The 213,632-nt window shown below is 37.3% G+C and carries 161 protein-coding genes and 1 tRNA gene; 90 read left to right on the top strand and 72 right to left on the bottom strand.

Features of this window, described 5'->3' with window-relative positions; genetic code table 11:
- Positions 1 to 43 precede the first annotated feature (43 nt).
- The 6 genes from lepA to ACFIK3_RS00445 all read right to left on the bottom strand — a co-directional run bounded on the left by lepA (position 44) and on the right by ACFIK3_RS00445 (position 10,545).
- A complete protein-coding gene (lepA, locus tag ACFIK3_RS00420; RefSeq protein ID WP_375643000.1) occupies positions 44 to 1,849 on the bottom strand; it encodes a translation elongation factor 4 in 1,806 nt (601 codons plus the stop codon).
- A gap of 1,445 nt (positions 1,850 to 3,294) precedes the next feature.
- Positions 3,295 to 4,209 carry a DMT family transporter gene (locus tag ACFIK3_RS00425; protein WP_273790236.1) on the bottom strand — a complete coding sequence of 305 codons (915 nt, stop codon included), beginning with the start codon at positions 4,207 to 4,209 and terminating at the stop codon, positions 3,295 to 3,297.
- Positions 4,210 to 4,241: 32 nt separating this feature from the next.
- Positions 4,242 to 5,147: an acetylglutamate kinase gene (argB, locus tag ACFIK3_RS00430; protein WP_273790235.1), complete on the bottom strand. Its 906-nt coding sequence runs from the start codon at positions 5,145 to 5,147 to the stop codon at positions 4,242 to 4,244.
- A 1,708-nt stretch (positions 5,148 to 6,855) separates the two neighbouring features.
- Positions 6,856 to 7,998, bottom strand: coding sequence for a molecular chaperone DnaJ (gene dnaJ / locus ACFIK3_RS00435; protein WP_273790234.1), 1,143 nt, complete (start codon positions 7,996 to 7,998; stop codon positions 6,856 to 6,858).
- Positions 7,999 to 8,156: 158 nt separating this feature from the next.
- On the bottom strand, positions 8,157 to 10,049 hold the full coding sequence (dnaK, locus tag ACFIK3_RS00440) for a molecular chaperone DnaK (protein WP_273790233.1): 1,893 nt from the start codon (positions 10,047 to 10,049) through the stop codon (positions 8,157 to 8,159).
- 319 nt (positions 10,050 to 10,368) lie between these two features.
- Positions 10,369 to 10,545, bottom strand: coding sequence for a hypothetical protein (locus ACFIK3_RS00445; protein ID WP_273790232.1), 177 nt, complete (start codon positions 10,543 to 10,545; stop codon positions 10,369 to 10,371).
- Between the two features lie 470 nt (positions 10,546 to 11,015).
- On the opposite strand from ACFIK3_RS00445, the gene ACFIK3_RS00450 reads away from it, so the two are divergent.
- A complete protein-coding gene (locus ACFIK3_RS00450; protein ID WP_273790231.1) occupies positions 11,016 to 11,570 on the top strand; it encodes a copper chaperone PCu(A)C in 555 nt (184 codons plus the stop codon).
- Positions 11,571 to 11,690: 120 nt separating this feature from the next.
- Here ACFIK3_RS00450 and lysM read toward each other — a convergent pair whose 3' ends face one another.
- On the bottom strand, positions 11,691 to 12,146 hold the full coding sequence (gene lysM / locus ACFIK3_RS00455; protein WP_273790230.1) for a peptidoglycan-binding protein LysM: 456 nt from the start codon (positions 12,144 to 12,146) through the stop codon (positions 11,691 to 11,693).
- A gap of 386 nt (positions 12,147 to 12,532) precedes the next feature.
- Here lysM and ACFIK3_RS00460 point away from each other — a divergent pair, with 386 nt between their 5' ends.
- The 6 genes from ACFIK3_RS00460 to thpR all read left to right on the top strand — a co-directional run bounded on the left by ACFIK3_RS00460 (position 12,533) and on the right by thpR (position 17,573).
- Positions 12,533 to 13,255 carry a response regulator transcription factor gene (locus ACFIK3_RS00460; protein WP_005774392.1) on the top strand — a complete coding sequence of 241 codons (723 nt, stop codon included), beginning with the start codon at positions 12,533 to 12,535 and terminating at the stop codon, positions 13,253 to 13,255.
- 39 nt (positions 13,256 to 13,294) lie between these two features.
- A complete protein-coding gene (locus ACFIK3_RS00465) occupies positions 13,295 to 15,079 on the top strand; it encodes a sensor histidine kinase (protein WP_273790229.1) in 1,785 nt (594 codons plus the stop codon).
- A gap of 23 nt (positions 15,080 to 15,102) precedes the next feature.
- On the top strand, positions 15,103 to 15,567 hold the full coding sequence (locus ACFIK3_RS00470) for an HPr kinase/phosphatase C-terminal domain-containing protein (RefSeq protein WP_273790228.1): 465 nt from the start codon (positions 15,103 to 15,105) through the stop codon (positions 15,565 to 15,567).
- Between the two features lie 135 nt (positions 15,568 to 15,702).
- Positions 15,703 to 16,104: a PTS sugar transporter subunit IIA gene (locus ACFIK3_RS00475; RefSeq protein WP_273790227.1), complete on the top strand. Its 402-nt coding sequence runs from the start codon at positions 15,703 to 15,705 to the stop codon at positions 16,102 to 16,104.
- A gap of 10 nt (positions 16,105 to 16,114) precedes the next feature.
- Positions 16,115 to 16,408 (top strand): HPr family phosphocarrier protein, encoded by a 294-nt coding sequence (locus ACFIK3_RS00480; protein ID WP_012754483.1) that lies wholly within the window; start codon positions 16,115 to 16,117, stop codon positions 16,406 to 16,408.
- A 625-nt stretch (positions 16,409 to 17,033) separates the two neighbouring features.
- The gene (gene thpR, locus ACFIK3_RS00485) at positions 17,034 to 17,573 is read left to right on the top strand and encodes an RNA 2',3'-cyclic phosphodiesterase (RefSeq protein ID WP_273790226.1); all 540 of its coding nucleotides are present in this window, start codon (positions 17,034 to 17,036) and stop codon (positions 17,571 to 17,573) included.
- A gap of 106 nt (positions 17,574 to 17,679) precedes the next feature.
- Here the strand turns inward: thpR and grpE are convergent, their stop codons facing one another.
- Together grpE and hrcA are read right to left on the bottom strand one after the other, a co-directional pair.
- Complete coding sequence (grpE, locus tag ACFIK3_RS00490) at positions 17,680 to 18,342, bottom strand: nucleotide exchange factor GrpE (protein WP_273790225.1); 663 nt, start codon at positions 18,340 to 18,342, stop codon at positions 17,680 to 17,682.
- A gap of 124 nt (positions 18,343 to 18,466) precedes the next feature.
- Positions 18,467 to 19,537 carry a heat-inducible transcriptional repressor HrcA gene (gene hrcA / locus ACFIK3_RS00495; protein WP_273790224.1) on the bottom strand — a complete coding sequence of 357 codons (1,071 nt, stop codon included), beginning with the start codon at positions 19,535 to 19,537 and terminating at the stop codon, positions 18,467 to 18,469.
- A 503-nt stretch (positions 19,538 to 20,040) separates the two neighbouring features.
- On the opposite strand from hrcA, the gene rdgB reads away from it, so the two are divergent.
- Together rdgB and hemW are read left to right on the top strand one after the other, a co-directional pair.
- Positions 20,041 to 20,688, top strand: coding sequence for an RdgB/HAM1 family non-canonical purine NTP pyrophosphatase (gene rdgB, locus ACFIK3_RS00500; RefSeq protein WP_375676086.1), 648 nt, complete (start codon positions 20,041 to 20,043; stop codon positions 20,686 to 20,688).
- Positions 20,685 to 21,884, top strand: coding sequence for a radical SAM family heme chaperone HemW (gene hemW, locus ACFIK3_RS00505; protein ID WP_375643001.1), 1,200 nt, complete (start codon positions 20,685 to 20,687; stop codon positions 21,882 to 21,884). Before rdgB ends, hemW begins: the two co-directional genes overlap by 4 nt.
- A 1,598-nt stretch (positions 21,885 to 23,482) precedes the next feature.
- Here hemW and dapE read toward each other — a convergent pair.
- The 3 genes from dapE to ACFIK3_RS00520 form a co-directional block, all read right to left on the bottom strand.
- On the bottom strand, positions 23,483 to 24,655 hold the full coding sequence (gene dapE, locus ACFIK3_RS00510; protein ID WP_375630577.1) for a succinyl-diaminopimelate desuccinylase: 1,173 nt from the start codon (positions 24,653 to 24,655) through the stop codon (positions 23,483 to 23,485).
- 222 nt (positions 24,656 to 24,877) lie between these two features.
- Positions 24,878 to 25,624 (bottom strand): M48 family metallopeptidase, encoded by a 747-nt coding sequence (locus ACFIK3_RS00515; RefSeq protein WP_273790220.1) that lies wholly within the window; start codon positions 25,622 to 25,624, stop codon positions 24,878 to 24,880.
- Between the two features lie 31 nt (positions 25,625 to 25,655).
- A complete protein-coding gene (locus ACFIK3_RS00520) occupies positions 25,656 to 26,435 on the bottom strand; it encodes an alpha/beta hydrolase (protein ID WP_375654279.1) in 780 nt (259 codons plus the stop codon).
- 195 nt (positions 26,436 to 26,630) lie between these two features.
- Between ACFIK3_RS00520 and infC the strand changes: the two genes are divergently transcribed.
- Together infC and ACFIK3_RS00530 are read left to right on the top strand one after the other, a co-directional pair.
- Complete coding sequence (gene infC, locus ACFIK3_RS00525) at positions 26,631 to 27,149, top strand: translation initiation factor IF-3 (protein WP_273790218.1); 519 nt, start codon at positions 26,631 to 26,633, stop codon at positions 27,147 to 27,149.
- Positions 27,150 to 27,744: 595 nt separating this feature from the next.
- Complete coding sequence (locus tag ACFIK3_RS00530; RefSeq protein WP_273790216.1) at positions 27,745 to 29,511, top strand: ABC transporter ATP-binding protein; 1,767 nt, start codon at positions 27,745 to 27,747, stop codon at positions 29,509 to 29,511.
- Between the two features lie 1,439 nt (positions 29,512 to 30,950).
- Here ACFIK3_RS00530 and ACFIK3_RS00535 read toward each other — a convergent pair.
- Together ACFIK3_RS00535 and ACFIK3_RS00540 are read right to left on the bottom strand one after the other, a co-directional pair.
- On the bottom strand, positions 30,951 to 35,609 hold the full coding sequence (locus tag ACFIK3_RS00535; protein WP_375663326.1) for a translocation/assembly module TamB domain-containing protein: 4,659 nt from the start codon (positions 35,607 to 35,609) through the stop codon (positions 30,951 to 30,953).
- On the bottom strand, positions 35,609 to 37,573 hold the full coding sequence (locus ACFIK3_RS00540; protein ID WP_273790214.1) for an autotransporter assembly complex family protein: 1,965 nt from the start codon (positions 37,571 to 37,573) through the stop codon (positions 35,609 to 35,611). Before ACFIK3_RS00540 ends, ACFIK3_RS00535 begins: the two co-directional genes overlap by 1 nt.
- A 407-nt stretch (positions 37,574 to 37,980) precedes the next feature.
- On the opposite strand from ACFIK3_RS00540, the gene ACFIK3_RS00545 reads away from it, so the two are divergent.
- Positions 37,981 to 39,513, top strand: a complete 1,533-nt coding sequence (locus ACFIK3_RS00545; protein ID WP_375630585.1) for a YifB family Mg chelatase-like AAA ATPase — start codon at positions 37,981 to 37,983, stop codon at positions 39,511 to 39,513.
- Positions 39,514 to 39,524: 11 nt separating this feature from the next.
- Here the strand turns inward: ACFIK3_RS00545 and ACFIK3_RS00550 are convergent, their stop codons facing one another.
- A complete protein-coding gene (locus ACFIK3_RS00550; RefSeq protein WP_273790212.1) occupies positions 39,525 to 40,430 on the bottom strand; it encodes a transporter substrate-binding domain-containing protein in 906 nt (301 codons plus the stop codon).
- Positions 40,431 to 41,734: 1,304 nt separating this feature from the next.
- On the opposite strand from ACFIK3_RS00550, the gene gyrB reads away from it, so the two are divergent.
- The 4 genes from gyrB to coaBC all read left to right on the top strand — a co-directional run bounded on the left by gyrB (position 41,735) and on the right by coaBC (position 48,147).
- Complete coding sequence (gene gyrB, locus ACFIK3_RS00555; protein ID WP_273790211.1) at positions 41,735 to 44,167, top strand: DNA topoisomerase (ATP-hydrolyzing) subunit B; 2,433 nt, start codon at positions 41,735 to 41,737, stop codon at positions 44,165 to 44,167.
- Between the two features lie 118 nt (positions 44,168 to 44,285).
- Positions 44,286 to 45,068 carry a bifunctional demethylmenaquinone methyltransferase/2-methoxy-6-polyprenyl-1,4-benzoquinol methylase UbiE gene (gene ubiE / locus ACFIK3_RS00560; protein ID WP_273790210.1) on the top strand — a complete coding sequence of 261 codons (783 nt, stop codon included), beginning with the start codon at positions 44,286 to 44,288 and terminating at the stop codon, positions 45,066 to 45,068.
- Positions 45,069 to 45,070: 2 nt separating this feature from the next.
- A complete protein-coding gene (ubiB, locus tag ACFIK3_RS00565; protein ID WP_273790209.1) occupies positions 45,071 to 46,657 on the top strand; it encodes a 2-polyprenylphenol 6-hydroxylase in 1,587 nt (528 codons plus the stop codon).
- Between the two features lie 68 nt (positions 46,658 to 46,725).
- On the top strand, positions 46,726 to 48,147 hold the full coding sequence (gene coaBC / locus ACFIK3_RS00570) for a bifunctional phosphopantothenoylcysteine decarboxylase/phosphopantothenate--cysteine ligase CoaBC (protein WP_375630590.1): 1,422 nt from the start codon (positions 46,726 to 46,728) through the stop codon (positions 48,145 to 48,147).
- Between the two features lie 1,857 nt (positions 48,148 to 50,004).
- On the opposite strand, the gene ACFIK3_RS00575 is transcribed toward coaBC, so the two are convergent.
- Entirely contained in the window at positions 50,005 to 50,724 is a 720-nt protein-coding gene (locus tag ACFIK3_RS00575; protein ID WP_375630592.1) for a sulfate transporter family protein, read from the bottom strand.
- 973 nt (positions 50,725 to 51,697) lie between these two features.
- Here ACFIK3_RS00575 and accD point away from each other — a divergent pair.
- From accD to tsaE, 6 genes are all read left to right on the top strand, one after another.
- Positions 51,698 to 52,618, top strand: coding sequence for an acetyl-CoA carboxylase, carboxyltransferase subunit beta (accD, locus tag ACFIK3_RS00580; protein ID WP_375667756.1), 921 nt, complete (start codon positions 51,698 to 51,700; stop codon positions 52,616 to 52,618).
- A 4-nt stretch (positions 52,619 to 52,622) separates the two neighbouring features.
- The gene (locus ACFIK3_RS00585; protein WP_273790205.1) at positions 52,623 to 53,942 is read left to right on the top strand and encodes a folylpolyglutamate synthase/dihydrofolate synthase family protein; all 1,320 of its coding nucleotides are present in this window, start codon (positions 52,623 to 52,625) and stop codon (positions 53,940 to 53,942) included.
- A gap of 43 nt (positions 53,943 to 53,985) precedes the next feature.
- Complete coding sequence (locus ACFIK3_RS00590) at positions 53,986 to 54,984, top strand: complex I NDUFA9 subunit family protein (RefSeq protein WP_273790204.1); 999 nt, start codon at positions 53,986 to 53,988, stop codon at positions 54,982 to 54,984.
- A 713-nt stretch (positions 54,985 to 55,697) separates the two neighbouring features.
- Positions 55,698 to 57,095 carry an adenosylhomocysteinase gene (gene ahcY, locus ACFIK3_RS00595; RefSeq protein WP_375630596.1) on the top strand — a complete coding sequence of 466 codons (1,398 nt, stop codon included), beginning with the start codon at positions 55,698 to 55,700 and terminating at the stop codon, positions 57,093 to 57,095.
- Positions 57,096 to 57,129: 34 nt separating this feature from the next.
- Positions 57,130 to 59,595 (top strand): PAS-domain containing protein, encoded by a 2,466-nt coding sequence (locus tag ACFIK3_RS00600; RefSeq protein WP_375676093.1) that lies wholly within the window; start codon positions 57,130 to 57,132, stop codon positions 59,593 to 59,595.
- A 51-nt stretch (positions 59,596 to 59,646) separates the two neighbouring features.
- A complete protein-coding gene (tsaE, locus tag ACFIK3_RS00605; RefSeq protein ID WP_375676095.1) occupies positions 59,647 to 60,114 on the top strand; it encodes a tRNA (adenosine(37)-N6)-threonylcarbamoyltransferase complex ATPase subunit type 1 TsaE in 468 nt (155 codons plus the stop codon).
- A gap of 685 nt (positions 60,115 to 60,799) precedes the next feature.
- Here tsaE and trxA read toward each other — a convergent pair.
- From trxA to addB, 3 genes are all read right to left on the bottom strand, one after another.
- Positions 60,800 to 61,123 carry a thioredoxin gene (gene trxA, locus ACFIK3_RS00610; protein WP_273790200.1) on the bottom strand — a complete coding sequence of 108 codons (324 nt, stop codon included), beginning with the start codon at positions 61,121 to 61,123 and terminating at the stop codon, positions 60,800 to 60,802.
- A gap of 177 nt (positions 61,124 to 61,300) precedes the next feature.
- Positions 61,301 to 64,777, bottom strand: a complete 3,477-nt coding sequence (gene addA / locus ACFIK3_RS00615) for a double-strand break repair helicase AddA (protein WP_375676097.1) — start codon at positions 64,775 to 64,777, stop codon at positions 61,301 to 61,303.
- 2 nt (positions 64,778 to 64,779) lie between these two features.
- Entirely contained in the window at positions 64,780 to 67,899 is a 3,120-nt protein-coding gene (gene addB / locus ACFIK3_RS00620; protein ID WP_375676099.1) for a double-strand break repair protein AddB, read from the bottom strand.
- A 318-nt stretch (positions 67,900 to 68,217) separates the two neighbouring features.
- Here addB and ACFIK3_RS00625 point away from each other — a divergent pair, with 318 nt between their 5' ends.
- Positions 68,218 to 68,334, top strand: a complete 117-nt coding sequence (locus tag ACFIK3_RS00625) for a type II toxin-antitoxin system RelE/ParE family toxin (RefSeq protein ID WP_375645451.1) — start codon at positions 68,218 to 68,220, stop codon at positions 68,332 to 68,334.
- Between the two features lie 547 nt (positions 68,335 to 68,881).
- Here ACFIK3_RS00625 and ACFIK3_RS00630 read toward each other — a convergent pair.
- The 3 genes from ACFIK3_RS00630 to ACFIK3_RS00640 all read right to left on the bottom strand — a co-directional run bounded on the left by ACFIK3_RS00630 (position 68,882) and on the right by ACFIK3_RS00640 (position 73,727).
- Complete coding sequence (locus ACFIK3_RS00630; protein WP_375630604.1) at positions 68,882 to 70,456, bottom strand: peptide chain release factor 3; 1,575 nt, start codon at positions 70,454 to 70,456, stop codon at positions 68,882 to 68,884.
- The gene (locus ACFIK3_RS00635; protein ID WP_375676101.1) at positions 70,456 to 72,117 is read right to left on the bottom strand and encodes a lysine--tRNA ligase; all 1,662 of its coding nucleotides are present in this window, start codon (positions 72,115 to 72,117) and stop codon (positions 70,456 to 70,458) included. Before ACFIK3_RS00635 ends, ACFIK3_RS00630 begins: the two co-directional genes overlap by 1 nt.
- A gap of 374 nt (positions 72,118 to 72,491) precedes the next feature.
- Positions 72,492 to 73,727 carry an argininosuccinate synthase gene (locus tag ACFIK3_RS00640; protein ID WP_375630607.1) on the bottom strand — a complete coding sequence of 412 codons (1,236 nt, stop codon included), beginning with the start codon at positions 73,725 to 73,727 and terminating at the stop codon, positions 72,492 to 72,494.
- A gap of 171 nt (positions 73,728 to 73,898) precedes the next feature.
- Here ACFIK3_RS00640 and ACFIK3_RS00645 point away from each other — a divergent pair, with 171 nt between their 5' ends.
- Complete coding sequence (locus ACFIK3_RS00645) at positions 73,899 to 74,540, top strand: LysE family translocator (protein WP_375630609.1); 642 nt, start codon at positions 73,899 to 73,901, stop codon at positions 74,538 to 74,540.
- A 779-nt stretch (positions 74,541 to 75,319) separates the two neighbouring features.
- Here the strand turns inward: ACFIK3_RS00645 and rlmN are convergent.
- The 6 genes from rlmN to lptC all read right to left on the bottom strand — a co-directional run bounded on the left by rlmN (position 75,320) and on the right by lptC (position 82,412).
- The gene (rlmN, locus tag ACFIK3_RS00650; protein WP_375654291.1) at positions 75,320 to 76,546 is read right to left on the bottom strand and encodes a 23S rRNA (adenine(2503)-C(2))-methyltransferase RlmN; all 1,227 of its coding nucleotides are present in this window, start codon (positions 76,544 to 76,546) and stop codon (positions 75,320 to 75,322) included.
- Between the two features lie 42 nt (positions 76,547 to 76,588).
- Positions 76,589 to 77,092 (bottom strand): invasion associated locus B family protein, encoded by a 504-nt coding sequence (locus tag ACFIK3_RS00655; RefSeq protein ID WP_273790192.1) that lies wholly within the window; start codon positions 77,090 to 77,092, stop codon positions 76,589 to 76,591.
- A gap of 1,842 nt (positions 77,093 to 78,934) precedes the next feature.
- Positions 78,935 to 79,399: a PTS IIA-like nitrogen regulatory protein PtsN gene (ptsN, locus tag ACFIK3_RS00660; RefSeq protein WP_273790191.1), complete on the bottom strand. Its 465-nt coding sequence runs from the start codon at positions 79,397 to 79,399 to the stop codon at positions 78,935 to 78,937.
- A gap of 891 nt (positions 79,400 to 80,290) precedes the next feature.
- Entirely contained in the window at positions 80,291 to 81,085 is a 795-nt protein-coding gene (gene lptB / locus ACFIK3_RS00665; protein WP_273790190.1) for an LPS export ABC transporter ATP-binding protein, read from the bottom strand.
- Positions 81,086 to 81,091: 6 nt separating this feature from the next.
- A complete protein-coding gene (locus ACFIK3_RS00670; RefSeq protein WP_375643020.1) occupies positions 81,092 to 81,691 on the bottom strand; it encodes an LptA/OstA family protein in 600 nt (199 codons plus the stop codon).
- A gap of 76 nt (positions 81,692 to 81,767) precedes the next feature.
- The gene (gene lptC, locus ACFIK3_RS00675; RefSeq protein ID WP_273790187.1) at positions 81,768 to 82,412 is read right to left on the bottom strand and encodes an LPS export ABC transporter periplasmic protein LptC; all 645 of its coding nucleotides are present in this window, start codon (positions 82,410 to 82,412) and stop codon (positions 81,768 to 81,770) included.
- A gap of 183 nt (positions 82,413 to 82,595) precedes the next feature.
- On the opposite strand from lptC, the gene ihfB reads away from it, so the two are divergent.
- The 7 genes from ihfB (at position 82,596) to ACFIK3_RS00710 (ending at position 88,502) form a co-directional block, all read left to right on the top strand.
- Complete coding sequence (gene ihfB / locus ACFIK3_RS00680; RefSeq protein WP_273790186.1) at positions 82,596 to 82,874, top strand: integration host factor subunit beta; 279 nt, start codon at positions 82,596 to 82,598, stop codon at positions 82,872 to 82,874.
- 7 nt (positions 82,875 to 82,881) lie between these two features.
- Positions 82,882 to 83,178, top strand: coding sequence for a lipopolysaccharide assembly protein LapA domain-containing protein (locus tag ACFIK3_RS00685; RefSeq protein WP_375676106.1), 297 nt, complete (start codon positions 82,882 to 82,884; stop codon positions 83,176 to 83,178).
- Positions 83,179 to 83,351: 173 nt separating this feature from the next.
- Positions 83,352 to 84,284 (top strand): class I SAM-dependent methyltransferase, encoded by a 933-nt coding sequence (locus ACFIK3_RS00690; RefSeq protein WP_375637260.1) that lies wholly within the window; start codon positions 83,352 to 83,354, stop codon positions 84,282 to 84,284.
- Between the two features lie 2 nt (positions 84,285 to 84,286).
- Positions 84,287 to 85,141 carry a TrmH family RNA methyltransferase gene (locus tag ACFIK3_RS00695; RefSeq protein WP_375630618.1) on the top strand — a complete coding sequence of 285 codons (855 nt, stop codon included), beginning with the start codon at positions 84,287 to 84,289 and terminating at the stop codon, positions 85,139 to 85,141.
- Positions 85,131 to 85,634: a signal peptidase II gene (gene lspA, locus ACFIK3_RS00700; RefSeq protein WP_375676109.1), complete on the top strand. Its 504-nt coding sequence runs from the start codon at positions 85,131 to 85,133 to the stop codon at positions 85,632 to 85,634. Before ACFIK3_RS00695 ends, lspA begins: the two co-directional genes overlap by 11 nt.
- Before the next feature lie 1,118 nt (positions 85,635 to 86,752).
- A complete protein-coding gene (locus ACFIK3_RS00705) occupies positions 86,753 to 87,526 on the top strand; it encodes a Bax inhibitor-1/YccA family protein (protein WP_273790181.1) in 774 nt (257 codons plus the stop codon).
- 112 nt (positions 87,527 to 87,638) lie between these two features.
- Positions 87,639 to 88,502, top strand: coding sequence for an endonuclease/exonuclease/phosphatase family protein (locus tag ACFIK3_RS00710; protein ID WP_273790180.1), 864 nt, complete (start codon positions 87,639 to 87,641; stop codon positions 88,500 to 88,502).
- Positions 88,503 to 88,507: 5 nt separating this feature from the next.
- Here the strand turns inward: ACFIK3_RS00710 and polA are convergent, their stop codons facing one another.
- The 6 genes from polA to ACFIK3_RS00740 form a co-directional block, all read right to left on the bottom strand.
- The gene (gene polA / locus ACFIK3_RS00715) at positions 88,508 to 91,417 is read right to left on the bottom strand and encodes a DNA polymerase I (protein ID WP_375676111.1); all 2,910 of its coding nucleotides are present in this window, start codon (positions 91,415 to 91,417) and stop codon (positions 88,508 to 88,510) included.
- A 300-nt stretch (positions 91,418 to 91,717) separates the two neighbouring features.
- Positions 91,718 to 92,425 (bottom strand): DNA polymerase III subunit epsilon, encoded by a 708-nt coding sequence (gene dnaQ, locus ACFIK3_RS00720; protein WP_273790178.1) that lies wholly within the window; start codon positions 92,423 to 92,425, stop codon positions 91,718 to 91,720.
- Positions 92,426 to 92,429: 4 nt separating this feature from the next.
- Positions 92,430 to 93,014, bottom strand: coding sequence for a dephospho-CoA kinase (coaE, locus tag ACFIK3_RS00725; protein WP_273790177.1), 585 nt, complete (start codon positions 93,012 to 93,014; stop codon positions 92,430 to 92,432).
- Complete coding sequence (locus tag ACFIK3_RS00730; protein ID WP_375620891.1) at positions 93,011 to 93,883, bottom strand: shikimate dehydrogenase; 873 nt, start codon at positions 93,881 to 93,883, stop codon at positions 93,011 to 93,013. Before ACFIK3_RS00730 ends, coaE begins: the two co-directional genes overlap by 4 nt.
- Positions 93,876 to 94,472, bottom strand: coding sequence for a Maf family nucleotide pyrophosphatase (locus tag ACFIK3_RS00735; RefSeq protein ID WP_375611343.1), 597 nt, complete (start codon positions 94,470 to 94,472; stop codon positions 93,876 to 93,878). The genes ACFIK3_RS00730 and ACFIK3_RS00735 overlap by 8 nt, the downstream gene beginning before the upstream one ends.
- Positions 94,469 to 95,308 (bottom strand): pyruvate, water dikinase regulatory protein, encoded by an 840-nt coding sequence (locus ACFIK3_RS00740; protein ID WP_273790174.1) that lies wholly within the window; start codon positions 95,306 to 95,308, stop codon positions 94,469 to 94,471. Before ACFIK3_RS00740 ends, ACFIK3_RS00735 begins: the two co-directional genes overlap by 4 nt.
- A gap of 549 nt (positions 95,309 to 95,857) precedes the next feature.
- On the opposite strand from ACFIK3_RS00740, the gene rho reads away from it, so the two are divergent.
- The 6 genes from rho (at position 95,858) to ACFIK3_RS00770 (ending at position 102,824) form a co-directional block, all read left to right on the top strand.
- On the top strand, positions 95,858 to 97,123 hold the full coding sequence (gene rho, locus ACFIK3_RS00745; RefSeq protein ID WP_015857121.1) for a transcription termination factor Rho: 1,266 nt from the start codon (positions 95,858 to 95,860) through the stop codon (positions 97,121 to 97,123).
- 31 nt (positions 97,124 to 97,154) lie between these two features.
- Complete coding sequence (gene mnmE / locus ACFIK3_RS00750) at positions 97,155 to 98,462, top strand: tRNA uridine-5-carboxymethylaminomethyl(34) synthesis GTPase MnmE (RefSeq protein WP_375643028.1); 1,308 nt, start codon at positions 97,155 to 97,157, stop codon at positions 98,460 to 98,462.
- Between the two features lie 106 nt (positions 98,463 to 98,568).
- Positions 98,569 to 100,437, top strand: a complete 1,869-nt coding sequence (mnmG, locus tag ACFIK3_RS00755) for a tRNA uridine-5-carboxymethylaminomethyl(34) synthesis enzyme MnmG (protein WP_375663335.1) — start codon at positions 98,569 to 98,571, stop codon at positions 100,435 to 100,437.
- Positions 100,437 to 101,084, top strand: coding sequence for a 16S rRNA (guanine(527)-N(7))-methyltransferase RsmG (rsmG, locus tag ACFIK3_RS00760; RefSeq protein WP_375630633.1), 648 nt, complete (start codon positions 100,437 to 100,439; stop codon positions 101,082 to 101,084). The genes mnmG and rsmG overlap by 1 nt, the downstream gene beginning before the upstream one ends.
- A 6-nt stretch (positions 101,085 to 101,090) precedes the next feature.
- Positions 101,091 to 101,888 carry a ParA family protein gene (locus tag ACFIK3_RS00765; RefSeq protein WP_273790170.1) on the top strand — a complete coding sequence of 266 codons (798 nt, stop codon included), beginning with the start codon at positions 101,091 to 101,093 and terminating at the stop codon, positions 101,886 to 101,888.
- Positions 101,889 to 101,927: 39 nt separating this feature from the next.
- Positions 101,928 to 102,824 (top strand): ParB/RepB/Spo0J family partition protein, encoded by an 897-nt coding sequence (locus ACFIK3_RS00770; protein WP_273790169.1) that lies wholly within the window; start codon positions 101,928 to 101,930, stop codon positions 102,822 to 102,824.
- A gap of 21 nt (positions 102,825 to 102,845) precedes the next feature.
- Here ACFIK3_RS00770 and ACFIK3_RS00775 read toward each other — a convergent pair whose 3' ends face one another.
- From ACFIK3_RS00775 to dapF, 7 genes are all read right to left on the bottom strand, one after another.
- Positions 102,846 to 103,313, bottom strand: a complete 468-nt coding sequence (locus ACFIK3_RS00775; protein ID WP_273790168.1) for a hypothetical protein — start codon at positions 103,311 to 103,313, stop codon at positions 102,846 to 102,848.
- A gap of 196 nt (positions 103,314 to 103,509) precedes the next feature.
- Positions 103,510 to 104,007 carry a hypothetical protein gene (locus ACFIK3_RS00780; RefSeq protein ID WP_273790167.1) on the bottom strand — a complete coding sequence of 166 codons (498 nt, stop codon included), beginning with the start codon at positions 104,005 to 104,007 and terminating at the stop codon, positions 103,510 to 103,512.
- 2 nt (positions 104,008 to 104,009) lie between these two features.
- Positions 104,010 to 104,771: a hydroxyacylglutathione hydrolase gene (gloB, locus tag ACFIK3_RS00785; protein WP_375676117.1), complete on the bottom strand. Its 762-nt coding sequence runs from the start codon at positions 104,769 to 104,771 to the stop codon at positions 104,010 to 104,012.
- A 62-nt stretch (positions 104,772 to 104,833) separates the two neighbouring features.
- The gene (locus ACFIK3_RS00790; protein ID WP_273790165.1) at positions 104,834 to 105,520 is read right to left on the bottom strand and encodes a septation protein A; all 687 of its coding nucleotides are present in this window, start codon (positions 105,518 to 105,520) and stop codon (positions 104,834 to 104,836) included.
- Entirely contained in the window at positions 105,517 to 106,770 is a 1,254-nt protein-coding gene (ftsY, locus tag ACFIK3_RS00795) for a signal recognition particle-docking protein FtsY (protein ID WP_273790164.1), read from the bottom strand. Before ftsY ends, ACFIK3_RS00790 begins: the two co-directional genes overlap by 4 nt.
- Positions 106,771 to 106,784: 14 nt before the next feature.
- Positions 106,785 to 108,068, bottom strand: coding sequence for a tRNA (N(6)-L-threonylcarbamoyladenosine(37)-C(2))-methylthiotransferase MtaB (mtaB, locus tag ACFIK3_RS00800; protein ID WP_375657985.1), 1,284 nt, complete (start codon positions 108,066 to 108,068; stop codon positions 106,785 to 106,787).
- Positions 108,068 to 108,919, bottom strand: a complete 852-nt coding sequence (gene dapF / locus ACFIK3_RS00805; RefSeq protein ID WP_273790162.1) for a diaminopimelate epimerase — start codon at positions 108,917 to 108,919, stop codon at positions 108,068 to 108,070. Before dapF ends, mtaB begins: the two co-directional genes overlap by 1 nt.
- Before the next feature lie 226 nt (positions 108,920 to 109,145).
- Here dapF and ACFIK3_RS00810 point away from each other — a divergent pair, with 226 nt between their 5' ends.
- The 8 genes from ACFIK3_RS00810 (at position 109,146) to lpdA (ending at position 120,283) form a co-directional block, all read left to right on the top strand.
- A complete protein-coding gene (locus ACFIK3_RS00810) occupies positions 109,146 to 109,691 on the top strand; it encodes an AprI/Inh family metalloprotease inhibitor (protein WP_375657987.1) in 546 nt (181 codons plus the stop codon).
- A gap of 98 nt (positions 109,692 to 109,789) precedes the next feature.
- On the top strand, positions 109,790 to 110,989 hold the full coding sequence (zapE, locus tag ACFIK3_RS00815; RefSeq protein ID WP_273790309.1) for a cell division protein ZapE: 1,200 nt from the start codon (positions 109,790 to 109,792) through the stop codon (positions 110,987 to 110,989).
- A gap of 288 nt (positions 110,990 to 111,277) precedes the next feature.
- On the top strand, positions 111,278 to 112,240 hold the full coding sequence (gene mdh / locus ACFIK3_RS00820) for a malate dehydrogenase (RefSeq protein WP_273790160.1): 963 nt from the start codon (positions 111,278 to 111,280) through the stop codon (positions 112,238 to 112,240).
- A 95-nt stretch (positions 112,241 to 112,335) separates the two neighbouring features.
- Positions 112,336 to 113,532 carry an ADP-forming succinate--CoA ligase subunit beta gene (gene sucC / locus ACFIK3_RS00825; protein ID WP_273790159.1) on the top strand — a complete coding sequence of 399 codons (1,197 nt, stop codon included), beginning with the start codon at positions 112,336 to 112,338 and terminating at the stop codon, positions 113,530 to 113,532.
- Between the two features lie 3 nt (positions 113,533 to 113,535).
- Positions 113,536 to 114,438 carry a succinate--CoA ligase subunit alpha gene (gene sucD, locus ACFIK3_RS00830; RefSeq protein WP_375630649.1) on the top strand — a complete coding sequence of 301 codons (903 nt, stop codon included), beginning with the start codon at positions 113,536 to 113,538 and terminating at the stop codon, positions 114,436 to 114,438.
- Positions 114,439 to 114,601: 163 nt separating this feature from the next.
- A complete protein-coding gene (locus tag ACFIK3_RS00835) occupies positions 114,602 to 117,601 on the top strand; it encodes a 2-oxoglutarate dehydrogenase E1 component (protein WP_375654298.1) in 3,000 nt (999 codons plus the stop codon).
- Between the two features lie 32 nt (positions 117,602 to 117,633).
- On the top strand, positions 117,634 to 118,845 hold the full coding sequence (odhB, locus tag ACFIK3_RS00840) for a 2-oxoglutarate dehydrogenase complex dihydrolipoyllysine-residue succinyltransferase (protein WP_375645625.1): 1,212 nt from the start codon (positions 117,634 to 117,636) through the stop codon (positions 118,843 to 118,845).
- A 31-nt stretch (positions 118,846 to 118,876) separates the two neighbouring features.
- A complete protein-coding gene (gene lpdA / locus ACFIK3_RS00845) occupies positions 118,877 to 120,283 on the top strand; it encodes a dihydrolipoyl dehydrogenase (RefSeq protein ID WP_375630654.1) in 1,407 nt (468 codons plus the stop codon).
- 1,155 nt (positions 120,284 to 121,438) lie between these two features.
- Here lpdA and ACFIK3_RS00850 read toward each other — a convergent pair.
- On the bottom strand, positions 121,439 to 122,677 hold the full coding sequence (locus tag ACFIK3_RS00850) for a saccharopine dehydrogenase family protein (protein WP_273790154.1): 1,239 nt from the start codon (positions 122,675 to 122,677) through the stop codon (positions 121,439 to 121,441).
- A 54-nt stretch (positions 122,678 to 122,731) separates the two neighbouring features.
- A complete protein-coding gene (locus tag ACFIK3_RS00855) occupies positions 122,732 to 123,829 on the bottom strand; it encodes a carboxynorspermidine decarboxylase (protein WP_273790153.1) in 1,098 nt (365 codons plus the stop codon).
- 167 nt (positions 123,830 to 123,996) lie between these two features.
- Between ACFIK3_RS00855 and ACFIK3_RS00860 the strand changes: the two genes are divergently transcribed.
- The 7 genes from ACFIK3_RS00860 to mnhG all read left to right on the top strand — a co-directional run bounded on the left by ACFIK3_RS00860 (position 123,997) and on the right by mnhG (position 130,767).
- Complete coding sequence (locus tag ACFIK3_RS00860) at positions 123,997 to 124,494, top strand: BA14K family protein (protein ID WP_273790152.1); 498 nt, start codon at positions 123,997 to 123,999, stop codon at positions 124,492 to 124,494.
- A gap of 227 nt (positions 124,495 to 124,721) precedes the next feature.
- Positions 124,722 to 127,643 carry a monovalent cation/H+ antiporter subunit A gene (locus ACFIK3_RS00865; protein WP_273790151.1) on the top strand — a complete coding sequence of 974 codons (2,922 nt, stop codon included), beginning with the start codon at positions 124,722 to 124,724 and terminating at the stop codon, positions 127,641 to 127,643.
- Complete coding sequence (locus ACFIK3_RS00870) at positions 127,643 to 127,984, top strand: Na+/H+ antiporter subunit C (protein ID WP_273790150.1); 342 nt, start codon at positions 127,643 to 127,645, stop codon at positions 127,982 to 127,984. The genes ACFIK3_RS00865 and ACFIK3_RS00870 overlap by 1 nt, the downstream gene beginning before the upstream one ends.
- A complete protein-coding gene (locus ACFIK3_RS00875; protein WP_375676124.1) occupies positions 127,984 to 129,600 on the top strand; it encodes a monovalent cation/H+ antiporter subunit D in 1,617 nt (538 codons plus the stop codon). Before ACFIK3_RS00870 ends, ACFIK3_RS00875 begins: the two co-directional genes overlap by 1 nt.
- Positions 129,597 to 130,082 (top strand): Na+/H+ antiporter subunit E, encoded by a 486-nt coding sequence (locus ACFIK3_RS00880; protein ID WP_273790148.1) that lies wholly within the window; start codon positions 129,597 to 129,599, stop codon positions 130,080 to 130,082. Before ACFIK3_RS00875 ends, ACFIK3_RS00880 begins: the two co-directional genes overlap by 4 nt.
- On the top strand, positions 130,079 to 130,360 hold the full coding sequence (locus ACFIK3_RS00885; protein WP_273790147.1) for a K+/H+ antiporter subunit F: 282 nt from the start codon (positions 130,079 to 130,081) through the stop codon (positions 130,358 to 130,360). Before ACFIK3_RS00880 ends, ACFIK3_RS00885 begins: the two co-directional genes overlap by 4 nt.
- On the top strand, positions 130,357 to 130,767 hold the full coding sequence (gene mnhG / locus ACFIK3_RS00890; RefSeq protein WP_273790146.1) for a monovalent cation/H(+) antiporter subunit G: 411 nt from the start codon (positions 130,357 to 130,359) through the stop codon (positions 130,765 to 130,767). The genes ACFIK3_RS00885 and mnhG overlap by 4 nt, the downstream gene beginning before the upstream one ends.
- A 16-nt stretch (positions 130,768 to 130,783) precedes the next feature.
- On the opposite strand, the gene ACFIK3_RS00895 is transcribed toward mnhG, so the two are convergent.
- From ACFIK3_RS00895 to ACFIK3_RS00910, 4 genes are all read right to left on the bottom strand, one after another.
- Positions 130,784 to 131,176, bottom strand: coding sequence for an MliC family protein (locus ACFIK3_RS00895; RefSeq protein ID WP_273790145.1), 393 nt, complete (start codon positions 131,174 to 131,176; stop codon positions 130,784 to 130,786).
- A 17-nt stretch (positions 131,177 to 131,193) separates the two neighbouring features.
- Positions 131,194 to 131,589, bottom strand: coding sequence for an MliC family protein (locus ACFIK3_RS00900; RefSeq protein WP_273790144.1), 396 nt, complete (start codon positions 131,587 to 131,589; stop codon positions 131,194 to 131,196).
- Between the two features lie 416 nt (positions 131,590 to 132,005).
- A complete protein-coding gene (aroB, locus tag ACFIK3_RS00905) occupies positions 132,006 to 133,139 on the bottom strand; it encodes a 3-dehydroquinate synthase (RefSeq protein WP_375676128.1) in 1,134 nt (377 codons plus the stop codon).
- Positions 133,114 to 133,746: a shikimate kinase gene (locus ACFIK3_RS00910; protein WP_375676144.1), complete on the bottom strand. Its 633-nt coding sequence runs from the start codon at positions 133,744 to 133,746 to the stop codon at positions 133,114 to 133,116. Before ACFIK3_RS00910 ends, aroB begins: the two co-directional genes overlap by 26 nt.
- 260 nt (positions 133,747 to 134,006) lie before the next feature.
- Between ACFIK3_RS00910 and ACFIK3_RS00915 the strand changes: the two genes are divergently transcribed.
- The 3 genes from ACFIK3_RS00915 to ACFIK3_RS00925 all read left to right on the top strand — a co-directional run bounded on the left by ACFIK3_RS00915 (position 134,007) and on the right by ACFIK3_RS00925 (position 136,770).
- Positions 134,007 to 134,945 (top strand): site-specific tyrosine recombinase XerD, encoded by a 939-nt coding sequence (locus ACFIK3_RS00915; RefSeq protein WP_273790142.1) that lies wholly within the window; start codon positions 134,007 to 134,009, stop codon positions 134,943 to 134,945.
- Positions 134,946 to 135,023: 78 nt separating this feature from the next.
- Positions 135,024 to 135,980 (top strand): acetyl-CoA carboxylase carboxyltransferase subunit alpha, encoded by a 957-nt coding sequence (locus ACFIK3_RS00920; RefSeq protein ID WP_273790141.1) that lies wholly within the window; start codon positions 135,024 to 135,026, stop codon positions 135,978 to 135,980.
- 40 nt (positions 135,981 to 136,020) lie between these two features.
- Positions 136,021 to 136,770, top strand: a complete 750-nt coding sequence (locus ACFIK3_RS00925) for a murein L,D-transpeptidase family protein (protein WP_273790140.1) — start codon at positions 136,021 to 136,023, stop codon at positions 136,768 to 136,770.
- A 1,582-nt stretch (positions 136,771 to 138,352) separates the two neighbouring features.
- Here ACFIK3_RS00925 and ACFIK3_RS00930 read toward each other — a convergent pair.
- From ACFIK3_RS00930 to ACFIK3_RS00940, 3 genes are all read right to left on the bottom strand, one after another.
- Positions 138,353 to 139,414 carry a CobW family GTP-binding protein gene (locus ACFIK3_RS00930; RefSeq protein ID WP_375676130.1) on the bottom strand — a complete coding sequence of 354 codons (1,062 nt, stop codon included), beginning with the start codon at positions 139,412 to 139,414 and terminating at the stop codon, positions 138,353 to 138,355.
- A gap of 406 nt (positions 139,415 to 139,820) precedes the next feature.
- Positions 139,821 to 140,918, bottom strand: a complete 1,098-nt coding sequence (locus tag ACFIK3_RS00935) for a D-alanyl-D-alanine carboxypeptidase family protein (RefSeq protein WP_375676132.1) — start codon at positions 140,916 to 140,918, stop codon at positions 139,821 to 139,823.
- A 693-nt stretch (positions 140,919 to 141,611) separates the two neighbouring features.
- Positions 141,612 to 142,418, bottom strand: coding sequence for a 1-acyl-sn-glycerol-3-phosphate acyltransferase (locus ACFIK3_RS00940; protein ID WP_273790137.1), 807 nt, complete (start codon positions 142,416 to 142,418; stop codon positions 141,612 to 141,614).
- 128 nt (positions 142,419 to 142,546) lie between these two features.
- On the opposite strand from ACFIK3_RS00940, the gene thiD reads away from it, so the two are divergent.
- Positions 142,547 to 143,401 carry a bifunctional hydroxymethylpyrimidine kinase/phosphomethylpyrimidine kinase gene (thiD, locus tag ACFIK3_RS00945; protein ID WP_375663343.1) on the top strand — a complete coding sequence of 285 codons (855 nt, stop codon included), beginning with the start codon at positions 142,547 to 142,549 and terminating at the stop codon, positions 143,399 to 143,401.
- Positions 143,402 to 145,338: 1,937 nt separating this feature from the next.
- Here thiD and ACFIK3_RS00950 read toward each other — a convergent pair.
- From ACFIK3_RS00950 to ACFIK3_RS00960, 3 genes are all read right to left on the bottom strand, one after another.
- The gene (locus tag ACFIK3_RS00950) at positions 145,339 to 145,620 is read right to left on the bottom strand and encodes a GNAT family N-acetyltransferase (protein ID WP_375630669.1); all 282 of its coding nucleotides are present in this window, start codon (positions 145,618 to 145,620) and stop codon (positions 145,339 to 145,341) included.
- Positions 145,621 to 145,636: 16 nt separating this feature from the next.
- Positions 145,637 to 146,152: a hypothetical protein gene (locus ACFIK3_RS00955; RefSeq protein WP_375660493.1), complete on the bottom strand. Its 516-nt coding sequence runs from the start codon at positions 146,150 to 146,152 to the stop codon at positions 145,637 to 145,639.
- Positions 146,153 to 146,426: 274 nt separating this feature from the next.
- Positions 146,427 to 146,501 (bottom strand) — tRNA-Gly (locus ACFIK3_RS00960).
- Positions 146,502 to 146,687: 186 nt separating this feature from the next.
- On the opposite strand from ACFIK3_RS00960, the gene ACFIK3_RS00965 reads away from it, so the two are divergent.
- The 7 genes from ACFIK3_RS00965 to ACFIK3_RS00995 all read left to right on the top strand — a co-directional run bounded on the left by ACFIK3_RS00965 (position 146,688) and on the right by ACFIK3_RS00995 (position 155,115).
- Positions 146,688 to 147,665, top strand: coding sequence for an ABC transporter substrate-binding protein (locus tag ACFIK3_RS00965; RefSeq protein ID WP_273790096.1), 978 nt, complete (start codon positions 146,688 to 146,690; stop codon positions 147,663 to 147,665).
- 64 nt (positions 147,666 to 147,729) lie between these two features.
- Complete coding sequence (locus ACFIK3_RS00970; protein WP_273790095.1) at positions 147,730 to 148,626, top strand: ABC transporter permease; 897 nt, start codon at positions 147,730 to 147,732, stop codon at positions 148,624 to 148,626.
- On the top strand, positions 148,619 to 149,413 hold the full coding sequence (locus tag ACFIK3_RS00975; protein WP_375637313.1) for an ABC transporter ATP-binding protein: 795 nt from the start codon (positions 148,619 to 148,621) through the stop codon (positions 149,411 to 149,413). Before ACFIK3_RS00970 ends, ACFIK3_RS00975 begins: the two co-directional genes overlap by 8 nt.
- Positions 149,414 to 149,417: 4 nt before the next feature.
- Positions 149,418 to 150,458, top strand: coding sequence for a DNA polymerase III subunit delta (gene holA / locus ACFIK3_RS00980; protein ID WP_375676134.1), 1,041 nt, complete (start codon positions 149,418 to 149,420; stop codon positions 150,456 to 150,458).
- Positions 150,459 to 152,413: 1,955 nt separating this feature from the next.
- Positions 152,414 to 153,343 carry a prephenate/arogenate dehydrogenase family protein gene (locus ACFIK3_RS00985; RefSeq protein WP_273790092.1) on the top strand — a complete coding sequence of 310 codons (930 nt, stop codon included), beginning with the start codon at positions 152,414 to 152,416 and terminating at the stop codon, positions 153,341 to 153,343.
- Positions 153,344 to 153,753: 410 nt separating this feature from the next.
- A complete protein-coding gene (locus ACFIK3_RS00990) occupies positions 153,754 to 154,608 on the top strand; it encodes a YihY/virulence factor BrkB family protein (protein WP_273790091.1) in 855 nt (284 codons plus the stop codon).
- Between the two features lie 30 nt (positions 154,609 to 154,638).
- Positions 154,639 to 155,115 (top strand): YaiI/YqxD family protein, encoded by a 477-nt coding sequence (locus ACFIK3_RS00995; RefSeq protein ID WP_273790302.1) that lies wholly within the window; start codon positions 154,639 to 154,641, stop codon positions 155,113 to 155,115.
- A gap of 2 nt (positions 155,116 to 155,117) precedes the next feature.
- Here ACFIK3_RS00995 and ACFIK3_RS01000 read toward each other — a convergent pair whose 3' ends face one another.
- On the bottom strand, positions 155,118 to 155,813 hold the full coding sequence (locus ACFIK3_RS01000) for a TlpA disulfide reductase family protein (protein ID WP_273790090.1): 696 nt from the start codon (positions 155,811 to 155,813) through the stop codon (positions 155,118 to 155,120).
- 32 nt (positions 155,814 to 155,845) lie between these two features.
- Between ACFIK3_RS01000 and argH the strand changes: the two genes are divergently transcribed.
- The 5 genes from argH to ACFIK3_RS01025 all read left to right on the top strand — a co-directional run bounded on the left by argH (position 155,846) and on the right by ACFIK3_RS01025 (position 162,315).
- A complete protein-coding gene (gene argH / locus ACFIK3_RS01005) occupies positions 155,846 to 157,246 on the top strand; it encodes an argininosuccinate lyase (RefSeq protein WP_273790089.1) in 1,401 nt (466 codons plus the stop codon).
- 51 nt (positions 157,247 to 157,297) lie between these two features.
- Positions 157,298 to 157,477 (top strand): LPS translocon maturation chaperone LptM, encoded by a 180-nt coding sequence (locus ACFIK3_RS01010; protein WP_273790088.1) that lies wholly within the window; start codon positions 157,298 to 157,300, stop codon positions 157,475 to 157,477.
- 8 nt (positions 157,478 to 157,485) lie between these two features.
- Positions 157,486 to 158,766 carry a diaminopimelate decarboxylase gene (gene lysA, locus ACFIK3_RS01015; protein WP_375659812.1) on the top strand — a complete coding sequence of 427 codons (1,281 nt, stop codon included), beginning with the start codon at positions 157,486 to 157,488 and terminating at the stop codon, positions 158,764 to 158,766.
- A 126-nt stretch (positions 158,767 to 158,892) separates the two neighbouring features.
- Entirely contained in the window at positions 158,893 to 161,322 is a 2,430-nt protein-coding gene (locus ACFIK3_RS01020; protein WP_375663349.1) for a TIGR02302 family protein, read from the top strand.
- 222 nt (positions 161,323 to 161,544) lie between these two features.
- Entirely contained in the window at positions 161,545 to 162,315 is a 771-nt protein-coding gene (locus ACFIK3_RS01025; RefSeq protein WP_273790085.1) for a class I SAM-dependent methyltransferase, read from the top strand.
- Between the two features lie 913 nt (positions 162,316 to 163,228).
- Here the strand turns inward: ACFIK3_RS01025 and ACFIK3_RS01030 are convergent.
- From ACFIK3_RS01030 to tsaD, 3 genes are all read right to left on the bottom strand, one after another.
- Positions 163,229 to 163,909 carry a response regulator transcription factor gene (locus tag ACFIK3_RS01030; protein WP_375630684.1) on the bottom strand — a complete coding sequence of 227 codons (681 nt, stop codon included), beginning with the start codon at positions 163,907 to 163,909 and terminating at the stop codon, positions 163,229 to 163,231.
- 894 nt (positions 163,910 to 164,803) lie between these two features.
- Positions 164,804 to 165,238 carry an EVE domain-containing protein gene (locus ACFIK3_RS01035; RefSeq protein ID WP_273790082.1) on the bottom strand — a complete coding sequence of 145 codons (435 nt, stop codon included), beginning with the start codon at positions 165,236 to 165,238 and terminating at the stop codon, positions 164,804 to 164,806.
- Between the two features lie 589 nt (positions 165,239 to 165,827).
- Positions 165,828 to 166,922, bottom strand: coding sequence for a tRNA (adenosine(37)-N6)-threonylcarbamoyltransferase complex transferase subunit TsaD (gene tsaD, locus ACFIK3_RS01040; protein WP_375637323.1), 1,095 nt, complete (start codon positions 166,920 to 166,922; stop codon positions 165,828 to 165,830).
- A gap of 309 nt (positions 166,923 to 167,231) precedes the next feature.
- Here tsaD and ACFIK3_RS01045 point away from each other — a divergent pair, with 309 nt between their 5' ends.
- The 4 genes from ACFIK3_RS01045 (at position 167,232) to ACFIK3_RS01060 (ending at position 172,660) form a co-directional block, all read left to right on the top strand.
- Complete coding sequence (locus ACFIK3_RS01045; protein WP_375676135.1) at positions 167,232 to 168,416, top strand: COG4223 family protein; 1,185 nt, start codon at positions 167,232 to 167,234, stop codon at positions 168,414 to 168,416.
- A gap of 11 nt (positions 168,417 to 168,427) precedes the next feature.
- Entirely contained in the window at positions 168,428 to 169,987 is a 1,560-nt protein-coding gene (locus ACFIK3_RS01050) for a heme biosynthesis protein HemY (RefSeq protein WP_375676136.1), read from the top strand.
- Between the two features lie 144 nt (positions 169,988 to 170,131).
- Entirely contained in the window at positions 170,132 to 170,878 is a 747-nt protein-coding gene (locus ACFIK3_RS01055) for a glutamine amidotransferase (protein ID WP_273790078.1), read from the top strand.
- 795 nt (positions 170,879 to 171,673) lie between these two features.
- A complete protein-coding gene (locus tag ACFIK3_RS01060) occupies positions 171,674 to 172,660 on the top strand; it encodes a DUF2125 domain-containing protein (protein ID WP_375664880.1) in 987 nt (328 codons plus the stop codon).
- 1,310 nt (positions 172,661 to 173,970) lie between these two features.
- Here the strand turns inward: ACFIK3_RS01060 and ACFIK3_RS01065 are convergent.
- Entirely contained in the window at positions 173,971 to 178,680 is a 4,710-nt protein-coding gene (locus tag ACFIK3_RS01065; protein WP_375676137.1) for an NAD-glutamate dehydrogenase, read from the bottom strand.
- Positions 178,681 to 178,955: 275 nt separating this feature from the next.
- On the opposite strand from ACFIK3_RS01065, the gene ACFIK3_RS01070 reads away from it, so the two are divergent.
- The 4 genes from ACFIK3_RS01070 to rpsP all read left to right on the top strand — a co-directional run bounded on the left by ACFIK3_RS01070 (position 178,956) and on the right by rpsP (position 182,156).
- Positions 178,956 to 179,612 carry a carbonic anhydrase gene (locus ACFIK3_RS01070; protein WP_273790076.1) on the top strand — a complete coding sequence of 219 codons (657 nt, stop codon included), beginning with the start codon at positions 178,956 to 178,958 and terminating at the stop codon, positions 179,610 to 179,612.
- Positions 179,613 to 179,842: 230 nt separating this feature from the next.
- A complete protein-coding gene (gene ffh, locus ACFIK3_RS01075) occupies positions 179,843 to 181,411 on the top strand; it encodes a signal recognition particle protein (RefSeq protein WP_273790300.1) in 1,569 nt (522 codons plus the stop codon).
- A 24-nt stretch (positions 181,412 to 181,435) separates the two neighbouring features.
- Positions 181,436 to 181,765, top strand: coding sequence for a chorismate mutase (locus tag ACFIK3_RS01080; protein WP_273790075.1), 330 nt, complete (start codon positions 181,436 to 181,438; stop codon positions 181,763 to 181,765).
- A gap of 16 nt (positions 181,766 to 181,781) precedes the next feature.
- Positions 181,782 to 182,156, top strand: coding sequence for a 30S ribosomal protein S16 (gene rpsP / locus ACFIK3_RS01085; RefSeq protein ID WP_273787601.1), 375 nt, complete (start codon positions 181,782 to 181,784; stop codon positions 182,154 to 182,156).
- Between the two features lie 136 nt (positions 182,157 to 182,292).
- Here the strand turns inward: rpsP and ACFIK3_RS01090 are convergent, their stop codons facing one another.
- Positions 182,293 to 182,508 (bottom strand): DUF1674 domain-containing protein, encoded by a 216-nt coding sequence (locus ACFIK3_RS01090; protein WP_273790074.1) that lies wholly within the window; start codon positions 182,506 to 182,508, stop codon positions 182,293 to 182,295.
- Positions 182,509 to 182,591: 83 nt separating this feature from the next.
- Here ACFIK3_RS01090 and htpX point away from each other — a divergent pair, with 83 nt between their 5' ends.
- The 3 genes from htpX (at position 182,592) to ACFIK3_RS01105 (ending at position 186,860) form a co-directional block, all read left to right on the top strand.
- Positions 182,592 to 183,638 (top strand): zinc metalloprotease HtpX, encoded by a 1,047-nt coding sequence (htpX, locus tag ACFIK3_RS01095; RefSeq protein ID WP_375659680.1) that lies wholly within the window; start codon positions 182,592 to 182,594, stop codon positions 183,636 to 183,638.
- A 47-nt stretch (positions 183,639 to 183,685) separates the two neighbouring features.
- Entirely contained in the window at positions 183,686 to 185,050 is a 1,365-nt protein-coding gene (locus ACFIK3_RS01100; protein ID WP_273790072.1) for an RsmB/NOP family class I SAM-dependent RNA methyltransferase, read from the top strand.
- Between the two features lie 64 nt (positions 185,051 to 185,114).
- Complete coding sequence (locus ACFIK3_RS01105) at positions 185,115 to 186,860, top strand: heparinase II/III family protein (RefSeq protein ID WP_375676138.1); 1,746 nt, start codon at positions 185,115 to 185,117, stop codon at positions 186,858 to 186,860.
- A gap of 914 nt (positions 186,861 to 187,774) precedes the next feature.
- On the opposite strand, the gene ACFIK3_RS01110 is transcribed toward ACFIK3_RS01105, so the two are convergent.
- The 3 genes from ACFIK3_RS01110 to ACFIK3_RS01120 form a co-directional block, all read right to left on the bottom strand.
- Complete coding sequence (locus ACFIK3_RS01110; RefSeq protein ID WP_273790070.1) at positions 187,775 to 187,927, bottom strand: DUF1127 domain-containing protein; 153 nt, start codon at positions 187,925 to 187,927, stop codon at positions 187,775 to 187,777.
- A 349-nt stretch (positions 187,928 to 188,276) separates the two neighbouring features.
- Positions 188,277 to 189,896 carry a bifunctional phosphoribosylaminoimidazolecarboxamide formyltransferase/IMP cyclohydrolase gene (gene purH / locus ACFIK3_RS01115; protein ID WP_375676139.1) on the bottom strand — a complete coding sequence of 540 codons (1,620 nt, stop codon included), beginning with the start codon at positions 189,894 to 189,896 and terminating at the stop codon, positions 188,277 to 188,279.
- A gap of 719 nt (positions 189,897 to 190,615) precedes the next feature.
- A complete protein-coding gene (locus ACFIK3_RS01120) occupies positions 190,616 to 191,398 on the bottom strand; it encodes an SURF1 family protein (RefSeq protein WP_375654306.1) in 783 nt (260 codons plus the stop codon).
- A gap of 297 nt (positions 191,399 to 191,695) precedes the next feature.
- On the opposite strand from ACFIK3_RS01120, the gene rpmB reads away from it, so the two are divergent.
- The 3 genes from rpmB to ACFIK3_RS01135 all read left to right on the top strand — a co-directional run bounded on the left by rpmB (position 191,696) and on the right by ACFIK3_RS01135 (position 194,155).
- On the top strand, positions 191,696 to 192,013 hold the full coding sequence (gene rpmB, locus ACFIK3_RS01125) for a 50S ribosomal protein L28 (RefSeq protein WP_273787609.1): 318 nt from the start codon (positions 191,696 to 191,698) through the stop codon (positions 192,011 to 192,013).
- Between the two features lie 119 nt (positions 192,014 to 192,132).
- Complete coding sequence (locus ACFIK3_RS01130; protein WP_375637337.1) at positions 192,133 to 192,816, top strand: VUT family protein; 684 nt, start codon at positions 192,133 to 192,135, stop codon at positions 192,814 to 192,816.
- A 1,144-nt stretch (positions 192,817 to 193,960) separates the two neighbouring features.
- Positions 193,961 to 194,155 carry a HaeIII family restriction endonuclease gene (locus tag ACFIK3_RS01135; RefSeq protein ID WP_375658048.1) on the top strand — a complete coding sequence of 65 codons (195 nt, stop codon included), beginning with the start codon at positions 193,961 to 193,963 and terminating at the stop codon, positions 194,153 to 194,155.
- Positions 194,156 to 194,203: 48 nt separating this feature from the next.
- On the opposite strand, the gene cobT is transcribed toward ACFIK3_RS01135, so the two are convergent.
- The 3 genes from cobT to ACFIK3_RS01150 form a co-directional block, all read right to left on the bottom strand.
- Positions 194,204 to 196,099: a cobaltochelatase subunit CobT gene (gene cobT, locus ACFIK3_RS01140; protein WP_375637339.1), complete on the bottom strand. Its 1,896-nt coding sequence runs from the start codon at positions 196,097 to 196,099 to the stop codon at positions 194,204 to 194,206.
- Between the two features lie 14 nt (positions 196,100 to 196,113).
- Complete coding sequence (gene cobS, locus ACFIK3_RS01145) at positions 196,114 to 197,094, bottom strand: cobaltochelatase subunit CobS (RefSeq protein ID WP_273790065.1); 981 nt, start codon at positions 197,092 to 197,094, stop codon at positions 196,114 to 196,116.
- Positions 197,095 to 197,295: 201 nt separating this feature from the next.
- On the bottom strand, positions 197,296 to 197,916 hold the full coding sequence (locus tag ACFIK3_RS01150; RefSeq protein WP_273790064.1) for a J domain-containing protein: 621 nt from the start codon (positions 197,914 to 197,916) through the stop codon (positions 197,296 to 197,298).
- 124 nt (positions 197,917 to 198,040) lie between these two features.
- On the opposite strand from ACFIK3_RS01150, the gene ACFIK3_RS01155 reads away from it, so the two are divergent.
- Complete coding sequence (locus ACFIK3_RS01155) at positions 198,041 to 198,313, top strand: BolA family protein (protein ID WP_375622119.1); 273 nt, start codon at positions 198,041 to 198,043, stop codon at positions 198,311 to 198,313.
- Positions 198,314 to 198,331: 18 nt separating this feature from the next.
- Here ACFIK3_RS01155 and ACFIK3_RS01160 read toward each other — a convergent pair whose 3' ends face one another.
- On the bottom strand, positions 198,332 to 199,300 hold the full coding sequence (locus ACFIK3_RS01160) for a tyrosine recombinase XerC (protein WP_273790062.1): 969 nt from the start codon (positions 199,298 to 199,300) through the stop codon (positions 198,332 to 198,334).
- A 3-nt stretch (positions 199,301 to 199,303) separates the two neighbouring features.
- Positions 199,304 to 200,125 carry a SapC family protein gene (locus tag ACFIK3_RS01165; protein WP_375630713.1) on the bottom strand — a complete coding sequence of 274 codons (822 nt, stop codon included), beginning with the start codon at positions 200,123 to 200,125 and terminating at the stop codon, positions 199,304 to 199,306.
- A gap of 131 nt (positions 200,126 to 200,256) precedes the next feature.
- On the opposite strand from ACFIK3_RS01165, the gene rimM reads away from it, so the two are divergent.
- From rimM to ACFIK3_RS01200, 7 genes are all read left to right on the top strand, one after another.
- Positions 200,257 to 200,814, top strand: coding sequence for a ribosome maturation factor RimM (rimM, locus tag ACFIK3_RS01170; RefSeq protein WP_375658007.1), 558 nt, complete (start codon positions 200,257 to 200,259; stop codon positions 200,812 to 200,814).
- Between the two features lie 283 nt (positions 200,815 to 201,097).
- Positions 201,098 to 201,796 carry a tRNA (guanosine(37)-N1)-methyltransferase TrmD gene (trmD, locus tag ACFIK3_RS01175; RefSeq protein WP_273790059.1) on the top strand — a complete coding sequence of 233 codons (699 nt, stop codon included), beginning with the start codon at positions 201,098 to 201,100 and terminating at the stop codon, positions 201,794 to 201,796.
- Positions 201,797 to 202,005: 209 nt separating this feature from the next.
- Positions 202,006 to 202,446 (top strand): 50S ribosomal protein L19, encoded by a 441-nt coding sequence (gene rplS / locus ACFIK3_RS01180; protein WP_273790058.1) that lies wholly within the window; start codon positions 202,006 to 202,008, stop codon positions 202,444 to 202,446.
- Positions 202,447 to 202,921: 475 nt separating this feature from the next.
- Positions 202,922 to 203,323 carry a succinate dehydrogenase, cytochrome b556 subunit gene (gene sdhC, locus ACFIK3_RS01185; RefSeq protein WP_254492571.1) on the top strand — a complete coding sequence of 134 codons (402 nt, stop codon included), beginning with the start codon at positions 202,922 to 202,924 and terminating at the stop codon, positions 203,321 to 203,323.
- 18 nt (positions 203,324 to 203,341) lie between these two features.
- The gene (gene sdhD, locus ACFIK3_RS01190) at positions 203,342 to 203,728 is read left to right on the top strand and encodes a succinate dehydrogenase, hydrophobic membrane anchor protein (RefSeq protein ID WP_273790057.1); all 387 of its coding nucleotides are present in this window, start codon (positions 203,342 to 203,344) and stop codon (positions 203,726 to 203,728) included.
- A 6-nt stretch (positions 203,729 to 203,734) separates the two neighbouring features.
- On the top strand, positions 203,735 to 205,579 hold the full coding sequence (gene sdhA, locus ACFIK3_RS01195) for a succinate dehydrogenase flavoprotein subunit (RefSeq protein ID WP_375676140.1): 1,845 nt from the start codon (positions 203,735 to 203,737) through the stop codon (positions 205,577 to 205,579).
- Between the two features lie 14 nt (positions 205,580 to 205,593).
- On the top strand, positions 205,594 to 206,373 hold the full coding sequence (locus tag ACFIK3_RS01200) for a succinate dehydrogenase iron-sulfur subunit (RefSeq protein ID WP_375676141.1): 780 nt from the start codon (positions 205,594 to 205,596) through the stop codon (positions 206,371 to 206,373).
- Between the two features lie 3,310 nt (positions 206,374 to 209,683).
- Here the strand turns inward: ACFIK3_RS01200 and virB11 are convergent.
- From virB11 to ACFIK3_RS01225, 5 genes are read right to left on the bottom strand one after another with little or no spacing between them, the layout of a single operon-like run.
- Positions 209,684 to 210,745 carry a P-type DNA transfer ATPase VirB11 gene (gene virB11 / locus ACFIK3_RS01205; RefSeq protein ID WP_273790054.1) on the bottom strand — a complete coding sequence of 354 codons (1,062 nt, stop codon included), beginning with the start codon at positions 210,743 to 210,745 and terminating at the stop codon, positions 209,684 to 209,686.
- Positions 210,720 to 211,877: a type IV secretion system protein VirB10 gene (gene virB10 / locus ACFIK3_RS01210; RefSeq protein ID WP_375659826.1), complete on the bottom strand. Its 1,158-nt coding sequence runs from the start codon at positions 211,875 to 211,877 to the stop codon at positions 210,720 to 210,722. Before virB10 ends, virB11 begins: the two co-directional genes overlap by 26 nt.
- A complete protein-coding gene (virB9, locus tag ACFIK3_RS01215; protein ID WP_273790052.1) occupies positions 211,877 to 212,686 on the bottom strand; it encodes a P-type conjugative transfer protein VirB9 in 810 nt (269 codons plus the stop codon). Before virB9 ends, virB10 begins: the two co-directional genes overlap by 1 nt.
- A 13-nt stretch (positions 212,687 to 212,699) precedes the next feature.
- The gene (locus ACFIK3_RS01220) at positions 212,700 to 213,401 is read right to left on the bottom strand and encodes a virB8 family protein (protein WP_273790051.1); all 702 of its coding nucleotides are present in this window, start codon (positions 213,399 to 213,401) and stop codon (positions 212,700 to 212,702) included.
- The gene (locus tag ACFIK3_RS01225; RefSeq protein WP_273790050.1) at positions 213,398 to 213,541 is read right to left on the bottom strand and encodes a TrwH protein; all 144 of its coding nucleotides are present in this window, start codon (positions 213,539 to 213,541) and stop codon (positions 213,398 to 213,400) included. The genes ACFIK3_RS01220 and ACFIK3_RS01225 overlap by 4 nt, the downstream gene beginning before the upstream one ends.
- Positions 213,542 to 213,632 lie beyond the last annotated feature (91 nt).

Consider the following 213,632-nt stretch of genomic DNA (forward strand, 5'->3'; position numbering starts at 1 on the left):
AAAGCAAAAGCGCAATCAATGAGAGAAAATACTCCTTTTTTCATTATTTGTTCATTTTGAGCGCTTGAATAAATGCTGATTGTGGAATTTCTACTTTTCCAAATTGGCGCATCCGCTTTTTGCCTTCTTTTTGCTTTTCCAAAAGTTTGCGCTTACGCGTAACATCACCCCCGTAACATTTCGCTGTTACATCTTTACGCAAAGCACGAATCGTTTCGCGCGCTATAACTTTACCACCAATAGCCGCTTGAACTGGAATCTGAAACATATGCTGGGGAATAAGATCTTTCAGTTTTTCACACATGGAACGCCCGCGCTTTTCTGCAATCGTGCGGTGAACAAGCATCGATAATGCATCAATAGGCTCTCCATTCACCAAAATAGACATTTTAACTAAATCACCTTCTGCATAATCTGTCATTTGATAATCAAAAGAAGCATAACCCTTTGAGATTGATTTTAGCCGGTCATAAAAATCAAAAACAACTTCATTCAGTGGTAAATCATACGTTACCATAGCACGGGTTCCAACATAGGACAAACCAACCTGTACCCCGCGCCGCTCTTGGCATAGTTCTAAAATTGACCCAAGATAATTATCAGGAGTCATGATTGTCGCCCGAATCCACGGTTCTTCTATGGAAGAAATTTTAACCACATCAGGCATATCCGCTGGATTGTGCAACTCTTTAACAGAACCATCATTCATATTCATGCGATAAACAACCGAAGGTGCTGTCGCGATTAAATCCAAATTAAACTCACGCTCTAATCGCTCTTGAATAATTTCAAGATGCAGAAGTCCCAAAAATCCACAGCGAAAACCAAACCCCAAAGCCGCAGATGTTTCCATTTCAAAAGAAAAACTCGCATCATTTAAGCGTAATTTGCCCATGGCTGCACGCAAATCATCAAAATCGGCAGCATCAATTGGAAAAAGTCCACAAAAGACAACCGGTTGCGCAGGCTTAAAACCAGGTAAAGCATTTTCACAAGGACGGCGCTCTTCAGTAATCGTATCCCCAACCCGTGTATCTGCTACCTCTTTGATAGAAGCAGTGATAAAACCAATCTCGCCCGGTCCTAATTCATCAACCTGTACCATTTTAGGTGTAAAAACCCCAACGCGCTCAACTGGATATTTTGCTCCTGTACCCATCATACGAATGGTTTGGCCTTTTTTTAAAATACCATCTATCACCCGTACCAAAACAATAACACCAAGATATGCATCATACCAGCTATCAACCAACATTGCTTTCAAGGGATTTGCAACATCGCCTATATGTGGAGGTGGTAATTGTGCAACAATTGCCTCCAAAACATCAGGAACACCCAAACCTGTTTTTGCTGATATTTCTACTGCTTGAGATGTATCAATGCCTATTACATCTTCAATTTGTTCTTTAACACGCTCAGGTTCTGCTGCTGGAAGATCAACTTTATTGAGAACAACAACCAACTCATGGGAATTATCAATGGCTTGATAAACATTTGCTAACGTCTGCGCCTCTACGCCTTGGCTTGCATCCACCACCAACAGAGAACCTTCACAAGCTGCCAATGAACGCGAAACCTCATAAGCAAAATCCACATGACCAGGTGTATCCATAAGATTTAAAATATAGGTTTCACCATTCTTTGCCTTATAGTGTAAACGTACCGTTTGTGCTTTAATAGTAATTCCACGTTCACGCTCAATATCCATGGAATCGAGTACTTGTTCTTTCATCTCACGTGTATCAAGCCCACCTGTTATTTGAATCAAACGATCAGCTAAAGTTGATTTGCCGTGATCAATATGCGCCACGATGGAAAAATTACGAATATAATTACGATCTATTGTCATATAAGGCGATTTAGCAAAGAATAATACAAAACGCAAAGACCAATTATGTTCCGGCTTCTATCAAAATAATATAAACCTAAAAAGCTTCTCAAAACACAACTTTTTATAGCCTAAAAAATGAGGCTTTTGTTTGCTAAATTAAATCCAAGGGTGCTAAAATGATCCTTTCACATCTTATTTGATAACTCATATGCTGTAGTAAGCCGGCACCATCACACACTTTGCCAGCCTCCAATATTACGACGATCCTTTACACTTGAAAAAGTTTATAAGAGATATGCCTTTCTTGTACAGTCTTTACCCACATGCCCCCCACCCACTTGTGATGTGTAAGCAAGTGATTTGGATTGATTTAACATGAAAATGATTTGAAGTGAGAAAATTTTACGGTATTCAGGGGTCTAATTCAATGTGAATAGTGCTATATTATAATTATAAATCAATGTATTATCATATTTATATGATGGGCGTGTATATCACTTAGGCTTGCAATAAAATTCGCAAGAAATGCTTTTTTATTTGTACGCAATAATCTTCTTTTTTAGTAATCTTATATAAAATAATATGAATATCGAGGGAGTTTCTTCTCAATTTTTAAAACTTTAGAAATATGCTCTATTGAGTCATGTTTTTATATAACTCCTTCCTTCCTCCATTAAGCATAAAGCACACCAATCCTCTTCGATTCATTGGATAACACATTGATTTATAATGATCGTTTATTGTTTTGCGATTTAAATTAAAACTCTGAATATCGCGAGCCTCTCTCATTTTAAATCTTCTCATAATGAATCAATAAATTTTTTGCTTCCCCATTATAAAACAGAGCTAGTGTATGGATAAAAACGTTTAAGAAATGAGTAAAAATGCCTCTCTCTTTCAAATGCCAAAGGCTATCATAATATTGAGAACTGATAAAGAAAATGCTAGTGCCCTTTATTTTAAGTAAAATGATGATGCTCTGTGGTTTTTCTATACTTCATGCGGACTGTCAATGAATATGATGTATATTGAGAAAATTATCTTTTAAAAAACGCTTTAATGTACAACGTTATGGGGATACTTTGGGCGTTCTATTTTGCATGAGAAGCGTAACTCTATTAAAGGACAAAAGAAATAACGTGCGACAGTGCGTAATTCTCATTATTCAAAAACATTACCGTAGATGTTTTTGAAAGTTGTTAAAGCCAAATTTAAACATGATCGTAAAGATGAGCGTTAATTTTTACCTTTATATCACCTCATGCTTTGGCTCAATAAAGGTTGTCTTCCCGTTTCAGAAGTTAGGCAAACAGATAGAAGCATACTATTTCTCCAATTTGGCATGCAAAAGCTGGAATAACTTATAGAACTTCTTAATCATCTTAATATTAAAAAAGCTTCAAAAATGAAAACTCTACAAGCAAAAATCTCATGCAATAAAATCATAATAAAAAAATGTATAGCTAATCAATTTTTTTAATTGCTTTATTTTTTTTACGCCATTGTGAAGGTTGTAATTCAGCCACAATTATCCCAATCAGAATAAGCAAACCGCCCAATAAAGCTAAGGGAGATAAATGTTCGCCAGCCAAACGCCCAACAATACCAGCCCATACCGGTTCACCTGCGTAAATGAGTGTCGCACGCGTAGGGGAAATAGACTTTTGTGCCCAATTCATAGCTAATTGAATGATGGCACTCATTAATGCCAATCCTATACCAATATTAAACCACACCCACGAAAATTCAGGGATGCTTTCACCCATCAAAGGCATACAAGCAAATGAAAAAAAACCACTAAAAAATAACTGAATAATGGTTACACGCCGACTATCAACCTTGTTCGCAAAAATTCCGATGAGTATGACTTCTCCAGCAATCGCTAAAGCGCCTAACAAAGTTAAAATTTCGCCTTTTGAAAAATCAAAATTTCCCGGCTTTTGTCCTGAAATAAATACAAGCCCAATAAAAGCGAAAATAATACCAATCCAACAAGCTAAACGGGGAGGTTTTTTAAAAACAATCCATTGCAAAATTGGAACCATCGGTACATAAAGCGCTGTGATAAAAGCTGACTGACTACTAATAATTGTTTGAAGTCCAGCTGCTTGAAAAGCATAACCAAAAAACATGGCTAAACCTATCGCCATCCCAGCGAAAACTTCATAAACAGTTATACCTTTTATAGAGCGCCAAAAAATTACCCCACATATAAGAGATGCAACAATAAAACGAAATCCAACAAAAAACAGAGGACCACTATAGCGTACCGCAATGTGAATGACTAAAAATGTAACGCCCCACAATATTGTCGCAGTAAATATTGCCAATTCTGGCTTACTTAATAAAGGATATTTAAACTGTTTTAGATTCACCATGAAAAACTTTCTCTTCCAATTTTCCCCACAATTTATGAAACAATAAGCGTTCCAACTCCCTGTTCGGTAAACAGCTCTAGTAAAACAGAATGAGGAGTTTTACCATTTAAAATGACAACACCTTCCACGCCATTTTGAAGGGCTTTTATACAAGTCTCTACTTTTGGAATCATGCCTCCTGAAATTGTCCCATTTTTAATAAATTTCTCAGCTTCAGAAACTGTCAATTCTTTTAAAAGTTTACCCTGGTTATCCAAAACACCAGGAACATCAGTGAGAAATAAAAGGCGTTTAGCCTCTAATGCACCAGCAATAGCTCCAGCAAAAATATCAGCATTAATATTATAAGTTTTACCATCGCGTCCTGGAGCCACAGGAGCAAGAACCGGTATCATTTCAGAACATGCTAAAAGATCTAGCAATGTGCGGTCAACTTCAACAGGCTCACCAACAAACCCCAAATCTAAAACACGCTCAATATGCGAATCAGGATCAATGACAGTTTTATAAGCCTTTTCGGCAAAAACCATATTGCCATCCTTGCCGCATAATCCTATTGCCCATTCTCCCTCAGCATTGATGAGAGCAACAATTTCTTTATTTATGGAACCCGCTAAAACCATTTCAACCACTTCAACGATCCGCTCATCGGTTACCCGTAATCCGTTTTCAAATCGCGATTCAATCCCCATTTTCATTAAAATTTCAGCAATTTGAGGCCCACCACCATGAACAACAACAGGATTAATCCCCGATTGCTTTAATAGAGCAATATCACGCGCAAATGCTCGCCCCAAAGCAGGATCACCCATAGCATGGCCGCCATATTTTACCACGACCGTTTCATTTTCATATTTTTGCATATAGGGTAAAGCAGACGATAAAAATGCTGCTTGTTTTTCCAAAACATCTACATCACCGTTTTTAGCATCATCCATCAATAGAGCCTCCTCATCACTTTTTACCATCTCTTAATGAAATTTAGGAAAAGTGAAAACAATAAAACCAAACTTTACTCTATCCACCCCCCTGAAAATCGTCAATTTTCCTCTAAATTACGAAAAAGGAATAGCGAAATGAAATACAAAAACTTCCTTTAAAAATTGACAGCGAAAAATTAAACAAAATAGGCGTAAAAAACGTCATTATTTTATGATCTTATATATAAAATTGAAAAGCAAAATTTTGAAGCTACGCTGCACATTCAACTCATTAGTTTATCCCTACGGATACTTAACAATGAATAGGAATATATACAACCATTGATTTTATAAGATAAAAATAAAGTTTCTTATAATAATAAAATTAACATATTCCCAAGATTAAGAAATCACTCAACTGCTTTATAGCTTATCCCAATAAACTATAACTTTGGTTTTAAAAATTTGACTTTTTCTCAATCATAAAACATGAGGAAATGTCAACTGAACGCTCCTTATGGAGAATCATAATAAGTTAATTTATAATAATAATTTATCTTTTTATATCGTAAAATCGAAAAAAGGCTTTGCAACATTATCCATATATTGTGATAGCTCTTCAAAAGCATCTTCGTAAAAGCATTTAATTGTTTAGATTACTCTCTTCGTAAGGTTTTATAAAACTTCTCATTTTTCATGATCGGTCATTAAGTTTTTCTTTCTGCATAGCGATACATGCTTGAATTATTCAATGTTTTTTAGAATTGTTAATTCTTTTAATGTATTATTTTAATTATGTTATTTTATGAAAAAAGATTCATTTCGTATACTTCTCTTTCCATATCACTAACAATTTCAATAATATATCGTGCTGTTTTCTAAGCATATTGTGCTATTTTTTTATTGTATTTATTTTTTCTTTTTAAAGGTAACTTCCTCTATCTTCCCACCAACTTTTTATTATGCCAATAAATTCAATTAAGTGAATTCCATCGAATCTGTTTCCCTACAAGAGAGATACATCAAATACCTCAAAACGTGTTTTGTTATGTCTTCTTTAGCATTAAACACACATTATCTCATTCCACAATTTCTTTGGAACAAAATAAACTTGATTATAGCGTTTTTTATTATCTGGAAGAAGTATTTATGACATCAGAAATACAAAACTAAATCCGCATCTAAAAAGACATGATTACGGCTAAAAGCTAAGATGAGGCATGTAAAAGCTATTCCAAATAAAATAACCCTTATTTTAAAGGAAGCAGTGATTAAAACTATGAAAAATGCCAAAAATAAAATCGGTTATAAGAAGTTGATACTTTATTTGAAAAAGATGGATTGCCTAACAGCTTATTTAGCGTTTCTTGGCAAGCTGCTACCTATTTTACAGTTTTATTATAGAGCCTTTAAAAAGAAATACAAAAAATACTGAATGCATAAAGGCAGTTATCATGACACTGGCAATATTTATTATCAATCACTCAATTGCGTTCTTATATGGATAAGCCCTTTTTAAAATGTCATAGACACTCAAAAATAAGACTTATCCATAAAACTCATGAAATATAAAAACTATCAGCAGCAGGAGTTTATCCTAAATTAGCTGTCTCTCTCTTTTCTTTTCAAGAAAAAATGCTTTTCAAAGACAATGAGATAATAGAAAGCTTAATGAAAATAACTTTCCTACAGCTCTCTCTAATTATTCTGAGAACATTCACATATTTTAACCAGAAATATTTTCAAAAAATTCTTTCATACGTGAAAAAAAACCATGTGATTGCGGTGAATTTTCATGATTTGAGAGCTTTTCAAATTTTTGCAACAATTCACGTTGTTCTTGCGTTAATTTCTGCGGTGTCTCAATCGTGATATGGATGTAAAGATCACCCCTTGCTTGCTGACGGCGCAACATGGGCATACCTTTGCCTCTAAGGCGGAATTGACGTCCATTTTGTGTCCCTTCTGGAATCTTAACGCGTGCTTTAACACCATCAAGGTCGGAAACTTCAAACTCTCCTCCTAAAGCAGCTGTTACCATTGAAATAGGAACGCGACAGTGAAGATCTGCTCCTTCTCGCTGAAAAAACTCATGCGGTTTAATGGAAAGGAAAATATAAAGATCACCATTAGGGCCACCACGAATACCAGCATCACCCTCACCAGAAAGGCGAATACGCGTTCCATCTTCAATACCAGCTGGAACATTTACGCTCAATGAACGTTTTTTCTCTATGCGTCGTGTCCCCTGACATTTGGGGCATGGATCCGTAATAGTTTCACCACGTCCATGACATGAAGGACATGTTCGCTCAATAGAAAAGAAACCTTGTGCTGCACGCACACGACCAGATCCATGACATATTCCACAAACTTGCGGCTTAGAGCCCTTTCTCGCTCCTGATCCCTCACAAACATCACACGTGACGGAACTGGGAATATTAATTTCTGCAGTTTTTCCTGAAAATGCCTCTTCTAAAGTCACTTCCATATTATAACTCAAATCTGCACCACGTTCGCGACTATCACCACGCTTACGGTGTGTCCCTCCCATAATCTCACCAAAAAAGTCTTCGAAAATATCCGCAAATCCACCACCAGCAGCAAAACCGCCAAAGGGATTTGCTCCCCCTTGACCACCGCTATTTTCAAAGGCCGCATGGCCAAATCGATCATAAGCAGCACGCTTCTGAGGATCTTTAAGAACTTCATAGGCTTCGCCAATTTCTTTGAATTTTCGCTCTGCCTCTTTATCCCCCGCGTTGCGATCAGGATGATATTGCATTGCCAACTTACGAAAAGCAGATTTCAACTTTTTATCATCACATTCGCGAGTCACGCCAAGAATTTCATAATAGTCAACCTTCATCATGTATTCCTGATAATTTTTCTGTCATCCATCTTTATGGATAATATTGCTTTTAATTTATATTTTTAGCAACAAAGTTGCAACTTATCTCAAATAATAAAGCCCAGCCTTATATTTCAAAGGCCGGGTTTATCAATTAATCAACACATATGCTGACACTATTTCTTCTTATCATTAACTTCTTCAAAATCAGCATCAACAACATCATCATTCTTTGCCTCTGTTTCAGTGTCAGCGCTCGCTGCTTGTGAGGCTTCGTACATAGCCTGTCCAAGCTTCATACTGACTTCTGCTAATTTTTGCATCTTTGTTGTTACTTCTTCCGTATCACTGCCTTCAAGCGCAGATTTCAAATCAGATATTGCTGTTTCAATCTGTCCCTTTTCTTCAGCTGATACTTTATCGCCATATTCATTGAGCGACTTTTCAGTTGAATGAATAAGAGCCTCCGCTTGATTTCTAGCTTCAACACCTTCACGGCGTTTTTTATCCTCAGCCGCGTGCTCTTCTGCATCCTTTACCATTTTTTCAATATCAGCATCACTTAAACCACCTGATGCCTGAATACGAATTTGATGCTCTTTACCTGTTCCCTTATCTTTGGCCGAAACATTAACAATACCATTCGCATCGATATCAAAAGTAACTTCAATTTGAGGTATACCACGTGGTGCTGGAGGAATACCAACAAGATCAAATTGAGCCAATAACTTATTATCACTTGCCATTTCCCGTTCACCTTGGAAAACACGAATCGTCACAGCACTCTGATTATCATCAGCTGTCGAAAAAACTTGCGATTTTTTTGTTGGGATAGTGGTATTGCGCTCAATAAGGCGTGTGAAAACCCCACCCAAGGTTTCAATACCCAAAGATAAAGGCGTTACATCTAGCAACAACACGTCTTTGACATCGCCTTGCAATACACCTCCTTGGATGGCAGCACCCATTGCGACCACTTCATCAGGATTAACACCTTTGTGTGGATCCTTACCAAAGAAGCTCTGCACGACTTGCTGAATCTTGGGCATACGTGTCATACCACCTACTAAAACAACTTCGTCAATTTCACCAGCCTTTAATCCAGCATCTTTCAACGCAGCTTTACAAGGCTCGATGGTACGCTGCACTAAATCGTCAACGAGAGATTCAAATTTTGCCCGAGTCAATTTCATTGTTAAGTGCTTGGGACCTGATTGATCTGCCGTGATAAATGGTAAATTGATTTCTGTTTGCTGTGACGAAGAAAGCTCAATTTTTGCTTTTTCTGCCGCTTCTTTTAAGCGCTGTAAAGCTAATTTATCATTTTTCAGATCAATTCCTTGCTCTTTTTTGAATTCATCTGCAAAATAACCAACTAGGCGCATATCAAAGTCTTCACCACCTAAAAACGTATCTCCATTGGTTGATTTAACTTCAAAAACGCCATCTCCAATTTCAAGAACTGAAATATCAAATGTACCACCACCAAGATCGTAAACTGCTATTGTTTTTCCGTCTTTTTTGTCCAAACCATAAGCTAAAGCAGCAGCTGTTGGCTCATTAATAATCCGTAAAACTTCAAGTCCAGCAATTTTACCCGCGTCTTTCGTAGCTTGACGTTGCGCATCATTAAAATAAGCAGGAACCGTAATAACGGCTTGTTCAACTTTTTCACCAAGATAAGATTCTGCTGTTTCCTTCATCTTTTGCAAAATCATAGCTGAAATTTGCGACGGAGAATATTTCTTTCCCGCTTCTTCAACCCATGCATCACCATTGTCACCTTTAACAATTTTATAAGGCACAAGTGCTTTATCTTTTTCAACCATAGGGTCATCAAAACGGCGCCCTATCAAACGTTTAACTGCAAAAACTGTCCCTTCAGGATTTGTCACCGCCTGCCGTTTAGCAGGCTGCCCAACAAGACGCTCCCCCCCATCAGTAAAGGCAACAACGGAAGGTGTTGTTCGCGCTCCTTCTGAGTTTTCAATAACTTTTGCGTTTTTGCCATCCATAACAGCCACACAAGAGTTCGTTGTCCCCAAATCAATACCAATTACTTTTGCCATATTATAATCTCCATTCAGCAAGCTACCTCAACCTTCATAAAGCATCTTTTTAAGATAGCTCCTCATAACACCTAAAGCCCGTATATTGCTTCAAGCAACATAAATAATAATAAACTGCAAGTCGCAACAAGCCTTGCTGCCTCGTATATAAGAACAGGCTTTTATTGCTACAAGAGAATAATGAGAGAAACATCTCTAAAATAAAAAATTTATTTTAAAATAGGCACTCTAATGACCCATAAATACCATATTTATGAGAGACTTGAGATCATAATATATTTTTCTTGCAATTCTCAACAAATATATCTTTCTATAAAAATTAAAAAAATAAAAGAGCGATTGCACTCTCGCTCTTGATCTTCTCATCATTGATAAAATCATACTCCCGTAAAAGCTTTTTAAAAGGCGAATAATTTATATCACGAATATTATAAATTTTTCTTGGACTAAAATAATCATCATATCTAATACTCACATCTGTAAAGGTATTATCCATCGATCTCCTTTCAAAAATTCTCCTTCTAACGGTCTCATTGTTTGCGGTTATTTGAAATCTATGCTTTAAACTCACCTAAAGCGTTTTTTCTTAACTATATAATTTTGAACTTTGAAAATATATAAAAATGCCTCTGTATAAACGCTTTAAAATGCCAAGAGCTGTCATAATATTAAAATTGGTAAAGTGGTTGATGATTGTTCTATATTATATTTATTAAGCAAAATAGCAGTGCATCATAGATTTTATACCATTTACAAATATTATTTATGAGATGAACACGGAAGCGTTGAGAGGTGTGTTGTCGTTGTAAACCTTACTGCCTTCCTTTAAAATCAAATAATTCTATGATTTTTATTCTCATATTCAAATCAATTTCATTTTAGTATTTCTTTCTTTTATTTTAAATAAAAGCTCTGCTAAAATAAAAAAATATTCAAAGTGTGAATCTTATAAAGGAGGGTAAATCAATGATGACATCTATTATTAAGAAAATAACAAATCTCATCTTTAAGAATATAATCCATACACAATATCCATACAAAAAGGTTATCATAAATATCGTGTGTGCTCTTCTCTTTGCTGGTATAACCCTGCCAGCAGGTGCTCAGCAATATAAACTTGGCGACATAGAAATTCTCAATCCTTGGACACGAGAAACACCTAAAGGTATAAGAGTTGGTAGCGGTTATCTCTACATTATTAATCACAGTAATACCCCAGACCGTTTGGTTTCTATTTCCACAAACGGAGTAAAAACAACAGAGATACACTCTATGGCTGTCGTTAATGATATTATGAAAATGGAAAAAATGCACAATGGCATTGAAATTCCGGGAAATGGAGAAATCACGCTTAAGCCTGGCGGTGATCATATTATGTTTATGGGGCTTTCAAAACCATTCAAGTTAGGTGATAAAATTAGCGCAAAATTGACATTTGAGAAAGCAGGAACCATTGATGTTGATTTCTCTGTAAACGCTATGAAAGTACCATCACCTTCTAAATCCTCTCTTGTTCACTAAGCTCCTTTTATATAAATACACAATAAATACACACTTTATAAAATGAAGGAGCGTGAATTTTTTTACGCTCCTTTATTTTTTGTTTAATGCCATCAGTAAAAAATTATCCTCTTTGATGAATTAACTATGGTCAATTTCAGGAATACGTAAAACTTGTCCAGGATAAATTTTATCGGGAGATTTTAGCATTGGCTTATTGGCTTCAAAAATAAATGTGTTTTTATTACCTTGCCCTTTTCCATAAACCTCTTCAGCAATTTTCCAAAGATTATCACCAGATTTAACCTCATAAAAGCGAGAAGTTTTTCTAGGCGTTGTATCTATAACCTTTAATTGATCAACATCTACAGAAGAGATACCTTGTGAATTGCCAACAACCAGCAGTGCTTTTTCAAGTGTTTCCCTGTCTGGAACTTCACCGCTTAAAATAGCTTTACCGTCTTCAACTTGAATATTGACTTTTTCTGTACCGAGTTGAAAATCATCAAATGCTCTTTTAAAATCCTTTTCTTTTGGTTCATGGTCCCCAATACCTAACTTTTCCCCTACAGTTTTAATAAAATTAAAAAATCCCATTACGACCTCCTTTCGTGTAGCAGAAACAAATTTTTGTGCATATATTGCCACATTCTTTTCTTTGCTCTTAAAACACATAGGCAGATTTTCTAAACTTCAACAATCAAAACTACATCTGTTCAATTATGAGACAAATACAATAATAAACTTTGTAATAAACCTTGATAAAAAAAGCCTTTATGAAAATTTTCTCTCAAATGAAGGGATCTTAATAGACATAGAAACATTATAAATTATGAAAGCAAAACAAGATTTTACAGTAATGACAAAAGGTTTTTTACTTTGCTACAATTTGTATCATATTTGTTTTGCAAAAAAAATATGAACTCCCATATAAATAAGTGTGGGTAATTTGCTACCACAGCAATAGAAAGGTCTAAGAAACCATGAAAGATACACCAACAATCACACAAACGATTGTACTTGTTGATGATGATCGCAATATTTTGACATCTTTATCTTTTGCGCTTGAGACAGAAGGATATCGGGTTGAAAGCTATACAGATGGAGCATCTGCACTCAAGGGTCTCACACTTCACCCTCCACACTTAGCTATTTTTGATATTAAAATGCCCCGAATGGATGGGATGGAACTTTTGCGTCGTTTGCGTCAAAAATCTGATCTTCCAGTTATTTTTCTCACCTCTAAAGATGATGAAATTGATGAATTATTTGGTCTCAAAATGGGAGCTGATGATTTTATTACTAAACCTTTCTCCCAACGTCTTCTTATTGAACGCGTGAAAGCTATTTTGCGCCGTTCTAATGCACGTAACCAACCGCTTTCTACAGGAACTTCTTCCACCTCTTCTCTCAAACGTGGAGATCTTGTGATGGATCAAGAACGCCATACCTGTACATGGAAAGATAAACCTGTTATTTTAACCGTTACGGAATTTTTGATTCTGCAAACCTTAGCACAAAGACCAGGAGTTGTAAAAAGTCGTGATGCTTTAATGGATGCTGCCTATAGTGATCAAGTCTACGTAGATGATCGCACCATTGATAGTCACATTAAACGTCTGCGTAAAAAGTTTAAACAAGTGGATGATGATTTTGCAATGATTGAAACACTTTATGGTGTAGGTTATCGTTTCCACGAGGTATAAAACTACTTTGTCGCAAAAATTTGAACGGCAATCAAATCGATGACAGACAATTCTCAACTGGAAACTTTACAAAAAACAACCGTTAATGGTACATCCTCAACGCCATTTCTTATGTTTTCTCGTTTGCATCTTCGAATACAACGTCTCTTTAGACAATTGCTTTTTTCCAGCCTTACACGTCGCATTGTTATATTAAACATTGCTGCCCTTGCCGTTTTAGTTACAGGCATTTTATACCTTAACCAATTTCGCGATGGTTTAATTGAAGCAAAAATTAAAAGTTTATGTACCCAAGGAAAAATTATTGCTGGGGCTATTGCTGCTTCTGCAACAGTAGATACAAATTCTATCCTCATTGATCCCCAAAAACTCTTAGAGTTACAGACTGGTGAAAGCGTTACACCAGCCCCTCAATCAACCGATTCTTGGGATTTTCCTATTAACCCTGAGCAAGTTGCCCCTCTTTTACGGCGTCTCATCACACCTAAAACGACAAGAGCACGTATCTATGATCGTGATGCTACTCTCCTTCTTGATTCGCGCGTTCTTTATTCTAGTGGAGAAGTTTTTAGTTATGATTTACCCCCACTTAAAACAGAACAAAACATGTGGGATCGCCTTACTTCATGGTATTCAAGCGCATTTTATGGTAAAGGTATTGCTCTTGACAGAGAACAAACAAAAACCAGTGGTATTGCTTATCCAGAAGTGTACCGCGCATTAAACGGATCTCTTGCTACGGCAAAAAGACGCAACAGACAAGGGCAATTAATTGTTTCTGTTGCCGTTCCTGTTCAACGCTATCGCGCAGTGGTTGGAGCTCTTCTTCTTTCAACCACTGGTTCCGATATTGATAACATTGTAAAAGGCGAAAGACTGGTTATCTTTAAAGTTTTTGCCGTTGTAGGTAGCGTACTTTTGGTTCTTTCTCTCTTTTTGGCCCATACGATTGCCCATCCATTAAGTAAATTATCTGCCTCGGCTAATCGAGTGCGTAATGGCAATAATCAGCGTGTAGAAATTCCTGATTTTTCAATGCGTGAAGATGAAATTGGTCACCTTTCAACTTCTATTCGTGATATGACCAATGCCCTTTATATGCGTATTGAAGCCATTGAACGCTTTGCTGCTGATGTAAGCCACGAATTAAAAAATCCTCTCACCTCTCTACGCAGTGCTGTTGAAACGCTCCCTCTGGCTAAAAATGAAGAAGCACAAGAGAAATTGCTTGAAATTATTCAACATGATGTGCGCCGCCTTGATCGGTTGATTACAGATATTTCTGATGCATCACGGCTCGATGCAGAGCTTGCACGAGAAACCGCAGAGATTGTTGATATGACACCGCTTTTGGAAAGTCTTGTTCATGCTGTTCAGGAAGTGTATCGTAATACGCAAACCATTGATATAAGCCTTAATATTGTCCCACGTCCTCATGGAAAAGCCTATCTTGTATTGGGACACGAACTCCGTTTAGGACAAGTGATTTCAAATCTTCTTGAAAATGCGCGTTCTTTTATTCCTCGGAATCGTGGCAAAATTTGCATTACTATGAAAAGTCATGCTTCAACCCTTATTTTAACCATTGAAGATAATGGCCCAGGTATTCGTTCAGAAAATATTGAACGCATTTTTGAACGTTTTTATACAGATCGACCAAATGAAGATGCTTTTGGGCAAAACTCTGGACTTGGCCTTTCTATTAGTCGGCAAATCATCGAAGCTCATAATGGGACAATTACAGCCGAAAATATTATTGATCCTACACTTGGGAAGTGTAAAACTGGTGCACGTTTTACTATTATGCTTCCGCTTGCTAAATAAATCTTTTATCCAAAGTAAAAGACATGAAAACAAAATGTGAAATACTCCACGCAAATTGCCTTCAACTAGGCGGCAAGGGGCTGTTAATTATAGGTCCATCGGGATCAGGAAAATCAACCCTCACCCTTTCTTTGCTTGACCGCGCTGAGTGGTCAAAACGTGAAGCGAAGCTTATCAGTGATGATTATACAATGTTGCGTGCGGAAAATGGAAAGCTTCACGGATACACTCCCGATAATTTAGAGGGCGGCATCGAGATTCGTGGCGTTGGTCTTTATATGATAGAATTTGAAAAGCACACAATTATCGATTGTGTTATTTTTCTCGGTCCGGAATATGAACGTTTTTCCACAAATAAAACTTTTCAATTTGAAAATTTGCACATTCCTCTTTTAAAACTTCCCTCTCTTCGTGAAGCCGATTGTACCGCCATTTGTCAAGCTATTGAAGCATTTTTGTTTAAAAAAATATGGCAAAAATCTGTCTAATTTTTTTCTAAAGATAAAAAAATCACAATTTTTGCCTTTTTTTTGCAAATTTTTCTTGGCAGCAAGATAAAGCCTTGTACAATGTCTTTCCCACCAATATGGTTGGGTCTTATTAGTTAACAGGAGTTTGCGTAAATGATTGGACTCGTGCTTGTAACGCACGGTGAGCTGGCTGTCGAATTTTTACATGCCGTGGAACATGTTGTTGGAGTACAAGAAAAGTTCGCAACAATATGCGTTTATCCCGATGACGATATAGATCAGCGCCGAGGTGATATTATAGCCGCAGTAACCGATACAGATACGGATCATGGCGTCATCATATTAACAGATGTGTTCGGTGGAACACCATCAAATATAGCTATTCCTGCTATTGAAAAAGGACGCGTTGAAATGATTGCGGGTGTTAATTTGCCCATGCTTATTAAACTGATTTCTATTCGCAAATGTCCGGATATTTCATTATCAGACGCGTTAAGAATAGCACAAGAAGCAGGGCGTAAATATATTAATGTACCAAGTATGATTAGCGGATAATAAAATACCAATGTTTTCCAAAGATACCCTCCCGTGTATAAGTCGTCATTTCAATATCTGTAATAAACGTGGGTTACATGCACGTGCTTCTGCAAAATTTGTACAAACTGTTGACAATTTTAATGTTACTGTTGAAGTTGAAAAAGATGGAAAAATTGTTGGCGGATCATCAATTATGGGACTTATGATGCTAGCGGCTTCATCCGGTTGCAACCTCACCATTCGTGTTTCAGGACCAGAAGCAACAGATGCTCTTAATGCTCTTGAAAAGCTCATCAATAACAACTTTGGAGAGGAAAACTAGTGCTTTTTCATCATAAACAAGGATGATAATTCTTAGAAAATAGGAACTTTCCATCATTATTTTGAAATTTAATTTCTCTTCCCGCTTTTATACCAATATTCATATCCATTATGGATTGGTATAATTATCATAAATGTAAAAGCTTATAGTAATTTTGTTATGCTGGTTTTTTTCTTCCTTTCCTAACATTATTTGACCAATTTGAATAGTTTTGCGTATTATGGCTATTCCCCGACTTAATCATATAATTAAATCTTTACAGAAAAGAGAACTCTTCACCTTGTATTAGAATATGCTTTATTTTAGGCTAAAGATAAATGTCAAAATAATTTCGCACATCAACAATCTATCAACTTTTCTTATTTTCTGCTAACTTTGTAGCCTTTATAATACACAAGTAATCTTCCATTGCACATCATTGTGATACAGATCATGAAAATGCAATTCTTATCAATGTCATAACCATTTTCTTAAAACGAATAAGCTTTGTACGCTCATAATTATAGTAAGCATTTTTTAGACATTCTTTTTCTATACTATTGCCTTGTTTTATGTGGTACGTGCCCCGCCCTTATTATCTATATTGCGCTTGGGATAGCATCTTTCATTATAAGGAGATAATATCATGGGTCGTCTATTTAGTGCTCTCCAGATTCCTCAACAAACAACAAAAGCCCTCGTATCATTGCAAAATGGCTTACCAAAAGCGCAATGGATCAACCCGCAAAATTTTCATGTCACCTTATCTTTTTTTGGCGAAGTTGAAAGTTCTACAGCAGATGAAATTATGCATACCTTTAACACTATAGAACTTCCTTCTTTTACGCTACAGATAAAGGGTTTTGAAGTTTTTGGTTCAGAAAATGCTCCCCATTCTCTTGTGGTTCGCATTGAACCTTGTGCAAAGCTTACTCTTTTACATGAAAAGATGCAATATATTCGGAATAAATTAGAGTTAAAGCCTGATGAAAGACTGTTTATTCCGCATATCACTCTTGCACGAATATTTGATATTAATCTTAAAGATCTTTCTTCTTATCTATCTTTTCAAAATGATTTTTTTGTCCCTCCTTTTGAAGTTGATCATTTTGTTTTATTGTTATCGGCCTCTCCCTTAAATAAGGCTCCCTATATTGTAAAAGGAAATTGGCCACTTCAAAAATAAAAGGGTGTTTGTCACACCCTTTAAAAACTCTTTGAGAAAAGACCCTATATATATGAAACTGCAGGGAATACTGCATTTTACGATAGAGGTTTGTTATTGATGTATTTTAAGTCGAATCAGCTTCAACAGAAGCTTCTTTTGCTCCTCCTTTAGCTACACCCACTATAGCTGGACGTAACACCCTTTCCCCGATAATATAACCTGCCTGAACCACTTGTTGAACAGTATTATCTGGAACATCAGCATTGGGAATTTCAAACATCGCTTGATGAAAGTGAGGATCAAATTTTTGCCCCTCTGGATGAATTTTTTGCACCCCATGACGTTCTAATGCTGCCATCATGGCACGTTCAGTCATTTCAACGCCTTCTGCCAATGATTTCAAACCAGCATCACTCTCCCGTGCACCTTCTGGAATAGCTTCCAAAGCACGATTGAGATTGTCAGAAACCGATAACATATCCCGTGCAAAATTAGCAATGGAATAAGCCTTTGCATCCGCCACATCTCGCATAGTACGGCGTCGAAGATTTTCCATATCTGCAACAAGACGTAAAAGCTGATCTTTCAGTTCTTTATTTTCATCCTGCAAAGACGCTAAAAGATCACTAACCTCATTGCTTTCTGTTTCAATGACTTCGTGTTCCTCTGTTTTATGTGTTTTTAAAAATTCATCGGCTGCCTGTTTAAGTGTATTACGATCAGCTGGATTTTTTAAATCACAATTTTCAAATGAAGCGTCAGTAAATTTGTTTTTTTCATCAGACATAAAAATTTTATTCCTTCATAAGATTCGTTATTCTCGATATCGAAATTCTACAGACAAAAATCAAGGGGTAGCGATGTATATAATACAATGAGCTTTTATAGTACAAATACTTACTTGCATCGTTTTAACGCAATAACTGTGACACAAGTTGAGCTGTATAATCAACCATGGGCACAATCCTTGCATAATTAAGCCGTGTAGGACCAATAACACCTAAAGCACCAATGACTCTTTGTTGTGAATCTCGATAAGGTGCTACAACTAAAGAAGAACCAGAAAGAGAAAATAACTTATTTTCTGAACCAATAAAAATTCTAACCCCAGAACCTTCATCCGTTAAATCGAGAAGCTGTGCCATACTCTCGCGCGTTTCAAGATCATCAAACAAATGGCGTAACCGTTCTAAATCTTCTTCTGCTTTTACATCTTCAAGTAAATTGCTACGCCCGCGAACAATGAGGTGTATTTTATGATCAGCATCTTCTCCTCCCCAAAGAGCTAATCCCGTTTCAACAAGATGATGTGATAAATCATCAAGTGCGGCCCTTGTTTCTGCGCATAAGCGGGCAATTTCCCCTTTAGCTTCACTCAATGTACGCCCTTGAATATGAGCATTGAGAAAATTCGTTGCTTCCGTCAATTGTGCATGGGTAACCCCTTCTGGTAAATGAACAATACGATTTTCAACTTCACCTTGTTGAGTCACCAAAACGGCAAGAGCGTGCTCCCTATCAAGGCGCACAAATTCAATATGTTTCAATGTTCCTTCTTGTTTTGTTGCTAAAACAAGCCCTGCCCCACGTGAAAGATCTGAAAGAACTCGGCTTGCTTGAACAAGAAAATGTTCAACCGATTGTGCATGACCAGCCTCTTTGACTTGCATTTCAATATTTTCTCGCTCTTCGTTTGGCAAATCACCCGCTTCCATAAATGCATCAACAAAAAAGCGTAAACCTGATTGTGTCGGCATTCGACCCGCAGAAACATGTGGTGCATAAATCAAACCGAGATGTTCAAGGTCACTCATCACATTGCGAATCGTCGCAGGCGATAATGTCTGTTGTAAAAGCCGCGAAAGATTACGTGACCCTACAGGTTCACCATCATTAAGATAAGCTTCAACAATATGGCGAAAAATATCACGCGAACGTTCATCAAGATATTTTAGTTCATTATCAATAGTTTTGTGCTTCATCACAATTGTTTCACTACTTTTAAAATCCTCATCTCTTATATAAGTTTTGTCAAGGTTTGGTCAAATAGTCTAAGTAGTATAAAAATATATTATCCTATTGAGCTGTAAAATGCTACCTTTCAGAGTGATGCTTGATAAATTACGCAGGAAATATTTTTTGTTAGAGTGTGTGAGAAATATTTAAGATAAGAGTTGATCTGTAAAGTGGTCTGCTGTAGGGACTTATCAAGAGAATCTAGATTGATTAAAAACCGCTGTAGATAGAAAATTTCACCCTTTAGAGCAAGCAGGAAATTGGAAATTTACCATAAAAATGCTATATAAATAAAGAGATGTCTTTCATATCTTTGCAAGGTTATCTTCATACAAGATAAAAAATTTTATTGGAATAAAATATCATTAAACGTGTAAAATAATCATATCATGTAAAATGTGTGTGTATGAGCATTAAAGTCGGTTTTTAGCACAAAAATAATTCCCCTTTCATTTTTGGAGAAATCTATATGAGAAGCATAGCAGATAAAAAACTTGTCATTGCTACACATAACACCAGAAAATTGCATGAAATCACTACTTTAATTACGCCTTTCGGTTTAATAATACAATCGGCAAAAGAACTGGGCTTGCCAGAACCAAAAGAAACGGGAAAAACATTTGAAGAAAATGCTTATATTAAAGCTTTTTCAGCAGCAAAAAAAACAGGACTTCCTGCCCTATCTGATGATTCAGGCTTAGAGGTAGATGCATTGGAGGGTGCGCCAGGCGTTTATACCGCTGATTGGGCAATTCAAGCCGATGGTACACGTAATTTTCCAAAAGCTATGAAAAAAATAGAAAATGAACTCCAAAAAGTCGGAGCACGAGAAAAAAGTCAACGGAAATGCCGTTTTATATCCGTCATTTGCATTGCATGGCCTGATGCTCATGCAGATTACTTCCGTGGATGCGTTGAAGGAACGTTCATTTGGCCTCCACGGGGAGATAAAGGCTTTGGTTTTGATCCTATTTTTTTACCCGATGGATGTGAAAATACCTTTGGAGAAATGTCAACAGAGCAAAAACACAACTGGAAACGTAATGATATTCCCCCTCTTTCACATCGCGCACGTGCTTTCAAACTTTTGGCAGAAAACCTTTTAGCATTCTCATGAATGAACCTTTTGGCATTTACATTCATTGGCCCTTTTGTGCAGCTAAATGTCCTTATTGTGACTTTAATTCGCATGTTCGCATCCATGGTGTTGATCAACCACGTTTTGTCACCGCCTTTAAGCGCGAAATAGAAACGCAATACCACAAAATAGGCCCACGCCATATTACAAGTATTTTTATTGGTGGAGGAACCCCTTCCCTTATGGAGCCGCAAACTGTCGATGCCCTATTGCAAGCACTTGCAAAAAAATGGGTAGTCGATGATAAAGTTGAAATTACATTAGAAGCTAATCCATCCAGTGTGGAAGCAGAGCGCTTTCGTGGATACCGTGCGGCAGGTGTTAATCGCTTATCTCTAGGGATACAAGCGCTCAATGATAAAGCATTGCGCAAACTTGGCCGACTCCATAATGTGGAACAAGCTCTTTGTGCCATTGCTTTAGCACGGCAAATTTTTCCACGTTTATCCTTTGATCTCATTTATGCCCGCCCCGAACAAACCCTTGAACAATGGAAATCTGAACTTGTACAAGCAATTGATTTAGCAGCGGACCATCTTTCTCTTTATCAATTGACGATCGAAGAAGGAACCGCCTTTAAACGGCTTCATGATGCAGGAAGACTTATCCTTCCCCCATCAGAGCTAGCAGCAGATCTGTATCATCTTACTCAAGAAATAACGGCACTACATGGACTTCCTGCCTATGAAATCTCAAACCATGCAATGCCCGGTGCCGAATCAGCACACAATCTTCTTTATTGGCGTTATCACCAATATGCAGGCTTTGGTCCAGGAGCACATGGACGTTTCATTGAGCACGCATCGAATCATTCCTCTTTCTGTTCAAAAACATTGTCATCACACCTTGAAAACCGCGAACGTTATGTCACAATAAATGAAAAGCATCCCGAACAGTGGCTTAATTTGGTAGAAACAACAGGACATGGCTGTATTGAAACGGAACATTTAACCACTGAACAACAGGCAAATGAAATGCTCCTTATGGGATTACGCCTTTGCGAAGGCTTAGAACTTATACGCTATGAAACCTTAAGCCCTAAACGTATCCCAATGGAAAAACTGATCGATTTACAACACCAAGAATTGATAGAAATGGTGGATAACCAACGCTTAAAAGCAACAACCAAAGGACGTATTGTTCTTGATCACATCATCAGCCAACTTGCAAATTAAAGTTTTTATAACAACATACTTATTTTAATCATAATTATCATTTTTCATAGCAAGGTGAGATTAGAATATTGTGAGCTTCTCTCATTTCAAAACTATTTATAGCAAGTTAGTTATCGCCATTTGCTTACACCTTAAAAATAGAGAAGCATGTGGATAAAAACTATAAAAAAGGAGTAAAAAGGCCTCTTATGAACACTCTTAAGTGCTAAAAGCTATTGCAATATTTTGAGCTAGAAAGTGTATGGTGCTCTAACTTTATTTTTCATAAACATAAAGATGGGGAGGCATTATAGATTTTATATTACAACATTCATAAGCACCGTAGTAGCACAAATGTGACAAACATTGAGAAAATTCCTCTAAAACAAATACGTGAATGCATAACACGATAATGTATTTTTTCTTTATGAAATCGTGGCACCATTAAAAGAACCATAGAAATAAGCATGAAACCATGCATCAATTTCTGATTATTTAAAAAGATCTTACTCTATTTACTTTTGAAAACCGTAAAGCCGAATAAAAAAGAAAGTAAAAAAGCACGCTGATTTTCACCTTTATACCTTTATATTTTTCCTCAATGAGATTGTATGTCTGTTTCAGAGATTATAAAAAATAGATATACGTAATACTTTTATCCTATTCTGGCATGTAAAAGCGGTTATCGCAAAAAGTACTGAACCAATATTTATTTGAGATACGCGGCTGTATGATTGGTATTGATTTATAGGTCACAGCAAAATCACGAGCTTTATTAAACAAATAATGCACTCAAATGGCAAATATACCCGATATGAATCGAGATTGCTTTGTTAGCGAGCGAAACGATGTTAATCCCATATGATCTTACTTGCATGCATAATGCTTATGAGTATCTGTACGCGTCCTTTAAGGTTATTTTATTAAAAAATTGAGAATAATACTAGGACAATCCTTGGCTCAAGAAGTCAACGTGCTGCTACAAAAAATTCTGTGTATCTTTATCATAACCAAGATTAAAGCTGATTAAATAACCTCACCTTCTATCTCGTAATGATTTTGCAACGGAAGTTCTTGGGGACAAAAAAAGCATGGCAAAATATATGAAATAAAACAAACTTAAAGCGCTTTTCCTATAGGCTTTATTCTAAGAGAGTCTAATTGGAACAAGAAGTACCTTTTATGAGAGTGCAGAAAACATATCAAAACATGAGCTGTGAATGAGCGCATTTATGTTGTACGAACTTTTGACAATAGCAGCATGTTTTTGTGTGTCTTTATGGCTTCAACCTGTCATCACACAATGATGATATAATATTCATTGTTTTCCATATATGATTGCGTGTGACTTCCTTTCTACACTTTAAAGAACGAATATTTTCAATCCAATATGGTCTAAACAGTTCTACTTCTTCCAGCAGGTCTCTCTTGGCTTTCCAATTATGTAATTCACTTAACTAAAGACTCTACAAGCAAGAATCCCAACTTAAGAATATTCATCACTTACTCTAAAACCACTTAATATATTAAGTCTTACGAGACTCATATCACCACACCTTAAATGTCAATATCTTATAGCTCAACAAGATAAAGGTATTTTTGAACCAAAAATCTTTTCTTTATGCAAAAAATTCAATAATAAAACGCTCATAAATAGTAGTAAGAGTTTCCACTGCATCAAGGGCCACACACTCATCTACCATATGCATGGTTTGCCCTGGTAAGCCAAACTCAACCACTGGGCAATAATCCTTAATAAATCGCGCATCTGAAGTACCACCAGAAGTGGAACATTCTGGTATATTCCCTGTTACACTTTTAATAGCATTGGATAAAGTTTGAATGAGTTTATCATTTTTGGTCAAAAAAACATCTCCTAAACTTGGAATCCATTCAAGCTGATAAGAGGGATATTGGTCACCATTGTTTTTTGATTGCACCAAAGCAAGACGCTTTTCAATTTCCTTCATCAGTGTTTCTTTTGTCCAAAGATCATTGTAGCGTATATTAAAATGAACTGTTGTCTGCGCTGGGATAACATTGACCGCTAAATTACCGGTATCAATGCTTGTTAGCTCTAGATTACTGGGTTGAAAATTCTCTGTCCCTTTATCTAAAGCAGTTTGTGTCAATGCTTGAATAAGCTTACTTGCCAAAGGCAAGGGATTAGCAGCCCGCTCTGGAAAAGCAACATGACCTTGGCGACCTTTCACGGTAATGATACCAGAAATCGATCCGCGGCGACCGATTTTGATGACATCCCCAACAGTCTTTACACTTGTTGGTTCCCCCACAAGAGCCGCAGTCCATTTTTCGCCTTTTTTTTCTGCCCATTTGAGAAGTTTGACGGTACCATTAACAGCAGGTCCCTCTTCATCACCGGTAATCAAAAAACTTACCATTCCTTTAATGGATCGTTTCTCAAGAACTCGCGCTAGCGCCGCAATAAAACAAGCGATTCCGCCCTTCATATCAACAGCACCCCGCCCATATAATTTCCCCTGATCTATGACAGCTTCAAAAGGTGAATAAGTCCAATCTTCCAATGCACCTGGTGGTACGACATCTGTATGACCCGCAAACATAAGATGGGGTCCTTCATTTCCCATTTTTGCATAAAGATTTTCAACATTATCTGTATTTTTATCCGTAAAAATAGGGCGCTCGACGTGAAATCCCATTTTTTTCAAAAATTGTTCCAAAGTTGATAAAGCCCCCGCTTCATGAGGTGTAACAGAAGGACAACGGATAAGTCTCTTTAGTAGCTGAAGTGGATCTGTAAGAACAGGCATAAGGTCCCTTCCCATTTTTTATAAGTCATCGGAACTTAAGGTTATTACGCTGAATTACAAAAAAGATAAAGAAAAAACATTGAAGACACTCAGCAAACCAAGCAGGGGAGAACAATCGTGCTGAGAGCTTCAATGGCTTCCTCATTATAAATGAGCAAGCACACACACAACAAAACACTCAACAAAAAGTTCCGTTAAATGTTGCCTTCATTTGAAAGTTTTTTACGCCTCTAAATTATATGAATCAAAATTAATTGCTTGCAATCTATGGGCATTTTCCTTCAACCAAGCACGGTACGTTTTACTATCAGGACATAGCTCTTCACAAAGAGCCCAAAATCTTGGTCCGTGATTCATTTCAACAAGATGAGCAACCTCATGAGCAACAACATATTCCACAACTTCTTTTGGTGCCATAACAAGGCGCCAAGAAAAAGAAAGACGCTTATCTATTGAACAAGATCCCCAACGACTTCTCGTATCTTTATAACAAATTGATTTGACTTTACGCTCTACTTTATGGGCATAATGTGCCACCAAAGGTGTTATAATAAGTGCTGCTTGTTTTTTCAAAACGTCAGCAATGCGTCTTGGGAGGTATTCTAATTGACCATAAACAATAATTTTAGGTCCTTGCTCCGCATCTGCTGTAAGGATTTCTGTTACCCCACGCCCTTCTCTATGCTTTATGGTATGGGAAACACCTAATAAAGGAATCATTGCCCCCTCTTTGAGATAAGCATTTTCATGAGAGATTTGTAAACGAGCAAGACGTGCCTCAATCCAAGATCGATGCTTTTCAATAAAACTTTGAATCGTACAGAGACTTATCGCTGGTGGTGTTGTTACACAAATCTCTTGACTGCTGGCATCAATACGTAAGGTAAGACGGCGTGCATACTTATTTTCCCGCACCCGTACAGGTACAGAGCGATCAGAAAAAATAAAATGCTGTTTAGAAATGCTCATATATTTTTATCTTCATCAATAAATGTACCCCTTATTTTGCATTAATCTGATTAATAAAAGATCTCAATACTGTTTCAAGGCAATCTAAATCTTGTGGACGAGAAAAGCGATGATCTGCATCACGAACAAGTGTCAACGTTACATCATGGAGAGGTAAATGATCAAGTAAAGTCAATGTATGCTGATAGGGAATATCTTCATCTTCCATCCCTTGTAGAATATGGACTGGACACCCAACATCAATGCATCCTTTCATAACACAATTTTCGCGCCCATCTTCAATTAATTTTTTTGTAAAGGGCATTGGCTCTGTATCATCAACAGCAGGTCGTTCAATATAGCCTTTTTCTTCCAAAATCTTCCATTCTTCTGGGCCTAATTTTGGTTCCACCAATGTTTGTGTAAAATCAGGCGCTGGAGCAATCAATATCATGCCAGCAAGCTTCTTATTTTTCTGTGCTAGCATCATAGCAAGCCTTAGTGCAATCCACCCACCCATAGAGGAACCAATCAAAATTTGTGGACCCTCACAATAGGTTTCAAAAGTCGCTAAACTTTCCTTAACCCAACGCGAAATTGTTCCTTGAAAAAAATCACCTTCAGATTCTCCATGTCCAGAATAATCAAAACGTAAACAAGACAAATCATTCTTCTGAGCAAACTGATCAACTAACGTTGCCTTACTTCCCAACATATCGGATTGATAGCCAGGAAGCCAAACCAAACCTGGAGATTGGCGCCCCTTGCGATAGCGTACTGCAAGTGTGGTGTTCTCAAACGAAAAAAACTGACAAGGAATATGTTGATCCATGATTCTTTATCCTCCATAAAACAATTTCTTTAAATTAAGAGAAAACTTTTATAATCTAAATCATTCCAAAAAGTAATAAATCAAATAATGAAAATAACACGAATTATAGTTGTTTTTAGGTGCATAATTGTATATTAAATTAACTGTAGTTGAATCAAAATTTAAGGAGCATAAACCATTCGTAAACCGTTTAAAATGACACCTACCCAAAAAGACGGACCACGTTCAAATAAGGATATTCGGGTACCTCATGTTCAGCTTATCAATGATGAGGGACAACATCAGGGAGTTGTTGCGATACAAGAAGCTCTTGCTATGGCTGCAGATGCGGGACTTGATTTGGTTGAGATTGTACCAAATGCAGAGCCACCCGTATGTAAAATCATCGATTTGGGAAAATTAAAATATCAAACCCAAAAAAAAGCTGCTGAAACACGTAAGAAGCAAAAAGTCATCGAAATCAAAGAGATTAAGATGCGCCCAAATGTTGATGTCCATGATTATGGAGTCAAGCTCAAGGCTGTTCATCGCTTTATTGATCATGGTGATAAAGTAAAGATTACTTTGCGTTTTCGTGGTCGTGAGATGGCTCACCAAGATCTTGGATTAAAGCTTCTTCAGCGTGTGAAAGAAGATACAAGTGAAATTGCCAAAATCGAATTGGAGCCAAAGCTTGAAGGCCGGCAAATGATGATGGTGATAGCACCTAAATAGTTTTGCATTGGAATAATATTCGCATGCAACTCATTAGCATGGGCGTATGGTATTTTTAGAAGCACCACATAGAGTTTTTGTGGTGCTTTTAAGGTTTTATAAATGTGTATAAAGCCTTTTAAGAGTTTAATAATGCTTGATCGATTTATAAGAAGAATTCGTTATTTTGCATATTAAATGAGAAAGCTCAAACATCGTAAGGCCTTCTTATTTCAAGCACTCTTATCATGCAATGCGGCGAAATTGTTTGCTTACACATCACAAATGGAGATGATACATAAAAAATTATTAAAAAAGCAGAAATGTTTTTTGTGAGCCATTTCAAGTGCCAAAGGCTATCACAATACGGAAATTGGTAAATACAATAGTGAAACTCGCCGGTATCTTTTATTGAAAACTAAAAATAATGATGAACAACGAATTTTCGTTATACCTTTTACAGAAACTTTGCACTACATTCTTCACTCTCGCCGTCGTGAAATTGATATGATGAGCCTTGAAAGAAAAGACTATTTTTGTAAAAAAGATTAAGGGGCTTTTTAATTAAGAGTGTTTCAATCTTGCATAAAATAATGAGAGAATATAGAAGCACTTCATGGCTAAAAAACAAATTTCCTCTTTCGACAAACATCTTATTATCCGCCTTTTACGAGAAAATTTTCGTAAACATATGCGTTGGTACAGTGCGGCTATCTTCTCAATGATCATCATTTCTTGTACCACAGCAACCAGTGCATGGATTATGCGGGATGTTGTTAATCAGATTATTGATGCACAAAATTTTCCTATGATTGTTTTGATTTCTAGCTTCATTGCTTTTATCTTTATTCTCAAAGGAGTTGCAACTTTTTTCCAAACTTACTTTCTAAACAAAGCAGGCAACAGTATCATTGCTGAACAACAGCGTAAAATTTTTGCACGACTTATGGAACAAGGAGTCTCTTTTTATCATAATAATACTTCATCTGATCTTCTTGTTCGTGTAACTCATAATGCAACAGCCGTACGTAATATAATTGATACTATTATCACAACTTTTGTACGTGATTTGCTTTCCGTTAGTGGTCTGTTGCTTGTCATGTTCATTCAAAACTTTGTGTTAATCTCCATTACTTTAATCGTAGGACCACTAGCTTTTTTAGGCGTTCGAATGGCTTTAAAACGCGTTCGCAGCTTGATGGAAAAAGAGCTCCTTTCACTTGGTGAAATTATCAAAATCGTACAGGAAACGGCTGTTGGTATTCGAATCATCAAGGCCTTTTCACTAGAAGAAGTCATGAAAAAACGGATGGACAAAGCCATTTGTGATGTTGAAAAACAAACAAACAGTATTGCAACACTCGAAGCTATTACCAATCCAATTATGGAAACACTCACGGGTGTTGCCATTGCAGGTATTATTTGTTTTTCCGGTTATCTTGCAACCCAACGCGCAGGTGTTCAAGGTGAATTTATGTCCTTTATTGTTGCTTTACTTTTAGCTTATGAACCCGCAAAAAGACTAGCAAATGTACGTGTTAAAATTGAATCTGGCTTGGTCAATATCCGTACGATGTTTGAAATACTCGATTGTCCCCTTACAGTTGTAGAACATAAAGAAGCTAAAGATCTGAATAAAACGCAAGGAACTATTCGTTTCGAACATGTTTCTTTTGCATACACTAATAACAAAATGATATTGAAAGACATCAACCTAGAAATAGAAGCCGGAAAAATGACAGCATTGGTGGGACCATCCGGTTCGGGAAAATCAACCCTTATCAACCTTATTATGCGCCTCTATGACCCCACAAAAGGACGCATATTGATTAATGATCAAGACATTCGCTACACAACATTTCGCTCTCTGAGAAACCTGATGGCCTATGTAGGACAGGATACTTTTCTCTTTCAAGGAACTGTTAAATATAATATCGGGCTTGGAAAAGAAGGGGCTAGTGATGACGAAATTATCGAAGCAGCAAAAGCAGCAAATGCTCATGACTTTATTATGAGTTTGCCAAATGGTTATGATACACAGATAGGTGATAATGGCTGTAATCTTTCAGGGGGGCAAAAACAACGACTCGCTATCGCTAGAGCAATGATTCACGATAGTGAAATTCTGATTCTTGATGAAGCAACAAGTGCGCTCGATTCACACACCGAAGCACAAATTAATGAAGCCATTCACCACCTTACTAAAGGACGCACAACGATCATTATTGCTCATCGCCTTTCAACGATTGCTCGTGCTCATAAAATTGTGGTCATACAAAATGGACAACTGATTGAACAAGGTACTCAAAAAGAATTGCTAGCAAAAGAAAATGGGTTTTATAAAAAACTTCATAATATCCAGTTCAAAAAACATACCTCCTAATTTCTAGATCCTTAAATAAGATTTGAAATAAAAAATGGATAGAAGGTAATGCTCCATTTATAAAAAAAGACTTGTTATCAAGAAAAAGCATTACTTCAATCAAGAATTGGTAAAGAATTTATGGTTTATTGAAAATAAAATTCTTGGATTTAGATGAAAACTTTACTCGTTGTTTTGTTGAATGCAAAAGATAAGATGTAATTTGCTTATTGCAAATTTTCTTTATATTTATGATGAATCAATCAAAAGCGCTTGTTGTACGTCATAAGAGATATTGGTATATGCATAAAAACTCTTAAGATAAGCAATAAAAATACCTCTACACTTTCAAGTGAAAAGATTGTCAGCAACATGAAAAGCTGGAAAATAGAATGATAATGCCGGCTTATAGCTTTAGCAAATACTTATACCTTTATTAATAACGGTAGTGTAGATTTTATACCATTCATAAGAGGTACTTTATACCATTTCACAAGCAATCTTATGAAATAGACTCAAGCGCACATTGAGAAATGTTCCTTTAAAACAAGTACATAAACTTGCAACACAATAATGTTATATTTTGGAGTATTCTGTTTGGGGAGCTATTCGTTATAAGAAAAGTGATCTCATTCAAGACACAATAAACAAAAATCTAAAATAATAGGTAATTTTTATTATTAAAAAATATTGCTTTAAATGCGTTTGACAATAAAATCGATATCTTATGAATTCTCTGCTTGCCTCATGCTTTTGACGGTCTTTAATGGAATCATGTCCTTCACGTAAAAACAGAATGCCATTGTGTTGCAAATTCACGTACTTGTTTTAAAGAGACCTCTCTCAAAGTCTTCCCTAAGCCCATTTCGCGATAACATTCGTGAATTGTATAACGATAAATCCATTAACCCCCTCTATCTTTACGCTTATGGAGTAATAAACCGGCACCATTCACACTATTCTGCCAGTCCCTAATGTTGCGACAGCTCTTAGCTCTCGAGATGATTCATAAGAGGCATTTTTAGTCATTTCTTAATAGTTTTATCCACACAGGATTCCCCGCTTGTAGCATACAAGCCGAATGGTTTTGATTGATTCAATACGAAAGAGATTCGTACGATATTCAAAGTTCTAATTCAAGTTGAATAACAATAAATTATCTTTATAAATCAATATATTGCACACACTACATTCTTTAGGCAACAGCACGATATGGGCTTGAAAACAAGGTAAGGTATTTCTCTAAAATAAATATATAGCAGCAAAATAACATACTATCTTTCGTGAAGATTTTGTCCCTTTAGAGAATAGCATAACAAAAAATCGAATATTTCAGATATATCTCTTCACGCCTCAACAAAAAGCTTCTTCTTTTATAGGATTTCTAGTCTATGCCTCCTTCCTCAGATTTAGAAATGAAAGACAAAAAACGAAGAAATTGTTTTTTTAAAATTCAATCTTTAATAATCTCTTTCATAAAAGAGACCTATACTAGAATTTTGTTCATTTCCTATAGCACCTTTAGCTTTGAGATGACGCGAAATATCTAAATTAATTGTCCCTTTCGTCGTTCCATCAGACCCTGCTTCAAAGCCCAAATAAATATTATTGTGTATGTAGCGTCCAATACGTAAGCCTGTATTACCCTTCTCATTAACGATAACATCAAGATCATCAAGTCCAATTTTAGTTCGTAAAGTATTCAACAAAGATGTATTAGAAGCACCTGCAAGATCAGCCGCTGCTGCTGCAAGTTGAGCAATCTGAAATGGTGATAATTCATTAAGAGAGCGATTAAAAATCAAACGAGCCAAAATCTCATCCTGAGGCAAATTTGGTTGTGAAGAAAAATTAATATCAAGATTATCAACCGTCCCACTTACAGTTACAGTGACGCGAATATCACCACTGTTATTGTTGGTTACAAAATAAACCGTAGGATTAAGATTACCACTAAAACTCGCTTGTCCTTGATCAAAATTAAGACGTTGCGACAGGATATCAAAACGTCCACGAATCATTCTAAATTCACCAACTGGATGCACATCATTCAATGGACCTGCTAGATTAATGCGTCCTCCCAGTTCAGCATCTAAGCCTTTTCCGCGTACAAAAAATTGATTGCGTGCTGTAATACGCATATTTGATAGCACGACAGATGACGATTCTTGTGTAACTATACGGCTTTTGCTTTTGTTCGTGTTCTTAACATCAGCACGTTCAAGTGTTGTTTGAATCGATTTAGTTAAATTCTTATTTCTAACATCAAGAAACTTGGCACTTTTAAAATGATCAGGAACAAAAACTTCAGCTTTTTCAACGATGATATCACCACCAAGAACAAGATTATTTAAAAAATGACCTGTCATTGTCATCTCACCTGATAATGTTGCCAGAATCATAGAACCATCATTATAATTGGCATTATCAAGATGAAATATCAAATCTGTCTCTAGACTATTAGAGATACGACCTGAAGCAGAAATTCCCCCCCCCTCAAACGAAGAAGCTGAAGCTTTCTCTATAAGGATATGATCACCTTTCAATTTGCCTTCAAGCTTTATATTATTCAATCCTACATTTGTTTGTGAATCAAAAAAGCTACCGTCGCCTATAGAAATATTTCCTAACAATTGTGGCTTTGATAACGCCCCATTAAGAGCTGTATCAATTCTTGCTGTACCCGTTATATGTGCACCACGCTTGGCTAATAAGAGATTAACAAAATCAAGAGGCATTATCCCTTTAACGTTTAATTTTGCCTCTGAACCATTAAGAGACACAGGCCCATGGATGGAAAGATCTAATCCTTTATCTCCAGTAGCTATCATATTTTCAATATGAAATGTCGATTTTTTATAAGAACCACGAGCATTTATATTGATTGACATCGGTCCTTTATGCGTCATAGCGGTTAAATTTTGACTAGAAAGCTCAAAATGAGCAGATGGATCCTTCATTGTTCCACCAATATCAACTTTACCTATCACTGTCCCATCAAGCGCTTGTCCTGCAATAAAACCATTCGCCAAACGTGCAGATAAATTTTGCAAATTAATATGAAGATCAAGCGCATTTTTCTCTAGAGATACATGCCCCTGAGCTTGTGCTTGTACTCCTTCTCCTGTTAAATTTGCATTCAAAGTAAGATTTTGATCTACAGTGTTCCCCGTAGCAGAAAGAGAAAAAGGCATAATTTTTTTATCTTGAAAAGCAACGGTTGTCAGTCCCTCACCTTTTATATCGTAAGTTATATTAGGTTTTTTTAAATGACCACGAATCATAACCTGCCCTGTTACACTCCCTGCTGCTCCAAGATCAGATTTCCACAGATTGACTAAAGCAGCAGGAAGCGCATTCATTGTAAGTTGCAAATTCATGGTATCTTGAATATTCCCTGCTAAGATGATGTTGCCTCCATTTATTGCAATTCCTAATTCATTGATTGTCATTCCATCTTTATCAAAAGCAATTATGGATGGCTTCGGCAATGTTGCATGAAAAGTATGTTGTTTTAAGTCCACAGTTTCAATTTGCACTTCTCGTTTTATACTTTCTGGAAGTTCCTCAACCATTAAACGACCAGAAAGCCGTGCATTGAGAGTATCATGCAACATCGCTTGGACAGTAAAAACCGTTTGTCCATTATTCCTATCAGCGTGAGCATTTAAACGATTGACCATTACCAAAGGTGTTTGAATATGTTCTGCATTGATAACTCCTTCAAACTGAGTCATGCCAAAAGGATCGAATATGTCAGCATCTATTGCCAATTTTTTTATTTTATTCTTGGAAAAATTCAAATGGTTAACATGCGCCTTCACATTGGTTTTTTGTCTGCCATTTTGTTCATCAAAAATAAAATCTCCTTTTACTTTTCCACTACCATCCTGCAAAAATAACGCTGAAAGTACGGAAATATCATCGGCATCAATATGCAGCGCTCCTTTCAAAAAACCGCCAAGTTGTTGAGAAAGATCACCCGTTATTTTTGCACTTCCCCCTCTAATATCGATATTTTTAAGTTTTCGAATTTTATGAGAATCTTCAAAAGAGGCCGATACATGCAAAGGTTTCTTAGCAAAAATCCCTTCACCTTTTACCACCCCCGTTAAAGAAGTAATTGGTGCTGTATTATCTACAAATGCATCTATGTTAAGTGTTGTGTTTTGAAGTTTCTTCCCTACAATTAATGCTTCAGCAATATGGGCACGTGTATTTAGTTTTATATGGCTATTGCGCCCTCTCGCCGTACTTTGAATTGTAAGCGCACCGCTTATCTTTGGATCTAATTTGGACAAATCAGATATTTGAGCAGATAGATCCATTTTAGCGCTTTCATCTGAAAAATAACCATTAGCCTCTATGTTTGTATATTGATTTTTCAAATTAAAATGACGAAAAATGACACCCCTCGTATTTCGAGTAACACCACCTGAAAGAGTGATGTTTCCTTTGAATAAACGATCAAAAGACTGCATGCCTATTTTCATATCGTCAGCCATTCCTGATAATTGGAGATCAAAAATGCCACTCAATAAACTGATCGTTCCTTTGGCTTTAATATCTGCACTACCAGAAAGTGATTGTTTACTGAACACTTCCAAAGGAGTTAATGTTTGAGCTTTTAAACCGAGATCGCCTTTAAAAATAAAATTCTCCATTGTCCCTTTTAACCAAGAAGAAAAACCCTGAGCCGTAACACTCAGATCATGAATCAAAATTGGTTTGTTCGAAACAATATCCGTATCTAAATGCACATGAACCGCTTGGCTTAAATTTTCTACTAACGCTCCCTTAATCTTTTTAACCCCTTGAAGCGTCCCTTTAACCTGAACACCAACATGACGAGAAGCTGCATTATCAAGATTTTCGCTTACTCCTCCCATATCAAAAATTGCATCGCGAATATAAATATTTTTATTGCTTAAATGATTTACAACCAACCGCCCACTCCAAGATTGTTGACCTTCGCGACCATAGTCAATGTTCAAAGCAAGAGTATTCGCAGATTTTGGCACGTCTGATATAGGTAAATGAACAGAATCCTTTTCGTTATCAAGAGCCATTTTTCCATCAACAAAAAGCCGTCGCAAAAATCCATCGGCGGTTATTTCAGCATTGGCTATAACGTTCATTGCTTTGTTCTGAATAACCATCTGATCAAGGTGTGTCACACCTTCTTTTGTTCTTCTTGCCTTTGCTTTTAATGTTATATTAGATTCGAAGAGACTACGATATTGAGAAGGTATTAAAGGGCTCAGTGTTCCCTCTAGTTTCGTAGAAAAACTCTGTCCTTCTGGAACACTTGCAAGAATAACATTACCATCTACAATAGAATGATGATCAGACTCTAAAGAAAGTTTGATAACCAAATCATCAAAAGTACCATCACCTTTCAGGACGAGATTTAATGCTGGACATTGTTCAATGTTAAAAATATTTGCCAAAATACCATTTTGTGGTTCGTTAGCAGAAATATCAATTTGAGCTGTACGATTACTATCAGATATCTTGGTGAGAACAGAAAAAGAACCCGGTGCATCTAAACGATGCGCCGCTATATCAACATCAAAATTACCACTAGCCAAGGTGAAATTGCCTTTTAAGGACATATCAGCAGAAAAACCAAAAAGATTCTGTTCAAATGTCACATGTTGAGCTGTAAGCGTATTGATAGAAAGAGCAAGCGGTAATTTTGGTAAAGAGAACTTACCCGTCTCAAGGGAAGAAACAAAAGAAGAATTGCCTTGCGGTTTGCGTAAGAATGTAACCTGTTCTGCCGAAAGCTGGTTAATATCCATCCGCCCTCTCAGCAATGCTAGACGATTCCAATCCATTTTAGCATTGGTAATTTTAAGCCAAACCCCTTTTTTATCACTGACAGTAATAGTATCAATTGATGTTTGAGAAGACAGTGTCCCTTGCATATTGTGTAAACGAACTTGACGATTAGGCGCTGAAAGCTTTCGTTCAATTAAAGAAACAAACCATGAGCGATCATCTGTTTTCATTTCGCTAGAGGGAAGAATGTCTCCTCTTTGCGCAAAAACAAAACCACCCACCCCAAAAAACAAAAATACAAAGAAGAAAGCTGATAAACGTACACCTTTTTTCATTAAAATGCTTGCCCTATACCCACATAAAAACCAATGCGAGGGTCACCCTTCTCTCTCTTTAAAGGAAAGGCTAAATCAACGCGTAAAGGACCAAGACCCGTCATATAACGTCCTCCTATACCGGCTCCCCATTTAATTTTTTGAGAAAAATCAAAATTCGCCTTTTCCCCTACTAAACCTCCATCAAGAAAACCGACAACCCCTATTTTATCATTTAAAGAAACACGCAATTCTGCCGATCCCTCAATAAGCGCCCGTCCACCAACAACCGCATCATTTTCTATTTTGATACCAATATTACGGTAAGCATAACCACGAACAGAGCCCCCACCACCAGCAAAAAAAAGCGTATTTGCGGGTACTTGTGCTGTATCATTCCCAAGAATTGTACCAAGCTTTGCCCGCGCAGCAACAACAAAACGATCCCCTTCATCCAACGCCCAATAAGAACGACCTTCTGCTGTTACTTTTGCAACAAAGTTGCTAAAACGCATCTCATAAAAAGGCTCAATGAAAACTTCACCATATAAACCTTTTGTTGCATTAAACTTATTATTACGACTATCGTAAATCAAGCCGCTAGGGAAACCGATTGTTGTAAAATTACGGCTCCCAAAATAGATATCACGTGAATAACCATTTGAAACTTCTACAGCAGCCTGTCCCGATAGATTACCATTGAAAATATGCGTAATACCTAATTTTCCTTTGATGGCTTTTGTCGTATAATTTTCTAAAACATCTTGTTGTATTTTTAATTCTGACCTGAGATCTGTATCTGGCGTGAGTACACCAGGCTTTATAAACGTGCCACCGAAAAGATAATCAAAATTTTTAAAATTATATGATTGCTTTTTATTGCTACCAACACCACTTATTTTTGTTTCAATTTTAAGAGTCTCTGCATGACCCAAAAGATTGTTATGCATCCAATAAGTCTCAAAACCAGCACCATCTAATGTTGAATAGCTACCGCCTACACCAAAACGACGCGGTTTACGTTCTTGTACAACAAGCATAAGCGGTAAACTACCATCTAGATTAATAGTATCAGCCTCACGTATATTGATAGCACGAAAAACACCAAGGCGCGCAAGACGTTCATTTGCCTTAGCTAACGCATCGGAATCGTATATCTGCCCTGGTTTCAATCCAGTCATCCACGCGATATAAGCTGAATCTACACGTGGTTTCTTACTTATATTACGCACACTTAAAGGACCATAATGAGCCTTTTGTCCAGGACCAACAACAATCCGTCCTTCAACACGCAATGTAGCATGATCAGCCACGACTTCACTCTTCATAATTTTAGCTTTAGCATAACCTTGTTGCCGCCATCCTTCTATCGCCCATTTTTCTGCTTTCAAAATGGTTTCAGATTTAGCAATAGCCCCAACTTTATAGCCCAATTCTTCAATTGTGGGCATTTTATGCGCTTTACGTTTTTCAAACGGAGCTACTTTATCAATATTGGCAATACTAAAAACATATTGTGGACCAGCATTAATTGTAATAACGATATTCGATTGTGCTGGAAGTTGAGTTACCGGACTTAAATCAGCGACTTCTAAGCCATTAATTTTAATACTAATAACACCACCATAGCGTCCATCAGCATAAAGAGCAGAAAGAATTGCTCGATAATCTGAACGCGCCTTGGCTAGCAAACCAGAAGAACTGGCGGATGCTTTCTCTTTATCAGCAACAAGAGAAGAAACAGATTTAACTATTTTTATACCTTCTAATGGCGCACCTGGCGGTGCAACAACATCAACTTTATAAAATCTCTCTGTACTTTTTGCATAATGTGAAGGAGAATTTGTTTTCTTTTTACCAAAAAGAGGAATGCCGAAAAAATCAAATGCAGCAAGAGGCTGTGGAAAAGAAAAAGAAAAACACAAGCCTATAAAGACACAGCGCACAGTCCCTGATTTTAACAAAATTCTTGTCTGGTATACCATAAAATCAGATACCTTATAATACACTTTGCCTCTACTACGCTTTAAATAATATAAAAATAAGAAAGGTAAATATAATTACTTTGCACATTTTACGCGTTTTATCACATCAAATAACACTCTGCGATACATAACGTCACCCTCCCCTTATATTTTCATAAAATTCTGCACTGTTGTATAACACGAACAGCCTCATTCTTTTTTTCTTAACATATTTATTTAGCTTATTATAAATGTTTTATTGCGTCCCATATTATCATGGTTAAATTTGTACAAATGACTTTCCATGAGAACGCTAAAAACTGCCCATGTATATAGATCTCTCTATAAAAAAAACCATAGAGATGCTTCTTGATTTTTATAAATAGATATGATTGTCTCTACCAAGTCTAAAGGGGGAAAATAAATAAATGATCGCACGTATTACAACTGTTGCTTTTCGCGGTCTAGAAGCAGTCCCTGTCGATGTACAGGTTATGATTTCGTCTGGTAAAATAGGAATGGCTATTGTTGGATTAGCTGATAAGGCAGTTGCAGAAAGCCGTGAACGTGTACAAGCAGCCCTCCACGCTTGTGGACTTTCTATGCCTACTAAACGAATTACGATTAATCTTGCACCAGCTGATTTGCCTAAAGAGGGATCGCATTATGATTTGCCAATCGCCGTAGGCTTAATGCTTGCTATGGGAATCCTCCCTCCTGAAGTAGCACAAGACTATATCATTTTAGGAGAATTATCACTGGATGGTTCGCTTACCGCTGTTAATGGTGTTTTACCAGCCGCCATGACAGCTTTATCACTCGATAAAGGGCTGATTTGTCCCTTCCAATGTGGACCTGAAGCAGCATGGGCAAATGCAGAAATAAATATTCTTGCTCCAGAGACTCTGCTCACTATAGTCAACCATTTCAAAGGAACCCAAATTCAAAAACGTCCACAACCGCGCCAATATACTATCGAAACTGAACTTCCAGATCTTTGCGAAATCAAAGGACAAAAAACAGCCAAACGTGCCTTAGAAGTTTGTGCTGCTGGACGCCATAACCTTTTGTTTGTAGGCCCCCCTGGTGCTGGGAAATCTATGTTAGCGCAACGCTTACCTTCCATTTTGCCACCTCTTGATAGCCGTGAGCTTTTAGATGTCTCTCTGATTGCTTCTATTACAGGAGAAACGGTTCATAATACCATTTCACTTCATTGCCCCTTTCGTTCCCCACATCATTCTGCTTCCATGGCCGCAATGATTGGTGGGGGGCTTAAAGGACGACCGGGAGAGGTCTCCCTTGCCCATAATGGTGTGTTATTCCTTGATGAATTGCCTGAATTTTCTCCGCAGGTTCTTGATTCTCTTCGTCAACCTTTAGAAAGTGGGGAGTCAGTTATCGCCCGCGCTAATCACCATATTAGCTATCCTGCTCGCTTCCAACTCATTGCCGCAATGAATCCTTGCCGATGTGGTATGGCAGGCGAAAAAGACCATGTTTGCCCTAAAGGAATACGCTGTCAAATCGATTATCAGTCCCGTATTTCTGGTCCTCTGCTTGACCGAATTGATTTACGGATTGATGTCCCTGCTTTGACAGCTATGGACCTTATGCAACCAGAACAATCAGAAAAAAGCTGCGACGTTGCCAAACGCGTCGCACGATGCCGTACCATTCAAGCTAAACGTTTTTCAACAATGGGGTTTGATCATATTCGTACCAATGGCGATTGCCCTGCCAAAATTATAGAACAGATTGCCATTCCTGATAAAAGTGCGACCATACTCTTACGAGATGTGAGTGAAAAAATGCACCTCTCTGCACGCGCTTATCATCGCATTCTCAAAGTTGCACGCACAATTGCTGATCTTGACGGATCAGATACTCTTTCACGCTATCATCTCGCAGAAGCTATTTCCTATCGACTAGGCGCAGAAAGATTAACAGCCCTTAATTAAAAAACTATTCATCAATAAAAACTTATTGGAAAATAACGCAAATAAAGTTCTGTAAGTTTACCATCTTCTTCTAGTGATTTCAGCGCATAATTGAGTATATCAACCAATTTTTCATTCTTTTTTGCAACAGCAAGCTGCATTCCTTGCCCCAATAACTGTGGCGCCATATATGCCCCCCCAACAAAATGGCAGCAATCAACAGATTTTTGTTTTTTGAACCATAATGATAAAGCAAATCCATCATCAAAAATAAGGTCAATTTTACGCTCTTGTAACGCTTTATAGAGCTCTTCTCTCTTTTTAAATCCTTGCCATTTGGCTTTAGGAAAATAATGTTGAAAGAGTTTTTCGTGAACACTTTTAGACAAAACACCACTGGTTAAATGTATCAATTGATCGCTTATTGGCTCATCGAGATTTAAACGTCGAGAAGCAACAAATCGCGCTGGAAAACGTAAATATGACTTTGTAAAAACAAGATCTTGCTGGGTTTTACTTGTTTCTTTTAAACCCGCAATAATGACTTCCGCATCACCATTTTCAACATGTTCTACAAGCTCTTTCCAAGGAATCACTTCTACTTCACAAAGCTTCTCTAATTTTAATTTTGAACAAATAGCGCGCAATAAATCGATATTATAACCTGCAAGATGCCCCGTTTGATCAATAAAATTAAAAGGAGGAAAATCAAAAGTTGTTACAAAACGCAAACGAAAGATATCCGTTGTATCAGGTTGTACCAAGTGTTCATGCGAATCAAAAAAAGAAGGCAGCCTTTCAGCTTCTGCGTAAGAGGAAAATAGAACCCCCCCTGCTACAAATAAAATACGAATAAAAATATTGTATGGATTATTGAATAAAAGATACCGTAAACGCAATTGAAGATGTTTTACATATATAGATTTTTTTATTTTCAAAATCTCTCCCCCATTTTTCAAAACTAAGATGCAACTCTTCTTAACTATTATCTAACGCACTTCACCAAAATATCTGGCGTTTAATAAATAAAATTCTTGCTATTTTTTAAAACTGTTAAAAAATTTAACAGTTTTCATATATTTTTTTTGAAACCATTGAAAATGCTTAGATTTCTGATGTTAATTTTCCAAAATAAATATATAAAAGGTAATTTTAGAGAAAGGTGATTTAATTTTTTAAATATAAGAAATAAGCTGTATATACTTTAGTGGCACACTTTATTTTATCAAAATATCTCGCGTATCTTAAAATATTAAGACCATTTCCTTGCGTATCACAACTAGGGAAGTATATAGATACTATTGAAGAAAAGAGTAAAAATACCCCTCAAATGCCGAGGTTTTTCTCAACATTAAGGTTGCATCAACATTTAAGAGTTGAAAAATAAAATGATGATTCTGGTTTGTGCTTTATTGTCAAGATGGGAAAGGTGGGAGACATGAATCTTGTAGTATTCACAGGGTATTTTGCGCTATATTATTCAAACATCGTTGTAAAATGAGTTTGGAAACATTGAGAGATGTTCCTTAAAAAAGCGCGAGAATATCAGCGCAATGGTGCTTTGTTTTAAATGAGGGACGTAACCTCCATTACAGAAATGAGAAAAGCATAAAGCGTAAGACAATGCGTCATCACCCTCATTATTCAAAAACATCACCGTAGACGTTTTTTAAAATTGTAAAGTTGAATATAAAAGATGATCGTGGAAACGTGTTTTTATATTTACGCGTTTATATTTTCCTCAAATGAGGCTTTTTTCACATTTTAAAGATGACACCAACCAATATACACAATATTTTCGCCTCAATCTAACATACAAAAGTTTGAACTGCTTAGAGAGCTCGTAACCTTTGTTTTAAATATATGGTAGAATTAGGATTGAAAATTGATTTATGGATAAAACAAGTAAGACCTCTGTTAGAGTAACACAAAAATGCATAACTAATTTTAAAACATTACGCATATGCAAAAATAAACAAAGTAAATAGCATCGTTTTATGAAACAACTTTTTGTATAAGTCAAAAGTGTTTATTCGCCTTATATCACCGCCCTCGTGTTTTACAGCATAACAGTACACTATCATTTCATCATTCTCTCCATTATATATCGACAGATATTGAATCTAGATCTGATATACGGTAAATATTTAATGTGGTTATTCCATAAATAACTGATCAGAACATTGAGCTTTGAAAAAAGCGGATAAAATATTGTAAATTGAACACAGGAATGGACTAACTTATGAGTGATGAAATAACCTCACCAGTACAAAGCAATAACTATGATGCCGCTTCTATCAAAGTTCTCAAAGGTCTTGATGCTGTACGCAAACGTCCTGGTATGTATATCGGTGATACTGATGATGGATCGGGTTTACACCATATGGTCTATGAAGTTGTAGACAATGCTATTGATGAAACTCTAGCCGGTCATGCTACTCTTGTAAACGTCACGCTCCATGCTGATGGTTCTTGTTCTGTTCGTGATAATGGACGTGGAATTCCGACAGATATCCATCCAACAGAAGGTATTTCTGCAGCTGAAGTTATTATGACACAGCTTCATGCCGGCGGAAAGTTTGATCAAAACTCTTATAAAGTTTCAGGCGGATTACACGGTGTTGGTGTCTCTGTTGTGAATGCATTATCCGTTTGGCTTAAATTGCAAATCAAACGCAATGGTAAAATTCATGAAATATCATTTACCCACGGGGTAGCTGATGCTCCATTAAAAGTTATTGGCGATTGCGATAGAGAAAGTGGAACAGAAATCAGATTTTTACCAAGTTCTGAAACTTTTACTATGGTTGAGTTTGATTTTGAAACTTTGGAGCGCCGCTTACGGGAATTAGCCTTTCTAAATTCTGGGGTTTATATTCTTCTTGTTGACGAGCGTCATGCTGATATTAAATCAGTTGAATTGCATTATGAAGGTGGATTAACGGAGTTTGTCAAATATATTGACCAATCAAAAAAAGCCCTGCTTGATAATCCTATTTATATTGCAAGTGAAAAGGATGGTATGAGTGTTGATGTTGCCCTATGGTGGAATGATTCCTATCATGAGAAGGTCTTGTGTTTTACCAATAATATTCCTCAGCGTGACGGTGGAACTCATTTGATAGGTTTTAGAAGTGCCCTTACGCGCCAAATTAATGGCTATGCTGAATCTTCAGGTATTGCTAAAAAAGAAAAAGTGAACTTAACCGGTGATGACTGCCGTGAAGGATTAACAGCTATTCTTTCTGTCAAAGTTCCTGATCCAAAGTTTTCTTCACAAACAAAGGATAAGTTAGTCTCTTCTGAAGTGCGCCCTATTGTTGAAAATTTGGTCAATGAAGGTCTTTCAGTATGGCTGGAAGAACATCCTCATGAAGCAAAACTTCTCATTAGTAAAGTGGTAGAAGCTGCAACAGCACGTGAAGCAGCGCGCAAAGCACGTGAACTCACAAGACGAAAAGGGGCACTTGATATCACTTCTCTGCCAGGAAAGCTTGCCGATTGCCAAGAACGTGATCCTGCAAAATCAGAAATCTTTATTGTCGAGGGGGATTCGGCTGGCGGTTCAGCAAAAAGTGGGCGCTCACGTCAAAATCAAGCAATTTTACCCCTTCGTGGTAAAATCCTCAATGTTGAACGAGCACGTTTCGACCGCATGCTCTCATCTGATATGATTGGAACACTTATTACAGCTCTTGGAACGTCTATCGGTAAAGATGAATTTTCACCGGATAAATTACGTTATCATAAGATTATTATCATGACGGATGCGGACGTTGATGGAGCCCATATTCGAACTTTGCTGCTTACTTTCTTTTTTAGACAAATGCCTGAATTGATTGAACGTGGTCATCTTTATATTGCTCAGCCTCCTCTTTATAAAGTATCGCGTGGAAAATCTTCCCAGTATATTAAAAATGAAGCAGCGTTTGAAGAATTCTTGATCGATACTGGATTAGAAGAAACAACGCTTGAGCTTTCAACGGGAGAAGTTCGTGCAGGGGCTGATTTGTATCAACTCGCTAAAGATGCTCGTATATTACGTCAACTTTTAAATGGTCTTCATACCCGTTATGATCGTAATATTGTTGAACAAGCAGCAATTGTTGGCGCTTTTAATCTTGAAGTCTTTGCATCACAAGAAAAAGCGCAAAAAATAGCAGATACTATAGCACACCGCCTTAATCTGATTGCTGATGATATGGAACAAGGTTGGAGTGGACAATATACAGCAGATGGAAGTTTATGTTTTGAGCGTATTTTGCGTGGTGTTAAAGATGTTGTTACGCTTGATGTGGGACTTATAAATTCAACTGATGCACGTCAAATTGATCGCATTTCCCAAAATTTTATCGACATATATCATCCTCCTGTTCTTTTACGTCGCAAAGATAAAACAGAGCGTATTTTTGGTCCTATGAGCCTCTTAGAAAGCATTTTTACAAACGGTAAAAAAGGTGTTACTCTTCAACGTTATAAAGGTCTTGGGGAAATGAATGCTGAACAACTTTGGGAAACAACGCTTGATCCCAATGCACGTTCTCTTTTACAAGTAAAAATTAATGATGCAACCGATGCAGATTCACTTTTTTCTCGTCTCATGGGTGATGAAGTTGAACCTAGACGTATTTTTATTCAAGACAATGCCTTAAACGTTGCCAATCTTGATATCTAAAGGTACTCTTCTGTTTTTGGCTGTGTAAATGTCGTAGTTTTATACGTTGTTTTTTCGTAGTTGAACATTCCCTCTCTATTTCATTTACGATAAAAGAAAAATAAGGAAGATCATATACATGGCAATTGAAACAGAACGTGTAGGAACCAAGGGTGGCATGGAGCACTCTTTTGGTTTTACAAGAGTAGATGAAACGCAAAAACAATCCATGGTGGATGGTGTGTTTCATTCTGTCGCTGAAAATTATGACAAGATGAATGATATCTTATCCTTAGGGCTACACCGTGTGTGGAAAAATTCCATGGTTGCTTGGCTTTCCCCACCAGCACTTTCTCATTGGAAAGTTCTTGATGTCGCTGGCGGTACAGGTGATATTGCTTTTCGTATTCTTAATGCTTCACGCCAAAAAGCCCATGCTACAGTACTTGATATTAATGGCTCAATGCTCAGCGTTGGCAAAAAACGCGCACAAAAAAATGGTCTTGCCCCTCTGATTGATTTTGTTGAAGCCAATGCAGAAAATCTACCTTTTGAAGATCAAAGCTTTGACGCTTACACGATTGCTTTTGGAATTCGCAATGTTCCTCATATTGATCAAGCTCTTAGAGAAGCTTTTCGTGTTTTAAAGCCCGGTGGACGTTTCTTATGTTTAGAATTTTCAAATGTCGAGATGCCTTGGCTCGATAAAATTTATGATCTTTGGTCTTTCCATGCTATCCCTACGCTGGGTCAATTTATCGCAAATGATGGCGATGCTTATCGTTATTTGGTTGAATCTATCCGCAAATTTCCTAAGCAAGATGATTTTGCCCATATGATCAAGCATGCGGGGTTTTCGCGGGTATCGTACCGCAATCTCACCGGTGCGATTGCAGCGCTGCATTCAGGTTGGAAAATTTAAAAATGGTGCAAATTTCCCCTTACTTTCAATTGATGCGTGCAGGATGGGTTTTAACACGTGAAGGTGTTTTAAGTGCTCTTCCTCATGATGATCTTCAAGGATTTCCAGCGCTATGTCATCGTATAGCGGGCGCATTAGCAAGACGCAAAACAAAAAAGAAACAGCGATCTGAAAATATTTCGTATGCCATTAATAAGCTTGGACCCTCTTACATAAAACTTGGTCAATTTCTTGCAACAAGGCCTGATATTGTCGGCCATGATATTGCGAAAGATTTGTCACAACTACAAGATCGCGTCCAAACATTTTCTTGTACCGCCGCTATTGCTCAAATTGAAAGTTCTCTTGGTCGCTCTATTGATGATTTATTCGTAAATTTTTATCCCCCCATTGCCGCCGCTTCTATTGCTCAAGTTCATCCAGCTGAATACAGTGATGAAACTGGCCATACGACAAAATGTGCTGTAAAAGTTATTCGTCCCAATATCAGAGCACGTTTTTCTAAAGATCTTAGAGGATTCTATCTCATTGCTCATTTACAAGAGCGCTATATCCCTGCCTCTCGAAGGCTTCGTCCTGTTTGTGTAGTGGATACTTTAGCACAAACAACACGGCTTGAAATGGATTTACGCCTAGAAGCAGCAGCTATATCTGAAATGGCTGAAAATATTCAACATGATACAGGCTTTCGGGTTCCACGTATTGACTGGGAACGGACAGGACGTAATGTCCTTACAATGGAATGGATTGATGGTATAAGAATATCCGAAACTTCCAAACTTAAAGAAGCAGGTTTTGATTTGAAGGCGCTCGCTATTACGCTTATTCAATCTTTTCTTCGCCATACATTGCGTGATGGTTTTTTTCACGCCGATATGCATCCTGGTAATTTATTTGTAGATGAAAAAGGATGTATTGTTGCTGTTGACCTAGGCATTACAGGAAGGCTTGGTAAAAAAGAAAAGCATTTCCTTGCTGAAATCCTTTATGGCTTTATTACCCGCGATTACCATCGGGTTGCACGCGCCCATTTTGAGGCAGGTTATGTTCCTTCACACCATAATATTGAAAGCTTTGCGCAAGCCAACCGCGCTATTGGCGAACCAATTCACGGACAATCAGCACAAAGCATTTCCATGGCTAAATTGCTCACTTTATTGTTTGAAGTCACTGAATTATTTGACATGCAAACGCGACCTGAACTTTTATTGTTGCAAAAAACGATGGTTGTTGTGGAAGGCGTTGCCCGCACATTAGACCCCACTTTTAATATGTGGAAAGCTTCTGAACCCGTTGTCAAAGAATGGATTAGTAAAAATTTAGGACCCGTAGGCGTTGCCAAAGACTTTAGTGAAGGAGCACAAGCTCTCCTTTCGCTGGCACGCAAAACACCACAATTGGTTCAAAATTTCCAACGGATAGAAGAAGATTTTAATCAAATGAGAAAAACAGGTTTTAATCTTTCTCCTACTACCCTCAAACAACTTGCTGTGGAACAAAGTCATCGAAACCGTTATGGTCGTTATAGCCTTTTCATCATTGCACTTTGTTGCACTTTTCTTACTTTTTACTTTTTTCATCTTTTCTAATCTCCTTAATATGCTAAAAATATCAACAATGAAATCATTGCAATCATTTTATTTCTTGGAGGTATTTTATGGCCAGTATTACCATTCGTAACCTGTCTCCTGAAACCAAAGAAGCTTTGCGTATACGCGCCGCGCAAAATGGTATTTCTATGGAAGAAGAAGTCCGACGCCTTTTAAGCAATCCCACTCCTCTCACCACACAACCCCTTCATGCTAGTGCTGTTGAAGTGAAATCATTGAAATCAAAATCTCTCCTTCTTATTATTGGTGGAAGTATTGCATCCTATAAAGCACTTGATTTGATTCGCCGTTTACAAGAACGTGGAGCACACTTAAAAGTTGTAATGACAAAAGCAGCGCAAAAATTTATTACGCCTTTAGCCGCTGAAGCTTTAAGCGGTGGTACTGTATATACTGATTTATTTTCACGCGAAGAAGAACATGATATTGGACATATCCGATTAGCACGTAACGCTGACCTTATTATTTTAGCCCCTGCTACAGCCAATCGCATTGCAAAAATAGCCAATGGCATAGGAGATGATCTGACTGATTGCATTCTTTTAGCGGCACGCTGTCCACTCTTAATTGCACCCGCCATGAATCCGTCCATGTGGGCGCATCCTGCCACTATTCGCAATGTTGCACAACTGCGCGCAGATGGCGTTCATATCATCGGACCAGAAATCGGAAATATGGCTGAACGTGACGAGATAGGATATGGGCGCATGAGCGAACCTTTAACTATTGTTGCTACCATAGAGGCTCTTTTGAATGGGCATGAAAAACCTCTCTCTGACCGCCATTTCATCGTTACCTCTGGCCCTACCCATGAACCAATTGATCCAGTACGTTATCTTGCTAATCGGTCTTCAGGTAAACAAGGTCATGCCATCGCAACCGCTCTTGCGCATTTGGGTGCAAAAGTAACACTTATTTGTGGACCTGTTAATCTTGCAGACCCACAAGAAGTAAAAACCATTCATGTTGAAACAGCACAACAGATGTTACAAGCCGTTCAAACCGCATTGCCTGCTGATGGTGCCATCTTTGTTGCCGCTGTTTGTGACTGGCGCAGTCAAACGCAGTCTTTACACAAAATTAAAAAGAATGCTCATAAAATACCACCATCCCTTCATATGGTCGAAAATCCTGACATTTTAGCAACGATTGGACACGCTCCAAACCGCCCCTCACTGGTCATTGGTTTTGCTGCAGAAACATGTGATATCATTGCCAATGCGCAAAAAAAATGTGTTGAAAAAGGAGCTGATTTCATTCTTGCTAATGATATTTCTCTTCAACTAGATGGCACAGGTGTCATGGGTGCTGATACAAATCAAGTTTATCTCGTAAGTAGAAAAAAAGTTGAACAATGGCCCCATATGAGTAAACAACACGTAGCGCAAAAATTAGCAAACGTGATTGTATCATTTTTTGCCCCCAAAACACCTACTCCTCATGAGGAAAATATACCCCTTTGCAAATAATAACTCTTCAAACGCGTTGATATTAAAAAAACCTATAAAATAGAACTGACAATAGGTGTCTATTCATCTCGATTGTTATACAATATTTTTGATTTATAATGATAATCTCGCATTGTTCATATTAAATTAGAACCCAAATATCGTAAGATTCTCTCATTTCCAATCTCTCTCATGTTAAAGCAATAAAAATCATTTTCTTGTACATTGCAAACAAGGATAGCTGTATGAATACAAAAAACGTTTAAGAAAGAACTAAAAACGCTTATAATGGGCCGTCTCGGGCAACACTGAGGATGATGGCGCCAGCGTGCTCTTTTTATTAAGCGTAAAGATAGTGATGCCCTATAAGTTTTATATTATTCACGAGAACTTTGCCCTTATACCATTCATGGGCGCGATTGCGAAATGGGTGTGACGAGCATTGGGAAATATTTTTTTTAAAATCCCGTATCACCTTAGCCTTCATAAAAGTAGGATCTCTTGCACCACTGTCTCCCCAGCTTATAAAAAAACAAGCTATCATTCACTTTGGCTACCATCAATTTTGACAAAGCTCTTGCACTGGATAAAATTTATAAAAAGCATTTTCTTTCTTCAATGTTTTTATCCTCATATTGGTCATATTTATGATATGCAAATAAATGATTTTGATTGTTTCATGATGAGAGCAGCTAATGAGAAAATATGACAACTTTATTTGGAGCTCTTATTCACTATGAAAAATAATATATAAATCAATATATTATAATATCTCAATGCAATTTAAAGCATATCTCACACTGACGCTTATAAAGAGTATAGACAAAATTCATTGCACCACTGTCTAAACTGACGCCTTTATTATTTTCCTCAGTGATCGGTCTTTAAGATTAAATGTGTGTGTCCTCTCTCCAGAATACCAAGACCACAAAGATTAGAATTTTATCCATGATATCCTCACATTGTAATGATTCATGAAAAGCATTTTTATTCCTCTATCGAAAGCCTTGTATCCATACATTGGTCTCGTCTATAATGTGCAAGTAAATAATTTTTTGATGTTGAATAGAGACTTTGAAATTAAAGAATATTTCTATATTTTGGATTCTTATTCAAGTTGAAAATGATCAATTCTCTTCATAAATTAATGGTGTTATTATCTAAAAATTATTTGATACAGTGCACCACTTGTACGAAAAGTGCTTCAATGAATTCTTATTTCATTGCACTTATAGCTTTTAAAATCTCATCATTTTTAATCATCAGTGGTGTCTCTCATTCTTGGCTTCTTCTTAAGAAAGAGCTCTTCCATGGGATCGGACGGTCAATCGCCTAAGCTTATTTTTCCCACTTTTATCATATTAATCATTCTGTTGTCCAAAATCAGAATATCTACGGCGCTACTACGTTACTCCTATATAACTACGTGCTTGTTTTACACAGATATCTTTCAATAATTGCCAAAACACTCTTATGAAGAGTATACACTCTCCATGAATGGTATAAAATACATTATGCTATCCATTTTTACTGAAATAGAAGGTACAAAGCGGCACCATCATACTCTTTTTCAGTTTTCAATGCGACGATAATGTTTGCATTAAGAGGATTCATAAAAGATATTTCACGCCTTTTTGAAAGTACTCTTATCTGCACACCACCTCCGTTTATGACATATTAACAAACGATTTCAATTGATCTAATATGAATAGGACTAAAATGAGAAATCCTCATGATATTTAGGTTTTTCACTCATGTTGTGAAACAATAAATTATCATTATAAATCAATATATTGCTTTAATAAAAGATAAAGTATAAAATTTTATATTATGCTTTCTTTGGCTAGCAATTTTTATTAACCTTAAAGCCAAGGAACACTATTTTTGTGTAATGCGTGCCATGGTCTTTTGGGAAAGCATTTTGTGTAAATATGTCATAAAGGCGGCTGCAAAAAGCGGTGTTGCTAAATTAAGAATTGGAATTGAAACAAAAAGCGCTATCAATAATCCTGCACCAAAAACCGTTGTGTAATGAGTATGTAAAAAAGCACGTGCATCTTGCTCTGTTCGAAAACGATAAGCAGCAAACAAGAAATATTCATGACCGAGCAAATAACCATTAATAAGATAAAAAGCAATTAAATTAATACCTGGTATGAAGAATAAAATAAAAGCAATTCCATTACCAAGAAGGCTTAAAATAACAAATTTAAAGGAAATGATAAGAGAACGCCGAAACGGCAAAGCTTGTCCAATAGGCTCGTTTGGGTAATCCTCTTTTTCAATAATTTCAGCAGCAGAGTCAATGAAAAAACCACCAATCATAGCTGCGATTGGTGCAATCAAAAAAGCCAACAAAAGAGCCAAACCAAGATTAAAAATGATAAGCATGCTAAAACCAATCCATCCTGCCCAACTAGGGAGTCCAGGAAGAAATTGAGCAATCCAGGGCCAAAAGTAAGACACAAAAAGTTGGTGCACACATAACCATAAAATGGTGAGAGTGAAAAAAGTAACCCCCAATGCTTTCAGTATCATAATACGATATTGCGAGGTCAAAAGACGTTGTAAAGCACGATAAGCAGCAGTAAAAATCATAGATTAATAAACTAAGGAAAGACGCAAAAAAAACAAGAAATATATTTAAAGAATGTACTGTATAATTTTTTCTTTCTTTGAACTACAAGATTTTTTCAAGAACATTATAAAAAACGGCTAGGGCTTCTTTGTTTAAAATAAAGTTTTAATGAATAGAAATTTTGAATTTTAAAAACCAAGAAGAATTTAAAAAGCAGCTGTTGTAGAAGAAATTTTTAATATTTTTGTACAGAGTGTAGATTATTGCATTTGTATGATATATCTAAAAAATTAAGGAATAAGAACTAGTTGGGAGGAAAGTTGTTTACTTTTATTTATTCAGTAGAGTTGTTTAACTTCGTTTAGCTACGTGCTTAATTGTTTTGCACAATTCCTAATACTCTGTACTTTTCTACTATTTGGCGGCATGCTTTTTCCTCTTGTTTTTATTCAAAACAATATTGAGTTCAATGGAATAGGAGTATTTTGAGCGTATTCAATTTTAATTGTAAAAAGCATGCGCTTTAAAGAAACCTTTTGAAAAAAACCTTGCTCTGATGTTAGCGTTTCGCTAATATAGCGTTGTCGTATTCATTATCTTTAATGGATTATTTTAGCCTTGTTAGCGCCTTATACTATAAGGTTTCTTTTCTTCAAAACTGTTGATACGAATGATTAATTGGATATTCATTTTTATTAAAAAATAAGGCGTTTGTTAACCACACAAGGAGTGAATTTTAATACCAAAGTAAAAAATAAAAAAATGTAAGTTCTTAAAACTTATGAGAAATTTATTATAGGAAATACTCTTCATGATGCATATGATTGTTATGATATGGGAAAAATTAAAAATTAAAAAACAAGCTATACGTACACTGATAAAAGTATTAAATAGACTCCTTTGTTCAACCGATAAAGCAAATGTGACTGCTTAAGTTCTATATTCTTTCAAATCATGCAAAAGATGCACAATATTTAAAGGAAGGTTATAAAGATGAACTGGATTACAAATTATGTTCGTCCTAAAATTAACTCTATATTGGGGCGCCGTGAAATTCCAGAAAATCTATGGATTAAAGATCCTACCAGTGGTGAAATGGTCTTCCATAAAGATCTGGAAGCTAATCAATTTGTAGCTCCCAATTCTGGCCATCATATGCGTATCAGTGCTAAAAATCGTCTCATGCATTTTTTTGATGATGGTGTTTATACAACTCTTGAAAATCCAAAAGTTGTAACAGATCCTTTAAAATTTCGTGACGAAAAACGCTATATTGACCGGTTAAAAGATTATCGTTCTAAACTTGGTGTTGATGACAATATTTTAAGTGCACGTGGTACGATTGAAGGCTTACCAATTATTGCAATCGTTCAAGATTTCGCCTTTATGGGTGGATCACTCGGTATGGCTTCAGGAGAAGCTATTATCAAAGCTTTTGATACTGCTATTGCTGAAAGGCGCCCGCTGGTTCTTTTTGCTGCTTCTGGTGGTGCACGCATGCAAGAAGGAACACTCTCGTTGATGCAAATGCCTCGTACAACAGTAGCGATTGAAATGTTGAAAGAAGCAAAACTTCCCTATATTGTTGTGCTGACCAATCCAACCACCGGTGGTGTTACTGCTTCTTACGCCATGCTTGGTGATATTCACATTGCCGAACCTGGCGCTATGATTGGTTTTGCTGGTCCACGTGTAATTCAACAAACTATACGCGAAACCCTACCAGAAGGTTTTCAAAGTAGTGAGTATCTGCTTGAACATGGTATGATTGATATGGTTGTATCGCGTTTAGACATGAAAACAACCATTGCACGTCTTTTACGCTTGATAATGAAACGCCCTGCTGTTTTTAACCCTTCCGATCCATCCCCAACAGACTCTCAAACATCGCTTTCTACAACAAAAGCAGCTTAAATTTATGCAACAAAGCCAAATACAAAGGGTGGTGGATGATTTACTAAAAAATTATCCGAAAAAATTTGATCTTTCTTTAGAGCGTATTGTTCACCTTTTAGAGCGTCTTGGTAATCCACATTTAAAACTTGCACCTGTTATTCACATCGCTGGAACAAATGGCAAAGGATCTGCCTCAGCAATTTGCCGTGCTCTTTTGGAAAGTGCAGGCTACCGCGTTCATGTCTATAGCTCACCTCATCTCGTCAACTGGAATGAACGCTGCCGGTTAGGTCAAAAAGGAGGTGGTCAACTTGTTACAGAAAACCAATTAGCTGAGACAATCCATGAAATTATAAAAGTAAATCGTCAAGAGCCGATTACTATTTTTGAAATTTTTACAGCCGCTGCCTTTATGCTGTTTAGTATACATCCAGCTGATGTTGTCATTTTAGAAGTTGGATTGGGAGGACATTTTGATGCTACCAATGTCGTTAACAAACCAGCTGTATCACTTATTATGCCCATTGATTATGATCATGAGATCTTTCTTGGAAAGACAATTGCTCAAATCGCTTTTCAAAAAGGAGGGATTATCAAACCAAACGTTCCTGTAGTCATTGGAAAGCAAAATTATGAAGAAACTCTTGCTACTCTAATACCCCTTGCTAATAAAAATAAAGCATCTTATTCTCTATTTGATCAAGATTATCAAAGTTATAAAGAACATGGACGTATGGTTTTTCAAAACAATCAAGGTCTCATGGATCTTCCCCTTCCTAACCTTATTGGAGACCACCAAGTTGCTAATGCTGGCGCGTCTCTTGAAGCAGTCTTTCAAGCAGGTTTTCAACTTTCAGAACAAGCCATAAATGATGCTTTGAAAAATATTTATTGGCCCGCACGAATGCAACATCTTACCCAAGGACATTTGGTTGATCAACTGTCTCCTAATATCGATTTATGGTTAGATGGTGGTCATAATCCTGCTGCTGGAAAAGTTATTGGAGCAGAACTTGCACAATGGAGAAAAAAAACAGATCGTCCTATTATTATGATTGCTGGCATGCTCAATACCAAAGATGCTGTCGGTTATTTTCGTTCCTTAGCAAACCTTGTCGATAAAGTATATACGATACCGCTGATTAACAATAATGCAAGTATCTCTCCAATAAACTTAGCTGAATCAGCGCAAAAAGCAGGAATCCTTGCTACTCCACAAGCTCATCTACAAGATGCTTTGCATAAGATTAAGGTGGAATATAAAGAGGCAATTGTCCTTATTGGTGGTTCCCTTTATCTTGCGGGCGATATTTTGCGTGACAATAAAACACCTCCGTGCTAAAAATTAGCCATTTTTAAAACTTTGAAAGATAGACTTTTTCATCATGCAACTTGATTGTGCACTTTATCAACATCCTAAACTTATTACTGTTTTTGGCGGATCTGGTTTTGTAGGACGACATGTCGTTGAAACTTTGACTAAGCGGGGGTATCGCGTTCGTATCGCTGTTCGTTGTCCACAAAAAGCTTATTACATGCTTCAAATAGGAGAAGTAGGACAAACCCAAATGCTTAAAACAGATATCAAGCATCGTGCTTCTGTTGCACGCGCATTGCTTGGAGCTGATGCAGCAGTGTTTTTGCCTGGTAGCTTAAAACAAGCAAATCAATCGAATTTTAAAAAAACACAAATTGATGGTGTTTACAATGTTGCTGAATTAACAGCAGAAACTGGTATTCCGCTAATCTATATGTCAACACTTGTGGCTAACGAGAATGCTTCATGTCTTTATGCACGTGTTAAGTTTATGGGTGAACAAATCATTCATAACAAGCATCCTCAAGCAATTATTATCCGTCCATCCGTTATCTTTGGACCAGAGGACTGTTTCTTTAACACCTTGGCAGATTTGTCACGTTTTTTACCAATTATGCCTCTTTTTGGAGGTGGGCAAAGCAAATTGCAACCCGTGTATGTTGGTGATGTTGCTGAGTTTATCGCGCGCGCTTTAGATGGACAAGTTGCTTGGGGAAAAAATTATGATCTTGGTGGTCCCCAGATTATCACCTTCCAAAATACTCTTGAAAATATACTCAAAATTATTCACCGTAAAAAAACAATCCTATCCATGCCCCTTTCTGCTGGTCTATTGATTGGAGGAATTTTGGGAACAGTCGGTAAATTGCCTTTTGTACCAACACTCGTAACAGCCAATCAGATACGTTTTTTGCAAATGGATAACATTGTTTCTAAAGAAGCTATAGAGAATGGATATACTCTAGAAGGTGTGGGAATTACCCCCAGAGCAATGGCAGCATTCTTGCCAAGTTATCTTTGGCGATTTCGTCCACATGGTCAATTTTCCCAAAACCTATTCGTTTAGAATAAATTCTTCTAAAACTGAGTTAATTATTTGATTTATAATTCATCGCTCGTTGTTAGCAGTTTTAAAATCAGAGTGTTCAATAGAGTGATGTTTTTACATTTTAAAGACTCTATTCAGTATCACAAAAAATGTTTAATCGTATATCTATAGTCTTTTGATAAAAATCTTTGAAAACAGGAGAAAAGCACTTCTTATAAACTGTCTTTATCCAAGAGCAGATGCAATATTGGAATCCTAAAGAACCGATTCTGAATTGCCTATTCATAAACATGATAGCCTATGGCTTTGCATTATATTATTTTGCTAAAAAGCTTAATAATGAGATTAAAGTAATACTTCCTTTTTCAACAACCGCATAAGTGAGTAGAATATGGGTATACTACTTTCGATATTATCCCATAAAAAATCGATATAAAAACTGTGAAGCAATGCACCATTTTTATTATTTAAAAGGTATTCCCTCTAGAGATTTTTAAAAGCTTTAAAGTTACGTGAAAAGGATAGAGTTTTGTTTATATAATAAGACTTATCATGAAGATCTCTTATTCTGTTAGTAACATCACTACTCAGATCCGTAAATGCATATTTGTTGCACAAATTTATGGAGATTTTAAAAGAGCTTTTTCACATAGAGAAGTCCTCTTCTTGTCTTGCATTTTTTTTTAATTTCTCCTACCGTCTTGGAAAAACTTATTTTAAAGGAATGAAGAATGGCAGCTCAAGATTTTGTTGTCAAAGATATTGCACTTGCCGCTTATGGTCGTAAAGAACTTAATATTGCTGAAACTGAAATGCCTGGTTTGATGGCTTGTCGTAAGGAGTTTTCTTCCAGCCAACCTTTGCGCGGAGCGCGTATTTCTGGCTCATTGCACATGACAATTCAAACAGCTGTTTTAATTGAAACATTAAAAGCGATTGGCGCCGATATACGGTGGAGCTCTAGCAATATTTTTTCTACGCAAGACCATGCAGCAGCAGCTATCGCCGCAACTGGCATTCCTGTATTTGCCGTTAAGGGTGAAACATTGGAAGAATATTGGACTTATATAGATGCAATCTTCCAATGGCCAGATGGTAATCCTTCCAATCTTATTTTAGATGATGGAGCTGACGCCACAAACTATATTTTAATGGGAAGTCGTGCAGAACAAAATAAAGATATTTTATCGCATCCCAAAACAGAAGAAGAAGAAATTTTTTTCAAACAAATACAAAAGCGTATGGATGCAACGCCAGGTTTTTTTACACGACAGCGTGCAGCAATTAAAGGTGTAAGCGAAGAAACCACAACAGGTGTAAACCGTCTTTATCAGTTACAAAAAGAAGGACTTCTACCTTTTCCTGCTATTAATGTTAATGATAGCGTCACTAAATCAAAGTTTGATAATAAATATGGATGTAAAGAATCATTGGTCGATGGTATTCGACGTGGAACAGACGTGATGATCGCCGGTAAAATTGCCATTGTCTGTGGTTATGGTGATGTAGGTAAAGGTTCAGCAGCATCTCTTTCTGGTGCTGGGGCTCGTGTTAAAGTAACAGAAATTGATCCTATTTGCGCTCTTCAAGCCGCTATGGATGGCTATGAAGTTGTTAATTTGGATGATGCTGCTTCCAGTGCTGATATTATCATCACGACAACAGGCAATAAAGATGTTGTTCGTTTAGACCATATGCGACAAGTAAAGGATATGTGTATTCTTGGAAATATTGGTCATTTTGATAACGAAATCCAAGTCGCTGCCCTTAGAAATTTGCCATGGACAAATATAAAACCACAAGTTGATATGATCACCTTTCCCGATGGAAAACGCATCATTTTGCTCTCTGAAGGGCGTTTGTTAAACCTCGGGAATGCGACTGGGCATCCTTCTTTTGTCATGTCAGCCTCGTTTACTAATCAAGTTTTAGCGCAAATTGAACTTTTTACCCGTGCAGAACACTATACAAATGAAGTCACTGTTTTGCCTAAACATCTTGATGAAAAAGTTGCACGTCTACATCTTGATCGGTTAGGAATAAAATTAAGTGTTTTATCAGAAGAACAAGCCGCCTATATTGGAGTCTCACCACAAGGACCTTATAAACCAAACCATTACCGTTACTAATACGTTTCCTTGGGTTAAAAAAGGGAAAGATGCCGTGCTCAGCTTTGGTGACTATAACCCCAAAGAAAAAGCTCAAAAAGAGATCCGAATCTATACGTATATATTTTGCCTTTTTTTCTTTTTTTCTCCAACATGCGCTGTTGCTCAGTCATTGGAAGGTTATTTACCATTTTTCTTCACTTTTCCAAATAGTCCATGGCTGCTTTTAGCGCTGTGTGGAGGAATTTCTTGTGCTTCACTTCTCTCGTGCATAGCTGTTACCGTGCGTGCAAAAAAAACTGCACAGAAGCCTTTGAAGATACTTCAGGCAAATTTTTCTGAAAAACTTAAATATTATGAATGGCTTCTGAAAGAAACCGAGCAATTCCTTCTTATTTGGGAAAATCCAACAACCTTACCCCGTGTTGTTGGTGCTCTTTCTGCATTGCAAAAAATAGGAATCGATCAGAAAGATTTTCAGCGTTTTGAGCTCTGGGTTGAAGAAAATTCTCTGCGAGAACTTGATTATGCATTGACTCAACTACGTTGTAAATGTCACCCTTTTGATCTTTCTATCACCACCACAAACAATGTACTGCTACAAGTTACAGGAGTCATCGCAGGAACAGTCGCTATTGCTCGTTTTCAAGATATCTCAAAACAACAGAGTGAAAATGCTCGTTTACAGAAAGATATAGCCCGCCTTCTTACTGAACTGAGAATGCAGCGTAATCTTCTTGATCTTATTCAAGAGCCCGTATGGATAAAAGATTGTGAAGGAAAAGTTTGTTTTATCAATCGCGCCTTTAGAGAAATGACAGACTTTCCTGAAGACAGTGATGACGTGGGGGATCTTTTCAATGAAAATACACAACGCAAAACAGATGAAACAGAAACAATTTTTCAAGAACATGTTCATACGGTTATTGGTGGAGAACGGCACCGTTTTCATCTCACACGTATTACAACAGCTGAAGGAATGGCAGCTTTTGCACGTGATGACAGCGCATATGAAAATCTTGCTCATGAATTAAGATATGTTCTTCAAAGCCATTGTGAAACACTTGACCAAATTTCAACAGCTGTAGCCATTTTTGATACAAACCAAAAATTAAAATTCTGTAATCATGCTTTCAAAATTTTATGGCCGTTGGAGAGTTCTTTTTTAGAAAGTGAACCAAGCCATACATTGTTTCTTGAACGTTTACGTGAAAAGGGGCTCATTGCTGAACACCCTGATTGGCGCGCATGGAAAGAAGAACTTTTAAAAGCCTATTGGCAAACAGAATCAAACCAACAAATTTGGAATCTTCCAGATGGGCGTACGGTGCGTGTTGTCTCGAACCCTCATCCACAAGGAGGTGTCACTTGGCTTTACGAAAACCTTACAGAAAAAATTGATCTTGAGCGCCGTTATAATACACTTATTAAAATACAAGGTGAAACACTTGATAAACTTTCTGAAGGCGTGGTCGTTTTTGGTACTGATGGACGCCTTCGCTTATCGAATCCTGCCTTGTCGAAATTGTGGTCTCTTCCTTATAATTTGCTGGTAGAAGGAACCCATATTACACAGTTACAAAGCCATTGTTCAGCCTTAACCTTGGGGACAGAATGGGATCAGTTTACCAAGTTCATTACCGGTTTTGCTGAAAAACGTGAAACATTTTCAGGTCGTATAGATCTTAAAAATGATATGATTATTGACTATACTCTGGTCCCTCTTCCTAATGGACAAACGATGCTTACTTTTGTGAATGTTACGGATACTGTCCATGTTGCTCGTGCTCTTCAAGAAAAAAATGAAGCATTAGAAAGTGCTGATCGTTTGCGTAATGAATTTGTCCAACATGTTTCTTATGAATTGCGCACACCTCTCACAAATATTATTGGATTTTCCGATATTTTACGTGATCAAATTTTCGGCTCTATCAATGAACGTCAACAAGAATATCTTGAACACATTCATTCAGAATCAGGAACTCTTTTAAATATTGTTAACGATATTCTTGATCTTGCTACCCTTGATGCAGGCATTATGGAGTTGGACATAAAATCGGTTAACATTGCCGATGCTATGATACAAGCAGTAGCACGCGTAGAAGATCGCCTTAATGGACGTCATATTACGCTTTTACAACAAATTTCCCCTTCCTTAAATTCTATTTCTGCTGATGAAAAACGCTTGCATCAAATTTTTGTGAATGTACTGAGCAATGCTATTAATTTTGCAACGGAGGCGAGTACTATTGAATTTTGCGTCGATGAACAAGATGATAACATTGTCTTTAGCGTTCACAATCAGGGCTCTGACATCCCAGAAGACGTCCTTGATCGTATTTTTAAACGTTTTTCTTCCCATTCACACCATGGTGGGCGTGCGGGAGCGGGTCTTGGCCTTTCCCTTGTGAAAAGTTTCGTTGAACTACACGGTGGACATGTTGAAATTCTTACCGGTTCTGGAAAAGGAACAACAGTTAAATGTTTTTTCCCACTCTCCAAAGGAGATAAGATTTTTTAATTTTAACTTTTATGATAACAAAAAATTTTCATCCATTTCATGGAACTTTTAATGAATTTTAGTTTTTTTCTTGAAAATGAAGAGGCAACAAAGCTTTTTGCACAAAATTTAGCTCTTTCTTTAAAGCCAGGAGATCTTGTAACGCTGCAAGGGGATCTTGGAACTGGAAAGTCAACCATTGCACGTACAATCATCCAAACACTTGCAAACGATAACACTATGGATGTTCCAAGCCCTACTTTTACTCTTGTGCAAAGCTATCAACTTCCAAAGTTTGAAATTATTCATGCTGATCTTTATCGCCTTTCTATGGCAGAAGAAATTGATGAATTAGGGCTTCATGAAGCTCGTGAGAAAAATATTTTACTTGTTGAATGGCCAGAAAGAAATACAGCTCTTTTAGAGCTTGCCACTTTTGCACTCACCTTACACTATAAAGAACATGGGCGTCATGTAACAGTTAAATCAGCACAACATTCCATTGAGTGTTTGCAACAGTCTTTACAATTCGTACATTAAAAAAAAACATCGACATGAACATCATCATTTTAATTTATAATACCTCAGTACGTACCTATGAAATTTGAGATGATGAACAACATAAAGAAGGCTTCATGGAGGCACCAACCATGGAAGATGAAACGAAGTGCTGACTCTTTCATATAACAATGACATAAATTGCAAAGGACAGCCGTTAATTTATAGGAATTCATCAATTTATTTTAGAGAATCTGATACCTACAATTTTGATTCTAGAGAATAGTATAAGAGAATTTTAAATTGAAATGGTAACCCTTTAGAAGAGCATTCTATAACCTGTAGTGAATTGCTTGTTTCTTTCTGCTTAAAAATTGTGAGCTTCAGAAAAGTAATTTGCAAAGTTTTTGCTTAAAATCTCCTTTTATGTGTTGAAAGCACTATCTATCTCAATAGTCTTATCTAAGAAAAAATACCTTTATGAAATTATCATTCACCCAATATTTTTTAACACGCATATAAGGAAAGAATTGCCTATATTCTTCATACAAAGCAATTTTTTATAAAAATGGTCAATTGAATCATGCATAAAAGCACGAATTCTTAAATTCATTTAAAATTTTGATTTTTATTGTCTTTTCATTATAATATAATGCAAAAAAGAATATTTTAAAAAAGTCAAAAGGAGAGACAAAACTTCTCTCCTTTATAGTGATTATATGTGGAATTAACTAAGCCCATCTTTTATCCATTCAGAAAGACGTCCTTTAGAGGTAGCGCCAACCATATTCGATGAAATATTTCCATTTTTAAACATTAATAATGTAGGGATAGAACGTACTCCGTATTGGGTAGCCAGTTCCGGATTTTCATCAATATTTACCTTAGCAATTTTAACTTGATTTTGCATTTCTATTGAAATCTCATCCAACATTGGAGCAATCACTTTGCAAGGGCCACACCATTCTGCCCAAAAATCAACCACAACAGGGGTGGAAGAGGTTAGAACTTCACTTTCGAAATTGTCCTTATCAACTTTTATACACGTCATTGATTTATCCTTTATATTCACTTTTTATAGATTGGTATAATAACAATTCATATCAAGTTATTGCAAAGATAAATTATTAAAGGACTTTTTTACACTAGAGATTGTGCATTGTGTTTGTTTGGGCGATTTTATGAAAGTAAATAAAGTGTAAAGATGATTTTCAAGGAAAAGAGTAGCTTATAAAGCAACTTCACTAAGAAATGCCTCAAGTTTTTCTGGAGGAAGTTTAAAAATTTTGGCTTCTTTACTGTAGATAAGCAGAGCCTGGATATCTTTATCGGGATGAATAGCTTGCAATAATTTTCGATAAAGAGCCATTTGCAACCAATAATGGGAAGCAATAGCAGCTTCATTTTCTGGCGGGGTTCCTGTTTTAAAATCGGCAAAGATAATGCTGTTTTGCGTGATGTAGAGACGGTCAATTTGACCAGAGATTGCTTGTTCTTTTCCACGAATTTTCACAATACCCATTAAGGAGACCTCAGCACGTGAATGCTCAGAGAAAAGGGGCTTGAGGTAAACATGATCTAATATTTTCCAAACATGGCGAAGAGCATCTTCTCTTTGGCTTTCATCCCAATGAGAGGCTTTGATATTGAGATAGTTTCGAGCATAATCTCGACGTTTTTGTGGGGGACAATCGGGTAAGTATTGTAACAATCGGTGAACGAGATTACCATATTCAATGGGAAAAGCTCTGTTGGTATTTTTTTCTCCCAAAACAGGCGAGACGCTATGATATTTTGAATTAGAAGAAATATCGGTATCAGCCTCAATGGAAAGACTAGCAACAGAGGGTCTCAACGGTTTTGGTAGCACTGGTTCTTCTGGTATTTTATGGGAGAAAAAAGCAGGTAAAGGTGGTAAGGTTTGGCATTCAGCACAAGGGACTTTTGAGTTTATAGAAGCAGAAGAAGCAGGTGTAATGCAATAACGCAAAGCTGCAATATCTTCCGAAGAATCTTTTATAGCAAGGGCATGCGGTTCGAGGGCTTTTTTTACGAGTTGTAACCATGTATGAGATGGCGTTTTCGGGCCTTTATATCCACAAATAAACAAGCGATCTTCAGCACGTGTCATTCCTACATAAAGAAGACGCCTATATTCTTCTTCTGCACGCTCTTTTAAATATGAAATTGCTTGTTTAGAGAGTTTTGTATCAAACTTTTCATTGGGATGCCAAATAAAGGCTTGTTTTCCATTCCATTGTGCATTGTTTAAAGGAACTTTAAGCAAGTGAGGCGCATGCTGAGGATGCCAAATCGCACTGCCAGGATCGACTAAAAACACAACAGCAGCCTCTAGTCCTTTTGCAGCATGAACAGTCATAATGCGAATTTCTTCATTACTTTGTTCAAATTCACGTTTAATTTCTGGTTCGCTTGCACTTAATGTTTCTAAAAAAGCTTGTAATCCTGGTAATCCTGTTTTTTGAATAGTGAGCGTATAATCCATAAAAGCATCGAGCACATCATTTGCTTCAGATCCTAAACGAGACAGAATTTTTTGTCTTCCCTTATCATTATTCAAAATATGGCTATAAAACTCGAAAACCGGTATTTTATCCACTAAAGCGCGATAATGGTTTAGCTTTTCAAAAGCATCTTTAAAAGATGCCTGCGATGATGCGTGCGTAAATAAGCTTTGCCAAAGAGAGCCGGTGCGGTGTGCAGCAAGCTGATAGAGTTCCTCTTCACTAAGAGCAAAAAGTGGGCTTTTTAAAACACAAGCAAGAGAAAGATCATCTTGTGGCTGTAAAACAAAACGTGCAAGCGCCATTAAATCACGGATACTAATATGTTTGGTAAGCTGTAAACGATCAGCTCCTGCTACGGGAATATTACGGTGTTTAAGAGCACGGGAAAGAGCTGAGACAAATTGATCACGTTTACGGACCAAGATCATAATATCACTTGCACGTATTAAGCGTCCTTTTGCTGGAAGCATTTCGCCTTTTTGTAACCAGTCGGCAATCGTTTCAGCAATTTTTTCTGCTAAACGCACTTCAGGTGTATCTAAATGATTAACAGTTGCATGCCAATCTTGAGGAAAGTCACTCGTTTCTTTGGAAATGGCATCCCATATAACAACTTCACCGGGACTGTGAACACGAATAGCTTCATGCACCGTTTTTGTATTTTCTGCCGAAAGTCCTTTATAGTTTTCTGGTGTTTCAAAAACAAGATCAACACTTTTAAGAACATCTGCTGTAGAGCGAAAAGAATAATGCAGTTGTATTTTTTCAAATTGCTGATTTGTTTGCTGCACTTTTTTTTGAATAATTCGTCCATTTGCAGCAAAATTTTCTGGAGCAGCGCCTTGAAAAGAATAAATAGATTGCTTTTCATCTCCAACAGCAAAAAGAGTGCGTATGTTTGTTCGTTGGCTATACCCTGAAAAAAATTCCTGTGCCAACAGTTGAATAATTTGCCATTGCTCAGGGTTGGTGTCTTGTGCTTCATCAAGTAGAATATGATCAAGTCCCTGATCAAGTTTATAGTGCACCCATTGGCTTGCACCTTTGCGCTGTAACAAATGAAGTGTACGCTCAATAAGATCATCAAAGTCTAAGAAGCCATTGGACTTTTTTAGATTCTTATAAATTTTGAGATAAATAGCACAAAGCTGAAAAGCAGCCATATTGAGAGTGGCAACCTTTGCGCATTGATATTTTTCTAAAAGAACAGAAAGCTTGTTTTGTTTATCTTCAAGCATTTGTTGAATAAAAGGCCAAATTTCGTCTGATTTTTTACGAGATAAATTTGAAAAATTACGCGGCTCACCTTTGATTGTAAAATAAATATCAGAAATAATATTGAGAATATTTTTCTCATCATGCACCTTTTCTAATTGGGAAAGTTTTTCCACCATATCCTTAAAGCTTTGACTACCATTGATTTCACAATGCTTAAGAGCATAAAGAGGAAGGCGCGCTGTTTGTTTAATTTGTTCCAGCAGATATTGATTTGTTTCATTGGGCGCTAAGTTAAAAAGCGCGCGCAATTTTTCTTCTCCATTTTCAGATAAAAGAGAAGATAAAAAATCAGACAATTTATGTTGCTTTTCAACTGCTTCATAGAGCAATTGGTTAAAAGTATGTTCGCTAATAACTTGAAGTAACTGTTGCAAAGCAGGTTGTACATCACGACGGGCTAAAAGTTGACGACGGGATTCTTGTCGTAATTTTTTTCGACCGATATCATCGGGAAGTTCAAAATGCCCTGCAATATTGGCTTCTAACATAAATTGATGTAAGAGAGCTTCACAAAAAGCATGAATCGTTTGAATTTTTAAGCCACCAGGCGTTTCGAGAGCACGCGCGAAGAGTTGTCGTGCATAAGTTAGTTTTTGCGCATTAACAGGCTTTTTTTCAAACCGTGTTAAGGTTTCTTGCAGCTGTGCATCATCGAGCTCATTCCAACTGGAAAGCGTGCGAAAAATTCGTGATTGCATAACAGCAGCAGCAGCTCTTGTATAAGTAAGGCATAAAATACGTGCTGGAGGCGTACCGTTTAAAAGCAAACGGATAACACGTTCGCTTAAAACGTGGGTTTTTCCAGATCCAGCATTTGCAGAAACCCACACGTTTTTTTGGGGATGTGTTGCTGTTGCTTGTGCATCAAGAGCGGCTTCAGGAATAGAAAAAAACGTCATGATTACTCTTCTTTATGAAAACCACTTGACCATTCCCACAACCGAGCCAAATGGTCGTAGTCACCTTCATATCGTTTTGACATGGGGACAGCATGTGAGAGATAACCTTGTTGTGGATTTTGATAATAAGTTATGAGTGCGATAAGATTTTCCCATGCATTGTCAGCAAGATCAACAGCACTTAGATGAGTTTTTCCGTCTTTTTTCTTTAAAAGAATTGATTGGGATTTAATTTCACCTTTTTTGTTAAGAGGAATGTAAAATAAATTTGAGGGGGTAAAATCTTGAAAATCTGGGAAGCCCCCTTGTATGAGTAAAGCTGTTTCTAACGCCAATTGCGGAAATAATAATTCACGAACTTGTTTTGATGAAGGAGGGGTTCCGGTTTTGAAATCTAGAATTTCAACCGTTTTATCTGGCAAAACATCAAGACGATCAGCACGTCCTGAAAGGGTTACTCCTGTTGTTCCTATAGAAATTTTTTGTGATACCACTTCCGAATATCGCTCTCGCAGTCCTAAACTTTGTTCCCATTGAATAAAGCGTGGAGCAAGGTTTTCAAAACTATTCCACCAAATTACTTCAATATCGGGTGGAAAATTGAATTTATCAAACTCTTTACGCCCAATAGCAAGCAGTACATTGAGTGCATTTGCAGCATTTGGATTTTTCATTTGTGTGCAAAAAGCTGCAAGAATAGCGTGATAAAGTGTTCCTCGTTCTGAAGCGCTAGGATCATGAATAAGTTCTTTAAGTGGTTTGAGCCTTAAGATTTTTTTAGCATAAATAGCATAGGGATCATATCGCAATGTTTCTATTTCAGTAACTGAAAAATGACGCGGGCGTATATCAAGAGGCGGAGCAGGGCAAGGACGTTCCACCTCAGAAGTTATGCTTGTATGATCAAGCATCTTTGCCCAATGGCGTAGTATTTCACCTCGTTCACGGATTTGTTCCCAAACCTGTTTTCCTACAACTGTTTCCATGCGTTGTAGCCAGCGTGAAGGAATGGAAGGCGTATGATTAACGCGCAATGCGCGACTCATCACCACTTTTTCCATTCCCATCGCCCATTGAAAATCATGCGCAGAAATACCAATACGCTGCTCTGGTGGTTCCAGAGTTAACATCATTTTCATCGGTCGCGATAAAAAAGCATCATTTCGGGTTGATATCGGCCATGACCCTTCATTAAGACCGCCGATGACCACTGTATCAACCGTTTGCAAACGCGATTCCAAAGTACCCCAGATGAATAAACGTGGATGTCCTCCAGGCGAAGGTGCGACGGAACGAGTTGCTATTATGGCAGAAAACATAGCAGGCCATTCACAAAGATGAAATGTTAATCCCGATTGATCACTGACCAATTCACGCAAAAAATTTGATAGGGCTTGTCCTGCTTCGTGTTGATAAAGATGTGCAAGAGAATTATCCTCATTGCGACCAAAATTTTCAAAAACCTCAACAGTTGCTATTGCAGCCTCATTGATGGTGCATTCTTTCTCTTGTTTCATAAGAGATGTTAAAGGTTCAACAGCTTTTTTCAAAAGATGACAAAGGAGACGTGCTTCTTCACATTTCTGCTGATCAAGGGTGTTGACTTCAGAACTATTATGAAAGGATGTATCAATCCATTTTTCGAGAAATTGATCACACTCGCAAAGATTGATGCGCCCTGTATTCCCTCGAAGAACAAAAAGTTCAAAATTTTCTGCCATTTCCCGTAAACGATGACGGTTTTGTTGGAGTGTTGTAAGGGGATGTTTAAGAAGAGAAAGAAAAGCAATGGGATCATCAGCTTGCAATACATTTTCTAAAATAAGTCGTAAGAGAGTTACAGGCAATGTTTGTGCAAGTGGTATTCCGCCTGAATCATTTGCTTCAATTCCAAATCGCTGTAATTCCACAGCAACACGGCGTGCTAAATTACGGTCATTTGTAATAAGGGCTGCAGTTTTTTTGGGTTCTTCAATAGCTTTGCGTAAGGTAACAGCTATCGCAAGAGCTTCTTCACGTTCATTTATAGCTTCAATAAATGACCAATCTGCACAAAGATTCTCATAATCATCACGGACAATTTGTACCCATTTGTCTGTTGTAGAAGCTGGTCGGAGTGCTTCTGATAAAAGAGCCATTCGTTTTTTCTTTATGCTACTCTGTTGGCCAATTTCGCAAACATGATGACGTTGACACTCCATGAGAGTTAGAAGTTTTTTTAAATGATATTGAGGATGGCTAAAAACATTTTCTGCAGGATCAAAAAAATCACAAGCTGTTTTTTCTTTATTGCTTGTGCTTAGTGCATTCCATTGTTCTTCATCCATATGAAGATCAAGACCAGGAAGAACAACAGCCCCTTTGGGCAGAGAATATATAACCTTTAAAAGATGAGAAACTGCGGGCATAGAACCTGACACACCAGCTGCAATGATCGGTTTATCAGGCTGCATGCATCGTAAAGTCTCTGCATGCATTGTGAGTACTTGATTACGCCATTCAGCGGGATTACTTCGTTGTTTTTCTTTCAAGATTTTTGGCCAATTTTGCGTAACAATAGTCAAGAAATCGAGCGTTATTTGCCACCATTCAGCGACCATATCAGGTGCAATATTTTTAAGTTCTGACCAATCTGCTCCTTCTGCTTCAATTTCGTCCATCAAATGTGCTAAATCTTGCGCAAGCCAAATCGCATCAGCACTATGAGCCGGAATAAGTACATCTTCTGTACCAAACATGGCACGCAGATGCGCAGGCAAATTTTCACGCCATGGACGGATAAGGCGCGCTAAAAGTAAAAGACGTTCGCTTTCTCCAATAGGTGGATCGAGAGCGCTGGTATGATTTTCAACAAAAAGAAAACTGTCTTCATCGACATCTCCTAGAGCACGAATGGTTGGCAAAAATGTTGATTGTGTATCACTTCTTTCAACAAAGGCTAAACGCAAAGCGCGAGCAGCACGACGTGTCGGAACATAAATAAGGCTATCGGCAAGGGCAGTTTGAATGTCTCCACTTGAAGCGAAATTATCAATAAGGCTACCAGAAAGTAGTGCATCAACAAAGTGAGGCAAAAAAGCAGTTCCCGGAGAAATAGAAAAGACATGCGGTTTATAGGTCATATGATCTCATATTTGGGATAACAAATTTCAGCTTATTGATTATTTGTATTATTTTGACTGTATACAATATTTATACAAGGAAAAACTGAAAAGCTATGTTTATAAAGCAGATTTTTTAGTTTAGATTTAAAAAATATCGAAATAAATTATATGTCTTAAGTCATCGCGAAAAAATATATAAAATTTTTCTGATATTTTTCAACGTAGAATTGGCTACAGTTTATTCTCTAACTCAAATAGGTAATATAAAAATAAATATTAAAGTTTTAAAAGGTTCTAGAGGTACCAGTGCACTGTAACTCTTTTAATAATAAATAAATTTACCGTATTTTTTATACAGTTCAATCTAAAAATATCCTTTACATACTCCATCACTTTCAGAAAAAAATAGATATCATGATATTGCAAAACTTAAAAAATCAGTTTCATAAATAATATTTTAGAATCCCATAAAAAGCTTGGAAAAAAATAATAATATTTCCACATTTCACAGCGAAAACAGATTACTTTGAGGGAGAGAGTTTTGCGAAAGTTTATCGTGCAAGCCTCTATCTTGCTAGGATTACATCCCTTATGCAAAATAGAATGCCCAAAAATATCATTATGTTGCAATTTTATATGTTTGTTTTTAAAGGGACATTTTTCATTGTACTTGATCTTACCTCGTCATGTCATCCCGTAAATAATATAAATGAATAGTATAACGTAAACTTCCGTGAATGGGATAAGATACATCACACACCACCATCATTACATCATAACGCTATAACCACCATCATCATTTTTACCCTCACCCAATATTTTGAAAGCTCTTGGCTATAGAGAAGATCTATAAGAGGTATTGTATTTCTTGCTTCAAGTGTTTTACGCACACACCAATCCTACTTATGATTTTTAAACAAATGATTTTGATTGTTCCCATATAAAAAACGATAAATTATCATTATAAATCAAATTATTGTAGAAAATATTTTTCTTTATTTTAAGAGCGTACTTGATAATCTTTAAAAGCAGAAAATTTTATTTTAGGAGCTCTTTCTGCCTCATAATTCAATGAAAAATGGTTCTCCGCTAAAAAAACTGGATCACCTTCTAAATCATACGCAATAGCAGAGCGGTGATTGCTGAGAAACTTTTGCAACTCATCTTTGCTCTGCGCTGAAATCCAACGGCATAAATTAAAGCGCGCAGACTCAAAATTCACTGGCAAAGAATATTCTATTTTTAATCGTTCTTTTAAGACATCAATTTGCAAAGCACCAATAACACCAATGAGAGAAGGCGACCCATCATCAGGAATAAACAATTGTACAACCCCTTCTTCAGCCATTTGTTGCAAAGCTTCTTTGAGCTTTTTTGCTTTCATTGGATCGCCTAAACAAACACGACGCAAAATCTCTGGTGCAAAATTTGGTACTCCCTTAAAGAGGATATCTTCTCCTTCAGTCAAAGTATCGCCGATACGCAATGTTCCATGATTAGGGATCCCTACGATATCACCAGCATAGGCTTGATCAGCAATTTGGCGCGAACGCGCAAAGAAAAATTGTGGAGCCGAAAGTGTCATCGGTTTTCTTGTTCGAACCAACTTTGTTTTCATACCACGTTCAAGCGTTCCCGAACATACCCGAAAAAATGCAATACGATCACGATGATTAGGGTCCATATTCGCTTGAATTTTAAAAACAAATCCCGTCATTTTAGGTTCAGTTGCTATGACATTGCGCTGATCTGCACTTTGATCACGAGGACTTTGACCAAAATCTATAAGCGCATTGATCAAATCACGAACACCAAAATTTCGCAAAGCTGAACCAAAATAAACCGGTGTCATATGACCTTCACGGAAAGCTTGCAGATCAAAATTCTTGCAAACACTTTGAGCAAGTTCTACCCCTTCAATAAAAGTTGAACGTTGATATTCAGGGAGTAAATGGACAACCTCTCTGGGATTTGAAACTATCTGCTGTATTATCTCATCATCTTTTTGACGAAAACGATTATGATGAAGGTCATAGGTACCAACAAAATCTTTACCCGACCCAATTGGCCATGTTATAGGCGCGGTATCAAGAGCAAGCTTTTCTTCAATTTCATCTAAAAGCTCTATAGGATCACGTGCCTCACGATCCATTTTATTGATAAACGTAACAATAGGAATATCCCGCATCCGACACACTTCAAACAATTTTAATGTTCTAGGCTCAATCCCGCGGGCCCCATCCAATACCATGATAGCACTATCAACAGCTGTGAGAGTGCGATACGTATCATCCGCAAAGTCCTCATGTCCTGGGGTATCTAGGAGATTAAAAATATGATTTTCATATTCAAACGTCATCACCGAAGTCACAACGGAAATACCACGATCACGCTCAATATTCATCCAATCAGAACGGGTTTGAATACGATCTTTTTTGGCTTTTACTTCTCCTGCAAGTTGAATAGCACCACCAAACAATAAAAGCTTTTCTGTTAATGTTGTTTTCCCCGCATCTGGGTGAGCAATAATTGCAAATGTACGGCGTCGCTTTACTTCCTGCACTCTTCGTTCCATTATTCCTCCGTCGGCCGTGCAAGTGTTTCAGCAATCAGTGCACGCATTTCATTAATCCCATAAAGCGCTATAAATGATCCCCATCGTGGACCTCGCTCTTGTCCCAGAAGGACTTCATACAACATTTGAAAAAAAACATTGGAAACACCAGGCCCACCTTCAGGGCTTTTTTTGCTATGATCTTGATAACGTTCCGTTAATCGTGCAACATCAAGAAGCATATTTTGTAACATGTTGCCATCAATAGTTTCAGGTAAATGAGCTAATTTTTCCTCAATTTGTGCTAATGTTTCTCGTTCGCTATCATCTGGTATACGAAATTTCTTGTTTGGTTTAACAAAAACATCAAAATATTTAATAGCAAACTTCACCAATTGATCAAGTTCTGGATAAGTTTGTGCATTTGCTCCTTTAGCGTAACGAGAAATAAAACCCCAAAGAACTTCTGCATTCTCCGCATTTGAAGCACTTACCAAATTTAGGAGCATCGCAAAGGATACAGGCAAATCAACCTGCGGCGGACAACCATTATGAATATGCCATACAGGATTATTCAGACGCTCTTTCCATTCTTGGCGACCATAGGCTGAAAGATGCGCATAGTATTCATCAACCGCTTTAGGAATGACATCAAAATAAAGCCTTTTTGCTGTTTTAGGCTTTGAAAACATATAAAGCCCTAAACTCTCTGTTGGAGCATAAGTAAGCCATTCATCAATGGTTAAGCCATTTCCCTTGGATTTGGAAATTTTCTGCCCTTTCTCATCTAAAAAGAGCTCATAGTTGAATCCTTCTGGGGGTTTTCCACCTAATACTTTACAAATTTTAGAAGAAAGATTTGTGGAATCGATAAGGTCTTTTCCGGCCATTTCATAATCAATGCTAAGTGCTGTCCAACGCATTGCCCAATCTACCTTCCACTGACACTTAACTTTGCCCCCCGTAACCTCTGTTTCTATGGTTTCTCCTGTTTCTGGCTCAATATAAGTGACTGTACCTTTTTCAACATTACGCGCAATCATCGGTACCTGTAATACTTTTCCAGAAAAGGGAGAAATCGGTAGAAAGAGTGAATAGGTCGCTTGCCGTTCTTCACCTAATGTTGGTAAAATAATTGCCATAACCTTGTCATAACAGGCAAGGATTTTCAAAAGTGTTTCATCAAAACGACCAGAATTGTAATAATCCGTAGCACTTGCAAATTCATAATCAAAACCAAAACGATCAAGGAAAGCCCGTAACCGCGCATTATTCGCTGCCCCAAAAGAAGGATAATCATCTCCAAAAGGGTCGGGTACACGACTCAACGGTTGACCAAGATAATGTTCCATCCTTTCGCGATCAGGCACATTCTCAGGAACCTTGCGCAAACCATCCATATCATCAGAAAAACAAAGTAATTTTGTTTTTACTTTATTCTCCGTGAGAATATGAAATGCATGACGCACCATGGTTGTACGTGCAACTTCCCCAAAAGTTCCAATATGCGGTAAACCAGAAGGGCCATAACCTGTTTCAAATATCACATTGTCTGGATAACCCGTTTTTTCATACCGTTTGATAATCTTACGTGCTTCTTCAAATGGCCAAGTTCTCGATTGAGAAGCTGCATCTTTTAATTCAGGCGTAAGGTTGAGGGTATCACACTGATCACGCATCATTATTTATCCTAAAAATTACACTCTTTCAAAATAGGGTGTATGGTTCTTGAATTTATTCGTCAATAATAGCAAGCAAAAAGATGAAAATTTCTTTATACTCTTAAGTCACAATACAAAAACCGCCCTCGTTATAAACATGTTTTGTTCTGATAAAAATCAAAAACATTCAATATTATAAAGCAAAATTGACTTGTTTTGATTATCGAAGCCTTCATTGCTATTATTATCATGGGTTTTGCTTATTATATTTATTAGCGCAGAAGATAAGCTTCTAGTATTGAACGAAAGAACGGTAAAAACCAACAGAAAAAATGCTTAAACTAGGCATTTCATACAAAATCACTAATCCATATTACACTTGTCACCGTAATTTTCTATTTCTTTTCTTTATCACCTTGATGACGCATTGCTAATGTACGCAAACGTAGAGCATTTAATTTAATAAAACCAGTTGCATCTCTTTGATCATAAACACCTTGATCATCCTCGAAAGTTACCAACTCACTAGAATAAAGTGATTTTTTACTTTGGCGCCCTTCAATAATTACATTCCCCTTATAAAGCTTTAACGTGACTTCACCTTCAACATGTTCTTGAGATAAATCAATAGCTGCCTGCAACATCTTACGTTCCGGCGAAAACCAAAATCCATAATAAATGAGTTCTGCATAACGTGGCATCAATTCATCTTTCAAATGAGCTGCACCACGATCTAGTGTTAAAGATTCTATCGCTCTGTGAGCCGTCAAAAGAATGGTCCCCCCTGGTGTTTCATAAATACCCCGCGATTTCATACCCACAAAGCGATTTTCTACCAAATCTAACCGACCAATACCATTATCGCGCCCATAATGATTTAATTCTGCAAGTAAAGTTGCAGGAGATAAATTTTTTCCATTGATTGAAACAGCATCGCCTTTTTTAAAGCCAAGAGTAATTCTGGTTGCTTGATCTGGAGCATCTTCCGGCGAAAGAGTACGCATATGGACATATTCAGGAGCAGGAAGTGCTGGATCTTCTAAAATCTTTCCTTCTGATGAAGAATGCAATAAATTTGCATCCACTGAAAAAGGCGCTTCACCTTGCTTATCCTTTTCTACAGGAATTTGATGAATACGAGCAAATTCAAAGAGATCTGTCCGACTCTTAAAATCCCAATCACGCCATGGAGCAATAATCTTTATATCAGGATTAAGCGCATAAGCGGAAAGCTCAAAGCGTACCTGATCATTGCCTTTTCCTGTTGCCCCATGAGCAATGGCATCAGCCCCTGTTTCCTTAGCAATTTCAATAAGGCGTTTTGAAATAAGTGGACGTGCAATTGATGTTCCTAAAAGATAAGTCCCCTCATAAATGGTATTGGCTCGAAACATCGGAAAAACAAAATCACGCACAAACTCTTCACGCAAATCTTCAATATAAATTTCTTTAACACCTAGCATTTCAGCTTTACGACGAGCAAGTTCCAGCTCTTCCCCCTGCCCCAAATCTGCTGTAAAAGTTACAACTTCAACGCCTAGCGTACTTTGCAACCATTTAAGAATAATTGACGTATCCAATCCACCTGAATAAGCCAAAACAACTTTTCTAATATTTTGCCACTTTTTCATTTTAACGTTCTATATGAGCTACTTTTTTTATTTCTACCCAAAAATCAAAACGATACAAGAAATATAAAAATAAATTCTTTTTAAGCAACATTAAAAAGACGTAAAAAGCGTAAATAAAAGTGCCTCAAAGTATAAATAGTGAACACTGCTTAAAAATAAAAGGAGATTTACGTGTCATTTCTACCGGAGTGGTCTATTGTTGTACAATTTGCTTTAGCATCGTTGATTTTAGCACTTATTCCAGGACCAGATATGATGCTTTCTGTAGGACGAACCATTACACAAAGCAAAAAAGCTGGAATTATGTGCGCCTTGGGTAGTGCAACAGGGTTTGCCATTCAGGTTACCGCTGTAGCACTTGGCTTATCAGCGCTTATTTTTGCTGCACCACATACTTTTGTTCTTCTGAAAATTGTTGGCGCCTTTTATCTTTTATGGTTTTCCTTTCAAGCGTTACGGAGAAACCCCACTTTTTCCTTTGAACAGACATCTTCTAAATCTCAAAGCGCTAAACGTAACTATCTTGCTGGTATTGGAATTAATCTTCTCAATCCTAAAGTTATACTCTTTAACGCGACATTCTTACCACAATTTATCAATGCGAATGATCCTATGGCAACACAAAAATTGCTCTTTTTAGGACTCTCTTATATTCCTATTTCTTTCCCCATTACAATTGCAATCGTTTTTACAGCGCATAAACTTACCAAAACTCTCAAAAAGAACCCTCTTTATATTCGCTTTCTCGACTGGCTTATTGCTGGTACTTTTACCAGCTTTGCCCTCCATCTCCTTATCGTTACAAAACATTGATTTATATGTGTAATGTATCGCTTTTAATTTAAATAAAAAAACAAATATTATAAGATTTTTTCATTTCAAACCCGTTTATGTTGAATAAAACAATACCTTTCCTTTGTACATCACAAGCGAAGCTGGAGTTTTCGTATGGATAAAAACTGTCTAAGAAAAGAATAAAAATACCTCTTATGAACCATCTTAAGTGCCAAAAGCTGTTTACAACATTGGGAGCTAAAAAATAGAATGGTGGTATCAACTTACACCTTTATTAAACATAAAGGTGTAGGAGTATAGTACATTTCACAGAGCCTTTTTGTTATACTCTTCACAGGCATTGTCGTGATATGAAGAGTGCACTCAGAGATACCTAAAAAACATATCAATGGACAACACAATGGTATTTATATTTTAGATCCTCTGTTGTGCTTGTGAAGCGTGATCTTATTAAAGAACGTAATAAACAAAAGCATGAGGCAGTGCACCATCTCCACTTTTTAAAAGATATTACCGTAGATGCTTTTAAAAGACATAAAACCGAATTAAAGAGTATGATAATAAGGTAGAAATTAGTTACAATCCTTAAGACCTCATATTCCCTCTAAATTAGGCTTCCTTCTTATTTCAGAGATTATGCAAACAGACTATAGACAATATCTTACCCCTTTTAGCATATAAAAGCTGAGACTGTTCGTCTAGCACTTATCTATCTTAATCTCTGTCTCACACATGCTATTATATGATGATTTACTGAAAAAAAGCATAGGCCTCGATATCGCTGAAAATTGCGTTAACTAATGACCAATGGCATTTTCAAGTCGTAACCGTTCAGATTTACGTAAGCGCTCTGAAGCTGATTTAAGCTGTCCACATGCAGCTAAAATATCGCGTCCACGCGGTATCCGAATAGGAGAAGCATAGCCCGCTTGATTAACGACATCAGCAAAACGCTCGATTTGCTCCCAATCAGAACACTGATAATTACTCCCTGGCCACGGATTAAAAGGGATTAAATTAATCTTAGCAGGAATCCCTTTCAATAACTGAATCAATCGCTTAGCATCATCTAAACTATCATTGATATCTTTCAGCATAACATATTCAAATGTGATTCGTTTTGCATTGGAAAGACCAGGATAATTACGGCAAGCCTCCATTAGTAAAGCAAGCGGATATTTTTTATTAATGGGAACAAGCATATCCCTTAGTGTATCGTGTACTGCGTGGAGTGAAATTGCTAACATAACACCAATTTCTTCTCCGGTTCGGATAATTCCAGGAACAACCCCACTAGTTGAAAGCGTAATTCGACGTTTTGATAAAGAAAGGCCATCGCCATCAGAGGCAATCAATAAAGCTTTTTTAACAGCTTCAAAATTATAAAGAGGTTCTCCCATTCCCATCATAACAATATTGGTAATTTTTCGTCCTTCAATGGGAACAATTGCTCCATCAGGGGTATTCTTATCAGGAAAATCACCCAAACAATCACGTGCAACTAATAGTTGTGCTAAAATCTCTTCTGCGGTCAGATTACGAACAAGCATCTGCGTTCCCGTATGGCAAAAAGAGCAGGTTAACGTACACCCTACTTGCGATGAAAGACATAAAGTACCACGTCCTTCTTCAGGGATATAAACCGTTTCAATTTCAACAGGTCTTCCAGCTCCACGTGCAGGAAAACGTAAAAGCCATTTACGTGTACCGTCTTTTGATATTTGTTCTCCAACAATTTCTGGACGCATAATGGAAAAATGACACTTAAGTGTTTCTTGCATTGCTTTAGAAATATTCAGCATCTCATCAAAATTTGAAACACCACGCACATAAAGCCAATGCCAAAGCTGACGCATACGCATACGCGTTTGATGCTCTGGTACACCAACTGTCTTTAAAGCTTGTATCATTTCATCTTGCGACAAACCAATTAAAGAGAGCTTAGAACTCTCCTTCACGACCACATTATCTGTTTTTCGTGCAAAACATGAACCAACTGGTCTAAGGTCATAGGAAATGGCCATTGCTTTCCAATTCACATCACTATTTTAGAAGTTATCGAAACCTTAATGGCACTTTTGAGCTGCGTTTAATGCAGCAGTGACCCCTTTTAAGGAATAAGTATAGGTGGTATGCGTTCCTCTTTTTGATATCGCTTGCACTGTCATATTGTTTCCAGCACGTATAGCAGAAACAAGCTGCTTTTCTAGCTCTGATGACGCCAACCAAGCTGAGGAATCCTTCGTGAAAAAATTAAAGTCCTTATTTCCAATGGTCACTGTCACTCTCGATCCTTCTTGAAGCGTATAACCAGCCATAAACTGCGGTTCGAACGAAACAGGTGAATGAGAACGCTTGGTAATTAAGAAAAAATTATCACCATGATTAACCGTCGTTGGAAGAGCCTTCAAAGGTACCGATAACACATAGCAAATCGTATTTTGGGGCGATTTATAAGAATAGACCCCCCATGCTTCAAATTGATTTAAACGATTTGGCGTTTGTGCACATGCTGCCCCAGCTGTAACCAGAACCATTACAGATGCAGCAATAACAGTCTTTTCAAACATCTTTATTTAGCTCACTTCTTTAGTCTCTAACAAGATTCTCTTCATTGGAAAAATTCAAAAAAACCTCGATACTCATGTATCACTGTCCTAATTCTTCCAATAAGCAAAATATTTTCACACCAATTAAAATAGATCTCTACGTTTCATTGTGACCTTTTAGGTGTTACCAAAATATAAACTTCTTATTCAATAACCACATTAAAAAATAACATTTTCATTTTATGCTACTCATTTCGTTTTTGTATAAAAAACGATTTCTTTAAGCAATAGAACTTCAAAACGAGATGAAAATACACTACCACTCTGTTAAGAAATAAACTATACTCTTTAATATCACAAGAAATCTGCTGCAAAATTTTGCAAACACACCCTGACCTCCCCAAAAATTTCACAGCCTTGCGAATATCACTTCTCGACTTCACACATTCAATACATTTATGTTCGTAAATACCTCACCTTTTATCCATTATAGTGCATTCATACTTCGTATTCAACATCGTTCCCATATCGCCTTTTCATAATCTTCAAAATATCTTAAAAAAATAATAGACTATTATCACTACATTGGTCATGAAACATAAAGTACTTAGATTTTGTCTCAACAACTACATGTAACTTTGTTTCTTTTGCTCCTATTAACTCTTCCTATATATTTCATCTCCAATTTTTAAGTTCTAAAGTGATTCTAGTAGCTTATAATAGCTTAAACATATTATTTTAAATGTATTAGACAATTCCTTTCTTCCTGTTACCAAAAACGTTTTAAGAATTTTTTGACAAGTTCTCTTATCTTATTTCTAAGTAATTTATAACAAGAAATATAAAACTTTTTTCTATAGAAGTTCTAACATTACCGTTTTTTAAACAACATTTTAATCAATTAAAGACACTTGAATAAATCTTCTTATGCACAAAAACTCTTTCACCCAACCTAAAGGTATAGTTTTCATTCTTACCGTACAAAATTATTTTTTAGTATGAGCTCTATACAACAGCTGACATCTAAATCATACTTAATCACACTTTGCCAGCTTCCAATATTGCTACAGCCCTTGGCACTTGAGACGGTTCATAAGAAGCATTTTTACTCCTTGTCTCATACAATCTTATTCACACGGCTTTCCCTGATTGTAATCGTGTAAGTGAATGGTTTTGATTGATTCAACATAAATAGGTTCGGCATGAGGGAATCTTATGAACTTCGGATCTCTCATTCAACATGTAAAACAGTAAATTATCTTTATAAATTAATATGTTGAAACACACAGGATACAATATCCCCTATTTTCTACTTGAATCTTAATAATATTATCCCTAAGTACTAAAATTTAATTTACTAAAAAATTCAATGCACGAATAAACTTTTCTATTGATTACTGCCCCACCCTCAGAGGGTGAAGATTTTTAACCCAATTTGGTGTATAAGAAGTTTGGATTCTTGTTGAGTCGAGTTCCCCTTGCCTTTCCACTCATGTGATTCACTTAACTAAAGGCTCTACAGACAAATCCTGCTTAAAAATATTTACCACGCACTCTAAAAGCACTTAATATATCAAGAAGATTTCCAGAATTTATCTCACCACACCTCAAATGATAGTGTTTTTATAGTATAATAGGATAAAAGAATCCATGAACATAATAATTAGGTGCTTTAATATACGAGAACAAGAAAGGACAACTCCTTCGTTTTTGTTGCTTGCTCTTTAAAAAGAAGGTTCACTTAGAAATGATTTTTTTTAAATCTCATGACATAACCTTTTGTTATTAGTCTTAAGATGCAAATTATATTATTTCCTACGCTCTGTGGTGCATACCTCGCAATTTATACGCTCATAATACCTTTTAAGCTGCATTTGATTCTGAAGTTTGAATCAATAAAGCATAAAGCGCATTGGCATTATGCGTATTGCGCAACTTTTGCACAACATCAGCATGGCGCAAAACACGTGCAATCTGAGATAAAGCTTTTAAGTGATCTGCACCAGCATTTTCAGGTGCCAAAAGGAGAAAAACGAGATCTATAGGTTCGTCATCGAGAGCTTCAAAATCAACAGGACTTTCAAGACGTGCAAATATACCAACAATCCGATCAATATCAGGTAATTTCCCATGAGGAATCGCAATACCACCACCCAAACCCGTTGAACCAAGCTTCTCGCGTTGCAAAACAACATCAAAAATTACATGCTCACTAAGACCTGTCAGCTTAGAAGCCTTTTCGGCTAAAATTTGTAGAACTTGTTTTTTCGAATTAGCCTTAAGAGCCGGAATGATCGCTTCCGGTGCTATTAACTCACTCAAATTCATACTTTAATTTTCCTCTTACACGCTCAAATGCTCATCAATAAACCTATAAACGGTATAGATACTTAATGTTCTTTCACTTTTCGCAACATCGCATGTGTTTTTATTTTTCAATTTATAACGGATGATAACTCAATACATGTCATATCACTTTTAACACAACAATAAATAGTATTTAGCTCCTCATTAACGGCATGAGAAAACAAAGAAATGAAGTTGTTCATAAAGTTAATTTCCTTACGACTCTAGAAAAGGTCATTATTCATAAATTTATTAAACTTGTCATAAGAATTGATGTATAATTCGCTATCAGAGTTTTTCTTTTCTTAAAAATGATCCCTTAAATTAAAATGAAAAGCATACTGAGCAAAATGGACCTTTACTTTGAAAATTACTGTATAGCTTGAATACCGCCTTATAACAAGAATATAAAGGTTTTTAGAGATTTAATGGTTATTTTAAAAGATTTATAGATTTAGCCTGATATCTGTAGTCAAGCTCCTATTTTTTAATAGGGCCATATAAACCAATAAAATACGACAACTCCTATTGAATAACCGGCGCTCCTATTAAAATACCTAAACCAGCATCATCGATATATTACAGAGAAAAATATGATAAACATCTCTTACCTTTCAATAATACACGCATTTATTGAGAGTTTCATTTATCACTCATTATAACGTTAATCTAGTGATATCTTTTCTATGATACAATCATGAGTAAGCTAAACTTATAAAAAAACAAACTAACTCTTTAATGATGAAGCTTTTTTCACCACTCAATAAAAACATTCTAAGGTTATAGTCATAAAAGAAGTTTTGGCATAAATAAGGAGATTTTCAGTAATAATGTTTGGTTAAACTTAAATGGAAACTCGTGAAAGCTGTAAAATCAAAGAGAAAACTGATTTCCTAAATAAATTCTGCGTACATCAACGTTGTTGATAATATCGTTAGGACAACCGTGAACTAACACCCGCCCTGTATGAATAATATAAGCGCGGTCGACAAGCCCTAATGTCTCACGCACATTATGATCCGTTATTAAAACACCAATGCCACGCTTCGTTAAATGACGAATAAGTTGTTGAATATCGAAAATAGCGATAGGATCAATTCCTGCAAATGGTTCATCAAGTAACATAAAATGGGGACGAGAAGCTAAAGCACGCGCAATTTCAAGTCGCCGACGTTCACCTCCAGATAACGAAAGTGCAGACATTTTACGTAAATGATCAATTTTAAATTCATGTAAAAGGCTATCTAACTCTTCACGCTGTTTAAGGCGATCTTTTTCAACGACCTCTAAAACAGCTTTAATGTTATTTTCTACTGAAAGACCACGAAAAATAGACGCTTCCTGTGGAAGATATCCAATACCTAAACGCGCACGTCGATACATCGGAAGATGCGTAATATCAAATCCATCAATTTTAATGGATCCTCCATCAGATTTTATAAGCCCCGTAACCATATAAAAACAAGTTGTTTTACCTGCCCCATTGGGCCCTAAAATGCCAACGGCTTCTCCCGTACGAATGCCAAAAGAAACACCATTAACAGTTCGTCTTCCTCGATAAACTTTAATCAAATTACTGGCAATCAAGGTCCCTTTTAAGGGGTTTTTTGAAGCTTCACTTTCAAGATTATACCTATCGGTCTGTTTTTTTATTTTGATTCCAAACATGAAATCTTAATGACCATTCTTTTGATTTTGTTTTAAAATAATAGAAACACGACCTTTTTTCTTAGGTGTTTCACAACCTTCTAAAAAAGCCTTTCCGCTTTCCATATTTGCCGTTAGTTTGCACCCCGTTGCCACATTGTCACCATCAGTTAACACAACATGATTCCCCGTCAAACTCATCATTTTTGACTTTCCATCAAAAACGCCTTTATCACCCGTAGCAACTTGCGTAGCAATTTTTATATAAACTTTTCCTAAAGCTTCCATTTTTTGTATACTCGACGAACCAAATAAAGAAACAGATGATGCCTTTGTATTTTCCTGATTTTTATCAATTTCTTTATATGCTTTATCGTAGTAAACAACTAATTCTGCCGTTCTTAAAAGACGTTCACCTTGCACCACTGAAACATCACCCTTAAAAAGCGCTATCCCTTCTTTATCACGTATTTCCAAAGAATCTGCATGAAGTTCTACCGGTTCTTTATCGCTTGATAGACTTATTCCAAAATGGGCCACTTCAGCATATCCTAAAACTGCTCCTCCTCCTAACATTCCCATGCTAAAAGCCAACATCACACCTATCCATCTTTTGTACGATTTCATTATTTCAATTCTTTTGTTTGTATATACACATACTTCTCTTTATAAATATCCTTTAAAGATTTGTATTGATATTGCGTTATTGCTTTTGAAGCACTAAATGCACTCCACCATGGAAATACATGTTTTTTCCTTTTTCTCGAATTTGTAAGGCGTTTGCGGCAAGATGAAAACCGGCTTGCTGAATATTAACACGTTGATCTGTTTTTAACTGTCCCTCGGATAAGTTAATACTAGCTGACATAAATTGTACCATCATCCCATCATTCGTCGTAATGGTGAATGGCTTGTCCAACTGTAAAAAACCATTAATGTTATCGTAAACCCCCCCTTGTGCTGCGAGAAAAATCTGTCTTTGTTGGCCCATAAATGCTCTAGCTGTAATGTTTTGCAACCCAATCATTCCAGCGTGTGTATGGTCTTGAAATGCCTTTTCTGCTTTAAGCCAATAAGGTTCATGAGCACGCGTATACCCTTCTAATTTTGGATTGAGCATCGTCAAATTCATCACGCCACTTTCTCCATTGTTCAAAGGCATAGAATCAGAAGTAATGGGAACCAAGAAAAACGTAAACCAGCAAAAAACCAGCGCTGAAATCAACGCTAAGAGAGGTAAAAAGATTTTTAATATGCTAATGCGACGCGAATGACGGGATGCTTTTTTTAAAACATCTCCACAAGATGATTGCGTTGAAAAGGCTTCATAATGATTGTGTACGGACATACTCTCCTGATCTCTTAAATACTCCGCATTTTTAATCTGTATAACCTTTATAGAAGGTATTTTCAAATTTTGTTTCTTGCAATTTGTTTTTTCTTGATTTTATTTTGCTTTTATCCGTTTATATATTGTAATATGCATGGAGTGCACAATTACAAAATTTTTTTGTGTGAAAGTGAGGCTATTGTGGTAAAATCAGAGCTTGTGCAAATTATCGCTCGTCATAACCCGCATCTTTTTCAACGGGATGTGGAGAATATTGTAAACGCTATTTTTGAGGAAATTGCAACAGCACTTGCAAATGGCAATCGCGTTGAACTTCGTGGATTTGGAGCTTTTTCTGTAAAAAGCCGTTCAGCCCGTAATGGACGTAATCCACGAACAGGTGAAGCTGTTTCTGTTGAAGAAAAGTGGATTCCTTTTTTTAAAACTGGCAAGGATTTACGCGACCGTCTTAATCAGTGAGAAACTTATGATAATTAAACGTATTCTTCTAACAAGTATCGGTGTGATTCTCGCAGCGGTTTTGATTATTTTTATCGTGGCTAATCGTCAAATGGTTCCGTTAACCCTTGATCCTTTTCGAGCAAATCCTGAAAGTTTTACTTATCATGCTCCCCTCTTTATATGGCTCTTTATTTTCTTTGGTTTTGGTATTTTATTAGGAAATCTGATAAGTTGGTTTTCCTATCACAAATACAAAAAAGCTCTCAAAAAAAGTAAAGCCGAGATTGAAAAATTGAAAACATCTATCACAAATCTGGTGTAATGGTATTTAAATGAAATCTTTTCTCTTTAGTATTTTATATTCAGTACAGAGTTAAAAGTGCTCTTTTTCTTTTTTTATACATGTTTTAATTGACTTTAGCTTTTTTGCACTTTTACGAAACATTTAAGAGCTTTATAATATCTTTTTATACCTCATATACCGTGATACAAAACATGCCCGCACAATACTTTCAATCCTCCCATAACAATAGATATCCGCAGGAAAAGTTGCCCCTTATTTTAGAAACGGGTATAAGCGAAAACTATGCTCTCATTGATTCTGGTCATGGACAAAAATTAGAACGTTATGGAGCTTACCGCATTATTCGACCAGAAGGTCAAGCACTATGGAAACCCGCTTTACCTCAACAACAATGGGCTGATGTTGATGCTATTTTCACAGGAAACCTTGATGAAGAAGGGGTTGGGCGTTGGCATTTTCCTAAAAAGCCACTTGATGAAACATGGGCTCTTGCTTGGAATGGATTGTCTTTTCTAGGCCGTTTTACTTCCTTTCGTCATGTGGGGGTTTTTCCTGAACAAGATGCCCATTGGCGCTCTATGGAAGAACAAATTGTTCAAGCCAAACGCCCTATAAAATTGTTGAATCTTTTTGGCTATACAGGTATTGCCTCTTTGATTGGAGCACGAGCGGGTGCGAATGTTACCCATGTTGATGCTTCTAAAAAAGCCATTGCGTGGGCAAAAGCTAATCAAGAAAGAGCAGGATTACCAGATCATTCTATTCGCTGGATTTGTGATGATGCTATGAAATTTGTCGAGCGTGAACTGCGTCGTAAAAAAAGCTATGATATGATTCTTCTTGATCCCCCTGCTTATGGGCGTGGACCCCATGGTGAAATTTGGCAACTGTTTGATCATTTACCCGCCATGATCACAAATTGTCGTAAACTTCTCTCTGATAAACCGCTCTCTGTTGTCCTTACAGCTTATTCTATTCGTGCTTCCTTCTTTGCACTTCATGCTTTAATGCGTGATGCATTTGTAAATCTTGGTGGTACAGTCGAATCAGGAGAACTCATTTTGCGTGAAGAAGTTGCAGGACGTGCTCTTTCTACTTCTCTTTTTAGCCGTTGGATTGCTTGAATATGTGTAGACCTAAAACTGGTAGAGTGAAAGAAATTACCTCTCTTAGCAACCCCATCATAAAAGATCTTAAAGCACTTAGCCAAAAGAAAAACCGTAATAGAGAAGGTCTTTTCATGGCAGAAGGATTGAAATTGGTCATTGATGCTCTCAATCTTGGCTGGACAATACAGACGCTTATTTTTTCTAAAAGTAAAATCGGTAATGCTACTATCGAAAATACTGCCGCACGTGCTGTAGCCAACGGTGGTTTTGTTATTAAAGCCTCACAAAAGGTTATGGAATCACTTACCCGACGCGATAACCCACAAACAGTTATTGGTATTTTCAAGCAAAAATGGCACTCTTTTGAAATGATAAAAGGACAGATTAAAGATGTTTACATCGCGCTTGATCGTGTGCGTGATCCTGGAAACCTTGGTACCATTATTCGAACCGCTGATGCTGTAGGTGCTAAAGGTGTTATTTTAATTGGTGAAACAACAGACCCTTTCTCGCCTGAAACGGTCCGTGCAACCATGGGATCTATTTTCTCTGTACCACTTTATCGTTTTGATGAAAGCGCCTTTTTAAACTGGTCTTCTCACTTTAAAGGTATGATCGTTGGAACACACCTCAAAGGATCTCTGGATTATCGCACACTTGACTTCAAAAATGGCCCTATTATCCTTTTAATGGGGAATGAAAAACAGGGATTATCAGATCTTCTTACGAATCGGTGTGATAAACTTACGCGTATTCCACAAAGCGGACGAGCAGACTCGCTTAATCTAGCTGTAGCAACAGCTGTTATGCTTTATGAAATCCGTCGCCCCTATTTAATACTGGAACCATGTGAGGAAAAACATGATTCGTAAATCACTCCCTTTTCTTCTCTTGGGCTTGTCTTTTACAGTAGTACTTGATCAAGCTGTCAAATACTGGGTTATGCACAATATGCCTTTAGGAACAGAAATTTCGCTTATTCCTTTTCTTTCCCTTTATCATGTGCGCAATTCTGGCATCGCATTTTCGTTTTTTTCTTCCTTTTCTCAGTGGGGAATCATCGCCATCACGATCATTGTGATTATCTTCCTTCTATGGTTATGGAAAAATACTGAATATAATAAGTATTTAATGCGCTTTGGCCTTATTTTTATTATTGGAGGAGCCATCGGCAATCTCATTGATCGTATTCGCTTTCATCATGTCACTGATTATATACTTTTTCATATTGATGATATTTTTTATTTTGCTATTTTCAACCTTGCAGATAGTTTTATCACTCTCGGTGTTATTGCCATCCTTATTGAAGAATTGCGTACTTGGATGAAAGGAAGGCGTCATTCCAATAGTACATCTCCTCATTGATATGTTCATTGCCTTAGAAAACAGAGAGCTTTGATCATCACAAGTCTGATTACGCATTGATTTCTCTTAATCAATTCTTGTTGCTCGTCATTTCACGTGTTTCTCTTCATGGGACGATAAGATCTTACTTTCTTTTCAACTTCACATTTCTACACTTAGTTAGTGCAAAAGAAATGAACTCAAATAGAAATCAATATTTTTTATCCATGTGTCCTACATCATAATTTTTGAGGAGATATTTCACAGCATTTAAAGTTCCATTTATTTAATTAGAACAATTGCTTTTCGTATGTTTTTTAGTTTTTACAGATATCGCTTTTACAGAGCCTTTCTTAAGTGCTTCGTTTAAAAACTCTCTTTTTTTATTTTATATATTGTTTAATAAAAAACATTTTTTCAACTATTTTCAATGGTGTCTTGTTAAAGCAACATATTGATTATAAATATAAATTACCTTTTTTCATATTGAATAAAGCCCTTAATAGCCTAAATCTCTTTTATTTGGAATCTGTTCATGTTGAATCCATAAAAACCCTGTCTCTTGCAAGACACAAGCAAGTTAATAATCTTGATTAATATAAACAGATTTGAAACCAGAGAAGCTTGCGATATTTAGAGTATCATTTAGCATTCAAAAAGACAATTTATCATTACATATCAATATATTATATAAAAATCCAATTCGATAGCTCTTATAACCGTGCAAAACAGATGCAATATTGGAGGTTGAAAATAGTGTGATGATACTTGCCGCTCTTCTCATAAACGCAAAAATAGTGAATATTTTATAAGGGATTGTATTACATAGTTTCTGTGAAAATAGAAAAATTTTTAAGTATAGTCTTTTTATCTTGCAAAAATATGGCAAAAAATGGAAATATTTTTTATTAAAATGAACTATTTCCTTACCAATTTGTAAGGTTCCTTCTTCATATAAATCTCTTGTAATTTTTAAATAAATCTCCATAATAAGAGCATATATGCTGGAATTCTGTCAGTGATTCTTAAGGGTTTTTGTATTTGCCCAATTAAGGCTTATACCAAGCTTATCTGTGTAATGACAGAGACACTTTTAAAGCCCTATACCTGACAGAACATATGCTAAAGGATTTTATATTATGGCTAATTTTAAAGATTTACGTTCGGCACCTGCTTCTCATGCCGATGCATCAATTGATCAGGGATTACGCGACTATATGTTGGGTGTCTACAATGCAATGGCCATTGGTTTGCTTATTACAGCTGCTGCCGCTTATGCAATTGTATCATTAGCAACGACAACAGATATGAGCCAAGCAGCAGCTCAAATCAATAGCAGTGTTTATCTAACACCACTTGGAGTAACATTTTATACATCGCCATTCTCTTATATTGTTATGTTTGCACCACTCATAGCAGTCTTATTTCTCAGTTTTAAAATTAATACATTGAGCACAAATGCTGCTCGTAGTCTCTTTTTTGGTTATGCTGCTCTGGTTGGTCTTTCACTATCTTCAATCGTTTTGCGCTATACGACAGAAAGTGTTGTGCAAACCTTTGTCATTTCCGCCGCAACTTTTGGAGCTCTTTCACTTTATGGATACACAACAAAGCGTGATCTCACAGCAATCGGTTCCTTCTTATTCATCGGATTGATCGGCTTGTTTCTTTCCATGATTGTGAACATTTTTCTTGGATCAAGCGCTTTGCAGTTTGCTATCTCTGTGATTGGTGTTTTTATCTTTGCTGGTTTAACAGCCTACGATACCCAGAGCATTAAGTTGATGTATTATGAAGGAGATGAAAGCGATACCAGAGGACGTAAAGTTATTATGGGCGCGTTGAATCTTTATCTTGATTTCATCAATATGTTTGTCTTCTTGCTACAGTTTCTTGGCTCAAACCGTGATTGATTGCAAAAATCATAACTTAATTAAAGAACCTTGTTTCTAAAAGAGACAAGGTTCTTTTGTTTTTAGTGTAAGTCTTTACCCTTGGCCTCTTAGGGACTATTCTTTTCGTAAAATGACAAAAATACCTTATAAGCAAAAATTCCCTTGGTTTACCGGTTTTATCCAACAAAAACTCCACAGCTCCCTTTTTAATGCAATTCACAGCCGCTCTCATCATCAATCAAACATCATCAATCAAAATAGTAATTATGATCTGACCGTTGCTTCCTATAATGTGCATAAATGTGTAGGTGTTGATAAAATTTTTAATCCTACAAGAATTGTCCGTGTTATTACTGAATTACAAGTTGATATCCTTGCTCTTCAAGAAGCAGATAAACGTTTTGGGGAACGCATTGGTTTGATTAATCTTCAGCTATTAAAAGCTGAAACCGGTTTGATTCCTGTACCTCTTAATACTATGTCACCTCATGGCCATGGTTGGCATGGGAATGCTCTTTTTTTGCGAAAGGGATATGTACGTGATACTTTACAAGTCACTCTTCCTAGTATTGAACCACGTGGGGCTGTAGTTGTAGAGTTGGAAATGGAAGCAGGCCCTATTCGTATTATTGCGGCTCATTTTGGCTTATTACGTTACTCTCGTAAACAACAAACAAAAATGCTCCTTGAAATTTTCCAAAAACGCCCCCTTATGCCTACACTCCTTATAGGAGATTTTAATGAATGGCGGATGGGAAAAGGCTCATCTTTAAATCATTTTTCTCCCTATTTTGATAGCACTTTTGAAGTTGTACCAAGCTTTCCCTCTCGCTTTCCTTTTTTAGCCCTTGATAGAGTTTTTTCTTTTCCCCACCAATTGGTAACAAGTATTGAAAATCATCTTTCACCGCTTGCACGCATTGCTTCAGATCATTTGCCTATCAAAGCCTATCTTAATCTTTCTAACGCAATCAACATTCTTAAAAATAAATAAAAAAATTAATGTGCCTCATCCCAATTTTGAGCCGTCATGACTTTTACTTCAAGCGGTACAGATAAAGATAGAACCGGTATTGTAGCATTTTCCATAACATTTTTAACAACAGTCATGGTTTTTTTACTTTCTTCTTCTGGTACTTCAAAAATCAGTTCATCATGCACTTGCAGCAACATTTTTGCTGATAGTTTTTCTTCTTTTAAAGCATCTTCCATATGTATCATAGCGCGGCGAATAATATCGGCCGCAGAACCTTGAATTGGAGCATTGATAGCTGCTCGCTCATTAAGAGAACGAATTTTTACATTCTTTGCTTTTATTTCTGGATAATGGATACGACGTCCAAAGATTGTTTCTACATAACCATTTTCACGTGCAAAGATTTTAGTTTTCTCCATATAATCTTTAATTCCTGGAAATCTTTCAAAATACAGTTGAATATAACGACCCGCTTCTTGGCGTGAAATTCCCAATTGATTAGCTAATCCAAAAGCTGAAATACCATAAATAATACCAAAATTAATCGCTTTTGCACGCCGTCGTATATCTGAATGCATTCCTTCTATCGCAACACCAAACATTTGTGATGCCGTTATAGCGTGAATATCATGCCCTTTAGCAAAAGCTTCTTTTAATGCTTTTATATCCGCAATATGTGCAAGAATGCGCAACTCAATCTGACTATAATCAGCAGAAAGTAACACACGTCCTTTGGGAGCAATAAAAGCTGTTCGGATTTTACGCCCTTCAGCAGTTCGCACTGGAATATTTTGCAAATTTGGCTCTGATGATGATAACCGACCTGTTGATGTTATTGCCAAAGAATAATTCGTGTGAACTCGCCCTGTTTTTGAAAAAATATAAGAAGGCAAGGCATCTGTATAGGTAGATTTTAGCTTTGCAAGTTGACGCCACTCAATAATTTTACGCGGTAAAATATGACCTTCAGCAGCCAACTCTTCTAAAGTCTGTGCAGAAGTTGACCATTGTCCACCCTTAGTTTTGGCGCCTCCAGGCAATCCCATTTTGCCAAAAAGGATATCCCCTAATTGCTTTGGCGAAGCAATATTAAACTTTTCATCAGCTTGTTTATAAATTTCCTCTTCTAGAATCAAAGCAGCTTGTGCCAACTCTCCGGAAAGACGCAATAAAATCTGCCTATCAATAAGAATCCCCCGTTCTTCCATTCTTGCAAGAACTTTTACAAGGGGTCGATCAAGACGCTCATAAATTTTTGTCATCCCACGAGCAACAAGTTGCGGTTTCAATACTTGCCAAAGGCGCAGCTTTATATCAGCATCTTCCGCCGCATAAAGGGTTGCTTGTTTTAAATCTACTTGTGCAAAAGAAGTAATTTTTTTTCCGTTATGCGTTAAATCTTTATAGGCAATTGGTTTATGCTCAAGCCAACGTTCAGACAAATCATCCATATTATGGGTTAAAGTTCCAGCATCAAAAGCATATGATAAAAGCATGGTGTCGTCAAAAGAGCTTATCATAATGTCGTATTGCTTCATCACCAACCAATCATATTTTATATTATGACCAATTTTTAACACCGCTGAATCTTCTAATATCGGTTTTAAAAGTGCTAAAGCTTTTCGGGCCTCAATCTGTGAGGCAATGCGCCCGCCTCTCAAAAGGTCCTCTTCTCCTTCATCAAAATGTTCAAGAGGTATATAAGCTGCTTTTTCCGGCTGTAATGCGAGTGAAAAACCAACAAGCTTTGCTTGCATCGGATCAAGAGATGTTGTTTTAGTATCAAAAGCGAAAAAACCCTGCTCCTGTGCTTGTGATAACCACTCTTTTAAAATTTTCTCATCAAGAATTGTTGTATAAGTAGCTCTTGTAATTTTTTGAGTCAGCGCTTGATCTTTACGTTTTTGTGCAAAAACTTGTGGAGAATTTTCAGAAAAACTATGAAGAGATGCGTGCTCAGTATTCTTGATCTCAGAATCATGCCTGGGGCTTAGTTTTTCCCATTCAACATCTATATCAAGTGCGTCAATAACAGCTGCATCGCATGACGTTGCCTCTGCCACGCGACGCGTTAATGTTGAAAACTCCATCGCTTTCAAAAAAGCAATTAAACGTGGACCATCTTGTGGCTCCAAAACAAAATCATCTAAATCATTATCTATAGGAACATCTGTTTTAAGCCTGACAAGTTCACGAGACATTTTAACTTGTTCTCTATAAGCTTGAATGTTTTCACGCCGTTTTGTTTGTTTAATTTCTGTTACGCGTTGCAATAAAAGATCAAGAGAACCAAATTCATTTAATAACTGAGCTGCAGTTTTTGGACCAATGCCTGGAATACCCGGTACATTATCTGTTGAATCTCCAATTAATGCTTGTAAATCAATCATTTTTTCAGGCGCAACACCCCATTTTTCTATAACTTCTGAGATACCTATATGCTTATCTTTCATTCCATCATACAAAGATACATGCGTATTTACGAGTTGCATAAGATCCTTATCAGAAGAAATAATGGTTGTTTTTGCCCCAACCTTTGTTGCAAATTTTGCATAGGTAGCAATTAAATCATCCGCTTCAAAGCCTTCCTTTTCAATACAAGGCAAATTAAAAGCCTTCGTTGCTTGGCGTATTAGCGCGAATTGAGGAATTAGATCTTCAGGAGGTTCAGCGCGATTCGCTTTATATTCAGGATAAATTTGTTTCCGAAAAGTATCAGATGAATAATCAAAAATAACAGCAAAATGTGTTGGAACAACACCCGTAGCTGTATTACGAGCATCACATAGTAATTTCCATAACATATTGCAAAAACCAGCTACTGCTCCTACAGGAAGTCCATCCTTTTTACGTTTTAAAGGCGGCAAAGCATAATAAGCACGAAAAACATAGCCTGATCCGTCAACCAAAAAAAGATGATCTGTTGCTTTCATTACAATTTTTTCTCCATTTCAGCTAAAAAAACAATTTGTCCTTATATATTTTTTCACTTTGCCTCTAAAAAGCCATTTTTTCTTTTCATAAGACATGAAGTCGTTGCACTTTATATTAAGTACCTAGAGCTTTTCTTTGCTGTTACAGGATTAATAGCTTTCATTTTGCTCCTCCTATGATAGCTGAGGTACGATGTAGCGACAGGGTCGTTGTGGTGTTCCCCTCCCCACAACGACCGTTTTTTTTTGACATCGATATTCTTTAATTTCAATCGTGACTTTTTTAGAGAAAAGATGATGTTATTCATGAATTTTGAAATTATTCCACAGAGCTTTTTCACCCATTTTGTAGATAAAATCAGCGTGTAACTTTTTTTCTTGCGTACTCAATCTTGAAGGTAAAGCCTGTGGGCGAATTTTAACGGCATAAGATGTATCTTTATCATTCTGGATATGTTCATCAACACCCCTTCTGTTATCAAAACCCAATACACCTTGTTTTCCACCGATAAGCTCAATATAAACATCGGCTAGAATCTCTGCATCAAGCAAAGCACCATGAAGAACACGATGGCTGTTATCAATTCCAAAACGTTTGCATAAAATATCAAGAGAATTAGGACCCATAGGAAATTTACGCCGCGCCATAGCCAGTGTATCAAGAATATTATCAACACTGATAAGCGGTTTGTTGACACGTTTTAATTCTGCATTAATAAAACCAATATCAAAACTCGCATTATGCGCAATCATTGTCGCGTCTTTGATAAATTCTAAAAACTCATCAACAATATCACTAAAACTTTTCTCGTTTTTTAGGCGTTCATTGGTTAATCCGTGAATTGCTACAACTTCATCAGGAATAATAACGCCTTCAGGGTTTAAATAAACATGAAATTGGCGTCCTGTGAGATAACGATCAACCATTTCTACACAACCAATTTCGATTATGCGATCTTTTTCTTTATCTAAACCTGTTGTTTCTGTATCAAAAATAATTTCCCGCATAACTTCAATTCTTTAGTTTTTTTATTACATCAAAAACCTGTTGACGTGTATTCTCTAAATCTTTCCCTGTATCAATAATAAAATCAGCACGTTCTCGTTTTTTTTCATCTGGCATTTGTTGAGCATTGATAAAGGCAAATTTTTTCTCATTCATACCTTGGCGAATCATGACACGTTCTTTTTGTATTTCTGGTGGAGCAGAAACAACAATAACGCTATCCACACGACTTTCACCATTTTTTTCAAACAAAAGTGGAATATCAAGAATAACGAATTTTTTCCCTTGTTCACGCGCTATATCAATAAATTCCCTTTCTTTTTCTTGCACCAAAGGATGAATTATTTTTTCTAATGTTTGTAATTTTTCTTTATCATCAATCAAAATTTCAGAAAGTTTCAAACGGTTAACTTCACCGTTTTCAACAACACCAGGAAAAATACGCTCTATGAATGACAAAGCTGGCTCACTTTTATAAAGCTGTTTTACTGCTTCATCAGCACTAAAAACAGAAATACCCGCTTGCTTGAAAAAATCAGCAACTGTTGATTTTCCCATAGCAATTGATCCCGTTAATCCTATGATCTTCATTCTCTTTTTTCACTCATATCCTCTAAAATAGCTGTCCGTAAAGCTTTTGTTACCTGTGGTCTTATTCCAAACCACTGTTCAAACCCTATAACAGCCTGATGTAGAAGCATCCCAAGTCCATCAACCGTCTTGAGATCACAAGCCTTTGCCTGTTGTAAAAAAGGAGTTATCAATGGTGTATAAATAATATCTGTTACTAACGCCGTTTTTTTTGCTTTATGAAAATCGCAAAAAAAAGAATCACTTTTTTCTTCTGGACTTTTTATACCAATAGAGGTTGTATTAACAATCAAATCAGCTTGATGAAGTATTTCATGGATTTTATGCCAATCGTAAACTTTAATGATTTTTCCAAAATGCTGAGCTAAATTATCAGCACGTTGTTTTGTACGGTTAATCAGATAAATCTGTTCAAATCCGCGTTTTTTTAAGGCATATATGATAGCGCGTGCGGCACCACCTGCTCCAAAAACAAGAGCTGTTTCCCCTCCCCAATCAGATGCAAAATCATCAAGATTAGCGCTAAAACCATAGGCATCGCTATTCGTGGCACAAAGCTTATCTCCTTCATACCAAAGTGTATTAACAGCACCAATCATTGTTGCTCTCTCATCTTTATAATCTGCTAAACGAAAAGCTTCCTGTTTATAAGGTAAAGTAACATTTCCTCCACAAAAGCCTATTTTTTGTAAAGACGCAATAAAATGACTGAATTCTTCAGATGTTACTTCTTGTGCAATATATTCTCCTTGTAAACCATATTGTTTAAGCCAAAAATTGTGAATTTTTGGCGATTTTGAATGATGAATTGGAGAACCAACAACAAAAGCACGCGGATAATTTGTTTTTTTTATTGTTAAGTCAACCATCAATAATTCCTAAGTGACGCAGTTTTATGAGTAGAGGCAGTAAAGGTAAACCAACAATGGTAAAAAAATCTCCTTCAATTTTTTCAAAGAGATGAATTCCTTCTCCTTCAATTTGATATACTCCCACGCTGTTTAAAACATCTTTTCCTACGCGTGCTAAATAACGTTCAATAAATTCTGATGAGAGTAAACGGACGGACATATGTGCACTAAAAGCTTCAACCCAAATTTTTTGACCATTTTTAAATAAAGCTACCGCACTATGAAGAGAATGGGTTTTTCCTGATAATTCACATAAACGTTGATGTGCTTCTTTAATATTTGTTGCTTTGTGAAAAACTTGACCTTCAAAATCAAGAACTTGATCACAACCAATAACGAAAGCATCAGGAAAACGATCTGAAACATTTTTTGCTTTTGCGCTCGCAAGAAAACAGCTGAGTTCTTTAGGTGTTTTTTCTTTTGCTTTTTTTTCTACTTCTCTTTCATCAAAAGAAGCTCCTTCAATGGAAAAATTTAAGCCTGCTTTTTTTAATAATTTTGCACGATAAAAACTAAGAGATGCTAATATTAACGTATCTGCGTTCATGAGAATTTTCTCTCATTTCCTTCACGAAATCGTGATAACAGTTCAAATATTGCAGCAGCAGTTTCTTCAATAGAACGTCTTGTGACATCAATAATAGGCCACCCAAAACGTTCGCAAATGCGTTTTGCATAGATTAATTCTTCAGCTATGTTGATACGATTTGTATAATTATCAAGAGCAAAACTTTCTCCCAAATCTCGATTTTGGCGGATATGTGAGATTCTTTCAGCTGAAGCAATTAAACCAATAATTAAAGAATTTTTTGCCTCTAAAAGGGATTCTGGCAAATCAATATTAGGAATAAGAGGAATATTAGCCGTTTTTATTCCGCGATTTGCTAAATAGATACTTGTTGGCGTTTTAGAGGTTCTTGAAATTCCCACAAGAATCACATCTGCTTCGGATAAGCTACTGGAAGACTGTCCATCATCATGCTCTATTGTAAAATCCAGTGCCTCAATACGGCGAAAATAATCCGCATTAAGATCATGTTGTGCGCTCGCACGTAAATGTGTTGGCATTCCAAGGTAAGACTGAAAAGCATTTAAAACAGGATGTAATATATCAATACAGGGAACTTTTATTTTTTTACACATTTTTTGAAGGAGAAGTTTAAATTCTTCATCAATCATTGTGTAAAGAACAATACCTGGTTCTTGTTGTATTTCATCAAGAGCTTTTTGTAACTGTATTCTATTACGAATCATAGGATAGATATGCTCTGTTGCCTGACTCATTGCATATTGCGATGCTACAGCTCTTCCAACAGAGATTAATGTTTCTCCCGTTGCATCAGAAAGCATGTGTAAATGAAAGAATTTTTTTTCTTTTGTCACAAAAATTTTAACTCCTTGTTAAGATATGTGTATATATCTTCACCGTTTTTTATAAAACTAAAATTTAGGAAAAATTCTCCTTTTTTATGCACAAATTAAATGCTTGTGATAATTTAATCCCTCTTATAAAAAAAGAGGGGATAATATCTTTAAGATAGTGTTATTTTTATTCTTTTTTAACTTCCTTTTGTGGATAAAATTGAGGATAAATAATAATCCACACTAAACACAGTTATAAATAAGAATAATCCTTTCTTTAATATAAATTTATTAATATAAATTTCTGTAAAAATACTTTTGAATAGCATTTCATTAATGCTATAAATTTAACTTACATTTTTGTTATTAAAATAATTAAATACTATTTGGATTTTATATTTTTTCAAGTTTTTCATATAATTACTTAATATTACAGGAATAAATTTCATATAAAGGGTACTTGCAGATTAAAAAAATTGAGTGTAGAATATTTTTTTCTTAATAATATTTCACTCATAAATTTCCATAAATTATTTAGAACAATCTTCTCCATTACAAAGAGCATATTTCATGCAAAAAATGAAACTACAAGAACTTAAAAGCAAAAATCCCGTTGAGCTTGTTTCTTTTGCTGAAACATTAGAAGTTGAAAATGCCTCCCTTATGCGCAAACAAGAATTAATGTTTGCTATCTTGAAAAAACTTGCTCTACAAGACGTAGAAATTATAGGAGAGGGTGTTGTTGAAGTTTTACAAGACGGATTTGGATTCTTGAGATCTGCTGATGCTAATTATCTTCCTGGTCCTGATGATATTTATCTTTCACCTGCACAAATACAGTCGTTTTCTTTAAAGACAGGTGATACAATTGAAGGCCCTATACGCAGTCCAAAAGAGGGAGAACGTTATTTTGCTCTCCTTAAAATTAATACAATTAATTTTGAAAAACCTGAAAAGATTCGTTATAAAATTCACTTTGATAATCTTACTCCTCTTTATTCAAATGAACGTTTCCAAATGGAAATACAAGATCCTACAGAGAAAGATATGTCATCACGCGTGATTGATTTGATATCTCCATTGGGAAAAGGACAAAGAGGGTTAATTGTAGCTCCTCCTCGGACGGGAAAAACAGTTTTACTTCAAAATATTGCTCATTCTATTACCACTAATCATCCTGAATGTTATCTCATTGTTCTTTTAATAGATGAACGACCAGAAGAAGTTACTGATATGCAGCGTTCAGTGAAAGGAGAAGTGGTTTCTTCTACTTTTGATGAACCAGCAATACGTCACGTACAAGTGGCAGAAATGGTCATTGAAAAAGCCAAACGTCTCGTTGAATATGGGCGTGATGTTGTTATTCTTCTCGATTCTATTACACGTCTTGGGCGTGCATATAATACAGTTGTTCCTTCTTCGGGTAAAGTTTTAACAGGTGGTGTGGATGCAAATGCTCTCCAGCGTCCAAAACGTTTTTTTGGTGCAGCACGTAATATTGAAGAAGGCGGATCTTTAACCATTATTGCAACGGCTTTGATTGATACAGGAAGTCGTATGGATGAGGTTATTTTTGAAGAATTTAAAGGAACAGGTAATTCGGAAATTGTTCTTGATCGAAAAGTTGCTGATAAGCGTATTTTCCCTGCTATGGATATTTTAAAGTCAGGAACGCGTAAGGAAGAACTTCTGGTAGAACGACAAGATTTACACAAAATTTTTGTTCTTCGTCGTATTTTAGCATCTATGAATGTAACAGATGCAATTGAATTTTTGATTGATAAATTAAAGCAAACAAAAAACAATAGTGAATTTTTTGATTCAATGAATACGTAGAGTCATTAAAGTTTTTATTAGGATAAAACCTGTGGATACAATCTTTGCTGTTTCGAGTGGATTGTTACCTTCAGGGGTTGCAGTCATTCGGCTTTCTGGTCCTCATGTTGTAGATATAGTTAAAACGCTTTGTGGTCGTTTACCTAAAGCACGTTTTATGCATTATGGAAATCTTACTGCTCGTGATGGTAGTTTTTTAGATTCTGGTTTAACTGTTTTTTTTCCTGCTCCTCATAGTTTTACGGGGGAAGATTGTGCAGAATTCCATTTACATGGAGGAAAAGCCGTCGTTAATCGTTTTCTCGATGAATTGTCGACATTTTCTGGATGCCGTATTGCAGAGGCAGGTGAATTTTCACGTCGTGCTTTTATGGAAGGAAAATTAGATCTTGTTCAAGCAGAAGGTCTTGCTGATTTAATAGAAGCAGAAACGGAAAGCCAACGGCGTTTAGCTGTTATGGGTACAAGTGGACATTTAACGACGCTTTATCGTGATTGGCGTCATAAGCTTATGAAGGCGCGTGCTTTTATTGAGGCAGAACTTGATTTTGTTGATGAAGCAGATATTCCCAACGCAATATCTGATAAAGTTTGGAAAGATATTGAAGATCTTTGTACCTCTCTTCGAGAATATATTACTGAAGGAGAGCGTGCGAGTATTTTACGTGATGGATTAAAAATTGTTATTGCTGGTGCTCCTAATTCTGGAAAATCAAGCATTATGAATCGTCTTTCAGGAAGATCTGTTGCTATTGTAACGGAAGAAGCAGGAACAACCCGTGATGCTTTAGAAATGAGAATTATTCTTGGTGGTTTACCTATTTTTTTAACGGATACTGCTGGTTTTAGAAAAACAGAAAATAAAATAGAACAGATGGGAATAGAAGTTGCTAAACAGCATGTTATGGAAGCTGATTTGGTTATTTTGGTTTATGATATAGGAAATCCTAAGCAAGTTGATTTACCAGAAACATCGGCTGAAATATGGTGTGTTGGCAATAAGCTTGATCTTTATGAAAAAAATGATCAGCGTTGGTCTATACAATTTTCCGCATTAACTGGTTTAAATTTTGATTATTTTATAAAAGAACTTGAATCATTTTGTCATCATCGTGCTTCTGAAATTGGAAATATTGTTCCAGCACGTAAAAGACAACTTCAATTGTTAAAGGAGGCTGTTAAAGAGATTGAATTTTCTCTTAATTATCATTCTCTTGATCTCAGTTTACGTGCAGAACATCTCCGTTGTGCAAGTGATTTTCTTGGTAAAATTACAGGAGATATTGATGTTGAAGATTTGCTTGATATTATTTTTTCAGAATTTTGTGTTGGTAAATAATGATTCACGTGAAACATTGATTATTTCATAGACAGATTATAAAGATTATGTAATTTATATATTGTTTCACGTGAAACCTTAGAATATTTTCTACGGAATGAATTAAATGCAATCATATGATGTTGTTATTGTTGGTGGTGGTCATGCTGGCTGTGAAGCAGCTTCAGCTTCAGCACGTGTAGGAGCCAAAACAGCGCTTGTTACACATAAAATATCAGCATTGGGAACAATGTCGTGTAATCCTGCTATTGGTGGACTTGGAAAAGGGCATCTAGTTCGGGAAATAGATGCATTAGATGGTCTCATGGGAAGAGCAGCAGATGCTGCTGGAATTCAGTTTAGACTACTTAATAGACGTAAAGGACCGGCAGTAAGAGGACCACGAACACAGGCAGATAGACAACTTTATAAAAAAGAAATTCAAAAATTATTAAAAGAACAAGAAAATCTTACTCTTATTGAGGATGAAGTTATTGATCTGGTTGTTAAAGATAATTGTGTATCAGGTGTTATTTTAAAAAAACAAGGAATAATTTTATCTGGTGCTGTTGTTTTAACAACAGGGACATTTTTAAATGGCTTTATTCATATTGGTGATAAAACATGGGCTGCTGGACGTATGGGGGATCAGTCAAGTGTAAAACTTGCTAAACGTTTAAAAAATTATCATATAAAACTTGGTCGATTAAAAACAGGAACCCCTGCTCGTTTGAGTAAAAAAACAATTGCTTGGGATTATCTTCCAAAACAACAAGCAGATGAAAATCCCATTCCCTTTTCTCTTTTAACAGAGAAAATTGAACAACCACAAATTGAATGTGCAATAACACGTACAAATGAGAAAACACATCAAATTATTCGCGAGAATATTTATCGTTCTGCTTTATATTCTGGAAATATTGAAGGGTTAGGACCACGTTATTGTCCTTCTGTTGAAGATAAAATTGTTAAATTTGGAGAACGTGATGGACATCAGATTTTTCTAGAACCAGAAGGATTAAATGATGATACCGTTTATCCAAATGGTCTTTCTACTTCTCTTCCTGAAGATGTGCAAATTTCTCTATTGAAAACCATTGAAGGATTGGAAAATGCTATAGTTTTGCAACCTGGTTATGCTATTGAATATGATTTTGTTAATCCACAACAATTAACGAGAAGCTTAGAATTACGCTCTTTACCAGGTTTATTTTTAGCAGGACAAATTAATGGTACAACAGGATATGAGGAAGCAGCAGCACAAGGACTTTTAGCTGGATTAAATGCTGCACGTAAAGTAGGTAAATTAGATGAAATACTTATAAGTCGATCTACGGCTTATATTGGTGTTATGGTTGATGATTTGGTTTCACGTGGTGTTTGTGAACCTTATAGGATGTTTACATCACGTGCCGAATTTCGTTTATCTTTACGATCTGATAATGCTGATACGCGTTTAACACCTTTGGCACAAAAATGGGGTATTGTGAGTAAAATACGTTGGGAATGTTATCAGAAAAAACAACAACGGCTTGATCAAGCACGATCAATATGTCAAAATATTTTTTTTACACCTAATGAAGCTTCTGCTCATGGATTACATGTTAATCATGATGGAATTCGGCGTTCGGCTTATGATTTTCTTGCTTATCCTCATATGACCTTAGAGCGTCTTTCAGATTTTTGGCCACAATTACAAAAAATTGATTCTAAAACAGCAGAATCTTTAGAAATTGAAGCACAATATGCGGTTTATTTAGATAAACAAGCACAAGATATTGCTTCTCTTCAGAGAGATGAGCGTTTAGAAATTCCTTCTTCTCTTGATATTCAGGCAATTTCAGGTCTTTCAAATGAACTTAAATCAAAAATTAAAGAAGTATCGCCGCGTTCAATTGCTGATGCACAAAAAATTGATGGCATGACACCCGCTGCTTTATCTCTTATTATTACATATATTCAACGTCAACGACGTGAAAAGGCTAAAACAGCTTAATGGATTTTTCTATAGAAAAAAAATATCAACAATTATTAAATATTGTTCCTTCTGTTTCACGTGAAACAATGGAAAATTTAATTCAGTTTGAGTCTTTAATACTTCAATGGAATGCGCATATTAATTTGATATCTGCTACAACAATACCAGATCTATGGACACGACATATTCTAGATTCAGCACAAATTTTTCCTTTGTATGCTCATTCTTTACATTGGTGTGATTTAGGATCAGGAGGAGGTTTTCCTGCAATTGTGATTGCTATCTTTTTGAAAGAAAAAAAAGAAGGACATATTAATCTTGTTGAAAGTAATGGGAAAAAAGTTGCTTTTTTGCGAACAGTTATTGCTCAACTTAATCTTCCAGCAACGGTTTATCACGCTAGGATTGAAGATATATATCAAAAAATTCCCATGTCTGATATTATAACGGCACGGGGATTAGCGCCGCTTAATACTCTTTTACAACTTATTTTTCCTTTATTAACAGAAAAAACTATAGCTCTTTTGCAAAAAGGTCGGGATTACGCTACAGAAATAAAAAATGCCTCTGCCAATTGGCACTTTGATCTGTTAAAACATAAAAGTAAAGTTGATGAAAATTCTGTTATTTTGGAAATTTCTCATATTCGATCATATAGAGGGTAGAGCAAAATGAGCGAAACACGAATTATCGCTATTGCAAACCAAAAGGGTGGAGTCGGAAAAACAACCACAGCAATTAATCTTGCAACAGCTTTAGCAGCCATTGGTGAAAATGTTCTTATTATGGATGTTGATCCACAAGGTAATGCAAGTACTGGTTTGGGGATTGATCGTAATAGCCGTCCTTTATCGTCTTATGATGTTTTGGTTTCAGGCGTTTCAATTACACAGGCGGCTTTAAAAACAGCTGTACCCAATCTTTATATAGTTCCCTCTACACTTGATCTCTTAGGTGTGGAAATGGAAATTTCTTCATCAAAAGATCGCATACAACGCTTACGTAAAGCTCTCTATGATGATCCGGAAATGGAAAAAAAATTCAATTATATTTTAATTGATTGTCCTCCCTCCCTTAATCTTTTAACACTTAATGCTATGGGGGCCGCGGATTCTGTTTTGGTACCTATGCAGTGTGAATTTTTAGCACTTGAAGGTTTAAGTCAATTACTTGAAACAGTAAAACAAGTGCGATCCGTACTTAATCCATCTTTAGAAATCCAAGGTATTGTTCTAACAATGTATGATGGACGTAATAACCTTTCAAATCAAGTTGTTGAAGATGTACGTTCTTTTATGGGAGATAAAGTTTATCGTACTGTTATTCCACGAAATGTAAGAGTATCAGAAGCACCTTCTTTTGGCAAACCTGTATTGCTTTATGATCTCAAATGTGCTGGAAGCCAAGCTTATTTGCGTCTAGCATCAGAAATGATACAACGTGAAAAACAAGCACGCGCTGCTGCTTAAAAATATAAAAAATAATCTAAAAATTCAAAGAGAAAAATTATGAATGATGATCTCTCAAAAAAAAGACTAGGACGTGGATTAGCGGCATTGATTGGAGATATCAATTTAAACAACAATATTGCACGTTCATCAAGCTTTGATAAATTAAATGAATCCGGTAGTATTTCTGAGCGATTTATTTCTATTGAATCTATTTCATGTAATCCTCACAATCCTCGGCGTCATTTTACTGAAACAGAGCTTGATAATTTGGCACAATCAATTCGTCAACACGGTGTGGTTCAACCGGTTATTGTAAGGCCTTTAAGAGATCATCCTCATCGGTTTGAATTGATTGCGGGTGAACGGCGCTGGCGTGCAGCACAACGTGCAAATTTAAGTCAATTACCCGTTATTATTCGTGATGTGGACGATAAAACCGCTTTGGAATTGGCTATTATTGAAAATGTTCAGCGGGCAGATCTTAATCCTATCGAAGAAGCAAAAGGATATGAGATGCTTTTGAATGAGCATGATTATACACAAGTAGATTTAGCACAAGTTATTGGAAAAAGTCGTAGTCATGTTGCAAATACGCTTCGTTTATTAAAACTTCCAGAAAGAGTACAACAATTCTTAACGGATGGACAACTTTCTGCTGGTCATGCACGTTGTCTTATAACCGTTGATGATCCACAAAATTTAGCTGAGAAAATTATTCGTGAAGGGCTTTCAGTACGTCAAACAGAAATACTTGCATATGAGAAAGCCAATCCTAAAACTAAAAAGCGTACCAATACGGAAAAAGATGCTGAAACAAAATCTTTAGAAAAATTACTTGCAGATGTGATAGGAATGAAAGTTATTATTCGACATGGTAAAAAAGGTGGCGATTTAAAAATACATTACTCTTCATTAGAACAATTAGATGAAATTTGTCGGCGTTTACAAAGTTAATCAATTGTTATAAAAAGATTTTTAACAGTTATCTCTTAAAATTTGGATTATTCTATACATATGTTCTTTAACAAATTCTAGATTTCTTGAAGGTAAAGAGTTTTTTTCATAAGTATAATTTTCCTCATCAGTAAGTACATATAATGTCGCTTTAAGTGCTAAGTGAGCAACAATAAAATCTTTTGGTGTGATATTATTTTCTTTTAAAATATTCACAAGTTTTGGATTATTAGAAATATAGGCAGCATATTTTTCAATATGATCATCATAAGTATTGATATCACTTTTTGTATTTGTTTGTTCTGGTTCTGAAGATAAATTTCTACATTCTGCTTTGATTTTTTCCAGCTTTAAAAGAATATTTTCTGTTAAGGGATAATTTGCAATGAAAGGCGGTATAAAAGAAGGATCATCTATTTCTTGTTTTTTTTCTTGAGCGTATGATACAAAAGGAAAAATGAAGAAAAAACACAATAGAAGTTTAAACATGACTAAAAATTATCCTTTCTTTTTTGAATTTCAATAAATACTTTTCCGTCTGTTATTCTTTATTTTTAGAAAAACATTTGTAAATATAATCGAAATAAAAACAATTATTAGGAATGATAAAAATACGGTGATTTTTTAATGCACTGACTTCTTTATTAGATTAAAGGGGTGATATTTTCTAACATTTCATAACTGATTAGTTGCTCAAAATGAGTTTTTCACAGCTATCTAAAAGAATTGTTGCTTTGTAAAAATGTTTTTTAACAAATTCAAGATTGTTTAGAAATATAATATTTTTCTCAGTAGAATATTCCTTTTCAGGTGCAAATATGAGAAGCGCGGATATTTCTTTAAGTACTAAGGTTCCAGCAGCAAAATCTTCTGGTTTGATATTATTTTTTTTAAAAATATTCATAAGTTTTGGTTTACTAGAAATATAGGTAGTGTAGTTTTCAATATTAGAGTGGATACTAGAATCATAAGTGATAAGATCATTTTTTGTTTCTGGAAGTAAATTTTCACATTCTTTTTCAATTTTTTCCAGTTTTAAAAAAAAATCTTCTGTTAAGGGATAATTTGCAACGAGAGGGGATATAAGAGAAGAATTATCTGTTTCCTTTTCCTCTGCTCTTGTTAGTTGAATATGTATCACGAAAAGAAAAAGGAGAAACAAACGTAATACGAACTTAAGCATGGTTAAAAATTATCCTTTCTTCTTCGAATTTCAGCAAAAACTTCTTCATCTGTTTCTTCTTCCATTACAAGGTTCCTTCGCAACACACTATCATCCCAGCGGAGAAAGGGATTGGTGGCTTTTTCTTGCCCTAAAGTGACAGGTAAAGTCATAGCGTTTTTTGCACGTAGCAAAAAAACTTCCTCTATTCTTTGGTGGAGTTTTTTATTATGTGGGTCAATTGTTAGTGCGAAAAGAGCGTTATTTTTTGTATATTCATGTCCACAATAGAGAAGTGTTTCATCAGGAAGTTTACGAAGTTTTTTTAAAGAATTTAACATTTGTGCAGGTGTTCCTTCGAAAAGACGTCCACAGCCCAATGAAAAAAGTGTATCTCCAGCAAAGAGTAAACTCTTCTCAGGAAAATAGTAAGATAATGCGCCTAAAGTATGACCAGGTGTTGAAAGAGCTAAAAGCAGGTGTGTGCCAAAAGAAAAACTTTCATCAGGTTGAAGTGTTTGATCAAGATAATTGATCTTTTCTTTTTCTGCTTCTGGCCCGATAACCATAGCGTTGTAAACTTGTTTTAATTCTGATAGGGCTTCTACATGGTCGTGATGATGATGAGTTACAAAAATAGTGTTAAGTGTCCAATTGTGGCGCTTTAAAGCATTGTGGATCGCTTTGCTTTCAGGAGCATCTATTGCAGCTGTCATACCACTTTTTTCATCATGAATGAGTATACTAAAATTGTCTTCTCGACAAATAAACTGTTCAATCAACATATTTTTTCTCCCGAACAGTGTTTGGCGATGAATCTATAAAATAATCGGTAGTGGTGATTTTTTTAAGAATCAGATTTGTCCTCTTCTGTAAAAAGTCCTTTTGAATGTTTTATAATTATAGGCATTTGGGTAAGCATGAAAAGGACTGTTATAGGCATGACGCCAAATACTTTGAAACTTGTCCAGAAATTATCGCTAAAATTACGCCAAATTATTTCATTCAAAAGGGCAAGAAAAATGAAAAAAAACGCCCAACGATAGGTAAGTTTTTGCCAACCTAAATCATCAAGTTTTAAGGTAGAATCAAGAGCATAACGTAAAAGTGGTTTTTTAAAAAACATCCCACCAAAAAGTATAAAAGCAAATAAGCTATTAATGATTGTCGGTTTCATTTTTATGAAAGTTTCATTATGAAGCCAGAGAGTTAGAAAGCCAAAAACTAAAACAAATATTCCCGAAATAAGAGGCATAATAGGAATTTGTCTTGCAAGGATCCATGATAAGCTTAGGGAAATAATTATCGCTACCATGAAAATAGCTGTTGCAGGGAAAATAGATTTGTTAAAATTTTGAAAAAATCCAATGTTTTTTATCAGCCATTCTCCCTTATAATTGGCAAAAAAGAAGGCAACCAATGGACCCATTTCCAAAAGAAACTTAAGTGTTGGTGAGAGAGATTTTTTTTTATTGTTATTCATTTTTTTTTCAGAATTATTGTGTAAATTAGGATTAGATAAAGGCTGTTTCATGCATGTTTTCCTGCGATAGTTTCGGCAAAGTCAGAAGCAGAAAAGGGTTGAAGGTCTTCAATATCTTCTCCTATACCGATAAAATAAACGGGTAATTTATATTTTGCTGCGATAGCGACAAGAATTCCTCCTCGTGCAGTCCCATCTAGCTTTGTCATGACTAAACCATTAACACCAGCAATATCGCGGAAAATATCTACTTGGTTGAGTGCATTTTGTCCGGTTGTTGCATCAAGCGTTTGAAGGATTGTATGGGGTGCTTGGGGGGTATGTTTTTTTAAAACACGAATAATTTTTGCTAATTCATCCATCAATTCAGATTTATTTTGTAAACGCCCTGCTGTATCAATAATTAATACATCACTGTTTGTTTTTTTTGCTTTTTCATAAGCATCAAATGCTAAGCTGGCGGCATCTGCACCCAATTTTGTTGAAATAACAGGAGAATTGGTACGTTCACCCCAGATGTGTAGTTGCTCAATAGCTGCGGCTCGGAAAGTATCACCAGCTGCCAGCATAACTTTTAATCCCCCTTCTGTTAATTTTGCTGAAAGTTTTCCAATAGTTGTCGTTTTTCCAGTGCCATTTACACCTACCAGCAAAATAACATGCGGTTTATGGCTGAGATCAAGTTCCAATGGTATTGCAACAGGTTCCAGAACTTTTTTGACCTCATCCGCTACAATAGTATGAATATCATCTGGGGAGAGGTCTTTTCCGTAACGACTGGAAGCTAAAGTATTTGTGATGCGTGTTGCCGTCTCTACACCTATGTCAGCTTGGATAAGAATATCTTCGAGCTCTTGCAATGTGTCTTCATCAAGTTTTCTTTTAACAAAGAGATCGCTAATTGATCCGCTTAAGCGTTGTGAAGAAAGGGATAGACCTTTTTTAAGGCGCCCAAACCACGCTGTCTTTTTTTGTTCAACAGAAGGTTCAGATAAAATTTCTTCATTCTTTTTTTCACGGATGTTGTCTGTGACAATAATTTTACCAGAAAAAGGAATTTTATCAGAACGGGATTCTAGAAATGGAGATTTTTCATCATATTTTGTAAGTATTGACTCTGGATTTTTTGTTTGTTCTTCTTTTTCTGTGTCTATAGAAACTTGGTTATTTTTTGTCTTTTCATTTTTGTCTTTATTTTCTTCTATTATATCGCTTTTATCAGGAATAGAAATCTGTTGTTCAATTTCTTGCTCTTGAGATTTGTTAAAAGAGAATATTTTTTTAATAAAAGATTTCGTCATAAGAATTTTCCTGCTCAAGCAGCGTTTAATTTTGGAAGGACAGCAATCAATTTATCGCCATCATGATCAACGATAAGGGCTTGAACAATTGTTCCTGCTTTTGCACCTTTAACCTGTACAAGGGTATAATCTTCTGTTCGTCCGATTTCATCTTTTTCAACGAGAATTGTTTGTAGACTGTTTTGTAAATGAGAAAGATGCTTTTGGTAAGCCATCTCACCTGCTTTACGCAATTTTTCAGCACGCATCTTAACTATTTTACGGTTGATTTGTGGCATACGTGCGGCAGGTGTTCCTTCTCTTGGACTAAAGGGGAAGACATGGAGATGGGTTAAATTACAATCTTTGATTAAAACAAGACTGTTTTGAAACATCTCTTCTGTTTCTGTAGGAAAACCAGCAATTAAGTCAGCACCATACACCATTGTAGGACGTTTGGCACGCAACTCTTGGCAAAATTGAATGGCATGTTCGCGCAGATGACGCCGTTTCATCCGTTTTAAAATCATATTATCACCTGCTTGCAAAGATAAATGCAAATGGGGCATGATTCTTGTTTCATAAGCTAAAAGATTGATGAGTTCTTCGTCTGCTTCAATAGAGTCAATAGATGAGAGGCGTAATCGCGTTAAGTCAGGAACATGATGCAAAATTGCTGAAGTTAATTTTCCTAGAGTAGCTTTTCCAGGAAGGTCGTGGCCATAACTTGTAAGGTCAACACCTGTAAGGACCACCTCTTGGATACCCCCACCTATCAGCTTTTTAATTTGTTCTATGACAGCACCCATGGGAACTGAACGAGATGGTCCTCGTCCATAAGGAATAATGCAAAATGTACAGCGATGATCACATCCGTTTTGTACCTGTACAAAAGCGCGGGTGCGCTCTTGCATTGCACTGACCATATGTGGGGCAATTTTTTGTACTTCCATAATGTCATTGATACGCACCTTTTCAGAATGATTAATACCAAAATCAGGAAGTTGACGATAAGAATGGGCGTGAAGTTTATCTTCGTTTCCTAAAACGAGATCCACTTCTGTCATTGAAGCAAAATTTTGTGCTTCTGTTTGGGCTGCACACCCTGTTACAATGATACGCGCATGAGGATTTTCACGTCGTGCTTTGCGGATAGCTTGTTTTGCTTGTCGTACGGCTTCGGCAGTGACAGCACAAGTATTAAAGATAATAGCACCATCTTTCAGTTGATCTAGCCCTGAAGAAGTACTTTCTTTGCGAATGATTTCCGATTCGTAGCTGTTAAGTCGACAACCAAAAGTTACAATTTCTATTGCCATCAGGAGTGATCCTTTTTGTAGGACCCTGTTAAAGGGCTTAAAAAACCACTAAATTGATATTTTATTGGTCCTGTCATAATAATGTGATCGTCTTCTCGGTAAAAAATATTAAGTGTTCCCTTTGGTAAGTTCACATCAATATGGCGCTCTGTAAGTCCACGACGATAAGCAGCCACTGCACTTGCACAAGCAGCACTCCCACATGCTTGTGTTAATCCTGCTCCTCGCTCCCATGTACGTAAATTTAGACTTTTCTTTGACGTTATGCAAGCAATGGAAATATTGCACCGTTCGGGAAACAGGGGATCATGTTCAAGGTTTGGCCCATATTCCTCTAATGGAATATGTTGAATATCATTTTCAACAAAAAAGATAGCATGGAGATTGCCAATGGATATGAGACAAGCGTCTTTTAGGGGACCAGCCGTAATTTCTACGTGATTGGTATCAACTATTTCACGTGAAACAGGCATCTCTTTTGCATTGAAATTTGGGCATCCCATATCAACAGAAATGAGATTGTCGGTTTGGTATTTCCCTTCAATAATTCCAGCGGGAGTTTCTAAATGAAATTTTTCACCAAAATTGTGATCTTTAAGCCATGCGATGACACAGCGGGTACCATTGCCACAAGCTTTAGCCATTGATCCGTCGGCATTCCATATTTCGATGCGGAAGTTGGCTTTTTTCTGGGTTGGTGTGTGGATAGCCATGATTTGATCAAAATGCATTTCAGGATCTGCTGACAAAGCAAGGATTGCTTTTGGTGTAAGAGCATGAGTGCTTTCACGCATATCAACAACAATAATTTGATTTCCAAGACCGTCCATTTTGCTAAATGGCGTTTTCATGAAACTTCTCTATTTCTAATGATTACTTATAAAAGAGATATATGGCTGAAAATCTTATAAATTTCCAGTGTTTAATAAATATAAAATTTGGTACATAAGTTATTTCGTTTAAAATAAGTGATTTTAACCTGTTTTTTTTAATTTGTTAATTTATCTTTGTAACTATAACAAATATTCGCTTAATTTTTTTGTGAACTTATTTATTGTCGTGGGAGAGAGTACAGACATGGCGTTTTCAAGAGTTTCGTTTTTCGTTGCACTATCAACTGTAATGTTTTTAGGGGGATGTTCAACAACACGGTTTGATGGTAATGACGATAATAACGCATTAGAAGTTTTTTATCCATCTCAACAAATGACAATATTGGAAGCGTCTGATCTGTCGTCTCCTTCTTCGTCGATATCTGAAGACGCAAACGCTTTGGTGTATGAAAAAGGAGATTCTCAGAGCGATGGACGAATGGCTAGTCTCGAATTGCCAAGCAGTGCCACTGATTTATTTCCTGCAAGTATTGCTGGGGTATGGAATCTTTCTATGGGAGGAAAAGTTTGCCGGATTGCAACTCCACAAACAAAGTTTGGAAAAGGGTACCGTGCTGGTCCTTTACACTGTCCAGGAATTGCTTCCCAAGTGAGATCGTGGGACGTTAAAGGAAAAAGATTATATTTTTATAATAACTCTGGACGTGTTATCCTCGTTCTTTATTCTTCAAATGTTGATCGTTTTGAGGGACGTACACTTGATGATCATCCCGTTGTTTTAAGTCGTTAAATCATTTTTGACCGTTTATGACAAGCTAAGCTAGACGGACAGATTCGTGAAAAGTATTTGTATTTTTCATTGAGATCGGTTTGAAAAAGGTTTTTTGGATGATTCTCGTTTCAACACGTTATAAGGAGCTTGTCGCTAAAGGAGAGGTTTGTTTTGATCCCGCTCAATTAGCTATAACAGAATATTTTGATCATTTATTAAAAAAAATTACGGAACAAAATATCTCTCGTCCTTGGACTTGGATATTTTGCTCTTTCTTTAATAGAATATTTAAAAGGAAAAAACAAAATATTTCTTGTGTTGTAAAACAAGGAGATGAAACAGGTTTTTTTCAGGGACTGTATATTTATGGTGAAGTAGGACGGGGCAAAACCATGCTGATGGATTTGTTCTTTTCTTGTTTGCCTAAAGGTCATAAAAAGCGTGCCCATTTTAATGATTTTATGGCTGATGTGCATGAGCGTATTAATTTTTATCGTCAAGCATCTGGGTGTGCAAAATTTAAACAAGATAATCCTATTTTAGCTGTTGCTGAGGATCTTGCACGAGAAGCAAAAATACTTTGTTTTGATGAGTTTAGTGTAACAGATATTGCTGATGCTATGGTATTGGGGCGGCTTATTTCTGCTTTGTTTGATAAAGGAATTTTCTTTATTGCAACCTCAAATGTGGCGCCGGATAACCTTTATTGTAACGGTTTAAATCGTGAACTCTTTTTGCCTTTTATTCAAGTTTTGAAAGCATATGTTCGCGTTGTTAATCTTGATGCAAAAACAGATTATCGCCTTGAAAAATCAAATCTACAACAGGTGTATGTGTCGCCGTTGGGGGTCCCGGCAAATGAATATATGGATCAAGCATGGGCACTTGTATTGCAAGGACATAAGGAGACATCTGATGAGCTTTCTATAAAAGGGCGCCTTATTCCTATTCCGCGCTTTGGTGCAGGATGTGCTCGTTTTGATTATGGGGATTTATGTGCAAAGCCTTTGGCCGCGGCTGAATATTTGTTATTAGGAGAGCGTTATCATACGATTTTTATTGATAATGTACCGGTCATGGATGATACATGTCGCAATGAAACAAAACGGTTTATTTTGCTTATTGATATTCTTTATGAGCGCCACATACGGTTGTTTATGTCGGCTGCGGCAGGGGTAGGGGATTTGTATAAAGGGCATGCGCAGATTACGGAAACATTTGAATTTAAAAGAACACAATCACGTCTTTTCGAAATGCAAAGCTACGATTATTTAAAACTTTGGGAAGAACATTTTCTTTTGAAGAAGAAGCATTGATTATACTTTTACCTTTACGTAAACTGTAAAAACAATAACTTTTTGAAATTAAAGAAATATAATAATTCTGTTGTATTTTTTTTAAATTCACTTTATCGATACATCGTGATAATTTTCTAATAGTTGTTTCAGCGGAGGGTTGTTGTTTCTGTAAAGAGAGAAATTTGTAAATTTCATTTCTTTACTCCTTTTTATGATATTGTTTGAATATGGTTGAAGTCAAAAATATTCAGTATACGGACGCTGATGGGTGTGCGCTGAATTATCTAAAAGTTAGGAAAAAATAAAATGGCACGGAAAAAAATAGCTCTCATTGGTTCAGGTATGATTGGTGGTACTTTAGCACATATTATTGGGCTTAAAGAGCTTGCTGATGTGGTCTTATTTGATATTGCAGAAGGTGTGCCACAAGGTAAGGCTCTAGATATCGCCGAATCTTCTCCTGTTGATGGTTTTGATATCAGTCTAAAAGGTGCTAATGCTTATGAAACAATTGAAGGTGCTGATGTTGTTATTGTAACAGCAGGCGTTGCGCGAAAACCTGGTATGAGCCGTGATGAACTTTTGGGCATTAATTTAAAGGTTATGGAACAAGTTGGAGCTGGAATTAAAAAATACGCTTCTTCGGCGTTTGTTATTTGTATTACTAATCCCCTTGATGCGATGGTGTGGGCTTTGCAGAAATTTTCAGGTCTCCCTACACATAAAGTGGTTGGTATGGCAGGTGTTCTTGATTCAGCGCGTTTTCGTCATTTCTTATCTGAGGAATTTAAGGTCTCTATTAAAGATGTGACAGCGTTTGTTTTAGGGGGCCACGGTGATACAATGGTTCCTCTCGTGCGTTATTCAACGGTTGGTGGTATTTCTTTGCCTGATCTTGTAAAGATGGGCTGGACAACACAGGAAAGAATTGATCAAATTATCCAGCGTACCCGCGATGGTGGTGCAGAAATTATTGGTTTGTTAAAAACAGGTTCTGCTTATTATGCACCAGCAGCTTCTGCTGTTTCTATGGCTGAGGCTTATCTAAAGGACACTAAGCGTGTTGTGCCTGTTGCAGCTTATCTTTCAGGGGAATATGGGGTTAATGATACTTACGTTGGTGTTCCTGTTGTACTTGGTGCAGGTGGTGTTGAACGAGTCATTGAAATTGATCTTGATAAAGAAGAAAGAGGTGCTTTTGATCATTCAGTAAATGCGGTTAAAAAGCTTTGTGAAGCTTGTATTGCTCTTGTACCTAGTCTCAAGTAAATTGAACAAGGTTTAATTCATTAAAATAAGTATTTAGAATATTAAAACTTTAGGATTAATAAGATCCATGATCCATAAAAGAAAAGGACAAATGCATGAATATCCATGAGTATCAGGCCAAACGTCTGCTTCATGAATATGGAGCACCAATTGCAAATGGTGTCGCTGTTTATTCTGTAGAGCAAGCGGAAAAATGGGCGGAAAAATTGCCCGGACCTCTCTATGTGGTTAAAAGTCAGATACACGCTGGTGGTCGTGGTAAGGGTAAGTTTAAAGAACTTGATCCTGATGCAAAGGGTGGTGTTCGGCTTGCACAATCTGTTGAAGAAGTTGTTGCAAATGTTCAAGAAATGCTTGGAAAAACTTTGGTAACCAAACAAACTGGTCCAGAGGGTAAGCAGGTCAACCGCCTTTATATTGAAGACGGTGCCGATATTGAACGGGAGCTTTATCTTTCACTTTTGGTTGATCGTAGCATTGGTCGAATTGCTTTTGTTGTTTCAACAGAAGGTGGAATGGATATTGAAACGGTTGCTGAAGAGACACCAGAAAAAATATTCACGCTTCCCATTGATGCTGGAGAGGGTGTTACTTCTGCTGATTGTGCAAGACTTTGTGATGCGTTGAAACTACAAAGTAGTGCGCGAGAAGATGGTGAAAAGCTTTTTCCGATTCTCTATAAGGCATTTTGTGAAAAAGATATGAGCCTTTTAGAAATCAATCCACTTATTGTGATGAAAGATGGTCGTTTGCGTGTTCTTGATGCGAAAGTTTCTTTTGATAATAATGCTCTGTTTCGTCATCCAGATATTTTAGAATTACGCGATCTTTCAGAGGAAGATCCAAAGGAAATAGAAGCATCAAAGCATGATCTTGCTTATGTTGCTCTTGAGGGTACGATTGGTTGCATGGTTAATGGTGCTGGGCTTGCTATGGCAACAATGGATATCATTAAGCTTTATGGAGCAGAGCCAGCGAATTTTTTGGATGTTGGTGGTGGAGCATCAAAAGAAAAGGTGACAGCTGCTTTTAAGATTATTACGGCCGATCCAAATGTTAAGGGCATTTTGGTTAACATTTTTGGTGGTATTATGCGTTGTGATGTCATTGCTGAAGGTGTGGTTGCTGCTGTTCGTGAGGTTGGTTTAAAAGTTCCCTTGGTTGTTCGTCTTGAAGGCACTAATGTTGAGCAGGGTAAAGCAATTATTAATGAGAGTGGTTTGAATGTTATTCCTGCTGATGATTTAGATGATGCTGCCCAAAAAATTGTTGCAGCCGTGAAGGGAGCTTAAGCTATGTCGATTCTTGTGAATAAAGAGACAAAAGTTCTAGTTCAAGGGCTTACAGGAAAAACAGGAACATTTCATACAGAACAGGCGCTTGCTTATCATGGTACGCAAATGGTTGGTGGCGTTAATCCTAAAAAGGGTGGAGAAACATGGGAAGGTTCAAAAGGTGAAACTCTTCCTATCTTTGCTAATGTTGCAGAAGCAAAAGAAAAAACAAGCGCGGATGCTTCCGTTATTTATGTTCCTCCTGCAGGGGCTGCGGCAGCTATTATAGAGGCTATTGAAGCTGAAATTCGTTTAATTATCTGTATTACGGAAGGTATTCCCGTTATGGATATGGTTAAAGTGAAGGCGCGATTAGAAAACTCAAAGTCTCGTCTTATTGGTCCTAATTGTCCCGGTATTCTTACACCAAATGAATGTAAAATTGGTATTATGCCTGGTTCTATTTTTAGAAAAGGTTCTGTTGGGGTTGTCTCGAGGTCGGGAACTTTAACTTATGAAGCCGTTTTTCAGACGAGTCAGGAAGGTCTCGGACAAACAACTGCTATAGGGATTGGTGGTGATCCTGTTAAGGGTACTGAATTTATTGATGTGTTGGAAATGTTTTTAGCAGATGATGAAACTCAGTCTATTGTTATGATTGGTGAGATTGGTGGTTCTGCTGAAGAAGAAGCAGCACAGTTTCTGCAAGATGAAGCAAGAAAAGGTCGAAAAAAGCCAGTTGTTGGCTTTATTGCTGGCCGTACGGCTCCTCCAGGACGGACAATGGGACATGCCGGTGCTGTTATTTCTGGTGGTAAGGGTGGAGCAGAAGATAAAATTGCAGCAATGGAATCAGCAGGGATTCGTGTGTCTTCTTCACCATCACAGATAGGTAAGACTTTGATGTCAGTTTTGAAAGGCTAAAAGAAAGTTTCACCTGAATAAGCAAAGGTTCTTAGATTCAGGTGAAAAGACTTGAGTATAAATAAGGTAAAACTTTTTTGAATGTTCAAATCACTGCTTGTTTGTAAGCATTTAAAGGTCAAAAGAGATATAAGGAGACGGAATAGATGTTCCGGAGAGGTATATGGCAAGGCAGGACGAAATAAATAGCCTTTTTGCACAGACATCATTTCTTTATGGTGGGAATGCGGATTATATAGATCAACTTTATGCTCAATATGAAAAAGATCCTACCAGTGTTGATTCACAGTGGCGTGCTTTTTTTGAAGGACTTCATGATAATAAAGAAGATGTTCTTAAAAATGCTGAAGGAGCAACATGGCAGCGTGATCATTGGCCATTAAAAGCAGAGGGTGAATTGGTTTCTGCTCTTGATGGTGATTGGTCTTCTCTTGAAAAATATCTTGGCGATAAATTAAAGGAAAAAGCAATAACAGGTGCTGCACAAAAGGGAAAAACTTCCAGTAAACAAGATATTATTCGTGCAACACGTGATTCCGTTCATGCAATTATGATGATTCGTGCGTTTCGAGAACGGGGACATCTTCATGCGCAGCTTGACCCTCTTCAATTGGCCGAAAAACAAGAAGATTATAAGGAACTTTCTCCAGAAGCTTATGGTTTTACTCCAGCTGATTACGAGCGTCCCATTTTTATTGATAATGTTTTAGGATTGGAATATGCAACTATTCCGCAAATGCTTGAGATTCTCAATCGGACCTATTGTTCAACAATCGGTGTGGAATATATGCATGTTTCTGATCCAGTTCAGAAAGCATGGCTTCAAGAACGCATTGAAGGGCGAGATAAAAAAAATTCTTTCACACAACAAGACAAGAAAGCTATTCTGAATAAGCTTATTCAGGCAGAGGGATTCGAACAGTTTTTAGACACTAAATATAAAGGTACAAAGCGTTTTGGACTCGATGGTGGTGAGGCGCTGATTCCCGCTCTTGAACAAATTATCAAATGTGGTAGTGCTTTGGGGGTGCAGGAAGTTATTTTAGGAATGGCACATCGTGGTCGTTTAAATGTTCTTTCACAAGTTCTTGCCAAACCGCATAGGGCTATCTTTCATGAATTCAAAGGGGGATCTTATAAGCCTGATGATGTGGAGGGATCCGGTGATGTCAAATATCATTTGGGAACTACCGCTGATCTGGACTTTGATGGTAAAAAAGTTCACTTATCGCTGTTGGCTAATCCATCTCATCTTGAGATTGTTGATCCGGTTGTTATGGGGAAAGCACGTGCTAAACAAGATCAACTTATGGGACCTGCGCATACTGATTTACTCCCATTAAGTGAGCGTTCAAAAGTGATGCCATTGCTTATTCATGGTGATGCTGCTTTTGCAGGACAAGGCGTTATCCAAGAAACTTTTGGTCTTTCAGGTCTTAAAGGTTATCGTGTTGCAGGCTCACTTCATGTTATTATCAATAACCAGATTGGTTTTACAACATCTCCACGTTTTTCACGTTCTTCGCCTTATCCATCAGATGTCGCAAAAATGATTGATGCACCAATTTTCCATGTGAATGGTGATGATCCTGAGGCTGTTGTTTTTGTTGCCAAAATAGCAACAGAGTTTCGCCAAATTTTCCATAAACCAGTGGTTATTGATATGTTTTGTTATCGCCGTTATGGGCATAATGAAGGTGATGAACCTTCCTTTACGCAGCCGCTTATGTATAAAGCAATTCGTAATCATAAAACAACACTTCAACTTTATAGTGACCAATTGGTAGCAGAAGGAATGATTTCTTCAGAAGAGATTGAGCAACAAAAAAAATTATGGCGCGATAAGCTTGAAGGTGAACTTGAAGCGAGTGCTTCTTATAAGCCTAATAAGGCTGATTGGCTTGATGGAAGCTGGACGGGACTCAAAGCTTTTAGTAGTTCTGATGAGCAGCATTCTAGAGCAACCGGTGTTGAATTAAAAACTTTAAAGGAAATTGGTCAGAAAATTGTTGAAATTCCGGCGAATTTTCACGTTCACAAAACCATTCAACGTTTTTTAAATAATCGTGCTAAAATTTTTGAAACCGGTGAGGGTGTTGACTGGGCAACCGCTGAAGCTTTAGCTTTTGGTTCACTTTGTTTGGAAGGTGCACCGGTTCGTCTTTCCGGTGAAGATGTTGAGCGGGGAACTTTTTCACAACGTCATTCCGTTCTTTATGACCAAGAAAATGAGGCGCGTTATATTCCTTTGAATCATTTACAAAAGGGGCAAGCGCTTTATGACGTTGTTAATTCTATGCTTTCTGAAGAAGCTGTTCTTGGTTTTGAATATGGATATTCTCTTGCTGAACCACGAGGATTAACACTTTGGGAAGCACAATTTGGTGATTTCTCTAATGGTGCACAGGTCATTTTTGATCAATTTATTTCATCCGCAGAGCGTAAGTGGCTTCGTATGTCTGGTCTTGTGTGTTTATTGCCTCATGGTTTTGAAGGGCAAGGGCCGGAGCATTCTTCTGCACGTTTAGAACGATTTCTTCAACTTTGTGCGGAAGATAATATGCAGGTTGCTAATTGTACAACCCCTGCAAATTATTTTCATATTTTGCGTCGACAAATTAAGCGTGATTTCCGTAAGCCATTGATTTTGATGACACCGAAATCACTCTTACGTCATAAGCGAGCGGTTTCTCTTCTCAATGAAATGGGGCCAGAAACAAGTTTCTGTCGTGTGTTGCTTGATGATGCAGAATGTCTCAAAGATTCTGTCATTAAGTTGCAAAAAGATAATAAAATTCGCCGTGTCGTTCTTTGTACTGGTAAGGTCTATTACGACCTTTATGAAGAACGTGAAAAAAAGGGTATTGATGATGTTTATCTCCTTCGTATTGAACAGCTTTATCCTTTCCCTGCAAAAGTTTTGGTGAATGTGTTATCGCGCTTTTTGCAGGCGGAAGTTTTTTGGTGCCAAGAGGAACCAAAAAACATGGGGGCTTGGTCATTTATTGAGCCTTATTTGGAATGGGTTTTGACGCATATTAATGCGCAATATTCACGTGCTCGTTATGCAGGACGTCCTGCGAGTGCGTCACCGGCCTCTGGGTTAATGGTGAAACACCTTGAACAACTGGCTGCGTTTCTTAAAGACGCGTTAGGTTCTTAATTTATTACTACTCTGATGTATGGAAAAATATTATGACTACTGAAATTCGTGTTCCTACTTTGGGCGAATCGGTTACCGAAGCAACGGTTGGCAAATGGTTTAAAAAACTTGGCGAAGCTGTCGCTATGGATGAGCCTTTGGTTGAATTAGAAACTGATAAGGTAACCGTTGAAGTTCCTTCTCCTGTTGCTGGGAAATTATCTGAAATCATTGCAAAAGAAGGCGATACGGTTGAAGTAAATGCTCTTTTAGGAGTGGTGAAAGCTGGAGAAGCTGGTGTCTCCCAATCATTTTCACCTTCTGCTACGCTTGTTCCAGCGGCTTCATCTGAATCGGAGAAGCCTGCTTTGAGCAGTGCAATGCCTCCTTCTCCTTCAGCAGCAAAATTGATGGCTGAAAATAATGTTGCAAAAAGCGATATTTCAGGTTCTGGAAAACGTGGACAAATTCTTAAAGAAGATGTTCTTGGTGGATTAAAACAAAGTACAAATGCCCCTACACCCTCTTCTTCTGCGACGAGTTCTTCGGCAATTCCTGTCCAAGAAACACGTGAAGAGCGGGTTCGTATGACGAAATTGCGTCAAACAATTGCTCGCCGTCTTAAAGATGCACAAAATGTAGCAGCGATGTTAACTACATTTAATGAGGTTGATATGTCAGCGGTGATGGATTTGCGCAAGCGTTATAAGGATCTTTTTGAAAAGAAACATGGTGTTAAACTTGGTTTTATGGGGTTTTTTACCAAGGCTGTTTGTCATGCATTAAAAGAACTTCCTGCTGTTAATGCCGAGATTGATGGGACAGATATTGTTTACAAAAACTATGTCAATGTTGGAATTGCTGTTGGAACGGATAAAGGGCTTGTTGTTCCAGTAGTGCGAGATGCAGATCAAATGTCATTGGCAGAGATTGAAAAAGAGATTGGTCGTTTGGGACGTCTTGCGCGTGATGGAAAATTAGCCGTTTCTGATATGCAGGGCGGAACTTTTACCATTACCAATGGTGGTGTGTATGGATCGTTGATGTCAACACCGATTTTGAATGCACCACAATCTGGTATTTTGGGAATGCATGCGATTAAAGAGCGAGCAATGGTTGTTGAGGGCCAAGTTGTGATTCGTCCCATGATGTATTTAGCGCTTTCTTATGATCACCGTATTGTGGATGGGCAAGAAGCTGTGACTTTCCTTGTGCGTGTTAAGGAAAGCTTAGAAGATCCGGAACGCCTTGTTCTTGATTTGTAAAATACAGTTTTCAGGATGAAAGGAGAAACGGATGTCTTATGATGTGGCTGTGATCGGAGCGGGTCCAGGTGGTTATGTAGCAGCAATAAAGGCGGCACAACTGGGACTTAAAGTAGCGATTATTGAAAAGCGTACAACATTAGGAGGAACATGTCTCAACGTTGGTTGTATTCCTTCTAAAGCGTTGTTGCATGCTTCAGAAGTGTTTTCTGAAACCCAGCATGGTTTTGAAACGCTTGGTATTTCTATTGGTAAATCTAAGCTTAACCTTGAACAAATGATGGTTCATAAGAAAGCTGTGGTAACAGCCAATACGAGTGGTGTTTCTTTTTTGATGAAAAAAAATAAAGTTGATACTTTTTTTGGGACAGCCAAAATTTTGAGTGCGGGTCATGTGGAAGTTGTTGCCAGAGATGGTAATAAACAAACAATTGAAACAAAAAATATTATTATTGCTACCGGTTCAGAGAGTTCAGGCATTCCAGGGGTGAATGTTGAAATTGATGAAAAGACTATTGTTTCTTCTACGGGAGCTCTCTCACTTGAAAAAGTACCAGCGCATATGATTGTAGTGGGTGCTGGTGTCATTGGTTCAGAACTTGGATCAGTTTGGAGCCGTTTAGGTGCTAAGGTGACCATTATTGAGTATCTTAATAAAGTTTTGGGCTCAATGGATGGTGAAGTTTCACGGCAATTTCAGAAATTAATGGAAAAACAGGGAATTGAATATAAAACGGGTGCAAAGGTGACAGCTGTTACACAATCTGGCTCAACTGCTCAGGTGAGCTTTGAATCTGTCAAAGGTGGTGAATCTGAAACTTTAGAGGCTGATGTTGTGCTTATTGCTACTGGACGTTCTCCCTATACAGAGGGGCTTGGCTTACAAGAGGCTGGTGTTCAGTTAGATGAACGCGGATTTATTGCAATTGATGCTCATTGGCAGACGAATGTTCCAGGAATTTATGCAATTGGTGATGTCGTAAAAGGACCAATGTTAGCACATAAAGCAGAGGAAGAAGGCGTTGCTGTGGCAGAAATTTTGGCAGGTCAAAAAGGACATGTTAATTTTGATGTTATTCCTAGTGTTGTTTATACACAGCCGGAAATTGCGAGTGTAGGAAGGACAGAAGAAGAGCTAAAAACTGCTGGTATTGAATATAATGTTGGCAAATTTCCTTTTATGGCTAATGGTCGTGCACGTGCAATGCAAAAGAGTGATGGGTTCGTTAAAATCCTTTCTGATAAAAAAACAGATCGGGTATTAGGGGGGCATATTCTTGGATTTGGTGCTGGTGAAATGATCCATGAAATTGCAGTTTTAATGGAATTTGGTGGTTCATCAGAAGATCTGGGACGTTGTTGCCATGCACATCCTACCTTATCAGAAGCCGTGCGTGAGGCAGCTTTGGCAACATTTGCTAAACCACTTCATATTTAAAAAGCTTTTAAAAAGTACATTTAAAAAGGCACATGAGGCGGAAAATATTAGTGAAGCATGCAACAACATTTTAAAACTTTAAAAAGGAATATAACCAATTGTATTAAAATGTTCCATTTGTTGTATGCTTTTCGATAATTACTGTTTTAGATATCTGTTGTGCAGTTTTGATTGATTATTCTGTTGTGCACTATCGTTTAGAGCGGTGGTGTTTAGTCTATGTAAAGTCTTATATATGGGGTAGTTTTTATACTGTTATAAAATATTTAAGATAGGATTCTGAGCCTATCTGCGTGCTTTGTGTTAAGAAAACATCTCTCAAAATGCCCAAATCTACTTCGCAATGGTGCTCGTGAATGGTATAGCTGTAAAGTTTCTCTTGAAATATATGAAATTCATTCAAACTGTTATAAGACCTATTGTGCACCATCATCTTTATGTTTAGTAAAAGTACACGCTGACATTGATAATACACTTTTTTAGTTCTCAATATTGCTAAAGCTCTTTATTATTTGAGAGTTTTCATAAGAGAATTTTTATTCTGTTCTTTTATCATTTTACCTCACACGCTCGCTTTGTTTGTGATGTGCAGACAAAAGATTTTAATTGCTTCAATGTGAGAGAGTTTGTGATAAGAAAATCTTACAGTATTCAGCGTTATGAATCAAGTTGAAAATGATATTTTATTGTTATAAATCAATGTGTTATATATGATGATGAATCATATGAAGAGAGAAGCCAAGAGGAATTCACCCAAAGAAATTGAATTGTTTAATGATTGGTGTGGGTTAAGGATCTTTGTCATTTAAGATGAAGAGGGGAGGGATTGGATATTCTACAAAATACCGCTCTTCTTTAAAAAAGCGGTATTTTTATATCTTTTGTTTATGACACTATCTTTTTGATGATAATGACAAGTCATACAGTGTGATTAAGTTAGTTTTTTCTTCTCTGCTTTTCTTGATCATTGCTTGCTATGTCTTAAAAAGATGATATGTCTCTTCTTTAAGGTTGTTAAGAAATCGTAATGTTGCCAAAATATAACGAATAGCTAAAATTTTTTTGAAAACCATAATTACACGAGAATATTAAGTTTGTTTTCATTGGGCAGTTTTGTGATAACTTAAAAAATCAAGCATATGCTTTCTATAGGTATTAAAATTGTAATTTTTTATCTTCTTGTTGTTCTCTTATAAAAGTGGGAAGCCCCATATGATCAAGATATTTAAGGAAAGGGTGGGGTGGTAATTCTTCTACATTGACCATAGTTTTAACATCCCATTCGCCTGTGGCAATAAGAAGAGCTGTTGCGGCTGCTGGTACGCCAGCTGTATAGGAAATGCCTTGTGCCCCAGTTTCATGAAAAGCTTGTTTGTGATCGGCTATATTATAGATAAAAATTTCTCTCGAGTTTCCATCTTTTTCGCCTTTAATAAGATCTCCGATACAGGTTTTTCCTGTGTAGTCTGGGGCGAGAGAGGAAGGGTCGGGTAAGACGGCCTTCACGACTTTCAAGGGCACGACTTCTTGACCTTCTGCCGTTTTAATTGGTTGTTCGGATAAGAGTCCGAGGTTTTTTAGAACCGTAAAAACAGTGATATAACGATCACTAAATCCCATCCAGAAACGGACATTCTCTACATCAAGATTTTTGGAAAGTGAATGAATTTCATCATGTCCTGTCATATAGGCTTTTTGTTTTCCCACAACGGGAAGATCCCATTCATGGCTGATTTCAAACATTTTATTGGAAGTCCATTTTTTATTTTGCCATGACCATACTTGTCCTGTAAATTCACGGAAGTTAATTTCTGGATCAAAATTTGTAGCAAACCAACGCCCATGATTTCCGGCATTAATATCAATAATATCAATATCTGTGATTTTATCAAAATAATCATCGCGCGCTAATGCAGCATAAGCATTCACTACACCTGGGTCAAAACCTGCTCCTAAAATAGCGGTTATACCAGCTTTTTCACATTCTTGACGTCGAGGCCATTCATAATTGCCATACCAAGGAGGTGTTTCACAAATTTTCAATGGGTCTTCATGAATTGCGGTATCGATATAAGCGCATTTGGTTTCAATACAAGCTGAAAGAACAGACATATTAAGAAAGGCAGAACCAACATTAATGACAATTTCGCATTTGGTCTTTTGGATGAGCTTTATAGTTTCTTCTACATTCATGGCATTGAGCGAATGGCTTTTGAGAACACCCTGTTCTTTCATTGTGTTTTTTTCTTTAATAGAAGCAATGATGGCCTCACATTTTTTGAGTGTTCGTGAAGCAATATGAATTTCACCAAGAATATCGTTGTTTTGAGCGCATTTATGCGCAACAACTTGTGCAACACCTCCGGCACCAATAATGAGAACATTTTTTTTCATTGTAGGTCCATCTCCTTTTTAATACTGTTGTATGACGTTTTTTATGGTTTATCTTTATGAAAGGCTTTCCTGATAGTCGTTATAGCTGAATTGGCGTTGAAGTGTTAATGTACCATCGCACTCTTTGAGAACAATAGCAGGCATTGTAACGCCATTAAACCAGTTTTTTTTGACCATTGTATAACCTGCTGCATCCTGAAAAGACAGTCTATCGCCTATTTTAAGAGGTTTTTGAAATTGAAATGTTCCAAAAATATCGCCGGCAAGACAAGACTTTCCACAAATCATAATTTCGTGTGGACCTTGATTGGGTTCTAATTTGGCATTCTCACGATAAATTAAAAGATCAAGCATATGAGCTTCAATGGAGCTATCAACGATGGCAAGTTTTTTTTCATTATACAATGTGTCAAGAACGCTTACTTCCAGTGTGGTGCTTTTGGTAATAGCAGCTTCTCCTGGTTCTAGAAAAAGAGTGACACCATGAGTTTTAGAAAATTGTTTTAAGCGTTTTGCGAAAGCTTCTAGAGGATAATTTTCAGCCGTAAAATGGATTCCGCCGCCAAGGCTTATCCAGTCAACAGCAGAAAAAAGTTCTGCAAATTTTTCTTCCATATACCCAAGCATTTGGTTAAAAAGATTAAAGTCAGCATTTTCACAATTGTTATGGATCATCAATCCGTTGATAAGAGGCAGAACTTCTTTGATAGCGCTTTGGTTTGTTTCTCCTAAGCGGCTAAAAGGGCGAGAGGGGTTGGCAAGATCAAAATTTGATGCGCTCATTCCTGGGTTTAACCTTAAACCTCTTTGAATGGTTTTTGTTGCATCAGAAAAGCGTTGAAGCTGTTGGATGGAATTAAAGATGATTTTATCTGCATAACCACAGGCTTCATCAATTTCATCATCTGCCCAAGCCACTGAATAAGCATGGGTTTCTTTGCCAAATTTTTCTCTTCCTAAACGCAGTTCATAAAGGGATGATGATGTGGTTCCATCCATGAACTCAGACATTAAATCAAAAACACTCCATGTGGCAAAACATTTCAAAGCAAGTAAAATTTTAGCTCCGGACATTTCCCGTAAACGAGAAATTGTTTGCATGTTTTTGATGAGTTTCGATTTGTCTATAAGATAGTAGGGGGTTTTTATCATTATTTATTCATTCTTTTTTGTAGGATCTTATTGCCAAGATCAACGTTTAGTACAAAGAGTAACAGAATGTCTCAAGAAAAAAGAATCTTAAGAAAAGAATCTGTTTCTGTCCAGCAAGAGAAAGGCTTTCTGTAATTACTGTTGTTTATTATGTTGAGTTTTTTGTTATGAGTATGAAAAAAAAATTATATTATGCTTTAGCTTTTGTATTTGTTAGCAGTTTTTTCATTATAATAACCACTCTTGTTAATTGGGGGCAAAATAGGAGTGATGCTAAAGCCAAACTGGTTACTCAGACCTCTCTCCAAGATAGTTCGGTGCCTTTGATTTTTACGGGGCGTAGAGAACTTAATGGTTTTAAAGGTTATCGTCATTATCGGCGTGGTTATCGTAAATACAGTGATAATTGGTGGTATCCTGAAGTGGCATTTATTACATCACCGCACTTAAGCACAAAAGGCGCATCATTAAAAGTTGTACCAGATGCTAAAAAAGTGTTTTTAACTTCTTCTTCGGAAAAATTAGAAAAAAAAGAGCCATGGATGCTTAAACAACATATTGAATCTTGCCTTGCGCGTTATCGCTCTTATAATAAAAATGATAATAGTTTTCAGCCTTTTCATGGGGGGCGTAAGCAGTGTTTATCACGCTTTTTTAAAGGATAGAAATTATTAAATAAAATTTTAATTGCTTCTTGTCGTGGGCGTTATTGTTCTTAAAATAAAGAGAAGACTTGTGTGGTGCGCAGTATTTTCATGCCAGCATTGTTTTTTTTAAAATTTTAAATGCTTTTAAGTTTTATTAAATCTTATTATCATTAAGTGTGGAATGGGGGGTGAGAATATAAGTTTTTGTCGATGACAAAATATTAAGGCAAAATGGAGTTTAAAGAATGACAACACGGGAAGCAATGTTGGTATTGCTCGTTTTGCTTCCCTTTGGTGGAAGTGCTGTCATTGGCTTTTTTCGTTCGACAGCAAAAAATAATGAAGCCTGGTTTGCTGGGATTGTCGCGCTTTTCTGTCTTATTTTTACAATAATGCTTTATCCGGAAGTTCGCGGAAACCACATAGTGCGTTTAGATATTTCTTGGCTTCCAGAATGGGGAAGCGATTTGATTCTTCGTATAGATGGTTTATCGTGGCTTTTTTGCTTGCTCATTACAGGGATTGGGCTGCTTGTTGTCATTTATTCACGTTATTACATGGATCCAGCGGATTCTGTACCTCGTTTTTTTTCCTTTTTTTTGGCTTTTATGGGATCAATGATAGGAATAGTTTTATCAGGTAATCTCGTCTTTTTGGTTGTTTTCTGGGAACTCACCAGTATTTTTTCTTTTTTGTTGATCGGCTATTGGTACCATAATGCAAGTGCGCGTGAGGGTGCGCGTATGGCTCTAACGATCACAGGTTTTGGCGGCTTTGCCCTTTTTATTGGAGTTTTATTGATTGGGTATACTGTTGGCAGTTTTGATTTGGATAAGGTGCTACAGTCTGGAGATATGATCCGGTCAAGTTCTCTTTATAGTCCTATCCTTATTTGTATTTTATTGGGAGGGTTAACAAAAAGCGCGCAATTTCCCTTTCATTTTTGGCTACCCAACGCGATGGCTGCTCCAACCCCCGTATCGGCTTATTTGCATTCGGCAACAATGGTAAAAGCGGGATTGTTTTTGCTTGTTCGTTTATGGCCTGTGCTCTCTGGAACAGAATCTTGGTTTTGGCTGGTTGGCTTTTCAGGACTCTCGACATTGCTGCTAGGTGCCTATTTTTCCATGTTTCAGCAAGACTTAAAAGGACTGCTTGCTTACTCGACTATTAGTCATCTTGGATTAATTACAACGCTTTTAAGTCTTGGTAGTCCACTTGCATGTGTTGCGGCGATCTTTCATATGGCCAATCATGCTACTTTTAAGGCCTCTTTATTTATGGCTGCTGGCATTATTGATCATGAGACAGGAACACGTGATATGCGTAAACTGTCAGGGCTTTATCGTTCTATGCCTATTACAGCAACTCTTGCTTTAGTTGCGAGTGCAGCGATGGCTGGGGTTCCTTTGTTGAATGGTTTTTTATCGAAAGAGATGTTTTTTGCTGAAGCTGTTGAAACGCATATGGAATCATGGCTCGATTGGATTGCGCCTTATGTGGCAACGCTAGCTAGTCTGTTTAGTGTGACTTATTCTATACGCTTTATTCACGGTGTTTTTTTAGGACCAAAGCCTGACAATTTACCCAAGACTCCCCATGAACCACCGCATTTTATGCGTTTACCAATGGAGCTTTTGGTGTTTATTTGTTTAGCGGTTGGTATTTTTCCTAATTTAACAATAGGACCTATTTTAGATAATGCGGTCGTGTCTGTTTTAGGACCAATGACAATTCCTTATAGTTTGGCTGTTTGGCATGGGTTTAACACTCCATTAGTGATGAGTTTTGTTGCATTATTAGGGGGCGGATTGCTCTATGCTGTCGGGCATCGTTATTTTTTATCCTGTGATGATGGGGCTCCTTTTTTCCGTCACTTAAAAGGACCGCGTATTTTTGAACGCATTCTCGTAATTATTTCTTGGAAATGGGCCCGTGCGGTGGAATCTGCTTTGTCAACACGCCGTTTGCAGATCCAGTTGCATTGGATTTTTTGGGTCTGTTTTGCATTTGTTGGTCTTTTACTTTGGTGCGATGGTTTCATTCCAGTGGGGACATTACCGCTTTTTCCACTTGATATTCCTTTTCTCGCTCTTTGGCTGGTTGGCGGATTATGTGCGCTTTTAGTTGCTTGGCGAGCAAAGTTTCATCGTCTTGCTTCACTTATGCTTTTAGGGGGAGCTGGTTTGATGACTTGTGCAACCTTTTTATGGCTTTCTGCTCCTGATTTAGCAATAACACAATTGGTTGTTGAGGTTGTTACAGTCGTTTTATTATTGCTTGGTTTACGGTGGTTGCCTAAACGTTTGCATGATCCTGGGCCAGCTGCTGTTCATTTTTGGATTCGTTTGCGTCGTTTCCGTGATTTCATCATATCCCTTGTAGGAGGTGCTGGTGTAGCATGGCTTTCTTTTGCAGTGATGACACGTCCTCAAGGTACAACGATTTCTGATTTTTTTCTAACGCATGCTTACTCAGATGCTGGTGGTCGCAATGTTGTGAATGTGTTGTTGGTTGATTTCCGTGGTTTTGATACCATGGGAGAAATTGTGGTTTTGGGTGTTGTTTCCCTTACTGTTTTTGCCCTCTTACGACGTTTTCGTCCTGCGCCTGAGAGTATTGATGCGCCTTTTCAACAACGTATCCAGAAAGCCTTTGATATAGCACAGCCTAATCGAAATGTGGGAGATACAGTATTAAATTATTTAGCTGTTCCTGCTGTTATTATGGGTTGGCTCTTTCCGATTATTATTGCTTTTGCTATTTATTTATTCATGCGAGGGCATGATCTGCCAGGAGGTGGATTTGTCGGTGGTATTACTTTGGCGATAGGGTTTATTTTACAATATCTTGCACGCGATATTCGGTGGGTGGAAACGCATTTGAGAGTTTTACCTTTGCGTTGGATAGGCTTTGGCTTATTGTTGTCAGTTGTAACGGGGATGGGCTCTTGGTTTTTTGGATATCCTTTTTTAACATCCTTTTTTCGATATATTCATCTTCCGTTAATTGGGAAAGTTCCCATGACATCTGCTTTTTTGTTTGATTTTGGTGTACTTTCTCTTGTGTTGGGAGCAACTGTTCTCATTTTAATTGCACTTGCACACCAGTCAATTCGGAGTTACCGAATCGGTAAGAAACCTATTTTAAAAGAGAAGGAAAATTAATGGAAATTGTTCTTTCTTTGGGTATTGGTGTTTTTGTCGGATCAGGTATTTGGCTTGTTTTGCGTCCACGTACTTTTCAAGTCATTCTTGGTTTGTCCTTGATCTCCTATGGTGTTAATCTTTTTATATTTTCAATGAGTAGACCGCGTAGTAATGCTGCTCCAATTGTTGATCCTACCACTGTTATTAATCCAGCTAATTATGTCGATCCTCTCCCACAAGCCTTGGTGTTAACTGCGATTGTGATTGGTTTTGCAACAACAGCTTTATTTTTAGTTATCTTGTTGGTTTCACGTGGTTTAACGGGTTCTGATCACGTTGATGGACGTGAGGTGCAATAATGGAAGTAGGGGTGCATCATCTCCTTATTTTGCCTATTCTTTTGCCGTTAATCACTGGAGCACTTCTTCTTTTTTATGATGAACGTCGTGCAAAACTTAAATCATTCATCAGTCTTTCTTCTGCGGGACTGTTGGTCGTTACTGCCATTTTATTGATTATACGTACTCTTGAAATAGCACCGGCTTGCGATGTTTATCGACTTGGTAATTGGCCGTCTTCTTTTGGAATTGTTTTAGTCCTTGATCGCTTAAGCGCTATGATGCTTTTACTTTCCAGCTTGTTGGTGACTAGCGTGTTGGTTTTTGCGCGGGCTCATTGGTACAAAGCTGGTTCTCATTTTCAGTCACTAATGCAATTTTTTATGGTGGGAATAAATGGTGCTTTTTTGACCGGCGATTTATTTAATTTATTTGTGTTTTTTGAAGTTATGTTAACGGCTTCCTATGGGCTTGCTTTGCATGGTTCTGGTCAGACACGCGTGCGCGCAGGGTTGCATTATGTCGTGGTTAATCTTGTTGCTTCATTATTTTTTTTAGTGGGTATAGCGCTCATTTATGGAGTCGTTGGTACTCTTAATATGGCCGATTTGGCTGTTAAAATAAAATATATATCTTCTACAGATATTGTTTTGTTCGAAATAGGTGTTGCACTTTTAGGTATTGCTTTTTTGCTTAAAGCGGGTATGTGGCCGCTTAATTTTTGGTTGGTGCCAACTTACAGTGCAGTAGCAGCACCCGTTGGAGCTTCTTTTGCACTTTTGAGCAAGGTGGGTATTTATATTATTTTACGTTTAACGTTGCTATGGTTTAGTCCTGAAAGTGAATATTTTAACCATTTTGGTCATACGGTTTTGTTTTATGGTGGGCTTGCCACTATGATTGTTGGTTTTATTGGGGTATTGGCGAGTCAAGTTTTGGTGCGTTTGGCAGCTTATAGTGTCCTTGTCTCTTCTGGTACATTGTTGGCCGCGATCGGCATCGGCAATGCAGCACTGACAGCAGGTGCACTTTTTTATATTGTTTCTTCAACTTTAGCACTGGGAGCTTTTTTTCTTTTGGTAGAGTTGGTTGAGCGCTGTCAAGATGTGGCTGCTAATGTTCTTGCTGTCACAATGGAGGTTTATGGCGACGATGAAGAGGAGGAAGAAGATGAAGTTGGCACATATTTCCCTGTAACCTTGGCAATTCTTGGGGCTTGTTTTGGTATCTGTGCCATTTTGATTATTGGATTGCCACCTTTTTCTGGTTTTGTTGCTAAACTTATGATGTTCATGGCAATTTTAAACCATAGTAGAGAGGATTTTTTTGCCTCTCTTCCGGTTTACCAAGATTGGCTTTTTGTAGTTTTTGTCACCCTCTCTGGATTTGCAGCTTTGATTGCACTGACACGAACGGGTATCCGAACTTTTTGGATTTCTCTTGAAGGTCGCGTTCCACGTGTGCAGGTGATAGAATTTGCACCTATTGCCGTTCTTCTTGCCTTGTGTTTTCTTATAACAATTGTAGCCAGTCCTGTTAGTCATTATATGTCTGAAACCGCTAAGACTTTGTATGAACCTCAAAACTATATTGGGAGCGTTTTAACGGATTTTTCTCTCGGGGAGATGAGTAAATGAATCGTTTTTATACTTCCCCTTTTTTCAGTGGTGGCATTGTCCTTATGTGGCTTATTTTAAATGGTTTTAGTTTAGGGCAATTGCTTTTAGGGATTTTAACCGCTTTGTTTTGTGGTTGGATGATACGGCTTCTGGAGCCAGAGAAGGCTGTTATTAAAAGCTGGAGTGCGGTTTTTCGTCTCGTTTTTCGAGTATTTATAGATTCTATATTCTCAAATGTTTCGGTGGCTTGGTTTGTTTTAACAAAAAGGTCTCGAGAGCAGAAGTCTGGTTTTATTGTAGTACCTCTTCTGCTTCATAATCGCACTGCTTTGGCTATTTTAGCGTGCATCCTTTCGGCAACCCCTGGAACTGCTTGGGTTGCCTATAATAGTAAAAAGGGTGAACTTTTGCTTCATGTCTTAAATTTAAAAAATGGATATGATTACAAACAGTTGATCAAACAACGGTATGAGCAATTGCTTTTGGAGATTTTTTTATGAGTATGGTGATTCTTTATTGGGGGCTTTTCTTTTCACAGTTTTTTTTAAGTTTAGCGGTGATTTTCGCGCTGTTTCGGTTGATTCGTGGTCCACGGGCACAGGATAGAATTGTTGGTTTGGATGCCCTTTATATAACCACTATTCTTTTGTTTCTTACATTCGATATTCGTTCTGGAACAACCATTTATTTTGTCGCAGCTCTCATTATTGGGTTGTTGGGTCCTGTCTCGAGTATTGCTTTGGCGAAATTTCTCATGCGAGGGGAGATTATTGAATGAAAGATGATGTATCGCTTGTGGTTGCTATTGCTATCACGATTTTCTTAATATTAGGGTCGGGACTGACATTGATCGCAACAATAGGTTTGGTGCGTTTTTCCAATTTTTATAAGCGTTTGCATATGCTTTCAGTATGTACGAGTTGGGGCGTTGGTAGTATTCTTATTTCTTCATTTCTTTATTCAATATTTGTGGACCATTATTTTGTTTTTCATGAAGCGTTGCTGATGTTTTTTTTGTTTTTAACAGCGCCGATAGCTTCTATGTTGCTTTCACATACAGCAGCTTATCGACATCATTCAGAAGAACAGTCAGAAAAACCGCTGGCTCTTTTATTACACCAGACGGAGGAAAAGTTACCCACATCAGAAGGAACATCAAGAGATGAGAGCCAGCGCGGTTCTTGAAATGTAAGAACCTTCCTTATTCTGTGCTTTTTTCTTCTACACAGTGGATGGGCTTTTCTTCTTTTGGATCATTAATAAGATCGTAAAATATGGCTTCATTTTTAGTTATCCACCAAATGTATTGACCACCCACATATTTTCCTCCAGAAGCGGCAATTACATTAGAACCAACGATGCGCTTACCGTTCCATTTTAAATCAACAAGCGCAATATTGCCAGCATTATGATAAGTTGCTTCAACATGCTCTTTGCTTGTTCCCATATCGCATTGATAGGAGACGGTCTCTGTTGTTGGTTCTGGATCATCTGGTACTTTAATGACTAAAGAACTTGCTAATGCATTAATTGAACCGAGGAGGAACACACTTAAAGTAATGAAAAATTGTTTAGTAAAAGAAATTTTTTTCATAATATTTCCCGTGTTATTTAAAATAATAATGTTGACTCATCTTTACAGAGGATAGGTTTTTTTTCTTCTGGATCCTGAGCAAGGTCATAAAGCGTGACTTCTTTGTTCTTCTCCCACCAGATATACTGAGCTCCTGCAAATTTTGCTCCTGTCGCAGCGATGACATTAGCAGCAATGACACGATCACCGTTCCATTTGAAATCAACCAACGAAATATTGTCAGCATTAAGATAGACTGCCTCAACGCGCTCTTTACCTGTTTCAGTATCACACTGATAGGTAATGATCTCTGTTTTGGGCTCTGGATTGTCTGGTACTTCAATGATTAAAGAACCAGCTAAGCTATTGTTTGAGCTGAAGAGTGATAAACTTAAAGCGGTGAAAAATCCTAAAATGTGCAAAGTTTTTTTCATGATGCTTCCCTATATTCCTAATATTGTGCACAAAGAATAATTTGACTGATACGATGGTGTCTACGGCAGGATTCGAACCTGCGACCCCAGGATTCATACCACTTCGATTTTCACCGCCAGCCTTATCGGCTGTTTGTGGTCTGGACTGTCTCTTCACCTTGAAGCTTTTGCTCTTTAGGTGCTGCCCGTTCAGTCTCTACACCTTTCTCTCATTTGAAGAGAGACTTGGCTCGGGATTGGCATATAGTCGCCCATGAAGCTTTCCCCGAATTTGAGCAGATTCACTTTGAGGATTTCTCCTCAAAGTGCCCAATTTCTTTAGGAATCCTGTGCTCTATCCTACTGAGCTACGCAGACATCATCATATTTAATCTTTAATAGAAGTATAAAAACGAATCAATTATATTCAATATGAATTAACGAATTTCTGTTAATTTTTGTTCCAAAAAGGATAAAACTGCATCTGGTGAAACATTTTTTGCAATAAATGATTGGCCAAGTCCGCGCGTTAAGATGAAGGTCAAATTATTTTGTAAAACTTTTTTATCTTGGGCAATGAGAGTCATTAAAGTTTCAGCATCTGGTAGACACCCTGGGATATCCTTTAATTGTGTAGGTAATCCTATTGCTTTAAGGTGTGCTTCAACGCGTTGTGTAAGCGTGGGGCTTATTAAATTTAATTGAGCAGAAAATTGATGCGCTAGAATCATTCCAATTGCTACAGCTTCACCGTGAATTAAACGCTTTGAGTCATAAGCGGTTGCTGTTTCAAGCATGTGTCCAAATGTATGGCCGAGATTTAAGAGTGCGCGCTCTCCTGTTTCGTGTTCGTCACGTGCTACAATGGCAGCTTTAAATTGGCATGAGCGGACAATGGCTTCTGTTCGCATAGGGCCATTAGAAAAGACTTCTTGTCCATTTTTTTCAAGCCATTCAAAAAAATCAGGCTGGTTAATGAGTCCATATTTGACCATTTCCGCGTAACCAGCACGAAATTCACGCAGTGATAGGGTATCAAGGACACAGGTGTCAGCAATAACGCATTGCGGTTGAAAAAAAGCACCAATAAGATTTTTGCCATATCGGCTGTTGATGCCCGTTTTTCCACCAACAGAGGAATCAATTTGTGCAAGAAGCGTTGTGGGCATTTGAATGAAGTTCATACCACGGCGGATTATACTTGCCGCAAATCCTGCTAGATCGCCAATGACACCACCGCCAAAAGCAATAACACAGTCGCCTCTTTCTAAACGCGCAGCAAGAATTTGATCGACGACAACTTGCAGGGTTGAAAATGATTTTGATTGTTCTCCCGCTTCTACAATAATAGGGACAGTATGAATTTTATTTTTTGTTAATTCTGCTTGCAATATCTCCAAATGAAGGGAAGCAACATTTGTATCTGTAACAAGTGCAAAGCGCGTTGGATAAGGATCTTTTTTGTTAAGAGCATGTTTAATCTGTGAAGCAGCTTGTGTAATCAGACCCGGACCAATGATGATATCGTAACAGTGTTTGTCCAGTTTAACAGTGACGGTTTTGGTTTGCATGCTGGTTATCCCTATTGTTAATTTCTGTGTATAGGTAGTGCTGTACGGATCGTATAACATTTTGTGCTACGGTATGACGGCTTTCTTTATGACTGTTAATTGTTAAGTTTGCCTTTTCATAGATAGGATAACGCTGTTCCATGAGTTTTTGCATGGTTTCTTTAGGATTGGCTGTTTGAAGCAGGGGACGTGTCGGGTGCTTTGAGACACGTTGCATGAGGATATCAAGATCGACTTTTAGCCATATAGATATACCATTTTTGTGAATGGCTTTTCGGATATTTTCATTTATGTAGGCACCACCACCTGTTGCTAAAACAAGGGGACTTTTTTTTATGAGGTTTAGAATAACACGCTGTTCAAGAGCACGAAATTCGGATTCACCATAAATTTCAAAGAGTTCCGTGATTGTCATTTGTGCAGCTTTTTCAATTTCTTGGTCAGAATCATAAAAGGGTAAACGGAGCATGGTGGCGACGCGTTTTCCGATCACTGATTTGCCTGCCCCCATAAGACCAACAAGGACAAGTGCTCTTTTATCAAGGGACGATAAGAGCTGATTCTTTATTTGTGTTATGGGGATTCGTTTTGGTCGATTGCTTTTCATAACTTTATTTCGGCATTTATCCATCTTAAAGTCAATTCCTGTTAATCTTTGTGAGGTATTATACGAGATAGAATATTTTTGGGTAGGTTATTGTCTTATGCCAACATTGACTAGATTTTTGATGATTCTTTTCATTTTGTTTTCTGTTCTTTTCATTATAATGGGTGCTCTTGTGGTTTGGGTTGAACCAGTAACTGTGGATATGTACATTGATGTTCCCTTGGATTCATGGAATCTTTCTACGGAAGTGAATCAATGAAATGAAAAGTGGTGCTGTGATAGATCATTTTCTTGAGATGATGAGCGCGGAGAGAGGGGCTTCACCTCATACACTTGCGGCTTATCAGCATGATTTGCAGTGGGCACAAGACGAATTGTCTTCACACTCTGTTTCGCTTTTTTCAGCACAAAAAGAAGATTTAATTACCCTTTTGTCGCTTATGCATACTTTTGGTTTTGCGGCATCGTCGCAAGCGCGCCGTTTATCGACTTTGCGACAGTTTTATCAATTTCTTTATGCTGAAGGGTTGAGAGCAGATGATCCCTCTCATGATATTGATGCACCTCGTCAGGGGCGTCCTTTGCCCAAAATCATGAGTGAAGATGCAGTGATAAAATTGCTTGATTTGGCACAGTTAGAAGTCAATCAAGCAGATTATGGGTCCAAAGAGTATTTCCGTGCACTGCGTCTTCAGCTATTGATTGAAATGCTGTATGCAACGGGATTACGCATCAGTGAGTTGGTGAGTCTGCCGGTTCAGTCTGTTCGAAGGAAGGAGTACAGCGTTTTGGTTCGTGGTAAGGGCAAAAAAGAACGAATGGTGCTGTTATCAAAAAAAGCATGCCAAGTTCTTTCACAGTGGTTAAACTTGCGTGATCAGGGAAAGGGTGCTACGAGTTCTTATCTTTTTCCCGCGCATTCCGAGACAGGATATATTGCTCGTCAAGTCGTTGCGCGGGAGTTGAAAAATCTCGCTAGAAGAGCAGGAATAGAAAGTGATAGCTTTTCTCCCCATGTGTTGCGTCATGCTTTTGCTAGTCATCTTTTGCAAAATGGTGCTGATTTGCGTGCCGTTCAACATTTGTTAGGTCACTCTGATATTGCTACTACTCAGATTTATACCCATGTGTTGGAAGAGGGACTTTATCGTTTAGTCAATGAGCATCATCCACTTGCCGATGAGCAAAAGGCTCGTTAAAGAAAAGGTGATGTTTTTGAAAAAGACTTTATAAAGCAAATTATAAGTGTATAAGTGACACTGAATGAGTTGACACAAATGTATAATTATCTTGATTTTGAAAAACCAGTTGCTGATCTTGATGGGAAAATTCTTGAATTAAAAAAAATTTCTCAGGAAAAAGGCAGTCTTGATATGAGCGATGAGATTGCTCGCCTTGAAACGCGTTCCCAAACAGCCTTGCGCGATATTTATAAAAAATTATCGCCGTGGCAAAAAACACAAGTCGCTCGTCATCCTAATCGTCCCCATTTTATGGACTATTCTAAACGCCTATTGAGTGACGTTACGCCTTTGGCCGGAGATCGCAAGTTTGCTGAAGATGAGGCTATTCAAGCGGGGTTTGCACGCTTTAAAGGTGAGGCCGTTGCTTATATCGGTCAAGAGAAAGGTTATGACACGCAAACACGTTTGCGCTATAATTTTGGTTCTGCACGTCCAGAAGGCTATCGTAAAGCTGTACGTATTATGGAAATGGCTGATCGTTTTGGTTTGCCACTTCTCACTTTTGTTGATACGGCAGGCGCTTATCCTGGTGTGAGTGCTGAAGAACGGGGGCAGGCAGAAGCAATTGCCCAATCAACAGCTACAACTTTGCGTTTGAAAGTTCCTGTAGTTTCCGTTGTTATTGGAGAAGGCGGTTCTGGAGGGGCGATAGCAATCGCGGCTGCCAATAAAGTTTATATGTTGGAGCACGCAATTTACTCTGTTATTTCACCAGAAGGAGCAGCTTCTATTTTATGGCGTGATCCAGCTCGTGCGAAAGATGCTGCAATGAATATGCGTATTACCGCTCAAGATTTGTATCGCTTAAAGATTATTGATGGCATTATTTCGGAACCTTTAGGGGGAGCACATCGTGGCAAAGAGATTGCCATTGATGCAACGGGTGATGTTATTTCAGAGGCTTTAAAAGCTATGGCTGGAAAAGATGGGGAAGCCCTTAAACAAGAGCGAAGGGAAAAATATCTTCAAATTGGTCGATCTCTAACATAGGTTATTTTTTGTGAGGGGTGTTGGATTGGAGTTTTATTCGATGACATTTAGCAGATTCCTCGCTGTGTGCATGTTGTTTGTAATGGGAATATTGACGGCGTGTGAAGGAAGATTACCAGCTTCTATTCGTGCTAAGGTTGAGCAGCCGTTGCCGCAAGAAATCCAGAATAGAATGGCTTTGTACGATATTGATCCTTATGCACCAATTGTAATGCGATTTTTCAAGGAAGAAAATCTTGCTGAAGTTTGGAAACAATCTCGTTCAGGACCTTTTATCTTGGTTGCTCGCTATGGTATTTGCAAATGGTCTGGTAAGCTTGGACCTAAATATAAAGAAGGGGATCTTCAGACACCAGAGGGTTTTTATACTATTAGCGCAAACCAAATGAATCCTTATTCAAAATATTATCTTTCTTTTAATATAGGATTTCCTAACCTTTATGATCAAGAAAATGGTCGCACAGGAAGCAATCTTATGGTGCATGGTTCTTGCTTTTCCGCAGGTTGTTATTCTATGAGTGATAAGAACATGGCTCAGATTTATGCGTTTGCACGGGATGCTTTTAAAGGAGGACAAAGAGAGTTTCAGTTACAGGCTTTTCCTTTCCGCATGACCGAGGATAATATGTCACGTCATAGCAAGGATCCTCATTATCAATTCTGGGTTATGCTTAAGAAAGGTTATGATTTTTTTGAAAAAAATCGTCAACCTCCAACTGTTGAGGTTTATGGAAAACGTTACGTTTTTAATCGCGATATTGATAAAACTTCAGTTTCTCGAATGCCGTGAGTGTTATTGTATTCTATTGCACTGTAACACTATCACTTAATAATGGCGATACAGGATATGCAAAAACTTTGCACATAAGGTGTTTAAGTGAGTAGTCAATATTTTAAAGCGCAGAGTTTTTTCATAGAGCCTTATGTAAGTAAATCAGATGAGGTGGGAAGCCAAGAGGAATTTTCTCAAAGAAGTTGGATTGTTTGCACATCGGCACTGGTGTCAATCTTCGTTTTTAGTGAAGAGTAAGTTAACATGGAATGTGCCTCTCTTTTTATTTCTTTCAAAGAGTTTTATTCTTTTATGCTGTAAAATATTGTCTTGTCGTGCTGTTATATAAGATACATTCACATATTTTAAAATGCGATATTGCCTCTGTCTGATTTTGGTTTTTTCTTAACAGGGATTTTGATTTCAATTAGCTTGAATAAATATAGAGTTGAGCAGAATATTTTAGAACCAAGAATTTGGCCAATCTGTCTGTGAAATGAATCACATGAAGTGGTTTGCAGATGAAGCGCATTTAGAGAGAAAACAATCTGTTTACAGATTGATGGATATTGAAAATTTTTATCATAACAATTTGATTTATAATGATAGTTTATAATTTTTCAGTTTGAATTAGGGACTAAATATCATAAGATCCTTTTATCTTAAAATTTGTTTATGGTGAATCAATCGAAACCATTTTTTGCACGCCATAAAATTGGATTGGCATGTGAATAAAATTTTTAAAGAAAGGAGTACAGATAGTTCTCATGAGTACTCTAAAGTGCCAAGTTTTTTCAAAACATTTTTAACTGGCAAAAGTATGAGGCGATCAGTTTACATATTTATAGAGTAAAGATGGAGAATGGGCCTTATACATTTCATGGAGAATTTTGTATTATATTATTTATGGGTAGCGTCTTGAAATAGGAATAATGCGTATTGAGAGACGGTGTTTTTAAACGAGTGCGTGAATTCGTGATACAATGGTATTCTATTTTGTGTGAGGGCGACGATTTTACAGATAAGGGTAATATGTTAGCGCTGGAGTGTTTTAATAGATAGTCATTTTCCGGCATGTGATTTTGTAAGAGAGCTAAAAAGTTTCAATTGTGGTAGTCTATGGGGATTTTGCCGCTCAGTGAAAAGGTACGAATAATTTTATGAGAGGCATTATTGTGCAGAAAGCATTGTTAAAAATGTGTATTTTCTTATTTTTTATTCCATTATGTTAATAAACTTGAATAGAAATATTTATGAAAGTTTTTTATAAATTTATAACATATTGATTATAAAGATAATTTAGTGTTATTCAACTTGAATTAGAACCCTGAATACCGTAAGATTCCACATTTCAAAGCTGTTGCATGTTGAATAAATTAAAACCATTTGCTTGCACATTACAAGCGAGGATTGCTGCGTGGGTGAAATTGTACAAGAAAGACTAAAATGCTTTTTACAAACCGTTTCAAGTGCCAAAAGCTTTTTGTTTCAACATTGGGAATTAGCAAAGTATGTAATGATGTGCCGGTTTGCTCCTTTAAAAGCATAAAGATGGTGGTGCCAATGAATTTAATGTTATATCATTGAAGAGGAGAAAAAATTAAAATTTTATTCCTGGAATGACCAGAGGATTTTCTAAGAGAGCTGTTTTGTCTGCAGTATCTATTGCTGGTTTATTAAAAAAAGCATTGAGGAGTTTTTGTATAGCTTCTTTTTCAACACCATCGGCAATGATGACGAAACGTGTTTGTTTTATTCCTTTTGGCCATGCTGGCAATCTTATGGGAGGGTGAAAAAATGTTTGTACGCCATGTAATACGAGTGGGCGATAAGGGTCATCACGCAATGCGATAATTGCTTTAATACGTAATAATTTTGTACCATAACGCTCTTGTAGGAGATCTAAAAAGGCTTCAATTGTGGCGTAATCAACAGGACCCTCACAGTTTAGTGAAAAGGTACGAATGGTTTTATGGGGGGTATGATCATACGGGGTAGTCGTAAGATTTTGTTTAAGTTTTGTATTTTCTACTTTTTCATCCCATAATGTGTTATTTATTAATAGATTTGAACAGAAATCTTCAGAATGGGCGTCAATGATTTGTGCTGTAGGATTCATTGTTTTAAGTGTGCTAAGGAGTGTATCTGAAAGCGTTTGTGGGTCTCTAAGATCTGTTTTGGTGAGAATGATTTTATCAGCAAATATTAATTGTTTATATATTTCAGGATAGCGCTCACATATGGAAAGCGGGCTTAATGTATCAAATGTTGCAAGAACAGCATTTATGGACAATGTTTGAATAAACAACGGGTGGCTTAAAAGTATTTGTAAAATAGGGGCGGGATCAGCCATCCCTGTGGTTTCAATGATAATATGATGGAGTTGTTTGATCTGTCCTGTCTGAACGCGATTTATTAAATCAATTAATGTGTCGATGAGATCACTGCGTAAATTGCAGCATAAGCAGCCATTGGCAAGCTCAATAATTCCTTCTGTCGTTTTTTCAACCAGAAGGTGGTCAATACTGATTTCGCCGAATTCATTGATGATAACAGCACATTCTGTTAAAAGAGGGTCTTGTAGCATACGGTTAAGCAAAGTTGTTTTGCCAGAGCCTAAAAAACCTGTAATAAGCGTGAGGGGGATGCGCTTTATTTTCATGTTAATCATCAATCATAGTTTTGTTTTTAAAAAATATATCTCAGTATGTCTAACCAATTTATAATGGTGTCCGTGAGGGATATAATGGTTAATCCCCCATGAAATCCATTGTACCACTATCTTTACGCTTATAAAGGTAGGTGCACGTGGGTATATCATACACTTTTTAGCGTCAATGTTACGATAATTCTTAGTTCTTGAAAGGACTTATAGGAAGAATTTTTATTCTTTGTTTTAATTATTTTATCTACATGTTTATCCACCTTGTGGTGGCAAGAAACTGGTTTTTATTGCTTCAACAAATACAGATTTGAAATGAGAGAATCTTACAATACTTGTGGTTCTGACATAAGGTACAAAATAATTAATTATCATTATAAATCAAAGTATTATAATTAATTTTAGATTATGATTTATGACTTTTTATAGAATGGTTTGCGTGCCTTTTATACGGAATATAGGGTTTTCTTAGTGGTTTTACTGTCATTTTAGGTGTTTGTGGCGTACGAATGAGATGTACTGATAAAGGATGAGAAAAAGAAGGTGGAGCAGTGATAAAAGGTGAGGTGAGAATAATATTTCCTTGATCATCATATGAATTTGCATGCATTTTTATGGCTTCAGGTGTGCATGTTTGTTGTCTCATATTGTTGGCTTGTGTTATGTTGCTCCCATAAGGTTCTAATGTTGCTAGTGTTAATTGGGGGTTTCCTTGGTGCAAAAATCCTGTTTCAAGAAGTTGTGCAGCTTTTTCTTCTCTTTCACTTATGTTGTTAGCACCTAGAATGACAGCAATAATTGTACGTTTATTGCGGGTGGCTGAGGCAACAAGATTAAAACCAGAGGCACAAATAAAGCCTGTTTTCATACCGTCTATCCCATAAAAACGGCCAATGAGGTTGTTTGAGTTATGTTGGATTTTTCGATTATTACCAAAATCAATGGCTGGAATAGAAAAATAATGAGCATATTGTGGAAATTCTCGACGTATTTGAACGGCTAAAAGAGCAATATCGCGTGCCGTGGAGTAGTTTTGAGGATCTGGTAAACCACTTGCGTTCGCAAAATGGGTGCCAAACATGCCTAAACGTTTAGCTTCGCTATTCATTTTACGTACAAAATCTTTCTGTGAACCCGCAATAGCTTCACTCATGGCAATGGCTAAATCATTGGTAGATTTAACCATGGTAATACTTAAGGCTGTATCAAGTGTGAGTACAGAACCAGCTTTATAGCCTGAACGATATGAGGGAGCTTTTGCGGCGTATTCGCTGATGGTGATATGTTTGTTTGGTGAAACTTCCCCTCGGCTCATGGCACGAAAAATAACATAAGCGGTCATTAATTTTGTCAAGGAAGCAGGATACCAACGCTCAAAAGCTTGATTATGTTTTAAGATACGCCTCGTTGTAACATCAACAGAAATAAAAGGCTGCGCTAGAGCAACAGCGCTGGATAAACTCAAAATCACAGAAAAAAATAAATTATAGAAGAGACGTTGCATTAATTTAAATCTAGTTCCCTCTTATTCGTTATTTAGAATTGTTTTAATGTAGCACACAAAGCTTTTAAGTCTAGGATAGGGAGGAAAGATGGTTAATTGCTGTATCCGTTGTGTATGTGGGATAAAAAACAACACTCATTTTTATTTTCCCCTTGAATTTGGTTTGATGACTTAAGTATCTCAAGAAATACTTTTTAAATAATGAAGATTGTACAAGATTTCAGATTCTTGGGGGATTGATGTTTCTTAGGAAGGAACGAATCTGCATAATCATACATTTTTCTTGCTTTCCTATTAGGACAGCCCTTGGTATTTGAGACGGTTCGTAAAAAGTATTTTAATCTTTTCTTGTATCGTTTTATTCACACGAGGTATCCCCGTTTGTAATGTGCAAGAAAATAATTCTAATTGATTCAACCTAGAGTAGATTTGAAATGAGAAAATCTTACGGTATTCAGGGTTCTCATTCAAGTTGAATAACGCTAAAATATCCTTATAAATCAATGAGATGTATGTTATTTAAATGATTTTAAAGAGAGGAAGAATTCTTTTTCAAAAAAATTTACACATTGATTATTTCTTATCATGTACATGTGTTTTATAATTTTGAATTAGAAAGTTTGAAGTATCTTTCTTATATTTTTGTTCCCTATACTCCGCTCAATATACAAAGTGATGCATTATTCTTATTAATCAGTGCATTGTTTCATGATGATTTAGTTTTTGAAGTTTCTGAACAGCGTATGGTGGCATAGGAGGAGGGGTAGGATCTTGAGCTGCTAAGAGAAGCAGTTCATCACACGCTTTTTCAGTTTTTTGGACAAGTTGATCTAGAAAATCACGTTTGCTTAAACCAGCCTCTATCGGGGGAAGAATACGGACACGAATTGTTCCAGGATAGCGGCGAAAATTATTGCGTGGCCAATATAAACCCGCATTATGTGCAATAGGAACAACTTGAAGTCCTAATTCATTATAGAGCGCGACAATTCCTGACTTATAATCTGGTTCTTGACCGGGTTGTCGGCGTGTTCCTTCGGGAAAAATCAAGATTTGGCGCCCTTGTTTTACTTTCTCTTTTGCTTTTTGTATAATCATTTTTAAGGCTTTGATGGGTGTTGTGCGGTTAATGGGGATAATTTGCGTTTTTGCCATATACCAGCCAAACAATGGAATCCACATCAATTCACGTTTTAAAATGAGAGTGGGATCATCAAAATAGGGAACAAGACTGAAAGTTTCCCAAGCCGATTGATGCTTTGGAGCAATGATGTAGGGTCCTTTGGGAAGATTTTCTAAACCTTCAATCTCATAACTTGTGCCTGCGATGTATTTTTGCAAAAAGAGTGTAACGCGCGCCCATGTTTTAGGGACAATCCATGCCTTTTTGCGGGGCATTAAAAAATAAACGGGAGCGTAAAGAATCATTTGTATGAAAGTTGTTGTATAAAAAGCGAACGTAAAAAGAATAGAACGAAGGATAAGCACTACATTTTCCATTTTATATCTATAAGAAGACTTCGTATATAATATAATTCACATGAGAAAACATCTTCTTTATATTTTTTCAAGCATCTATTTTTCGGTAACTCATTTTCCGATATTTAAAAACAGAAGGAAAGAGGTTGATGGAATTACAAAAAGATAAACTTTTTATTCCACGGATTTTATCTATTGCGGGAACAGATCCTTCTGGTGGCGCTGGAATGCAGGCGGATTTGAAGGTTTTTTCAGCTATGAAAACTTATGGTATGAGTGTGGTTACAGCTGTTGTTGCACAAAATACTCAGGGTGTGCGTTCTTTTCAGGCATTAGATGCTTCTTTTGTTGCAGATCAAATTGATTCTGTTTTTGAGGATATCCATGTTGATGCCGTTAAAATTGGTATGGTTGCAAATGCTCAGATTGCACAGGTTATTGCAGAACGTCTTGCTTATCATAAAGCGCGTTTCATTGTTTTTGATCCGGTTATGGTTGCAAAAAGTGGTGATGTTCTTTTAAAGTCTGATGCAATTGAAATTATGCGTGATGTTCTTGTGCCGATGTCAACTTTGATCACGCCAAATTTGCCTGAAGCTGCACTGTTATTGGGAGGTGAAGTGCAATGGTCTTTAGAGACTATGTATCAATATGCTCCACGACTTTTGGCGCTAGGGTGTCATGCAGTTTTGTTAAAAGGGGGACATTTGAATACGCTTACCAGAAATAGTACAGAAAATTACGATTGTTCTAGTCCAGATCTTTATTGTGATTGTGAAAACCTTGTTATACTTGAAGCCTCTCGTCTTTCAACCACTCATGATCATGGGACAGGGTGTACCATTTCTGCTGCCATTGCAGCTCTGTTACCTACCCAACCTTTGGATTGCGCTGTTAAACAAGCAAAAGATTATTTGCATGGCGCTTTAACTGCTTCAAATGCTTTAAAAGTAGGGAAAGGGCGAGGGCCGCTTCATCATTTTTATGCATTATGGAAAGATTAATACAACAATTGATAGTGAAAAATCTTCACTCTATGAATTTGTTTCGTCATTATATGCTGTTTTGGACTTATGACTATAAGTGTTAGCGCATTGTAGCTTAACAGTTATTTTGTATTAAGAAGGATGAGAAAAAAATGTTATAATTTGTTTCTTTTATATATTTTTTACGATTAATCTATCCTGTTTCAGAGGCAATTTTGAGTATAAAAAAAGAGAGAGAAAGGAATTGTAAAATCAGGATTTGATAGAAAAAAGGATAGAGGGAAAGACCAATATTAAAGCTGTCTGATCCCACTATATTTGCTGTTTCTTATATTGGTGGCAAAACAGGATGAGCCAAAATCGTTATCAAAATTATTGAAGATATCTAACATTTACAGAGTTTTTTGTCGGCATGGATAGGGTTTTCTAAATAGAAATTGATACTTTCTGATGGAATTATCAATGATCTTTCAGGTGATGTGGTAAATTTTTTTCGGATATTACAACGTCATTATCCTTTTTATGGAACTGCTTTATGGAATTATTGGCGTTTCAGATGAGTAGCCATGAGGAGTTTCAATATTTAATACAGCAAGATCTAGAAACTTTCACGCATTTAGAGCGGGTTTTAAGGTTTTTATATTTATAGTGATTAAATTTTAGCGAGAAGATAGTCGATCGTACAATCGGAGTTTCAATAGACCTGTAGCGTATGGTTTAATCTTTTCAAAATTGAATTTTTATTCTGTTGTTTAGCAGATGTTACCATTAAACATTTAAAATGGCCTGATTTTATTGTGCGCTATGACGGTTTCAACACCTTATGTTACCTTATCTTGATTAAAGTTATGTTCCTCATGTAAAATAGAATGCACTTATATTGTTAATTCACATGTTTATTTTAAAGAGATTTCTCTCAAGGTGTGTAACATCCATTTTATAATAATGTTCGTGAATGGTCTAAAGCCTCTATGAAGTGTATAAAACTATTATGCTTCCCATTTTTACGTTTTCAAGGTGAAAGGGGTCCCCCCCTATACTATTTTAGCTCCCAATGTTGCGATAATCTTTGGTATTTCAGAGCGTTCAGAAGAAGAGTTTTTATTCCTTTCTTCAAGTGAATTTTATCGATACGTCAATTTTGCCTGTTATGCGTGAGAAGATGATTGTGAGTGATTTTAATGTATAGAGATTTGAAATGAGATAGTCCTATGATATTTGAGACGCTTGCTCAATATGAATAATTATAAATTATCTTTATAAATCAAGTTGTTAATTTATTTTTGTGTTGAAGATTATTCTGGATAAGAATTTGTTCAAGCAAGAGGATTACCAAATGATGTCCACGCTGTTTGCACAAGTACAAGGGAAAATTTCTTTTGTCTTTCAAATGATGTGCCAGAAATCCCAAAAACTTAATTTACTCTACATAATAGGTGAAAACAGTTTATTTCGTGTAAAAATAATACAATTAGCGTGAGAAATTTCTGATCATCAACTGTGATATAAAAAAGAAACAATACACATAAAGGACCTTTAAATGATCTTTGAAAGTTTTTTTAAGCTCCTTTGGTTATTTTATAAAGCGAAAATTTTTTCTATTAATTAACTAACAGACTAACCATCTAACAAACTATGATGCAACTGTCGTTCTAAATATTTGCTTTCGAGTTCTTCATAATTATCAGTAACAAACAGTAGATTATTGATCATATAAAAAATTTACACTTATTCAACTTAGATTTGTGATAGATATCTTTATTTAAGACAAAGTAAGAAAATAAGAAAATTTGAGTGAGTCATTTAAAACAATTATATTTGTAATGATTTTAGCTTTTCACTATCAGTAGTAAAGGGGATTGGCCAAGCTTCCTTGGTTGTATCGATTGCTTGATCATATTTGAGCTCTGCTGAAAATAATAAATTCTTTTAGTTGATGAGCAAAAAAGAATTCATCACTCAATGATCATGTGTTTATTGGAATAAATTTTAAATTCACCAAAGTTTGTAAAGCCCAATTTTTTATAAATGCCAATTCCCTCGTGAGAGGCTTGCATACCAATAACATGACATTTCTTTCTTTTTAAATGCTCAATAGCAATTTTTGTCATGAATGACCCAACACCTCTTTTCTGAAAATCTGGATTGGTGACAATATCATACACTCCACCAACTCCATCTGCTTTAATACAAAAACATATTGCTACAGGATTATTATTTATATAACCAACGAACATCTCTACATCAGAGTCTTTATTTATAACAACGGCCTATTGTTTCATAAAATATAACTGCTTCTTCATCAAAAGGCTCGAAGACTGATGCCATAACATTTCCATAATCTCTAAAATCTTGAAGTGATTCAACTTCCTTGATTTTGAAGTTATCCGGCATAGAAGTAACATGTGAGTCTATATTTTGCGCTAAAGCTGCCATGCCTACCTCTGTTTCAACATGCTCTAAGCTAATAGATAAGAGAACTTCATCAACTTTATAATGAGACGAATGAGGTCCAACCCACCAAGCTAAAGGTAGTTTCTGCGCATTAAAGGAAGCGATTATAGATTTTGCCTGCTCTACCGGTATAGTTTCTTGTAAATTTTTAGCAGAGATAATATTGAATGTATCTGAAGCAAATGTTGAATTAATAGAAGATACGCCATTTGAAAAATCAACAACCTTCATTTTGGGGCACAATTTTGGTAAAAAACGTACTTTTGAACAAAAATTATTCTCTAATGATAAGTCAATTTTTGATTTGTTTAACATTTGTTTTTCTTGTCATTGCTCATCATTTCTAATTAATCTTTTATACGGGGGCTGTAAAAAATCCGTCTAAGTTAAAAATTATTATCTTAGATCTAAGCCCCAATCCAATAGATGCTTCACAAGAAATTACGAATCTTAGAAAAACTTTGAAAAAAGTAAATTGATACAAAACCGAGTGGAAAAATATACAAAACCTGCTGGCAAGATACATACAGCTACAACAACCGATGACAAGCTATAACTCCACACAAGAACGAATAAATACAAAATTCAATGGAGCGGGCGATGGGATTCGAACCCACGACCCCAACCTTGGCAAGGTTGTGCTCTACCCCTGAGCTACACCCGCTTACCGATTCGATATATGTCTTGTCTGTATGGCGTAGGCTTCTACGAATTGCAACAAAAAAATATCATTTTAGTTTGATTTATTTTGTCCATGTTTAAATAAAATGAAATAAAGATTGATTTTAGAAAATTCTTCAGTAATAAATTATTCCTTTTTTAATTTTTGCATGGAGAGGGGTGGAATATAATGTTGAAGAGAATAAATATATTAGGGATTATCATTGCAACTGTTTTTATGATGAACAGTGTTGCAAAGGCCGATGACCAAGTTAAACACGTTAAAGTTGCAATAACGCAAATTATGGTCCATCCTGCTGCGGATGCTGTTCGTAAAGGTGTGGAAGATGTGCTTGCAGCAAATGGTTATAAGCAAGGTGAAAATTTTCAACTTACCTTTTTATCAGCGCAGGGTAATATTTCAACAGCAACGCAAATTGCACGTAAATTTGTTGGTGATAAACCCGATGTTATTGTAGCAATTACCACGCCTTCAGCACAAACGATGCTTGCGGCAACAAAAACAATTCCTATCGTCTTTGCAGCGATTTCTGATCCTATCGGAGCTAAAATCGTTTCTTCACTTACCAAACCTGGCGGTAATATGACGGGGAGTTCTGATCGTATAGATGTTGCAGAAAGTGTTAGACTTTTACAAGAAGTAAAACCAGATTTGAAAAAAATTGGTTATCTTTATAATGCTTCTGAGGCAAATTCTGTTTCGACACTTAAAACGTTAAAGGATGTAGCAAAAAAAGCTGGAATTGAAATTATTCCCTCATCGGCACCAAAGCCTTCAGATGTGCAGGCAGCAACACGCGCTTTAATCGGTAAGGTCGATATTATTTTTGTTCCTGCTGATAATACGATTTTATCTGTTTTAGAAGGTGCAATAAAGGTCTCAGAGGAAGCCAATATGCCTGTATTTACTGTTGATGCTAATACTATCGGGCGCGGGCCTTTTATGACGCAAGGTGTGAATTTCTATGATGTAGGGGTTGATGCTGGAAAATTGGTCGTGCGTATTCTAAAGGGTGAAAAACCTGGTGATATTGATGTTGTACAGGCAGCTAATAATGACATTCGAATTGATTTGAAAGCAGCCCAAAAAGCAGGGATTGTTATTCCGCAGGCAGTTATTGACCGTGCAACAAAAGTGATTCAATAACTTTTATTGATCAAAGTGTTGATCCTATAAAAATACGTTAAGTTTTCATGGAGATTGTTTTTACATGAATATATTTGCGTTTTCTGGTGCTGTGGAATTAGGCCTTATTTATGCGTTTGTTGCTATAGGGGTTTATCTTTCATTTCGGGTTTTAGATTTTCCTGATTTAACAGTTGATGGATCGTTTCTTCTTGGTTCCTGTGTCTGTGGTGTTTTGATTCTCTTGGGTTTCAATGCATGGACAGCTATGGCATGTGCTTTTTGTGCAGGTATGGTGGCTGGTTTATTAACGGCTATGTTGAATTTGCGTTTTGGCATTTTGAATCTTTTAGCTTCTATTTTAACAATGTCGGCACTTTATACGGTTAATCTTCGTATTATGGGAATTATGGGAGGGTCTAATGTTAATTTAGCTCTTGCTGATACGGCGTTAACGCCCTTTTATAATCTGTTTGGTTTGTCTGATATTTTTGTGCGCCCTCTTTTCGTTGGTATTGTGTTGCTCGTTATGGCGTTTTTGATTTGGCGCTTTTTGGAAAGTGAAATTGGTCTTGCTATGCGTGCAATGGGAGCTAATCCACGCATGGCGACGGCGCAAGGTGTTCATACATCAGCATTGATATATTTTGGAATGGGGCTTTCCAATGCGTGTGTGGCACTTGGTGGTTCTCTTTATATTCAAACTGCGATTGCAACAGATATTACCGGTGGAATTGGAACAATTGTTTTTGGATTGGCAGCCGTGATTATCGGTGAAACTCTCTTTCGTACGCGCAATATTTTTTGGATTATAATCAGCTGTATTGTAGGGTCTGTGCTTTATCGTGTGGCGGTGCAATTTGCATTTGAAGCAAATGGAATTGGTATTGATACGTCGACAGATCTTCAGTTGATTACTTCACTGTTGGTTATTTTAACCCTTATTGTGCCACGCTATTGGAGGAGGCGTAAACGTGATTGAATTTTTTCATGTTGGGGTCACATTTAAACCGCAAACACCTTTGGAAAAACAGGCTTTAATTGATATTAACCTGAAAATTGATCAGGGTAGTTTTGTTACGGTTATTGGTTCAAATGGTGCTGGTAAATCAACTTTGCTCAGTGTTTTAGCGGGTGCAACGCTTCCTTCAACAGGGAAAGTGGTTATCAATGGACAAAATGTTTCTAGGCAATCAGTCAGTGAACGCGCTGGAAAAATTGCTTGTGTTTTTCAAGATTCGTTAGAGGGAAGTTGTGGTTCTTTAACAATTGAAGAAAATTTGGCTCTTGCTGCTCTTCGAGGAAGTCGTCGTGGTTTGCGTGCAGCTTTAAATTATGAGAAACGGCAATTTTTTCGAGAGAAAATTGCTCAATTAGGCATTGGTCTTGAAGCATATATTCATAATCCTATGGATAGTTTATCAGGTGGGCAACGCCAAGCAGTTTGTCTTGTGATGGCAACGTTAGCACATGCGGATGTTTTATTGCTTGATGAACATACCTCAGCACTTGATCCTGGAATGGCTGATTTTGTGATGCGGTTGACTGAAAAAATCGTTGAAGAGAAAAAATTAACGACTATCATGGTGACTCATTCTATGCGTCAGGCTCTTGATTATGGCGATCGCACCTTGATGTTGCATAGTGGAAAAGTGATTTTGGATGTCTGTCATGAAGAGCGTAAGGGCTTGAATGTCAATGATTTAATTGGCATGTTTCAGAAAGTTCGCGGGGAAGTTCTTGATGATGATGAACTGTTAATGGATTAATAATGTGGCTCAGAAAAAAGCACATGAAGTTGATCAGTTTTTAACGCGTTTTTCACGTGCTTTTCCTATTGTTCTCATTTATGGGCCAGATCGTGGTCTTGTTTGTGAGCGTGCACAATGTTTTGCAAAACTTACACGGGTAGCAATAGAAGATCCATTTTCGACAATTCGTTTGGATGCTGCTGAAATTGATAAAGATCCTGCACGTTTGGAAAATGAAGCGCGTACGTTATCGCTTTTTGGGGGAGATCGTTTGATATGGATCTCTAATGCTGCTAACCAAAAAGGTTTTCTTGCTGCTTTAAAACTTTTAATTGAGAAGCCACCAGAAGCTTGTTTTATTCTCATTGAGGCAGGGGATTTAAAAAAAGGAACAGGGTTGCGCAATGCTGTTGAAACGGCATCAAAAGCGATGGCTTTGCCCTGTTTTGCCGATGATATGCGTTCTCTTGACGGGTTGATTGATGAGGTTTTAGGACAGTTTAAGAAGACTCTTTCTTTAGATGCACGTAGATGGTTGCATGAAAGTTTAGGGGCGGATCGCCTTGTATCACGAGGTGAATTAGAAAAGCTTTGTCTTTACGCTGCAAATGCTCACGTTACTCTTGAAGATGTGAAAGCTGTTGTAAGCGATGTCAGTGCTCTTTCTCAAGATGAAGTCATTGATGCTCTTTTATTGGGCGATATATCAGGCTTTGAAGCGCATTTTAACCGACATGCAGCAGTGCATGGGGCACTTTTTTTAATTTTGAGTACAGCTCAAAGGCATTTTCAGCAATTACAGCTATTGCGTTATCAGGTAGAGGTTGAAGGAAAATCGCCTTTTACGGTGGTTTCTGAAGCTCGTCCTCCCATTTTTTTTCAACGGAAAAAGATCGTTGAACAAGCTGTAAAATATTGGAAATTAGAACAAATTTCTTATGCAATGGAAAGAATTCAGAGTGCTGTTTTAGACAGTCGTAAAAATCCACTTTTGGGCGAAGCTATCATTCGTCAAGTTTTGTTAGGGCTTACAATTATTGCACGACGCCAGATGGCAGCTTAACAGCCTAGAAATATAATGATTTTTTATTTTTGGTATACCACAGAGGCATTTTCAGCAATTAAAACTATTATGCTATCAAGTAGAGGTTGGTGGAACTTGTATTTTTGAGGATGCATTTTAGGAGCTTGAAAGCTTGATAGAAATTTTTCTTCAAAAGAAATAGTTTATTTTCAAAAGGCCATTTTGAAACAGTTTTATTATTTTGTTGTATCGTAAAGTACTGTTTTTTAGAGTAGTGATACGAGGCTCATATCAAATTTTATGTATTCGATGTTTTTTTGTGTGGATATTTGGTGAATATTAGGTTGGTTCATAGAGTCTTAATGGAGTAACACCCCCATGTAAAACAGAGTATCTCAAACAACAGAAGACACTTGTATGGTAGATTCATACGCTTTCTTAGAAATATTTTTTAATGCGCGTCATATCTATTTCGCGGCGGTGTTTATGAATGGTGTAGAAGTAAAGTTCCTTGTGAAGAATATAAAACCCATAGAACAACTCTATCTTTACGCTTAATAAAAGTGCAAGTCGACACTCATTATATACTTTGCTAGCCTCTAATGTTGCTACAGTTTTTAGCATTAGAGAGCGTTTTTCATCATTTTGCTCACATGTCTTCTTGTGACGTGTAGACAAGAGATTTTAATTGATAAGAGGGTTTGTGATGGAAGAATTTTACAGTATTCGAAGTTATGATTCAAATTGAAAAAAATTATTATTTTTATAAATCAATATACTATAGATTAATTGAATCACATAAAATAGTGAGCCAGAGGAATCTTTTAGACAAGAAAATGAACGGTGTGCAGATCTGTATGAATTAAGAATCTTCGTGGGATGAGGAGAAGGTCAAAATAGATTATGATGAAAACGACAGCACCTATGGGGAAACTTTTATGTTTGATACAGAGATGATTATCTTAGCAATGAATGTGTCTCATAAACAAAGCTAGCCATTGGTTTATTATTAATAATTTATTATTTTTTATATTGAATCAATCAGAACAATGTCTTTTACACGTCATAAGTGGGGGCGTGTGGATAAAAACTGTGCAAGAAAGCACTAAAAATGCCTCTTATGAATGCTCTCAAATTCCAAGGTTTTTTGCAACATTGGGGGTAGGAAAATATAATGATAGTGTTTTATTAAGTGTAAAGAGGGTCGTGCTTAATGGATTTATAGTTATAACATTTACGAACATTGTCGTGAGATAGGCTGGGGAGCGAGATGCCTTTTTAAAACAAACGCATGAATTTGTAATCCAAATCTATTCTATTTAGGGCGTTCTATTTTACGCGAGGGGTGTGATTCCATTAAAGGGATGTTCAGTGTTTTTGTTATCAAACTTTTTCTTTATTGAGAGGGCGTGTTTTTCTCATATTTATTTGATTTATGGTATCCGGAATCGGGAAAGGAAAATGTTTTTAATGGTATCTTTTGGTATGCGTTGTTTTACGGTGTTTTCAATATTCGCGAAACTTATGTTGATGTTGTAGGTGGAGTCGTAATACGTTTTTATATAGGTCTAATGTACAAATTAATGAACGTATCGGGATAATTGGAGAAGAGTTAGGGTCTACTTACGCTTTTGATGTGTTTTTTTGTGAGTAAATTAGTAAGATAAAGTAGACTGATGGGATTTTATGTAGAGTCGTTGTTATCCTAATTGAGAGTGCATTTTATTTTATTTCGGTGATGCGCTTTGATCAGTAATTAAGAGGGAGTTTTAGAGCGTGATGTTAGATTTCTCGTCATTTATTTTTTATGTGTTTTCTAGGTAAAGTGATCTGTTGTCAGCTTGCGCAGGTGATAATTGGTAAACTGCGTTATTCTTTATTCCCTAGTTGTCGTTTTTAATGTTTTACGCATAACTCTTGAACAAACAAACAAGAAAATTATGATTTTACAATTGTCTTTATTGCCATTTGCAAAGAATCTTAGAAGGTGAAAGATGCTCCATATTCAGTTTGAAAAAATAGCACTCATTGGGATCGGTCTGATTGGGTCTTCTTTAGCAAGAGTGATTAAAAAGAAAAATCTTGCGGCTCAGATTTCTATTGCAACACGTCGTCCAGAAACCCTGAAAAGAGCGCGTGAATTGGAGCTTGGGGATTTTTATACGACAGATAATGCAAAAGCTGTTGAAGGAGCAGATTTGGTTATTCTTTCTGTTCCTGTTGGAGCTAGTGCAGAAGTGGCAAAAACTATTCGTGATCATTTAAAACTTGGAGCGATTGTGAGTGATGTTGGTTCTACGAAAGCGTTGGTTATTGCGGAAATGGCACCTTTATTGCCAAAAACGGTTCATTTTATTCCAGGGCATCCAATTGCTGGAACGGAATATTCAGGACCGGATGCTGGTTTTGCTGATTTATTTATGAATCGTTGGTGTATTTTAACGCCTTTTGCGGATAGCGATGCTACTGCTGTCGCACAATTAACAGCGTTTTGGGAAGCTTGTGGTGCGCGTGTCGAAAAGATGGAACCTAAGCATCATGATCTTGTTTTGGCTATTGTTTCACATTTACCCCATTTGATTGCGTATAATACTGTTGGGACAGCGAGTGATTTAGAAAAAGTAACAAATTCGGAAGTGATTGCTTATTCCGCTTCCGGTTTTCGTGATTTTACGCGTTTAGCATCTTCTGATCCCGTTATGTGGCGAGATATTTGTTTGCATAATAAGGATGCTATTTTAGAAATGTTGAGCCGTTTTAGTGAGGGGCTTGCTTTTTTAGAACGGGCAATTCATTTAGGAGATGGTGAGACACTGTTTAACTTTTTTACACGTACGCGTGCTGTACGTCGCAATATTATTGATGCTGGACAGGAAATTGATGCTCCTGATTTTGGACGTCAGAGTGTTTCTAAAAAAGGGTGAATAAAAGCAAGGGGGTTTTGTTGAATTTCGTTGGTTTTTTCTAGAAATCGATAAGAAGTTTTTTCTTTATTCAGTCATAGATTGCAATAAAAAGGAGGGGCGATTGCTCCGATACAGATAATCATGACTTCAAAAGGTTTTATGTGTGCACGATCATCTTGCTTAGCTCTCTATAGGGCATATGATGTACAGAAGAGGTTACTGATCTGTAGAAGTAACAAAAAAATGAGGTCGTTGTAGAACTTCATAGAGTGGGTTATTGTTTTTGTTTTGGTATAAAGTCGGGCTTGACCGTATTGATTATTGACCTTTATATTGCAGCATTGCAAAATGTTTATTTGCAGAGTTTTGATGATTTTTATAAAACTTGAAATAGACTGAGGAAGAGTTTTACCAGAAAGTATTGAGTTTTGTTAAAAAATATCTTTTGGTATAGCTATCGTATTTTGGGTGACGCAGTAAGTCATTATTGGCGTGATAATGGGAGTGCTTTTGCAAGCCATGTTGCGCTATCGGGGCTTTTAGCATTTTTCCCTTTTTTTATTTTTGGAACATCGTTTGCTCGTTTTCTAGGGGCTTTTACCTATACACCGCAAAAAATTAAAGCACTGGTGCAGTTATTGCCTGATGTTATTGCAGAGCCTTTATCTCAGGAAATTGTCAATGTTTTAACCATTCATCGAGGAGGTGTGTTGACGCTTTCTGTCATTGGAGCGGCTTATTTTGCTTCTAATGGGATAGAGGCTTTGCGTACGGCTTTAAATAAAGCTTACCGTGTTACTGATCGACGGAGTTTGTTATTTTGTCGTTTTCAAAGTCTGTTTTTTGTAATCCTTGGAGCTGTTGGTCTTGTTGTGATTAGCTTTTTATTGATTCTGGCGCCTTTGTTGATCAAAATTATGCAAAATCATTCTTTTTTTATGACTGAATATATTGCTGTTATTCGTGTATGGCGTTATACAGTTGCAATCGTTATTTTGTTTATCAGTCTTTTGATTGTTCATAAATGGCTTCCAGCAGGGCGGCGGAAAATTATAGATATTTTACCAGGAATAGTGGTGACAATGTTTATATGGTTTATGGCTTCTATTGCTTTTGCGCAATATTTAACGATGTTTGATTATATTTCTACCTATGCAGGGTTGGCATCTATTATGGTTGCTATTATTTTTCTCTACATATTGAGTGCAATTTTTATTTTGGGAGGAGAAATAAACGCGGCGATAATGTTTTATCGCAAGGATTTGCAACATTCAGATGAATGAAAGAGCTTATTATTGCTTGAAAGCCAAGGTATGAATATCCCAATAAAGCCTGCTATCACTTTGTTGATTGATGCGGATGCTTGTCCTGTAAAAGATGAAGTTTATCGTGTGATGAATCGTTATCAGCTTAAGACATTTGTTGTGGCAAATCGTTCTTTGTCCCTTCCAGATGAAGCACTCATTGAAAGAGTGGTCGTTGCTGGTGAATTCAATGGTGCTGATGATTGGATTGTAGAACATGTGCATGAGGCAAGTATCGTTATTACCAGTGATATTCCTTTAGCAGCACGGGTTGTGCAAGCTGGGGGTTTTTGTCTTTCGCCAACGGGGCGTATTTTTGATGTAAATTCAATTGGTCAGGCTTTGGCGATGCGCAATTTGATGGAAGATTTGCGTGGACAGGGCAGTATAATAGGTGGTCCCCGTCCTTTTTCTCGTAAAGACCGTTCTGCTTTTTTGTCAGCACTGGATCTTGTTATACAACGTTTAAAAAGACGCGGTTATTAAAGTTATAGGGCTTCTTTAATGACTGCTTTTATAAGTGCTTTGGCATCGTCATTGGCCCATGGAGCTGCACCATTGAAAGAAGCAATGAGATATCCCTCTTTATCAATGAGCAATGTAATGGGGAGTCCTAAAGCGAGCCCCTGTTTTCTAACATTGTTGAAAATATCCATTGTTTCATCGCGATAGTAAAGCAAATTATCTGAATGAATATTCTGTAAAAATTGCTGAATTTTTTCAGGAGAAGCAGTTTTATCGATATTAATAGCTATGACATCAAAGTTTTCTCCACCTAATTCACGTTTTAATTGCGCAAGTTCAGGCATTTCTGTGCGGCAAGGTGCACACCAAATAGCCCATAGATTGACCAGCATTGGTTTTCCAGTAAATTCGCTGAGTGTGTGCTCTTTTCCTAGAATATCCTTGAAAGAGAGTTTATTCATATCTGAGGGCGTATCAGCAAATCGTATGTGGCTAAAAAAGCCTTTTGCTGCTTTTCGTATCGCCATCATTTTTTCTGCTCGTGCTTTATTAATGTTTATTTCTTGTGCTTGTGCTGCTGAAATGAAATTGAAAAGAAAAAACTCTCTTTTGGTATCGTAGTTTATGGTTGCGTATAAACTCAATGCAATGATAAAGAATGCAAGGGAAAGTTGCCTTTTTTTATTGTTTTTTTTGCTGATGAAAATTTGAAAAATCATAATTTTGTCCTTTGGATGGGTGTTTTCAGAATATGACAGATGAGAAGTTAAAGAACCAAATGTGGGGTGGTCGGTTTGCGGCAGGCCCTGCTGCAATTATGGAAGAAATTAATGCTTCTATTGATTTTGATCAAAAACTTTATCGACAAGATATTGAAGGTTCTCTTTCTCATGCAGCTATGTTAGCGCAAACGAAAATCATTTCACAATCAGATTATGAAAAAATTGTTCATGGTTTGAAACTTATTCGCCAAGAAATTGAAGACGGTAAATTTGTTTTTTCACGAAAGCTTGAAGATATTCATATGAATATTGAAGCGCGGCTGAGCGAATTGATAGGTCCTGTAGCTGGGCGTTTGCATACGGCGCGTTCACGCAATGATCAAGTTGCTGTTGATTTTCGCTTGTGGGTACGTGAAGCAACGCAAAAGATAGCACAAGCTTTAAAAGGATTGATAGAGCAATTACTTATTCGCGCAGAACAACATGTTGATACCTTTATGCCAGGCTTTACGCATTTACAATTAGCTCAACCCGTAACATTGGGTCATTATATGATGGCTTATGTTGAAATGTTTGGTCGAGATTTATCGCGGATGCGTGATGCTCTTGAGCGAATGAATGAATCGCCTTTAGGAGCGGCTGCTTTAGCGGGGACAGGCTTTCCAATTGACCGTTTTATGACAGCAAAAGCGCTAGGCTTTCGCGAACCTACACGCAATTCAATTGATAGTGTTTCAGATCGTGACTTTGCATTGGAATTTTTAAGCGCTGGCGCTCTTTGTGCAACACATCTTTCACGTTTAGCAGAAGAAATAATTCTTTGGTCAAGTGAACAGTTTTGTTTTATTCATTTATCAGATGCTTTTTCAACGGGTTCGTCTATTATGCCACAAAAGAGAAATCCTGATGCGGCAGAGTTAGTACGAGCGAAAGCAGGTCGATTGAATGGTGCGCTTATGGGATTGTTAACGGTGATGAAAGGATTACCGCTTGCTTATTCAAAGGATATGCAAGAAGATAAAGAATATGTGTTTGATGGGGCTTTGAGTTTGGAATTATCACTAGCAGCAATGACAGGGATGATTGCTGATTTGAAAGTGAATAAAAAAGCCATGAAACAAGCAGCGGATTTAGGGTATGCAACAGCTACAGATTTTGCTGATTGGCTTGTACGCGAATCAGAGATTCCTTTTCGCGAAGCACATCACATCACAGGGTGTGCTGTGGCATTGGCAGAAAAAAAACAGTGTCGCCTCCATGATTTATCATTAGATGAACTTCAAGCAATTTGTCCTGATATCAATGCGACACTTTTTGATGTTTTGACCGTTGAAAAATCTGTTGAAAGTCGCAAAAGCTTTGGGGGAACAGCGCCTTCAGAGGTTTTTCGGCAAATTGCGTATTGGAAAAAGCGTCTCGTGAGCGCTTGAGTGATTGTATTTTAAAGGTAAAAAAGAGATCGAGAGGAGGAAAGAGGACAGATGAAAATTATATTAAAGGGGGTGATGATTGTCCTTTTGGGGGGCTTGGGTATCGTTGGGTGTGGGCGTAAAGGGTCATTAGAGTTACCTCCTTCAACAGGAGTGAATTCTTCACAAGGAACTTTTGTTCCTCAAGGCAAAACAGATAAACCTTTTATTCTTGATAGGTTGATACAATAGGGATTTTTATGCGTTTTTTTTCTTATCATCAGGGTGTGCTCCACGCTGAAGGTCTTTCGCTTTTGGAACTTGCGCGGAAAGTTGAAACACCTTTTTATTGTTATTCAGCTAGCGCAATCGTTGCACATTTTAAAGATTATCAGAATGCATTTCATGATATGCCGAGTTTAATTGCTTATGCGGTTAAAGCGAATTCCAATCAAGCGGTTTTACAACTTTTAGCTAACAATGGAGCGGGAGCTGATGTTGTCTCAGAAGGGGAATTACGGCGTGCACTTGCTGTTGGTATTCCTGCGCAGAATATTGTTTATTCTGGTGTTGGTAAAACAGTGAAAGAAATAGATTTTGCTCTTGCACAAGATATTTATTGTTTTAACGTTGAATCAGAGCCAGAACTTGAACAATTATCGGCGCGGGCTGCTGCGCTTTCAAAAACGGCTCGTATTTCTTTACGTATTAATCCTGATGTGGATGCTAAGACTCACAAGAAAATTACAACAGGTAAGTCTGAGAATAAATTTGGTATTCCACTGTCTTTGGCGGGTGATGCATATAAAAAAGCAGCCCAATTGCCCGGTCTTCATGTGTGTGGTGTTGATCTCCATATTGGCAGTCAAATTTGTGATTTAAAACCGTTTGAAGATGCATTTGTTATTGTTGCAGATTTTGTGCGTCAATTATGGAATAATGGTTATGCGATAACCCATATCGATATTGGGGGCGGGCTTGGTATTTCTTATGGTTATGAGCAACATCCAGTACCTTCTCCTTTTGAGTATGCAGCACTGGTAAAGAAACATATTGCGCCTTTAGGGATCAATATTATCTTAGAACCTGGGCGTAGTATTGTTGGTGAAGCCGGTGTGTTGGTGACATCGGTTGTGTATTTAAAAAAGGGGGAAGGACGAAATTTTGTTATTGTTGATGCGGCGATGAATGACTTCATGCGTCCAACGCTTTATGATGCGTGGCAAAATGTAATGCCAGTGAAAAAAACACCAGTAGATGCCCCTCTGATTAATGCTGATATTGTTGGTCCCATTTGTGAAACTGGTGATTATTTAGGCTTGGAACGTTCTTTACCAGTGTTGAAAGCGGGTGATGTTTTGATGTTAACAGGAGCAGGGGCTTATGGCGCAGTGATGGCAAGCACTTATAATAGTCGACTTTTGGTGCCGGAAGTTTTGGTTCAGGATACACGTTATGCAGTCATTCGTCCACGCCTTGATTATGCACAATTGATAGGCTGTGATCATATTCCAGATTGGATTGAGCCCAAATTAGATTGAGCATTATTAAATATTTTGGGTCTTATTTTTACTAAACTTTGATGAAACAATTTATTTTCTAGAAATTGTTTTGTATGGGGTTTATGATCTTAATGCACCACGATAAAAGGGGATAAATGCTTGTTTATGAAAAATAAAAACATCAAAGGTTTTGCAATGAAGCTTTTGTGTGTGCGCATTTTGATGTGGGGGATCCTTTCATTTGAACGGATGTGGGTACGGTTGTTGCCATTTTTCCTCGTTCTTAGTCTCTTTTGTTCGTTTAGCTGGTTGGGACTTTTTGGCATTTTGGGCTATTGGTCACATTTGCTCTTACTTGGGGTTATACTTGTTTGTGCTGGGGCAAGTTTGTTTTTTCTTATTCGTTTTCGGTTTCCCACAATGCGGGAAGTAAATTGCCGCCTTGAACGCGTCAATGATCTTAGACACCAGCCTTTGAATATTCAGACAGATCGTTTATGTTCTGAAAATGATGAAGATTTTAGTGCTGTTATTTGGCGTGAACATCAACGCCGAATGGCAAAGCAATTATACCATTTAAAAACTGGATTTATCTCTCTTAATAGTGCGGATTATGATCCTTTGGCTTTGAGGGCTTTGTGTGCTCTTCTTTTTGTGTGCGCTTTTAGTTTTTCTTTTGGTTCACAAGGGGGGCGTTTGGCTGATGCCTTTGATTTTCGTCCTGTCGTTGATGAAAAACTCATGCGGATTGATGCTTGGGTAACACCCCCAGCTTATACCGGTGTGGCACCGATTTATTTGACAAAAGATGAGAAAACACAACTAGAAATCCCTGAAGGGAGTAATGTTGTTGTGCGTGTTGTCAATGGAGCTGGTATTACAGTAAAAGCAAAGTCTGTAGAAGATGGGAGGGAAGTTTCGTTTTTAGAGAAAACGGAACAAACAGCTTTGAATGATCCAATCGTTCATTTTGAAACACATTTAAAGCATTCAATAAATTTATTTGTATCATCACGTCGTAAAAAACAGCAGTGGCATTTGCAGATAATTAAGGACAAGCTTCCGACAATTCATTGGCTGGAAAAACCAGGGAGGATTTTAACGGGATCGTTGGAGTTACGATATGTGGTGGATGATGATTATGGTGTGACAAAGGCTTTTGTTGAAATAGAGCCTTTTCTTCCTCAGAATAAAAGTGCTTCTTCTCTTTATAATGCTCCGGAAATAGAGCTTCTTCTTCCGCGTGGTGGAAAGGGGAAAATGCGAATGGTGCAAGATATATCAGCGCATCCATGGGCAGGTTCGCAAGTCAAAATTACTTTGGTGGCAGAAGATGGTGCGGGGCAGAAAGGGCGTAGCAAAACTTTTGTTATGATATTACCACAGCGTGTTTTTTCGAATCCTGTTGCACGCGCAGTGGTTGAATTGCGTCGTCTATTAGCTCTTGATGCTTCTGTGAAAGAGCGTGTATTGGATATGCTTTCTGCTTTGCTTGTGCGTCCAGAAAAGGGGTTGCAAAATGCATCGCATTTTATTGTTCTACAAAGTGCGTGGACAAGACTTTCTTTAGCACAAACAGACGAGGATTTGCGCGATGTGGTGGATTATTTATGGCAAATTGCTTTGGGTATTGAAGATAATCAGCTTGAATCCGTGCAAAAAAAGTTAAAACAAGCACAAGCTGCTTTACGTGATGCACTGCGTTATGGTGCTTCAGCGGCAGAAATTGAACGGCTTATGGCAGATTTACGTCAAGCTATGGATGAGTATATTCATGCTTTGGCTGAAAAAGCACCGGATAGTCAAGTTTCTAAAAATTCTAAAAGCTCAAAAAGTCCTAATCTTTCTGAATCTACATTACAAGAAAAACTAAATTTAATTGAGGAAATGGCTAAAACGGGCTCTTCTTTAGCAGCTGAACAACTCTTGGCGGAAGTTGAACAGACGCTTGATCATTTGCATGTGCAAAAAGGCAATCAAAATGAGGGAGAAAAAAGCCAATCTGCACAAATGAAAGAAAAGATGGACCAGCTTGGAGATTTAATGCGTCGTCAGCAAGAAATTCTCAATGAAACACATCAGTTAGAGATGGAACAAAAACGCGGAGAAGATGTGCCAGAAACACAAAAAAAATCTTTAAAAAAACGTCAAGCTGAATTGCAGTCTGAATTATCAACATTAGAAAAAGAATTATCAGAACAAGGATTTGAAACAGGGGGCGCGTTGAAAAGGGCAGAAGAAAAAATGAATTCTGCGGAAAATGCTCTTGATAATGGAAATCATCAGGTATCTATACAAAATCAGTCTGATGCTTTGGAATCTTTGAGGCAAGGTGCACAAAATGTTTTGAAAAAAATGCGCGAAACACTTAAAGAAACGGGAGATGATCAAAATGCTGATTCTGGTCCTAAAGATCCGTTAGGACGTCCACTTTCTTCAAAAACAGATGAAGAACAAGAAGGTGAGGCACTACCACAAGAAAGTGATCAAATGCGTACGCGGCAGATTTTGGATGAAATTCGCAAACGTCTTGGTAAAGAGCATCTTTCAGAAGAAGAAAAAAACTATCTTGAAAGATTGCTTCATTTTAATTAACCAATGTTGGCTTTTTTCTTAATTGATGTCAAAAACAGTGTATGAAGAACCTCTATGGAGTTCATCTCCCAAAAAATGATTAAAGTGCTTGTAAGGCAATAATTATCCTGCTGTACTGATTTTTTGATCATTTAAGTTTAAAATATGAAATATTAAAATGTTCGCTATTGCGGAAAAAGAGCAGAAGTCCATATAAGTTTGGTATATGAAAATCTGTAATGTTTGAAATTTGTTTCTACATGGTATGTTGAGTTGGATATCGTTACGCTGAAAGATTTTTATGCTTCTGCACTTGGGCTGCGTGTGCAAAAGACGCTGTGTGACCAATTGAATTTATGGTGGCCTGATCTTACGGATAAACGGATTATGGGGTTGGGTTATGCGCTTCCTTATCTTTCTACATTGCGTGAACGTGCCCAACAATGTTTTGCTTTTATGCCAGCTTCTCAGGGTGCTTCGCCTTGGCCTTGTGCTGAGCAAGTTGCTACAGCGCTTGTTTTTGAAGAAGATTTGCCACTTCCTGATGCGTCAGTTGACTGTATTTTATTGGTACATGCATTAGAATATACAGAAAATTCGTTTGAAACGTTGAATGAAATATGGCGTGTTTTAGCACCCAATGGCCACTTGATCGTTATTGTACCTAATCGCTCTGGCTTTTGGGCGCGCAATATTACTACGCCCTTTGGTTATGGCGAACCCTATAGTCGGCAACAAATTACTCGTTTGTTTGAAAAAACAAATTTTGTTTCTGGGCCAATACAAGAAATTGTACATTATATGCCCTCTACGGGTTATGTTTCGCGGTTGTTCTCATTTTTTTATGAGCCATTTGCACGCTATCTTTTGCCTTATTTTGGTGGACTCTTAATGTGTCAGGCACAAAAACGTGTTTATCAGGGTTTGCTCGTACAGCGTCGTCAGTCGCGACGTATTTTTATTCCTGCGTTATCACCACAAGTGCGAAATATTTTAATTTATAAAGATAATTAATCATTTTGCCTTTGGCATAAGAACCGCAAATATAGAAGGATTCTCTTATTTCAATTTTTTGCATTTACAATTAAAAAATATTCTTTTGTACATTATATGTGGAATTGGCATGTGAATAAAAAATCTCAAGTATCTATATACTGAACCATATTTCATGAATAGTGGAAACATTTTAAAAGAAAAAATGCTGGTATCTTCGTAAGCATAAAAATAGCAGAGTCCAAGGGATCTTGCATAATATGGTTCATGGTGGTTAAAAACTGTACAAGGAAGGATTAAAATGCTTCTTATGAACCATCTCTCAAGTGTCAAGGGCTCCTCTGCAACATTGAAATCTAACATAAGTGTGTGATGGTGCCGGCTTGTTCTTTTATAAGGGTAAAGATGGTGGTGCTCAGTGGCTTTATCGTTAGGATAAACATTTAGCGTTATATCATTAATTATACAACCTCTTAAGAGGAGATAAAATCATAAAGAATGGAGGAAAACTATAAAGATAAAAAACATCTCTCAATTTAGGCTAGTGAATATGAGATAAAGCATTGCGTGGAGCGGTTTTTCTGAAAAAAATAATCATAAATAGCACTCATCTAAAGATGATAGTTATGATCAAGAATGTTGCTAAAAGGTATCACGATTATTTATATGCGGAACATATTAAAAATTTTAGAAAGAACAAAAGTATGTGAAACAGAAGTTACAAAGTATATCGTGAGGTTTGAAAGCATTTTTGTTTCTGGTTCTCATGTTGAATATTTCGTTTTTTATTCATAATGTTATATATTTTGTTATAAGAGTACAGATAAGAGTAAGTTTTATGTAATAGCATTTGAATTATACGCGAAGTTTTTTTCATCTCGTTTCTGTTTTCATTTAGGATATTAAAATTATTTTTGAAACAGTAAATCTCGAATTAAAGATTTAAACGGTAACCATTTTGATCTGTCATGAGAATTTGTGCATTGGAGGGATCGTTTTCGATTTTTTGTCGCAAACGATAGATGTGGGTTTCTAAAGTATGGGTGACAATATTTTCATTATATCCCCAAACTTGTTCTAACAATGTTTCACGGCTGACAATTTTATCATTGGCATAATAGAGACATTTAAGGATCGCTGCTTCTTTTTCTGTGAGACAGATTTTATTGTTGCATTGATCAAGAAGAAGTTTTTGTCTTAATTTAAAAGTATAGGGACCAATATGAAAGGTTGCGTCTTCATTTTGTTCATATTGGCGCAACTGTGCTCGAATTCTCGCTAATAACACCGCAAAGCGAAAGGGTTTTGTCACATAATCATTGGCGCCTGTTTCAAGATCTAAAATATTATCGCAGTCTGTATCATAATTCGTTATCATGATAATGGGGGCACGAAATCCTTGGGAGCGTAATTGTTTAACTGCTTTGCAACCATCAAGATCAGGAAGTTGAAGTCCCAAAATAGTGAGATCAATATTTTCTTCTTGGATTATTTTCATTCCCGCTTCTGCTGTTTTTGCTTGGAAAATTTTAAACTCTTGATGCATTTGCAATTGTTCTACTAAAATGGGGCGTAGATCATCATCTTCAACGATTAAAAGAGTATAGTGGTTCATGTTGTTCCTTATAGGCATGTTGATGCACTGATTGGTATAGTTTCATGAAAAATGAGATTTCATGCAAGAAAAATTAAAAGAGAAAAATTAAAAAAGAGCGTTTCTAAAAAATAAACTTTTATAATTTCTAATGGTTGCTTGCTGAAAAGAAGGTATTCCGTCTGCAGAGTATTTTACGTATTGGTTGGAAGCGTTTTTTATGTTCTAGAACGTGTTTTAGCTATTGAGTGTCATCATCTTTACGCTTTATGGAGAAACAAGCTAGCACTATCATTCACTTTGCCAGCTCGTGGGTGTTGCGGATAGTCCTTGGCACTTGAGACGATTCATAGGAGGAATTTTTAGTCCTTTCTTTCACGGTTTTTATCCATATGGGACTTTCTCCGCTTGTAATGTGCAAGCAAATAGCTTTTGATTGATTCAATATAAACAGGTTGGGAATGAGAGAATCCTGCGGCATGAGGCGCACTCGTCCAACATGCAAAACAATGAACACGCAATATGATGCGTTTTTTAAGCGTGAAGAGAATTGTGCAACACCTAGCACATATGCACTGTTTAGGAGAACTTCACGATCGTTTTTATTGTTTTTATCCACGTTCAGTTTTGTTTTTTTGTTGCATTTGTGTGTGAAGGGGGCTGTGTGTTATGTTCGTGGTGGTGCTTATTATAATCGTTGAGCAAGCTTTGCCTTTAGCAATGCCGAAAAGATGCATCATAAAGAGGCTTTTTGTGTAATTTGGAAGGAGACTGTATTGAGAAAGAGTGCAGGATAAAAAATATCATATTTATGCATTTAGCATAAGAATACCTCAACAGAAGGATGTGTTGAGCTTATTCTTCTGCGCTATGAAGCATCTTTTTATATGAGTTAATGAATAAAAAATTATTGTTTTAAGATAAAAGCATTTCCTCCTTAAGGTTGCCCATCAAACAGACTTCTTTCCATTCATCTTCTGTTACGGGTTGCACTGATAAGCGGCTGGCTTTGACCAGCACCATATTTGCTAGTTTGGGATTGGCTTTAATTTGTTTTAATGAAACAGGTGTTGGCATGTCACAAAGTGCACGGATGTCCACACATTCCCAGCGTGGATCAGAGCTTGTAGAATCAGGGTGCGCTTCAGCACATATTTCTACAATTCCTACAATTTCTAAACCTTTATTTGAATGATAAAAAAAACCTTTATCGCCATATTTCATAGCGCGCATATTATTACGGGCTTGATAATTGCGTACACCATCCCATTGTTCGCCATTAACTCCTTTTTTCTTTTGCATCTCCCATGACCATTTATGGGGTTCAGATTTAAAAAGCCAATAAGCCATGAGTTCTCCTTTTTCATAGACTGTTATGTATTTTTATAAGTATCTTTGTAATACCATCAACGATGATTTTTAAAATGGGGTAAAGAACGGCTATTATCTGTGTTTTCTTGTTTCAAAATAGAGAGACGCGCTCCATTGATATTTCATGTTGTATAAAGGTATTTTGCTCTTTTCTTATCTTTTCAGCTATGGTTTGAAATGCGGTCACTATAAGAGTTTTTGGGAAAAAATGAAGAAAATTGGTTTTAAAAAGCTTTAAGATTACAATGATAATGAAACGAATGAATGGTCAAAGATGAAGAGGTCAACGAATGGCATTCATATCTATGCTTCGTGGGAGAGAGTAGAGCTTATTATGCTGTAAAATACCGTCATTTGAAATGTAATGATATAAGGCAGTTTTTTGAAACATGAAGGTTTTCAGAATATGTGGTGAATATTTAGGTTTACGTGTCGAGCTTTGGGTTAAGTGAATTGTGTGAATGGGAAGCAGGTTGGAATCTGCTCGATAGAGAATTCGGGCTATCTATAAACCGGATTGAGTAGAAATCTTCGTTCTTTAAGGTGTGTGTGTGGGACGTCAATTTTATTATGCTTTTGTTCCACGGCGTCCCATCCCGATCAAGGGCGCGGCTTTTTCATCTAATGGCCAGCGTGAGCGGGGTGCAATGTCAAGAGAGCTTGTTTCTCCTCGTGCGAGTTTTTGTGCACCGGCAAAAGCAATCATTGCAGCATTATCGGTACACAAGGAAAGAGGAGGGGCTATAAATTCAAAACCATGTTGATGGGCAAGTTCTTGCAACGTAGAGCGAATGGCTTGGTTTGCGGCAACACCGCCTGCGACAACCAAAGCAGGAGAACGCTTTTCTTGATCATGAGAGAGAGGATATTGGTGGGTAAAGTGTTGTAGGGCTAGGTGAATACGATCATGTACTGTATCGGTCACAGCGGCTTGAAAACTTGCGGCAATGTCAGCAATATCATTTTCTGTAAGGGGAGCTATGGCTGTTGCGGCTTGTCGAACAGCAGTTTTGAGTCCTGAAAAAGAAAAGTCTAACCGTTTTTCACCTTTTAAAGGTCGTGGAAGAGGGATGCGATTTTTATCACCAAATAAAGCTGCTTTTTCAAGTGCTGGTCCACCAGGATAAGGAAGACCTAAAAGTTTTGCTGTTTTATCAAATGCTTCTCCTAATGCATCATCAATAGTGGTTCCTAAACGTTGGTAGTTACCTACTCCATGAACAATGATTGTTTGTGTATGACCCCCTGAAACTAAAAGTAATAAATAAGGAAAGCTGACGTTGTGCGTTAACACAGCTGTTAAAGCATGTCCCTCTAAGTGATTTACCGCAATAAATGGTTTGCCAGTGGCAAGAGAGAGTGCTTTTGCGCTCATAACGCCTACTAACAATCCTCCTATCAAACCAGGACCACTGGTGGCTGCAATGCCATCAATATCTTTTAATTTTGTGTTTGCTTCTGTTAGTGCTTGCAGAATTAAATGATCAAGAACTTCAACATGGGCACGAGCAGCAATTTCAGGAACAACACCGCCGTAAGGTGCATGGTGATCAATTTGACTCCAAACAACATTGGAAAGAATTCGGCTGTTTGATTCATTGTTATATTCAATGACAGCCGCTGCCGTTTCATCACAACTTGTTTCTATTCCCAGCAGACGCATTTTAAACAAAACCTTATATTGAAGCTTCTTTCTTGCGTGCGTACCATGAACAGAAAAAGATGGAAAGTATTTCTCTTAGAATTGATTTTTCTATGAAAAATATGTGTTTTGGCATTTTCTTTGAATTTTATGATATCGTTGATTAAAAAATAAAGCTGTATTTTCGAGTATAAAATGCAAATGTTTTTTTAAAAACTTGTCTATTAAAGGCGATACTTGTAAATATTATTGAGAAAAGGCTGCGTTTTTAAAACTTTTTTCATTTTATTATTTTATCATTAAAAAAAGTGTGCACGAAAAGTGACAGAGATGGTCGATTCTTCAAAACCAAAAGTTAAACCACATTATGCTGGTACGCGCCGTAAGAAACCAGTTATTGAACATGAAGCTGTTCCCCATGATTCAGAGGAAAAAATCCACAATTCTGTAGAAGCTCATGCGCGAGAAAAACAGAATATGCAAGGTCAGGATAAAAGTACCTCTAGTACAACTTGGCTTTTCTTGTCCCTTTCTGGGATTTTGGGAGGATTCATTGCTTTGGGAATTTTTATGGGGCTTCAATGGGCTGGTTTTTTTCCTTCTCCTTTTGTGGAAAATTCTGCTGGAGGAGAAAAAGCTTTGCAGATTGCTGAAGCCGCAAAAAGTCAAGGTGAAGACACAAAGGAACAATTGAGGCGGGTCTTTCAAGAAATCGATGCGTTAAAAACAGAGTTGTCTTCTTTTTCATCACAACAGTTTAAAACAACGAAAAATGATGAACTATCGAAAGAAGAAAGCAAAAAAGCTTTTGCGATTTTAGAGGAAAAAGTAAAAACTCTTGAAGAAATTGTACAAACTTTTGTTAGAAAGTCGAAAGATATAGAGACGGCTTTGTCTGTTGGGCAGAGCAATGCAAATGATCTTGCTGTGTTAAAACAACAGTTAGAAGCACTACAGGAAGAAACTGCTGTTAAAAATAGTAAGAAAAAAGAAATAGATACTGCGCTCTTTACTGCAATTAGTTCATTAAAAAATGCTGTAGAGCGTGGTGGATCTTATAATAATGAACTAAAGCTGTTACAGCAATTATCGCCTTCGATTAATGGACTTGATGTGTTGCAAAAAACAGCTACTGTGGGTCTTCCAAGTTCATCACAACTTTCAGTTGATTTTGCTCATGTTGCCGATGCAATTGTTGGTACGCAAAATCTTGTTGCGTCAGATGCTGGTTTTTTTGACCGAATTTTAGCGTGGATAAAAGGGCTCATTGTTTCGCGACCGATTGGAAATGTTGAAGGGACAACGCTGGGGGCTATTGCGGCGCGCATGGAAGTTGCCATTCAAGCTGGTGATTACGAAAAGGCTTTGAGCGAATGGCAATCATTGCCTCAAAGTGCAAAAGATGTTTCAATGGATTTTGTTAAGCAGCTTGAAAGACATATTGCTATTCAACAGTTGTTGCAGCAATTGTTATTGTCTGTGCAACAAGGATCTTTTAAAGCAACAAAGATGTAAATAGGCCCAAGATGATACGTGTTTTTATTTATATTTTTGTTGTTTGTATCCTCGGTTTAGCTTTCACGTGGGTTGCTAATCACAATGGTATTTTTGTTCTCACATTTTTGCATTTCAGATTTTCTGCTTCATTTCTTACAGTGTTAAGTGTGCTTATTTTGTTTTTTATAACGCTGGTGCTTTTATGGTGGTTATTATCTTTCTTTTTTTCCATACCGAGTGCTCTTTCCAATTATTTTTATAAACGCCATCAAAAGCGTGGTTACGAAGCTCTTTCAAAGGGGATTCTTGCAACTTTTGCTGGTGATAGTATGGTTGCGCAAAAAATGGAAGAACGGGTTGCTAAATATCTTGCAGGAAAACAAGAGCCATTGGTAAAACTCTTACAAGCGCAAACCTTGTCTTTACAAAATGATTCTGTTCGCGCCATTGGTCTTTATGAAGAGATGAGAAAGGAAGATCCGACAAAACTGGTTGGACTTTATGGTTTGTTTCGTGAAGCAATGAAGAGTAAAGCTTATGAGGCAGCGCAACAATATGCCGAAGAGGCACTGACCTTATCGCCAGCACTTTTATGGGCGCATAAGGCGGTGCTTGATCGGTTAAGTGCTGAAGGTAAATGGGATAAGGCACTTACTGTTTTTGAAAGAACGCAAAAAGCTCTCCCGCGTTCTGTTCGCGCGACTCCAGAGCGGCAGCATATACAGGTTTTACTACTAAGTGGGCAGGCACTTTCTTTGTTTGATACACATCCTGTACAAGCACGTGAAGCTATTTTGAAAGCCCATAAATTGGCGCCTGATTTTGTTCCAATAATAGTTATTGCTGCTGATATTCTTTATAAGTTAAATGAAACGCGTAAAGCGGATAAAATGATTATAGCGGCTTGGCAAAAGAATCCTCATCCTGATTTGGGGACGCTTTATCTTGAAAGAGAAGAAGGAGCCATTGGGCGATTGAAAAGGGCTAAGACACTTGCTTCTTATAATAAAGATGCATTTGAGTCGGCTTTCCTTATTGCTAAAGCAGCTTTGGATGCTGGTGAAACAGCATTAGCAAGAGAGAAGGCACAAAAAGCATTACAATGTCATCCACGGGAAAGTGTTTATTTATTGTTGGCAGATATTGAAGAGGCACAGGGAAACAATCAAGGTGCTGTGCGTCAATGGCTTTCTTTAGCACTTCGTGCTGAACGTGATCCAGTATGGATGTGTGATGGGTCCATTTTTTCTTCTTGGTCAGCGGTTTCTCCAATCAGTGGACGTTTGGGCTGTTTTGAATGGAAGGCGCCTCCCTGTATGCCTTCTCTCACATTAGAGGCGGACAATATTGTGCCGAAAAAGCAAGACAAAGAGTATGTTATGGGAAAAAGTGATGATGTTGAAGATAAGAAGCTGGAAAAATTAACACCTATAGATAATTCTCTTTTGCATAATGTGCAGGTGGAGAAACAAGATATAAAAGAACAAGATGTAAAAATGTTCAGTCAAATTCATTTAAATGTTGATGATCCAGGGGTTAAAACAGAAGAAGAAACATCTTTATCGAGGAAAAAGTTTCGTTTATTTTAAATTGCACCAATGGATAATATGAGTGTTTTCTCAGAAGAACAATTGACCTAGAAGAAAAAATATCGTTAGTCTTGTCCAATAAAATTATTCTCTTATGCTTTAAAAATAAAGTTTTGCTTGGTTGCAGAGGTGATTGGTTAAAAAATGTTTTTAAATCAGAGATGTCTTGATAAAAAACAAAAAAATAACAAACCAAGGATTGCTGTCGTTATTCATCGGCGCTCTACCTATACTGGTCGTTTGGGAAAATTTTTACAACAAAAAGGTTTTGTTCTTGATATTTATCGTCCTATTTTTGGACAAAAACTCCCTGATACATTAGAGCATTATGCCGGTGTTGTTATTTTAGGGGGGCCGATGAGTGTGAATGACAGCGAAGCTTATATTGGTGAGGAAATTGATTGGATTTCGTTATCACTAAAGGAAAATAAGCCTTTTTTGGGTATTTGTCTTGGAGCACAAATGTTAGCGCGAAATCTAGGGGGGCGCGTTGGTACAAGAAGTGATGGGACTGTTGAAGTCGGCTGGTATCCACTAGAAGCAACCCCACAAGGGAAGGAATTGATGAATTGGCCAGAAATGGTCTACCATTTCCATGATGAAGGTATTTATGATTTACCGAAAGAGGCAATGCTTTTGGCAACAGGGAATACATATCCTACACAAGCTTTTCGTTATGGAAACAATGCATGGGGCTTGCAGTTTCATGCTGAGTTTACACGCGCTATGATGCGGCGTTTGGTCGTGCGTTCGGCACATAAATTGACTGAAAAAGGTGCTCAACCTGCTTGTGCACATTTGAAAGGTCGTTTAATCTATGATCGAGCTTTGAGCCAATGGTTTGAAAGCGCATTACACCAGATTTTTTGTACACCGCCCGTACTTGTGTGATTATTGGCAACGCATTGATTTATATAGGTAATTCACTGTTTTGCATATTGAATGAGAACCCCGAATATCGTAAGGTTTTCTCATTCCAAACCTGTGTATGTTGACTCAATAAAAACCTCTTGCTTGCTGTCACAAGTAGGGCTGGCGTGTGGGCAAAAACTGTATAAGAAAAGACTAAAAATGCTTCTTATGAACTGTCTTAAGTGCCAAGGGCTGTCGCAAAATTGTGGGGGTAGCCAAATATAATGATGGTGCTGGCTTTGCTCCTCAATAAGCGTAAAGATGGGGGTGCTCAATGGTTTTATCGTTAAGAAACACTATTCATTATCATTTTTTTTGTGCTGTAAAACAGTATGGTTTAAGGTAGAGGTAGAAAATCTATGTAAAACTTTACACATGAGGTGTTTTTTGTTAAAGGGTGTAAAGGGTTTTTTAAGAAAATCTTGTTTGTTGAGCTTATGAGATACTGTACTTTAGAACGATGTATAGGGACTTCTTGAAGTGACCAGTATATAAAATCCGGTCGATTAAGAAGTTGGATTGTGTATAAACTGACCGTGGTTGGGAATCTTTATCCTTTTTAGGGTGGGGAGGAAGTTAAGAGATAAAGAAAGTTTGAATATTGTCTAAATCCTTTCAAATACCATCATCACAAAAAAGTTTTTCTTTGAGTTATTTAATTTGTGGGCTCTTTTGTCTTGCTTTGGTATTTATTTATAGCGCGCTCTGGTTTTTTTTTCACGTAAAATAGAAGACTATGTTTCTGATATATTCACAAAAATATCTTCCCATAATATGGCGGCGGTATGTGAGAATGTGCACAAGGATGGTTATCCTTTACGTGTCGGTGTTGTTTGTGACAAGTTTCAATTTTCTTGGCCTTTACATGGGGTTTCTTTATCGACGGGGCGTTTAACAGCTGGTGCACCAATTTATGCACCTCATTTGGTCGAGTTTAATGTTCATTCCCCTGCATTAATTGTTTTTTCTGGAAAAACTTCCATAGTATCCAGTTGGCGCAATTTGATGATTGAAACAGAACCTTATTGGAAAACGGGTAAGACATTGAAGTTTATAGCTGAAGGGCTTGAGATTTCACCTTTTTCTTCTTCCCTTGAAGGTCAAAAGCTTCAAGAAGCGTTAGGAGCACAAACGACAGATAAAAAAACGACACAAGAAAATATTGAAGATCAGGCATCTTTGCAAAATACGCATAACGTGATTATTCAGCCGTTAGAGCCAAAAGAAGCTTCCCCAAAAATAACGGCAGAATTTTTTCGACTTGATCTTAAACATGAAAAGAATGATTTATCGGGACATATAACTTTTGACGGTTTTGATGCTTCTCCCTTTTTAAAATCTTCTTTTGTTGATATTCCTAAAATTGATGGCAATTTGAAATGGATTTTAAATGATGCCTCTCTTCTGTTTGAAAATGAAGGAAAAAATTGGCAACAGCGATTGTATGGAAAAAGTGGACTTTTAAAGCAAGGTGAATTGACTTTTCATACAGGTGGTGCAGTGCGTATTAGTGGACCTTTTTCTTTTGATGATGAAGGATATTTGACAGCAAAATTTGAACTTGTCCTTATTCAGTCTATGAAGCTTCTTGACACTCTGCAGCGCTTATTTCCCACGCAAACCAATAATCTTCAAGCGTTATTTTTTATTTTAGGTGCTTTGCCTAAAAATGCGGACGGCGCTCCCGTTCTTTCCTTGCTCATTAACAATGGGTGGGTAAAATTAGGCTTTTTAAAACTTGGTCGTCTTGCTCCGCTTTAGGTGTTGTACCAAAGCCTTTTTTAATTTTTACCACAAAATTTCGATTTTTTCTGATTTTCATACTTTTTTGCAATTTTAGAGTGTCAAAATCTATTTTAACAAAATGCGTATTTAATGGTAAAAAAAATAGCTATAAAAATAAAAAATTACCACCTACTCCTAATTCGTCCAACCTCTTTTCACTTAGTACAAAATCTTATATCAAACTACATATAGTAACAGTGTTTGTATGGAAAAAGTGGCATTTTAAAGTATGCTGAATTGCCTTTTTATACAGGTGGTGTGGTGCTTGTTAGGAACCTTTTTCTTTATATATGGAATGAGTATATTGCATATATCTGTTTGGGAGTAACCTCTTAAAACCAGTAAATAGCCTAGTTGGAGGAGAATATGAAGTTGTAAAGGGAAAAATCAACATCCATCTTTACTGTCATTTTTTATTCGATTTTACGCATTTCAAAAGCAGTTACAGTTATATCATTTTAAATGATAGATTAAGCTTATCCTTTTATTTCTGATGTTTTTTAATGAAGCCATGTGTCTTCCACGTAAAACAGAATATATTTGTATTGCATATTTACGTATTTGTTTAAAAAAATATTTCTCAGTGCTTCTTATTTCCGATGCCGCCTATGAATGGTATAACGATAGAGCCATTAAGGGCTACCATCTTTTCGGTTATGGAGTAATAAGCTGGGGCAACACCATCATATTATATTTGCTAACTCCCAATGTTACTGCGGATTTTGGCATTTGAGGCGGTTTATGAGGGGCATTTTTAGTCTTTTCTTTACTGTTTTTATCTATTCGGCTTTCCCATTTGCAATATGCAAGGGGAAATGGGGTTAATTGATTGAATATAAACAGATTTTAAATGAGACAATTTTAGAATATCGGGTTATCAGTTATCATAAAAATGATAAAATTATGATTGTAAATCAATATATTATATTTTTATGATGAAGGATATTTGACAGTAAAATCTGAATTTATTTTTTATTTTGAGTGCTCTGTCTAAAAATGCGGGATAGGGCTTTCGTTCTTCCCTTGCTGATTAGTCATGGGGGGATAGAACGGAGCAAAAGCTTAGCTGTTTTGTACTGCTTTTAAGTCTGAAAGTTTATGTTTTTAGGGTGAGAAATCAATCCTGGTGTTTTTTTTGAAATTGTTGCAAACAATTCTATTGTGATAAATAGCGAGATTTTTATTGTTGGTGTTATGTCTAAAATGCAAACTTCTGCTCTGTCTTAGTTGGTTTGTCGTGGTGGTGGGATAGAACGGGAGATTGAGTGGGTCGTTTTGTATTTACTTTAGGTTTGAAAGCCAATATTTTGAAGTTGAGAAATCAATCCTGCTGCAAAAGTAAAACGAGAAATATTGAGATCATTTTCAATAAGGGCGCTAATGCGGTTTGTAATGTTGTGAATATGATCTTCTTCTGTTTTTTTCCAAGTGTCAAAAGGATCCTTTTTCTTTCCATAATTTTTGAGGATTTTCATAACGATTTGCCGAAAGCTTTCAGAAACATTTTCTTTGGCTTGGCTTAAAGCCATACTATCATAATAATCTACTACAGGAATTATACGACTTGCTTCGTTAATGCGGTTTATACGAATGATTTGCGCAAGTGAAAAGTAGATCTCTGCGGTTTTAATAAGATCACTGTTGCTTTTTTTTGCAATTAAAGAAATATCACATATTGTTGAAGCAGCTTCCAAGAGGGCTAATTGTTTCGCTAATGCTTTTGGTGCTCCCTCTTCGCTGTAGTGTAATGCTTTTTCTTCAATCTTTTGCTTAATATCGTTGCCGTGAGAATGCATAAGCTCTTTTTCAATAACGCTACGGGCTTGCTTTATTGTTTTTACAATTTCTTCTAATGGACGTGAGAGATCTATGTTGTGCAAACCCCAATTGGTTGTTTCAAAGAGCATTGGGGTCATTGCTGCGTAGAATTTATTTTGGACAAGACCGGGTATTTTATTATCAAGCTTATCAATTTGCTCAGACAATTGAGGAATTTCGAAACCATCGCGGATAGCAATGAAAACGCGAATAATATTTTCAGTCTTTTGTTCTGTTGCATCGTGTAGTCTATTAACAAAAGTGGGGCCTCCACGATTTACAATATCGTTGGCAATCAGCGTTGCGATAATATTACGACGCAATTGATGGTTAATAACTTCCTTCTTAAAATTTTCTTGAATTTGGGTTGGAAAATAGTTCAGCAAGGTTGTATTGAAATAGTGATCATCAACAATGGGGCTATTAGCAATTTCTTCTTTTAAGGTCAATTTAGCATAGGCAAAAATAACGGCGAGTTCTGGACGGAGAAGACCTTTGCCTTGGGTTGTTCTTTGTCGTAAAATTTGCTCATCAGGGAGTATTTCAACTCTGCGATCTAGAAGCTTTTTTTGTTCCAAGTCGTGCATAAAGCGTATTTGATAGGGCAAATCAGCAGTGCTCTGGTTTTCCGCCAAAGAAAGCGCAAGAGGTTGTAGATAATTGTTGCGCAAGACGAGTTGCTCGACTTGAGGCGTCATTTTTTTCAAGAGCTTATTGCGATCTTCGCGGGTTAACGTTTTGGCACGTAGTGCTGATGCAAGAACAATTTTGAGATTGACCTCAATATCAGAACAATTAACACCAGCAGAATTGTCAATGGCATCCGTATTGCATCGACCACCATTTGAGACATATTCAATTCGTCCACGTTGTGTAACACCAAGATTAGCCCCTTCGCCAATAATTTTTGCACGCACTTGTTCTCCGGTAATGCGTATTGCATCATTTGCACGATCACCTACTTGGGCATCGTTTTCTGTTGCAGCACGGATATAAGTACCAATGCCACCGAACCATAAAAGATCAACAGGGGCTTTGAGAAGAGCAGAGATAATTTCAAAGGGTGTTCCTGTTTGTTTTTCGAAACCAATGGCTTGTGCTGCTTCAGGTGAGAGAGTAATGGTTTTTTCTTTTCGTGAGAAGATACCACCGCCCTTTGATAATTTGCTTTGGTCGTAATCCTGCCAGCTTGAGCGAGGCAGTTTGAAGAGACGCGTACGCTCTGCATAGCTTTCGTCTATGTTCGGATCTGGATCAATAAAAATATCGCGGTGATCAAAAGCGGCAATCAATTTTGTTTGTTTGGAAAGCAGCATTCCATTGCCAAAGACATCACCAGACATATCGCCAACACCGACACAGGTGAAGGGCGTTGTTTGAATATCGTGATTAAATGATTCTCTAAAATGTCTTTTGACGGCTTCCCATGCACCTTTAGCTGTAATACCAATGTCTTTGTGGTCGTAACCTGCTGAGCCTCCAGAGGCAAAAGCATCATCGAGCCAAAAGTGATTTGCTTGGCTGATGGCGTTGGCTGTATCAGAAAAAGTTGCTGTTCCTTTGTCTGCCGCGACAACAAAATAGGGGTCAGGGTCATCATGACAGATGACATTATGGGGAGAACTTATTTTGCCGTTAATCAGATTGTCTGTGATGGAGAGCAAAGCTGTGATAAAGTCTGTATAAGCTTGTCGTGCTGCTTCTATGATGACAGCACGGTCATTTGTTTGGGGAAGCCGATGGGGATAGAAGCCACCTTTTGCACCTGCAGGAACGATAACTGCATTTTTAACTTGTTGGGCTTTGACTAAGCTAAGCACTTCGGTGCGATAATCTAATGCACGGTCAGACCAACGAATGCCGCCACGAGCGATAGGTCCAAAACGCAAATGGACCCCTTCAACTTCTGGTCCATAAACAAAAATTTCTCGGTAAGGGCGCGGTTCAGGCAAACCTTCAATCTGGCGTGGATTTAATTTGGTGGCTAAAATACGCCGTGGATTTCCATCAGGAAGAGGCGTAAAGGCATTCGTTCGTAAACTCGCCTCGATAAGGTTACAATAACGGCGTAAGATCAGGTCATCATCTAAACCAGAGACTTTCCGTAATTTTTCTTCAATGCGCTTTTGAATAACTTGTTGGTTTTTTTCCCGTTCTTTTTCTGTATGGCTTTGATGAAATTTTAAATGAAATAAAGCATAAAGATCTTGGGTAATGTCAGGATAAGCATTTAAAGTTTGGGCAACGCGATCTTGCGAATAAGGAATTCCAGCTTGTTGGAGATAGCGCCCATAATGGCGCAAAATAACAATTTCATGCCAATCAAGCTCAGCTGTTTGTGTGAGAGCATTAAAGCCGTCATTATCAGCATTTTGTGCCCAAATGGCTTCAAAGGTTTCGGCGTGTTTTTGCCCGTCTTTTTCAAAATCGATACAGCGCTGGAAAGTACTTTCCAGCTGCATATCATGAAGATACACAGAGCGCCCATTGCCATCTGGTAATTCAAGGGTTTGTTCAGCAATAACGCGAAACCCCATATTTTCAAGGAGTGGTACACGTTTGGAAAGGGCAAGAGCTTCATGGCGGTGAAAAAGCCGAAGAGAAATGTACTGTTTTTCTTTGTTTTGTGCGTGATAAAAGATCACGAAAAGGGGCTTTTCATCATGAAGACTTAGAATATGTCCGGCATCGTTAATAGCGTCTTCAGCTGAAAATAAATCACGATAGCTGTTGGGGAATTCACTGGCTAGACGTGTTTGTTGCTCTGTTATTTTCTGGGTAAGAGCGATGGCTTGAACCCTGTCTTCCCAACTTCGTGCAATCGAACGTACATGTTGTTCAAGTGTGGAGCGCTCATGAAGGGGAACAGTTTCGTTTCCTTTGCGATGGATGATATAATAGACACGTATAAGGGTGCTTTCCAAAAATAGCGGATAAGATTCAAAAAAGTCACCTTTATAAAGCTCAACAAAATGTTCGCCAACTTTTTCACGCAAGCTGCTGCTATATTGGTCACGCGGTACGTAGACAAGGATAGAAACAAAGCGTCCAAAAGAATCAGTGTGGGCAAGAACCCGTAAACGTGGGCGCTCATCTAATTGTAGAATAAGCTTAGTGTTTTCTGTCAATGTATCAACATCAGAGCGAAACATTTCATCTCTTGGATAGGTTTCTAAAGCACTGATGAGTGCTTTTCCTGAATAATCGGCGTGATTGTGTCCAAGTCGTTGAATAATAGTTCGGGCTTTTTCTTTTAAGAAAGGAATTTGCAAAATAGAACGTGTATAAGCTGAGGAGGTAAAAAGCCCTACAATGCGTAATTCTCCACAGAGTTGGTTTTCTTTATCAAAGATTTTAAGACCAATATAATCGAGCCAAACAGAACGGTGAATTTTGGAGCGGCTGTTCGCTTTTGTCACGATAAACAGATTATCGCTTTCCATGAAGGATAAAACTTCTTGAGGAGGTTCTTTCATGCTTTTATCGTCAACAATATGAATAGAAGCATCCGTGAGTATACCAAGTTCAATATTACTGGCTGTAAAGGATTTTAGGGGTTTTTGGTCTTTGATGAAGTTGTAAGTGCGCATACCAAGGAAAATGAAATTATCGTCCATTAGCCAGTGAAGAAATTCAATAGCTTTTTCGCCTTCTTGTTTGTAGTGTGGGGGAAGACTTATTTGGTAGGCATGAATCTGCTTTTCAACTTCTTCAAGCATAGGTTTCCAGTCTTGTACAGCAGCATTAACCTGTTCAAGAACTAAGGTGAGTTCATTTTCAAGTTTTTGTATTTGCTGTTTGTTTAATGACTCGATGTGAATTTGCATCAGACTGATGCGTTTTCCAGAAGCACAATCAATAATGGGGTGTGCAATCAAATAGATATGGTTTTTGTGTTGATTAAAAACATTTAAAATAGAATCGAGAAGAAAGGGTTTGTTATCATTGACAAGCGTGATAACGGTTATAGGTCTGTTACTACGGGTTAAATTTTGCTCAAAGCAGATGGTATTTTTTCCCGTCTGATGGAGATTAAAAGCTTTTACCGCGATGGTTGTGGCTTTTTGAAGTTCTTCATTTTCGTAATAAGCAATATCTTCTTTATCGGTTTGGGCAAAAAGGATTTGTTCTATTTTATCTTGGGTGTTTTTTGTCTCTGTTTTTTTTTGTTGCAACACATTCACTCTCCCTTTTTGCTCTTAAGGAGTCTTTTCTTCTCTTTTTAAAAGCAGACCATTATATTTTTTATATACTGTAACACCTTCTTTCTAAAGAAAATAGCTCTTTATTTGGAAAGAATGAGTTTGTTTTTGCTATTTTTTAGTAATATTTTGCACTTTAAAGAAATATTTTGCTTCAAGGAAAGGGCACTTTTAGTATTTTTGTATGTTAATAGTTTGTTTTTTAAAATATACAAAATAAAAGTAAAAAAAGAAGCAAAAGTAAAGAGAGAATGGCGCGTTTACCAGAAAGACTTTTAAGTGGTTACCAAAACTTTATAAACAATCATTTTTTATATAAAATAGCAGATTATCAGCAATTGGCGATTGAGGGGCAGAAACCTGAAGTTTTGGTCATTGCTTGTTGTGATTCGCGTGCAGTACCAGAAATGATTTTTGATGCTAAGCCAGGGGAAATTTTCACCCTGCGCAACGTGGCGAATGTGGTTCCTCCTTTTTCTCCTGATGACCAATATCACGCAACATCAGCAGCTCTTGAATATGCTGTGCAATTGCTTGAGGTGAGACATATTGTCGTTTTTGGTCATGCCCATTGTGGAGGCATTCGTACTGCTCTTAATGAGACATATAAATCTTTATTATCAAATGATTTTATCGGTCAATGGATAAGTCTCTTAGCACCAGCAGCAGAAATCGTTTTGAATAATAAGTCGCTGTCTTGGCCAGAAAAACAGACGGCATTAGAGCAGCTTTCTATTCGCCATTCGTTGAGAAATTTAGAGACGTTTCCGTGGATAAAGCTTCGCAAAGATCAAGGTTTTTTGACATTGCATGGTGTTTGGTTTGATATCTCTAGCGGAAAATTATGGAGCATGGAACAGGAAACAGGTTGTTTTATGCGTGTTGAAGTTGAAAGTTTTGAAGTATAGTATTTGTTGTTTTTATTTCTTCGTATAAAAAGATATTTTATGATAAAACTTGACAAAGCTGGGGTTTTATTGTTTGAAGGAGCAAGCTTTCAGTGACAAAATTAACTTGGAGCCACCGACTGAGACCCCAGTTTAAGGGTATAAAGAGATCTCAGAGGTCAACATCCGACGGCGCGATGCGTTCTCGGATGCTATTTTGGTTTGTTTGTTATGCAACAATGAGGTAAATGATGTTTGAATCCTTGCAAGAGCGACTTGGTTCTATCCTGTCTCATTTGACGGGACGTGGCGCTTTATCGGATCAGGATGTTGTAGAGGCGCTGCGTGAAATTCGTCGCGCTTTATTGGAAGCTGATGTTGCTCTTGATGTTGTGCGCTCTTTTACCGATAGAGTTCGGGAAAAAGCTGTTGGGGCCGAAATCGTTAAATCAATTAAACCAGGCCAAATGGTGGTTAAAATTGTTCATGATGAATTGGTTCATATTCTTGGAAATGAAAGCGTTCTGAGTGATTTAAATGCACCAGCTCCAGTTGTTATCATGATGACTGGTTTGCAAGGTTCTGGAAAAACAACTACAACAGCAAAGCTTGCAAAACGTTTTACTGATAAGCACAATAAAAAAGTTCTCATGGCGTCATTAGATACACGCCGTCCCGCTGCACAGGAGCAATTGCGCCAATTGGGAGAGCAGGCAAAACTTGCAAGCTTGCCTATTATTGCGGGTCAGCTGCCCGTTGATATTGCATCACGTGCCGTGCAGGCTGCTAAATTAGGTGGTTATGACGTGCTTCTTCTTGACACAGCAGGACGTAATCATATTGATGAAGCTTTGATGCTCGAATTGGCTGAAATTAAAGCATGTTCCCTTCCTCATGAGATTATGTTGGTGGCTGATAGTTTGACGGGGCAAGATGCCGTTCATCTTGCTCGTTCTTTTGATGAGCGTGTAGGGATTACGGGGATTATTTTAACACGTATGGATAGTGATGGGCGTGGTGGCGCTGCTCTTTCTATGCGTGCTGTTACAGGTAAACCAATTAAAGCAATTGGAACTGGTGAAAAAATAGATGCTTTAGAAGAATTTCATCCCAGTCGTATTGCTGATCGTATTCTCGGAATGGGGGATATTGTTTCTTTGGTTGAAAAAGCTGCTGAAACAATGGATCATGAGAAAGCTGCTGCTTTTGCAAAAAAAATGCAAGCCGGAAAATTTGATCTGAATGATCTTGCAGAACAGTTGCAGAAAATGAAAAAACTGGGTGGAATGGGCGGTATTATGGGCATGTTGCCAGGAATGGGGAAAGTCAAAGAGCAGATTGCGGCTGCGGGGTTTGATGATCGTTTGTTTGATCGTCAATTGGCCATTATTTCATCTATGACACCCAAAGAGCGGGCGAATCCAGAGCTTTTAAAACATAGCCGCAAACAACGAATTGCTAAGGGGTCTGGTACGACGGCGGCTGATATTAATAAACTTTTGAAGATGTATCGCCAAATGGCTGATATGATGAAAGCCATGGGTGGTAAAGGAAAAAGTGGTTTTATGGGAAAGATGTTGGGAGGCCTTGGTTCCAAAATGGGTTTTGGTGGTATGGGAAACTTGGGAGGGGATTCTCCAGCTATGCCGGATTTGTCGGGATTGGATCCAAAGCAATTCTCAACGCTTCAAAAGCAAATTGAAAATGGTAATGGAGGGAAGCTCTTGCCCGGACTTCCCAAGCGTGGACCTACTTTTCCTGGTCTTTCCAATGGCATTGTCGATGGGGGAAATTTTCCTCAGCATCCTAAGAAAAAATAAGATGTAAAGAGGGAAAGGAATATAATGCAGGAAACAGTATTAAACGAATTGGCACATTTACGAGCATCCATTGATAATTTTGATGCAACTTTGATTCATATCTTAGCAGAGCGGTTTCGTTGTACGAAAGCTGTTGGGCGCTTAAAAGCCCGTTATGATTTGCCTAAAGTAGATCCTCTGCGTGAGCAATATCAGGTAGCGCGTTTGCGGCAATTGGCTATGGATAGCGATCTTGATCCTGATTTTGCTGAAAGATTTTTAAAATTTATTATTAAAGAAGTTGTGAGTCATCATGAAGTTATTGCTGAAGAGCAAAAAACAAAAAAAGTCAATTTAAACGAAAGCCAGAGCTGACAATAGGAGATAAAATATGGCATTGAAAATTCGTTTGTCCCGTGGAGGTTCAAAAAAACGTCCTTACTATCATATCGTCGTTGCAGATGTTCGTAGTCCGCGCGATGGGCGGTTTCTTGAACGTGTTGGTGCATGGGATCCAATGTTGCCTAAAGATGGACCGAGGGTGAAACTTAATGAAGAACGTATCCAATATTGGCTTGGGCAAGGGGCTCAACCAACAGATCGCGTTTTACGGTTTTTAGATGCAGCTGGCTTGAAAAAGCGTCCAACTCGTAATAATCCACATAAAGGTGAACCGGGTAAAAAAGCACAAGAACGTATAGCAGCAGCAAAGCAAGCAGCAGAAGAAGCAGCGGCAGCGGCTGAAGCAGAATCTGCTTCAGCATAAGAAGCATGATTGTTTAATCAATGTGTTTTTAAAAGCTTTAGAAAAATAAATATTATCCGTTTTTGTCTATCAAAAACGGATTTTCATTAAAAAGCTGCTTGTTTAAATTGCGCCGTTTTTTTTTAAATCAATGGTTTTAAAAATCAATGGCGCGGCCTTTAATTTCCCAGTCTCCATAGCGGGAAGGGTCTTTGCCGCCGCGTCCGCCGTTTTCTAAAGGTTGTTCTTTTTTTGCTGCGCGTTTTCGTCTTTCTTCAGCTTCTTTAAGGGCGCGTTGTGCTGCGGGAGAAAGAGATTGCTGTTTAACGACAGTTGCATTTTTTTTGCTTGTTTTCTCATCTTTTTTATTCATTTTACACCTATTCCATTGAAGAAGCAGAAAGAAAACACCATCATATAGTATTGATTGACTTTTATCATGGAGTTTTTTGAGTAATGAATATAATGCGTACAGCTATGCTTTTGGCTTTTTTAACTGCTCTCTTTATGGGAGTTGGTTATCTTGTTGGAGGGGGCGGTGGCATGGTCATTGCTCTTTTGATGGCAAGTGGTTTAAACTTTTTTTCTTATTGGAATTCAGATAAAATCGTTTTACGCATGTACGGGGCGCGTGAAGTTGATCAGCATTCAGCACCAGTTTATTATAAGATTGTAAGCGATTTAGCACAAAAGGCTTCTCTTCCTCAACCAAAGGTTTATGTTATTGAGAATGCACAGCCAAATGCTTTTGCAACGGGACGTAATCCGCAAAATGCAGCTGTTGCTGCAAGTACTGGGTTGTTAGAGCGGTTAAGCGCTGAGGAAATTGCCGGCGTTATGGCGCATGAGCTCGCACATATTGAGCATCGTGATACGTTAACAATGACTCTGACCGCAACGATTGCAGGGGCAATTTCAATGCTTGGTAATTTTGCTTTCTTTATGGGAGGACAGCGTAACTCTTCAGAAGATTCTCATGGCGCTGGGGCAATTGGAGGATTTATTGCATTGCTCGTGGCGCCTTTTGCAGCGATGCTGGTGCAAATGGCGATTAGCCGTACACGGGAATATGCTGCGGATCGGAGAGGGGCTGAAATATGTGGTAATCCTTTATGGTTGGCTTCGGCATTGCGTAAGATTGCTGATGGGGGACGTGGGGTATATAATGAAGAAGCAGAGCATAATCCAGCAACCGCGCATCTGTTTATTATTAATCCTTTGAGCGGTGAGGGAGCGGATAGTCTTTTTTCGACACATCCAGCAACTGCAAATCGTATTGCTGCTCTTTATCAGCAAGCAGAAGAGATGAAAGGGGCTCTTGCCAAAAGTGTGGGATGGAATAAAGAAGACGCTATACATGAAAAAAGCAGCGGGATGAACTATGGAGATTTTCATAGTGGTCAGACTCATGCATTAGGTGAGAAAGAAAATAGTTCTTTTCAGCGTGTTACAAAACGTCCTTCTTGGCTTCGTTATGAAAATTCAAAAAGATCTCGTTCATAGAGTTATTGAGGGAGCTCTTGAGAAAACTGTGATATAAAGGTGGTGGTTTGAAACACAAAAAAGCGGGGCATGTGTCTGAAAAAAATGTTCCAGGATTAGCTGTTCGACAGGTGTGTGTGCGTCTTTTGGGGGCGGTAGTTGATAAGTACACGCCTCTGTCTGGTTTGACGGATAATGAACACGGACATCCACAATATTTGAAGCTTTCACAACGAGATCGTTTGTTATGTCGGGCTATTTTAACAGCTTCATTGCGTCATCGAGGGCAGATTATGGCGGCTCTCTCACGCTTTTTGGCGCGTCCTTTGCCTTCACAAGCACTTTCACTTCAGCATCTTTTGCATATCAGTGTTGCACAAATTCTTTATCTTGATATTCCCGATCATGCGGCTATTGATTTAGCTGTGCGTGTGGCGAAACTTGATCCTCGAATGCGCCGTTTTTCAGGGGTGGTGAATGCTCTTTTGCGCAATGTTGCACGTGAGGCAGAGCCTTTACGTCAACAAGTTCCTACCATTGAAGGTGTGCCAGCGTGGTTTGGACAGCTTTTAATATCAGCTTATGGAACAGAAAAGGCACATCAGATTATCGCAATTCAAAGTGTGGAACCTCCTTTCGATTTGACAGTGAAATCTGATAGTGGTGGATGGGCTGAAAGGCTTGGCGGTGTGGTATTGCCCAATGGTTCTGTTCGATTGAAGCGTCTGGAGTGTTCTGTTTCTGATTTACCAGGCTATCGTGAAGGGTCTTGGTGGGTCCAAGATTTTGCAGCAGCTTTGCCTGCTTGTTTACTTGGGAGTATTGAGGGTAAACGCGTTGCTGATCTTTGTGCGAGCCCTGGGGGAAAAACAGCACAATTGGCTTTGCAAGGGGCAGAGGTGACAGCAATTGAGCTTTCTGCTAACCGCGTAAAGCGTTTAAAAGAAAATATGGAACGGCTTCATTTTTCAGTTCACATTTGGCAGGGCGATGTGAGAAATTTCTATCCCACACAGCTTTTTGATGCAGTTCTTCTTGATGCTCCTTGTTCTTCTACAGGAACAATCCGTCGTCATCCGGATATTTTATGGACGAAATCGAGGGAAGATATCGTCAAGTTAGTGGCGTTGCAATATGATTTGCTTGTCGCAGCAATTTCTTTGGTAAAGGAGGGGGGACGGATTGTTTTTTCCAATTGTTCATTGGCAAGAGAAGAAGGTGAAGATCTTATTGAAAAAATTTTATCGACACGCAATGACATTGTTTTAGACCCTATTTATCCAGAGGAAATGGGAGCACTGGAACATTTGCTTTGTGGGGGGATGTTACGGACAACGCCTGCGGATTTTTGTCATAAAAATTTTGATGCTGAGAAAACCGTATTTTTAGGAATGGATGGTTTTTTTGCTGCGCGCTTACGAAAAATTGCTTAATTAACGCTTCATTTACAAAAATGGTCGAAATTGTATTTGATTCAGCATAAATGGAGATAAAATTTTGGCGGTTGCGGTAAAAGCTCCTCAGGTAAAAGTGGCAGCCTGTATCGATACGATACAGAATGTTATGCGGCGTTTATGGGTTGGACCATTGTTTCGTTGGCGGTTTTCAGGGTTTCGTCCTCATAAAATTTTAGCGCATCCCATGGATTTGCATGTAGCTGATCCGATGATGGCGCATGAATTTTATCATGGTCGTTTTGCTTTTGCTGGTCACATTGTTCATTCTGGTGCTGTTTCTCCGTTTTCATTGGTTCCACCAACGCTAGAATGGGAAGCGGCTCTACATGATTTTCATTGGTTGCGCCATATGGAGGCAGCAGGAAGTGATTTAGCTTCTGCACATGCACGCTCTCTTTTAGAAGACTGGTTTGACCATGCTGGTAAGAAGGTAAAAGGGCTTGCTTGGAGTGATCCTGTTGTGGCGCGGCGCTTGATTTCATGGATTTGTCATTCGAAAATGTTGTTAGAAGGGGCAAGTGAACGGTTTGAAAAACGCTTTTTACGTGCACTTGGTTTGCAATTTCGTTATTTGCGCGTAACAATTTGTAGTATGGAGCACAATGATCAACGTTTACAAGCAGCAGTGGCTTTGACATTCGCATCTCTTGCTTTGCCTGTTTCTGCGGCAGTGAAAAAAAAGGTACAAACCACACTTATAGAGGAGCTTTCCCGTCAAATCCTAGTTGATGGTGGGCATATTTCCCGTAGTCCTGTTATTTTGCTGAATTTGTTATCGGATTTATTGTCGTTACGGCATCTTTTTATGCGTAGCAATGAAACAGCACCCCGTATTTTGATTGATTCTGTTGAGCGTATGTTGCCAGCTTTACGATTCTTTATCCATGAGGATCAAACGTTGGCCCATTTTAATGGGGTTGGTCCCCTTGTATCGGAACGGTTATCATCACTTTTGGAGCTTGATGAAACAGGAGGCCATCCTTTTAGTTATGCCCGTTATTCAGGATTTCACCGCTTAAAAGCCAATCAAACAACAGTGCTTGCAGATACAGGAAAGTTTCCACCCCGCTCTGTAGCACAGCAGGCTTGTTCGGGGTGTTTGTCTTTTGAAATGTCTTCACAAGGGCACCGTTTTATTATCAATACCGGTGTTAATCCTGATGGGAGGGAAGATTATCGACATTTAGGGCGTGTTACTGCAGCACATTCAACAGCTACGCTTAATGATTGTTCAGTGGGTGCTTTTTATCATAAAAAGAAAAATGGTGCGCCATTTTTGTTTGATGGACCAACAGATGTTCAAGTGTGCCGTATAGAGGATTCAGAGAAGACGGGTTTTATTGCGAGTCATAATGGTTATATGCGACCCTTTAATCTTATTCATGAGCGTGGTCTTATTTTGGCGACAAATGGAGATATGATTGAGGGTTTTGATCGCTTTTTTATGCCCAATAAAGGGGGAAAGAGACACAAGAGTGTGCAAAATGAAAAAAATCATGTTGCTGTTCGGTTTCATCTTCATCCACAAGTTGAAGTTAACTATGATGGCGAACGTGTGTGTTTAGCCGTAAAGAATGAGAACGTGAAGAGCGAACAAGTATGGTATTTTATATCGCCTGACGCAGATATTTGTCTTGAAGATTCGATTGATTTTGCAGAATTAACAGGTCCACAACGGACACAACAGATTGTTCTATATTTTCGTCCAGCATTTCAGGAAAAAGTTCGTTGGCGTTTTATCCGTAAAGCGTTTGATAAAAAATTAGAACATTATTCCAACCCATAGTATATTGCGTTTTATCTTGCGTGTCGCAAAACATTATCGTTTATTGTGGTAATATTCTCAAAATTTGAAGATCATATCAATTTTATACATGAAGAGTTTTGTTAGAGTATGGGTTGGATGTTTTTAGGCAAGGTTTGCTCATAGAATCTCATGAGGTGATGCTAAAAGGGATTGGCTCCAGAAAAAAAGTTTTTGGAAAGACCATTGTTGACAGATGAGTACTGGTTAAGGATCTTCATTCTTTAAAGATATGGAGAGAAAATTAAGCCGTTGCTTATCTTCGATAAGTTTTTAAGTGTGCTGTTGGGATCAATATTTATCTCTGAGAGAGTTGCATTAATAGGGCTACACTCCTCACGAAAAACAGAGCGCTATTGTATTGTATATTTACGGACTTATTTTAAAGAAAAATCCCTTAACGCTTCCAAGCTTATTTTGCGACGATGCCCGTGATGGGTATAACGGTAAATCCATTAAGCACCCCCCATCTTTACGCTTATGAAGGAGCAGTTCGGCACTATCACACCATTTATCAGTGCCCAATGTTTGTAACAGTTCTTGGCACTAGAGATGGTTCATAAGAGGCATTTTTAGCCTTTTCTTAATAGTTTTTATCCATACAGCTCTCCCCGCTTGTAACGTGCAGGCGAATGGTTTTGGTTGATTCAACATACATAGATTTGAAATGGAAGAATCTCACGGTATTCGGAGTTCTAATTCAATATGAATAACGCTAAATTATCATTATAAATCAAAAGTTGTATATCACAGAAACACTGAAAATTTGAGAAACAATACACAGCAATGGCTGAGAAAAACAACTCTTCTGCTCTTAAAAATGAAGGCGTAATAACAAATCACAAAATGCACGCTTTTTCAGAGCAAAGCATTCTCTCAAATATCTCAAACAACTTTCATAAAGATTTACGCGAATAACGTCGTGCAATTGAATCAATATCACCTCGACAAATTCCAAGATCGCTGAGTTCATATGTTGAAAGACGACTTAACGCATTAACGGTTCGACGATAACGGCGCCAATTACTATAAAAACGTAGAATATTCATATCCTCTACTCAAACTTTTCATTACACTCTTTAGTTTAAGGATAGAGCATATTACTAAAAAGAGTTGTGTTATAATATCATAACAGGTATGCATCTACATACAAGATAACATCCCTTTAACATTTTCCTCATGTGAAAGGGCAACCATTAAAAATATCAACAAGAACAATATTCTTTCCCTAAACAATGGCTAAATTATGTGCATTTTCTCCGGTGATAAACTTCTTCACGTGTAGATTCTTTGGATTGAATAACTGCTTCCATTTCAATAGTTATCAATAGTTATACGATGATTATGAAAAATTCCTTGAAACATTTGTCTCATACGAAGAGGGAATCAGCAAAATTATTAATGGCGGAAGTGTCGTGTTCCTGTAAAAACCATTGCTAAACCCTGTGCATCAGCAGCGGCGATAACTTCTTCATCACGCATGGAGCCTCCTGGTTGAATAATTGCTGTTGCCCCTGCTTCAGCTGCTGCTAATAAACCATCTGCAAAAGGAAAAAATGCATCTGATGCAACAACAGATCCTTTTGTAAGGGTTTCTGTTAAGCCTGCTCTTTGCGCACTTTCTGCGGCTTTACTTGCAGCAATTTTTGCTGAATCGATGCGGCTCATTTGTCCGGCTCCAATTCCAACTGTTGCGCTATTTTTCGCGTACACAATAGCATTTGATTTAACGTGTTTTGCTACACGAAAAGCAAATTGAAGATCACGCATTTCATCTTGAGTTGGTGCCCGCTTTGTCACTACTTGCAATTTAAGATCATCCACCACCACGTTATCACGTGATTGCACTAAAATGCCTCCTGCAAGTGTTTTCGCAAGAAGTCCTCCACAGCGTGGATCAGGAACTCCACCTGTAATGAGCAAACGAAGATTTTTTTTCTTGGCAATAATTTCACGTGCCGCCATTGTGGCATCAGGAGCAATAATCACTTCTGTGAAAATTTTAACAATTTCTTCAGCACATTCTTCATCAAGGGTTTGATTTAAAGCAACAATTCCACCAAATGCCGATACATTATCACACATAAGAGCTTTCAAATAAGCGTCTTTCAAATTTTCTCCTTCCGCAACACCACAAGGATTGGCATGTTTAATAAGAGCGACAGCAGCGGTTTTTTGCGGATCAAATTCTGCCACAAGCTCAAAGGCTGCATCTGTATCATTCAGATTGTTATAAGAAAGCGCTTTGCCTTGTAAAAGTTTTGCTGTTGCAATACCAAAACGTTTTTCATTATTGCGATAAAATGCTGCCTGTTGATGTGGATTTTCCCCATAGCGCATAACACTTTCAAGATGACCGGAAAAACTCTGCCATGATGGAATTTCAATTTTTAAATCCCGTGCAAACCACGATGCTATTGCCGTATCATAAGCAGCGGTGTGTGCATAAGCGCGCATTGCTAGCTGATGACGCATAGATAAGCTTAAACATCCATTATGCTGCTTTAATTCAGCTAGAATCGAATCATAATCTTTTATCGCTGTTACAACACCGGTATAAGCATAATTTTTTGCCGCGGCGCGAATCATCGCCGGTCCACCGATATCAATATTTTCAAGAATCGTTTGCCCATCGGCTCCCGATAGGATCGTCTCTTCAAAAGGGTAAAGATTCACCACCAAAAGATCAATTCCATGAATGCTGTTCTTTTCCATAGCTTTCCTATGGCTAGGATCTTCTCTTACCCCTAACAAAGCACCATGAATCAAAGGATGAAGTGTTTTTACACGCCCATCCATTATTTCAGGAAATCCGGTAACTTCAGCAACATCTTTTACGGGTAAACCAGCTGCTATGAGGGTTTTTGCTGTTCCTCCTGTTGAAATTAATTCAACATTGTAAGTAGCATGAAGGGCTTGTGCAAAAGCAACCACACCCGTTTTATCAGACACAGAAAAGAGAACACGACGAACCCGATGAAGATCAGGTATGGGAAAATTTTTGGCAACAACACCCATAACAGAAGCCTTAAAAATGAAAGAGTTAAAATTCTAGTAAAACACGCTTATACGTTTATAGCATAAGCCTTTAGCAAAATACACTGAAAGGATAAACTGTCTTTTTAGAATATAGGATGCTCACCTTTTTCTATTATCCTGTAAAAACCTCTCATTTGAGGTGTGGTGATAGGTATAAAAGTCGCGTTGAGAAATTAAATGTTTTTTTTGTTGCTTATAACTCAACATCTCATCTTCATAGCAGTTGTGAAACAAAAAATGCTTCCGTATATTCTCTGCTATATTAGCTTTTATACTAGATGAAGGCGAAAGTATTGCGTATATCAATTGGAATAATCTCTGAAATGGGAAACAATCTAATGAAGCAAGAATATAAAATTATAAAGGCAAAAATGAGTGCCTATCTTTCCTATCATTTTTAAATTTGGCTTTATGTTTTTCAAAAGCGTTTATGACAATGTTTTTTAAGAGTGAATTTTTTATAGAGTGGAGATAATGCATTGCTTTAAATTTTTGTGCATTACATTTTTAATGAATAAACCCTCGTTTTATGATGATTTTTTAAAGAGTGTCGCGTAAATCTTTTGTGGATGGTATAAAGATCCATTGTATGCCTATGACCTTTATTTAACAAAGGTGAAAGTTGGTAGATTTTATTCTCTTTATCAGTTTTCAAGATTCTAAAAATTTTTGTTACTTGAGATGGAAGAGGTATTTTTTTAGTTTTTTTGCCGTAGCAGAAAAAGAAAACCTCCTAACACACCAGCAGCTAAAATAAACCACGTGATTGCATAAACGAGATGATTATTTCGAAAATGAATAATCGTAAGACCAACGACGGGAAGATTTGCTTGTGGAGATGTTTTTCTGGCATCAATGAAATAAGGGGCAACAGTGGACAAACCAAGTTTTTGTGCCATAGCGGGGAGATCGCGCGTATACCATAAATTTTTGTCAGGATTATTTTTACGCGGGAAAAATCCATTTTTTTCACTCATGCGTAATAAACCTATAATCATTGTTTGTTCTGTGTCCGTGGTAGAATTTTGCTGAGATGAGGCATTTGTATGCGATTTCTCTGAGTTTTGAAAATTATTACGTTCATCCATGGGGATAAAGCCACGGTTGATAAAGATCAGTGTATTATCAGCAGTTTGTAAAGGAGTCAAAACCCAATAGCCTGTAGTATTTTGAGCGGCAGCAGTGACTAAGATATTTTTATCTGTTAAAAATTTTCCTGTGATAACAACAGGTTGATATTCATATTTTTCAAAAGTAACATCTGACCATTGATTTTTTTTGGGGGCTTTTATGGGGGGTAAATGAATGCGCTGATTAGCACTGGTGATAAGATTTGTTTTCCAGTTTAACCGTTGTACTTGCCATATACCTAATGCACTGAAGAGAAGAAAAAAACAAATACATAAAGTTCCAAATAAAAAAGAAGAAAAACGGCAAGAATTTCCCTGAAGCTTTGTCATGGGGGGCTCTTTTTTGCTCATGATTTATGCTTCCTTTCGGGACAATAGGCTTTTATTCTAACATGGTATATATTTAAAAAAAACATTTTGTACGCTTTTTGGCGGAATTTGCACGTCTTATTGAGGAAAAAGATGAAAAATGAGCCAACAAGAGATGAAAAAGGTTTTATAAAAGACTTGACCTTTTGTTGTCGACCCCCTATTAGAAAGAAACTTCCCAATGATGCCCGTTCAAGGTTGCATTGCGCGTGTTTTGCGTTCATTGTGTCCTTTGGGTATGGGGATTTGAAAGTTTCTTAGAGTTTAAGGGTGAAGTTTATGTCTCGTGCATGTGAATTGACAGGGAAAACGGTTCTGTATGGTAATAATGTTAGCCATGCAAATAATAAGACTCGGCGTCGTTTTTTACCAAATCTTTGCAATGTGACATTGATTTCAGAGGTGTTACAGCAAAGTTATCGCTTGCGTATTTCAGCAAGTGCATTGCGTTCTGTTGAGCATCGTGGTGGCCTTGATGGTTTTTTAGTTAAAGCAGATGATAAAGAGTTGTCGCAACGTGCGCGTTTGCTAAAACGCCAAATCATTAAGAAAAAAGCTGAGCAAGAAGGTGAGCAAAAGGCTGAACAAGCAGCGTAATTGTTAGCGCTATTCTTTTTGGTTTATTAACGCTTTGATTTCGGTTTTCTGTTCTAGAAGTTAAGTTTTTTGCAGGTTGATCGTTTCATTTTATTGGTTCCATATCCCAGGTTAAAAAAATGTCTTCAAGCGGTCCTTTATTAGAACAGCAAAAGAAAAGGTATGTTGTTTTTTCTATTTTTGCAATGTGCCTTGCTGTTACGGCTTCTAATATTTTGGTTCAATATCCTGTCTATTGGTTTGATTTAAATGAGCTGTTGACTTATGGGGCTTTTACCTATCCATTTGCTTTTCTGATCAATGATTTAACCAATCGTTTTTATGGTCCATCTGCGGCGCGGCGTGTGGTTTATGCTGGTTTTTTTGCGGGGGTCTTTGTTTCTTGGATATTGGCGACACCACGGCTTGCCCTTGCTTCTAGTTTTGCATTTTTATTTGGGCAACTCCTTGATATTGTTGTTTTTACTCCTTTACGACGTAAAACATGGTGGAAAGCACCTTTAGCAGCAGCGTTGGTTGGTTCAGCTTTGGATACAGTGCTGTTTTTTGCTCTTGCTTTTTCTAGCTCGTTTTCTGTTCTTGATAAGATAACAGGGTATGCTGATAGTTCACTGGTGGAGAGTACTGTTTTGGGAGGGATAGGCATGCCAGTTTGGCTATCGCTTGCTTTTGGTGATTTTTCGGTAAAAATTATTATGAGCCTGTTGATGTTGATTCCTTATGGGACAATTCTTAATATTGTAAAGCTTCCTCTTTATCAAAGTCATTCAAAGGATGATTCTTCTTTTGTTTGTCACAAATAATAATTTTTGTCTTTTTTTCATGAAGCCAAGAAAATTGTACGCTATGCTTGGTGTGGCACGTTATTTATAATGGATACTTTATCATTTGCCAACTTAAGTAAGAGCTCCAACACAAAACGCGTTTTTTATTTCAAAATTCTCTTGTGAGGAAAAGATAAAGTCATTTGTTTGAGAAGGGGCTAATATACTTTTTACAAATGATTAAATGTGACAGAAATTGCAACTGATGTTTATTAATAGATTGATTTAAAATGATAACTTATATTTTTCATTTGAGTGAAAGAGCTCAATATCATAAAATTTTACGCGTTTTAAATACTCTTATATTGAGTTAATAAAAATCATTTGCTTGCCTATGTTATAAGAGGAATTGGCGTGCGGACAACGTCATTTGAGAAAGCAATACTCTTATGAAGAGCTTTAATGTAATAGAAGTGCAATATTAGGCGCTGGAAGTATATTGATTTATCTTAAAAACATTGGAAGCTTGAAAGTAGGATTTTGCTTTTGGCTTGTAGCTTGTAAAGTAAAGGATGATTCTGGATTTTGCATTATGCCATATATGGGCGCTGTCGTGAAATAAGCTTGGAAGCAAGGAAGAATGTTTCTTTAAAGTAGGAGTGCGGATAAGATATATAATGGTGTGTTCTTTTTCGTGAATGAAGTAATATTCTTTTTTTCGTGTTTTTCTTATATTTTATGTGAGTAAAGATTTTTTCTTTTATCTAGGAGATGGGAGCTTATGTTGATAGATCACCCGTGGTGAGTACTGTTTTGGGAAGGTTAGGGAACAGGTTGGCTTTCGCTTGCTTTAGCGATTTTTGCCGAAAAATTGCTATGAATCCATTTATGCCGATTCTTTTATAAAATAATTCTTAGTGTTTAAAATATCCTCTTTGGATGATTCTTTTTTTGCGTATAATAAATACAACTTTTATCTTTTTGTGTTACTGAAGGTGAAAGTCTATGCATTATATTTTCTGTGAGAGCAGCACTTTAGAGCTATGTCTAGTGGAGATATTTTTCTATATACGTGTATTTCAATATTTAAATATAATGAAATAACACAAGATCGAGACAAAAACGGGTAATTATTCAGTCTTTTAATTTGAATGGCACTCTGGGATATGGACGTAAATGAAAAATTCCAAGAAAAGTTTTATCAGTTGCACTAAAACCAGAAAGTAAAAACAAACTCATTATAATTTTTGAAGATGGTTGGAGCATTTCTTTTAGAATTTATAATGCATCCAGTAAAGTAGAAGTTTCTTTAAAGTTCGCTATTCAATTTGTGGGATTATCTTCTCAGGTTGTTAGTCATCAAATTCCGATGGTTTAATGATAGAGATAATGTTTTAAATGTAATCGTTGCTGATTTAAGGCAGGTTTATTTCTTATGAAAATGAGTCCTTTTATCACTAAAAAGTATTTCTAATTGTTTTGTTATGGCGTCGGCGAGTTCTTCAGCATTCATAATTGTTACAGCACGTTGATAATAACGTGTGACGTCATGACCAATTCCAATGGCAATGAGTTCGATGGGGGAGTGTGTTTGGATTTCTTGAATCACTGCGCGTAAGTGTTTTTCTAAATAATTGCTGGCGTTGACCGATAGTGTCGAATCGTCAACAGGAGCGCCATCAGAAATGACCATGAGGATGCGACGTTGTTCACGCCGTGATAAAAGGCGTTGATGAGCCCAAATCAAAGCTTCTCCGTCGATATTTTCTTTTAATAATCCTTCTTGCATCATCAAACCTAAATTGCGTCGTGCGCGACGCCATGGGGTATCAGCACTTTTATAGATGATATGGCATAAATCATTGAGGCGTCCAGGATTATGGAGTTTGTTTTGGGTAAGCCATTGTTCGCGCGATTTACCCCCTTTCCAAGTTTTGGTGGTAAAACCTAAAATTTCAACTTTGACACCACAACGTTCAAGAGTTTGTGCCAAAATATCAGCACAACTTGCAGCAACGCTAATGGGGCGTCCGCGCATTGAGCCTGAATTATCAATGAGAAGTGAAACAACTGTGTCCCGAAATTGGGTGTTGCTTTCCATTTTAAAAGAAAGGGGTTGCATGGGGTCAATAATTAGACGTGGAAGCCGTGCTGTATCAAGATATCCTTCTTCAAGGTCAAATTTCCAGTTGCGATTTTGTTGCGCCATCAAGCGGCGCTGGAGACGGTTTGCTAAACGTCCAACGATGTTTTGGAGATGATTGATTTGCTTATCAAGATAACGGCGTAAGTGATCTAACTCGTTTTCAGAACAAAAATCTGTTGCTTCCAAAATTTCATCAAATTGACGGGTGAAGATTTTATAATTGCCAAGTCTTTCCATTTGTTCCGAATCAGAAAAAAGGTGTTTGGGTTTGCTCGGCTTTTCTTGCCAAGGTCCATTTTTTTGCTCGCCGTCAGCTTGATCATTGTTGTTTGATTGTGTCGCTTGTGTTTTTCCGTCATCTTGCACATCACTTTCTTGTTCAGTGCTGGTTTGTTCTTCACTTTGAGCGTGTTTTTTGTTTTTACTCTCTTCTTCTCCTTGGTCTTGAGGTTCACACGCATTTTTTAATTTTTTATTGTTTTCACTGTTAGAAGCTTCAGCTTGTTGCACTGTCATTTTGAGTGTAACAAGCATTTGGCGAACAATCTGTGCAAAATCTTGTTGGTTGTAAATATGATGTGGGAGTTCATTGAGTTCTGCTGCTGCTTTTTGTTCGAGTTCTTGACGCCACAGTTCTAAGACAGGACCCGCTTCTCTTGGAGCTGCGCGCTTTGTTATTTTTTCACGCAATAAAAGTGCAATTGCTTCTTGGATGGGGGCTTCACTTTGGTTGCTAATCTTATGATAATGGGCTCTTTTGTATTTATCGGCGAGCATGATATCAAGATTTTTTGCAAGCCCCTCCATGGCTAAAGTACCAATTGCTTCAACACGTGTTTGTTCTAAGGCATCAAAGACAGCACGTGCTTCTGATTCTAGTGGAGAAAATTGCATGTGAATGCGGTTATCATGCCATGCTTTGCGCAGAGCCATGGAATCACCTAATCCGCGGGTAATGGTGATGTCTTTATTCGTTGCGTATTGAGGTAATTCTGGTAAACGCGCGCAACTTTCGCTTAAAGATGGTCGGTTATGACTAAAGGAAACTTCAAGGTTGTTTGTGCCTGCAATTGCACGCATACAGGTGGAAAGTGCTTTTTTAAAAGCTTCAATATTAAGAGTGTTGTTGGAAGAATCTTTTGCCGGATTTTTGTTGTCGCCAATATCGGTAGCCATGAGTGACAGATTCCTTAAGGCGAAACACCATGAATAAGTGATTCGGGAAGCTCTTGTCCAAAGGCGCGTTGATAAAATTCTGCAACAGTGGCACGTTCGAGTTCATCACATTTATTGAGAAAGGTTAATCGGAAGGCAAAGCCGACATCTTGAAAAATCGTTGTATTTTCTGCCCAAGTAATGACGGTACGTGGACTCATGACAGTTGAAAGATCTCCATTGATAAAAGATTGGCGTACCATATCAGCAACATGAACCATTTGTGAAATTATCTTTTTTCCTTCAGTCGTTTGAAAGGATTTGACCTTTGAACAAATGATATTAACCTCTTTATCATGGGGTAAATAATTGAGTATCGTAACAATAGACCAGCGGTCCATTTGAGCTTGATTGATCTGTTGGGTACCATGATAGAGACCAGTTGTATCACCAAGACCAATGGTGTTTGCTGTTGCAAAAAGACGAAAGGCTGGGTGTGGAGAGATGACACGGCTTTGATCAAGTAAGCTTAGTTTTCCAGAGGTTTCAAGAACGCGTTGGATGACAAACATAACATCGGGACGCCCCGCATCATATTCGTCGAAAACAAGAGCAATATTATTTTGATAAGCCCATGGCAAAATGCCTTCTTTAAATTCAGTGATTTGTAAGCCATCTTTTAAAACGATAGCGTCTTTTCCTACAAGATCGATACGACTTACATGACTATCGAGATTAATTCGAAGACAAGGCCAATTGAGACGTGCAGCAATTTGTTCAATATGCGTTGATTTCCCTGTACCGTGATAGCCAGAAACCATTACACGGCGGTTGAAGGTAAAACCTGCGAGAATCGCTAAAGTTGTTTGCTGATCAAAAAGATAATCAGAATCGATATCAGGAACATGGGAACTTTTTGTGCTAAAAGCAGGGACTTTCAGATCTGTTTCAATATGAAATAGATCGCGAGCACAAAGTGTAATATCGGGCAAATTTTCAACGGTAAGATTTGTCATTATGTTTCTGGAAGGGAGAGGATGCTATTTATTCATTAGAAACGATACAAGAGTTAGAGTATTTATGCAATGCTCTATAATGAGAGCCTTAGATATTGAAGAAAGATTTTTTACGTATTCTATAATGTTTTGCAAAAAAAGTAACATTTTGCGCAAATAATGATGGTCTAAATGAAAATAGACTCATATAAGCGCATGTTTTCAGCACAAACCAGACTTTTTTAGCAAATTGTAAGCATGTAAAACATCACGAAAGCGCTCTTCTGAAGCACGATTACCACCATTGGAATCAGGATGGTGCTTTTTTACCAATTCTTTATATTTCATTTTGATGTCTTCTGCTGAAGCGTTTGCCTGTAGTCCCAGTGTATCAAAAGCTTTTGCTTCTAAGGGCTTTAATTTTCGTGAGAATTTATTGCTTGAATGCTGCCCAGTAAAAAGCGTGAAGGGATCGCGCATGCGATTTTGATAGGCAGCTGTTCCAGAGCGAATCTTTGCATAATTAGCGGCTGTTTTTTTCGATGTACCATTGCTCAGATCTGTAGGCCATGTCGGACGATGCCCTGTGAGAGCATCCTTTTGAAATTTTGCGATATCTTTATTGCTAAGACCAGAGAAGTAATTAAAATTTTTATTATAGGCGCGTACGTGTTCAATACAAAAATATAAATATTGTCCTTCGTGATTTCGACCTGCTGGTGCTTTATGGGCCCCTGTTTTTTCACAACCTTCCCACTGACACTGTTGTGCTTCTGGCTCAGCGTTTTGTTTTTTATTTGAGCTTATGCGAATTGAATCGAATAATTTAGATGTTATTGTCATATTATTGGTTTATGCAAAATTGATTAATTTTACAAGAATTGACTTTTGAAAAATTTGTTTTCACACTTATTCTATTATGAAAAAGGTGTATTTTTGCACGTTCATTTTGTTTGAGGAATGAAAAATGTTTATAGAAACAATAATCCAGAGAAAGCTTCAGGATGCTTTTCATCCGCAAAAGCTTGAAGTGATTAACGAAAGTCATCTTCATGAGGGGCATTCTCATAATGAACATGCTTTTGATGGTAAAGGAGAAACACATTTTCGAGTGAAAATTTTATCTTCTTCTTTTTCTAATATGACACGCGTAGAAATACATCGAGCGATTTATAAAGTTTTACAAGAAGAGTTAGCTACTTGTGTTCATGCTTTGGCACTTGAGGTTGAAACACTCTAATTTTTTGATGAGACACTTTTAGGAACGGGGATGGGCCTTTTGATAAATTTTTAACAAATGGTCTGTATCGACATGGGTATAGATTTGTGTGGTGGAAAGACTAGCGTGCCCAAGAAGTTCTTGAATCGTGCGCAAATCTCCCCCACGTGATAAAAGATGGGTGGCAAAAGAATGGCGCAGTGTATGAGGCGTTGCAGTTTCTGGTAAACCAAGGCTTGCTCGTAAGTTGCGTACAGTTTTCTGAATAATGGCGGGCTGTAGGGGACCGCCTCGTGCCCCGCGAAATATGGGTTGGTTATCCACTAAAGGATATGGACAACATTTGAGATAATTTTGTACAGCTTCGGAAACAATTTTGATGAGAGGAACAAGGCGTGTTTTTCCACCTTTTCCTGTTATAAATAAACTTGTTTTTTCAGGATCAGAAAATTGTTCTGGTGTGAGGCTTAAGGCTTCTGATATTCGCATTCCACAGCCATAGAGAAGCATGAGGACAGCCGCATTACGAGCGCTAATCCAAGGTTCATTTTCTAGCTGGTTTTCTTGTTTGACTATGTGAAGTGCTGATTTGATCGCTAAAGGTTTTGGGAGCGATCTTGGGTGTTTGGGGCTTCGGATAAGTTGAGCCGCCGGAACATTGACGATTCCTTCACGTGATAGGTACTTGAAAAAAGAACGGATGCCTGCTACTCCGCGGCTTAAAGAACGAGCACTTACATTGTTTGTACGCCGATAAGCAAGATAAGCACGCAAGTCACTGATGCGTAAATGAGCAAGATCTGTAAGGGTTGGTGTATGACTTAAGTGTTGACAGAGAAAAGACAAAAATTGCCGCGTATCACGTTCATAGGCTTGCACTGTTTGTGCTGACATACGACGTGTTTGGGTAAGACACTCTAACCAATTTTTCCTTGCGTTTAAAATTGCATGGTCTGCTGGAATGAGAGGAATATTTTCATCTTTTCTCTTGTCGTTTTTGATAGGCATTATCTAGTTGAGAGTTTCTTTCTTTTTAGATTTTTCATCGTTAGAATGACCATTCTTGTTTTGGGGTTGCTCTTCACGATTGATAAGTTGCTTTTCACCTTTGAGAGAGAGTATTTTCACAAGATTGTGCGTTGACATCAAATGCGCAAAAATTAATCCTAAAAAGCCATTTTTATGAAGTTTGGCAAGTTGGCTTGCTGATAATTTATTCAATTTTTCTTCATCAACAACCCAAAAATGTTCTAATTGAGCTGAGAGACCTTTATCGTTTTTCACATTGATAGATTTTTGGCTTAGAAGATCCATTTCTACAAGAGCATCAATAAACTCAGAGGTTTTTTCCATAGCGATTTTAAAACTTTCAAGAAAACGAATACGTTCTTCCATAAAAGGAGAAATAGAGCCGTCGGAATTAAAAAGTTCTGTTCCTGCAACTTCATTAAACATACCTGACTGTTGATCAAAGCAAACAGAAAGTTCTTTTTCATTGCTAATTTGTGCCAAAACAAAAGGATAGCGACGGACAAAAGCAGGAACATAAGTATTATTTTTCCAACTTTTATCAGAAGCGATATAGTCATTTTCGTCATTAGAAAGGCCGACAAGAGCTGCGGATGTGTAGTGCCGTTTTTTTTGTTCATCTTCGGCGCACATAAATAAAATAGGATAGTCTAGTGCTGCTTGAAAATATTCAGTACTTGCTAAAGGAACCCAGTGAGTATCCTTGGCAAAAGACATATCACTTGGAGGAGCAAATTTTAGATTTTTATGGGAAACTTTGTTGATTGGCGTGATATCTTTGTAAAATAGCATAATATTTGCCATAAGACTTTCTCCTTTATTAATTTGTTTTTGTTACCAAGAAAGGTCTTTTAGAAGATTGTCTCATATGGCAACAAGATTGAATAGAAAACTATAAGATTGAAGGGTTCATTTTTGAGAGATAATATTTTCGTATGAAGTATAATAAAGAAAAGCTTAAAAATAAAGTCTATCTTGCCATTATTGGTATGCCTCATGGTATAAAAGGAGATGTTTTTGTTAAAATTCTAAGTGCTGAGCCACAGCGTTTTAAGTTTTACAGCACTCTTTATGATGATATGGGGCGTTCTTATGAAATTGTAACTCTTCGCATACAAAAAAATAAGGCGATTGTACGTTTTAAAGGGATAGAAAATCGTAATGCGGCTGAGTCTTTAAAAGGTATTCGCCTTTATGTGACGCGTGATCAATTAATTGATGATTTGATGGAGGATGAGTTTTATCAAGTCGATTTAATAGGCTTGTGTGTCCAAGATTGTGGGGGAAAAATCTTAGGTGAAGTGTGTGGTTTTTTTAATTTCGGGGCTGGTGATTTGCTTGAAATACGTTTGAATACAGGTAAAAGAGTCCTTATTCCCTTTAGTAAGGCGGCGGTACCAGAAGTTTGTATGAATTCTGGTTTTCTTGTTGTTGATCCCATGGCAGCTGGTTTAAGTGATGGGGGAGACAATGATAAAAAGGAAATAGCTTGAATCTAAAAATAAAGATGAAGGAAAAAATAACAGATAAATTTCGTCAATAAAAAGTGGAATGTGTGGAAATATTAAAAATGCACTTTTGAGCAGATATTGTAAGCACTTTATCTCGAAATAGTTCTGAATTTTTAGAGTCTTTTTTAGTGCAAGTATTTAGAAGGATCGTATTGAATAAAGCGCAGATCAAGGAGATTCAATTTAACGCTATAGCGTTAAAAATCTTGTTTGTGCTATTTTTGCTATTAAGAGTCTGTTTAAGAAAATAAGGATGAGAAATAAAATGAAGTTTCAGGCGCGCGTTTTAACCCTTTATCCTGAAATGTTTCCTGGTTTTTTAGGGTATTCTTTAGCAGGGCAAGCTTTAGAGCGCGGAATTTGGTCACTGGAGACGGTGCAGATTAGGGATTTTGCTTTAGACAAACACCATAGCGTTGATGATAAACCTGCTGGTGGGGGGGCGGGTATGGTAATGCGGGCGGATGTATTGGCGGCGGCTCTTGATTGTTGTCCACAGGATTCGCCAAGATTGTTGATGAGTCCACGTGGGCGCCCTTTTGACCAAGCTTACGCGCATAGCTTGGCTCGTGATACGGGTGTAACGTTAGTTTGTGGACGTTTTGAAGGGGTTGATGAGCGAGTCATAGAAGCACGAGAATTAGAAGAAGTTTCTATTGGTGATTATATTCTTTCAGGGGGTGAAACAGCCGCATTGGTTATCTTAGATGCTATTATACGTCTTCTGCCTGGAGTGATGGGGAATGCAGCTTCTGCAAGGTGTGAAAGTTTTGAAAATGGTTTGCTGGAACATCCGCAATATACACGCCCTTCTCTTTTCGAAGGGCGGGGTATTCCGCCTGTATTGCTCTCAGGTCATCACAAAGCGATCGCAGATTGGCGTCAAAGCCAAGCCGAATTGTTAACACGTCAACGTCGCCCTGATCTTTATGCGCGTTATGATAAAAATCATCAGAAAACTTGATTCATATGATAAGGTAGTGTATTGCATGGCTCTCTTTTTAGAGAGTTTTTTATAAAAGGTTTTCTGTAGTTCCAAAATTAAAATGAAGGAATGGTGTATTCGCTCCTGTGTAAGACATAGCCTAAAGAGCTCCTTATTCTTAATAAAGGCTTTTTTGGTAAGAGTTGAGCGCTCTGACTGTTCGATAAAGAACATGAAGGATAAAAGAAATGAATATTATCGCACAACTTGAAGCTGAACAATGTGCAAAAATTGAAGAAAAGCGCCAATTTCCAGCCTTTAAGCCAGGAGATACAGTTCGTGTCATGGTGCGTGTGACGGAGGGTACGCGGACGCGTGTTCAGGCTTATGAAGGTGTTTGTATTGCACGTTCAGGCGGTGGGTTGAATGAGACCTTTACAGTACGCAAGATTTCTTATGGTGAAGGGGTGGAACGGGTGTTTCCTGTTTATTCTCCGTTGATTGAAGGTGTTGAGCTGGTGCGCCGTGGTAAAGTGCGCCGTGCAAAACTCTATTATCTTCGTGGTTTGAGAGGTAAAGCTGCGCGTATCGCTGAAAAGAGAGATTATCGGAAAAAAGCTGAAAAGGTTATTGAGAAAGTAGAAGCAGCATCTGTCAGCACAGATGTTGAAAAGAAAGTTGCTGAGTAAAGATTATATCAGCTAAACTTTATGCAAAAGCGGCTTTTATGCCGCTTATTTGTGTCTTTCGTGATTCGTTTTGCCTTTTAAAAGGCTTGGAGGGGACATAAAAATGTTTAATCTATCAATTTTTTCCTCTTTTTATCCTTAATCATGGGTGCAATTTAAGATACCATTGCATATATCATGGATACTCAAAAGGATAAGTTTAATCTGAAAAAATGCCTGTTTATATTTGAGAAAAGATGTTAGACCTTTGACGTGAAGATAAAATTGTATTAGATTAAAGCAAGTTTTGCGGATCATATCCGTGGAGTAATCGGTTTTTTTATGCGTGACCTTTAATCCGTTATTTGAGACAACCGACCTGTAGTATCGGTATCTTGAGATGCCAAACAAGTGAAAACGAGAGAATATATTTAGTCGTTTTGCGCGAACTTTCTCGTTCATTGCGGTTGCAGTAAAAACCAGGTCAGGATATTTTATGACAGAGACAACTAGGATAAAAGAGCGCCCTCGTTCCCCTCATATAAGTATTTATCGTTGGACAATTACTATGGCTATGTCCATTGCACACCGCATTACGGGTATGGCACTTTATGTTGGAACGGTTTTTCTTGCTGTTTGGTTAATTGCTATTGCGTGCGGGGAGGAGGCATTCAGAACGGTTCACGAGATTTATAGTTCTTGGTTTGGATTGTGTATTTTGTTTCTTTATACTTTGGCAGGGGTTCATCACATGGTTGGTGGTGTTCGCCACATTGTTTGGGATCTGAAACCTTGCCTTTTGGCAAAAGAAAAGGCAACAGTCACTGCTTGGGCGACAGTGTTTATTTCTCTTATTGTTACTTTTGCGATTTGGATTATTGGATATACCGTTGTTTAGCTGGGGGTGAAAAGAGATATGAAAAAAGATTTTCGAACGGAACTTGGAAAAGTACGGGGGCGTGGCAGTGCTCATGAAGGAACAGAGCATTTTTGGCTAGAACGTTTGACAGGGTTTATCAATCTACCACTTTTGATATTTTTTATTGTTCTTATTCTTTCGCTTGTGGGAAAGGACTATAGCATTGTGCGTGCAAGACTTGCACATCCTATTGTTGCTATTTTGATGGGATTGATGACTTTTTCGGTCCTTTATTATATGAAACTTGGTATGCAAGTGGTGATTGAAGATTATATTCCACGTGAAGGTTTCCGGATATTCTTTTTGACGTTAAATATTTTATTTTGTTTTCTCATAGGTGGTATCATTATTTTTTCTCTTTTGAAAATTGCATTAGGGGGTTAAACAAATATGGCGGGTACAGGATCATCTCTGGGCGCTAAAGCAGGTAACGCCCCTTATCGCACTGTAGATCATAAATTTGATGTTGTTGTTGTTGGGGCAGGTGGTGCAGGATTACGTGCAACGCTTGGTATGGCGGAACAAGGATTAAAGACAGCTTGTATTACGAAGGTTTTTCCAACGCGCTCACACACGGTTGCAGCACAAGGGGGAATTGCTGCATCGCTTTCAAATATGGGACCTGATAATTGGCAGTGGCATTTATATGATACCGTGAAAGGTTCTGATTGGTTGGGTGATACCGACGCAATGGAATATTTGGTGCGTAATGCTCCTGCTGCTGTGTATGAATTAGAACATTATGGCGTTCCTTTTTCGCGGACGCAAGAAGGCAAAATTTATCAGCGTCCTTTTGGTGGACATACGACACAATTTGGTGAAGGTCCACCTGTTCAGCGTACTTGCGCAGCCGCTGATCGTACAGGCCACGCCATTTTGCATACGCTTTATGGACAAAGCTTAAAGCATAATGCGCAATTTTTTATTGAATATTTTGCACTCGATCTCATCATGACGGATGGGGTTTGTACGGGGGTTGTGGCATGGAATCTCGATGATGGTACAATACATCGTTTTTCTGCTAAAATGGTTGTTCTTGCAACCGGTGGTTATGGACGCGCTTATTTTTCCGCGACATCGGCGCATACCTGTACGGGTGATGGTGGTGGAATGATCGCACGTGCTGGATTGCCTCTTCAGGATATGGAGTTTGTGCAATTCCATCCGACAGGGATTTACGGTTCTGGCTGCTTAATTACAGAAGGAGCTCGTGGTGAAGGAGGTTATTTAATCAACTCCGAAGGTGAACGCTTTATGGAGCGCTATGCACCTTCCTTTAAGGATTTGGCTTCACGTGATTTGGTTTCGCGTTGTATCACACTTGAAATTCGTGAAGGACGTGGTGTTGGACCTAAGAAGGACCATATTCATTTGGTTCTCAACCATATTGATCCTGCAATCTTGCACGAGCGTTTACCGGGAATTTCGGAATCAGCTCGGATTTTTGCAGGTGTGGATGTAACAAAAGAGCCTATCCCCATCTTGCCAACGGTCCATTATAATATGGGTGGGATTCCTACCAATTACTACGGGGAAGTTCTCAATCCAACGGCTGATTCGCCTGATCGTATTCAACCAGGGCTGATGGCGGTAGGAGAAGCAGGATGTGCTTCTGTTCATGGGGCTAATCGCTTGGGGTCAAATTCATTAATTGATCTTGTGGTGTTTGGTCGTGCTGCTGCCATTCGCGCGGGGGAAGTTATTGATCGGAATGCAGAAATTCCACCCATCAATGAAGAAGCTGTTGACGAAATTATAGCGCGTTTTGATCGTTTACGTTTTGCACAAGGGGCGATACCAACAGCTCTATTGCGTGAAAAAATGCAGCGCACGATGCAAGAAGATGCGGCAGTATTCCGTACAGAAGATTCTTTGCAACAAGGATGTCAGCGGATGAATAAAATCTGGGGGGAATTGTCGGATCTCAAAGTCACAGATCGTTCTCTGATATGGAATTCTGATTTGGTTGAAACATTAGAGCTTGAAAATCTCATGGCGAATGCAATCATGACTGTTCATTCTGCCGAAGCACGTTTAGAAAGCCGTGGCGCTCATGCTCGTGAAGATTATCCAGAGCGTGATGATAAAAACTGGCGTAAACATACGCTTTCACATTTGTCAAAAGAGGGTGAGGTGACATTATCATATCGACCTGTCCATGTGGACCCATTAACATCTGAAGCTGATGGTGGGATCGATTTAAAGCGCATTGCACCTAAAAAACGGGTTTATTAAGGGGAGAATGAAATATGGTACAAATTAAGCTTTCCAAAAACTCTCAAGTAAAACCGGGAAAGGTTTGGCCTAAACCTGAAGGTGCTACAAAGCTGACGGAATTTCACGTGTATCGTTGGTCGCCTGATGATGAGGAAAATCCTCATCTAGATACTTATTATGTGGATCGTTCTGCTTGTGGTCCTATGATTCTTGATGGGCTTTTGTTTATTAAAAACCACATTGATCCAACTTTGACACTTCGTCGATCTTGCCGTGAAGGCATCTGTGGTTCATGTGCGATGAATATTGATGGAACCAATACATTGGCTTGTACCAAAGGTATGGATGATGTAAAACACCCCATTAAAGTCTATCCTTTGCCTTCCATGCCGGTTGTTAAAGATTTGGTTCCTGACTTGAATCGCTTTTATGCGCAACACCGAGTTATTGAGCCTTGGTTACAAACAGTTTCTCCTGAACCTGCAAAAGAATGGTTACAAAGTCACTCCGATCGCCAAAAAATCGATGGTCTTTATGAGTGTATTTTGTGTGCGTGTTGTCAGACTTCATGTCCAAGTTATTGGTGGAACGGTGATCGTTATTTGGGTCCCGCTGTTTTGCTTCAAGCTTATCGCTGGATTGCGGATTCACGTGATGAGATGTGTGGTGAACGTCTTGATAATTTAGAAGACCCTTTCCGCCTTTATCGTTGCCATACGATTATGAATTGTGCGCAAACTTGTCCAAAGGGATTAAATCCAGCGAAAGCGATTGCTGAAATTAAAAAACTCATGGTTGAACGCCGCCTTTGAAAATTTACTGATTGATGAAAATAAAGCGCAAGGTGGAAAATTGTATCTCCTTTTAGCAATTAAATCTCTAAAAGAAGATCGGCTGCTTATGGGGGCGCAGTAGCTATAATCATTCTAAAAGTGAAGTAATCCCTAAAAAGTTAAGCAATTCTTGCAATGGCTGAGCAGAAAACTCATAGTTGAATATTATCTTTGAAAACTGACCTTTTAACGAACAGTAAAAAGAAAAATAGAAAATTGTGCGTGTTTTTTGTGCCTCTTTGAGGCTTAATCTCTAAAAATTTATTGGCTTCTATGAGGCGGTTAGCATAGTTATTATTGCCTTTAAAAAGGCAATAGTCTTTTGGGTAGACTATACTTTAAATAGCGTTCTATGTAAAAACAATAAAATCAATATGTTATGTGTTTTTATTTTTATTAAATTATTATCATAATTTATATTTTGATGCAGATTCAATTAATCATTTTTTATAAAAAATGATAACTCTGTATAAATATAGAACAAAAAATAAATGCTGATACAAACATTAAACGCATGTAAATTATTTAAATGAAATACACAAGAGTGATTATTATGACAGTTCGTCATTTTACGACACATTTATTATAATATCGAAAACATTGCTAATATTCATGGATTAGGAATTTTTGATAAAAGCATTATATATAAAGGTCATATTTTTTATTTTAAAGATTTTATTGTTAATCGCATTAAAAAACAAAATTTATAGTTCTCAAAATGGAGAACGTAAAATCCCTCTCTTTTGTGTAGAGATAATCATACAGTTAAGGGGGCTGTAATTTAAAACTATTGTAACGTCATAGATTTAAATTCATTAAAGAGAAAATAAGACGTTTTTAAAAAATATCAAATTTATAGTTTTTTCCAAAAATTTAGAAAACGCTAGTGAGAATTCTAAGAACACGTGTTGCGAATGTGGAATAGGGATGTTTATAGGTTCGTTTGAGTTGAATGAATTCAATCATCAAAGAAAACATGTTGTGTTTTTATGAGTTTCATAGGTTTTGATTTTATATGTTTTTATCTATAAAAAATAGAGGTTTCTAGGTTTAGGTCTCATTTATTATGTTAGGGGATTTCATTTTTTCTTGTATATATGCTGAAGAAAGTTATTTAAGCAGTAAAAGTGTTTTTTATTTTATTTTTTAGCATAAAAGATATTTCTTAACATGAAAGAGAGGTGTCCAAGTATTAACGGTATAATCGGTCATTGTTTTGATATTTATTCTGTTGTGCTGTAAAACACTATCTTATTTAGGATGTGGTAATTAAAGTGGTTAGAAGGTGAAATCTGCTAGGCGAGGAGGCGGATAATTTGCAGCTCAGTGCGTGTAAAAAGCTTCACCCTTTGAGGTGTGATAGGTGGAGTCTGTTAGCCAATTACGTAAACTAGAGCGAAATCTACGTGGACAGGTTTTCAGACTAATCTCTCTTATATATTGTGATAGGAAACTCACATTAATAAGGACCACGACCGGTTGCAGAAAAAAGAAATCATTGCGAAAAAACAAGTACGCTTGTTTTAAAATTTTTAATGCTTCTGATCATAAGGGTATGCTGAAATCTCCTGTAGTATTACGCAGACCTTTCATATTCTCGAGCCAAGAATTGTCTATATATCCTCTTCAATCTGATCTTCACGAATTGATGTAAGAGATGGGTACGAGCACCTGTAAGAATAAGCAGACGCAAAGCCAGTTGTATCATTATTGTTGCTTTGCAGAGTGTTTGATAAAAATCTGGAACATTTCTCTAATTCATTGCCTGTTCATTAATGACTTTATGGCGTTGTTTTTCTAAAAGAGCTTTTGCTGTTGCCGCTTTTACTTACCAGATGGGAGTTAAGAGTATTACGTATCTCTCTGTTGGCATAATCTCTGAAACCGGTATACAGCCTCCTAATTTGAGGAGAATATGAAGCTGTAAAGGTGCAAACCAGTTTCTATTTTGCCGTCATTTTTTAGTTCAGTTTTATGACTTTCAAAAGTATCTAGAGTAATGTCTTTTAAATAATAGAGATTATGCATTGCTTCACGCTTTTGTTTCTCTCGTTTTTTAATAAGATCACAATCCTTATACAAAACAGAACGCCCCAACCCAAATACACCTGGCTTGTCAATTTATGCGCTTGTTTTAAAGAAACCTTTCTTTAAGGAGCCCCAGCTCATTTCGCGACAGTGCTCGTGGATGGTATAATGGTAAAGCTCCGATGAATAATATAAAATTTATAGAGCATCTCCATTTTTACACTTCATAAAAGAGAAAGTTGGGTGCCATTAGACACTTTGCAAACTCCCAATGTTGCGACAGTTTTTGGCATTTTGGATGGTTTATAAAAGGTATTTTTAGTGCTTTTTTGTACAGTTTCATTCTATACGGCTTTATTCGCTTGTAATGTGCAAGAGCATGGTTTTGGTTAATAGACAGCTTTGAAATGAGAGAATCTTACGGTACTAAGATCTTTTATCCAACACGCAAAATAATGAACACTCTTTATAAATCAATGTGACGTGGCTTAAGAAGAGGGATTGTATATCTGTGCTTTTAGGAATTTTTGCTTTTTGAGGTGCAGAGAAGAGAGCAGGAATATTCAGAGAGTAGAGCTTACCTGTGTAGTCTATGGATATCCTCTTTAGGATGGGGACATAAGCTACGTGATATGGTTAGCAAAGCTTGCTTAAGAGAAATTTAGTTGTTTACGAACAGCCGTAGGTTAAGAATCTTTCTTCGTCCGAAGAAGACGTCGATATGCCACTATACTTTTTATTACGAAATAGAATGTGGTTTATGGATGCTAAATCGAAATGATAGTTTATTTCGTATGAGGTTTTCCGTATCTGGAGATTGTTTGGTGAAAAAACATATTTATTAATCACTTGAAAATAGCGCTTAGAATTTTTAAACGATAAGTTTTGGTCTTGATGACGATAATTATTTATTATGATTGAAAGGACCTGTTTTACGAAGCTTTCATTGATATGCGAATCAAAATTTCTTCTTTTCTTTTGTTGAAATATTTATTTTATAGCTATTTTTTTGCATTAAACATACTTTTTCAAAAGATAAATGGGAAGAATGATCAAAGGTAAGAGAATAGAGAGAGCCTTATGTATAATTTGGTTTTCTCGTAGAGTTGTTGTCTATTAACTTTTTTCTTCTTTTATTCATGAAGAGTGTAGAAGATCCATTGGAAAAGAAAAGAGAATAGGAAAAGCTAAATAAATAGCCGTAACAACTAGTTACGGCTATTGTTTGTTTGTATCATCTTACCGAGAGAGGAAGCTCCCCTTAAGCGATTTTTGATTTAGCAAAAATTGGGTCGTAAAAGACTTCAGAGAGTTTTCTATCTTTAAAGAACAACACTACGTCAACTGTTGTATAGAGAACGATTTTTATCATTTCTAACTCGAGTTGCCGGCCAACTTCTGATCTTTTAATCAAGGTGGCACATCGTTCAAATGTCTGCAAAGCGCTGTTGGCATGCGTCGTTGTAATCGATCCAGGATGGCCAGTGTTGAGCGAATTGAGATATTCCCATGCTTCATTGCCTCGCAATTCAGCGAGAAAAATTCGGTCGGGCGACTGACGCATACACGCATCTAGACACTCTTCAGCTGAAACACGGCCTACATTGTTACCATAAATCATATGTACATGATTGGGATGATTGGGTAGAAAAAGCTCATGAACATCTTCAATTGTGATAATACGCTCCTCTACAGGAACCTTTTCAATTAAAGAGCGGGCAAATGTTGTTTTACCAGATCCTGTTTTACCTGCAATAATAATGTTGCGTTTGTGAAGGACGCATTCTTGTAAAAATTCAAGAATTTTTCCATCACGTTTATGTTGCAAAAGTTGAACTTCAAATGGTTCCAACCGTGTGAAGTCCTGCTTCGATAACAAGTTATTGGCTTCTTTTGCTGAAGGCTTATTAAAACTTACATCAGAAAAATCGTCAAATGCCCCTTCTTCTTTGAGTTCTTCTAACGTCTTAACTACAAGAGAATGTTTACGAATTACAAAGGAAAGAGCACCATCAACAACAGCTGGTGTTTGTATAATTGTACCACGTTGTCCACCAGGCAAGAGCACATAATTAATACTTCTGGGAGCCATACCGTTATAAACGATAATAGCTGTAATAAGCGTTTGCAAAAAAGTGGTTGTTAACTCTGGTACGCTATGTACTTGCCAACCCTTAAAGCTTTTCGTCCATACTTCATAGGGGCGGCAAATCGATAATTCAGTGATCGTGGGATCTTCTAAGAAACAATCAAGCGGTTGCAGAAGCTGAAAAACTGCTTGATCTTTCTGTATCGGGTTAACGTGTGACGAGACTGTAGACATTGCTGAAATCCAGATCACGAGCAACAAAAATATTTACTCGTTCGCCTTGGTTTTTGTAAAGTGTTGGTGTGATATTGATGGAATTTTGAAGAACATCGATTGCTATAGATTCAGCATTCTGAGCATCTTTATTTTGTGAATTCTCTTTATTTTCTTTGCTGCTTTTATTAACTTTTCCTCTTACCCATTCTCCTAAATCACCGATAATGCTTACCATAATTGCACTACCAAATCTCTCCCAAAAATGTCTGTCAACCCAGCCACCAATACCCGCTTCACCCAGAGGACCTGTGCCTGGTGAGTCAAGATTGACAACAACACCAGAAGGCGTTTCGATGCGTAACCATTGCACAAACACGCGCGTTTGTCCTTGTTGTATGCCACTTTGGTAAAAACCAACGACTTTAGAACCACGGTCAAGCAAAACAACACGTCCACTTGTGGAATAAATATCGCGTGTTAAATAGCACGTCGTCATTCCGGGTTGTGATGTAATGATCTTTGTTTCTAACGTACAATCTATTTGCGTTCCTTGTGTAATCAAAAAGTCACGGTTACGAAGTTGCATCGCATGTGATTGACCTAAACGTACGGGCTGAAGGTTATCAAATAATACGCCATTACCTGTATCATTATTCGATGCTTTATTATTCGTATCTGTAGATCCTTCGCTACCACCGTTGTTAAGGCTAGAACTGAGCATACGTTTGCGTGCTAATTCTTCAGAATCTTGGAGCATATGTGGAGGAATGGCTGTTTGAAGAAGTTTACTCAAGGCCGGTGGAATATCTAGGTTTGAATCTTCTATTTGTGTTGATTTTTCTGCTTCTTCTACAGTCTTTGGCTCTTCTATAATCCGAGGGACGTAGTTTGGTATAATTTGCTGTACTATTTGTTGTGGTTTTTCTTCCTCAACTTCCACGGTATTACGCATTGTAAAAGCTTTCCAAGTCAATGCAATCGGTATCGTTACTATGACAATAAGTCCTACCACTAACAATGCACGGGTACCTGGAATTGTCGGACGACGTTCAGAACCTAGTTCGGACCCTCCATAGGCACCTTCAATATGTTTTTGCTCGACGTTGTCCAGTTTTGTACCTTTTCCCTCTCCTTCCTTATTGTCAAACATCATTTTCCTCCTTTATTGATACGATAAACCACCGAAGATACTGTCCCTGTTGTGTTTGGTACGCCGCCATTGGGGTCATAGGCTTCATTAAAAACAGCTAGAGCGCGTTTACCAAGCCGTATGAGCCATTTAGGATTGACCTTATGAACGGCGATAATATCATTAGAACTGCCGATAACGGTGCGTGGTATTAAGCTTTCATTTCCTTCAGCATCTACGACATAAATCGATGGCATATCCATGTTAGCGGGAAATTTGAAATAAGTAATACGCCCATTGTCCCAAGCATTTATCGGAGCAATATCTTGGTGACCGCTCATGGTATAACTGAGATTATAGCCGTTGACGCTTTGGTGAAAACCACGTTCAATCGCAAGGCGTCGATTGTTTTCTTCTGACTTTTCATCGTTTGAATCGGGATAATGGAAAGCCAATTCATAAGTTGATCCCGCACGGTCATTCCGAAACTGTAGTCGGAATTTGTAACTCCGTTTGTCAGTTACAACGATGAGATTGGTATTGGCAAGCTCTGCTTTTGGTTTAATAAAAATATGCCGCCCTTTATGAGCAAAGGCATAGGCTTCAGAATCGCCAAAGGCATGAGTTATGTACTGTTCACCTTCTTCAAGAATAATATGTGTTGCCACACCAAGAACTGTTTCAATTTGAACCACATCGGCTTCGTTATATGTTATATAGCGAATGCGGTGATCATATTGTGAATTTGATGGACTTTTGAGCGCCTGCACAGGTACCGTATAAAGAGAAGAAAACGAAGACAATAGAACAACGAACGCAAGTTTTTTCATAACAATCAATTCCTTAATCATTCAACAGTATTTCTGGGTCAGAACGGTAACTTGTTACTTGAAAACCAAGGGGGTTAAGCAATCGATCAGATGATTTCATGGGTGCACCGATATAGGTGTAACCAATTGTTGCAATCTGGTGCTGTTTTGGTCCAGTAGCAGCACCGTTGCTGTCAAGTTGCTGAGTCGTAAAACGTACAGTTGCTTGACCGAGTCCATTAGGCTGGATTGATCGTACTTTAACTGTGATACGTGCTTTGTTGGAAAGCACTTTGTCCCGTGCATTTTCTCCATCATAGATTTTATAATATTCTTGTTGAACAGATGCCGCACTTAAAAGTGCGGTTGTGTCATAGTTCAGTTGAATGGTATCATAGTCGTAAGTTTCGCGGTTAAGCACATATTGGTTTAGCCAATACCTATCTACAACTTCACCATAGCTTTCTTCGTGTTCACGCATGATTGAGATAACATCAACTGCACCCGTCGTATTATCAACGCGCAATACTAAGGGAGTTGGAGCTGGTTGAGAAAATCCAACAACTCCACATATCATACCGAATAAGCCAAAAAGACCCACAGTACTCGCGACACGCCATGCCGTTCTGCGCGACCTTATAAATTCATTGATAAGATCACGTTCTAAGCCACGGCTTTCTTCATAATAACTTCTAAGTTGTTCGGCTTTCACTGGTTTTGCTTGTTTTGTTTTCATCTGTCTCCTCGCTTAATTTCGGCAGGGATTGTTTTATTAATAGGTACACGGTTCCTATCATTTGGCTGTTTTAGCTTTGGTGCTAATGCACAAGCCGATAAAAGGTTTGCAATCAAAATTATAAGAATGATCGACTTCATTTTAATATAACTCTTTTTTATTGTTATATACATCCTGATATTTGTTGTCATTATTATTATTTTGAACATAAAGTAAAGTACGTTGTGTGTA

This window comes from Bartonella sp. CB10SXKL (assembly GCF_042195515.1).
Taxonomy (GTDB): domain Bacteria; phylum Pseudomonadota; class Alphaproteobacteria; order Rhizobiales; family Rhizobiaceae; genus Bartonella.

Coding starts and splice junctions, on each gene's coding strand:
- polA (WP_375676111.1), bottom strand. CDS start 91,417: ATGAAAGCAACAGATCATCTTTTTTTGGTTGACGGATCAGGCTATGTT.
- ACFIK3_RS00935 (WP_375676132.1), bottom strand. CDS start 140,918: ATGCAACGTCTCTTCTATAATTTATTTTTTTCTGTGATTTTGAGTTTA.
- dapE (WP_375630577.1), bottom strand. CDS start 24,655: ATGCCTGTTCTTACAGATCCACTTCAGCTACTAAAGAGACTTATCCGT.
- mtaB (WP_375657985.1), bottom strand. CDS start 108,068: ATGGCAATAGAAATTGTAACTTTTGGTTGTCGACTTAACAGCTACGAA.
- ACFIK3_RS00865 (WP_273790151.1), top strand. CDS start 124,722: ATGACAACACGGGAAGCAATGTTGGTATTGCTCGTTTTGCTTCCCTTT.
- ACFIK3_RS00540 (WP_273790214.1), bottom strand. CDS start 37,573: ATGGTATACCAGACAAGAATTTTGTTAAAATCAGGGACTGTGCGCTGT.
- lepA (WP_375643000.1), bottom strand. CDS start 1,849: ATGACAATAGATCGTAATTATATTCGTAATTTTTCCATCGTGGCGCAT.
- ACFIK3_RS01010 (WP_273790088.1), top strand. CDS start 157,298: ATGAAAATTATATTAAAGGGGGTGATGATTGTCCTTTTGGGGGGCTTG.
- ACFIK3_RS00850 (WP_273790154.1), bottom strand. CDS start 122,677: ATGAAAAAAAATGTTCTCATTATTGGTGCCGGAGGTGTTGCACAAGTT.
- ACFIK3_RS00920 (WP_273790141.1), top strand. CDS start 135,024: ATGTATAATTATCTTGATTTTGAAAAACCAGTTGCTGATCTTGATGGG.
- ACFIK3_RS00585 (WP_273790205.1), top strand. CDS start 52,623: ATGCAACAAAGCCAAATACAAAGGGTGGTGGATGATTTACTAAAAAAT.
- ffh (WP_273790300.1), top strand. CDS start 179,843: ATGTTTGAATCCTTGCAAGAGCGACTTGGTTCTATCCTGTCTCATTTG.
- ftsY (WP_273790164.1), bottom strand. CDS start 106,770: ATGACGAAATCTTTTATTAAAAAAATATTCTCTTTTAACAAATCTCAA.
- ACFIK3_RS00895 (WP_273790145.1), bottom strand. CDS start 131,176: ATGAAAAAAATTTCTTTTACTAAACAATTTTTCATTACTTTAAGTGTG.
- ACFIK3_RS00970 (WP_273790095.1), top strand. CDS start 147,730: ATGAATATATTTGCGTTTTCTGGTGCTGTGGAATTAGGCCTTATTTAT.
- ACFIK3_RS00670 (WP_375643020.1), bottom strand. CDS start 81,691: ATGAAATCGTACAAAAGATGGATAGGTGTGATGTTGGCTTTTAGCATG.
- lpdA (WP_375630654.1), top strand. CDS start 118,877: ATGTCTTATGATGTGGCTGTGATCGGAGCGGGTCCAGGTGGTTATGTA.
- ACFIK3_RS00775 (WP_273790168.1), bottom strand. CDS start 103,313: ATGTTTAAACTTCTATTGTGTTTTTTCTTCATTTTTCCTTTTGTATCA.
- ACFIK3_RS00515 (WP_273790220.1), bottom strand. CDS start 25,624: ATGAGCATTTCTAAACAGCATTTTATTTTTTCTGATCGCTCTGTACCT.
- ACFIK3_RS01200 (WP_375676141.1), top strand. CDS start 205,594: ATGGTACAAATTAAGCTTTCCAAAAACTCTCAAGTAAAACCGGGAAAG.
- ACFIK3_RS01070 (WP_273790076.1), top strand. CDS start 178,956: ATGGCGCGTTTACCAGAAAGACTTTTAAGTGGTTACCAAAACTTTATA.
- infC (WP_273790218.1), top strand. CDS start 26,631: ATGACACCTACCCAAAAAGACGGACCACGTTCAAATAAGGATATTCGG.
- argB (WP_273790235.1), bottom strand. CDS start 5,147: ATGGATGATGCTAAAAACGGTGATGTAGATGTTTTGGAAAAACAAGCA.
- rpsP (WP_273787601.1), top strand. CDS start 181,782: ATGGCATTGAAAATTCGTTTGTCCCGTGGAGGTTCAAAAAAACGTCCT.
- ACFIK3_RS00635 (WP_375676101.1), bottom strand. CDS start 72,117: ATGATGCGTGATCAGTGTGATACCCTCAACCTTACGCCTGAATTAAAA.
- lptC (WP_273790187.1), bottom strand. CDS start 82,412: ATGTCCGTACACAATCATTATGAAGCCTTTTCAACGCAATCATCTTGT.
- ACFIK3_RS00545 (WP_375630585.1), top strand. CDS start 37,981: ATGATCGCACGTATTACAACTGTTGCTTTTCGCGGTCTAGAAGCAGTC.
- sucC (WP_273790159.1), top strand. CDS start 112,336: ATGAATATCCATGAGTATCAGGCCAAACGTCTGCTTCATGAATATGGA.
- addB (WP_375676099.1), bottom strand. CDS start 67,899: ATGACCTATAAACCGCATGTCTTTTCTATTTCTCCGGGAACTGCTTTT.
- tsaD (WP_375637323.1), bottom strand. CDS start 166,922: ATGCGTCTGCTGGGAATAGAAACAAGTTGTGATGAAACGGCAGCGGCT.
- ACFIK3_RS00810 (WP_375657987.1), top strand. CDS start 109,146: ATGGCGTTTTCAAGAGTTTCGTTTTTCGTTGCACTATCAACTGTAATG.
- lptB (WP_273790190.1), bottom strand. CDS start 81,085: ATGTTTGGAATCAAAATAAAAAAACAGACCGATAGGTATAATCTTGAA.
- ACFIK3_RS01080 (WP_273790075.1), top strand. CDS start 181,436: ATGCAGGAAACAGTATTAAACGAATTGGCACATTTACGAGCATCCATT.
- ACFIK3_RS00530 (WP_273790216.1), top strand. CDS start 27,745: ATGGCTAAAAAACAAATTTCCTCTTTCGACAAACATCTTATTATCCGC.
- ACFIK3_RS00950 (WP_375630669.1), bottom strand. CDS start 145,620: ATGTTCGTTGGTTATATAAATAATAATCCTGTAGCAATATGTTTTTGT.
- ACFIK3_RS00770 (WP_273790169.1), top strand. CDS start 101,928: ATGAATGATGATCTCTCAAAAAAAAGACTAGGACGTGGATTAGCGGCA.
- dnaJ (WP_273790234.1), bottom strand. CDS start 7,998: ATGAAGGTTGACTATTATGAAATTCTTGGCGTGACTCGCGAATGTGAT.
- ACFIK3_RS00535 (WP_375663326.1), bottom strand. CDS start 35,609: ATGAAAAAAGGTGTACGTTTATCAGCTTTCTTCTTTGTATTTTTGTTT.
- ACFIK3_RS00590 (WP_273790204.1), top strand. CDS start 53,986: ATGCAACTTGATTGTGCACTTTATCAACATCCTAAACTTATTACTGTT.
- trmD (WP_273790059.1), top strand. CDS start 201,098: ATGAAGTTTCAGGCGCGCGTTTTAACCCTTTATCCTGAAATGTTTCCT.
- virB11 (WP_273790054.1), bottom strand. CDS start 210,745: ATGTCTACAGTCTCGTCACACGTTAACCCGATACAGAAAGATCAAGCA.
- ACFIK3_RS00575 (WP_375630592.1), bottom strand. CDS start 50,724: ATGATTTTTACTGCTGCTTATCGTGCTTTACAACGTCTTTTGACCTCG.
- ACFIK3_RS00685 (WP_375676106.1), top strand. CDS start 82,882: ATGATAATTAAACGTATTCTTCTAACAAGTATCGGTGTGATTCTCGCA.
- purH (WP_375676139.1), bottom strand. CDS start 189,896: ATGGGTGTTGTTGCCAAAAATTTTCCCATACCTGATCTTCATCGGGTT.
- ACFIK3_RS00900 (WP_273790144.1), bottom strand. CDS start 131,589: ATGAAAAAAACTTTGCACATTTTAGGATTTTTCACCGCTTTAAGTTTA.
- dapF (WP_273790162.1), bottom strand. CDS start 108,919: ATGAAAACGCCATTTAGCAAAATGGACGGTCTTGGAAATCAAATTATT.
- htpX (WP_375659680.1), top strand. CDS start 182,592: ATGAATATAATGCGTACAGCTATGCTTTTGGCTTTTTTAACTGCTCTC.
- ACFIK3_RS00630 (WP_375630604.1), bottom strand. CDS start 70,456: ATGGAACGAAGAGTGCAGGAAGTAAAGCGACGCCGTACATTTGCAATT.
- ACFIK3_RS01165 (WP_375630713.1), bottom strand. CDS start 200,125: ATGGCAAATATTATGCTATTTTACAAAGATATCACGCCAATCAACAAA.
- mdh (WP_273790160.1), top strand. CDS start 111,278: ATGGCACGGAAAAAAATAGCTCTCATTGGTTCAGGTATGATTGGTGGT.
- virB10 (WP_375659826.1), bottom strand. CDS start 211,877: ATGTTTGACAATAAGGAAGGAGAGGGAAAAGGTACAAAACTGGACAAC.
- sdhC (WP_254492571.1), top strand. CDS start 202,922: ATGACAGAGACAACTAGGATAAAAGAGCGCCCTCGTTCCCCTCATATA.
- ACFIK3_RS00955 (WP_375660493.1), bottom strand. CDS start 146,152: ATGTTAAACAAATCAAAAATTGACTTATCATTAGAGAATAATTTTTGT.
- ACFIK3_RS00735 (WP_375611343.1), bottom strand. CDS start 94,472: ATGAACGCAGATACGTTAATATTAGCATCTCTTAGTTTTTATCGTGCA.
- coaE (WP_273790177.1), bottom strand. CDS start 93,014: ATGAAGATCATAGGATTAACGGGATCAATTGCTATGGGAAAATCAACA.
- sucD (WP_375630649.1), top strand. CDS start 113,536: ATGTCGATTCTTGTGAATAAAGAGACAAAAGTTCTAGTTCAAGGGCTT.
- tsaE (WP_375676095.1), top strand. CDS start 59,647: ATGAATTTTAGTTTTTTTCTTGAAAATGAAGAGGCAACAAAGCTTTTT.
- ACFIK3_RS00465 (WP_273790229.1), top strand. CDS start 13,295: ATGACAGACAATTCTCAACTGGAAACTTTACAAAAAACAACCGTTAAT.
- ACFIK3_RS00480 (WP_012754483.1), top strand. CDS start 16,115: ATGTTTTCCAAAGATACCCTCCCGTGTATAAGTCGTCATTTCAATATC.
- ACFIK3_RS00460 (WP_005774392.1), top strand. CDS start 12,533: ATGAAAGATACACCAACAATCACACAAACGATTGTACTTGTTGATGAT.
- ACFIK3_RS00855 (WP_273790153.1), bottom strand. CDS start 123,829: ATGATAAAAACCCCCTACTATCTTATAGACAAATCGAAACTCATCAAA.
- ubiE (WP_273790210.1), top strand. CDS start 44,286: ATGGCAATTGAAACAGAACGTGTAGGAACCAAGGGTGGCATGGAGCAC.
- dnaQ (WP_273790178.1), bottom strand. CDS start 92,425: ATGCGGGAAATTATTTTTGATACAGAAACAACAGGTTTAGATAAAGAA.
- ACFIK3_RS00765 (WP_273790170.1), top strand. CDS start 101,091: ATGAGCGAAACACGAATTATCGCTATTGCAAACCAAAAGGGTGGAGTC.
- ACFIK3_RS00790 (WP_273790165.1), bottom strand. CDS start 105,520: ATGAAACAGCCTTTATCTAATCCTAATTTACACAATAATTCTGAAAAA.
- ACFIK3_RS00450 (WP_273790231.1), top strand. CDS start 11,016: ATGATGACATCTATTATTAAGAAAATAACAAATCTCATCTTTAAGAAT.
- aroB (WP_375676128.1), bottom strand. CDS start 133,139: ATGCAAACCAAAACCGTCACTGTTAAACTGGACAAACACTGTTACGAT.
- coaBC (WP_375630590.1), top strand. CDS start 46,726: ATGGCCAGTATTACCATTCGTAACCTGTCTCCTGAAACCAAAGAAGCT.
- ACFIK3_RS00915 (WP_273790142.1), top strand. CDS start 134,007: ATGAAAAGTGGTGCTGTGATAGATCATTTTCTTGAGATGATGAGCGCG.
- thiD (WP_375663343.1), top strand. CDS start 142,547: ATGGAATTACAAAAAGATAAACTTTTTATTCCACGGATTTTATCTATT.
- dnaK (WP_273790233.1), bottom strand. CDS start 10,049: ATGGCAAAAGTAATTGGTATTGATTTGGGGACAACGAACTCTTGTGTG.
- odhB (WP_375645625.1), top strand. CDS start 117,634: ATGACTACTGAAATTCGTGTTCCTACTTTGGGCGAATCGGTTACCGAA.
- ACFIK3_RS01060 (WP_375664880.1), top strand. CDS start 171,674: ATGGCGGCGGTATGTGAGAATGTGCACAAGGATGGTTATCCTTTACGT.
- addA (WP_375676097.1), bottom strand. CDS start 64,777: ATGACGTTTTTTTCTATTCCTGAAGCCGCTCTTGATGCACAAGCAACA.
- ACFIK3_RS01050 (WP_375676136.1), top strand. CDS start 168,428: ATGATACGTGTTTTTATTTATATTTTTGTTGTTTGTATCCTCGGTTTA.
- grpE (WP_273790225.1), bottom strand. CDS start 18,342: ATGTCTGATGAAAAAAACAAATTTACTGACGCTTCATTTGAAAATTGT.
- ACFIK3_RS00930 (WP_375676130.1), bottom strand. CDS start 139,414: ATGAAAATAAAGCGCATCCCCCTCACGCTTATTACAGGTTTTTTAGGC.
- ACFIK3_RS00995 (WP_273790302.1), top strand. CDS start 154,639: ATGAATATCCCAATAAAGCCTGCTATCACTTTGTTGATTGATGCGGAT.
- cobS (WP_273790065.1), bottom strand. CDS start 197,094: ATGACAAATCTTACCGTTGAAAATTTGCCCGATATTACACTTTGTGCT.
- ACFIK3_RS00425 (WP_273790236.1), bottom strand. CDS start 4,209: ATGGTGAATCTAAAACAGTTTAAATATCCTTTATTAAGTAAGCCAGAA.
- ACFIK3_RS00940 (WP_273790137.1), bottom strand. CDS start 142,418: ATGGAAAATGTAGTGCTTATCCTTCGTTCTATTCTTTTTACGTTCGCT.
- ACFIK3_RS00985 (WP_273790092.1), top strand. CDS start 152,414: ATGCTCCATATTCAGTTTGAAAAAATAGCACTCATTGGGATCGGTCTG.
- zapE (WP_273790309.1), top strand. CDS start 109,790: ATGATTCTCGTTTCAACACGTTATAAGGAGCTTGTCGCTAAAGGAGAG.
- ACFIK3_RS00705 (WP_273790181.1), top strand. CDS start 86,753: ATGGCTAATTTTAAAGATTTACGTTCGGCACCTGCTTCTCATGCCGAT.
- rho (WP_015857121.1), top strand. CDS start 95,858: ATGCAAAAAATGAAACTACAAGAACTTAAAAGCAAAAATCCCGTTGAG.
- lysA (WP_375659812.1), top strand. CDS start 157,486: ATGCGTTTTTTTTCTTATCATCAGGGTGTGCTCCACGCTGAAGGTCTT.
- ACFIK3_RS01030 (WP_375630684.1), bottom strand. CDS start 163,909: ATGAACCACTATACTCTTTTAATCGTTGAAGATGATGATCTACGCCCC.
- ACFIK3_RS00780 (WP_273790167.1), bottom strand. CDS start 104,007: ATGCTTAAGTTCGTATTACGTTTGTTTCTCCTTTTTCTTTTCGTGATA.
- lspA (WP_375676109.1), top strand. CDS start 85,131: ATGATTCGTAAATCACTCCCTTTTCTTCTCTTGGGCTTGTCTTTTACA.
- ACFIK3_RS01020 (WP_375663349.1), top strand. CDS start 158,893: ATGAAAAATAAAAACATCAAAGGTTTTGCAATGAAGCTTTTGTGTGTG.
- ahcY (WP_375630596.1), top strand. CDS start 55,698: ATGGCAGCTCAAGATTTTGTTGTCAAAGATATTGCACTTGCCGCTTAT.
- ACFIK3_RS01045 (WP_375676135.1), top strand. CDS start 167,232: ATGGTCGATTCTTCAAAACCAAAAGTTAAACCACATTATGCTGGTACG.
- ACFIK3_RS00655 (WP_273790192.1), bottom strand. CDS start 77,092: ATGTTTGAAAAGACTGTTATTGCTGCATCTGTAATGGTTCTGGTTACA.
- ACFIK3_RS00925 (WP_273790140.1), top strand. CDS start 136,021: ATGACATTTAGCAGATTCCTCGCTGTGTGCATGTTGTTTGTAATGGGA.
- ptsN (WP_273790191.1), bottom strand. CDS start 79,399: ATGAATTTGAGTGAGTTAATAGCACCGGAAGCGATCATTCCGGCTCTT.
- ACFIK3_RS00690 (WP_375637260.1), top strand. CDS start 83,352: ATGCCCGCACAATACTTTCAATCCTCCCATAACAATAGATATCCGCAG.
- rdgB (WP_375676086.1), top strand. CDS start 20,041: ATGAGAAGCATAGCAGATAAAAAACTTGTCATTGCTACACATAACACC.
- rpmB (WP_273787609.1), top strand. CDS start 191,696: ATGTCTCGTGCATGTGAATTGACAGGGAAAACGGTTCTGTATGGTAAT.
- ACFIK3_RS01155 (WP_375622119.1), top strand. CDS start 198,041: ATGTTTATAGAAACAATAATCCAGAGAAAGCTTCAGGATGCTTTTCAT.
- thpR (WP_273790226.1), top strand. CDS start 17,034: ATGGGTCGTCTATTTAGTGCTCTCCAGATTCCTCAACAAACAACAAAA.
- gyrB (WP_273790211.1), top strand. CDS start 41,735: ATGAGTGATGAAATAACCTCACCAGTACAAAGCAATAACTATGATGCC.
- ACFIK3_RS00875 (WP_375676124.1), top strand. CDS start 127,984: ATGGAAGTAGGGGTGCATCATCTCCTTATTTTGCCTATTCTTTTGCCG.
- ACFIK3_RS00965 (WP_273790096.1), top strand. CDS start 146,688: ATGTTGAAGAGAATAAATATATTAGGGATTATCATTGCAACTGTTTTT.
- ACFIK3_RS00860 (WP_273790152.1), top strand. CDS start 123,997: ATGAGTATGAAAAAAAAATTATATTATGCTTTAGCTTTTGTATTTGTT.
- ubiB (WP_273790209.1), top strand. CDS start 45,071: ATGGTGCAAATTTCCCCTTACTTTCAATTGATGCGTGCAGGATGGGTT.
- ACFIK3_RS01130 (WP_375637337.1), top strand. CDS start 192,133: ATGTCTTCAAGCGGTCCTTTATTAGAACAGCAAAAGAAAAGGTATGTT.
- sdhD (WP_273790057.1), top strand. CDS start 203,342: ATGAAAAAAGATTTTCGAACGGAACTTGGAAAAGTACGGGGGCGTGGC.
- ACFIK3_RS01035 (WP_273790082.1), bottom strand. CDS start 165,238: ATGGCTTATTGGCTTTTTAAATCTGAACCCCATAAATGGTCATGGGAG.
- ACFIK3_RS01120 (WP_375654306.1), bottom strand. CDS start 191,398: ATGAGCAAAAAAGAGCCCCCCATGACAAAGCTTCAGGGAAATTCTTGC.
- sdhA (WP_375676140.1), top strand. CDS start 203,735: ATGGCGGGTACAGGATCATCTCTGGGCGCTAAAGCAGGTAACGCCCCT.
- ACFIK3_RS00470 (WP_273790228.1), top strand. CDS start 15,103: ATGAAAACAAAATGTGAAATACTCCACGCAAATTGCCTTCAACTAGGC.
- ACFIK3_RS00730 (WP_375620891.1), bottom strand. CDS start 93,883: ATGGTTGACTTAACAATAAAAAAAACAAATTATCCGCGTGCTTTTGTT.
- ACFIK3_RS01000 (WP_273790090.1), bottom strand. CDS start 155,813: ATGATTTTTCAAATTTTCATCAGCAAAAAAAACAATAAAAAAAGGCAA.
- ACFIK3_RS01110 (WP_273790070.1), bottom strand. CDS start 187,927: ATGAATATTCTACGTTTTTATAGTAATTGGCGCCGTTATCGTCGAACC.
- rplS (WP_273790058.1), top strand. CDS start 202,006: ATGAATATTATCGCACAACTTGAAGCTGAACAATGTGCAAAAATTGAA.
- ACFIK3_RS00710 (WP_273790180.1), top strand. CDS start 87,639: ATGACAAAAATACCTTATAAGCAAAAATTCCCTTGGTTTACCGGTTTT.
- hemW (WP_375643001.1), top strand. CDS start 20,685: ATGAATGAACCTTTTGGCATTTACATTCATTGGCCCTTTTGTGCAGCT.
- rimM (WP_375658007.1), top strand. CDS start 200,257: ATGAAGTATAATAAAGAAAAGCTTAAAAATAAAGTCTATCTTGCCATT.
- ACFIK3_RS00870 (WP_273790150.1), top strand. CDS start 127,643: ATGGAAATTGTTCTTTCTTTGGGTATTGGTGTTTTTGTCGGATCAGGT.
- ACFIK3_RS01090 (WP_273790074.1), bottom strand. CDS start 182,508: ATGAATAAAAAAGATGAGAAAACAAGCAAAAAAAATGCAACTGTCGTT.
- rsmG (WP_375630633.1), top strand. CDS start 100,437: ATGGATTTTTCTATAGAAAAAAAATATCAACAATTATTAAATATTGTT.
- accD (WP_375667756.1), top strand. CDS start 51,698: ATGAACTGGATTACAAATTATGTTCGTCCTAAAATTAACTCTATATTG.
- lysM (WP_273790230.1), bottom strand. CDS start 12,146: ATGGGATTTTTTAATTTTATTAAAACTGTAGGGGAAAAGTTAGGTATT.
- ACFIK3_RS01160 (WP_273790062.1), bottom strand. CDS start 199,300: ATGCCTATCAAAAACGACAAGAGAAAAGATGAAAATATTCCTCTCATT.
- ACFIK3_RS00835 (WP_375654298.1), top strand. CDS start 114,602: ATGGCAAGGCAGGACGAAATAAATAGCCTTTTTGCACAGACATCATTT.
- mnmG (WP_375663335.1), top strand. CDS start 98,569: ATGCAATCATATGATGTTGTTATTGTTGGTGGTGGTCATGCTGGCTGT.
- ACFIK3_RS00475 (WP_273790227.1), top strand. CDS start 15,703: ATGATTGGACTCGTGCTTGTAACGCACGGTGAGCTGGCTGTCGAATTT.
- argH (WP_273790089.1), top strand. CDS start 155,846: ATGACAGATGAGAAGTTAAAGAACCAAATGTGGGGTGGTCGGTTTGCG.
- trxA (WP_273790200.1), bottom strand. CDS start 61,123: ATGACGTGTATAAAAGTTGATAAGGACAATTTCGAAAGTGAAGTTCTA.
- rlmN (WP_375654291.1), bottom strand. CDS start 76,546: ATGGCCATTTCCTATGACCTTAGACCAGTTGGTTCATGTTTTGCACGA.
- ACFIK3_RS01055 (WP_273790078.1), top strand. CDS start 170,132: ATGTTTTTAAATCAGAGATGTCTTGATAAAAAACAAAAAAATAACAAA.
- ACFIK3_RS00640 (WP_375630607.1), bottom strand. CDS start 73,727: ATGAAAAAGTGGCAAAATATTAGAAAAGTTGTTTTGGCTTATTCAGGT.
- ACFIK3_RS00520 (WP_375654279.1), bottom strand. CDS start 26,435: ATGGATCAACATATTCCTTGTCAGTTTTTTTCGTTTGAGAACACCACA.
- ACFIK3_RS00695 (WP_375630618.1), top strand. CDS start 84,287: ATGTGTAGACCTAAAACTGGTAGAGTGAAAGAAATTACCTCTCTTAGC.
- ACFIK3_RS01150 (WP_273790064.1), bottom strand. CDS start 197,916: ATGACAATAACATCTAAATTATTCGATTCAATTCGCATAAGCTCAAAT.
- gloB (WP_375676117.1), bottom strand. CDS start 104,771: ATGTTGATTGAACAGTTTATTTGTCGAGAAGACAATTTTAGTATACTC.
- ACFIK3_RS01220 (WP_273790051.1), bottom strand. CDS start 213,401: ATGAAAACAAAACAAGCAAAACCAGTGAAAGCCGAACAACTTAGAAGT.
- ACFIK3_RS00910 (WP_375676144.1), bottom strand. CDS start 133,746: ATGAAAAGCAATCGACCAAAACGAATCCCCATAACACAAATAAAGAAT.
- ACFIK3_RS01225 (WP_273790050.1), bottom strand. CDS start 213,541: ATGAAGTCGATCATTCTTATAATTTTGATTGCAAACCTTTTATCGGCT.
- ACFIK3_RS00445 (WP_273790232.1), bottom strand. CDS start 10,545: ATGGATAATACCTTTACAGATGTGAGTATTAGATATGATGATTATTTT.
- mnhG (WP_273790146.1), top strand. CDS start 130,357: ATGAAAGATGATGTATCGCTTGTGGTTGCTATTGCTATCACGATTTTC.
- ACFIK3_RS00885 (WP_273790147.1), top strand. CDS start 130,079: ATGAGTATGGTGATTCTTTATTGGGGGCTTTTCTTTTCACAGTTTTTT.
- virB9 (WP_273790052.1), bottom strand. CDS start 212,686: ATGAAAAAACTTGCGTTCGTTGTTCTATTGTCTTCGTTTTCTTCTCTT.
- ACFIK3_RS00880 (WP_273790148.1), top strand. CDS start 129,597: ATGAATCGTTTTTATACTTCCCCTTTTTTCAGTGGTGGCATTGTCCTT.
- hrcA (WP_273790224.1), bottom strand. CDS start 19,537: ATGAAGCACAAAACTATTGATAATGAACTAAAATATCTTGATGAACGT.
- cobT (WP_375637339.1), bottom strand. CDS start 196,099: ATGGCTACCGATATTGGCGACAACAAAAATCCGGCAAAAGATTCTTCC.